Source organism: Pseudomonas sp. 18175, from assembly GCF_050432925.1.
Classification (GTDB): Bacteria; Pseudomonadota; Gammaproteobacteria; order Pseudomonadales; family Pseudomonadaceae; genus Aquipseudomonas.
In genome coordinates this window covers 56986-283580 of record NZ_JBKFTO010000005.1, presented here as the reverse complement: position 1 = coordinate 283580, position 226595 = coordinate 56986, and the positions used below count along the sequence as shown (strand labels likewise).

The window sequence follows — 226595 nt, the reverse complement described above, 5'->3', positions numbered from 1 at the left end:
GAGCTGGAAGGCCTGCACATCCGCCCAGGAATTGACCGCCATGTTGCTGGGCCGCCTGGCCATCGAGGCCACGCAGTGGCTGGTATCCGGTGAGCTGAATGGCTTGCGCAGTTGCAGTTCCACCGATTGCGACTGGGTGTTCCTGGATATCTCCAAGAACAAACAACGCAAATGGTGCCAAATGAGCGTGTGCGGCAGCCGCGAGAAGTTGAGCCGCCTCAAGCAAGCGGCGCAATGACGGGGCCGACCGGTAGCAATTGCTCCACTTAATAGGAAGCATTACTATTCACGCCCCGCCTCCCCAGTGCACCCGCGATGATCCCTCAGCCGCCCCGCAGAACAGGCTTTTTCGAGCACTACGAAGAGTTGATCCGGACCTGGACGCGCCGCCTGAGGAATCGTCAGCAGGCCGAAGACCTGGCCCACGACACCTTTGTGCGCGTGCTGGAGGCCAACTCTGCTTCTGTTGAGCAACCGCGTGCCTACCTGCACCAGACGGCACGCAACATTGCCGTGGATGGCTACCGACGCGAAGACCGGCGCGAGGCCATGGAGCTGGAAGCCTTTGATCAGACGCCCGCCAGCGGCGACCCGGAGCATTTCATGCACGCGATCCAATTGGCGGACTCCATCGAACACGCCTTGGCCGAACTGCCGCTCAACTGCCGTAGGATTTTCATCTGGCAGAAGATCGAGGGCCTGACCCAGCAGGAAATCGCCGAACGCCTGGGTTTGTCCAAGAATATGGTGGAAAAGTATATGATCCGCACCCTGCGGCATCTGCGCGACCGCCTGGACGCGATGGCCCCATGAACGATGCCCGCTTTGAAACAGGACCTTCCATGATGGATAGCCGTGCACGCGACGAAGCCGCGCAATGGTTTGCACGCCTGCAAGACGCCGAGTTGAGCGCCACCGAGCGCCAGCAGTTCGAGGCGTGGCGCATGGAACAACCCCAGCACCAATACGAATTCGATGTGCTGCAAGGCGTGTGGAGCGCCACGGACTTGCTGCCCAAGGCGCGTTTGCAAGCGTTGTGCGCCGCCCCGGCCGAGCGTCCCAAGCGACGTGCAGTATTGCGTTATGCGGTGGCGGCCAGCGTGGTGGCGGTTGCCCTGGGGCTGGGGTTATTCAGCGGCCTCAATCATCCAAAGCCCTACAGCGCCGAGTTCAGCACGCGCCTGGGTGAGCATCGCCAGGTGGCCTTGCCGGACGGCTCGATGATGGACCTCAACAGCCGCAGTGTGGTGGCGGTGCACTATGAAAACGGCCGGCGGGGCGTGGAGCTCAAGCAGGGCGAGGCGATGTTCAGTGTCGAGCACGATACGAGTCGGCCCTTTGTGGTTGCCGCTGGGGCAGGGCAGGTGACGGTTACCGGTACACGCTTTGATGTACGCCGTGACGATGACCAGACCCGCGTGGTGGTCGAGGCCGGAACCGTGAAGGTGCAAGGTCGTTCCCCGGATGAGGTGGTGACACTCACGGCGGGCTTGGGCAGCCACGTGGATAGCCAGGGGCAGGTGGCTGCCCCCTACGCGGTGAATGCCGAAGCGCTGACAGCCTGGCGTACGGGCAAGCTGGTGTTCAACAACGCGTTGCTGGGGGAAGTGGCGCGGGAAGTCTCGCGTTATCGCGAGCATCCGCTGCGGGTCAGCACGCCCGCCGTCAGCAACCTGCGCTTGACCAGCGTGTTCAAGGCCAACGACACCGACGCCTTGCTCAAGGCCCTGCCGCACATCCTGCCGGTGGCCTTGCGCACCTTGCCGGACGGCAGCCAGGAAATTATTTCGCGCTGATATTCAGGTTTTTTTCGAGTTCTTCGTCTTCTCCTGCAACTGCTACTGGTTTGCATTAACAGCCGCATACACTTGCGATCACAGGACAAGGCTCGACGTGAAAAAACTCGCCATCAACAACAATAAAATCTCCCGCTGGGCGCCGCTGGCCCTGGCGCTTGCAGTCAGTGCCGCCGTGCCTGCGGCCTACGCTGCCGACGCTATCCATATCAAGGCCCAACCCCTGGGTGCCGCGCTGAGCCAACTGGGCCAGCAGACGTCCTTGCAAGTGTTCTTCAGCCCCGACCTGGTGGCCGGCAAGCAAGCCCCGGCGGTGGACGGCAACCTCTCGCCGGAGCAAGCCCTGCGCCAATTGCTGCAAGGCAGTGGCTTGGATTACCTGATCGATGCCGGCTCGGTGACCCTGCGCCCGGTGAACAGCGGCACCGGTGAGGCCGGCTCGCCGCTGGAGCTGGGTGCCACCGACATCAAGGTGGTCGGCGACTGGCTCGGCGACGCCAACGCCGAAGTGGTGCAGAACCACCCCGGCGCGCGTACCGTGATCCGCCGCGAAGCCATGGTGGAGCAGGGCGCGATGAACGTTGGCGACGTACTGCGCCGCGTCCCTGGTGTGCAGGTGCAAGAGTCCAACGGCACCGGCGGCAGCGACATTTCCCTCAACGTTGGCGTACGTGGCCTTACGTCGCGCCTGTCGCCACGCTCCACCGTCCTTATCGACGGCGTGCCCGCTGCGTTCGCGCCCTATGGCCAGCCGCAACTGTCGATGGCGCCCATCTCCGCCGGCAACCTGGACAGCATCGACGTGGTGCGCGGCGCCGGCTCCGTGCGCTACGGGCCACAAAACGTCGGTGGTGTGATCAACTTCGTCACCCGTGCCATTCCCGAGCAATTCTCCGGCGAAGTCGGCACCACCCTGCAAACCTCCGCCCACGGCGGCTGGAAGCACATCGACAACGCGTTTATCGGCGGCACGGCCGACAACGGCATCGGCGTCGCGCTGCTGTACTCCGGGGTCAATGGCAACGGCTATCGCAACAGCAACAACTCCAACGACATCGACGACGTGATCCTCAAGACCCACTGGGCACCGACCGATCAAGACGACTTCTCGCTGAACTTCCACTACTACGACGCCAGCGCCGACATGCCCGGCGGCCTGACCCAGAAGCAATTCGACGCCAACCCGTACCAGTCGGTGCGCGACTGGGACAACTTCAGCGGCCGCCGCAAGGATGTGTCCTTCAAGTACATCCGCCAGATCGACGACCGCACCCAGGCCGAAGTGCTCACCTACTATTCCGACAGCTTCCGTGGCAGCAATATCGCCAACCGTGATTTGCTCACCATCGGTTCGTACCCGCGCACCTACTACACTTTCGGCATCGAGCCACGGGTGTCCCATGTGTTCGATATAGGCCCCAGCACCCAGGAAGTCAGCGTCGGCTATCGCTACCTCAAGGAAGGCATGCACGAGCAGGCCACTATGCTGGGGTTGATCAATAACGTACCTACCCCGGACGGTCTCAGCGACGGTCACGTCTATCAGGACCGCACCGGTGGCACCGAGGCCAACGCGTTCTATATCGACAACAAGATTGATATCGGCAAGTGGACGATCACCCCAGGCATCCGCTTCGAAGATATCCGCACCGAATGGCACGACCGCCCGGTTATTTCTCAGACGGGCACCCGCGTCACCGAAAAACGCCGCGAAGTGCACAACAACGAACCACTGCCGGCCTTGAGCGTGATGTACCACCTCTCCGACGCCTGGAAGCTGTTCGCCAACTACGAGACCTCGTTTGGCAGCCTGCAATATTTCCAGCTGGGCCAGGGCGGCACCGGCGACCAGACCGCCAACGGCCTGAACCCGGAAAAAGCCAAAACCTACGAAGTAGGCACGCGCTACAACGACACGGTGTGGGGCGGCGAGCTGACGTTCTTCTACATCGACTTCGCCGATGAGTTGCAATACGTCAGCAACGCCGTGGGCTGGACCAACCTCGGCGCGACCAAACACGAGGGCATCGAAGCCTCGGCCCACTACGACCTGTCGAACCTGGACCCGCGCCTCGACGGCTTGACCGCCAACGCCGGTTTCACCTACACCAAGGCCACCTCCGAGGGTGATGTGCCGTTCAAAGGCCGTGACCTGCCGCTGTACTCCCGTGAAGTGGCCACCTTGGGCCTGCGCTACGACGTCAACCACTGGACCCACAACCTGGACGTGTACGCTCAATCCGGCCAGCGCGCACCGGGGACCGGCACCACCTACATCACCCAAGGCACCGCCGACGGCCAGTACGGCGACATCCCCGGTTATGTTTCGGTCAATGTGCGCAGCGGCTATGACTTCGGCGCGCAACTGTCCAACCTGAAACTCGGCGTGGGCGTGAAAAACGTCTTCGACCAGCAGCACTATACCCGCTCCAGCGACAACAACGCGGGGCTGTACCTGGGGGAACCCCGTACGTTCTTCGTGCAGGCCAGCGTCGGGTTCTGACCTGCAACCAAAACGGAAAAATCGCAGCGTAAGGCTGCGATTTTTTTTGCGTGATGATCCAGCCTCCTACCCTGCGCCCGGCTCTTTGGTGCAGTGTTCAGGAACTGAATCGGACGAGGTCACCACACAAGGATTGCCTGCATTCATACGCTTGGAAAGGTGCTGGATAGGCAGGTTAACCCTGTGATAACGCCGGTCTGGAGACTCAAATGACGCTATCTGTCCTCGATAACCCTGTTTACAACCCAAAGCCACACATGCCACCGCCGAAGGCCCACCACAAAGGCAAGGACGCTGGTGCCTCGGCAGGCGGTGGGCAAAATGCTGAGCGAGTCAGTTTCGGTTCGGGCGAGAACAAGTCTTGCAAGGTCACGGCTTTCCATCAGTCTCCTGACCGCGGTCAGGCATCGCAGTGCCATAATCGCCAGCCGAGCAACGAGCCGTCGAGCCCGTTCACTCAATTAAGGCAGGCGTTTAAAAGCTGGTGGGGGGGGCAGCGACCGCCAAGGCCTGATCCGTGCCCGACACCGCCGTGCAGCGCCAAACCGCCCAGGCCTGATCCGTGCCTGCCGCCGCCGTGCAACACTAAACCGCCGGAGCCGGATCCTTGCCCACCGCCGCCTTGCTACAACAAACCCTCTCCACCGCCCAAGCCGTGCCGTCCGGAGCCTCCTGAGCCCTGCCGCTACGAACGCAACGACAAACTGCTGGAGGAGTTGGTCAAAAACTTCGGCGAGTTCCAGAAGTTGAGCTGCAAGTCGTACATCACCACGAACGATATAAAAGAAATGGCCCGTGAGCCATTTGGAGAGAGTGACAAGAAAGACCAGAGCATTCATTTGGCCCAAGCACTGTTAAAACACCCTGAGCTGATCAATGCGATCGATCGGCACAGCACGACCGGCGCTCTGGATGAGATTATAGACCTGCAGAAAATAGAGATGACTCTCAACAGCAAAAGTCCATACAAGTACTTCGATGACAAGTATCTAGCGGATGAGATATTCAAACATTTCAGTGAATTCACTAGTATGAAATCTTCTGATTACATCAGCGTTCGTAAGTTGAAACGAATTGCCAGCCAGTCCACCGAACTTCCAGGTAGTGCTCATCTCACCTGGATGGCACAGGAACTTCTCAAGCGGTCCGAAACGTTAGAGAAGTTGGACGACGATGTTTTTTGGGGTAAGGGCAAGTGGATCCACAAGGACGCTCTGCTTCGGATGTCTTACTGATACACCTTCACCGCAACGTCATTCATTGAACAGGTCAGTCGCCAGGAGCAATCTATGGCGATTTGCCTTGGGGAGGCCCTATGACGACTTCGCTCAATTCTAGCCTGCCAACTTACCGGCAGCCCACTGCTACACCTGTTCATGGGGAGACTCCGGATTGCTCCCGCGAAATCCAGCGCATGAAAGCGTTTGTCGGCAGGCACGAATTCCGGCCACCAGATGCCGATGACTTCACCCGCGGTATGCTGGAGCCGGGCCAGGCTCCTTTAGCCGAGGTTAATTCCCGTGGTGTACTGGCGGCACTGATTCTCGGGTTTAGAAGCTTATGTGTCGGGCCCAAATCTGACGATGGCCCGGTACGTGATGCTTCCAAGCGTGACTGAACCGGCGCAGCGCTACACACGTTTACATGCTGTCATTGCTCTGCGCCGACTGCTCGGAACTATTGCGTTTGCCCCGCCACATATCGATGGCGCGCTTTACTGGGATCACTTAGATGATTTTGGCCACGTTTGAGTGGGCGCCAGTACAGCGTGTAAACGGAAATGGCTGGAGATGAAATATGAAAATCAATGGTGCAACACCTCTAGGGCACCCCTTGGTAGGAGGGGCGGTAGAGGAACGGTCGTTACCCATCGCCCAGACGTCTTGCGATGAACAACGCATAACATGGGGTGGGCCGCCACGCCCTTCCACGCAGCGGTGCGGCGCCTTGTCGTCGTTACGCAACCAAGCGTTGCAGAGTGCGCCGCAGCCCCGTAAAAACACAACGCCCCCCGGCCAGCATTCCACCGACAGCCAGTTGGCGAGTGAACTGGTTAAAGACTTCGGTGAATTGCATTCTTTTTTCAAAGGGGGGCGTTTGACCCAGTCGTCTCTGCGCAGCATTGCGGCGCAAACGTTGGCGGGAGATTAACGTGCGGGACCGCATTATCCTGGTGGTCCGGGAGATTCTCAAACGCCCGCTGTTGAACGATGCAATCATCGATTTCGAGGGGTTCATTACGCGTGACAGCCTAAGGACAGCTGCGGCGCTGTTGCAAGGCAACAGCTCCCCCAGCGTCTTCAGCCAGGATCCTTTCCACGGGCAGAGCAATGCCAAGGTCGTTCAGGCACTTCAGGGCCATTTCAAACAGCTGAGGGATATCCGCCGGGATCGGGCCGGGTTTTTCGACGCGTTAGCGTATGTGGAAATCGCACTGCTCAAGGTCGTTATGAACGACCCAGACGATACGGATACCCGGGGCATACCCATACTTGAACCGGCGACGGGGTTGCCCCGCAAAAAGTACAGCGAACACTGTGTGTACACGGCCAAGAACATCATTGAGCGGCCGGGGCTATTACGTTCATTGGAGCGCGCCAATAACCCGCGCCTGTTTGGACGACCCAGGCATGAGGGGTGTTTGAGCAATAAAAGTCTCGAGCGCTGGCTTGAACAGTACAAAATGCACAAGGCCAGGTAGCTCCCCGGCCTTAGATGGGGCACTTTACACCCTGAGGATCTTGCCGCTGATGGCCACGCCTGCCAGCAACAGTGCGATCAGCACAAACGCCATGTTCAGGCTGCTGCCGTGGGCGATAAAGCCGATCATGGCCGGGCCGGCGAGGATACCGGCATAACCCAGGGTAGTGATGGCAGGTACGGCGATATGTTCGGGCATGACCTTTTGCTTGCCAACGGCGCTATACAACACGGGCACGATATTCGAGCAGCCCGCGCCCACCAGCGCATACCCCAGCAATGCAGTTTCCCAGGCCGGTAGCAGTGTGGTGAGCAGCATCCCGGCGGTTGCCAGCGCACCGCCGATCACAATCACCCGGGTGGCGCCCAGGCGCCGCACGATGGCATCACCGGTCAGGCGCCCGGCGGTCATGGTCAAGGCAAAGGCCGCATACCCCAAGCCTGCGTAGGCTTCATCCAGGCCGCGCTCGGCGCTGAGGAATACGGCGCTCCAATCCAGCACCGCGCCTTCGGCCAGAAACACGATAAAACACAGGCAACCGATAAACAGCACCACGCCGTGGGGCACTGCAAAGGCCGGGCCCGAGCTTTCACTGCCGTAAGGCAGCAGGTGCGGCCCGGCCTTGAGCAGCGCCGCGGCCATGATCACGATCACCACCAGGGTTGCCTGCAGCGGCGATAAGCCCAAGCCGAGCAAACCGGCAACCCCCGCCGCGCCAACAATCCCCCCCAGGCTGAACAAACCATGGAAGCCCGACATCATGGTTTTGCCGCTGGCACGCTCGACGATCACCGCTTGCAGGTTGACCGTGGAATCCACCGTGCCAAGACCTGCACCAAACAGGAACAACCCGACCATCAGCAATGGAATTGAACTCACCGTGGCCAGCATCGGCAGGGCCAGGCAGATCATGATCGTCCCGGCCGTCAGCACACGTCGGCAACCCCAGCGCGAGGCCAGGGCACCTGCCACTGGCATCGCAATGATCGAGCCCACCCCCAGGCACAACAGCAGCAGGCCCAGGGTGCCTTCATTGAGTTGCGCGCGAGCCTTGGCATAAGGCACCAAAGGCGCCCAGGCGGCGATGCCGAAGCCTGCGATGAAAAACGCGATGCGGGTCGACATTTGCTCCAGCCGCCCGGGAACCACGGGCACTGAGGTGGGGATGGCAGTCATGAAAAATCCTTGGTTTTGCGTTCAAAGAACGATGTCCGGCGCGACATCCTTGCACATCAGGCCGTAGCGTGCGAGCCGCCTCCCACAGCGGGTTGATCTGTAATACGCTGCCGGTCGACTCTGTAGGTAACTGAATGGATCAGGTGGATGAAGATTCTTTGGCAGGTGACGGCATGACCCACTTTTACGACGCTCGCGGCAATATTTATGGGGTCATCAGCCCTGACACGCTGCGCCGACAGGGGATCGAGGTTGCGCAGAGCGCAGCCCAGGCAGCGGCTGATCGAGCATCATGGGCATCGTCAGCTGTCGCCTCCGAATGTCGTTGGGGCGCGTTGCCGCGTCCGCCCAATGCCAAGGCCCACCGCTGCGATGGCCTGCTGGTGGGGCCATTTCAGGCCGAGCCGCCGTTTGACCTGCTGATCGTCAACACCGACGGCTCCCTGGCCGAACGCAGCGGCAACGGCTTGACCATCTTTGCCCAGGCCCTCACTGACCAGGGCTTGATGAATGAAGCCTGTGAGCTTCGGGTACATCACGACAAGTTGGATGCGCCGTCACCCGTGACGACCCTGGTTGAGCCCGCCGTATACGAGCAGGTCGAAGGTTTCTGGCTGGCATTGGGCACGCCCGAGTTCGGGCCGGCTGTGGTAGGCGCGCAGGGGGTTGAGGCCGGGCTTTGCCGCGTCAGCGAACTGGCCGCGATCAACCCGCTGTGGGTGCGCAGCCAGTTTGTGCGGGTGGGCAACCCCCATTGCGTGACGTTGGTCGAACAGGCGTCGGCGTTGCCGGACAACCAACAGATGCAGCAGCCCACGCTGTTCGAACCCTTGAAGGCGATTGCCTTTGCACCGCCGGTGGGCGGCGGTCGACCCTGCGTGGCCGGGGTTAATTTGCAATGGGCTGTCCGGGATTCTGCCAACCGCGTGATCGCGCGAGTGTTCGAGCGAGGCGAGGGCCCAACGGCGTCTTCGGGAACCAGCGCCAGTGCCGTGGCGTGCGCAGCATGGCGTGCCGGTTGGGTGGAGGCGGGCGAGGTCGCGGTGGTCATGCCGGGTGGCACCGCGCCAGTGCGCTTGCGTGCTCAGGCTGAAACATTGGTGGGCGTCAGCCTGTTCGGGACCGCGCGGCCGCAAGCCTGAAACCGTTACACAGCTGATGCCCTAAACAAGTGTCAGCTGTTTCTCTGTTTGTTAGTTATAGAGTCATCATTTATATGTAGGGCGTTTCTTTTAATTAAGAAGTGGCGGTTTTTCTCTCGTTATTATTTTGTAAAAGATACTTCCAGTTTTTCCGTACGAAACTTCTTTTTTTTGTTTTCTGAAGGCCGTTTTTGCCTGAGATCGCTAAGCTTTGTGGCGTTAAGGCGCTTTTTCTCGGCAATTTATTGGGTGTTTAACGGGAGAAGGTTTTTGTCGGGGTTATTGGGTTTGGGTAATAGCGGATGGATAACGCGTTTGTTTCGTCACGTTTCAAATTAATACTTCCTGGGTTAAATAACGATGTTCAGGTATTGGCATTCAAAGGCAGCGAAGCCCTTGATCAGCCGTTTTTCATTCAGGTGCAGTGTGTCAGCGAAAACCCTCTACTTGATCTGGAAGGGTTGCTCCACCAACCGGCTTATCTGGACTTCGGTGCCGAAAACCAAGGTCTGCATGGCCAAATCTATGCTGTCGGCCGTGATGACCCGGGTCGCCGGCTGACCCGCTATCACCTCACCCTGGCGCCACGCCTGGCCTACCTTGCCTACCGGCGCGACCAGCGGATTTTCCAGCAGCGCAGCGTGCCGCAGATCATCGCCCAGGTCCTTGAACACCACGGCATCCTGGCCGATGCCTATGTGTTCGAACTGGGGCCTGTGGTGTATCCGCCGCGACCCTTCTGTGTGCAGTACGCGGAGAGCGACCTGCATTTCATTCAGCGATTGTGCGAAGAGGAGGGCATTCACTTCCATTTCCGCCACAGCAGGGACGCGCATCTGTTGGTGTTTGGTGATGACCAGACCGTGTTTCGTCGTTTGCCCGCGCAGCGTTATTGCCCTGCTGGCGGGGCGAAGGCCCAGGCGCAGGTTATCCAGCGTTTCCGCGTGCGCCTGGCCACCCGCAGCCAGAAGACGCTGCGCCGTGACCACAACTTCAAACAGCCTTCGTTGCGTCTGCAAGATACGGCTGGTTCGATCCCGGCGCATCCCCTTGAGGATTATCACTACCCCGCAGGGTTCACTGACCATGCCAGGGGGCAGCAACTGGCACGCCGGGGCCTGGAGCGCCATCAAAGCGACCACCATCGAGCGTTGGGCAAGAGCGACCAGCCAGCACTGCGCAGCGGGCATTTCCTGGCGCTGCGTGATCACCCCGATCCATCCTGCAACGATTTGTGGCTCATTACTTCCGTGCGCCACGAAGGTTACCAACCACAGGTGCTGGAGGAGGCGACACCCATGGCGGACACCTTTCAGGGGTATCGCAATCGTTTTACCGCAACACCCTGGCAGGTGGTGCATCGGCCCCCTCTTAAGCATCCCAAGCCGACTCTCCTTGGTTGCCAGACCGCAACGGTGACCGGGCCAGCCGGAGAGGAAGTGCACTGTGACGAATATGGCCGGGTGAAAGTGCGCTTTCACTGGGACCGCCTCGACAAGTCGGATGAGAACAGCAGTTGCTGGGTGCGGGTAGCCTCCGGGTGGGCTGGTGATGGCTATGGCGCAACCATGATTCCCCGGGTGGGCATGGAAGTGCTGGTGACCTTCCTGGAGGGGGACCCGGACCAGCCGTTGATCAACGGTTGCCTGCCCAACGCCCTGCACAGTCCGGCCTACCCCTTGCCGCAGTACAAGACCCGCAGCGTTTTGCGCAGCCGCAGCTCCCCGGGAGGTGCGGGCTGCAACGAGCTGCACCTCGAAGACCGTCGTGGCGAGGAACTCATTTACCTGCGTGCCCAACGGGACCTGGAACAGCAAGTCGGCCATGACAGCCGGTTGGAGGTGGCGGGGCAGCGGCACGAAGTCATTCATGGCTTGAGTGCGGTGCGCCTGGAAAACGAGGAGCATCGCCAGGTCAGCGGTGATCGCAAGGTCGTGCTCAAGGCCAATGATCACCTCAATGTGCACGGCGAAAGCCGGACCCATGTCGGCCAGACCCTGTTCATCGAGGCCGGGCAGCAGTTGCACCTCAAGTCCGGTGCCAGCCTGGTGATCGACGCCGGGGCACAACTGAGCCTCAAGGCGGGCGGGGAGCATCTGGTGATCCAGGCGGGCGGCATCTTCAGCAGTCGACCCATTACCCTGGGCGGGTCGCCGCCCGTGGTGCGATTGGCGGCGGTCGATGTGCCGGCACTGTCTGCTGTGCAAGGCACCATCATGCAAATGGCCAGGCAACTCGGCGCAGACTTTTGCCCGGTCTGTGAACGCTGTCGCGAAGGCTTCTGTGATGTTCCTGGGAGGGCGGCGTGATGCAGGATATACCAGGCCAATGGATGGCCCGACAGCATCAGGCCGGCCATCGGCTGTGCCTGATGCTTGAAGGTCACCACGAGGCGTGTGAGTCGATGTTGGCGGTGCGTGCTCCAGCTCACTCTCGCAGTCTCTACGTCGAGACCCCCGTCGCGGAATTGGCGATGGAAGGTCCGCTCATCCTGCTGTTGGAGCAACTGAATGAACCCGTGCTGCTCAATCTCCTGCAAGCGCCCGAGACGAACTGGGGTTGGCTGGGCAGTTTGCCAAGCGACGACCTTGAGCCGGTAACTCGACACTGGCGCGACCGGCTGCTGGTGGAGCCCAAAGGCGAACAGGCGCTGTATCGCTTTCACGACAACCGCACCTTGGGCCGTGCGCTGGCTTATTTGTGCCCTGAGTATTGGCCACCATTTCTCGGCCCCTTGATCAGTGTGTGTTACTGGCACAACGACCATTGGCACTACGACGACAACCCAGCTCCCGGCGTCTATCCCGTGCCCGTCCCCACACCCTGGCTCAACGCGCCCAACCCAAACGCGGGCGCCATCCTGCACGCCAATATCCTGCGCTACCTGCTGGCCGAACACAGCGAAGACCTGGCGGCATTGGCGCAATTTCAGGAACCGAGGACCTGGCTGAACCACGTACTGGAACAGGCCCGTGCCTGGCAATGGCGCAGGCCGGAACAGTTGGAGTTCCTGGTGGTTCGACGGTTGGAGGAGGCCACACGTAGCAGTGTTATCCGCTGGCAACCGATGGCAGGAGAGACACCGCAGGACCACTTTGAACGGGTGATAGCACAGTGGGAATTGATGAGGAGCAAGGATGAGTAGGCGACGGTTGAGCGTTCTGATTGCGCTGGTGATGGGGCTAACGGGATGTGCGGGGAAGCCGGCTGATAGCGTTACGTTGGAGGTGGACTTGCCGGCGCAATTTCGTTTTATTGCGGGCGCCAACTACAGCCCGGCAACCGGGGAAACCTGCACGTTGCCGACACGTCGCGGCAGGCGGCCGGAGCGCAAGATATTAATCACACAGTACAAACCAGAAGCTGAGATCGTGAGTTTTGACTTGCCACTGGCGCAAGTGATCGAAGGTTGCCCTACGGTGTTGCGCAGTGTGGATTTTGATGTGCGTGCGAAGTGGGGCGCGCGGGATTCGGATGTGGGTGGGGACCGTGCAGTTGTCGGTATTCGAGATCGTTGGGAATACGGTACCGGTATGCCGGAGTCGGGTGTTCAAGCATTACCGGGGCGGTGTCATTGGTTATTCCGGACCGTAGGGCCTCAGCATGCGATCGCCAAGATTCTGCAGTGTCGCTCATTGGACGCTACTGGACGGCAGAGGCTTGCGGGAGGTGTGGCGCAGCGAGACCAATTGGCGGGGAAAAAGCTCAGGATGGTGCTGGCGTTGACTGATGAGGAGGAACCCTATTTTGACGATAACTGGGTGGCCGTTCCGGGGGGGTGGAAGCGTTGTAAAGGTAAAAGCTTTGAGGATACGTTCGCGTATTGCGGGAGCAATACTACGGATTTCAAACCTATAAAAATGCCGGATGGACGTATATGTGACGTCTATCCAACCTGTAGAAACAAGGAGTGAATTATGGGGCTGGATGCATGGAAGCAACCCTTTTTTGATGACCAGATGCCTGCGTGTTCGTTGCGAGGCGCCTGGGTGAATTTTTGTCTAGTGGATGAAACCGGGGACGGAAAACCCTATGGCGGTCTTCCATTTACGCTCTTCGACAGCGCTGGCGTTCAGCACAGCGGGAGGCTCAATGGTGAAGGTCTTGCCAGTTTAAAAGATCTTTACTGTGGGCCTACAGTTCTGCTTTTTGATGAGCAATACACCGGAGAGGAAGAGCCCTATCGACTGCTTAGAGGGCGTAAGACTTACAAATTACCAATCACTGAACTTCAATTTCGCGCTGAGCAAACGCACTTTTACAATGCCAATGGCCAACGAACGGAAAATAATCCTAAGCGAAAGACGGCGGACAAGTTCTATCAGGTGGAAGTAAGCGACCTCGTTCGCCATATCGCTCATTTGCCGCGGGTGGCACCCACAAATCTTCGCCCCCAACGACACGCCCTGAAAATGATGGCCGACCTCGGATTCGCCCCACCCCAGCCGACCTTGACCGGGATCGTCCTGTTTCCCAATCAACATACCGTTCTCGAGGTTCGCCCCCTACGAGCCCTACGTCCAATGCTTTCCACCGAGGACAGCTTCTGCGCCTTGAACCTCTACCAATTGGCATTGATGGCTACACTGAGTTACTGCGATTTCGGACAGGTGCCACCTAAAAGACCTACCGATGACGTTCGCTTCCCCTTCGATCCCAGCGTCGGCCATCTATTTGCTGAAAAGCTATCGGGCTATCAAGAAGCCTGGCGATTTGACCCTGAGCAAGCGCAGCGTTTCTATCCTCTCTACGAGGAAGTCCCATACTCCCAACGCTTCGAAATTTTACCCTTTGACCCTGAGTTGTATCCGCAAAACCGGCCAGAGTTGGAGCAAAAGCAGGAGCACCCAGCGAGTTTGCACTTTTTCGATGATGAGGAATTCGGTACCGACACCCAGGCATTTATTACTCATCATGAGGAAATCATTCTAATTGCCGTGCGCGGCACCGTGAGTCCCGCCGATGGGTTACGTGATGCTAACGCCCACCAGGTGGCTTTCGCCGAAGGTGTCGGCAAGGCGCATGAAGGTTTTTATCAGGCCTACAGGGCGATGCTGGATTTCGTAAGGCAATACCTTGACCAATTTTACGCGGGGCAACGGGTAATCATCTGTGGTCACAGCCTGGGCGGTGCAATTGCTTTGCTTCTGGCAGAAGGGCTACGTCGTACGCCAGACCGTAAATACAACATCCTCCTCTACACCTACGGCGCCCCCCGCGCCGCCGACGCCGAGTTCACCGCCGGGGCCGCAACCCTGGTCCACCACCGCATCGTCAACCACAACGACCCCGTCCCCAGCGTCCCTGCACCGTGGATGAACACCACCGCCAAACTCTGGGTTCCCGGCGCCGTCACATTGTTCAGCGCCCCTGCGCCAGGTGGCCTGCTGTTCGCCGCTGGGCTGGTGCGCTTTGGGGGCAACCCCTACCAGCACCACGGTGAACAACAACACTTCATGCCGCTCAGGCTGCCGGATGGCACGCAGTCTTCGGTGTTGTGGAAACCCGGTTGTGAGTCCATCCAGGAAGCTGGCTGCAATCGTGCATTGCAACTGCACGGCGACATGCCGGACAGGGACAATCTGTTGAGGCAGATCTTCCAGGTCAACCAGCACTTCATGACCGCCAGCTACATCCCGGCGGCCTGGGCCACCCTGCGCCGTTGGCAGCAAACCTTGGACAGCAGCGGCCCGCTGGTAACACCAAGGGAATTTGAGTTGCTGGACCATGCGCTGGCGAACATGCGCCAGCAACTGCGAGAAAAACGCCTGGAACTCGCCCGTCGCTCCCCGAGTAATGACCGTGGCTATGAACACCACGAACCGTTGAACGCCGAAATCGACCGTTTACAGACCAGTCGCGAGCGTCTCGAATCCTTGCGTTGGCGCCGTCTCGAAGCGCGTGATGTCTACGGCAGCCACGCCCAATCCTCCCATCTGCAGCCAAGCCTCAAACGTTGGTTCAGCCACCGTGAAAACCGCGAGTTGTCCCAGGTCGCCAGCGTCCCCCCATTCACCTATCGCGAACGGGGGCAGGTGCAAACTTTGGATATCGATTCGATCGTCTAGGCGAACTCCACCTGTGCCGGTTGGCGCTTCATCAACACCTTGCCGTTGCGGATCGAGTAAAGCGGCAGGCCTTGGCTGCGGATCACCTCGTAGTCGCTGTCTGCCGAGAGGATCAGCAGGTTGGCCGGGCGCCCGGCTTCCAGGCCGTAACGGTCACCCAGGGCCATAGCCTGGGCGCTGTTGTCCGTCACCAGATCAAGGGCGCTTTGCAGGTTGCGGTAGCCGAGCATGTGGCAGATGTGCAAGCCGGCTTCCAACACCCGCAGGATGTTGCCATTGCCCAGCGGATACCAGGGATCGACGATGGAGTCCTGGCCGAAACACACGTTCATGCCCGCTTCCAGCAGCTCGTTGACGCGAGTGACACCACGGCGTTTCGGGAAACTGTCGAAGCGGCCCTGCAGGTGGATGCTCTCGGTGGGGCAGGAGACGAAACTGATGCCGGAGTGCCCCAGCAGGCGAAACAGTTTGGCGCAGTAGGCATTGTCGTAGGAACCCATGGCCGTGGTGTGGCTGGCGGTGACGCGGGCGCCCATGTCGCGGCTGCGGGCCTCTTCGGCAAGCACTTCGAGGAAGCGCGAATGCGGGTCGTCGGTTTCGTCGCAGTGCACGTCCACCAGGCAACCGGTGCGCTCGGCCAGGTCCATTAGGAACTTCACCGAACTCACGCCTTGGTCGCGGGTGTATTCAAAGTGGGGGATGCCGCCGATCACATCGGCGCCCAGGCGGATGGCTTCCTCCATCAGCTCACGGCCATTGCGGTAGGACTCGATACCCTCCTGGGGGAACGCGACGATTTGCAGGTCGATCAGATGTGCGCTTTCCTGGCGTACCTCCAGCATGGCCTTGAGCGCGGTGAGGTCCGGATCAGTGACATCGACATGGGTGCGCACATGCTGGATGCCATGGGCGGCGAGGGCCTGGATGGTTTTCTTGGCGCGGGTCTTGGTGTCGGCCTGGGTGATGGTGGCCTTGCGTTCGCCCCAGCACTCGATGCCTTCGAATAGGGTGCCGCTCATGTTCCAGCGTGGTTCGCCGGCGGTGAGGGTGGCGTCCAGGTGGATATGGGGCTCGACGAAGGGCGGGGTCACCAGGTTGCCGGCGGCGTCCAGGTCGCCGGCTGCCAGTACCGGCACCGCTGTTTGTGCTGTGATGCTGGCGATCCGGCCGTGTTCCAGGTGCAGATCATGCAGGCCTTCACGGTTGCGCAGGCGGGCGTTGATGATGTGCATGGGCAAGCTCCTCTTGGCTAAAAACAATCAGGCAGACAGCCGCCAGATCATCAGGGCGATTCCGATGTCCAGGCGGTCATAAGAATTGTCCAGCGTCAGCCCGCACAGGGCTTCGATGCGCTGGACGCGGTGCGTCAGGGTGTTGCGGTGTACCGCCAGCCGCTGGGCGGCGGCCACAAGGTTACCATTCTCATGAAACCAGGCTTCCAGGGTTGGCATCAGGCTGGGGCCGTGGTGCAGGTCGTGGCGCAGCAACGGGCCCAGGCGTTCATTAAGGAATTGGTCGAGCAGGGCGCGATCACGTACGCCGCTGAGCAACTTGAGCACCCCCAGTTCGTCATACACGCACAGCCCGGCACGTTCACTGAACCGTCGCGCGGCGGCCAGCGCCTGGCGGGCTTCATCTTGGGCTTGGGCCAAGCGAACGGGGGGATGGGCAGCAGCACTCAGGCCGATAAACAACTTGAGCGGCGCCAGGCGCAGGTTCAGCGGGTTGAGCCAATCGGCCAGTTGCTGGCGGTTGGCCAAGGCTGCCACGGCATCCGAGGCTGGCAGCAGCAGGGTCCATTGCCCGGCTCGGCCCACCACCGGCAGCCCCGCAGAGAGTTGGCGCAACCGCCGAGTGATGCCGTCATGTTGCCGGGCCAGTTGCGCTTCGACGAACGCCACATCGCCCTGGGCAAACAGCAACTCAGTGCCTTCCAGTTGCAGTTGCACCACCTGCCAATGCCCGGCCAGCGACATCCCCAATTGCACAGCACGGTGCAGTAGCAAATCCAGGGACTGATAGTCGCCGGTTAGCAAACGTTCCAGCACATCGTGCCGCGAACGGCCCAACTGTTCCGACTGAATCAGCGCAGACCCAATCGCTTGGGTCACCAGCACCATTTTCAACGAGTAAGGCTGCTCGATCAGCGGCATTCCGGCAGCTGCGGCAGCATCGAGCAATCGCTGAGGGATTGCCTGGATATACGCCGGCCCCGTGAGGATCACCAACCCGGCCACCTGGCGCTGGCACGCCTCCTCTAGCAGTTGCAGCAAGTTGGCCTCATCCCGTGGGTGATTGATGCCGGTGACGAACACCAGTTCGCCTCCCAGAACCCATTCGGCAATGCCGCTGTTTTCCGCCACATAGGGCCAGCGCACAAGGTTATCCAGGCCTGTTTCGCCCGCGCGCAGGCGCATGGACTCCAGGCCCGGCAAGGCGAGCACATCGGCGATGGTCAGGCTCATGCCCGGGCGTCAGCCAGCGGCACGCGCAATACCGCCGTGAGTGCAATATAAGTCAGCGATGCTGCCGCAATTCCTACCAACGGCGCGACCCACGGCGAGTGAAACGCCAGCACCGTGCCCACTGCATACGCCACCAGCCCTGGCCAGTTGAACGCCGGCAGGCGCGCATCCGCCAGGCGCGGGTAGTGGCCGCGATAGCGGTAGAAGAAGTCCGCCATGATCACCCCGCCAATCGGTGGAATCACGGTGCCCAACAGGATCAGATAGGGCACCAGCATGTCGTACATGCCCAGCAACGCCAGCAGCGTACCGATCACCGCGCCCGCCAGGGTCACGGTCTTGCGGCGCTTGGTGCGCAGCAGGTTGCAGCCGGCCACGGCGAAGTTGTAGATGGTGTTGTCCTGGGTGCTCCAGATATTGAGCAGTAACATGGCCATCGCCGCCATGGCAAAGCCTTGCAGCAGCAACACTTCCACCACGTCCGGTTGCTGATAGACGATGGCGCCATACGCGCCGATCAATACCATCAAACCATTGCCGATAAAGAAGCCGATCAGGCTGGCCAATACCGCAACCTTGGCCGAGCGCGAAAACCGCGTCCAGTTGGTGGCTTGGGTGGCGCCGCTGACAAAGGTGCCGAACACCAGAGTGATCGCTGTGGACAAATCCAACTCACCGGTCGGCACCACGGCCAATAGCCCATCCAGCCCGCCGACTTTTACCGTGGCCACCCACATCGACAGAAACAACAAGATGCCCATGGCCGGCACCGCGATATAGGACAGGATCTCCAACCCGCGATAGCCAATGTAGGCCGTGGCGCAGAACACCAGGCCAAACAGCACCATCAACGCCAGTACACTGCCCTGGCCCAGCTCGAAATATTTGCCGAGCACCACGGCGGCCGTGGCGGTGCCCCAGGCGTACCAGCCGATCTGGGTGAAACCCAGGATCAAGTCACTGAGCTTGCTGCCCACTTCGCCAAAGCAGAAGCGCCCCATCAGCACCGAGTTCAAGCCGCTCTTGAAGGCGATGTAACCCAGGCCTGCGGCGTAGATACCCAACAGCAGGTTACCCAAGGCCACCACGCCGAGCATGTCGGTGAAACTGAAGGCCACCCCCAGCTTGCCGCCGGCAAACATGGTCGCGGTAAAAAAGGTAAAGCCCAGCAACACCATGGCGGTGGACGCCAGGCCTTTGCGCGCATGCATGGGGACTTCGCTGAGGGGGTAATCGTTGCCCGGTTCTTGCTGCGTCATGTGCCTTGCTCCCTGAATGAGTGACGCAGGCCTATTGCACCGCGCGTGCCAAATCAGAGGCAGTGACGAGCGCACGGTGGGCGTTGTGCACCGTGCACAGTATTTATAGCCAAACTGGAGGGGAATGCAGGGAGAAGTGTTCGCCGTGCCCAATCAGGCACGAAAGCGGTGCAGCAGTGATACAAATTGGATCAATCGAACAGCGTGTGGGTGGTTTCGCCGCGATGGAAGGCAAAGGCCGCTTCCAGATCACTTTCGATGGTGCGTCCACGGGACAGTGGCGGCAGCTCATCCAGGCGGAAAAACCCCACGTCGGTGGTCTCGAACCCGGCCATCGGCGCCGACTGATCCACTGGCTCACACAGGAAATACAGCTTGTAGAAGTCCCGCACATCCGGCCGGTACAAGCCCTTGGCCTTGTGCGTCACGCTGTACAGTGCCCGTGCGGTCACCGTCAGCCCGGCTTCTTCGCGGATCTCCTTGATGATGTTTTCCGCCGCCGACAACCCGATATCGGCATAACCGCCTGGCAACGCCCAGCAGCCGTCAGTCAACTCGCGCACCAGCAAGATCCGGTCGCCTTCGATCACCGCTCCGCGCACATCGATCATCGGCGTCGAATAGCGCTGGGCAAAATCCGAGACCAGCCCGGTGATGCGCTCCAACGGCACGCTGCCCAGTTGGGCCAGCATGCTGTGGGCGATCTCGGCGATTTCTTCCAGGCGCTCGCGCTCGAAAGCATCGGTGCAAAAGTGCAGCCCTGTGGAGGCCAAGGCTTGTAGACGTTTGGCTTGGGCCAGCCAGGTATTTTCCATTAGGGCTTACCCTCGCAGAAAGGGTTATTCACCGCGATAGATGCAACCGCTGGTGCAGGTCTCATGGATACGAATCGCGCTGAGTTCCGGCAATAGGGGTTTCAACTCGGTCCAGATCCACTTGGCCAGCACTTCGCTGGTCGGGTTTTCCAGGCCGGGAATGTCGTTGAGGTAGTTGTGGTCGAGACGCTCATAGAGCGGCTTGAAAATCGCCTTGATCTCCGAGAAGTCGCGAATCCAGCCGGTATGGGGATCCAGGTCGCCGCTCAGGTGGATGGCCACCTTGAATGAATGCCCATGCAGGCGCCCGCACTTGTGGCCTTCCGGTACGTGGGGCAGGCGATGGGCGGATTCGAAGGTAAACTCTTTGAAGATTTCCACAGTGTTTTCAGCTCGTTGGTATCTGGCAGGCGGCGAGTTTAACAGCTTGGCCCGCCGCCGCGCATACCGCTGGGTCAAAGGGCCTGCAAGCGCTCGCCCAGGCCACCGTTGTCGGCCAGTTCCAGGAACTCATCCCCCAGTCGCCGGCTCTCGCTCATCGCGGTTTGCCAATACGTGTTGCGGCTGGTGTCATCGCCCATAAAGCGCTTGAAGTCGCTGCGGTCCGGCAGTTTGCCGTGGGGCAGGCGGGCCAGGTAGTCCTTGGACGGGGCCAGCAGCAACACATCCTGCAAACCTTGTTGATTGCTACGCCGCCACGGCAGGCCCTTGTCGAACCAGCCGGGGATGACGCGGTCGGTGAAGTGCGGATACAGCACGATATCGTCGCCGTGGTACGGCAGGTCGAGGTGGTAGTCCAGCAGGCCGCCGTCGCGGTAGGTACCGGCGCCGGCACCTGGCAGGTCGCGCACGCCTTGCATCACCATGGGAATCGAGCCCGACGCCAGCAGTGCCTGGCGCAGGTTGCCCAGTTGCAGGTCAAGGAAGCGCGAAGGGAAATCCTTTAATGGATGCACCGGCGGCGCCTGGCGCGGGTCGTGGATGATCAGTCGCTCAAAATGTCGCGCCAGCCGCGCGCGGCCGCGCAAATTGTCGGCGATTACCGACGACAGGCCCAGCCCAAGCCGGCCGCGATGGTCGTCGGCGAGTAGGCCGTGGCTTTTGACCACCATGATGTTGAGGCGATAGTTGGGGTTGTCCAACACCCGCGCATCGCGGCCCGCCAACAAGTCATCGAGCATGCGCTGGCAGCTCTGGCTGACGTCGGCCATGGTCACACCTTTGGCAAAGCGTTGTTCGTTGTACAGCCGGCCAAGGTCCAGCAGGCCTTGCACCGGGTCGGGCAGGCAAGCGCTGGCAAACCGCCAGGAGCCGATGGACGCGCCGATCAGTGCGCGCTCCCGTGGCGCGCGCGGCAGCCAGTCACCGAACAGCGCCAGGTCGAGCCCCTGGATGCCCAGCGCCTTGGGGCCACCGGCCGCACCGGGGAGGATACCGACGTCACTCGGCGCCAGCCCCTGTTCACGGATGCGGGCAAAGGCGCGTGTGCCGGCCTTGAGGGTCAGGGCGGGGAATTTGATGTGGATGGCTGTCATACCGGTCTCTGTTGAAGCGAGCGGGGCAGTATAGGAAATCTCGTACCGTTTTAGGTGAAGAGGGTTGTAGGGAATTGCCATGGTGGCAATTCAGTTTCAGTTAAGTTGCAGCAGGTACGGTGGCCGGCGTAGGAAAAACATCCGGAAATGGAGACTCATCATGAAGCGCCTTACAGCGCTCGCCACTGCCGCTATCATCGCCTTCTCGGCCAACCAGGCAAGGGCAGTGGACCCCGACAAGCCACTGACACTGCCGGCCACTGTTACAATCGTCGACTTTGATCAGATGAAAGCCACGGCACTGGCCCTGCACCCCGGTTCGACCCTGCTGGACACAGACCTGGACGAGGAGTACGGCAAGTACATCTACCAAGTCGAGCTGGAAGATACTCGCGGCGTTGAGTGGGAAATTGAATTGGATGCGCTCACCGGGCAGGTTCTCAAGAATCATCAGGAAACGTAATGAAGGTAAATGTACGCATCGGCGGTCGAGTCGCGTTGGTACTTTTGGTTTTTTGCTCAAGCCTTGCGGCCCGTGACCTTGATCAGGACGAAGCCTTGGCTTTGCGTCAACAGGGCGTGATCCTGCCGTTGGAAGCACTGTTGCAACAAGCCATGGAGCGCCACCCCGGTTCCCGCTTGCTGGAGGCCGAACTTGAGAAAAAGCACGGCAAGTACGCCTACGAAGTGGAGTTGGTCACTGCCGAGGGCGTGGTGCGTGAGATCAAGCTGGACGCATCGACGGGTGCGTTGATCAAAGACGAGGAAGACTGATGCGCCTGCTTCTGGTGGAAGACAACGTGCCGCTGGCCGATGAATTGCTGGCGGGTTTGCAGCGACAGGGCTATGCCATCGACTGGCTGGCTGACGGCCGCGACGCCGCGTACCAGGGCCGCAGCGAGCCCTATGACCTGATCATCCTCGACCTTGGCTTGCCCGGCATACCTGGCCTTGAGGTTTTGGCGCAATGGCGCGCCGCGGCGTTGGCCATTCCCGTGCTGATCCTCACTGCCCGCGATTCCTGGGCCGAGCGCATCGAGGGGCTCAAGGCGGGCGCCGATGACTACCTGAGCAAACCCTTTCACCCCGACGAGCTTTACCTGCGCATCCAGGCGCTGCTGCGCCGCTCCCATGGCCGCGCCAACCAGCCCACCTTGCAAGCCGCGGGCCTGCACCTGGATGAAGGCCGCCAATGCGTGCTGCGCGAAGGTGCAGAGATCCAACTGACCGCCGCCGAATTTCGCCTGCTGCGCTACTTCATGCTGCACCCGGAACAAATCCTGTCGAAAAGCCACCTGGCCGAGCACCTTTATGACGGCGAGACTGAGCGCGACTCCAATGTGCTGGAAGTGCACGTCAACCACTTGCGCCGCAAGTTGGGCCGCAGCGTGATCGAAACCCGTCGCGGCCAAGGCTATCGGTTTGGCGCCAGCCCCGCATGAGGTCGATTCAACGGCGCCTGAGCCTGGGTTTGATCAGCGTGATGGTGATCGTTGGCGTCGCGCTGGCGCAAACCAGCCTTTGGTTGTTCGAAGCGGGCTTGCAGCGCTATCTGGAAGCGGGGCTGCGTAACGACAGCGAGAGCCTGCTGGTGGCGCTGGTGCGCGGGCCGGACGGCTTGCAACTGCATGAGAAACGTCTGTCGCCAGCCTATCAGCGGCCTTTTTCCGGGCACTATTTCCGCATTGATTTCGCCGACAAGCATTGGCGCTCACGCTCGTTGTGGGACCAGGACCTGCCGCACCTGCCCGAAGCGGGGCTCAAGGGTAATTTGCAGTTGGGGCCGGAAGGCCAGCAGTTGTTAGTGCTGCGTGAGGACTACAAACGCTTCGGTCAATCGATCTCCATCAGTGTGGCCCAAGACTACACGCCAGTACGCGAAAGCTTTCGCCTGATGCGCCAGATCGGTCTGGTACTGGGGTTGGCGGCGTTGCTGCTGGTGCTGATCCTGCAACGGGTCACCGTGCGCCGAGCGTTGCGCCCGTTGGAAACCGCCCGCGAACAGATTGCTCAACTGCAACAGGGCCAACGCTCCCAACTCGACACCCAGGTACCGCTGGAGCTGGAGCCGTTGGTGGCGCAGATCAACCACCTGCTGGCGCACACCGAAGACAGCCTCAAACGTTCGCGCAATGCCTTGGGCAACCTTGGCCACGCCCTCAAGACCCCGTTGGCGGTGCTGCTGAGTGCGGCGTCCAGCGAGGCGCTCAAGGACCACCCCGAACTGAGCAAACTGCTGCACGACCAATTGCAGCAGGTGCAGCAACGCCTCAATCGTGAACTCAACCGGGCGCGATTGGCGGGGGAAACCCTACCGGGCGCGTTGTTCGATTGCGAGAAAGAACTGCCAGGGTTGTTGGCCACCTTGAACATGATCCACGGCGAACACCTGGACTTGAGCTACGAGGCCACGCCGGGCCTGCAATTGCCCTGGGACCGGGAAGACCTGCTGGAACTGCTGGGCAACCTGCTGGACAACGCCTGTAAATGGGCGGATGCCGACGTGCGGCTCTGCGTCAGTGAGACCGCGCACAGCTACCTGCTGGCCGTGGAAGACGACGGCCCGGGCATTCCCGAGACCCAGCGTGACCAGGTGTTCAGCCGTGGCACGCGCCTGGATGAACAGATTCAAGGGCATGGCCTGGGGTTGGGGATTGTGCGGGACATTGTCGAAGTGTGGGGCGGGGTGTTGCAGTTGCAGGAGAGCGAACTGGGCGGGCTGAAGGTACTGATCCAACTGCCCAAGCACTGACGCCGCTCCCACATGAGATCTACTCAAGGATCGGGAAGGGTGGGGGCTCACACCCGAAACTGATCCATCAACCCCTGTTGCTGATTCGCCAGGCTATTCAACGCCTGGCTCACCCGCGCCGACTCATTGGCCTGTTCCGACAGCGATTCGGTCACATCTCGAATCGTCGCCACGTTGCTGTTGATCTCCTCGGCCACCGCGCTTTGCTCTTCGGCGGCGCTGGCGATTTGCAGGTTCATGTCGCTGATCACCGTAACGGCATCGCCGATCTGGCGCAGGGCAGTCACCGCTTCACCAACCTGTTCGACGCTGCCCTGGGCCTGGCGATAGCTGTTGCCCATGGAACCGACCACCTCTTCGGTGCCGTTCTGCAATTGCTCGATCACCAGGCGGGTTTCTTCTACGGACTCCTGGGTACGGCGCGCCAGGTTGCGCACTTCGTCAGCCACTACCGCAAAGCCACGGCCGGCCTCACCGGCGCGGGCGGCTTCAATCGCCGCGTTGAGCGCCAGCAAGTTGGTCTGCTCGGCAATGCCGCGGATCACTTCCAGCACCGAACCGATCTTCTCGCTGTTGACGGCCAGGCCTTCAACCTGGGCCATGGCGGTGCTCATGTCCGCTGCCAGGTGGCCGATGTTGGTGGTGGTGCGGTCGATTACGGTCAGGCCGTCACGGGTGGCCTGGTCGGCATCGCGGGCGGCTTGGGCCGCTTGGGCGGCGCTGCGGGCCACGTCCTGGGCAGTGGCGCTCATCTCGTGGGAGGCGGTGGCCACTTGGTCGACCTGGCGGTATTGCTGCTCCATGCCGGCGCTGGTTTGCGTGGCAATTTCGGCAGACTGATCGGCGGTGCCACGGGCGTCCTGCACCGAGCGTTTCACCTCGGCGATGATCGGTTGCAACTTGTCGAGGAAGCGGTTGAACCAGCCAGCCAATTGGCCCAGCTCATCCTGTTTGTTGTAGGCCAGGCGGCGGGTCAGGTCGCCTTCGCCGCTGGCAATGTCTTCGAGCATGTGCGCCACGCCGAGGATCGGCCGCGTCACGCTGCGCGCCATCAGCCACACCAGGATCAAGCCGACCACGGCCGCCAGCAAGCCCAGGCCCAGCTCCAGCAAGGTGCCGCGCGCGTTGTCGGCGTCCAACTGAGCCTTGAGTGCTTCGGCGGGGGCCACCAGGACTTTTTCCGGCACGTCCAGCAGTACGCCCCATGGCTTGCCGTCCGGGATCGGCGCGAAGGGCGCCAGCACCTTGAGTTGATGCTCGGTGCGCAGGCTGCGGATTTGCGCGCTGCTGGCCAATGCGGCGATCAATTGCGCGCCGCTGGCGGTGTCGACCTGGTCCAGGCGCTGGCTCAGTTTGCTCGCGTCCGGGCTGTAGCCGGCGAGCAATCCGGTGGGGCTCAGGATACTGACCTGAGTCTGGCCGTCGTAAAGCTTCTGGCTGGCCTGTTGGCTCACGGCCTGCAGGCTGTTGAGGTTGATGTCCACCGACAGCGAGGCGATGACTTTGCCGTTGACCGTCAGCGGGAACACGATGCTGGTCATCAGCACGTTTTGCCCGTTGATGGTGTAGAAGTAGGGTTCGATCACGCAGGGTTTGAGGGTGCTGCGTGGGCAGGTGAACCAGGCGTTGGCTTTTTCACCGCTGGGTCCGATGCTGGTGTCGGACATGTCGCTTTCCGGCAGTGCCATCGACTCCAGTTTGCCCGGCGTCGGCTGCGACCAGTACAGGGCGAAGCGGCCTTTGTCGTTGCTGCCCAACTCCGCTTGGCCGGCGAACAACTCGTCTTTGCCGTCCAGGGCATTGGCTTCGAACACCAGGGACAGGCCCAGCAGGTCTGGATTGGCCTGCAACGCAGCCCTGACCTGGCGGGTCAGGTCTTCGCGGGTGTCGAAGGCATCAAGAAAGCGCTTTTCGGCCTGTTCGCGCAAAAACAACACTTGGCGCGAAAAACCGTGGCCGTACTGATAGGCGTCCATGAACTGGCGGCGGATGCCCAGCGCCTGCACTTCGCCCTGGGCTTCGATGCGCGACTGCGCGGCTTCATCGAGCATCTGCATGCTGGAGGCCTTGACCTGCTGCGAACTCTGCTCCATGCGATAGAGCGACAGACCCACCAACAAGGTCACGATTCCCAGCAGGCAGAGGCCGGCGAGCAGGGTGATTTTCCATTGAATGGACAGCTGTCTGAGGGACATCGAGGAGCATCCTTAACCTGAAAACACAATGAATCAGGTTATCGGCCGATTTTTTCGGTTCTTTATTATTTAAACGTTCAATTGAAACCTGCTTTTGTGGTGAGCGAGCTTGCTCACCACACAGGCCCTTCACCCTGGTTTTGACATGTGCACGTGTGTCCGGCAAAGTGCGCGCCCTCTAATAAGACCTCCTTCAAGCCTGCGCGCCGGTTGCCACCCAATGGCCGTCCGGGTGCGGGCATGCCTGTTTTTTATGTTTCTGCTTGAGGTAACCATGATTAACGCAGTCATTGCCGCGGTCGGCACCATGCTGGTGCTCAGCCTGTCCCGCGTGCATGTGGTCATCGCCATCATCGTCGGCGCCCTGGTGGGCGGCCTCACGGGCGGCTTGGGCATCGATGCCACGCTTACTGCCTTCAATGGCGGCTTGGGCGGTGGCGCCACCGTGGCCTTGTCCTACGCTTTGCTCGGCGCTTTCGCCGTGGCCATCGCCAAGTCCGGCCTGGCCCACGCCCTGGCCGACAAGGCGCTGATGCTGGTGGACCGCCAGGAAGCCAGCGGCGGCAGTCACGTCAAATGGCTGCTGATCGGCCTGCTGTGGGTGGTGGCGATTGCCTCGCAGAACATCCTGCCGATCCATATCGCCTTTATCCCGTTGCTGGTGCCGCCGCTGCTGTACGTGCTGACCAAGCTGCAACTGGACCGCCGCCTCATCGCCTGCGTGATGACCTTCGGCTTGATCACCCCGTACATGTTCCTGCCGGTGGGCTTTGGCAATATCTTCCTCAACCAGATCCTGTTGGCCAACGTGGCCAAGAGCGGGGTGGATATCAGCCAGGTCAACGTTACCCATGCCATGAGCCTGCCGGCCCTGGGCATGGTGGTGGGCTTGCTGGTGGCGGTGTTTGTCAGCTACCGCAAGAAACGCGTGTACGACCTGGAGAAAATCGAGCGGGTCGAGCAAGTCGCGGTGCAGTACAACCCGCTGACCCTGCTGGTGGCGGGCCTGGCGATTGCCTCGGCGTTCATCATCCAACTGTGGCTGGACTCGATGATCATTGGCGCCCTGGCGGGGTTCCTGATCTTCTCGGTGTCGGGCATCGTGCGCTGGAGCGACACCGACGACCTGTTCACCGAAGGCATGAAGATGATGGCCATGATCGGCTTCATCATGATCGCCTCGTCGGGTTTTGCCGAAGTGCTCAAGGCCACGGGCGACGTGCGCTCGCTGGTGGAAACCTCGGCCGCGTTCATCGGCCATAGCCGTGGCGTGGGTGCCTTGCTGATGTTGCTGGTGGGCTTGCTGGTGACCATGGGCATCGGTTCGTCATTTTCCACGGTGCCGATCCTCGCCGCGATCTTTGTGCCGCTGTGTGTGCAACTGGGTTTCAGCCCGGTGGCCATCGTGTGCATCGTCGGTACCGCCGGTGCCTTGGGTGATGCTGGCTCGCCCGCGTCGGATTCCACCCTGGGCCCCACCTCCGGCCTGAACATCGATGGCCAGCACCACCATATCTGGGACACCGTGGTGCCGACGTTCCTGCACTACAACATCCCATTGCTGGCTTTCGGTTGGTTGGCGGCGATGACCCTCTGACACTTGCCTGTCGCGGTCTTGTGGTGGTGAATGGGGCTGTAGTGGTGAATGAGGCTTGTTGTGGTGAGCGGGCTTGCCCCGCGCTGGGTGGCGAAGCCGCCCCAAAACCGGACACCGCGCGCTCACTGGAGAAACTGGGTGCCTGGGTTGGGGCCGCTTCGCAGCCCAGCGCGGGGCAAGCCCGCTCACCACAACAAGCCCGCTCACCACAACAGCCCCGCTCACCACAGCAATCCCACTAACTACAGAAACCTCCTACGCCGCCGATAATCTCTCTAGTCGCCACTAATAAGAGAGAGAAGCCATGCGTCTGAGTTTGAAGGCCAAAGTCCTGTCCCTGGCCATCGTGCCGGTGTTGCTGTTTGCCGTGGTCATCAGCCTGACCACCGTGTGGATTCTGCAGGGCCAGGCGCGCAATGAGGTGGATGAAACCCGCCAACGCCTGCTCAACGACGCCAAGGCCACCCTGCACAGTTATGTGGAGGTGGCCATGAGCACCATCAAGCCGCTCTATGACGCGGCCGCCCCTGGCGATACCGCCGCGCGGGCCGAGGTGGTCAAGCTCCTGTCCAATACCAGCTACGGCAAGGACGGCTACTTCTTCGGCTACGACTCCGAGACCATCCGCCTGTTCAAGGGCAACAGCCCCGATGGCGTGGGCAAGAGCTTCAAGGACAACCGCGACCCCAATGGCGTCTATGTCAACCGCGACCTGGTCAAGGTCGGCAAGGACGGCACCCACTACCTGCAATACAGCTCCACCCAGCCGGGGCAGACCGAACTGGTGCCCAAGCTCGGCTACACCGAATACCTGCCCAAGTGGGACATGGTGATCGGTACGTCGGTGAACCTGGACGGCATCGAAGCCCAGGTGGCGGTGGTCGAAGCCAAGGTCAAAACCCGCATGGAAGGTGTATTGCTGAGCATCCTCGGCGTGGCCGTGGTGGTGTTGCTGGTGATCGCCGCCGTGGGCCTGTTGGTGGCCAATACCATCCTGCGCCCGCTGAACCTGATGAAAGCCAACCTCGACGACATCGCCGCTGGCGAAGGCGACCTGACCCGCCGTCTGGCCATCACCAGCCAGGATGAGCTGGGTGACTTGGCCGGTGCGTTCAACCGCTTTGTCGACAAGATCCACGGCCTGGTGCGCCAGATCACCGAAATGACCGGCCAGCTTACCGGCCTGGTCAGCCAGGTGTCGGACCAGGCCCAGCGTTCCGAGCAGGCCATGGAACGTCAGCGCCACGAAACCGACCAGGTGGCCACCGCGATCAACCAGATGTCCTCCGCCGCCCACGAAGTGGCGCGCAGTGCCCAAGGGGCCGCCGTCGCCGCGCAACAGACCGACGCCGAAGGCCAGGCGGCCAAGCGCGTGGTGGACGGCAGCATCGCGCAGATCCACGCGCTGGTGAACGATATCCGCAGCAGTGGCGTGTCCCTCGACAGCCTGCAGCAGGACGTGTCCTCGATTGTCAGCGTGCTCGGCGTGATCCGCTCCATCGCCGAACAGACCAACCTGCTGGCTCTCAACGCCGCGATTGAAGCGGCGCGGGCCGGTGAGGCCGGGCGTGGTTTCGCGGTGGTGGCCGATGAAGTACGCGCCCTGGCCAGCCGCACCCAGACCAGCACCCAGGAAATCCAGGGCATGATCGACCGCCTGCAAAAAGGCACCGAGGCCGCCGTGGACGCCATGCGCCGTTCCAGCGATGCGGGCGACGGCACCTCGGCCCAGGCCAACCAAGCCGGGGCGTCCCTGGACACCATGGCCCAGTTGATCGCGACCATCAACTCGATGAACGCCCAGATCGCCAGCGCCGCCGAAGAGCAAACCGCCGTGGCCGAAGAGATCAACCGCAGCGTGCATCAGATTGCCGTGGCGGTGGACAGCGTCGCCGATGAAACCCAACTGGGCGCCCAGACCTCCCGCAGCCTGGCGGATCTTGGCCAGCGGCTGGGGCAGTTGGTGGGCCAGTTCCGGATCTAACCTTTGTGGCGAGGGCGCTTGCTCCCACAGGGGAGAGGGGCACGGCTCATCAAACGTCGCGCATCAACAGGCCAAAACGCAGATCCATCGCGGCCGGGAGTGGCAGGTACACGGTGTGCCCATCCCCCGGCGCCACCTCGATGGCTTCGCCCTTGGCGTTGTGCATCATTTCAAGGTCAAAGTGAAAATTGCCGGCCGGGGTCATCAATTCCAGGTGATTGCCCACGGCAAAACGGTTCTTCACCTTGACCTCGGCCAGCTCGCCGCGCCGTGCGCCGGTCAACTCCCCCACAAATTGCTGGCGCTCGGAAACTGAGCTGCCGTTCTGGTAGTTCTGGTATTCGTCGTGCACATGGCGGCGCAGGAAACCCTCGGTGTAGCCGCGTTGGGCCAGGGATTCCAGGTTAGTCATCAGGCTGCGGTCGAAGGCGCGACCGGCCACCGCGTCATCAATCGCCTGGCGGTACACCTGGGTGGTGCGCGCGCAGTAGAAGTGGGACTTGGTGCGGCCTTCGATCTTCAACGAATGCACGCCCATCCGGGTCAGGCGCTCCACATGCTGCACGGCGCGCAGGTCCTTGGCGTTCATGATGTAGGTGCCGTGTTCGTCTTCAAAGGCGGGCATCTGTTCATCGGGGCGGTTGGCTTCTTGCAGCAGGAACACCTGGTCGGTCGGCGCGCCTATGCCCAGGGTTGGCTGGCATTGCTGGACGATATCGCCGCTGGTGTTTTCCACCGCTGGCGTGGCCTGGTATTTCCACCGGCACGCATTGGTGCAACTGCCCTGGTTGGCATCGCGCTTGTTCATGTAGCCCGAGAGCAGGCAGCGCCCGGAATAGGCCATGCACAGGGCACCGTGCACAAATACTTCCAGCTCCATGGCCGGCACCTGCTGGCGGATCTCGTCGATCTCTTCCAGCGACAGCTCCCGCGACAGGATCACCCGGCAGATCCCTTGCTGCTGCCAGAACTCCACGCTGGCCCAGTTCACCGTATTGGCTTGCACCGACAGATGCACCGGCATCATGGGGAAGTGCCGGCGCACCAGCATGATCAGCCCAGGGTCGGACATGATCAGCGCATCCGGGCCCATGGCGATCACCGGGGCCAGGTCCTTGAGGAAGGTCTTGAGCTTGGCGTTATGGGGCGCGATGTTCACCACCACGTAGAAGCGCTTGCCCTGGGCGTGGGCTTCGTCAATGCCCACGGCCAGGTTGGCGTGGTCGAACGCGTTGTTGCGCACCCGCAGGCTGTAGCGCGGTTGGCCGGCGTATACCGCATCGGCGCCGTAGGCGAAGGCATAGCGCATGTTTTTCAGGGTGCCGGCGGGGGCGAGCAGTTCGGGGGCGATAACTGGGAGCATGGGCGTGGGGTCGCAAAAAAGGCGCGAGGGTAGACGAGGCTCGCGGGCGGTTTATTGATCCAGGTCGTTCTTTGCGGTTTTTGTATCGCTGTGTATCGGCAAGCGCTTGGGATACGTACCGATTAATCCGCGGGTTTTTTCGACACAGGCGCGATACGTCAGGGGCATTTAATGGCTTCCAACGAGGCATACCGCCTCCACCCTGGAGACTGACGTTATGAACACCAAAGCCATCTTCGCCGCCTGCCTGTTTGCCGCCCTCAACATCTGCACCTTGTCGGCCCGCGCCGAAGCTGCCGTGACCGCGCACACCTACCACTACGGCACTGACCTGGACATCAAGCAAGTGGTGTCGATGAGCCAGGACGCCAAGCCCACCTGCGGCGTGGTGAATGCCCGCATGACCTACCTGGACTCCCACGACCAGACCCAGGTGCTGGACTACCTCAAGTTCGGCGACGGCTGCATCGGCGATAACTGAGTGCCCAACTTTCCTCCCAAGACTTGATACAGGAACACCGCCATGAACCCTCTGACTCGCTTTCTGACTGCCTCTGCCTTCGCCCTTGCCGGTACGGCCGTACACGCCAATGCCGCGGTGGAAAAAACCAACTGCGCCAGCAACACCTGTTTTCAACTGACCCCGGTGCAAACAACCTTCGGCGATGACCTGCTGGTGGAAGGCGGCGGCGACCGCACCCCACTGGGCCAGGCGCTGGATAACCAGACGGCCTGACCTGCCGTCCTCTGAACCCTAAAGGTGATAACCATGCTACTCATCGCATTCCTGGGCGGCATCCTGACCGTCCTCAGCCCTTGTATCTTGCCGGTGGTGCCGTTCCTGTTCGCCGGTGTCGAGCGCAACCGCCGCTCGATCCTGCTGACCCTTGGCGGCATGGTCCTGACCTTTGCGCTGATCTCAAGCCTGGCGGTGGCCAGCAGCGAGTGGGTGGTGCAGGCCAATAACACCGGCCGGCAGGTGGCGCTGATCGTGATGGGGCTGTTTGCCCTGTCGCTGATCTCTGCCCGTATCGGCGGCTGGCTGGCGCGGCCGTTGGTGTTGCTGGGCAACCGGATTGACCCGCACAGCCGTGCTTTGTCTGGCCCGCTCAAGTCGCTGTTGATCGGCGTCGCCACCGGCCTGTTGTGGGCGCCGTGTGCCGGGCCGATCCTGGGCGTGATCCTCACCGGCGCCATGCTGCAAGGCGCCAATGCGCACACCAGCCTGTTGCTGCTGGCGTATGGGCTGGGCAGCGCGTTGTCCCTGGGTACGTTGATTTTTGCCGGGCGTGGCTTGGTCAATCGGCTCAAGGTGTCGATCCCGGTGACCGGCTGGTTGCGCCGTGGGGCAGGGGTGGCGGTGCTGGCGGCGGCGGTGCTGATCTCCACCGGTGCCGACAAAACCTTGCTGGCCGGCACCTCGTCCGAAGGCGTCAGCAGCCTGGAAAAACGTGTGCTGCAAACCGTGCCCAAGGTGGTGGATTACGTGGTGAGCAAGGTCAAGGCCGAGCCGGTGGCGGATAACGCCCAGGGCGCGATGCCCTCGCTGGCCGGTGCGGTGCAGTGGCTCAACTCGCCTGAGCTGAGCGGCGAATCGCTGAAGGGCAAAGTGGTGTTGGTGGACTTCTGGACCTACGACTGCATCAACTGCCAGCACACCCTGCCGTATGTGAAGGCGTGGGCCAACAAGTACGCAAAGGACGGTTTGGTGGTGATCGGCGTGCATACCCCGGAATACGGCTATGAGCGCATCATCGGCAACGTCAAGGACCAGGTGCGCAAGCTGGGCATCACCTACCCGGTGGCCATCGACAACAACTATGCGATCTGGCGCAACTTCGATAACCAGTACTGGCCGGCCCATTACCTGGTCGATGCCAAGGGGCAAGTGCGCTACACCCACTTCGGTGAAGGCCGTTATGACGAGCAGGAGAAGATGATCCAAACGCTGTTGCAGGAAGCCAAAACGGCCCGCTGATTCAATTGAGCGGCTTTGCCAGCAGAGCCGCCATCTTCACCAGGTCCGCCAATGAGCGGGCCTTCATTTTGCGCATGGCTTTGCCGCGATGGGCCTTGACCGTGATTTCGCTGATCGCCAAGTCCGAGGCAATCACCTTGTTCATATGGCCGGCGACGACCATGGCCATGACTTCCTGCTCCCGGGGCGTCAGGCTGGCATACGCGCTTTGCAGTGCGCGCAAGTGATCCTGCTGGGCGAGGGCGGCGCGGCTGCGTTGCAGCGCATCGGCGATGGCCTCGAGCAATACCTCGTCATTGAACGGCTTGGTCAGAAACTCCACGGCCCCGGCTTTCATGGCGCGCACGGTGAGGGGAATGTCGCCGTAGCCGGTGATGAAAATAATCGGCGTGTCCGGGCGTTCATTGGCGATGGCGGCCTGCAGGTCCAGGCCATTGAGGCCGGGCAGGTTGATGTCCAGCACTAGGCAACTGGGCACCTGGGTGCGGGGCTGGGCGAGGAAGTCCTGGGCCGACTCGAACAGCCGTGGTTGCCATTGGGCGTAGCGAATCAACAGTTCCAGCGATTCGCGCACAGAAATGTCGTCGTCTACCACGAACACAATGGGCGAGGTGTCGGTCATCGGCGCAGCTCTGCGTTCATAGGCCATCAGGTGGGTTGCGTGCATCAGGATAGCTCCTCAAAGGGCGGGCTCAATCAAGTGGGATCGCCGCGCTCAGTGCCCTGAGCAATTGTGCTTCGCTGAAGGGCTTAAGCAGGCAGTCCACGGCGCCGTCGCTCAATAGTTCAGGCCGGTCACTGGCATCGCCATGGGCGGTGATAAAAATCACCGGGATGGCGTGGCCGCGCAGCTTGAGTGCGGCATGCAGGTCAGGCCCTGACATGCCGGGCATTGCCACATCTAGAATCAGGCAGCGGGTTTGCGCCACACACGGCGAGTCGAGAAACGCCTGGCCGCACGAAAACGCTTCGACAGCAAAGCCGAATTCCTTGAGCAGGTCGGGCAGGGATTCACGCACCGACTCGTCATCATCGACGACCGCCACGAGTAAAGGCTTTTGCATCAACTACCCTCCCTGGTCTCGTCGGCAGCCGCAGCCGCCAACGGTGGAATGGAAAACTGGAACGTGGCACCCGCCCCGTCATTGGCCGTGGCCCACAGCACGCCTGCATGGCGCTCGATGATCGAACGGCTGATGGACAGGCCGATGCCCATCCCGGCGCTCTTGGTGGTGTAGAACGCATTGAACATGCGCTCGGCATCCAGGGGCTCGAAACCACTGCCGTTGTCCTTCACGGCAAGGTAAACGCTCCGGTGTTCGTCCAGGCCGGTGCTGACGTGCAGGTGCCGCGCGCGGCCAGTCATGGTGGTCATTGCCTCGGTGGCGTTAAGGATCAGGTTGAGGATCACTTGTTGCAGCTGCACGCGATCGCCCCTGACGGTGGGCAGGCCATCGGTGAACCCGGGATACAGCGCAACGCCGTTGCGTTGCAACTCGCCCAGCAACATGGCGATGACTTCCCGGGCGGCTTCGTTGAGGTCGACGTCCTCGATGGTGATGCTTTTTTTCGAGAACAAGGCGCGCAAGCGTTTGATCACATCGGCGGCGCGGTTGCCGTCGCGGATGGTGCGGCGTGCGGTTTCCAGGGCGCCGGCCACATTCGGCGGGTTGGCGCCCAGCATGCGCAAGCAGGTGCTGGCATTGGTGATGATGCCCGCCAGCGGCTGGTTGACCTCATGGGCAATCGATGCGGTGACCGCACTGAGGCTGGCCACGCGGGCCAGGTGCGCTAGCTCCGAACGCACCTTGCCCAGGGTTTCCTCCGACTGCTGGCGCTCGATGGCGATGCTGGCAGCAAGCATTTCGGCTTGCTTGCGGTCCTCGATGTCGGTGTTTTCGCCATACCAGCGCGTCACTGCGCCCCATTCATCGCGCTGGGGCACGGCGCGCACCAGGAACCAGCGGTAGTGGCCGTCGAAGCGGCGTAGCCGGGCCTCGTATTCACCGGCCTCGCCGGACTGCAATAACGCGCCCCAGTACTGGGCCAGTTGTTCGGCGTCGTCGGGGTGCACCGAACGCGCCCAGCCGATGCCGCGAGCTTCGTCCAGGCTCATGCCGGTGTAGTCGCACCAGCGTTGGTTGACGAAACCGACGCTGCCATCGGGCGCGGCACTCCAGACAAAACCGGGAATGGCATTGATGATGGTGCTCAGGCGATCTTCCGAGGCACTGACCTCGGCCAGTGCGTGGGCGATCAGCGCCTTGTCGCGTTTTTGCTCGTCGATATCGATGCAGATCACCCACCAACGGGTGATTGCGCCCTGGTCATCGCGCATCGGTCGGCCATCACTGACAAACCAGCGGTGGGTACCGTCCGCCTGCCTCAGGCGCAGTTCTTTGCGATACGGCTCACCGCTACGCACCGCTTGCGCCCAGGCGTTGATCGTGCCGGGCAGGTCATCCGGGTGCACGGCCGACTGCCAGCCGGCACCTGCCGCTTCGCTGGCGGCGCGCCCGGTGTAGGCACACCAGCCTTGATTGACGTAATCGACGCACCCATCACCCTGTGCGGTAAAGGCCACGCCTGGCAGCGCCTCGACGACGCGATCGAATTCGTTCGACATACCGGTTCTCTATCTACAGGCGCCGTGTGACGAGGATGCCCTGTCCCATGGCGCTCGCCCATCATACTTAGGTGTCGCATGCCGGCCGATACCATTGTGTAATCGATGGCAGGCCTTGCCCCGTGCTGTGATGGGGGCACGCATTCCCTATGCGTTTTCCCTCATCCTCAGGAGCTGTTACATGACTGCCAAGAAAATACTCTATACCGCCAAAGTCCACACCACCGGCGCACGCGATGGCGGCACCTCGCGCAGCGACGACGGGCGCCTGGACATCCTGCATTCGCTGCCGGGTTCCAAGGGCAGCGGCACCAACCCCGAGCAACTGTTCGCCGCAGGCTGGTCGGCCTGCTTTGATGGGGCGCTGGGGTTGGCGGCGCGCACGTTGAAGGTGGCGCTGCCGGCTGATGTGGCGATCGATGCCGAGGTCGACCTGTGCACCGAGGGCGATGCCTACTTCCTGCGCGCGCGCTTGAACATCAGCCTGCCGGGGGTGGAACGGGCCGTGGCGCTGGCGCTGATCGAAACCGCCCACCAGACCTGTCCGTACTCCAAGGCCGTGCGTGGCAACATCGATGTAGTGCTCAACCTGGTCTGACTGTAAGCCACTGTATCCAACGCTGCCCCGGTTACACAGCCATTCAAACCGCTCGCCTGCCGACATGCCGCAGATACATGCCTTGCCCAGCATGACGGCAGGTTTCGGCGCCAGGTGGTGCCGAACGATCTTGCAGGTTGTGAACCCCCATGAAAGCGATTGTGGTGAATGCATTTGGAGGCCCCGAGGTGTTGGCGCTGGACGAGGTTACGCCGGGCAGGCCGGGGGCTGGGCAGGCGCTGGTGCAGGTGATGGCCGCCGGCGTCAACTTTATGGACACCGGTATTCGACGCGGCCTGGGCCAGGCCAATCCATTGCCCCTGACACCCGGCGTGGAAGGCGCGGGTGTCGTCGTGACCGTCGGCCCCGGTGTCACCGACCTGTCCCCTGGCGACCGCGTGGCCTGGCAGTACGTGCCAGGCAGCTATGCCGAAATGCTCATCGCCCCGGTCAGCCAACTGGTGCCGCTGCCCGATGACATCAGCTTCGAAACCGCCGCCGGCTTGATGATGCAAGGCCTGACCGCCAGCAACCTGGTGTTCCAGGTGCACGCTATCCAGAAGGGCGACGTGGCTTTTGTCCATGCCGCCGCCGGAGGGGTAGGGCTGATGCTGACGCAGATGGTCAAGTTGCTCGGCGCCAAGGTGATTGGCCGGGTGTCCCATGCCGACAAGGTTGACGCGGTACTGACCGCCGGTGCCGATTACGCGGTGATCGGCCGCGCCAGCGATATTGCCCGCCAGGTCGAACGCCTGATCGGTGGCCAAGCGGTCAACGTGGTGTACGACGGCACCGGTGCCGAAGGCTTCGACGAGTCGATCCGCCTGCTGGATTACTTTGGCACCTTGGCGTTGTACGGCCCGTTCATGGACCCGATTGCGCCCATCGATATCTTTGCCATGCCGCGCAGTATCAAGCTCACCTATCCCTCGGTGATGCACCATGTGGGCACCCGCGAAGCCTTGTTGGTGCATGCCCGGCAACTGTTTACCTGGGTACGCACCGGGCGGCTCAACGTGAGCATCGGCCAGCGTTACACCTTGGCAGAAGCGCAGCAGGCCCATCGGGATATTGAGTCGCGGCGCAGTATCGGGAAGCTGATTATCCTGCCTCAACACTAATGTTTGATCTCCCAATATTGCTACGCCCACGCCAGATCAGCAGCGCTGCCAACAATTGGCTGCCGGCATAAAAGGTAAACAAATCCTGAGGCCGCCACTGGGCGTCAAGCAGCACACCGGCGACGGTGGGCGACACAATCGCCCCCAGCCGCCCGGTGGCCAGCACCAGGCCGACGCCACGGGTGCGCACCGGTGTGGCAAACGCCTGGGGCGCCATCACAAACAGCGCCGCAATAGCCCCATAGAGCAACAACCCGGCCATAAAACCTGCCCCGGCGGCCAGCGCCGGAACACGGGTGGCTGCCACCATCAACAGCAACAGCAGCGCGTCCAGTAGCAGGCAGGCCAGCAATAGCTGATGGCAGCCGAACCGATTGGCCGCCAGCCCCACCAACAAGGCCCCGAGCATGCCGCCCACGGTGAGCAGCAACCCGCCGGTGACGCCATGGTGCTCGGAGAAACCGCCCTGGGTCAGCAGGATCGGGGTCCAGCTCATCACAAAATAAAAGCCGAACATCAGCAAAAAACACACCGCCGCCAACGCCAGAGTCCAGCGCCAATGCCCGGCGTTGAACAGTTGACCAAAGCCCGCACGCAGGCGATCTGGCTTGAGCACCGGCGACTCGCGCAACCACAGCACGCCCGCCGACCCCGCCACCAGCGTCAGACCGCCCCCGGCCAGGAACACATAGCGCCAACCCACATCGTCGTTGAGTGCATGCGCCAACACACCGCCCAGGGTTGCGCCCAGGGCAAAGGCCACCGACTGCAAGGCAATTGCGAGGCCGCGTCGGTGGGGCGGGGCGTATTCGTGGGTCAACACGTTGGCCCCCACCAGCACTGCGCCAACGCCGACCCCGGTGAGTGCCCGCAGGCACACCAGGCTGTACAGGCCCTGGCTCCAGAACGACAGCACCATGGCCACGCCGCTGAGCAACAGACTGGCCAACAGCATCGGCCGGCGCCCATGGCGGTCGGCCAGGGGCGCGGCAAACAACGAGCCGCAGGCCATGCCCACCAGGCTGGCACTGAGCAGCAGGCCGATCTGCGCGCCGTTCAGCGCCCACTGCGCCGCGACCCGGCTGACAGTGAACGCCATGGCCATCGCATCCAGCCCATCGATCACGTTGAACAGCATGCACAACCCGACCACGGCCCACGCCGCGCTCGGCGTCGAAATACGGCCTGTGCCTTCGCTGCTTGCCTGCCCACTCATCACTGTCTGTTCCCGCCTTTATCGAGTGCCGATGGCAGCATCCGGCAGCCGCGCTGGCAAGTCATACATAGGTATCGACCGACACCTACGTGCAATCGTCCCAGGGTGGCGCCGATGGTCTGATCGCTCCCGTATGGGCCGTTCTGGCCTGTTGATCCCAAGGAGAGTCATCATGCTTGCCGCTTCGTCCGCGTTACTCCGGCAGCGCTGCCGGGTTTCATTGTTTGGCCTTGCCTTGCTCGCTGGCAGCACAGGCGTCTGGGCCGACTCCGATGCCATTCGCCCCTATCGCATTCACGTGGATGAGGCGCAATTGGCCGACCTGCACAAACGTATCGCCGCCACCCGCTGGCCGGACAAAGAGACGGTCAACGACACCTCTCAGGGCGTGCAACTGGCCCAGGTGCAGGCACTGGTCAAGTACTGGGGCAACGGCTACGACTGGCGCAAGGCCGAGGCCAAGCTCAATGCGTTACCGGAGTTCATCACTACCATCGACGGCGTGGACATCCAGTTTATCCACGTGCGCTCGCCCAACCCCAACGCCTTGCCGCTGATCCTGACCCACGGCTGGCCGGGTTCACAGTTTGAATTCCTCAAGACCATCGGCCCGCTCACCAACCCAGTGGCCTATGGCGGTCGCATCGAAGACTCGTTCGACGTGGTGATCCCGTCGATTCCCGGCCATGGTTTTTCCGGTAAACCCACCGAACTGGGCTGGGGCCCGGACCGGGTGGCCAAGGCCTGGGACGTGCTGATGAAACGCCTGGGCTATAGCCATTACGTGTCCCAGGGCGGTGACCATGGCTCGGTGATCTCCGACGCCCTGGGCCGCCTGTCGCCCCCCGGCCTGCTGGGCATTCACCTGAATATGCCGGCCACTGTGCCACCGGAACTGGTCAAGCCGATCAACAGCGGCGAACCGGCCCCGGCAACGCTGACCGATGCCGAGCGCACGGCCTACAACGCCCTGAGTACGTTCTTTGGGCGTAACGCCGCCTATGGCGCAATGATGGTGACCCGTCCGCAAACCATTGGCTACCTGCTGGCCGATTCGCCGGCGGGCACGGCGGCCTGGATGTACGAGAAATTCGCCGCCTGGACCGACAGCGACGGCCACCCTGACCGTGTGCTCAGCCGCGATGAAATGCTCGATGACATCAGCCTGTACTGGCTGACCAACACCGGCGCGTCCTCCTCGCGGTTCTACTGGGAGAACAACAACAATAACTTCAGCGCCGTGGCGCAGAAGACCGACACCATCAAGGTGCCGGTGGGCATCACCGTGTTCCCTCACGAGATCTACCAGGCGCCGAAAACCTGGGCGCAACGCGCGTACCCGTCGCTGTCCTATTACAGCCAGGTTGGTAAGGGCGGGCATTTCGCCGCGTGGGAACAGCCGCAACTGTTCAGCGAAGAACTGCGCGAGGCGTTCCGCCCATTGCGTGCGGCGACTAAGCCATAAACTCATCCAGGCGCGCCTGTAGCTGGCGCAGGTCCTGGGTGTCGAAGCCTTCCGAAAACTGCTCGCGGCACTGGCTCAGCAACTGTTGGGCCTCAGTGCCGCGACCTTGTGTGTGCCACAGCGCGGCCAAGTCCAGAGCGCTGCGCAATGCCCAACTGCGCGAGCCTTGTTGTTGGCTCAGCGCCAGAGATTCTTCCAGCAGGGCCTCGGGGCTGGGGTGGATACTGGCCTTGATACGCAACAGTTCAGGCAGGGCAAAGGCATCGCCGCTGTGGCGACAGTGGGCGATGGTGGCCTCGACCTGCGCCCGGGCTTTATCGAGCTGACTGTCCAGGATCAGGCCTTCGACCAGGGCCATTTCGAAGGGGGTGGTCAGCAGTTCGTAACGCATGCCGTGCAGCCGCGCCAAGGCTTCTTCCAGCACCGCCACCGCATCCCCCGGTTGCCCGGCGCGAATATCAATCGCGGCACCGATGCCCATGGCGGCCGCGACATACGGGCCAAATGCATTGGCTTGGGCAATCGAGCGGAAGGTTTCCAAGCCGTCGGCAGCCTTGTCCAGGTCGCCGGTCCAGATGTAGATCTGCAACGTCCACACCAGCGCGATGCAATAGGTGGCCGCATGGTCCAGGGCCGCTGCTTGGGCTTCGACGTGTTGCGCGCCGTGCCGCGCCTGGTCGGGAAACCCCATCAGCCACAACGTACGCGCCAGGGCCAGGCCGGTGCGGTTGCGATGGTCGAAGCCGTAATGGATGGTGAGGCTGCGTTCCGACGGCAAGCTGTTGCGCAACGAGTGTTCCAACGCCTGGCGTGCGCGTGGTTGATCGCCCAGCAGGTGATAGGCAATCCCGGCCAGGGAGGCGGCCACGGCAATCGCTTCGGGCTTGCCGATCAGGGCTGCGACCTGCACCGCGCGTTCGGCCCAGGCCAGGGAGCTGGCAAAGTCGCCGACGCGTTCGTAGAAGATTTGCAAGCGCCCCAGCAGGCGCAATTGAGAGGCGTGGTCGCCCAGGTTGACGGCGATGTCCAGGGCGCGCAGCAAGGCTGTTTCCGCCGCCGTGCTGTTGCCCATGGTGAACATCAGCACCAGGCCCAGGGCGGCTTGCAGTTCCATTTCGGTCGGGGTGCCGAAGTAACCGAGTTCCAGCAGTTCGGTGGCACGGGTGCACCAGGTGCGGCACTCCACCAGTAGCGAAAAATGCAGGAACAACTGCGCGCTGGCCGCCGCCAGTGGCAGGGCCAGGCCGGGGTCGCCCTGGGGGCCGAAGCTCCATTCCAGCGCGCTGCGGATATTGCCCAGCTGGCAGCCCAGCCGTGCGGAACTGGCGAAGATTTCGTGGGGGCTGTCGCCCAAGTGCTTGAGTTGCTCCATATGGTAGGCCGCGTGCCGGAACGCCAGCGCATGCACCTCCAGGGCGCCGCGCAGTTGCAGTTTTTCCCGCGCATAGGCGCGGGTCATCTCCAGCAAACGGTAAGAGGCCGCGAAGTTGTTGCGATTGACGGTGACCAGGCCCTTGGCGGCCAGTTCATCCAGGGTGGCGGCCACGGTGATTGGGTCGATCCAGTCATCGGCAGCGATGTGCGAGCCGCCGTCGAGCCCAAAGGGCCCGACAAACACCGCCAGGCGATCAAACACCAGGCGCTCGTCGGCCGACAGCAGGTCGTAGCTCCAATCGAGCATAGAGCGCAGGGTGTGGTGGCGTGGCGAGGCTGTGCGTCGGCCTGCCCAGCCAAGGGAAAAACGCTCGCCGAGCATCGCGTGGGTGGCATGTACGCCATGCACGGCTACACGCACGGCCGCCAGTTCGATGGGCAGTGCCATGCCTTCCAGGCGTTGGCACATGTCGGCAATCAACTGTGCATCGCCCGGTGCCAGGGCCAGGGCGGCATTGTTCGACGAAACACGCTCGACAAACAGTTGCACGGCGGGAAAGGCAAGCAGCTGATCGCCGCTCAAGTCTTGCCACTCGGCCGGGAACGCCAACGGGTCGAGCCGGTGCACATGTTCGCCACGCGCCCGCAGCGGCTCGCGACTGGTGGCGAGGATGGCCACCGCCGGGGCCACGTCGCGGATGTGCTCGACGATGGCGCAAACCGCATCCACCAGGTGTTCGCAGTTGTCGATGATCAGCAACAGCTGCTGCGAGCGCAGATGGGCAAGCAGTACAAACATCGGCTCTTCGGCCTGCACCGCAATGCCCAGGGCACTGGCGAGGGCGAAGGGCACCAGGGCTGCATCTTCAAGCTGGGCCAGGTCGACGAAGTGCACGCTGTCATCACCTGTGCGGCGGTGGCCGACTTCCACCGCCAGGCTGGTCTTGCCCACGCCACCGGGGCCGACGATGGTAAACAGCTTGGGTTGCAGCAGGCGTTCCAGTACCAAGGCCACATCGGTTTCGCGCCCGATCAGGCTCGGGCGTGGCGGCAGGCCGCCGACGGCATTGGTGATGCGTTTGGTTTTCGGTGGGGCAGGCGGGGCGAGGGGCGAACGCTCGATAGGCGCCACGAAGGCGTAGCCCACGCCCACTTGGGTATGGATATAGCGCGCACCGTCTTCACCATCTCCCAGGATGCGACGCAGCCCGGTCATATGAAAACGCAGGCTGCCTTCCTCGACGACGATATCGGGCCACACCAGGTTGATCAGTTCGCGCTTGGACACCACCCGGCCCGGGCGATCAAGCAGGGCGATCAACAGGTCGAGGGCGCGCCCGCCGATATCGACCGCCAGATCATTGCGGGTGAGCAGGCGCTCGCCTGGCATCACGCGGAAAGGGCCGAAGGCAAAGTACGGGGGCACGGGATCGTGCAGGTCGTCAGGGGCGGACGCCACGGTCATCAGGCTCTCGAACCAAAGGGGCTGTAGGACGTTTCTCGCATGATAGGTGTTTTAACGTTGCGTTCAAGTCCGTACAACCCCGTGGCCGGGCTCTGCGCTGCGGGTAGTCGGCTTGAGCACGGGGGTCAGGCACAGCATGAACACCAGCACAGCGAACAGCATCGCGTAGGCCAAGTGGTAGTTGCCGGTGTGGTCACGCAGGGCGCCGAAGCTCAGCGGGCCAAGGGCGGCGACCAGGTAGCCGATAAACAGCATGAACACGGTCCAGGCGCCGGCTTCTGCCGGGGAGCTGGCATTGTCCAGGGGCAGCGTCATGCCCACGGTGAACGACATGCCCAGGCCGATGGACACCAGCAGCACATACAGCGTCGGCCAGGCGGCCGGGGCGAACGCCATGCCCGCGGTGCCCAGCAGTGCCAGCAACGTGCACAGCGCCAGCAGGCCGCGGCGGTCATGGGCTTTGCCGGGGAGCACGCCAGCGCCTACGCTGGCCACGGCAAATACGGCGGTAAACAACCCCAGCAAGGCCCCGGCGGGTAGGCGGGTGACGGCTGTTTCGGTGGAGGCCGGCGCGAGCCAGGCGAAGAGGGCGTACACCACAAATTGACTGGCGCCGAAGTACAACGCCACCAGCCAGGCCTGGGGGTTGCCCCACGGCAAGCGCACGGAACGGGCGGGTTGCGGGCTGGCCTTGGGCGCGCTGCTGGCAAAGCGCCGGGCCATCCACAGCCAACTGATCACCGCCGTGACACACAGCAGGCTCCACACCCCGGCCCCCACACGCCAGCTGTGGGCAAGCTCAGCAAGGGGGGCGGTGAACAGCGCAGAAAGGGTTGCTCCCACGCTCAAGCCTGCGGCATAAATGCCCATGAAAAACGCGGGCCGGTGGGGGAAATGCGCTTTGATCCAACCACCGATCAGGGCGCCGGCGATGGCGATACCGACACTGACCAAAAACGTGCTGAACAGCAGGAACATCGCACTTGGCGACACCGCCCGCAGCAAACAGGCGCCGCCCAACAGCACCAGCGCGGCAATCACGCAGCGGTCGGTGCCAAATCGCTGGCTCAGGTTGGGCGCCAGCAACGCCAGGACACCCATGCACACATCCGGGATGGAGGTCAGCAGCGCCGCCTGGGTAAAACTCAGGCCATAGTGATCTTGGATCAGCAACAGGATCGGCCCGATGGACACGATGGCCGGGCGCAGGGCGATGGACAGCACCAACAGGCCGATAATGGCTGCCAGGCTATGTTTGTCGGTGGAGGTCATGTGGCGGTGCCCTTGGGTCGTGGAGTCAGGGCGATCGTAGCAATGTAAAATAAACGACAAATGCCAGCTTCTATCGACAAAGTGACAACCTGAGAACCCGCCATGAAACACGACGCACGCTCCGTCAGCCCCCCCGCCGACCTGAACGGCCGCAGCGAGGATTACCTCGACTACCAGGACGTGCCGCGCGTGATGACAGCCCTGGTGCGCAACCAAGCCAGCGGCGCCTACAACGCGCCGCATACCCATCGCCATGGCCAGTTGTTGTATGCCATCAGTGGTGTGATGCGCGCCGAGGCCGATGGCAGCCTGTGGTTTTTGCCGCCCAAGCGGGCGTTGTGGATTCCCGCTGGGGTGGTGCACGACCAGTTGATGCTGACGCCGGTGCAGATGCGCTCGATTTATATCCAGGCCCATGCGGCGCAGGGGTTTGGTGACCGCTGTCGCGTGGTGGATGTGTCGCTGCTGTTGCGCGAGCTGATCCTGGTGCTGGCCAGCGAGCCTATCGAGTATTCGCTCGAAGGCCGCAATAGCCATGTCGTGGCATTGATTCTCAGCGAGCTGGCTGCCGCACCTACCTTGCCGCTGCAGATCCCCTGGCCGCTGGACCGCCGTTTGCGGGTGGTGTGCAACGCGATTCTGGACGCGCCGGGGCAAAGCCACTTGGTGGAGTACTGGGCCGACAAGGTGGGGGCCAGTTCGCGCACGTTGATCCGCCTGTTCCTCAAGGAGACCGGCCTGACTTACCGCCAATGGGTGCAGCAAGTGCGCCTGGCCTGCGCGCTGGAGCGCCTGGAAAAGGGCGAGTCCGTTGGCCGGATCGCCCGGGAGTTGGGCTATGTGAGTGCGAGTGCGTTCAGTGCGATGTTTCGCCGAGCCATTGGCACGTCACCGCGGGAGTTTCTGGTGCGCGACTGACTGTGGCAATGCCAACTGTGCGCACAAGCCGCCGCCGGCACGGTTGGACAGGGTCAGGGCGCCCTGCAGGCTCTGCGCCAGTTGTTGCGAAATCGCCAACCCCAAACCGGTCCCTTTGGTGTGGCGGTTGCAGCCGCTTTCTACCCGGTAGAACGGCTTGATCACCTCGGGCAATTGCGCCTCGGGAATGCCGGGGCCACGGTCGAGGATCTGGATCAGCAGGCGCTCGCCTGCCATGGGTTCGACATTGACGGTGACCTCGCTGCCGAACTTGAGCGCGTTGTCCACCAGGTTCACCAGCACCCGGCGCAGCGCATGGGGGCGGGTGTCGATGACCGTACCCAGCTGTGCCCTGAGCACCACGCTTTGGCCGACGTCCTGATAGTCGAACACCAGGCTGTCGAGGAACGAATGCAGATCAACGCGGCGGCTGGCTTCGACCGTGCCGTCCAGGCTGCGGGCATAGGCCACGCCTTCCTGGACCAAGTGCTGCATCTCGCTGAGGTCATTGCACAGCTTGTCCCGTTCCACCGATTCTTCCATGAACTCAGCACGCAGCTTCATGCGGGTGATGGGGGTTTGCAGGTCATGGGAAATCGCGGCGAGCAGTTGCAGGCGCTCCTGCAAGCCGTTGCCGCCCGCTTCCACCGGCGTCTCCATGCGACTCAACGGCCGCAGCCCCAGCCAGATACAGGCCAGTAGTAGCGCCAGTTGCACCATCAACAGCGGCGTTAGCCACAGTGACCCGGCCAGCGCACGGATTTCAATCGCGAACGCCAGCCCTTGGGCGATCACCAGGCAGGCCAGGTAGATCCACGTCAGGCGCGCAGCCAGGGAGTGCAGCGGCTTGAGTTCCATGTGGCTCACCCCAGTCGTTCGATGGCTTGGGCAACACCCGCGCCGTACGCCGGGTCGGCGAGGGTGCAGTGCTGGATATGGCGTTGTTTGGCCTCGGCGCTGGCGCCCTGGATCGAGCGTGCCGTATTGGCAAACAGCGCCTGTTGCTGCGCCGGGCTCATCAGGCGAAACAGCGCGCCGGGTTGGGAGAAGTAATCGTCGTCTTCCCGGTGGTTCCAGTGCGCGGCGCTGCCGTGCAGGGCCAGGGGCGGTTCGCGAAAGTCCGGCTGTTCGGCCCAGAGGGCGTGGCTGTTGGGCTCGTAGCCCGGAGTGCTGCCGGCGTTGCGGTCGGTGCGCATCTGCCCGTCGCGGTGGTAGCTGTTGACCGGGCAGCGTGGTGCATTCACCGGGATTTGATGGTGGTTCACCCCCACGCGATAGCGCTGTGCATCACCATAGGCAAACAGGCGCGCCTGGAGCATTTTGTCCGGCGAGAAGCTGATGCCCGGCACCACGTTGGCAGGGTTGAAGGCTGCTTGTTCCACCTCGGCAAAGTAGTTGTCGGGGTTGCGATTGAGCTCCAGCACACCCACGTCGATCAGCGGGTAATCCCCGTGGGGCCAGACTTTGGTCAGGTCAAACGGGTTGAACGGACAATGCGCCGCATCTGCCTCGGGCATGACCTGCACGTAGAGCTTCCAGCGCGGAAAACGGCCCTCCTCGATGCTGGTGTAGAGGTCGCGCTGTGCGCTTTCACGGTCATTGCCGACCACGGCGCCGGCTTGCTCATCGGTCAGGTTATGGATGCCCTGTTGGGTCTTCCAGGTGAACTTCACCCAGAAGCGCTGGTTGGCCGGGCTGATAAAACTGAATGTATGGCTGCCGAAACCGTGCATGTGTCGGTAGGAATGCGGCAAGCCCCGGTCGCTCATCACGATCGTGACCTGGTGCAGGGCTTCGGGCAGCAGGGTCCAGAAGTCCCAATTGTTGCGGCTGCTGCGCAGGTTGGTGCGCGGGTCGCGTTTGACCGCGTGGTTGAGGTCGGGGAATTTCAATGGGTCGCGCAGGAAAAACACCGGGGTGTTATTGCCCACCAGGTCCCAGTTGCCTTGGCCTGTGTAGAACTTGATGGCAAAACCACGAATATCGCGCTCGGCATCGGCCGCGCCGCGTTCGCCTGCCACTGTGGAGAAACGCACGAACACCTCGGTGGTCTTGCCGATGTGCGAGAACAGCTTGGCCTTGGTGAAGTGGCTGATGTCATGGGTGACGGTAAACGTGCCAAACGCACCGGAGCCCTTGGCGTGCATGCGGCGCTCGGGGATCACTTCGCGGTCGAAGTGGGCGAGTTTCTCCAGTAGCCACACGTCTTGCAGTAATACGGGGCCGCGGGGGCCGGCGGTTTGCGAGTGGTTGTTGTCGACCACCGGTGCGCCGGCGGCTGTGGTCAGTTTGTTCATGCTCAAGTCCCTGGATGTCTGGTGGTTGTGTCACATCAAAACAGAGCATCTGGGGCTGGGCGATTGCACGTAGGTATCGGCTCGTGCCGTTTTAGGCCAGGGTAAAACTGACCTCGATGTTGCGCCGGGTGGCCTTGGAGTAGGGGCAGTTCTGGTGAGCGGCTTCGACCAGCTGTTGCGCGGTGTCCGCGTCGATGTGCGGCAACGACACGCTGATACGTGCTTGCAGGAAAAAACCTTGCTCACCGTGCAGCAGATCGACCTGGGCGTCGACCGCTGCCGCCGCCGGAAAACCGATTTTGCGTGCGTTGCAGGCGTGGCGCAGGGCGCCCAGGAACGAGGCCGACCAGCACACCGCAAACAGTTGCTCGGGGTTGGTGCCGTTGCCGGGGGCACCGGGTGGCGAGAGCCTGATATCCAATCGTCCGTCATCGCTGCGGCCGGCGCCTTCGCGACCGCCGGTGGTGTAGGTGTGGCCGGAGTAGAGAACTTTTTCGATGCTCAGCATGGGCGTGTCCTGGGGAAAACTGAAAGTGTTGGATGCGCAGTTAGATGGCCCACAGGATGTCGGGCGGGTTCAACAGCGGGACGACGGCATTGGCGTGCAGATGGTGGAGCAGGGTGGCGCGGGCGATGTCCAGCAACCAGGCACGAAAGGGCTGGCCGGGGTTGTCGTCCGCGGGGTTGTCCAGCAGGGCCTTGAAGGCGCCGTGGACCAGGTATTCGACCTGTTCCGGTCGAATTCGCCCAGCCTGCACCTGGCCTTCATAAAATGCGCTGAGCAGCGGCATGACCTTGGCAAACAGTCGCCGCGAAGCACCGCGGTCACCGTTGACGACGTGCGCCATCAATGCGCGCAGTGCTTCATTTGCAAGTCGCTCATCCGTGCTCAGGCAACTGGCGCGATCCCCTTCGGTCATGATGGCATCCCTCTTGAATGCTGACGGTGGTGAGCTTCAAGGGTGATGCCTGGCCGATTGGGCCGCCAGTTATGCGCTGTTAGCAGTTGTTAGTCGAACCGCTGATTGTGCCGAACGGTGCGGTTTCGCGGCTGAACGCTTGCAGCTCCTTGATCAATCCGAGGGCGGCAAGCAGCACCAGTTCACGGCCTTTCTCTGGCGTCGCCTGGCCTGGGTCGGAGCCCATGCGGCCATCGGGGAAGCGCGAGCGAAAGTCATGGGCCTCGCGGATCGGTCCGGAGTTGGCGATTTGCGGCGAATACTCGGCCGACTTGATCGCCTCCGGATAGGCCCACTGCGTCACCGCAATTTCCGACGGCGTGGCGTGGATACCGTGGCCGGTGGGGAATTGCTGGTTAGCCAGCGCGCCCACGCCTTCGAGGTCCCACCAGTTGGTCAGCTTCAAGGCAAACCCGGCGGGCCGCCGAGCGAAGCTGGCTTCGGCGTACAGCTGGGAAAACGCCGCCTCGATCGAGGCAATGTTGCCGCCGTGGCCGTTGAGGAAGTAGATCTTCTCGAAACCATGGGCCACCAGCGAGCGTGTCCAGTCTTCGATGGCGGCGATAAAGGTCGATGGCCGCAGCGTGATGGTGCCGGGAAAGCCTAGATGGTGCTGCGCCATGCCGATGTTGAAGGTGGGCGCGATGAGGATATCGGCGCTCGCTTGCGCATGGTGGGCAATGATCTGCGGGCACATCCAGTCGGTGCCCAGCAGGCCGATGGGCCCGTGCTGCTCGTTGGAGCCGATGGGGATGACGATGGTGCGGCTGCGCTGCAGGAATGTTTCGATTTCAGACCAGGTCGACAGATGTAAAAGCATGGTGTGGCCTCACGGTTCAGTGATGGAACATGGGGTATGCCCGGGCCATCTCATCACGGGGTATCGGTGGGCGACATTGCACGTAGGTGTCGATCAAGGGCACTCGCCGGTGCTGGTGAGGACTAAGCAACAGGGCGCACGTAAGCGTCCGGCGTTTATCTGGAATGGACCGCACATGAACACGACCAACTTGCAATTCAAAACCCTGCTCTTACTGTTGGTCCTGGTGACCGTCGCCTTTATCTGGATACTGCTGCCGTTCTACGGCGCAGTGTTCTGGGCGGTGATCCTCGGCATCATCTTTGCGCCAATGCAGCGCCGCTTGCAGTTGAAGTTCGGGCGCAACCGCAATCTCACGTCCCTGGCCACGCTTGGGGTGTGCCTGGTGATCGCCATTTTGCCGGTGATCATCACCAGTGCCTTGCTGGTGCAGGAGGGGGCGACGCTCTATAAAAACGTCGAGAGTGGCAAGCTGGACGTGGCGGGGTATATCGAGCAGTTCAAGAACTTCTTGCCGCCGTACTTCCAACATCTGCTGGACCGCTTTGGCATGGGCAACCTGGAAGGCCTGCGGGAGAAGATCGTCAAGAGCGCCATGCAGGGCAGCGAGTTCTTCGCGACCCAGGCGTTCAGCTTTGGCCAGGGCACGTTTGATTTCCTGGTGAGCTTTTTCATCATGCTGTACTTGCTGTTCTTCCTGCTGCGCGACGGCCCGGATCTGGTGCGCAAAGTGCGCACGGCGGTGCCGTTGGCCGAGCCGCAGAAGCGCCGCTTGCAGCTCAAGTTCAACCGGGTGGTGCGTGCCACGGTCAAGGGCAACGTGCTGGTGGCCGTGACCCAAGGCGCGCTGGGTGGGTTGATCTTCTGGTTCCTGGATATTCCCAGTGCATTGCTCTGGGCAGTGTTGATGGCGTTTCTGTCGCTGCTGCCAGCGGTGGGTGCAGGCATTGTGTGGGGGCCGGTGGCCGCTTACTTCCTGTTGAGCGGGGCGATCTGGCAGGGTGTGGTGCTGGGCTTGTTCGGGGTGTTCGTGATCGGCCTGGTGGACAACGTGCTGCGCCCGATCCTGGTGGGCAAGGACACCAAGATGCCGGACTACCTGATTTTGATCTCGACCCTGGGCGGGCTGTCGGTGTTTGGCCTCAATGGGTTTGTGATCGGGCCATTGGTGGCGGCGTTGTTCATGTCCAGCTGGGCGTTGTTTGTGGAAAGCAAGCCACGGGTCAAACTGCCGTTGCCTTAAGCGTGCAGCTTGAAGGTCGAGGCCTGTTGCAGTTCTTGTTCGGCGGCGGACAACGAGGTGAGCGGGCCGCTGATGGTTTCGCCATCGCGTACCAGGTACCAACAGGCCAGTAGGCCCAGTTTCCGAAGAGAGGCTGGGACGGCGCTGCCGATGACGGACATGATTTGAACAGTGGGCATAAGGACCTCCAATCGCTATGGGGGTCACCTTACGGGGCGGGGCGCGATAGGAAAAATCACCTGTCTCGATAGTCGACATCGACGCAAGCGTCAGTCCACCACCTGATCGAGCATATTGACCACCTCCTGCTCACTCAGCAGGCCTTTGCGCACCAGGTTTTCCGCCAGCAATGCCAGGAACTTGGCGCTGCGGTGGCCTTCCAGGGCCTTGAGTTCGGTGAGGGCGCTGTAGACCTTGCTGGACGTACAGAGGCCAGCGGTGCGGTGCGGGTTTTGGGTGGGCATGGTCAGTCGTCCTTAATTGTTATTGGGTGGACAGAGTCGATAGTGAAAGTGTGTCGTGACACAAACATGACAGCGCAAGCCCCAGTCAAGCAAGTAGACAATGGTGTTGATGATGTGCGATTGCGCCACGTCTATTGTCCCGATAGCGACCTTGGCGCGATAAATCCAGACTTTTGCATGCAAAAAAAAGGCCCCGCTGGGTGGGCGGGGCCTGTTTCAGACGATTGGCGCTTACCAGCCGCGGCCGTAATAGCCGTGGGGAGGGCCGTAATAACCACGGGGTGGCCCGTAATACACCGGCGCCGGGCGGTAGTAGACCTGTTGTTGCACATACACCGGTGGCGGCGGTGCGTAGTAGACCGGCGGTGGAGCGGCATACACCGGTTGCGGCTGGACATACACCGGTTGCTGCTGCACGTAGACCTCACGGGGTTGGCTGGCAACCACGGAGCCCACCACGGCTGCGCCGACTAAAGCACCCAACACGGCCGGGCCACCCCATCCACCACCACCGTGGGCGGAAGCTTGGCCTGCCATAGCGAGTGCGCCAACCAGCAGGGCGATCTTGGGGATTGTACGAATCATGGTCATTCCTCGGTTAGCCCCTGCGCTTGTGGTCTGCAATCAATAGACTCAAGGATTGTCGCGGGGATACTTTTAAGACAACGTATTTCTGAAAAACAGCACGGCCGCTAGGTAAAGGTTGTGTAAGGTCTGTACCGATTTGCTTACTCAAAGGAGTTTTCCATGCAGATGCACCCCAACAAGGACACCCAACTGTGTATGTCATTGTCGGCCCGCCCCGGGAATTTTGGCCTGCGTTTTCATAACCACCTGTACGAACAGCTGGGTCTGAACTTCTACTATAAAGCCTTCAGCAGCCAGGATTTGCCCGGCGCGATCGGTGGTATCCGTGCGCTGGGCGTGCGCGGCTGCGGGGTGTCCATGCCGTTCAAGGAAGCCGCTATTGCCTTGGTGGACGAATTGGACGATTCGGTTCAAGCGATCGACTCGCTGAACACCATCGTCAATACCAACGGTCACCTCAAGGCCTACAACACTGACTACATCGCCATCGAACAACTGCTCAAAACCCACGCCGTCCCCAAAGACTCCACCTTCGCCCTGCGCGGCAGCGGCGGCATGGCCAAGGCCGTGGCCAGCGCCTTGCGTGATGGCGGCTACGCCAACGGCGTGATTGTGGCGCGCAATGAAGCTGCGGGCCGGGCGTTGGCGCAGAACCTGGGGTATGAATGGCAGGCTGAACTGGGTGAGTTGCGCCCGCAGATGCTGATCAACGTCACGCCGATCGGCATGACCGGCGGCGCTGAGGCGGATGCGCTGGCGTTTGACGCAGACGCCGTGGATGCGGCAGAGACTGTGTTCGATGTGGTAGCGATCCCCGCCGAAACACCGTTGATTGTGCGGGGAAGGGCGCAGGGCAAGCGGGTGATTACCGGGTTGGAAGTGATTGCGATCCAGGCGTTGGAGCAGTTTGTGCTTTATACCGGGGTGCGGCCGACTTCGGAACAGTTCGAAAAAGCCGTGGCGTTTGCCCGCAGCTAAAGCCTTGCGCAAAACCCATGTGGGAGCGGGCTTGCTCGCGAAAGCGGTGGATCAGTCACACATGTACTGACTGACACTCCGTCTTCGCGAGCAAGCCCGCTCCCACATTTTGAGCTGTGTTACGCCTGTTCCAACTGAGCCAACCGTTCTTCCAATGCAGTGATCCTCGCTTCAAGCTCTTCAATGCGGTCCACGGAAACACTTCCAACCCCACGCTCCACCGGGCTACCGCGTGCGCTGATAATCGCCTCGATATCCGCCGGGTCCCCCAGCGCATGGGTATACCGATCTTCCCGCTGCCCCGACTGGCGTGGCACCAGCAGCGCCAACCCCCGTGCAATCAGGCGCTCAAGTTGGTGCACCACCTGCTCGGCATCTTCAAAATCATGCATGCGCCCGCTGCGGGTCAGCAGTTCGTTGACTGTCTGCGGCCCCCGCAGGAACAGCAGGCCAATCAGGATCACCTGGGCCGGCACCAGCTCCAACGCCTTGTCCACGCGGTGTTCCCAGCGGTCGGCGCGGCTGCCCATTACCAGGCGGGTGAAACCCTGGCCTTCGAGCACCCGCAGGCTCTGGCCGACCTGGCCTTGGCTGAGGTTGGTCACCGGCTCCCGGCTGGTCTTCTGGTTGCAGGCCAGTACCAGGGCGTTGAGGGTCAGGGGGTAGGTTTCCGGGTTGGTCGCCTGTTTTTCGATCAGGCAGCCCAGGATGCGGATTTCCGTGCTGTTCAGGCGCGGCTCAGGGGTCTCGTTCTCGTGCTCGGCGGTCATCGCGCTTTCCCTATGCAGTGAAGCGCCTAGCGTAAGCCGGAAAAAATAAAAGACAAGCGACAGGCAGGTCTATAATCGTCGCCTGTTCAAACCGTGCCATTACCCGTGAGACTGCCATGACTATTTCCCTGTACGCCGCTTCCGTCCCAGTCTTCAAGCAAATGCTGACTGCCCTCGGTGGTGTGTTGGCCAAAGCCGAAGCCCACGCCACCGCCAAGAACATCGAGCCGAACGCCTTGCTGCAAGCACGCCTGTTCCCGGATATGTTCCAACTGGTGCGCCAGGTACAGATCGCCGTCGACTTCGCCAAAGGCGTTTCCGCGCGCTTGGCCGAGATCGAAGTGCCTAAATACGAAGATGGCGAAGTGACCTTTGCCGACCTGCAAGCCCTGATCGCCAAAGTGCTGGCCTTCCTCGACACCATCACCCCTGAGCAAGTCGACGGCAAGGAAGGCATCGAGATCGTCACCCGCCCAGGCACCCCGAAAGAGAAGCGCTTCAGTGGCCAGTCCTACCTGCTGACCTACGGCCTGCCGCAGTTCTTCTTCCACGTCACCACCGCCTACGCCTTGCTGCGTCACAACGGTGTGGAAGTGGGCAAGCGCGACTACATGGGCGCGTTCTAAGCGGCCAAAAAAAACCGGGGCGGTTCATTCAAGAACCGCCCCGGTTTTTTTGTGCGCGACAGTTAAGCCGGCTGTTCTTCCTTGCCCAGGCAAGCGGCAGCGGTGAACAGCACATCGGTGGATGAGTTCAGCGCGGTTTCTGCCGAGTCCTGCAGCACCCCGATGATAAAACCGACGGCCACCACCTGCATGGCGATCTCGCTGGGGATGCCAAACAGGCTGCACGCCAGCGGAATCAACAGCAGCGACCCGCCCGCCACGCCCGATGCGCCGCAGGCACAAATGGCCGCGACTACGCTAAGCAGCACGGCGGTCGGCAGGTCGACGGCGATGCCCAAGGTGTGCACGGCCGCCAGGGTCAGCACGGTGATGGTGATCGCAGCGCCTGCCATGTTGATGGTGGCACCTAGCGGGATGGACACCGAATAGGTGTCTTCATGCAGCCCAAGGCGCTTGCTCAATGCCAGGTTCACCGGGATGTTCGCCGCCGAACTACGGGTGAAGAATGCGGTAATGCCGCTCTCGCGCAGGCACATCAGCACCAGCGGGTAGGGATTGCGGCGCAGTTTCCAGAACACGATGGCCGGGTTGATCACCAAGGCCACGAACAGCATGCAGCCGATCAACACCACCAGTAGGTGGGCGTAGCCGAGCAGGGCGCCGAAGCCGGAAGTGGCCAGGGTGGAGGCCACCAGGCCGAAGATGCCCAGGGGAGCGAAACGGATCACCACACGCACGATCAGCGTCACGCCGTTGGACAGGTCATCGAGCACGGTACGGGTGGTCTCGCCGGCATGGCGAATGGCAATGCCCATGCCGATGGCCCAGGCCAGGATGCCGATGAAGTTAGCGTTCATCAGGGCGCTGACCGGGTTGTCCACTACGCTGAGCAGCAGGCTTTGCAACACTTCACCAATGCCGCCGGGTGCGCTGACGGCAGCGTCATGGGTAGCCAGCACCAGGGAAGAGGGAAACCACATGCTGGCAATCACCGCGACCACAGCGGCGGCGAAGGTGCCCAGCAGGTACAGGAACAGAATCGGTTTGATGTGGGTTTCCTGGCCGTGCTTGTGGTTGGCGATCGACGCCATTACCAGCACAAACACCAGGATCGGTGCCACGGCCTTGAGCGCGGCGACAAACACCTTACCAATAAACCCGGTGGCCTTGGCCGCCTCGGGCAAGAGCAAGGCCAATAGAATGCCGGCAATCAGGCCGATGACGATTTGGGTCACCAGGCTGACGCGTGTAAGTCGTTGGAATAGGGAAGGGGCAGCAGTCATAAACACTTGTCTCTAGTTTTTTTAGTAGGGCGCAGCATTGCAAGCGGAAGGGGCTGTAGGAAGCAGTCGCGAAGTCTAGCATGCCGTAGGAAATGTCCTTGGTCGTGCGGCATTCCGTCGCCCGGCCCCGTCAGCTTTCGCCCGACCAGGACACACTCTGTTAAGATTCTCGCCTCTCACTTTTCCTCTCTGTCAGCGAGCCCTTCGGGCAGTCGTTGATGTCGTTGTTTCTGGAGTTTTCATGCTATTTCCCATCCTGCTGCTGTCAGCCGCCGGTTTTACTGTGCTGACCACGGAATTCATCATCGTCGGCCTGCTGCCGGCCATCGCCAGGGATCTGAATGTCAGCGTGTCCCAGGCGGGCTTGCTGGTGACGTTGTTCGCGTTCACGGTGGCGGCGTTCGGGCCATTTCTTACCGCCTTCTTTGCGCGGTTCCAGCGCAAGCGCCTGTTCATCAGCATTCTGGTCATGTTTGCCGTGGCCAATACCGTGGCCGCACTGGCGCCGAATATCTGGGTGATGGCTTTCGCACGGTTGATCCCAGCGCTGGGGTTACCCGTGTTTTGGGCCCTGGCCAGCGAGACGGCGGTGGACATTGTCGGTCCGGAATTTGCCGGGCGGGCTATCGAGAAGATCGGCTTCGGTATTGTGTGCGCCACGGTGTTCGGCATTCCGGTGGGCACGTTGATCAGCGATATGTTCGGTTGGCGCGCCGCGTTTGCCATCCTTGCGGTGGTGGCGATGGCCAAGGCGTTGTTGCTGTTTATTTACCTGCCGGTGACCAAACCCAAACGTGATGAAGTGACGTTGCGCTCGCAATTCAAGATCCTGCGCAACCCGCTGATGCAGGGGCATGTCCTGTTGTCGGTGCTGGTATTTAGCGGCATGTTCACGGCTTACACCTACCTGGCAGACATCCTTGAACGCCTGGCGGGGTTCGATGGCACGCTGGTGGGCTGGTGCCTGATGGGCTTTGGCGCGGTCGGGTTGATTGGCAACTCCCTGGGCGGGCGCGCGGTGGACCGTCACCCGTTGATCGCGTCCATGCTGTTCTGCGGTTTCATGATCGCGGGCATGGTGGCGTTGGTGCCAGCGATCCATTCCACCATCGGCCTGGCAGCGGCGATGGCGGTGTGGGGCGTGACCCAGGCGGCGATGTTCCTGGTCAGCCATGTGCGCTTGATCAAGGCCGCGCCCCATGCGCCGGCGTTTGCCGCGTCGTTGAATATTGCCGGCGCCAACCTGGGAATTGGTTTGGGCGCGATGGTGGGCGGGCATGTGATCGACACGCTGGGCCTGGGTAGCCTGGGGTTTGCAGCGTCTGGGCTGATCCTGGTGTCGATCCTGCTGGCGCTGTGGCTGATGACCATCAAACAGCCGGTCCTCAGGGCAGGGCAGTAAACAGCTCGCGCCGTGCACCTTCGGTAATCGCCACGATGCCGGGGTGCTTGACCTTGCGCTCCACCGAGATCGCGTAGAACGACTCGGTGACCGCATCGGTTTGGCCGATCAGCGCCACGCCGTATTGGTGCACCACTTCATCGGCGATCACGCTGGGGGCGATAAAAATCCCGCTGCCGGACTGGCCGAAGGCCTGCATCAGGGCGCTGTCGTCGAACTCGCCGATGATTTTCGGTTGGATCTGCTGTTCGGCGAACCAGCGTTGCAAACGGCTGCGCACCACCGTTTCTGCCCCTGGAATCAACAGCGGCGCGCCCTGCAAACATTGTGGGAAAGTGCCGCCGTAGGTGTCCGCCAACGCCTGGGTGGCAAAAAAACTGATGCCGCATTCCCCCAACTTCTGGCTGTAGCCCTTGATGTCCAAATGCGTGGGCATGGGGCTGTCGGAGATCACCAGGTCCAGGCGCTGGATCGCCAGGTCGGCCAGCAGACGTTCGAGTTTGTCTTCGCGGCAGGTGATGCGGATCGGCTCGTTCAGCTCCATGGTCGGCGCGATCAGCCGGTAGACGATGGACTTGGGCACCACATCCGCCACGCCGACGCGGAACAGGATCTGCTGCTCATTGGGTTGGGCGCGCAGCATCGCTTCCAATTCATTACCGGTCTGGAACATCTGCTCGGCATAGGGCAAGGCCTGGCGCCCGGCTTCGGTCAGTTCCAACTGGCGGCCGACTCGCTGAAACAACGCGATACCGAAGGTTTGCTCAAGCAGGCTGATCTGCCCGCTGATGGTCTGGGGCGTGAGGTTCAATTGCTCACAGGCGCGCACGATGCTGCCGGTCTTGGCCACGACCCAAAAGTAGTGCAGTTGGCGGTAATTGAGCATGGCGACCTTAACTTCGTAAAAACCGAAGTATACGCGAGAAAAATACGAATTTTACTGAACTGTTCCGCTGCATAGAATGCCTCGCTATCGCGGGGCCACTATTTGGACCCAATGGTTCTAACGAGGAATACATCATGAAACTCAATTCCCTGGGCGCAGCATCGCTGCTTGCGCTTTCATTGGTGGTTATCAGCGGTTGTGATCAGGTCGAGAAAAGTGCTCAGCAGGTGCTGGGCAAGGCCACCGAGTCGGCCAAGCAAGCGATCGATGACACCCACAAGGCTGCCGAACAGGCGTTGAGTGAAGCGACCCAAGGGTTGATCAAGCCTGAGAAACCGGAAGAAGAAGTCGAAGACACTTCCAACACCAAAGAAACCTAATTCCCCAGCACTTTCACCTCAGGACTGACCTATGGATTACCTCTTACAACTGGCCGCCAGCCCCACTGCCTGGGTGGCACTGGCCACCTTGATCGTCATGGAAATCGTGCTGGGCATCGATAACCTGATCTTTATCTCGATCCTCACCAACAAACTGCCAGAGCAGCACCGGGCCAAGGCGCGGCGCATCGGTATCAGCATGGCGTTGGTACTGCGCCTGGGCCTGCTGAGCACCATCGCGTTTATCGTGCAGTTGACCACGCCGGTGTTCGAGGTGCTGGGCCAGGCGTTTTCGTGGAAGGACATGATCCTGATCGCCGGTGGCTTGTTCCTGGTGTGGAAGGCGACGACCGAGATCCATCACAGCATGGACCCGGAGCCGGAAGAGAAGGCCAGCGTCAGCAACACGGTTGCCATCGGTTTTGCGGCGGCGATCGGTCAGATCCTGCTGCTGGACCTGGTGTTCTCCATCGACAGCATCATTACGGCCGTGGGCATGACCGAGCACTTGCCGATCATGATCATTGCCGTGGTGACTTCGGTGATCGTGATGCTGGTGGCGGCCGAACCGTTGGCCAAGTTCATCAACGACAACCCGACCGTGGTGATGCTGGCCCTGGGCTTCTTGATCATGATCGGCATGACGCTGATCGCCGAAGGCTTCGGCGCCCATGTGCCTAAAGGCTACGTGTACGCGGCCATGGCGTTCTCGGCGGCGATTGAGTGCTTGAACATTGCACGGCGCAACCGGCACAAAAGGTTGCTCGCCGCTCGGCAGTAAGCGCGTGGTGAATGGGCCTGCTGCTGTGGGCAGGCTTGGTTGTGGAGAACGGGCTTGGTTGTGGTGACCGGGCTTGTTGTGTGGTGACCGGGCCTGTTGTGGTGAGCGGGCTTGCCCCGCGCTGGGCTGCGCAGCAGCCCTAAAACCAAACGCCGCATTCTGTCAGACAGAATGCGGCGTTTTTATTGGGGCGGCTTCGCCACCCAGCGCGGGGCAAGCCCGCTCACCACAACAGGCCTGTTCACCACAACAGTTCTGCTCACCACCACAAGCCTGCTCACAGCATCATCAGGAATCAGCGCTGACCTGCGTCGGCTCCGGGCAAGTCTCGTCACCGTTGTTCAAGCCCTGCTTGTAGTTGCGGCTCAGCAGCGACGCCTTGCCGTTATGCCAGGTCAGGGTCAGCACATACAGCGTGTCGTAATCACTGCCGGACCAATCGTCGGTGATGGTGTGTTTTTCACCCGAGGCTTCACTGGCCACCTTGTTGATCAACTCCGGTAGATAACCGTGGGACCAGGCGGTGTAGATGATGGAGTTGTGATACTTGTCCTCCACCAACTCGTCGGCGAGGGCGCTGGTGTCATTCGCCGAGAACTTGATGTTCACCGGCAGGCCCAGCTTGATGGCGCTGGGGCTGATAGTCATCAGTGGGCGAATGTAGCTGTAGGAATTATCGAACTCACCTTCCTCGACATTCCGCGTCGGGTTGGCCGCGAACACAAAGTTGGCCTTGCCGAATTTTTCCGGGAGTACCGTGGCCAGGTTCATGGCACGGTTCAGGCCCTGGCAATTGAGCTGGCCCAGGCCGCCGGCGGGTTTTTCGCCGTGACGCAGGAACACCAGGGTCTGCACGCCGTCCGCCTGTTCCGCGCGGCTGGTGCGCGATTCAAGGGTCAGGCCGATGGCGCCGCCGACCAGCAATATCGGCAACATAATGTATGAATAGCGTTTAAGACGCAGCGCAAGGCACAGAGGCTTGATTGTCATTGGTGTCGAGTCTTCAGTGCATCGGGTGAGGGCGGACACGCCCGGCCCCAGTGACGCTTAGAGCGTCCTGCGGTGTTCCCTGTCGTAATAGCCAGGCGCCTCCATTCACCCTATGAGCGCACGTAAGAGTGCAGATGGGCGTATTGGTTCGCCCACGCGGGATAATAACCCGGCGATGTTGCGCATTGATGACCCAGGCAGGACACCGGGGAGATGACTATCATGGGGGCTTTCCGTTAAAGGGATTTCCGATGAACCCGCTCGCAGCCTTCCCGATCAATAGCAAATGGCCCGCCCAGCACCCGGAGCGCCTGCAGTTGTATTCGTTGCCCACGCCCAACGGCGTCAAGGTCTCGATCATGCTCGAAGAGCTGGGCCTACCCTATGAAGCCCACAAGGTCAGTTTCGAGACCCAGGACCAGTTGTCTCCCGAGTTCCTGTCCTTGAACCCCAACAACAAGATCCCCGCGATCATCGACCCCGACGGCCCAGGCGGTGTGCCGTTGGCGCTGTTCGAATCCGGCGCGATCCTGATCTACCTGGCGGAAAAAACCAGCCAGTTTTTGTCTGAAGACCCGGCCACCCGTTACGAAACCATTCAGTGGCTGATGTTCCAGATGGGCGGTATCGGCCCGATGTTTGGGCAGTTGGGCTTTTTCAACAAATTCGCCGGCAAGGCCTATGAAGACAAACGCCCCCGCGACCGCTACGCCGCTGAATCCCGGCGCTTGCTGGACGTACTGGAAAAACGCCTGCTGGGCCGCACCTGGATCATGGGCGACGACTACAGCATTGCCGACATCGCGACCTTCCCGTGGATCCGCAACCTGATCGGCTTCTACGAATCCGGCGACTTGGTGGGCATCGCCGACTTCCCTAACGTACTGCGCGCGCTGGACGGTTTTGTCGCCCGGCCGGCGGTGATCCGTGGCCTGAATATTCCGAGCTGAGCCGATGCCGATTTTCGATTTCAAACAACTGGATGTATTCAGCAGCGTGGCGCTCAAGGGCAACCCGCTGGCGGTGGTGTTGGGCGCCGATAGCCTGACCGACCAGCAGATGGCTGATTTCGCCAACTGGACCAACCTCAGCGAAACCACGTTTTTGCTGACACCCCGCGATCCGAGGGCTGACTATCGGGTGCGAATTTTCACCACCTTGAAGGAGTTGCCCTTCGCCGGGCACCCGACCTTGGGCAGTTGCCACGCTTGGTTGCAAGCCGGTGGCATCCCGAAGGGCGAAGAGATCATCCAGGAGTGCGAGATCGGCCTGGTGCGTATCCGTCGCCAAGGCGATGAACTGGCGTTTATCGCACCGCCCTTGCTGCGGTCCGGTCCGGTGGAGGCGCCTTTGCTGGAGCGCGTGCGGCTGGCGTTGGGCTTGGGCGTCGATGCCATCGTGCGTAGCCAATGGGTCGACAATGGCGCGGGATGGCTAGCGTTGATGTTGGCCAGTCGCGACCAAGTCCTAGCCTTGCAGCCGGACTATTCCCAACTGCTCGGCTTGGCGGTGGGCGTGATCGCCCCTTGTGATCTCGCCCGTGACGACGTGGACGCACACTTTGAGGTGCGTGCCTTTGTCGCAGGCGACGGCGCCCAGGAAGACCCGGCCACCGGCAGCCTGAATGCCGGTGTGGCCCAATGGTTGCTCGGCGAAGGCCTGGCGCCAGAGCGCTACGTGGTCAGCCAGGGCACGGCTCTGGGGCGTGCGGGGCGTATTCGGGTCGAGCGCCAGGGCGATCAAGTCTGGGTCGGCGGCGCCGTCGCGCTGTGCATCGAAGGGCGTCTACAGCTCTAGATCAATACATTATTACCGCCCGGGCAATACACTATTGGCCCCCCGGCGTTTGTGCTGCGAGGGCCTGGGGGCATAAGCTTTCGCCCCAAAGTTTCTTGTCATTATTTCAGGACAGCCATGACCAGCCAGTTCCCCCAAGCCCGTCCACGCCGCCTGCGCCGCTCCCCGGAGCTGCGTGGCTTGTTCCAGGAAACCGAGTTCACCCTCAACGACCTGGTGCTGCCGATCTTCGTCGAAGAAGAAATCGACGACTTCGTGCCCATCACCAGCATGCCCGGTGTACTGCGCATTCCCGAAAAGAAACTAGCCAGTGAAGTCGAGCGCTATGCCCGCGCCGGTATCAAGTCGGTGATGACCTTTGGCGTGTCCCACCACCTGGACGCCAGCGGCAGCGACACCTGGAAAGAGCGCGGCCTGGTCTCACGCATGTCCTCGATCATCAAGGACGCTGTGCCGGAAATGATCGTGATGTCCGACACCTGCTTCTGCGAATACACCGACCACGGCCACTGCGGCGTGATGCACGGCGCCCACGTCGATAACGACGCCACCCTGGTCAACCTCGGCAAACAAGCCGTGGCTGCCGCCCGTGCCGGTGCCGACGTGATCGCACCGTCCGCCGCGATGGACGGCCAGGTCCAGGCCATCCGCCGCGCCCTCGACGACGCCGGTTTCACCCATATCCCGATCATGGCCTACTCCACCAAATTCGCCTCAGCCCTCTACGGCCCATTCCGCGAAGCCGGCGGCAGCGCCCTCAAGGGCGACCGTAAAAGCTACCAGATGAACCCGATGAACCGCCGCGAAGCCGTACGCGAATCGCTGCTGGACGAACAGGAAGGCGCAGACGCGCTGATGGTCAAACCGGCCGGCGCCTACCTCGACATCATCCGCGACATCCGCGAAGCCTCGCGCCTGCCGGTGGCGGCGTATCAGGTGAGCGGTGAATACGCGATGATCAAGTTCGGCGCGCAGGCGGGCGCGATTGATGAGGATCGCGTGGTGCGCGAGACGTTGGGGTCGATCAAACGGGCGGGGGCGGATTTGATTTTTACGTACTTTGCGATGGATTTGGCGCTGGCTGGGATCTAAGGCCCGCTGCAATTGCAAATGTGGGAGGGGGCTTGCCCCTTCCATATCTGCTTACTTTTGTTCAGCACGGTAATTTCCGGCGATTACTTCAAAAATAACGTCTCCACCGTTACTCGAAGTAAAACAGTAGCTTATTCCTACCCCATCTACTTCCTGCCGTTTTAATTCTTTAGAAAGTGGCGAGTTTTCCTCTTCATACATATCGCATACTTCGGCGCCAACAGCGTTAATACCTTGAAATGCGATGAGATCTTCAAAAGTTATTAGCCATGAATTTTCTTGCCAGTCCGTGAACTCCATCAGAAGTGCATTTCGGTGGCAGGTTACTTTTTCAATTGTTCCGTCAGAAACGGGGAATTTTGTCATTTCATGTCCCTGGGTGCCGTTCGCCCGGCAAGAAGCCGGTTCCGTGTCCGGGCTCATAATTTTCGGGTTTTACCTTCATTAGGAGCTTTTGCTTTTCTGCCTGATTCCAACTCAAGTTATTTGGTTTGAGCTCTATGTGGTAATGCTCTCCGTGATGCCTTGGGGCGTAGGGGCCCTTGTCTCCCGGATGGCTTTCAAACCTTATTCGAGTATCGCTGTTTGGTCTCCATTCCATTCTTTGAGTGTCGTGCTTCGTCGTTGATACTTTGGGAGCGACACCTAAGACATTTGTTAAGTCATTCGGGTCATTGGGGAAACGGTTATAGGCATCCGGTAGCGGCGGTTTACCCTCATCAAGCCTGTACTGTCGTGCTGGATCATCAACTTCTAGTGACTGCTTGCATCCATCAGCACCTGGACATGTGCTTAAACCCAGTGGGTCCACCCACCCCGTAGGATTATGCGCGTATTGGTACGTGTTGATCCCACCCGCCAACTTCACCGGATCCGGCGTCAGGTAACGACCAATATCCGGATTGTAGTAGCGATGGCGGTTGTAGTGCAGTCCGCTTTCCTGGTCGAAGTACTGGCCTTGGAAGCGCAGCGGGTTGTCGATTTTGGCTACGTCTAGGCGGGAGATTTCGCCGTAGGCGCGGTAGTGGGCGGACCAGACGATTTCGCCGTCAGGGCTGGTGAGTTCTTGGGGCGTGCCGAGGTGGTCGAGTTGGTAGTGGTAGGGCTCTACTGTTTTTGGGCCGAAGCCTTCCAGCATTGCCAGTGGGCGGAAGCTATCCGGTTCGTAGAGATAGCTGCGGTGTCGGTCTTTGTGATGCTCGGCAATGAGCTTGTCGCCTTGCCAGAAAAACTCCGTGGTTTCCCCACCCACGGTTTTGCTGATACGCCGCCCAAACGGGTCATAGCAATAGCTGGCAGTTTGGCCGTTGGGCTTGGTGACGCTTATTAACCGATGTTGGCAGTCGTAGCGGTATTCGGTGACGAGTTGATGGCCTTTGCCGCGCCGCTCACGGATGAGGTTGCCGAGGGCGTCGTAGTCGTAGTGGTTGTCGCCCTGCATCAGCAGGCGATTACCCGCCACGATGTCGGGGCCGGGGCGGTCTTGCATCAGCAGGTTGCCCGCCGGGTCGTGGGCGAAGCGTTCTTGCAGGTCTTGGGAGTGATCGGCGCGGGTTAGGCGGTTGAGGGGGTCGTACTGGTAAAGGTGTTCGCCTTTGCGAGTGTCGAATAGGCGGGTGAGGTTTTCGGTTTTGTCGTAGTCGTATTGGCGTTGGTAGAGGTAATGATCCTGGTGGGTGAGGGCGTGGGCGTGCAGGCGTTGTTGGTCGTCGTAGTGGTAGTGGCTTAAGAGTTGGCCTTGTTGGCGTTGGTGTTCCTGGCCGGATTTGAATAAGTGGGATGTAAGTAACGAGCCGTTGAGTTCAACGGTGGCGAGATGGCCGCCTTTTGCATGATTAAAAACAACACGGTTGTTATCTGGCAGGCGAAGTTTTTGGAGCTGGCCGCAGGCGTCGTAGCCGTAACGCAAGGTGCCCCAGCCTTGATGTTCGGCGGTGAGGCGGTTTTGGTGGTCGTATTCGTAGGAAAGTGCCCAATGGCCGTCTTCGACGCTAAGGAGATTGCCCTGGCGGTCGTAGGCATAGTCGATAGCCTTTCCATCAGGCAGGGTTTTTCGTACAAGGCGCCCGGCGTAATCGCGTTCGTAACGAGTGACGAGCTGACTGCCGTCATCGCCGTGTTCGGTCTTTTCTTGCAGGTTGCCGTTGAGGTCGTAGACGTAGGCAGTACGTTGGCCGTCAAACCCGGTTTCCTGTTGGATTAGCCCGTTGGGGTGGTAATCAAGTTGGTAGGTTTCGCCAACCTCATTTTCGATCTCGGTCAGCAACAACCGCACATTGTCGTAACGGTATTTAACCTGGGTGCCATCCGCATTGATGCGGCGGCTGATCAGGTGCAAACCATCCGCATATTCGTACCGCGTCACGCGCCCGAGTTCATCGCGCTCGGCGGTGATTTTTCCGTAGGGGTTGTAGCTGTATTCCCGCGTTAAACCGCCCGGTAGCACTACACGAACCAAACGCCCAACGCTGTCCCACTGATACTCGGTCAGCGCACCATGTTCGTCTTCGCGCGCAATCTGCCGCCCAATATCGTCATAGCGATACCGCTTGATACCGCCATTGGGCAGTTGTTCTTCAACAAGCTGCCCACGCTCATTCCAGACCAGTCGTTGAGAGCTGTTATCCGGGTACCAAACCCCAATCAACTGCCCATATTTGTTGTAGCTGTAGTCGGTGATATGCCCATCAGGATCAATCTTGCGCGTGACATCGCCCTGATCATTACGCTCGTACTTCCAAACCGCTTCACCGCGCCGTACCACCCGTACGAAGCCGTTGTGATGCTCGTAGGATGTCGGCTCATCCTCCCCCGGAAACACCGCCACCAAACGCCCGACATCGTCGTACTGATACGCCGTCACCGCCCCCAGCGGGTCTTGCTCAACCGTCAGCCGGCCGTTGTCGTCGTAGGATTTGAAGTGCTGGGCGCCATCCGGATCAACCCGTTGCACCAGCCGCGCGCGCTGGTCATGCACGTAGACTTCCTGGCTGCCATCGGCGTTAAACACGGTGACGCGGCCGTTGTCATCCCAGGCATAGCGCGTATCCATCTGCGAAAAACTGGCCCAATGCCGGACACATCGCGCCGCCTTGCCAGAGCGTTCCCACGCCCAGAAGAAACTCGCCCCACCGGCCAAACCGCGTTCAAGAATGACGTGCTGGTCGTCGTAGCGATAAGTCTCGGTTTCGCCTACGGCATTGGTCGCGGAAACCAGCCTGCCGAGTTCGTCGTAGGCGTAGGAAACCACGCCGTGTTCGGTGACCCAGACGTAGGGCTCATAGTCCTTGGCCCGCTGAATCTGGTACTCCACCGCGACGATTCGACCGAGCGAGTAGCGCAAGAACAACGAGCGCCCGACACCGTTATCCACCCGTTCAATACGCCCCGAATAATCCCGGGAAATACGCAGCCGGTTGCCATACGCATCACTGATCGCCGTTAGCGAACCGTTAACGAAGTGGTAAAAACGTGACGCCTGCGCCAGCACCAACTCATCCGGTAAATCCCCCAGATAAATCGCCACTTCGGCCAGGCTATTGGTAATCGCCGGCCGCGAAGAGGACGGCAAGGGCAGGGCAGTCGAGCGATTCTCATGATCGGTCCACACCACCGAATCACCCAAAACCTCCAGCCGATGCGCCAGCGAGTGACTCCAACCAAACCCCAACCCGCCATCCACTTCCACCGCACTGGTGCGATACAACCGGGTCCACTCAAACGGCAAAATCCCATCCAGTGACCCATCCACCAAAGTCAGAAGCTCTTCGCCGGTGACCATCGACACCGGGCAGCCGTTGGTAGCAGTTTTATCCGCACTTGAAGCCGCATCACCGTTCGGGTTTTTCCCCGAAACCGGCACATCATCCACATGCTCTTTTTGCTTCAATACAGCGTTCTGCCGCGCCTTCCAGCGCATCTGCATCGTGCCTTGCTTCAACCCACCAACGACCCCACGAACCGCCACCGCCTTGTAGCGATCCACCGCCTGCATAAACTTCGTCAGAATCTCCAGCAGCCCCTTAACAAAACCCACCGCAGCCTCAAGGATCTGCTTGCCGTACTTGACCAACCGCAACGTCAGATACGCCACACCCGCCGCCGGCAACGCGATGGTCAACACCAGCGCAATCACCAGGTCGATCAACAACGACACCACAAACCCAGCCGCCACTTCGGCGAGCGCACTGGGCGGCAACGCGTCGAGCCACACCATCGCCGTGCGCAGCATCAGAAACAGCGCCGCTTCATCACTGGCCAGCAACATGGCCTGTTCCATGACCTTGGGCGCATTAGTGGCAATTTTTGCCAACGAAGCCGCTTGCTCGCCCAGTTCTTCGACGTACTTCAACGGGTCAGCAAGAATTGCCTGCACCCGCTTGATGCTGTCCCACACCTCACGAATCGCCGCCCAACTGCCTGCCAACAAGCCACTGCCAATCGCGCTGGCGGTGGACTGTTCCCAATGGGGCCGAAAGCCTTTCCACTGCTCGCGAAGCCAATGCTCCAAGTCCGCCGTCAGCCCGGTGTAGGAGGCAAACAACGCGTCTACCTGCTCGCCAGAAACGCCACCCTGCACCCGCACCTGATAACGCCCGCCAGCCGCGCAGTGGTGTGAACCCTTGCCGTGTTCATCGAGCATGATCACGGTGGAACTGCCGTCATCGAGCCCGATGACCTCGACCGGAATGTCACCGATCGGCACGTCATACACCGACTCGAACTGGCTCTGGATCTTCAACTCGCCGCCGAGTGAACACACGGCAACAGCGCCCATAAAGTCGGGGTCAGTCATGCTCACCGAGTGCTGCGAATCCCCCACCCGCAACACCCGGTCCATGCCCAGCAGCGACGGCAAATCAGCCGCATGGCTCACCGAATCCAGGGCACGCGAATACCAGGCGTTCATCTGCTGGCGGTAGATCGCCAGGCTCTGATGGAAGCCATCGAGTTCGTGTTCGATAAGGGCGATGTGCGAAGCGTGGGTCATCGACAACCCCTCCCTGCGGGAGGGGCACGATCAACCCAGGCACTAAAAAACATGATCATCTGCAATCCCTCGCACGGTGTTTTCAGGCGAGGGACTTTGCAGCGGTTACCAGGGCATGGGAGTAGAGCTTATCCGGCCGTTACGTGTGAATTTTCAACAGGTTTGTCTTGCCCCGTACCCACCTCCTACGGTTCGGCGAACGCCGGTTAGACTTATCGGTCCATATCAGCAATGCCCGGCCCGTTGCCGTCCAAGGAAACCATATGCCCCTGCGCCGCCTGATCCTGTGCCTCACCCCCATGTTGGTGCTGGCCGGTTGTTCCACCCCACGCGGTCCGCAACAACCGGAACGTAGCGAGGCCGAGGTGAAGGCGCAGATCGTGCGCCTGTTGCCAGCAACAGTGGCCGACCGCAACGGCTGGGCACAGGACATCTACACCGCCTTCGACACCCAGAAAATCTACCCCAGCAGCGAAAATATCTGCGCCGTACTGGCCGTGACCGAGCAAGAATCCACCTACCAGGTCGACCCGCCCGTGCCGAACATGGGCAAGATCGCCCAGGACGAAATGCTGCGCCGCGCCGCCAAGGTGTATGTGCCTGCGGTGGTGGTGCGCACCACCCTGCAATTGCGCTCGCCCACCGGCAAAACCTACGCAGAACGCCTGAACGCCGCACGCACAGAGAAGGACCTGAGCGGCATCTTCGACGACTTCATCAGCATGGTGCCCTTGGGCAATACCTTGTTTGGCGGTTTTAACCCGGTGCACACTGCGGGGCCCATGCAAGTCAGCATCGATTTTGCGCAGAAACAGGCACGGGGATATCCCTACACGGTGGACGGCAGCATCCGACGTGAAGTCTTCACCCGGCGCGGCGGTATGTATTTCGGCATCGCCCATTTGCTCGGCTACCCGGTCAACTACGACCAGCCGCTGTACCGCTTTGCCGACTTCAATGCCGGTTGGTACGCCAGCCGCAACGCAGCGTTCCAGGCAGCGGTCAGTCGCGCCTCAGGCAAAGAGCTGGCATTGGACGGAGATTTGATTCGCTACGGCTCGTTGTTGCCGGGCACCACCGAGTTGGCGGTGCGTTCACTGGGGGCGAAGCTGGATATGCGCAACCCCAGCATCCGCAGCCAGTTGGAGCAGGGCCAGCAGTTGGACTTTGACGAGACCACCCTCTACAAGCGTGTGTTCGCCCTGGCCGATACGGCCGCCGGCAAGCCGATGCCACGGGCGATCCTGCCGGGCATCGTGCTCAAGAGTCCAAAGATCACCCGCAACCTCACCACGGCGTGGTTTGCCAAGCGGGTGGATGAGCGCTACCAGCGCTGCATGAAGCGCTGACGGTGGTTGTGGTGAGCGGGCTTGCCCCGCGCTGGGCAGCGCAGCAGCCCCAAAAAGTTTAAAGGGTGATATCAGGTGTCACTCTTGGACTGCTTCGCAGCCCGGCGCGGGGCAAGCCCGCTCACCACAATAAATCGGCGCCACAGCCACACCCACAACCACACCACGGGAAATGCCAGGATCACAAACGGCAGCACATAGCTGGACCGCTCCAGGGCGTCGGCGGTGCCGTTCACCAGGTTGTCACCCAGGTTGCTGAACATGCGGCTGAACCGCGACGGTTGGTTTGCACCGTCGGAGGAGCGGAAGTTCAGGGTCACGCGGTTGGTGTCGAGACGGCGTTGTTGGTTGGCGGCGATCTGCGCCAGTTCCTGCAACTCGTTTTCGATGCTGGCTTGCTCCTTGCTCAAGGCGATCAGGTCGCTAACGGTGATGTCCTTGCGTTTGGACAATTCATCCAAGCGGTGTTGCTGGGCTTGCAGACGGTCCTGGCGGCGGCGCACGTCAGCGACGGCGTCGGCGAGGTCTTCGGCGGTGGTGATGCGCTGGCCGAGCTTGCCTCCTTCGGCGGCCATCGCCACCATCGGCTCTACCCCGGTAGGCGCGATGCGCAGGATGATCTCGCCACCGTTGCCGTCTTCGGTGATGCCCAGAATGTTGCAGGCGCCAAAGCGCGCAGTCTCGCAGGCTTCGCGGGTGGCCTGCATACGCGGTGCCAGCAGGGCGCCGGGCAGGGCCAGGGTCAGTTCATGTTCATAGGCCAGTTGTGCGCCGACACGGCTTTGTTCGCCGTTGATCACCCGTGCTCGAGAGTGGTCCTTGGGCGAACAACCGGCGAGGGTCAGGCCTGCGAGCAAGATCAAAATGAGGGGTGTGGCTTTGCCGTCCAGATGGCGCATTGCGGTTCCTTGGGAGGTGCGGGGAATTTTGGACGGCGATTAAAGCGGGTCTGGCGGATTAACGCAAAGCATCGTGCAGGATTTGCGTGGTTGATGGTGATGGTTGGCGCAGACGGGCTGGAGTACACCTCAGGCCTGACTCCAAGGAAGAACTCGCCATGATCGCTGTCCCCGAAGGTTTTGTTTCACTGCCCCGCAGCAGCCCGTTGCTAGATCTGCTGGGTCCGGCGTATTGCCGAGGTGAGGGGCTGCAACTGGAGATCGGCCTGCGTGCCGATAACCGTCATGCTAATGGGCGTGGCACGGTACATGGCGGGGTGTTGGCGACCCTGGCGGATATCGGCATGGGCTATGCAATGGCGTTTTCCAGTGAGCCACCGTTGCCGTTGATCACTGCGAGCATGACCTTGGACTATCTGGGCGCTGTGCAGGTGGGGGAGTGGATCGTGGTGCGGTTGGAACATCACAAGCGCGGGCGGCAGATGGCGTTTGCCACGGTGAGTTTGCAGGTGGGGGAGAAGGTGGTGGCGCGGGCGAATGCGGTGTTTGCGGTGCCGCAATTTGACAGGCAATGAAGATCAAAATGTGGGAGCGGGCTTGCTCGCGAATGCGGTGTGTCAGTCACCAGATTCATATCTGACACACCGCATTCGCGAGCAAGCCCGCCCCCACATTTGAACTGTGTTTTTTCAGAAAGCCTGCATAAGGAAAAGGCCCGGTTCCACGAAAACCGGGCCTTTTCTTTCTGCAGGCTTTCTGAAAAAACACAGTTCAAATGTGGGAGCGGGCTTGCTCGCGAATGCGGTGTGTCAGTCACCAGATTCATATCTGACACACCGCATTCGCGAGCAAGCCCGCTCCCACATTTGAACTGTGTTTTTTCAGAAAGCCTGCATAAAGAAAAGGCCCGGTTTTCGTGGAACCGGGCCTTTTCAATGTTGCTCGTTTGATCAGCTGCGTTCGAGGGCCAGCGCCACCCCTTGGCCGCCACCGATACACAACGTGGCCAGGCCTTTCTTGGCATCACGCTTGATCATCTCGTGCAGCAAGGTCACCAGCACACGGCAGCCTGAGGCGCCGATCGGGTGGCCGATGGCAATGGCGCCGCCGTTGACGTTGACTTTCTCCGCGTCCCACTCCAGCTCCTTGCCCACCGCCAAGGCTTGCGCGGCGAAGGCTTCGTTGGCTTCGATCAGGTCCAGGTCGCCCAGGCTCCAACCGGCTTTGTCCAGGCAGCGGCGGGTGGCCGAGACCGGGCCGATACCCATGATCGCAGGGTCCACGCCAGCATTCGCATAGCTGGCGATGCGCGCCAGCACCGGCAGGCCGAGGGATTTGGCTTTGTCGGCGCTCATCAGCAGCACCGCAGCGGCGCCGTCATTGAGGCTGGAGGCGTTGCCGGCAGTGACGCTGCCGTCTTTCTTGAACGCGGGCTTGAGCTTGCCCAGGGACTCGGCGGTGGTGCCGGCGCGGGGCTGCTCGTCCACGGCGAAGGCCACCGGGTCGCCTTTGCGCTGGGGGATCAGGATTGGGGTGATCTCGTCGGCAAAGCGCCCGGCTTCAATGGCCGCAGCGGCTTTTTGCTGGGAGGCGGCGGCGAACGCGTCCTGGGCTTCACGGCTGATGCCGTATTTGTCCACCAGGTTCTCGGCGGTGATACCCATGTGGTAGTCGTTGAACGCATCCCACAGTCCATCGGTGATCATGCTGTCGACCATCTTGGCGTGGCCCATGCGCAAACCGGTGCGCGCGGCGGGCAGTACGTAGGGGGCCAGGCTCATGTTTTCCATGCCGCCGGCGATGATTACCTCGGCGTCGCCACAACGGATGGCTTGGGCGCCCAGATGCAGGGCCTTGAGGCCGGAGCCGCAGACCTTGTTGAGGGTCAGGCTTGGCACCGCGTGGGGCAGGCCTGCGAGGATCGAGGCCTGGCGCGCCGGGTTCTGGCCGCTGCCTGCGGTGAGCACTTGGCCGAGGATCACTTCATCGACTTGGGCCGGGTCCAGGCCGGTCTGCTCCAGCAGGCGGCGGATCACGGCGGCGCCCAGTTCCGGTGCCGGGATATTCGCCAGCGAACCCTGGAAGCTGCCCACGGCGGTGCGGGTGGCAGCAACAATCACGACGTCTTGCATGGAATCTGTCCTCACTGGAAGTGCATTTCTGGAACGTGGTCCGGGACGATCAGTTTACCGGCGGTCTTGCTCACAATCTCTTCAACGCTGACGCCAGGTGCGCGTTCCTTGAGGACAAAAGCGCCATTTTCGATTTCCAGGTACGCAAGGTCGGTCAAGACACGCTTGATGCAGTTGGCGCCGGTCAGCGGCAGGCTGCATTGGCTGAGCAACTTGGACTCACCGTCCTTGGAGGCGTGGGTCATGATCACGATGATGTTTTCCGCACCCGCCACCAGGTCCATGGCGCCGCCCATGCCCTTGACCAACTTGCCGGGGATCATCCACGACGCGATGTTGCCTTGCACATCCACTTCAAACGCGCCCAGCACGGTGAGGTCGACGTGGCCGCCGCGAATCATCGCGAAGGACTCGGCGGAGGAGAAGATCGACGCGCCGACGCGTGCGGTGACCGTCTGCTTGCCGGCGTTGATCATGTCGGCATCAATGGTTTCTTCGGTAGGAAACGGTCCCATGCCCAGCAGGCCGTTTTCCGATTGCAGCATCACTTCAATGCCTTCGGGGATGTAGTTGGCCACCAGGGTCGGGATGCCGATGCCGAGGTTGACGTAGAAACCGTCCTGCATTTCGCGGGCGACGCGTTGAGCCATTTGTTCGCGGGTAAGCGCCATGTGTGTTTCCTCTTATTGTTCGGGCTGGAGGCGGATTATTTGCGCACGGTGCGCTGTTCGATGCGCTTCTCGAACGTGCCGCAGATGATCCGGTCGACGTAGATGCCAGGGGTGTGGATCTGCGCCGGGTCCAGCTCGCCCGGTTCGACGATTTCCTCGACTTCGACCACGGTGATCTTGCCAGCGGTGGCGGCCAGTGGGTTGAAGTTCTGGGCGGTGTGGCGGTAGATCACGTTGCCGAAGTGGTCGGCTTTCCAGCCTTTGACGATGGCGAAGTCGCCGGTGATGGATTCTTCCATCAGGTACGGGCGACCATTGAATTCGCGGGTTTCCTTGCCTTCGGCCACGGGCGTGCCGACGCCGGTGGCGGTGAAGAAGGCCGGGATGCCAGCGCCGCCTGCGCGCATTTTTTCTGCCAGGGTGCCTTGGGGGGTCAGTACCACTTCGATTTCGCCGCTGAGCAGCTGCTTCTCGAACAGGGCGTTTTCACCGACGTAGGAGGCGATCACCTTGCTGATCTGCTTTTCTTCCAGCAGCACGCCCAGGCCAAAACCGTCGACGCCGCAGTTGTTGGAAACCACCGTCAGGTCGCGGGTGCCTTTGCGCTTGATCTCGGCGATGAGGTTTTCTGGAATGCCGCACAGGCCAAAACCACCGGAGAGCACGGTCATGCCGTCTTCCAGACCTGCCAGCGCTTCTTCATAGGACGCCACGCGTTTGTCGAAACCTGCCATATGCACCTCTTTTATTGTTTGTGGTCCAGCCAGTGAGCCGAGTGTTGCGCCGACAGATTGATTTGTTAAGTTGTTTTTTTAGGTTGATTGATTTAGAAAACAGCATAGTCGCCCAGCCGCTCGGAGTAGCCTCATGACCGTTAAACAGATGCGCGCCTTTCTCGCCGTGGCCCAGTCCTTGAGTTTTGCCGCCGCCTGCGAGCGCTTGCACCTTTCCCAGTCGGCGTTGAGCCTGACCATCAAAGGCCTGGAAGAAGGCTTGGGCGGGCGCCTGTTCAGCCGTAATACCCGTAACGTTGCCCTGACCCCTGAAGGTGAATCCCTGTTGCCGCTGGCCCGGCGCTTGATCGCGGACTGGGACAATGCCGAAGACGAACTGCGCCAACGCTTTACCCTGCAACGTGGGCGGGTGACGGTAGCGGCGATGCCCTCGTTTGCTGGAAACCTGTTGCCACCGATCCTGAAGATATTCCGCGCACGTTACCCCCAGGTGAATGTGACCGTGCATGACCTGATCAACGAGCAGGTGCTGGAGATGGTGCGAGACCGCCAGGTGGAATTGGGCGTGGCGTTCGAGCCATCGGAAGGTTCGTCGTTGGCGTTCACACCGCTGTACCTGGATCGTTTTATCGCCGTAGTGCCCGGTGATTCGCCGTTGGCAGCCTGTGCCGAGATCGACTGGAAAACCCTGTTGGAGCAACCGTTCATAACGTTGCAAAGGCCGTCTACGGTGCGGGTGATGCTGGAAGAACACTTGGGCGCGTTGCAGATGAAGCTGCCGGTAGCGCTGGAAAGCCATCAGTTGGCGACGGTGGGCAAGATGGTTGCCAATGGCCTGGGGGTTAGCGCTGTGCCTGCGTTATGCGCGCGGCAGATGGAAGAGGCGGGGGCGCATTGCATTACGTTGCGCGACCCGGTGATCGAGCGTCCGATTGGGGTGTTGACCAAACCAGGGCATGAGCTGTCGGCGGCGGCGCAAGTGCTGTTTGATATTTTTCGCGATGAAGCGGGGAAGGGCAGGTTTCCAACGTTTTGACGGTGTTGAAAATAAAAATGGGCGCTGGTAAACCAGCGCCCATTTAAGTTGAGCGTTACTTAGTAGTAACGGTCGACGACTTTAACTTGCGAGCTGTCTTTGAAAGACGCCCAGGCATTGTTAAGGGTGTCGAAAACTTGTTCGATAAAGTTGCGATCAGCCGCAGCTTTCTTGCCGACATAACCCTGGCCACGGCGGTACATCTTCAGGCGCGCCGCCAGTTCACGGTTATTGCGGTCAAACTCGGCTTCTTCGGTATGGGGCGCCAGGCAGTCAATTTGGACTTCGCCCGATTTGCCCACCCAAAGGATATGGTCGTCGAGTGTGTCTTTCTGCGCTGCGAACATCTCAGCCAATTCATCGATAGTGGGTTGGTTGTTCAGATTCATGTGTAAGCCCCTTGACCAGTTGGCGATCTATCAATTGATTCGTTAACTATTAAGTTGTCTCCGGTTCCGAAAACCGGGCGTCAGCGACTGTCTGCCGAATACGGGCAGGGTCTTGAACCTGATGCATGTAGTCTTGCTGATGAACTGCTACGCAATGGTTTCATAACGAAGACAAGCAGCGTTTGAGCTCCTTGTACCGATCCTTGCGGGCCGGTCAGCTTCATCAATCTGCCTTGTGGGCAGTGCACATCCGGAAAAAACAGCTCGGCGGTCAGACGAGCTTGTTCAAAACACTTGTTGCTGACGCTCCCGATCCGGGAGACGTCTCGATAATGCAAGGACAAAAAGGTTACGTCAACGGTTATGTAGTGATTATTTTTAGTCACTACATAATTTGCCGTGGACACGGGGGGATGCGGGAAAAGGTGACTTGAGCGTCATTTTTTGGAGGGGTGGGTCGTTGTGCGTAGAGAGGGGATCTACCGCTAAACCCTGTGGGAGCTGGCTTGCCTGCGATAGCGGAGTGTCAGCTACACGCTTGCTGACTGACACACTGCTATCGCAGGCAAGCCAGCTCCCACATTTTGGTTTGTGGTGTTTGTTCTATTTCAGGCGTTCAGCGAGTAAGGGCAACAACGTCTCGCAAGACGCCTCGATCTTCACCTGCAACAACTCATCCCCCCGCGTCTTGCCCAGGTTGATGGCAATCACCGGCTTGCCTTGCTCCACCATTGCCTTGCACAGCCTAAACGCTGAATAAGCCATCAGCGACGACCCCACCACCAGCAATCCTTCGGCCTGTTCCACTGCGGTCATCGCCTTGGCCGCCGTGGCTTGGGCGACGTTCTCGCCAAAGAACACCACATCCGGTTTCAACCGTTGGCCATTGCAGTGGGGGCAGTGGGGCGCCTGGAAGCGTTCTTCAAATGCGGGGTCGAGCAGGGTGTCGCCATCGGGAGCCTGAATGGCATCGACGCCGGCCAGGTAAGGATTCTGGGCTTCCATCAGCCGTTGGATCACGTCGCGCTCGCTGCGCTGTTGGCAATCCAGGCACAGCACCCGGTGCAGGCTGCCGTGCAGTTCGATCACGTCGTGGCTTCCGGCTTGGTCATGCAGGGTGTCTACGTTCTGCGTGATCAGCCCACTGATGCGCTGGCGTTGCTGCAAAGTGGCCAGCGCCAGGTGAGCCGGGTTCGGCTGGGCCACGCGAACCCTCGGCCACCCCAGCATCGCCCTGGCCCAATAACGCCGGCGGGCCTGCGGGGTGGCGAGGAACTCCTGGTACATCATCGGCGCCTTGCCCCGGCGTACGCCGTCGCTGTCGCGGTAGTCGGGTATGCCCGATGACGTGCTGATCCCCGCACCGGTCAACACCAGCAAGCGTCGTTCAGCCATCGCCCGGTACAGGGTACCGAGGTGGTCTTCCTGATGTTCCAGGCTGTCGAGCATTGGTTCCCCTATTCGCCGCGGATGTATTGCTCCAACTGTTTGATCAGGTCCGCCTGGTCGGCAATGGCTTCCTTCACCAAGTCGCCGATGGACAGCAGGCCTAGCAGTTTGCCGTCTTCGACCACGGGTAGGTGGCGCAGGTGACTGTCGGTCATGATGTTCATGCACTCATCGACTTTCTTGTGGCTATCGACGGTGATCACCGGCGAGCTCATCACCTCGTGGACCTTTGTCGTGACCGACGACAGCCCCTTGAGCATGATCTTACGTGCGTAGTCGCGTTCGCTGATGATGCCTACCACTACGCCATCTCGGACGACCGGCAACGCCCCGACGTTTTTCTCCGACATGCGGACCAGCGCTTCAAACACGGTGTGGTCGTGTTTGATGACATGGACTTCCTGATTCTTTTGGTCCTTGGCTTTGAGCACTTGTGCGACGGTTTTCATGGCGGCCACTCCGGTGTTGTTATTAGGTAGTCAAGGTCCCCTTAAGAATCCTAGACGGCCTGCGCCGGGGCAAGGTCCAAAGCGGCGTTAAACTCGTCGAAAAACGTCATTCGCCGGATTTTTTCGACCGTTACCCCACTTTTGTCGGCTTTTTGGCGCGTTTGGGGCTGGCGGTTGTCTTGCGGGGTGCGCTCTTGCGTTTCTTTTTCCATGGGGTGGCACCGGGGCCTGCCGGGCCTGTGATGGTCATGCGCATGCCATTGCAACGTGCCACTTGCTTGCTCATCCAGGCCGCCTGTTTGGCGACGAATTCTTCCAGGCTCATTTCGCCGCTTTGCACCATGTCCAGCGCTTGCTCCCAGATGGCGGTGGTGCCGGGGTCGGCGATGGCACGGGGCACGGCGTCGATCAGGCTGAACGCCGCCGGTGTGGCCGACAGGACCTTGCCGTTTTTTACCAGGTAACCCCGGTCGAGCAAGCCCTGGATAATCCCGGCGCGGGTGGCTTCAGTGCCGATGCCGGTGGTGTCCTTGAGCTTTTGCTTGAGCAGTGGGTCTTCTACCAGCTTGGCGACGTTTTTCATTGCCTTGATCAAGTCGCCTTCGGTAAAGGGTTTGGGCGGTTGGGTCCATAGGTCTTTGAGGTTGACCTTGGCCACCGCGTAATCCTGGCCCTGGGCCAATGTAGGCAAGGCTTGCGGTGCAGGCGCCTCACGCCCTTTGGCCGGCGCCAGGGCTTCGGGCAGGGCGCGCTTCCAACCGGGTTCGATCACCACTTTGCCCACCGCACGTAGCGCTTGCCCCGCACAGTCGAAATCCGCCTGGGTGCGATCATATTCATGGTTGGGCAGGAACTGCGCCAGGTAACGGGCGCGAATCAGGGTATAGACCGCACGGTGCTTGCCAGTGAGTTGCCCTACATCCTTGCCGGCGCCGGTGGGGATGATGCCGTGGTGGGCACTGACCTTGGCGTCGTTCCATGCCCGCGAGCGGCGCTGGGGGTCGATATGCGGCATCAGCTCGTTTACCGCCGTATCGGCACGGCCCAACGCGGCGAGGATCTTCGGCGCGTCGCTGTGCTGGCTCACTGGCAAGTAGCCGCAATCGCTGCGTGGGTAGGTGATGGCTTTGTGGGTTTCGTAGAGGGATTGCGCAATATCCAGGGTTTCCTGGGCGCCGAGGCCGAGTTTCTTGGAGCAGATCTCTTGCAGAGTGCCCAGGTCGAAGGGCAGGGGCGCCACTTCGCGCATGCGTTCGGTGCGTAGCTTTACCAGCCGTGCGCTGGCGGCATTGCGCATGGCATCGGCGGCGTCTTGGGCCAGTTGCGGGTTGAGGCAACGGCCCTGGTCGTCGCAGGCATCTTCGGCGGCGCGCCATTGGGCGGTGAAGGTCATGCGTTCGTGGCGCAGGTCCACGTCGATGGCCCAGTACGCCACCGGCACGAAGTCGGCAATACTGCGGTCGCGGTCCACCACCAGGCGCAACGTGGGTGTTTGCACCCGGCCCACCGGCAGCACACCTTGGTAACCGGATTGGCGCCCGAGCAAGGTAAACAGGCGGCTCATGTTCATGCCGATCAGCCAGTCGGCGCGGGAGCGGCCCAGGGCCGAGTGGTACAGGCTAAAGGTTTCGGCACCGGGCTTGAGGGCGGCCAGGGCTTTGCGAATGGAGGCGTCGTCCAACGCCGAAAGCCACAAACGCTGGATCGGCCCGCGATAACGGCAATGTTCCACTAACTCCCGAGCGATCATCTCGCCTTCGCGGTCGGCGTCGGTGGCGATCACCAGTTCCTGGGCTTCCCCCAGTAGACGCTTGACTGCCTTGAACTGGCTGGCGGTCTTGGGCTTGACGCGCATCTTCCATTTTTCCGGGACGATGGGCAGGTCGGCCAGCACCCAGCGTTTGTACTTTTCGTCGTAGGCGTCGGGCGGGGCGGTTTCCAGCAGGTGGCCGATGCACCAGGTGACTGTGACCCCATTGCCCAACCAACAGCCGTCGCCCCGGCGACTGGCGCCGAGTACGGCCGCGATATCCTTGGCCTGGGAGGGTTTTTCACAGAGGTACAGCCGCATGGTCAGCCCATTCGTTACACAGTTGAATGGGGGGCAGCATGGGCAAAAGCAGGGATTTGATCAACCTTTATCTGGATGGATATACAGCAATTTGTGTGGGCACCACAAAGCAAGTGTGGGAGGGGGCTTGCTGTGGTGAGGGGGCTTGTCCCCCGACGGGTCCACTGGAGATCCAATGGGGCTGCTTCGCAGCCCAGCGCGGGCAAGCCCGCTCACCACAGCAAGCCCCCTCCCACAGGGGATCTCCTGTGTTCAGGAGATTGGGTTAGTTGTTATCGATATCGACGTGACGGGTCTCTTTGAGGCAAATCATCCCCACAACCAAGCTCACCCCCGTCACCACCACCGGGTACCACAAGCCATAGAAGATATCCCCGGTGTACACCACCAACGCAAACGACACGGTCGGCAGGAACCCGCCAAACCAGCCGTTACCGATGTGGTAGGGCAGGGACATGGAGGTATAGCGGATGCGCGTCGGGAACAACTCCACCATCAGCGCCGCCAACGGCCCGTAGCACATGGCCGCAATCAGGATCAGCGCCACGATCAGCACTACCACCATGGTTTTATTCACTTGCGCCACATCGGCTGAGCTTGGGTAGCCGGCCAGGGTCACGGCGCCGCGCAGGGCCTTTTCGTCAAAGCCGTCGATACGCACTTCGCCGACGCTGACCTGCACCGGGCTGCCCGCTGGAGCGGCGGCGCTGCTGTAGGGCAGGCCCTGCTTGACCAGGAAGGTCTTGACCTTGTCGCACGGGCTGTCAAATTTCGCCTTGCCCACCGGGTCGAACTGGAAGGTGCAGGTGGCCGGGTCGGCCAACACGGTGATCGGCGCCTGGGTGCTGGCCTGATCCATTGCCGGGTTGGTGTAGTGCGCCAGGCTCTTGAAGATCGGGAAGTACAGCACCGTGGCCAGCAGCAGGCCGAGCATCAGCACCGGCTTGCGCCCGACCTTGTCCGACAGCCAGCCAAAGAAGATAAAGAACGGCGCGCCAATCACCACGCTGATGATCAGCAACATGTTGGCCAGGGCCGGGTCCATTTTCAGGAACTGGGTGAGGAAGAACAGCACATAAAACTGCGCGGCATAGAAGGTCACCGCTTGCCCGCCGTTGATGCTGAACAGTGCGATCAACACCACCTTGAGGTTTTCCCACTTGCCGAACGAATCACGGATCGGCGACTTGCTAGCCTTGCCTTCCTCTTTCATTTTCAAGAAGGCCGGCGACTCGTGCAGGCTCATGCGGATCCAGGTCGAGATGCCCAGCAGCACGATGGAAAACAGGAAGGGAATGCGCCAGCCCCACACTTCGAACTGGTCACCGGTGAAGTAGCGGCAAGCCAGCACCACCAACAGCGACAGCAGCAAGCCGAGGGTCGCGGTGGATTGAATCCAACTGGTGTGGAAGCCGCGCTTGCCGGCAGGCGCGTGTTCGGCCACGTAGGTCGCCGCGCCGCCATACTCACCGCCCAAGGCCAAGCCTTGCAGCATGCGCAGTACGATCAGAGTGATCGGCGCCGCGATGCCGATGCTGGCGTAGGTGGGCAACAGCCCCACGCAAAACGTCGCCACGCCCATCAGGATGATCGTGACCAGAAAGGTGTACTTGCGCCCGATCATGTCCCCCAGGCGGCCGAACACCAGCGCGCCGAACGGTCGCACCACAAAGCCTGCGGCAAAGGCCATCAACGCGAAGATAAACGCCGTGGTGTCGTTGACCCCGGCAAAGAATTGCTTGCTGATGACCGCCGCCAGGGCGCCGTAGAGGAAAAAGTCATACCACTCGAACACCGTCCCCAGGGAGGAGGCGAAGATGACTTTCTTCGAGTCGTTGCTGGCGCTCGCGTCTATGACCGAGCCCAAGGGTTGAGCATGTTCTGACATCGGGTAGCCCTCACAGTGATTATTTATTGTTGTTCCACTGTCGGCGCCAGGTGCGGCGCCGCTATTTCTACAACGTGCTTGTAGGAGCGAGCTTGCTCGCGAAAATCGTCAACGATTACGCGGGATGCCTGGATGAATGCGGCGCCTTTGCGTTTTTCGCGAGCAAGCTCGCTCCTACAGTATTCGGCGAAAGAATCAGCTGCGCGGCTTTCTCCGCGATCATCAGCGTAGGCGAACAGGTGTTGCCGGACGTAATGCGCGGCATCACCGACGCATCGGCAATACGCAGGCCGGGCACGCCGTGTACCCGCAGTTGGGCGTCGACCACAGCGTCTTTATCGCTGCCCATGCGGCAGGTACCCACCGGGTGGAAGATGGTCGTGCCGATGCGGGCAGCGGCTTCGTGCAGTTCGTCTTCGGTTTGCAAGGACGCGCCTGGCAGGTATTCCACCGGGTTGAACTGGCTCAGGGCGGGCGCGGCAACAATGCGTCGCGTCAGGCGGATGGCATCAGCGGCCACGCGCAGATCTTCCGGATGGCTGAGGTAATTGGGCTGGATAAGGGGGGCATCTGCCGGGTTGGCCGAGCGGATATCCACCCGGCCACGGCTTTGCGGGCGCAGGTCGCAGACCGACGCGGTAAACGCTGGGAACGCGTGCAGCGGCTCGCCGAAACGCTCAAGCGACAGAGGTTGTACGTGGTATTCAAGGTTGGCCGAAGTTTGTTCCGGACTGGAGCGGGCAAACGCGCCAAGCTGGCTGGGCGCCATCGACAGCGGGCCGCTGCGGTCGTACAGGTAGCGCAGGCCCATGCCCATCTTGCCCCACACGGAGCCGGCGATCTGGTTGAGGGTACGGGCGTTTTCCAGCTTGTAGATCAGCCGCAATTGCAGGTGGTCCTGCAGGTTGCCGCCCACGCCCGGCAGTTCATGCAGCACATTGATGCCCAGCGGCTTGAGCACGTTGGACGGGCCAATGCCCGACCGTTGCAGGATCCCCGGCGAGCCCACGGAGCCGGCACACAGGACGATTTCCTGGCGCGCCTTCCAGCTCACTTGCTGGCCGTGCTGGCGCCCGACTACCTGGGAGGCACGACCGTTTTCCAGCAGTACGCGGTCCACGTCCACTTCGGTCAGTACCGTGAGGTTGGGGCGCTGGCGGATCGGCTTGAGAAACGCCTTGGCCGCGTTCCAGCGTACACCGGCCTTCTGGTTGACCTGGAAGTAGCCGCAGCCTTCGTTATCGCCGCCGTTGAAATCATTGATGTTGGCAATGCCGCTCTGGGCTGCCGCATCACGGAATGCATCGAGAATCGGCCAGTGCAGGCGTTGTTGCTCGACGCGCCATTCGCCGCCATCGCCGTGGGACTCGGAGCTGCCAGCAAAGTGGTTTTCGCTCTTTTTGAACAGGGGCAACACATCGCTCCACGCCCAGCCTTCATTGCCCTCTGCCGCCCAACCGTCGTAATCCCGGGCTTGGCCGCGCATGTAGATCATGCCGTTGATCGACGAGCAACCGCCCAGCACCTTGCCTCGTGGATAACTCAGCGCACGGCCTTGCAGGCCTTGCTGGGCTTCGGTTTTGAAGCACCAGTCGGTGCGCGGGTTGCCGATGCAGAACAGGTAGCCGACAGGGATGTGGATCCAGGGGTAATTGTCGCGGCCACCGGCTTCGAGCAGCAGTACGCGGTGGGCGGGGTTGGCGGACAGTCGATTGGCCAGCAGGCAGCCCGCGGGGCCGGCGCCTACGACGATGTAATCGTATTCAGCAGTTGCAATGGGCATCTGAAGGTCTCGCTTGTTTTTCTTATTGCCTCCATCCTAGTTGTTAGTTTTCGTCTTAAAAATGTTAGTTTTTACCCAGCTGCTGTGCGTTTTTAAACAGCAAGGCTGCAGCACACACATAGGGAGGTGTCATGTTCGACTGGAATGACCTGCGCTACTTTCTGGAGTTGCAACGCAGCGGCCGCCTGCTGACCGCCGCGCAACGCCTGAAAACCACCCATGCCACCGTCGCCCGGCATATCGAGGCCATCGAGAAAAGCCTGGGCACCGCGTTGTTCGTGCAGCACGCCCAGGGCTACGAACTGACCCCTGCTGGCGAAGCCTTGCTCAAGCACGCCGAAGCCATGGAAAACGTCGCACTGTTGGCCGAAGACGAACTGACCCACTCCGCCGCGCCCCTGGGCAAGATCCGCCTCGGCGTGGCCGAAGGCCTGGGCGTTATGTTTCTCGCCAGCCGCATGGGCGGGCTGTTCGAGCGCTATCCAGGCTTGGAAGTGGAACTGGTCGCCGTACCGCGCTTTGTCAGCATCCTTAACCGCGAAGCGGAAATCAGCATCCACCTGGAACGCCCCAGCGTCGATCAACTGGTCACGCGCAAACTCACCGACTACCGCCTGGCACTCTACGCCAGTCGCGCCTACCTGGAGCGCACCCCACCGATCGAAAAACGCGAAGACCTCGCCGCCCATGCGTGGATCGATTACGTCGACGACTTGCTGTTCAGCCAGGAGCTGAAATTCCTCAGCAGCTTCTGCCGCAACCCCAAGGTGGTGTTCCACAGCACCAGCGTGATCGCCCAGCACCAGGCGGCACGCTCGGGGCTGGGGATCGCGGTGTTGCCGTGCTTTATGGCAGCTGGCGATCCGGATTTGGTGGCGCTGTTGCCGGGGGAGGGGATTATGCGCAGCTATTGGATCAGCTCGCGCAGGGAGTTGCACAAGTCGGTGCGGCTCAGAGTGCTATGGGATTACGTGGTGGAACTGTGTGCGCGGGAGCAAGGCCTATTGCTGGGCGAAACCTCTCTGACGAAACCGGCTTAGAACTGTGGGAGCGGGCTTGCTCGCGAATGCGGTGGTTCAGTCAATGCATGTGGCGACTGACACGCCGCATTCGCGAGCAAGCCCGCTCCCACATGGGGTCTGTGCAGGGGCAGTGGATCGTGTCAGGCCCGTAGTTCGAATTCCGCACTGCCCAGCTTTTCCCCATTCACCAACACATGCACCNCCCCCCCCCCCCCCCCCCCCCCCCCCCCCCCCCCGCTCCCACATGGGGTCTGTGCAGGGGCAGTGGATCGTGTCAGGCCCGTAGTTCGAATTCCGCACTGCCCAGCTTTTCCCCATTCACCAACACATGCACCACATGCCGCCCCGGGTAGTGCTTGCGCGTGGTCAACTCGCGAATATGCTGCTCGCGTTTGAGGCTGTGGTGTTCCCCGGCCTTCAGGGTAAACGCCTTGAGCTTGAACACCTTTTTCGCACTGTGCCCTGCACTTTTCACATAGTCGATGGCGTAATCCACCACCAGTTTTTGCGCGGTGTTGGCGGTGGATTCCAGGCTGAATGACAGCTCGATCCGTTCCCCCAGGTTGATCACTGCTGGCGTCACGTTTAACCCGTGAAGCTTAACCTCGGCCTTGGCCCCGGCGCCCATGAGCGTGAGGGCACGGGGGTTGCCTTGTTTGATCAGGCTGCGCAAGGCATGGCGGGCGATCCAGGCGGTGTGGGGGTTGTCCAGGGACCAGCCTTCGATAAGCGTGAGCACCCAGTCCGGGTGGTCTTTGGTGATGTCGTTGAGGTGGTTGGCCACCGACTTGCGCACATACAGGCTGGGGTCGGCCTTGAGGTTGTCGAGAATCGTAGCGCACAGCTCGGGGTTGGCCTGTACCTCGGCCAGGCGAAACGACCACGGCAAGCGCGGTCGCGAGCCTTCGCTGGCGAGGCGGCGTACGTGGTCATTGCTGTCCAGTGACCAGGTTTGCATTACCGCCAGGGTGCGTTGGAAGTCGTGCAGCATAAAGTGGCGGATGCCGAATTCGGCAGAGCCGAAGGTGGTGAAATACTTGAGCGCGTCCATGGAACGCTTGAAATCCCCCAGGCCATAGCTGGCAACGAAGTGCGGCAGAAACAGGCTCACAAACGCGCTGTTCAAGCGCGGCGCCAGGGCGTACAGCAATTTGAGGGTGTGCGGGTAATCCAGCGGGATCACGGCGTGCAGGCTCTCGCTGACCCGTGCCATGCGCTGCATCACCGACAACTCGGCAAGCCCCGCCGTGGCATGCTTGAGGAACGCTTTGGCGTCGAATGCCGGGTACACCGCCGTCATCTCGGTGGCGATGTGCCGCAGGCGTTCGACGTTGAAGATTTCCTTGAGGGCCGGGGCGCTTTGGTCGGTCATCGGTGAATCCTTGGAAGTTAGAGAAACCAGCGATATTCCCGCGCGTGGATCTCTTGCTGGAATGCCAAGTGATCCTGGCGTTTGTTCTCGCAGTACACATCGATAAATTCGGCGCCCAGCTTATCGCGCAATACCGGTTGATGCTGCATGGCGCGCACCGCGTCGAGCATTTCCACGGGGAAATCGGTGCCGCTGGTGCGGTCCTCGTTCAGCGGGGCGATGGGTTCGCGCTTGGCTTCAAGGCCGTGCTCCAAGCCGACGAGGATCGCCGCCAGCACCAGGTACGGGTTGGCATCGGCACTGGCCAGGCGGTGCTCGATGCGCAGGTTGCGCGGGTCGGACTCAGGGATGCGCACGCACGCGTCGCGATCTTCAAAGCCCCAGCTGGCGCGGGTGGCGGCGTTGACCGTGCTGCCCAGGCGGCGGAAGGCGTTATGGTTCGGCGAAAAAATCGGCATGCAGTGGGGCAGCAATTCCAGGCAACCGGCCACGGCGTGGCGCAGCGGTTGTTGCTGGTGTGCCGCCAGCAGGTTATTGCCGGCACCGTCATACAGACTGACATGCACATGCATGCCGCTGCCGGGGTATTGCAGGTAGGGCTTGGCCATGAAGCTAGCGCGGTAACCGTGCTTGAGCGCCACGCCACGGGTGCTGCGGCAGAACAGGGCGGCCCAGTCGGCGGCGCGCAGGCCGTCGTCGAGGTGACCGAAGTTGATTTCGAACTGACCGGGGCCGATCTCGGCGGTGATCACTGTGATGTCGATGCCTTGGTCTTTGGCGGTCTGGGCCATGTCGTCCAGTACCTCGCTGAACCGCGACAGGCGTTCGATATGCAGGTTGGGCTGGTCATCGGCGTCATCGCTCAGCGGGTCGCGGGCGAATTGCGGCAAGCCGCCTTCGAGTTTCTTGTCGAACAGGTAGAACTCCAGCTCAAACGCCACCACCGGGTGGATGCCCTTGTGGTGCAGGCGCTCCAGCACCTTGACCAGCACTTCGCGGGGTTCGAATTCGATGGGCGCTTCGGTGCCATCCGAGGTGATCAGCATCTGCCCCAGCGGCTGGGACTCCCAGCTCACCGGCTTGAGCGTGCCCGGCACCAGGCGCCGGTTGGCGTCCGGGTCGCCGTCGTTGAAGCAATAGTCGCCGATTTTGAACAACCCACCCTGGACGCCCAGCAGCACCGCGTTCTGCGGCAGCTTCAATGGGCTGCCGGCGGCGACCTTTTCCAGCATCTCCACCGGGTAGCGCTTGCCGTAGAAATGCCCGGGAATGTCCAGGGCAATCAGGTCGACGTAACGCACGTCGGGGTGGTTCTGACGAAAGCTCCGGACTTCGGCCAATAGAGAGGCGGGATGGCTTTTCACGGGTGCAGCTCCTAGTTGTAAACCCACAGCATGCGGGTGGGCAGGTCAGTCAGGTTGGCGTAGCGGCAATGGGCAAAGCTGGCCAGGTGGAAGCTGTCGCCTGGGAGGAGGGTGACTGACTCGGGTTCACCTTCCACCCATAGCGTCAGCTCGCCTTCCAGCACAAAACCGGCCTGTTCGGCGCGGTCGCTCATGGTGTGTTCACCGCTGTTGGCACCGGGGGCCAACAGGCTGTCGAGCATCGAGAAGGCGCCGCTCATGCTCGGCGAGACGAGGATGTCGGTGATGCCATTGGCGTAGTACACCGTGCGCCGCTCATTGGGACGGGTAATCCAATCCACCGCCTTGGGTTTGGGCTGGCTGTAGAAGTAGGTGGTGGGTACGTTGAGGGCGTGGCTGATGGCGGTAAGGTCTGCCACGGTCGGCCGCGACAGGCCGCGCTCGACTTGGGACAGGAAACCCACCGAACGTTCAACCTTTTGCGCGAGCTGGGCGAGGGTGAGCCTCTTGTGCTTGCGCAGGTCGTGGATCAGCGCGGCGAGGGTGGCGAGCTCTTCTTGGGGTGTCATGAAATTTATGTCGAATAATTTCATGAAAAATTACAGGAATTATTTCATGTGGGCAATGGGTAGATTGGGTGAAGGTGAAGACTGTGTGGCGAGGGAGCTTGCTCCCGCTGGGCTGCGAAGCGGCCCCAACTCATACGCTGAGGTTTTCAGGTATTTCTCGGTGAGGGCTTTTTGGGGCTGCTGCGCACCCCAGCGGGAGCAAGCTCCCTCGCCACAGAGGTTTGATTGAATGATCGTGTGTGGTAGCGGTCGGAACTTGGGTAAGCACCACTCATTGAAGGAGCACCCATGAAATCCAACGCCGTGATCGCCAGCCTGTTGCTCGCCACCAGCCTATCCACCGCCAGCTTTGTCGTGCAGGCCGGGGATACGCCCCAGGAAACTGTGCAACCTTCGAACATCAACACCCGTGACTTGAAAGAAGGCGACCGCGCCCCGGATATCCTGATGCGCAAGGAGTCGGCTGTCAGCGATTGGAAAAAACGCGGCCTCAAGCAACCTGAGGCCGACAGCCAATGGTCGCGGGTCGGCGATAAGTTCGTGCTGCTCAAGACCACCAACGGCACCATCCTTGAGATCACCCCCGTCAAGAAATGACCCGTGTTCTACCCCTGTTCCTGGGTTAAGGTAACCGGCTATAAAGGCCGCGTTACCTTAGAAGAAAGAGAGCAGGATGCTTGCCACAATAAGAAACTACCCCCGCACCGTGAACCTGTTGCTGTCTGCCACGCTGTTGCTGACGCTGGCCAAGGCGATCACGTTTCCCTACCTCGTTATCTACCTCACCCGTCACTTTGCCCTGGACATCACCCAGGTCGGCCTGGTGATCGGCAGTTCGCTGATCGTGGGTTCCTTGCTCAGCGTGTACGGCGGCTTTCTGGTGGACCGCATCAACAGCTACCGCTTGCTGCTTGGCCTGACGATATTGTTTGCATTGGGTTTTCTCGGCACGGTGCTCGCGCAGAATATCTGGGCATTCTATAGCTGCCTGATCCTGATCAACCTGGCGTATGCCGTGATCGATATCGCGGTAAAGGCCGGTTTTGCCAGCCTGCTGCCCGAAGATGCGCGCAGTGAAGTGTTTTCCATCAAGTACACCCTGACCAATATCGGTTACGCCGTGGGCCCGTTCTTTGGGGCGATGGTGGCCAAGCTGGATATCAGCCTGCCGTTCATGTTGTCGGCGCTGTTGGGGGTAGGGTTTTTCCTGCTGTACTGGCGTTGGGGCGATCGGACCTTGACCACCGTGGACACCACGCAAAAGCCGGTGCCGTTTCTTGCGGTCGGGCGTGTGTTGCTCAAGGATCATCGCCTGGTGTGCTTCACCCTTGGCGGCGTGCTCAGTGCGGTGGTGTTCGGCCAGTTCACGGCGTGGCTGTCGCAATACCTGGTGACCACCACCACCGCCGACTACACCTACACCGTGGTCAGCGCCGTGCTGACCACCAACGCCGTGCTGGTCATCGCCTTGCAGTACGTAATCGGCCGACGCATTTCCCACCGCTACCTGGGCCAATGGCTGATCGCCGGCCTGGGCATGTTCATGCTCGGGTTGGTGGGGTTTGCACTGTCCACCAGCGTGCTGTGGTGGGTGTTGGCGATGGCGGTGTTCACGGTGGGGGAGATCATTGTGTTTCCGGCCGAGTACATGTTTATCGACCGCATCGCCCCGGACCACCTGCGCGGTATGTATTACGGGGCGCAAAACCTGTCCAACCTCGGCGCCGCCCTGGGGCCGGTGTTATGCGGGCTGGTGCTGGCGAGCCTGCCAGCCCACTACATGTTTTACATGTTGGGTGCGTTTATCGTCGGAGGCGGGGTGTTCTATTTCATAGGGGCGTCGTTGAAGGCCAGTCATCCAGCGTGAGTTTGCCGACGTTGTTGCTTTGCAGTTCGTAGCGCAATTCTTCCACCATCTTTTCCACTTCTTGCGGAGTCTGCAGCCGGTTGGTGCTGATCCCGGTGACCACCAGATCAACCCGGCCGGTCTGCGCGTCGAAGACTTTGAGGGTCAGGGACGCGTCCCGGCACAGGGTGAACTCACATGTCAGCGGCGTCAGGCCTTCTTCGATGCAATTTCGCAGTTGGGCGAGGGTAAACATGCGGGTTCCTTCAGGGCATAGGTGTGATGTCTTGAAGGTTATGGCTTGCCTTGCGCTGTCATAAGGCGAATTCGCACTAGCCGCCCTAGTGCATTTGCACTTTCAGCGGCTATTTCTTGAGGCGCAGTTCCCCGGCAAACAGCCCGCGTTCACGGGCCCAGACGATGGCCGCACTGCGGCTGTGCACCCCCAGCTTGGAATACACCGTGGCCACATGGTTGCGCACGGTGTTGGGTGCCAGTTTCAGGCGCGAGGCGATCTCTTTGTCGGCCAGCCCTTCGCAGATCAGGCCCAGCACATCGCGTTCGCGAGCAGTGAGATCGGTGAAGGCCACGTTGGGCAGGTTGGGGCTGTTGACGCTCTTGGCGTTGGCCAGTTTCTCGATCAGGGTCTGGCTGAACCAAGAGGCGTCCTGCATCACCTCCTCGATGGCGGCCACCAGCTCCAGCTCCGAGCGTTTGCGTTCGGTGATGTTCATCAGTACCAGCAAGTAGCAGGGCACGTCCTGGATGATCACGGTGTCGGCGGACACCACGCAGTCGATTACCTCGTTACCTTTCTTGCGCACCTTGAGATCCTGGCCGTCGAGGTTGCCAGCTTTTTCCAGGGTGGCGAACAACAGCGCGCCCGCCTTGGGGCTGTCGATAAAGTCGATGTCCTCGATGGATTTGCCGATCAGCTCTTCACTGATATAGCCGGTGATGCTCATAAAGGCTTCGTTGATGTCCACCACCTGGCGGTTGTCGGCGCTGCATACCAGGGTGGGCACGGGCGTCAGACGGAACGACTTGGCGAAGCGCTCCTCACTCTGGCGCAGGGCAATTTCGGCCTTGCGGCGCGGTTCCAGGTCCATGAAGGAAAACAGCATGCAATCCTCCTCGTTCATGTCCAGCGGCTGGCCGGCGACGATCACCAGTTTGCTGCCGCCTGCAGGCAGCCGCAGTTCAGCTTGCATCTGCGGGATGGTCGCGCCTTCGCCCAGGCGCTGGATGGCCAGGTCCTTGCGCTCGGCTTGTTCCAGCACATCCAACTCGTAGACGGATTTACCGATGACCTGATCGCGGTTGTAGCCGGTCATCTCCAAAAAGCCTTGGTTGACCTTGATGTAACGCAGGTCGCTCAGGCGGCAGATGACGGCGGGTGCGGGGTTGGCGTTGAAGGTTTTCTCGAAGCGCTGCTCGGCGCTGGCCCATTCGGTGGCGTCACTGAGGATCAGCACCAACAGCTCCGGTTCGCCCTTGGAGTCGGTGATCACCAGGCTGCGCAGGCGGTGTACCCAGGTTCTGTCCTGGCCGGCGGTGGGGGTGACTTCCACCACCACATCGCTGAATTCATCACCCAATGCGGCTCGGGCCAGGGGGTAGTTTTCTGGCAATACAGGGTGGTTGTTGCGATAGCGCAGGGCGAAGCGCTCGGCGTATTGCTGCCCATTGGCCCCCAGCCCCATCACATCGCCAACGCCATGCATGGCCAGGGCGGCCTCATTGGCCCACAGCAGGGTTTGATCGACCTCGGCCAGGATCACGCCGTCGGACAACCCGGAGATGATCTGCTGCAGTTGGCGGCGGTTGGTTTCCTTGGCAAGTACGTCCTGGGTCATAGGGTCTCCGGGGCAGGGGCGCATGGGAGTACGACACCTGGGGCTCAGGATAGTGCAGATGCACCAGGCTGCGACTTGCCACGCCTCTGGCCAAGGTTGATAGCGCCAAGGCTTGCCAAATACCCACGCTTTTGAGAAAACCCCAGCCTTTGCGCATCCAATGGGAATCCTCATGAGCAACGACGAACTGCAGGTCACCGACATTCGCTTGGGCGACGGTAAAACCGTGGTCAAGGGCGCCCTGATCACCACCCAATACACCGGCACCCTGGAGGACGGCACCGTGTTCGACTCCTCTTGGGAACGAGGTAAGCCTTTCCAATGCGTGATCGGCACGGGCCGGGTGATCAAAGGCTGGGACCAGGGCCTGATGGGCATGCAGGTGGGGGGTGTGCGCACGCTGTTCGTGCCCGCGCACCTGGCGTATGGCGAGCGCTCGATGGGCGCGCATATCAAGCCCAACAGCAATCTGCGCTTTGAGATTGAATTGTTGGAAGTGCTGACGCGGGAGGATTGAGTATGGGCGTTGATTCATGGGGGCTACCCGGTAGTTCCGTGGACGGCGTTCGAGTGAGTGAGCTGGGCGCTGGCGACGAGGCAGAGCTGCAGCGGTTTTTTGAGCGGGCGCCGGAATATTTCATCGCAGTCAACGGCGAGCCGGCTACGCCGACCGAGGCGCGTGAAGAGTTGCGAGGGCAGTTGCCGCCAGGCTGGCACTGCAGCCGGATGTACTGGCTCGGTTACCGCGATGCTCGCGGCCAACTGGTCGCCGTGGTGAACATTGCGGCGGACCTGCTGGCGTTAGGTGTGTGGCATATCGGGCTGCTGTTGGTGGATGTGGGCTTGCGGGGCACTGGCCTTGCGCAACGGCTGCATTCAGACCTTGAGGTTTGGGCTGTTAAGAACGGTGCCCACTGGCTGCGGTTGACGGTGGTCATTGGCAATACCAAGGCGGAACGTTTTTGGCTCAGGCTCGGTTATGTGCAGGTGCGCACGCGTGAGGGGATCACCATGGGGCGGCAGGTGAACAGGGTGTCGATTCAGGTCAAGGCGTTGATGGGGGGGCAGGTTGAGGATTACCTGGCGAGGGTGGAGCGGGACCGGCCAGACACGGACCCTCTAATACCCGTCAGTTAAGGAAACGAAAGGCGGCCACATTTTTGTGGTGAGCGAGCTTGCCCCGCGCTGGGTGGCGAAGCCGCCCCAACCCAGTCACCGCGGTCTTTCAGACATGATTCAGGCGCCTGGTTTGGGGCTGCTGCGCAGCCCAGCGCGGGGCAAGCCCGCTCACTACAAAGGCGAGGAATATTCTTATTCATAATGCGGAAACTTCCTACCGTTTACTCTCTCGTCATCGGGGCGTAAGCTGCGCGCGTTTTCATCCATAGCGGAGGCCCTCAGTGGGTACTTGTTCAAGTGACAGTTGTCAGCCGGTTTCAGTAACCGGTAATGGCTTGGCAAGGTAACGCGCATTTTTCCGATGCCGTTGTCTCGCCATATAAACGCGAGAAGCGGCATCCCGGCGGTGGCCAGTCCTGGCCCTGTTTCGATCCTCTCTCATCAACGCTAACCAGTTTCCGACTGACTCGGGAGCTGTGTGCGCAATTTGCTGCTGCATTGATGGAGCTATTTCATGCAAGCAATCAACAACATCAACCTCAATTCCTTGATCGATACCCTGGTCAGCCTCACTGCTGCGTTTATCCTCGGCGGCCTGATCGGCTTCGAGCGCCAGTACCGCCAGCGCACGGCGGGCTTGCGTACCAACGTGCTGGTGGCGGTCGGCGCGGCCATTTTTGTCGACATGGCTAATCGCCTGGGTGGCGCCGAAGGCGCGGTGCGCGTGGTTGCGTATGTGGTGTCAGGCATTGGTTTCCTGGGGGCCGGCGTGATCATGCGCGAAGAGGGCAACGTGCGCGGGCTCAACACCGCCGCCACGCTCTGGGCATCGGCGGCGGTGGGGGCCTGTGCGGGTGCCGACCTGGTCCTCGAGGCGCTGCTGGGCACGCTGTTCGTGCTGGCGGCCAACACGCTGTTACGACCGATCGTCAACAACATCAACCGCCAGCCGCTGGACGTGGTGTCGGCGGAGGTCACCAATATCCTGTATGTCATCGCCCGCCGTACCCAGCAAAAGGCGGTGTTGGCCTTGTTGGAGGCCGAACTTGCGCGTTGCAATTACCCGGCCAGTGATGTGGATGTACGGCCATTCGGTACTGAAGAGGTGGAGATCGAAGCCACCCTGGCAGTGACCTCGGTGGACGGTGACGAGCTGGATGCGCTAGTGGCGCGGATCTCGATGTCGACCCTGGTGGTACAGGCATTCTGGAGCCCTAGCACGACCGAATAGGCCTCCGGTTGGCCTGCTTTGCCTTGCGCAAAACTGGCTATGCTTTAGCGAGGAAAAGTCCTACAAGCATTCGAGACTATCCCTTCATTTGAAAAAACACGCCGTTGTTAAGGTTGCGCGCTTGCGCCTGCCCAGGAACCCGGGTGCGGCTTTACGTGTTTACCGTGTTTTTCAAGAGGAGGGACCTGAACTGCCTGAAGTGTTGCGCAGAGTAATCAGCACCGTTTGTCGGAACTGTTACTTCTCACAGGTAGATAGGTCCCGCGTGAAATGTAAGCGTACTGATCCTCCCAGGGGAGTCTTATGAGCAACAAAGCTTTAATTGTGGACGATCACCCTTTTATACGCGCCACCGTGAAGTACCTGTTGAAGCAGGAAGGCTTCGATAAGGTTTTTGAAGCGGGTAACGGTGCTGATGCCATGCAGATTGCCCGAGAGGAGCGCCCCGACCTGGTCATTCTGGACCTTGCGATGCCCAAGCTTGGCGGGTTGGAGGTTATCAGCCGGATCAAGGCGCTGGAGCTGCCCTGCAGGATCCTGGTACTCACCTCTTACCTGGCGGTGTTCTTTTCCACCCGCTGCATGCGCGCCGGGGCCATGGGCTTTGTGGCCAAGACCGGGGAGCTGGACGAGCTGCAAAAGGCGATCAAGGCGGTGATGTCCAACTACAGCTGCTTCCCCAGCCTGCCCACCAGTTCGGTGCGACGTGATGACCTGCAGACCACTGAACAGGCACTGGTGGATTCCCTGTCGGACCGAGAACTGACGGTGCTGCAAAAGCTAGCCCTGGGTTTGGGCAACAAGGAAATTGCCGAAGATATGTTGCTCAGCCACAAGACCATCAGTACCTACAAGACCCGGCTCAAGGAAAAGCTGCATATGTCTTCAGTGGTGCACTTGTCCAAGTTCGCCCAGCGCAATCATCTGATCTGAAATGAACACCCACGGGTTGGTTAAACGCCTGGCCATCCTGCTGATGGGGCTATTGCCCGTGGCAGTGATGGCCCTGGATGAACCGCACCCCCTGAAGCTGCTGGGCCACTCCATGCTGGAAAACCCTGCGGTGACGCTGGATGAGGCCGACTGGCGCTGGCTGCGTGAGCGCCGCAGGCTGGTGATGGGGGTGTCGGCACCCGATTATGCCCCTTTCGACTTGACCAACAATAACGACGAACTCGAAGGCATCACCGGGGACTATGCGGCGTTGCTGGCCCAAGGCTTGAATATCGCCGTCGATGTGCAACGTTACGACACCCGCGATGAAGTGATCGAGGCACTCAAAGCGGGCAAGGTGGATTTTGTAGGCTCGGCCAACGGCTATGAGGCGGCCGACTCGCAGTTGGTATTGTCCCGTTCCTACGCCAACGACCAGCCGGTGTTGGTGACTCGCACGGAAGACCGTCAAGCGCTCAGCGCCGACCTTGCCGGCAAGCGTGTGGCGATGCTGTACCACTACATGCAACCCGATGCCGTCCAGGCGTTCTATCCCAACGCCCATCTGCAGCTCTTTGCGTCGACGTTCGAAGCCATCGGCGCAGTGGCGTTCGGCCAGGCGGATGTGTACCTGGGCGATGCCATCAGCACCCAATACCTGATCAACAAGAATCACCTCAACAATGTACGCATGGCTGATTTTTCCAGCCTGGAGGTCAACCCGTTTGGGTTTGCCTTTACCCACGACAACACGCGCTTGTTGAACATTGTCAATGCCGCCCTGGCGAGCGTGCCGGCCAGCCAGCAACTGGAGATCCTGCGGCGTTGGAGCGCTGGTGGCAGTGGGTTGCTGGAAGCAGAGCGGTTGCGCTTGAGCGCTAACGAACAGCGCTGGCTGGACAAGCACCCGCGGGTGAAAGTGGCCGTACTGGGTAAGTTTGCGCCGTTATCGTTTTTTGACGAACAGGGGCAGTTCGAAGGTTTGAGCGCCGAGGTGCTGTCGCGCATCAGCTTGCGCACTGGCTTAAAGTTCGATGTAGAGCGGGGCAGTTCGCTGCCCAAGCAAATAGACGAGGCCGGCAGGGGCCAAGTGGACATGCTGGCAGTGGTCACGCCCAGTAGCGAACGCGCCGAGAAAATCCGCTTTACCCGGCCTTACCTGTCCAATCCCTATGTGTTGGTGGTGCGCGATGACGAGCGGCGGCGGGTCACGTTGGAGGACTTGCCTGGCCAGCGCCTGGCGTTTATTGCCGGCAACAGCCTGGCGGCTCAGATTACCCGGGATTACCCCAATATCGAACTGTTGAACGTCGAAAATCCCGAGCAGGCCTTGGCCATGGTCGCCAACGGCAGCGCCGACGCGACCGTGCTAACGCTGATCAGCGCACGCTACATGATCGCGCGCAACTACCGTGACCGTTTGCGCATCACCAGTACAGTCGGCAGGGAGCCTGCGCGCATCACCTTTGGCGTCAACCGCAGCCAGTTGGAGTTGTATTCGATCCTCGACAAAGCGCTGTTGAGCATGCCCCCTGAAGAAATGGACGAGCTGACAAACCATTGGCGCAGCGAAATCATCATCGAGGACAGTTACTGGCTACGCCACCGCAATGTGATTATCCAAGGCTTCGGCCTGGCCGCACTGTTGCTGCTGGTGACCCTGGGATGGGGGCTCTACCTGCGTAACCTGATTCACAAACGTGCCCAGGCCGAGCGCGCGTTAAGCGACCAGATGCGCTTTATGAGCGTATTGATCGACGGCACGCCCCACCCGATTTACGTGCGTGATCGCCAGGGACGGTTGATGGCTTGTAATAACGCTTACCTCGATGTGTTTGGCTTCAAACTGGTAGATGTGATCGGTAAGACCGTGGTGGAAACCGACACCGGTAACCCGCCCCAGGCCCGGTCGTTCCATGCCGACTACATGCACTTGATGGAACGCGGCGAGCCACAGATCCATGATCGCGTGCTCAAGGTGCCCACTGGTGAAGTGTTGACCATCTACCAATGGATGCTGCCGTACCGCGACGGTGATGAAAAAGTCGTGGGTATGATCGCCGGTTGGGTCGATGTCAGCGAGCGCCAGCGCCTGCTCGGCCAACTGCAGGAAGCCAAGGAAGACGCAGACGCCGCCAACCGGGCCAAGACTACCTTCCTGGCGACCATGAGCCATGAGATCCGCACGCCCATGAATGCAGTGATTGGCATGATCGAACTGGCCCTGAAGAACGCAGAGCAGGGCCATGCCGATCGCGATGCGCTGGAAGTGGCATCGGTGGCGTCGCGCAGTATGTTGGAGCTGATCGGTGACATTCTGGATATTGCGCGCATCGAATCCGGCCATTTGTCCCTGGCCCTGGAGCCTGCCAACCTGCATGAGTTGCTGGCATCGGTGGCGCGGGTGTTCGAAGGGCTGGCGCGCGACAAGGGACTGGCGCTGCAGGTAGCGCTCGACCCCTTGATCGACCATCCGGTGATGATCGACCCGCTGCGTTTCAAGCAGGTGGTGTCAAACTTGTTGGGTAATGCGATCAAATTCACCACCACAGGCCAAATACGCCTGGGCGCCCAAGGCGCGCGTTTGGTGGACGGCCAACTGAACCTGCGGCTATGGGTGGAAGACAGTGGTATTGGAATCAGCGCAGAGGACCAGCAGCGCTTGTTCAACCCATTTATCCAAGGCAGTAACAACGAGCAGTCGGCACGCAGCGGGTCGGGCCTTGGCTTGGTGATCAGTCGCAACCTATGCGAAATGATGGGGGGAGAGTTGCATTTGAGCAGTGTGCTGGGCAGGGGCACGCGGGTGGATGTGACATTGACGTTGGCACTGGCTGCCGCCGCGCCGGTCACGGCACCGGTTTCTCAGTTTCCTGCGGTGCGTGCGCTGAGCATCCTGGTGGTGGATGACTACCCGGCCAACCGCCTGCTGCTGAAGCGACAACTGAGCTTCCTGGGGCATCGCATCACGACAGCCGAAAACGGTGTGCAAGGGCTTGACCTGTGGCAGGCCGGGCACTTTGACGGGGTGATCACCGACTGCAACATGCCTCTCAAAGATGGTTACGCGCTGGCGCGAGATATCCGCGCACAGGAGCGTGAGCGCGGCCTGCAACCTTGCCTGTTGCTGGGCTTTACCGCCAACGCCCAGCCGGAAGAAGCCGAGCGCTGCCGCCAGGCGGGCATGGATGGTTGCCTGTTCAAACCCACGGGGCTTGAAGACTTGCGCTCGGCTTTGGCCGCATGCACGGTCGCCAGTGCAGAGCATGAGGCTGAGCCGTTGTTTGACTTGCATGCTTTGATCACGCTGGTCGGGGATGACCAGGCCGGCCTCAATGAATTGCTGGAGCCATTGATTGGCAGCCTAGAGGGCGATGGTGCGCTCTTGCCTGCCCTGCTGAATCGCGCGGACTTCGCCAAGCTGCACGACCTGGCCCATCGCGTAAAAGGTGGCGCACGGATGGTTAAGGCCCGAGCGTTGATCACAGCCTGCGAAACATTGGAGGGCGTGTGTGAGCGACGTGATTGCGAAGCACTGGGAGCAGCAGCCGATGCCGTCGGCGTGGCCATCGAAGCCTTGCATCACGGCTTGAGCCTTTACAGCAAGGTGGCATGACTGGGGTAGATAGCCATTCGGTGTATTTGGGAGAACTCCTACATAGAAGGGGAACAAGCCTGATTTTGTCTTCGGGATATGTCTGGAGAATGGGCCACGCTCACTGACGAGCGCTGCCTGCCAGGGGTTTGCCATGCCAAACAAAGCACTGACCATCCTGATTGCCGATGAACAGCACCTGCAGCGGCTGTACATCGAAAAAATGCTCAATCAACTGGGGTACCACCGGATTGTCCCGGTGCAGACCTTCGAAGAAGTCCAGATTCTTACGGCCATTCCGGCTGAACCCTTTGATGTGCTGATCATCAATGCCGGGCTCACGGTGCAGACCTGCGGGCCGCAACCCCAGGCGCGGCATGTACTGGTCTACGACCACCTGGACCTGGGTGCCCCGTCCGGTACAACACCGGCCGTGCTGGTACGGTTGCCCGGCGTGCCGGACAACGTCAATCTCGAACACTTCATGGACATCATCGACCCGCCGCAGGCCGCTACCGGCCTGCGGGTGTTGCCATGGCTGCGAGAGTTATCCCGCACGCCGGTGGCCGGGGCCTAGTCCCACTTCGGTGCAATGCCCTTGGGGCTGGTCAAGCGGTGCCCGCGTTCCAGGCCAGCGATCTGCGCCATGTCGGCGGCGCTCAAGGTCAGTTGCAGGGCCTTGAGGTTGCTGTCGAGGTTGGCGCGTTTGGTCGAGGAGGGGATCACCGCATAACCCAGTTGCATGGCCCAAGCCAGGGTCACTTGCGCCGGGGTAGCTTGATGGCGCTCGGCGATCTGCTTGATCACCGGGTCCTTGAGCACTTCGCCGTAGGCCAGGGTCATGTACGAAGTGATCTGTATACCGTGGGCAGTGGCGAAATCCACCACCTGCTGGTTTTGTAGGTAGGGGTGCAGTTCGATCTGGTTGGTGGCGATGTGCTCGGCACCGACTGCGGCAATTGCCTGCTTCATCAGGTCGATGGTGAAGTTGGAAATACCGATCTGGCGCGTCAGGCCCAGGCGTTTGGCTTCCAGCAATTGGCCCATGAACTCTGCAACGGGCACCTTGCCTTCCGGCGATGGCCAGTGGATCAGGGTCAGGTCCAGGTAGTCGGTTTTGAGTTTGCGCAGGCTTTCCTTGAGGCTGGGGATCAACTGGCCTTCAGCGAAATTGGCGATCCAGATCTTGCTGGTGATGAACAGCTCGTCGCGGGGGATGCCGCTGTCGGCAATGGCCTGGCCAACGTCTGCCTCGTTCTCGTAGATCTGTGCGGTATCAATGACGCGATAGCCCAGTTCCAGGCCGGTGCTGACGGAGTCGATCACTACCTGGCCTTGCAGGCGGAAGGTGCCGAGGCCAAAGGCTGGGACGTTTTGCGCGGGGATAGACATCAGTAACTCCAGAAGGGCGTGTGAACAATGGAGTCGAGTATCCGCCCGTCGTTCCTTCGGAAACACCGCCGAAACCGAAAAGGAGTCTTTACCGCAGGTCACGAATGCCCAAGCCCGCAAGAGCATTTTTGTGTCGAGTTGGCCTGAGCGTGTATGTGCGCCTCAAGCACAGGCCCGCGTGGCTTTCATCGGGCGTGCCGGGCGGTGTTGATAGAACTGGCTTTGTCGGGGCTTGCGGTTTTTACGGGATTGGAAGGTGTTCCAGGTGGTGAAGTCGAAGCGGGTGGCAGATACGACGTTTTCCTGGATCAGCATGATGGGCTGGGGCAGTTGCGCATGTGTGTAGTGAGTGTCGAGGGTGACTTCCAATGTGTCCTTATCCCGGTAGCCACTAAGAATGGGAAGCAGGGTGAAGGCATGGTCAATGCCTTCGGATTCAGTGGGCGCGCCTACAAATATCACGATCCCGACATACACCTTGCGATCACTCAAGCTGAACATGCAAGGTGCGCGTTGTTCAATGGACTCTCTCAGCAAGACCCTGAACGGGTTGCCCTCAAGCACTTCCAATGACAGCAGATAGTTGAGCTGTGTGTCCGTTTCAAGTTTCAGTACTTTCTTTTTTGCACTTACGTAGAAGGCTCCCCAGCCAAAAGGAAGCAGCATGGCACTGAGCCCGATCTGGATTAGAAACACCCACAATGCGCTGTTTCGCTCATTGGCGATGTCGAGCCGAACCAGCATGTCGCCCAGGTAGCGGCTGTAGTCTGTTGTGATTTCGTGGCCTGCGACGTGGAGCTTTTGCTTTGATAGCGCGAGTATTGCAGCACTCAGGATTGTAGCGACAATGAGGCACACCATGCCTAATCTCGCCACTTGTAGGTAGAGCAGTTGCCCTTGGAATCGGTGCAGGCGATTGAAGAAAAATGGGTGCCGAATGCTTACCATATAACCACTGACGAGTAATGGCACGATGATCAACAGGCCCATGAATCATCGGCCTCCATCTGACGAACCTGGCGTATGGCTTCCTTGTAGTTCTCCGACTCTGCGACCTCGGCCGCGTCCACGCCAATGCCGCAATCGTAGAGCTTCCAGGTTCTGTAAGACTTGACCGCGTTTACTCGCTCCCATTCATCCTGAGTCGGCTTCCCAAACAGCAAATGCAGTAACGACATGGCGAAAACCTCAAAAAGAAGTGCCCGTTTTATAGCAAGCACTCAACGGCCATCGCCACTGATGGCCGCCACGCCACCGTCGTCAGTTCCCGTAGGAAAGGTCTCCATTTATGCCGGCGGCCTAAATAGTCGGCGGACTAATCACCCTGATCACCCGCGTATCGACCTTGCCGGGGTTGCCATGGCGATGGGCGCGCGCGGCTGGTAAAGCTGAAACTGTCGCCTTCCTCCAGCACAAAATGCCGCGCTCCAACCCATAACCACTGTCGCGAGCAAGCCCGCACATTCTGAGCGCTGCATGTCAGATGATTGTGTGTTGTTCGCGCAAGCGCTCTGCAGCACTGCGCAACAGCTGTTCGGTACTGTCCCAACCGAGGCACCCATCCGTCACCGACACGCCATATTTCATCGACCCGCTCAGCGGTTGGCAACCTTCGAACAGGTGACTCTCAATCATCATGCCGATCAGCGACGTATCGCCCTGCAGGCGTTGCTCCAGCACTTCGTTGAACACCGCTGGCTGACGCAACGGGTCTTTGCCGCTGTTGGCGTGGCTGCAATCGACCATGATCCGCGTCGCGATCTTGGACTTGGCCAGTTCGAGCTTCACCTGAGCCACACTTTGCGCATCGTAGTTCGGCCCACGGTGACCACCGCGCAACACCAGGTGGGTGTCCGGGTTGCCCGGGGTCTGGATGATCGCCGGGTGACCCTGGCTGTCGATACCAAAGTGGCGGTGGGGGTGGGATGCCGAGCGCATCGCATCACAGGCAATCGCCACGCCGCCGTCGGTGCCGTTCTTGAAGCCCACGGGCATGCCCAGGCCACTGGCCATTTCACGGTGGATCTGGGATTCGGTGGTGCGCGCACCAATCGCAACCCAACTGAGCAGGTCATCGAAGTAGCCGGCGGCCATCGGTTGCAGCAGCTCGGTGGCGACCGGCAGGCCCAGGCGCAGCATTTCACGCATCAACTGGCGTGACAGGGTGAGGCCGGCGGCCATGTCATCGCTGCCGTCCAGGTGCGGGTCGTAGGCCAGGCCTTTCCAGCCGATGGTGGTACGCGGTTTTTCGACGTAGGCGCGGATCACCAGTAGCATCTGGTCGCTGACCTCCAGGGCCAGTTTCTTCAGGTTGCGCGCGTATTCCATCGCCGATTCAGGGTCGTGGATCGAGCACGGGCCGACAATCACCAGCAAGCGTGAGTCTTCGCCATTGAGGATGGCGCGCACGGCTTGGCGATGGGCATGGATCTGTTCGTTGAGGAACGGGCTCAGGGGCAGCTTGTGCTTTAAATCAAGAGAACTTGGCAGGCGTTGGGACAGCGCTTCATTGGCACAGGTCAGTGTGGTGACAGGCAGAGCGGTGGTGGCAGAGTTCATATTCAAGGCTTCCTGGGCAAGCGGCGGGCTATTCCCGCGCGCTTGGCCCTACTGGGGTGTTCGACAATTGGCCGTATCGGCTACGTGTGTTGGCTTGCCACCAAGAGGTGACCGATCGGAGGCGGCAGGCTGTCCCGAGCGGAGCTTGCTAAATCGCCATGCGGTGGAGGTGTCGTAGCGGTAATAGGTGGCGTAGTTCATGTCGTAATTCCTTAAGTGTTCTTACTAAATATTTTGAAGGTCTGAAAAAACAAAACCCCCGGTCGGGGAGCCGACCGGGGGTTAGATTTCTCTGGTAGGCGACCCCTTGAACAGTGGGCGCCGATTTCAGGTATCAGGCGCGCCAGTGGCTAAACCAATACCCAAAATAAAAGCTTACAGCTGCGCTCGAACCGTTCACGCGGGTAGCCGATACCGAGCGCGGGGCGCTGGCAGCAGGGCAAACCTGAGTGTGGGTGAGTTGCAACATGTTGTGCTCCAAATGATGGAGGGAGCTTACTAGAGGCGAGTAGGCGGCTTCAATCATTAATTTCTATTACGTTGGGGTACTTACTCCTATCGGTTGAGATAGGCTGATGACCCTTTGATATGGACGGTTTGGACGCGACCATGACTGCCTTGACCCTTGCTGCTGCTCAATCCATCTCCATCGCGGGCGATGTGCCGGCCAATATCCAGCGGCACTTGGTGTTGATGCGTGCGGCGGCCGAACGCGGCGTGCAACTGCTGGTGTTTCCGGAGTTGTCATTGACCGGGTATGAGCCGGCGCTGGCAGCTGGCTTGGCCATTGCGCCCGAGGACGCTGTGCTGGCGCCACTGCGCGAGATGTCGCAGGAACTGCGGTTGACTGTGGTGGTGGGGATGCCGATTCGCCGCGCACCCGAAGCCGGTGTGTTGATTGGCGCGCTGGTACTGGGGGCTGACGGCTCCCTGGCGGTCTACACCAAGCAACATCTGCACCCCGGCGAAGAAGCGGCGTTTATCCCTGGAGGCGGTGGTGCCACTCTCGAATGGGGGGATGATCGAATTGCGCTGGCGGTTTGCGCAGACTTTGCCCACGCCAGCCATCCCGGTGCGGCAGCCGAGGCGGGCGCCAATGTATACGCTGCTGGTGTGTTGATCAGCGAGGGTGGTTATGCAACCGACAGTGCCTTGCTCCAGGGCTATGCCGTCGAGCATGACCTGCTGGTGTTGATGGCCAACCATGGTGGCCCCTCGGGTGGTTGGGCATGCGCGGGGTGTAGTGCTGCCTGGGGGCCTGATGGCCGTTTGCTTGCCGCCGTGCCGGGTGCGGGTGATGCGTTGGTGATTGCTCGTCGCAACGACGAACAGTGGATCGGCCAAGTGGTAGCGCTCTAATGGTGTTTCGCCTACAAGCTGCGACGGATCAGGACCTGCCCTTCGCGCGAACCCTGACTCAGGAGACCATGAGCCGCTACTACTCGCAGTACGGTTTGTTGTGGTCCGACAGTGGCTTCGATACCGCCTGGGCAGGGCGTGAGAGTTGGCTGATCTGCAAGGGTGATGAGGTGATGGGCTATGTCAGCCTAAGTCGCGACAGCAAGGCGCTGTACATCCGTGAATTGCACATGCTCGAAGCTTGTCGTGGGCTTGGCGCGGGCAGATGGGTATTGGAGCAGATGGCGCTGAAGGCTCAGCCCGTGGGCTTGTTGCGCTTGACGGTGTTCAAGACTAACCCGGCCAAGCGGCTCTACGAGCGCATGGGCTTGAGCGTCGTCATTGAAGAAGAGACCTACTGGTGCATGGAGCGCATCTGTCACTCAAGCTAAACCATGCACTCAAGTGGAATAAGCGCATACTGGCTTCAGGACACAACTTCCTGATCGCTGTTTTGGCCATCAGTTTCAGTAAGGATGATCCCTTCTTTCATGCCCAACAGGACCGCTACCTTGTGGGCTTCTCCACGCCGTCCCTTTTTGCGCCCAGCGAGCACTTGATAGGTGGTTGCCGGATCTACGCCATGTTCACGGGCGAACGCTTGAACTGACTTTCCTTGATGTTCCAGCCAGGCCTTGGCTTGTGCGGCAGTACGGATTCCGGGCATAGTTCAAAACCGTTCAAGTTCGTTTAACAAAGAGATGAATGTGTCACCTCTTGGGGTGTGCAAAATAGGATCATACATCCAAATGAGTGGAATCGGTTCGCGTTTGAGGCAAGAAAGAGAGCGACTTGGCCTGTCGCAAAAAATTTTTGGTGAGATAGGAGGCGTTGAAGCCAACGCACAAGGCAAGTATGAAAGTGGAGGGCGCGCGCCCAAGGCTGACTACTTGTCTCGCGTCGCCGAAAGAGGTGTGGATGTCCTGTATGTGTTGACCGGGAATGCCACCCCCATTCAATTGGAAAACCTGAGCCAGATTGAAGAAAAAGTTCTGGGCGATTACCGCGCGATGTTCAAGGAAGACCAGGATGCGATTCGCCGCCTGACGTCGACCCTGGCAGAGCATTCTGCTGCGCTGAATGGCAAAGCTAAGCCGCAGCCCCAGGATTCCTGAGCGTTTCCTGATAAAAGCAGCCGCCTGCCGCTCGGTGGGCACATGCGCTGCACCCAATCGCTATATATATGACGCTTGCAGCTAGGTCTGCGCCTTGGTTTTTTGCTAAGGTGTCCAGCAACCTATAAGACCATATCGCGAGGTGTCTGCTTGATTAGGGTGCTAGTAGTCGATGACCATGATCTCGTTCGTACAGGCATTACACGAATGCTGGCTGACATCGATGGCCTGCAAGTAGTTGGTCAGGCCGAGTCCGGGGAAGAGTCCCTGATCAAGGCCCGGGAGCTGAAACCCGATGTGGTGCTGATGGACGTCAAGATGCCGGGTATCGGTGGTCTTGGCGCCACGACCAAATTGTTGCGCAGCCATCCCGACATCAAAGTCGTGGTGGTGACTGTGTGTGAGGAAGATCCGTTTCCAACGCGCCTGTTGCAGGCCGGTGCGGCCGGGTACCTGACCAAGGGCGCGGGCCTGGCCGAGATGGTCCAAGCCATTCGCCTTGTGTTTGCCGGCCAGCGTTACATCAGCCCGCAGATTGCCCAGCAGTTGGCGATCAAATCCTTCCAGCCAGTCAGCGACTCGCCTTTTGATGCGTTATCGGAACGGGAGATCCAGATCGCACTGATGATCGTCGGTTGCCAGAAGGTGCAGGCGATCTCCGACAAACTGTGTCTGTCGCCCAAGACCGTCAACACCTACCGCTATCGTATATTCGAGAAGCTCGCCATCAGCAGTGATGTTGAATTGACCCTGCTCGCGGTGCGCCACGGCATGGTGGACGCCAGCGCCTGACATGACCACATCGTTTGATCCGAGTGCCTTTCTCTCAACCTGCAGTGGCCGCCCCGGCGTGTACCGCATGTTCGACAGCGAGGCACGCCTGCTTTATGTCGGCAAAGCCAAGAACCTGAAAAACCGTCTGGCGAGTTACTTTCGCAAGAGCGGCCTCGCGCCCAAGACGGCTGCGTTGGTAGCGCGCATCGCCCAGGTCGAAACCACCATCACCGCCAATGAAACCGAGGCGCTGTTGCTGGAGCAGACGCTGATCAAAGAATGGCGGCCGCCCTATAACATCTTGCTGCGTGATGATAAATCCTACCCTTATGTGTTTTTATCCGACGGCAACTTCCCACGCCTGAGCATTCACCGTGGCGCGAAGAAGCAGAAGGGCAAGTACTTCGGCCCCTATCCCAGTGCCGGCGCTATCCGCGAAAGCCTGAGCCTGCTGCAGAAGACTTTTTTTGTGCGTCAGTGCGAAGACAGCTTCTTCAAGAACCGCACGCGGCCGTGCCTGCAATACCAGATCAAACGCTGCAAGGCGCCCTGCGTAGGGTTGGTTGAGCCGGCGGAGTACGCCGAGGATGTACGCCATTCGGTGATGTTCCTCGAAGGGCGCAGCAATGCGCTGACCGATGAACTCTCCAGCGCGATGGAGCAGGCCGCCAGCACCCTGGATTTCGAGCGCGCCGCCGAGCTGCGCGACCAGATCTCCCTGCTGCGCCGCGTACAGGACCAGCAAAGCATGGAAGGCGGCACCGGCGACGTCGATGTGATCGCCGCGTTCGTCAACCCGGGCGGCGCCTGCGTGCACCTGATCAGCGTGCGTGGTGGCCGCGTGCTGGGCAGCAAGAACTTCTTTCCGCAAACCGGTATCGACGAAGAAGTGGCCGAAGTCATGGCCGCGTTCCTAGGCCAGTACTACGTCAGCAGCCCCGAGCGCGACCTGCCGTCGGAACTGATCGTCAACGTGGTGCACGAAGACTTCCCGACGCTGATCGAGGCGATCCACGAACTGCGCGGCCGCGAGCTGGACATCAGCCACCGCGTGCGCGGCACACGTGCCCGCTGGCAGCAACTCGCGGTGACCAACGCCGAGCAGGCCCTGGGCGCACGCCTGGCCAATCGACAGCACGTTGCCGCACGCTTCGACGCGCTGGCCGAGGTGCTCAACCTGGACGAGCCGCCGCAGCGCCTGGAGTGCTACGACATCAGCCACTCCAGCGGTGAAGCTACGGTGGCGTCCTGCGTGGTGTTCGGGCCGGAGGGGCCGATCAAATCCGATTACCGGCGCTACAACATCGAAGGCGTTACCGCCGGCGATGACTACGCAGCCATGCACCAGGCGCTCACGCGGCGATTCAGCAAGTTGAAGGACGGCGAAGGCAAGTTGCCGGATATCCTGCTGGTGGACGGCGGCAAGGGCCAGCTGTCCATGGCCCGTGACGTGCTCAACGAGCTGGCGGTGCCCGACCTGATCCTGCTCGGCGTCGCCAAAGGCGCCACGCGCAAGGCCGGTTTCGAGACGTTGTACTTGAATGATGCCGCCCATGAGTTCACCTTGAAGGGCGACTCACCCGCATTACATTTGATCCAGCAGATCCGCGACGAAGCCCACCGTTTCGCCATTACCGGGCACCGTGCCCGCCGTGGCAAAACCCGGCGAACCTCAACCCTGGAAGGGGTGGCAGGGGTTGGGCCGACGCGCCGCCGCGACTTGCTTAAACATTTTGGTGGCTTGCAGGAGCTATCCCGTGCCAGCATTGACGAAATAGCCAAAGCTCCCGGTATCAGTAAAAAGCTCGCTGAGTTGATTTATGCGAATCTGCATAGCGAATAGAATGCCTTTCCACCTCGTAGCCAGTTGTGCCGATGAATATCCCTAATCTGATCACCGTTCTACGCGTCCTGCTTATTCCGATTTTCATTCTGTTGTTCTATTTGCCGTACGAATGGAGCTATGCAGCCTCAAGCTCCGTGTTCGCCTTTGCGGCCGCCACCGACTGGCTCGACGGCTACCTGGCCCGCCGCCTGGAACAGAGCACGCCCTTCGGTGCGTTCCTCGACCCCGTGGCCGACAAATTGATGGTGGCCGTCGCCCTGGTCCTGCTGGTGCAGGAACACGGTAACCTGTGGCTCACACTGCCGGCGGCAGTGATCATCGGTCGCGAGATCGTCGTCTCGGCCCTGCGCGAATGGATGGCCGAAATCGGCGCCCGTGCCCACGTCGCCGTGTCCAACATGGGCAAATGGAAAACCGCTGCGCAGATGCTTGCATTGGTTATCCTGCTCGCCAACCCTTCGGACTTCTCCTTCTGGGTCCTGACGGGCTACGCCTTGCTGCTGATCGCGGCCGGTCTGACGCTGTGGTCCATGCTTCAGTATTTGCGCGCTGCCTGGCCTCATCTGCGCACCACCGTTGAAAAGAAATAAAACTTTTTTGAATCAAAGGGTTGACCGGTTACGAGATTTGTATAGAATGCGCATCACCAAGCGGGAATAGCTCAGTTGGTAGAGCACGACCTTGCCAAGGTCGGGGTCGCGAGTTCGAGTCTCGTTTCCCGCTCCAAATATCGATCTACAGAGTTCCATCGAAGTCTGTAAGTCATTGAAAATAGACGCTTAGGCGTCTTTTTTCGTTCCAGTGCAATCCGTCAAAATCCACCCCCAGCCACGCATTTTAAGTACATAATTAAGTACATCGAAATCGGGTAGCGGGCACAGCGGATTTTGGGCGGAACGCCCCGGTCCGGCATCGATATACATCTCCTCGATCCTACGAGACGGGAGATGTAATCATGGCCTTGACCGATACCGCCGTTCGCCAGGCGAAACCTTCCGGTATAAATTACACCATCAAAGATACGGATGGGCTTGCGCTGTTCGTGGGGCCCAAGGGTGCCAAGCAATGGCATTTCCGCTTTTATTGGCTGGGCAGACAGGCACGTATTTCCTTGGGTGTTTACCCAGCAGTCAGCCTTAAAGATGCGCGCCGGGGTCGGGACGAGGCCAGGGCCTTGATTGCCCAGGGCGTTGATCCGCGCACTCACCGTCGCGAAGCACGACTGGCCGCCAGCGCCTCTACAGATGGTTACTTTCGAAGTGTTTTCGCCGACTGGCGTGCGTTCAAAGCCTTGAGCGTGAAGGCTGGACGCCAGGGGACTTTGGAGCAGATTGACCGCCACTTCGCCAAAGATATCTTGCCCTGGCTGGGTGATTTGCCGATCGCTGAGATTTCCCGTCAGCATGTGCTGGAAGTGCTGCGCCGGATCGAGCGGCGCAAAGCCATGACCACGGCGCAGAAGTGTCGCACCTGGCTCAACCAGTTGTTCCGTTATGCGATGGTCGAAAAGGGGCTCGCGACAAACCCGTCTGCCGACCTCGATATCGTGGCGCTGCCCAAGCCCAAGGTCCGTCACAATCCTTACCTGCAGATGGACGAACTCCCGGAGCTGCTGCGCAAGTTGAGCAGCTACGGCGGTCACCCCAATACCGTGCGAGGTATTCGTCTGCTGTTGCTGACCGGAGTGCGTACCGGTGAGCTGCGTGCCGCTAAGCCCGAGCAGTTCGATCTGCAGCGTAAGGTGTGGATCATTTCGCCAGAATTGGTCAAGCAGCTTCGGGTGCGCGAACTCCGGGGAGATGAGGAGATTCCACCCTACATCGTGCCGCTGTCTCAGCCCGCCATTGAAATCATCAAAGAGTTGTTGCAGGCCAAGGTGCCGGCGCAGTCCTTTTTGCTGCCCCATCGCTTCAAGATTCGCGAAAGTATCAGCGAGAACACCCTCAACATGGCGCTCAAGCGCATGGGCTATAACCGCAGACTCACGGGGCATGGCATCCGTGGCACCTTGTCCACCGCCTTGAACGAGTTGGGCTACAAAGACAAATGGATCGACGCTCAGCTGTCGCATGCGGATCCCAACAAGGTGCGACGTTCGTACAACCACGCCAAGTATGTGGTCCAGCGCCAAGCCATGATGCAAGACTGGGCGGATCGTCTTGAGTGTTGGGAGCGTGGGCTGCCGCAGCCGGCATTGCCGAAGTCAGCGGTGCCGCAAGGCTTGGATGTGATTGCGGCAGTCTTGAAGACTTTGGCTGAGCAAAGTCCGTTGCCGCAGGAGCTGATCGCTTCAGTGATAGCGGCTGTAGCGGCGGAGCAATATTCCTCTCTTCACAAATAGGTTATCTGACATGCTGGCGGGACAATGCCGACCTGGTGCGTGGTTCAGTAGGCCGCAGAAGACGAATGGTGCTTGACAGTAGGGGAGCGGCGATTCGAAGTAAGCGTTACCCTCGCTCATCCGCGTGCGACTGGTGCTTTTTGATTCCTGGCAATGCAGCGTCCTAAGTAGGGTAGTGGATTTGATACATGCGCTCGCTAATGGCGGCAGTGTAAGTACTATGCTCCTCGACAAAAACCTCTCAAAACGCTTTGATTGTGATTTTGAGAGGTTGCCACAGCCAAGCTTAGTCATAGCGGAATTAGTTTGTTACCACTGGCCTGAGAGTAAACACGTTAGAGCCTCAATCCCGCTGAATGTGTACCACGGATCAGGATCGCTACAGCCCATGGCGGCATAGGCATTTGAGGTTAGCAGAAGGGTAAATATCACCGTTGCGCAAGCAGTTTTCTTTATGTTCATGTAGTTAGACTCTAGTAGGTCGTAGGGGTGTGCCACTTCATATTGATACTGAACCCTTACGAATGCTATTAGCCCGAATGTGCTAATGGCATTTAGCCGCAGTCTAAAGCAGCGCAATGTTTGCCATTGCTGCAGGCACCCTGCGGTGGCCAGAACATAAGACACACAGTGTGTTTATATTTGCTACCAACGACCCATTCAAGCAAAGGATGTAGGACCCTTCTTTATTTAACCTTGCTGCGGCACTGACATTTGGCTGTTTGATAGAATTTGTTCCCCTTGCTATTAAACGGAGTTAGCTCTGTGTCCAACGGAGAAAGCAACACCAGGTCTCCTAGAGGTTACGGTGCATCCGCCTCTTCACCCTCAGGCGTATGTACTCCAGCCAGCCCAAATGATCAGAGTCAGGACGCTTGTCCTAGACCTGGAAATTCTACTTATAGTGGCCCGTACCTCTCAGAGCCTGTACCCGCGCTGGGGCCAGGTTTTTATATTGTTCCTTACAGCATGACCGCCAAAGATATGTTCGACACCCTGTTTGAGAACATTCCGAATAGCGCACTTCGAAAATTCAGTGACCTCAATCCTGAACTGGACAGCTACATCAAGGCTGGCACGATGATTGTGCTTAGCGATCTGCCAAGTACGGTCTGTACCCCAGACGAACAAAAGTTGATGTCGGCTGCACGTGAAGTGAGGGCAGCACTGGAGCCATTGACGCATGAGGAAGCGGACTTCATGTATCGCAACCGCGCGGAAATTGAACAATTCGTCAGTGGTAGTTCTACTTGGATGGGGGTTAGTAGTGCAGTTATGGGGCAACACCTAACCGAGTTGCGCAAAACTTTGCTGGAGATAGAACGCCTGCATCAAGATAGCTATCGTCAGCATGGGCATCTTCGATCTCCCGATTTTTTCAGTGAACGTAAGCGTTTACTCAGTCGCCTAGATGCTCAATTGCTTAAGTCTGCCCGTCTTCGTAATCTCACGTCGTTCGGTGACTATAACAAACTGAAAAATGCGCTTGGAATATCAAGTCGAAGCCTGGTTCATCATTGGAATAGGGCTGGCGGCCCCGGGCAGATTCCTGGGTATGCAACCCATGTAAATTCAATTAGTCGTGCCGCCAAGTATATGAAAGCAGGTGGGTATGCAGGAGTTTTTTTAGGTGGAGTCGCATCGGGATTGAGAATTCAGGAGGTGTGCAGTGCCGCTCCCGATAGTCCGGAATGTAAGAGAGTAAAGTTCACAGAGGGCGGGAAATTTATGGGGTCTGTTGTAGGTGGAGTGGCTGGGGGGGCAAGTGGAGGCTTCATTGCCGGAAAGATATGCATCGGTATTGGCGCAGCCACGGCCGGCAGTGGTGGCGTGGTTTGTGGAGTTATCGTTGTCGTGGGGACAGGACTCGGAGCTTGGTTGGGGGGTGAGGGCGGTAGCAATGCGGGTGAGCTGGCTGGAGAAACCATCTACGAAGGGAGTCTTCCATGACAGGAGATACATTTTGGAAATCATGGTGGGCAATCCTCTTTTCTGCAGGCCCTATATTTGTTGGTATGGTATTTATTGTTAATAGTCTCTATATAAGTAGATATCTTCCTGTGATGATTAAGGCTCTGGAGAATAGTCGACAAATAATTCTTTACTCGAGAATATTAAAAGGCATGGGGGTGTTTGGAGAGATTTGTTTAGTGACTCAAATAGCTGGCATGCTCATCTGGCCTAAGGTTGAGATACGTATGGGGTTGTTAGATTCGCGCGATGTCACAAATTTTCCATTGCATCTTTTGCGGCTTTTGAAGATGAATATGGCGCTGTTGGTAATATCTATTGTGTGGTTGGTTGTCGTGTGCGTGGTGCTCAAATTTAGATAGGTGGGTTGATCTAGTTGAACTGCGTAAGACCTTGCGGGAGATATGGCATCTACATCAATAGATTCATCGTCGATATGGTCATGTCCGCTCTCCTAAATTTCAATGATCGTAAGTAGTGACTCACTCAGTCCAGTGCTCAATTGCTTAAATCTGCTCGTGTTCGTAATCTTACGTCGTTCCGTGACTATGAAAAACTGAAAAATGCGCACTTGGCATATAAAGTTGAGGGCTGGTTCGCCATTGGGATAAAGTTGGTGACCCTGGGCAAATCTCCGGATGTGCCACCCACCTGCGTTCGATTGGTCGTGCTACTAAGTATATGAAGGCCGGGCGCTACATTGGTATTGGTGCAGTGGTACCGGGATTGGTCATTCGTGCAACTCCTGATAGCGAGGAATGCAAAAGGATAAAATTTATGGGGGACGGTCAATTATGGGGGCAGTTGGAAGTGGGGCGACGGGCGCCTGGGGCGGAGATGCCGTTGCCGCAGAAACATGTATAGGCATTGCTGCACTCACCGCACCAGTAGGCGGAAGTGGGCGCCTGGTGTGTGGCGTTGTCGTAGAGGTGGGTACAGGAATTGGAGCTTGGATAGGGGGTGAAGCCGGAGGAGCAGCGGGTGAATCCATTGGGGAAACAATTTATGAGGCAAGCCGGCCATGATTGGAGATACTTTCTGGAATTCATGGTGGGCAATTCTTTTTACAGGAGGACCTATATTTACGAGTTTTGTGTGTATATTAAACACCCTTTATTTATGCCGGCATCTTTCCGCAATGCTCAAGGCATTGGAAAATAGCCGTCAGGTCTCTGTTTATTTGGCAATATTCGAATCTTTGGGCATCGTGGGGAAGACTATTTTGATACATCAAATAGGCGGCATGCTTATTTGGCCTAAGCTTGAGATACGTAGAGGCTTCTTGGATGCCCATGATGCCGCAAACTTTCCGCCGCATCTCTTACGGCTTTTGAAAGTAAATATGGCTCTATTGGTGGTTTCTATAGTCTGGTTGATTATTGTTTATGTGGTTCTGAAATTAAGATAGTTGTTTGTTGATAAATAGCTACCTATTCACTTGGGTAGAACGATGGCAAAGCTGTCATCGTTAGAGTTGATGTGGCATCTTCGGGCGAATATTTGTTCAAGCTCGAACTTAGGTGGTCGATGACGGAGCGTGAGCAATTTTTTGATCACGGTAGCTACCACTGCGGATTCTCATCCCGCTGTTAAGTGACCGACCCGATGCATACTTTCACAGGGCGGATGTGGCCTCAATCAAGCAGAGCGAATGTTTGCATGAGGCCTCCAGCATTCGCAGGCCATTCCAGAACTGCTTCAATGACCTATCGCCACTAAGGCGGGGACGGCGTTTCAAGTGAAGTGCGGCTGCTCGTTGGGGGCATCCAGGCACATGCGCCAAATACGCCCCCGGAATACCTGTACGTAGAGGTGATAACCGCGACGGCAATGCATGTGATGCACATCACGGCGTGGACCAGAGACAGATTCCAGTCTGCGCAGTGATGGCTGCCGCGCCTGCGCGGACTCCAACGGTAAATTGATGTGCAGTCCTTCCACATGGCAGCGCATGGAGAAGTTGCCGTAGAAGCATACCGACGCCAGTCGTGTATCCGCCCCAATGCGTGCCATGAACCCGTCCAATCGTCGGGCGGGCCGCCACCAACCGTCATCTTCCAGCCGTGGCGCATACCAGGCGTCCCCCAATGCTGCCTGCAGTTGCTCCAAAGAATCGCCTGGACGCAGAAGAGCGAGGCGTGCGCAGTCGAGGCGGTGAGCGGGCTGTGGCATGGTGCAGTGGGGGTGTGAACGAGATGTCAAAGGGTGTTTTTGACCGAGACAGCCGCACAATAGGAATTTTATGAAAGTTGCCCAGTACCTGGTTGAAGGCGACACCTATGCCTGTCGCCGGGCGGGGTGAGGGCTGTCTTCCCCGCCCGCAACGACGCCTTGATCCGATGTCACTTTTGGCAGAGGTAATCCTGCGTGACGGTGGTCTCCAAGCACTGGAATTGCCCCATGGTGCGGCATACGGATTTTTCCGGCCCTGAACGTTCGGCGCTCTTGTAGCCCCAGAACTGACAGCGCCCCGTGGCAATCTTCAAGCCTTGGGCGGCGTCGCTTTGGCCGTTTTCAAACTGCCCTTGTTCATAGGACAGTTGAACGACGCCGTCGGCTTTGCTCCCTCCTGTGGCTTCCCAAAATTTCGGCGTTGCGCAGCCTGCGAGCAGCAGCAAGGTGAGGGGTAGAGCTGCAATGATTGGCTTTATGATGGTTGGTCTTCCTTATGATTGAGAGTGTCTGTTGTAAGCCGATTTTTGTTTAGCGAGCGCACTGTGTCGTCGGGTTAGGGCGGCCCGAACTTGACCGATTTGCAGCCACCGGACAGCAACATCTTGCCTTTATCCGCCTCGAATTCGACGACCTTCCTGTCCTGGTCGACGGTGACCGAAATGATGCAACGCTTGGGTTTATGTACCGTCGCCCAATAGCTGGTATGCACCATCACGTTGCCATGTCGCTCCGCGCCTTGTGCGACTACTTCGTTGGTGTTGTAGGAGGTGTCGAGATACCACTGCATCACCACGCGTTTGCCGTCAGTGGTGCGGTCCATTTTCTGTGGCGGACCAAAGAAATTGATGGCGTCCTGCGCCGGCCGGCCCTTCCACTGACTGCGCGCGTACATCTCAGGGACGGTGTCGAAACTCACGCAGCCGGTTTGTAGCAGCACGATTGCCAGGGCCAATGCGCCTTTGTATTTCATGTCGATCACTCGTCGCGTTAACGTGCCGAAGGCGCTGAAGGTAATTTTTTTGCGGGGGCGCCCAAGAGGAAGTTGAGGTCGCGCATCACGTCCTCAGTGCTGCTCTTGGTGGACTCAATCCGAATCGGCTGGTTGCCTGGTAACTGCTTGAACAAGCCCTGTTGCGTGATCGCCACCAGTTGTGCATTTTCGAGGGAGCCGAGACCCATCGACGACATGGCGTTGGACTTGCGTTTGTCCGGGGCGCAGGCGAAATCATAGCCACGCTCCAACCAGCTCTTGGGCACAGGAATCCAGCCTTTAGGAGCCGGTAGTACCGTGGTAGCGCCAGCACGCAGGTAGGCGGTGGCTGAGTTCACTCGGAGTTGTCGCTCAGGACAACGCAGCTCAAGGGTGTAGCTGACATAGTTGGGGCTGTTGGGGTTTTCAAACACTTGCATGATATTCAGCAGCTTGTTTTGTGGATGTTCTTTTGCAGGCTTCACGGACTGTGCATCAGCAAAAAAAATATCCCGATTGGGCGTGTCGCCAGTGCCGAAAATCATCCACCAATCGGTGGCCAATGCGGGTGCCGCATTGAGCGATAGAAGGGCGAAGGATGAGCAAGCGAGCAGCCGCTGTCGCAAGCGGAGAGTGTTGTTACGCATGGTCGATTTGAGTCCTTAGGTCGCAGGGATGTGAGTGCAGGTTGCTCAACACGGAGTTGGCGTGCCGCGACATCCTAGGCAGCGCCGTCTGGCCACTTCAATTGCGTGGGCGTAATCAGGACGCCTCCTGCGAATCCATGAGCGAGGTCTGTAGGAGAGGTCTTGCAAAGCCAAAGGATGGGGTTGCTGTATGAGTGAACGCGAGGTAAGTAGAGATGCGGTTGGCTAGATGCTGGTCGTCGCAGTTCTGAAGCCGGAATCATTTTGCGCAGCGGAAGCCCGCCGTCTACGCCACTGCATATACAGGAGAGTTCATATGGAACCCATCAGTGCCAAAGCCATATTGCACAGCCCTCGCGGCGTGCTTTTCGTCAAGAATCCCCGAGGGGAGTGGGAGTTGCCCGGCGGTAGGCCGGAAGCCGGCGAGAACCTGGAAGATGCGCTGGTACGTGAGGTGCAGGAAGAGTGTGGTCTGGATGTAACTGCCACGGTTTATGTCGGAAGTCGCTCCTGCGAAATCCTTCCAGGCAAGCGTGTGCTGCTGGTCTTTTTTCGCTGTGAGTTCGCGGCGGGCAATGCAGAGCTGTCGCTGAGCGAAGAGCACACGGCGTATCGCTGGGTAGATATGGCAGGGCAACGGCCAGACCATCTTCCCGAGTTCTACTGGCAGGCATGTCAAGCTGGGTAGGACTCTCGATCGGCTATGGTCTCCAGCGCATACGCTTCGCCGCTTCGCTGTGGCTTGAGCTTTGAGCTGAGCACACTTGCTATGTGAGATTTTATCGCTTGCGAGTGCTACCGGTGCTTGGGCGATCATGGCCGTCCACAGACCATGCGGGATTTCTGCTTTGATCCTGCCTTAGCGCCTCAAATACTCAACCCCGATGGTCACTTCGTTCACTGACGCCAGCCGTACAGAGCAAGGGGGACCATATGCTCGCTGTCAGACCGGAAGACCTCGTGCTGGATGATGTCTTCCTGAAAACCCAACTCGCCGATCATCCGCACGACATCTACCTGAAGATCGAAGGGCTTTCGATCACCCACTCGATCAAGCTCAAACCGGCCAGGGCCATGGTCGATCAGTTCGAACGCGAAGGGCGCCTGAGTCCCGGCAGTGCGCTGATCGAAAGCTCATCCGGCAACCTGGGGCTGGCGTTGAGCATGATCTGTGCCTCGCGCGGCTACCGCTTCATCTGTGTGTCCGACCCGAACATCTCGCCGCAGACCGCCAGGCTGATCGAGGCCTACGGTGCGCGATTGATTATCGTCCAGGAGCGCGACGAAAACGGCGGTTTTGTCGGTACCCGTATGGCGCTCATTCGCATGATGCTGGAGGAGGATCCCGCGCTGGTCTGGGTCAACCAGTATGAGAACCCCTGCAACCCGGAGGCTCACTACGAACACACGGCCATGCATATCGAACAGTCGTTCCCGCGTATCGACTATCTATTCGTCGGCACGGGTACCACGGGCACATTGGGAGGCCTGTCAAAGTTCTTCAAGGAGCGTCATCCAAAGACGCAGCTCGTCGGCGTGGACTCGGTGGGTTCTGTGACGTTCGGCACGTCGCCGGGCCCGAGATTCATTCCAGGGCTTGGGGCCAGCTCGCCGCCGCCGATCAGTCGGGATGTGATTTACGACCAATTTTTGATGATTGAAGAGCGCGAGACTGTGCGCATGTGCCGCCAGCTACTCAGACGCGGGCTGCTGCTCGGCGGTTCGTCGGGCACCGTGCTGTGTGGGGTGCAAAAGCTGTTGCCGCAAATCGATCCCCGTGCTGTGTGGGGTGCAAAAGCTGTTGCCGCAAATCGATCCCCGTGCGGTGATTGTCGCGATTTCGCCGGACATGGGTGATCGTTACCTGGACACTCTTTACAACGATGCATGGGTGTCCGAGACCTTCGGAGAGGGTGTTGTTGATGACCACCACACCAACCCTTGATGTGTACGGCGCTGACCAGGTGCAGGCTTGGTTGCGAGGCAATGCACAGTCGCTGTTCTACATCGTGCGCGACACCTACCTGGCGTATCACGCGGGCAAGGCCGAGAACCCCAACAGTTACTTCCTGCGCTTTCGTGACGACCCGTACAACAGGATCATCGCGTTGCCGGCGACGCTGGAAAATGAGGTGCCGGTGGCGGGGCTCAAATGGGTAGCCAGCTTCCCCGGCAACCTGGAGCGCGGCCTGGATCGTGCGTCGGCGCTGATCATCGTCAATGACCGCGCCACCGGCTACCCGCTGGCATGTCTGGAAGGCAGTCTGATCAGTGCTGCCAGAACGGCCGCCTCAGCTGTGGTGGGTATCCAGTACTTGCAGGTGACGCAACGCCGACGGCATATCGGCCGCCTGGGCGTGGTGGGCTGCGGGCCGATCAGTCTGGCTTGCGTGAATTTGCTGTGTGACCTGGGATGGACCTTCGGCCCTCTGCAGTTGTTTGATCAGCGGCCCGAGCGTGTTCAACAATTCAGCGCCAAACTGGAGCGGCGCGCCATCAAGGCAACGGGCGTCTCCTTGGAGGTCGCGGTGGCGTCATCCGATGTGGTGCTGTTTGCCACGTCGGCCATCGCACCGCATATCGATGCGCCGGAGTGGCTGTTGCACCGGCCGACCCTCATTCACCTGTCGCTGCGCGACCTGTCACCCAGGGTGATCCGCACTGCGCAGAACGTGGCCGATGACATCGACCACTGCATGAAAGCAGACACCTCATTGCATCTGACCGAGCAGCAGGATGGCAACCGCGCTTTCATCCAGTTGAACATCGCCGACCTGATCAGCGGGCGCGTTCAGCCCGATCCCGATAAGCCCCGCATCTACTCGCCGTTCGGTATGGGCATTTTGGATCTGGCCGTGGCCAGGGCGATCATCGCTGACCCGCGCATTCAGCCGGTCACCTCGGTGCCTCGGTTCTTTCCAGCTCCCTATGTGCAATCAGCCTAGCGACAGGAGGAATGCTATGCGCAAGCATCTGAACTCGCTGCCCGGACCGCTTCAAAGTCATGACTGGCCGGTGGTTGAACCTTTCTCTGGCTATGACCCGGCATTCGAGACGTTTCTGCACGCCGAGCAGGAGGAGCAGAAGGCGGCGCTGTCCGGCGTGGTACGTCGTTCCTGGGACAAGGCCGGTGCCTTTCTCAGCCAGGCGTTGGCGGGGATCTATGCCTATGTGTATGGCTACCCCGACAGCCCTTGCTATCTGAGTACCGATCCAGAGCTGGAAATCAAACTTCAGCGCGCCAAGGTCCAGATTGAAGAGGTCTACCTGAATCTCTGGCTGGATGCGGCGGCAGTACCCGTATTCGAAAGCCCTGAGGCAGCCTTCGACTATCTGCGCGGCTATGTCGAGACCAATGCCGGCGTCGGACATGAGCTGTTCGACTACCTGCGCGACGACGCTTCGGCGCAGGCGTTGAAAATTTTCCTGCGGCTGGAGGTATGCCGTAACGAAGTGGTGGATGACGAAGTGGCACTGCTGGTCTGCGGGTTACAGGGAAATTTAAAGCGTATGGCCGGTGCCAATCTGTGGGATGAATTTGGCAATGGGCGGCTGGCCAACTTTCATACCTACTGGCTGCGGCGGCTGCTTGAGCACACTGACGACTGGGAGGGGCTCAGGGCCTTCCGAAAAACACAGATGCCCTGGTGCGCGTCTATCTCCTCCAATGCGTTCAACGCCTTGCTGACCCGTCCAGGCCATAAGTACCGGGCCTATGGATTTTTCACTACCACCGAAGCGTGGGTAAGGCCGCACTTCCAAAGGCTTTTGATCGGCCTGGAGCGTGTGGGGTTGTCGCATCCCGATACAGACGTGTACTTCGCTGCACATTGTTCGATCGATCCGCTCCACGCAGGTGAACTGCTGGACGGTATTCAGGATCAGGTGCCGCCCTTGAGCCTTGCGCACCTTGTGGACATCATTCGTGGTGCGCATTTGGCGGTGGCGGCTGGCGAGAACCAGTATCGTCTGCTTCTGGAGCATCTCAAGGTAATTGATGCCGGAGGCCGGCCATGAGTGCCTTGGCAGTACTGCCACTGCTTGCCTGCGCGCTGGTCATCCTGGTGGCCCGGCGTTCGGCAGCCGTGGGCGCGGGCGCCGGGCTGATGGTCGCTTTGGCCCTGATCGGCTGGCAGGATGGTTTCACGCTGTCTTCGGAAGGTGTGGTCGCGGCCTTGTTGGACACCATCATCCTCACCCTGAGCGCAGCCATGGTGATTCTGCCGGGGTTGTACTTCAATGCCTTGCTCAGGGGGCGGGGCATCGTCGATACCATTCAGCAGTGGGTGGAACGGCTGCCGTACAGCCGCGAGCACAAGACGCTGTTGCTGTTGTTCGGTTTGGTGCCAGCGGTGGAGTCCCTGACCGGCTTTGGGGTTTCACTGTTCCTGTCGATCCCGATCCTGTTTCATCTGTTCAGCGCGCCGGCCGCCTATCGTCTGTCGATGCTGGGCATGAACATCATGCCGTGGGGCACGTTGGCGTTGGCCACGGTGGTGGGCGCGACCTTGTCGGGGCTGCCGGTGGCCACCCTGGGCTGGTACAGCGCCCTGACCAGTGCGCTGGTGTTTCCACTGTTGTCCCTGGTGGCGTTGCAGGTGATCGGCGGCGCAGCGGCAGTCCGCAGTAGCTTGCCGGCGGCATTGAGCCTGAGCTTTGGGCTGTCCGGCGTTTTGCTGTTGTTCAATTGGCTGCAGTTGACCGAAATTGCTGGTGTTCTTTCCGGCATGGTGGTCTGTCTGGTCGGTGCGTTATTGCTGCCTAAATACATCGAAGTGACCGAGCCGCAGGAGCACCGGCGTGCGCTGCGTGCCTTCCTGCCTTATGGCGCTGTGCTGCTGTTGATCGTTCTGGAGCGTTTCGTACCTGGTGCGTATGCGCTTCTCAGCGAGGCGTGGGTACTGTCCGGTAGCGAAGTGTCGCTCAAGGTACTGACCAGCCCGGGCATGGCGCTGCTGGTGGTGGCGGTGCTGTTGTTCCTGAGTCGGCCCATTGCGCTGCCGCACAAGACCCTGCTGACCAGAGCCTGGACCGCGTGCCTGAGCCTGTTCGCATTTATAGCCCTGGCCCAGGTGATGCGTCAGAGCGGTATGGTCGACGCCTTCGCCAGTGCCCTTGGGCAGTGGAATGGCGAGTTGCTGATGCTGTTCTCGCCCTTAATTGGCATGGCCAGCGGCTTTATCACCGGTTCGAACTTGAGCGGCAACGCGCTGATGATGGCAGTACAAAGCGGCATCGGCGCGCATCTTGGGTCCGCTGCGTCGTTTGCCGCCGCGCAGAACAGCGGTGCCGGGCATGCGGTGTTCACCTCGATTCCGATCATTGTGCTGGTCCTGACCATTGCCAAGGATGTGACCTCACAGGAAGAGGGGGAAGAGCCAATCAAGGAACATCATCTGCTGAAGTATGGGTTGCGTGTGGCGCTTGTGTTGCTGCCGGCGATGACGTTGGCGACTTGGGTGGTGTATCGGTTTGCAGGGTGACTGCGAGAGACTCGGCGTCAGAGATTGCGCGGGCCGAATCGCCAAGCAGGCGCAGGTAAGGGTTGTTGAATGGCACCGATGGCAGTACCGACTGCGGATGTAATAGGAGGTATCCATGCAAGCGTTTTCCCGGTCGCGGGCCGAACACTTCGCAGGTCCAGAGGTTGAGGTCGTCGGGGCGTTTGCGGTGCTGGTCCAATCGTTCGAACTGCTTTTGCAGCCATTGCCAATCGCTGCTGTCTTCATGCTGGGCGTTGTGGGTGGCTTCGGGGTGCTCCTGCAGGTAGCGTCGGAAGATGCCTGGGCTGACCAGGAACAGGGTGCCGTCCACAGTGTGCAGCAGGGCTTTTGCGTCATTCAGGGCCAGGCGTTGCAACAGTAAACCTTCGCGTAGCCATTGCAGGAACAGCTCGCCGGGGGACGCCTCGGTCTTCTGAGGCATTGGGGCAGGGGGCTCGGGGCTTGCGTCACCTTGGGCTGGTGCGTCGGACGTCTCGGTAGGTTCTGCGATTGCCTCCATCTGCACGTTGCCGGCAAATGGCGGTGGGCGTTGCTCGGGTTCCCAGATCAACGATGGGGCCAACTTGAGCAGGGTGAAGGTCTGGGTCCAGCCGCTATCGCTGCGTACCGTGGCGCGCCAGATCGCCTTGCCTTCGGGGTTGGCCAACACCAGGCCGTGTTCCTGCAGGATGTTGAACAGGGTGGTGTTTCGCTCGGGAATGCCGCTGATGCCTTGTGACAGCAGATGAGCGCGCAGCTTGTCCGAGACGGTCTTGCTCACCAGCCACAGGGCGTTGTCGGTGAGCCAGCCGTCTGAGGCTTCGGGCTGGTTGAGTTTGAGCACGTCGTGCAGCAGGTAGCGCAGTCCGTCGAGCAGCTTGCGTTGCAGTGCGTGGCGCGGGGCAGCCAGGGCCTGGACCGGGTCGCCACCGAGGGCGCGGGCGACGGAGGCTTGGTCGGCGCGGATCACCAACTCGCCGAGGATCCCGGCCTGTTCGTGCTGGCCGGCCAACGTCAGGAGCAGGGCGGCCCAAAGATCAGGAAAACCACTGAGCCAGTCCAGCGGCTCGCGCCCGAGCACGGCGCCAGCCAGCAGCCCGGCGGCGGCACTGTGCAGACGGTGTTGCCGGTCCGAGAGGTGACGAAAGCGATAGGGCTGGTGCAGAGGGCCGTGCCAGGGCTGCCAGCGATTGCCGTGTTGATCTTCCACCCGCAAGTCGGTGGCCAGCTTGCCAATGTCATGCAGCAGCGCGGCGTAGGCGATGCCGGCGGTCCAGGCTTCGGCCTGCTGGGTCTGGATCTCTGGCGGACTGCCCGGCGGCAACAGATGGGATTGGCGCAGCTTCAGGGCGCAGACCACGATCTCCAGGCCATGGTCCAGAAGTCCACCGGGATGGGCGTGGTGGTGGCTTTCCGAAGCGGGGAGCAACTGCACCAGCTCGGCGTAGCGTTCTAGTGGCGCGCGGTAGAGCAGGGCGAATTGCGCCGGCGAGACGGCGGTGCGCTGCCAGATCTGCTCTATCAGTGCCTGGCGATGGGGGATAGCCAACAGCTCCGCTGCCGACTGCGGACGAAGCCAGCGGGCAGAGGCTTGATTGCTGGCGGGAGTGAGAGCTTCAGCTGTGCCTTTGCGAGGGCGCAACCACTGGAACATGGCGTCCTCCGAAGTGTGCACGGCGGGAGTGCCCTTTGCCTTTTCTGGGTAAGGCCTTTGCCATTGATGAACCCTTCCGTTGTGTCCTTTGCGTCAGCCGTTTCTTGCCATTTTTGCTGACGGGCGGCACGCAAATCCGGGAAAAGGTGTGATAACTATTGCCACATACCCATCCTCGAACTGGAGTGCTGAAAAGCCCATCGTCGTAGAGGTGAATACCATGAGCGGTCATCCTAAAAACACTAAGGCCGAGCGGTTTGGACGCTGGCTTGGACGAGCCTATCGGAACCTGATGCAGCAGGAGCAGCGGTTGCGTCTGTGGCTTGTTGGGCTCGGGGTTCCTGCAAAAGGCGCCCGAATCGTGGCCTGGTGTCTGCGCCTGAGCGCGTTGGCTCTGTTGCTGAGTTTTTCCATCCTGCTCGCGATGATTTGCATTGGCTTGTGGCTAATCGGTCGGGGTATTGCGCGAAGCGACTTGTCGTACCGGACCCCCGATGTTGAGTGGCGAAATGGTCAATCAGGATTTGGCTTGTACACGCGAGATGAGTTCCGAATAGATCCGCACGTATTCGAGGACGATTGAATGATGTCTACTTCCCAATCTTCATGGCTGTTCCTGCCCCAGATCCTCCGGCTGACTTAGCGTCTCCGGTTGCGTTTGCCAAGCCTTGCAGCACATTTCCGGCGCGAACGCCCGCTAGCCCTAGAGCAAGTATCCAGAATGACGGCATGACGATGAACATCATCGCCATTACGAAATTCAGCAACATATCCCCAAACGAATTGTTCAACCCAAACAGCACATTGAAGTTGCTGTGTGGTGCGCCGCTGCCGTAGAGCGCATCCAGGATTGTGCTGTCGATCCAACGCGCCAGCTGAAACCAGAAATCCACGAAGAACAATGCGAACTGCACACAGCTGGCGGTAACCAGGGTCTTCAGATCATAGGTGCCGATCACCAGCACCAGCGGCAGGCAGATCACCAAGGCCATTTTCAGAAACGACAACACCATCGGCAGTGCCTGGCGCACCACATCCATCGCCGGGAAGAACCCCAGCGAGCCGACAGTCAGGCCCAGATCCGCGGTGGCGCGGGTAACGATATTGGGGATGCTCTTTTCCACCTGGCCACCGTAGTCGTTGTAGACCTGCCCCTGGTTCATCACCTGCTGCTTTGGCGCGGCCACGGCGCGGATCACGGCGTCATCCACCTGCACACGCGACATGAAACCCGCCCAGCGCGCCAGCCGGGTCAACACGTCGGGATCCACCTGCTGCAGCAAACGTGCACGCAGCCCTTGGTCGCTATCCCCCCACCATTGCTGGCAACCGGGATACCCGCCGCCACCGGGCACCTGGGCCAGTCCAGCATCACGCGTTGCATCGTAGGGCCAGGCACTGCGCGGGGTGCTTGAGCGATAGCGGTCATAGAAGCCGGGACTGTTGAGGAAGAAGCGTGAGCCAATCCAGCCCACATCGTTCATCTGTTCTTCGTTCAATCCTGGGCGATCCATGAACAGCCGCGCTCGGGCGCGGGCATAGCAATCACGGGTGAAGTCGGCAACTTCCTGGGCCAGTAGCGGGTCGTCGATGCGGGCACTGTCGATGGCCATGCGCATCTGCCGCAGGTCCACGCCACAAGGGATCGACGCGACGGCGGCACCGGTCACGGCTTTGGACAGCGCGTGCATAAAGAACCACCACACGGGTACTTCGGCACTCTGGTTGTTGAGGGTGGTAAAGGCGCTGTTCCAGCCGGTTTCCGTCGGCGCGACGACACGCACCTGGCACTGTCGCGAGCGGCTTTCGTCGAACTGCAGCGTGCTCAGGTCCACCGGCACAAAGGGAATGCCCGCGAACATGATCACCACAATCGCTACCCACACCCGGTTCTCGATCCGCATTGCCGACAGCACACCTTTGTTGCCTTCGTCGGCACCCTCGGCACGTGCGCGCAACCACTCCTGCAGGATGATCGCCAGAAACGGCAGGGCGAACACGCCGCTGGCGACCAGCACCTGCCACAGGCCGTTGTTGACGATCCAGCCCACCAAAGTCAGGTAGTACTCCAGATAGTCGGTGGTGGTCAGGGTCATGATGCCCTCGGCCCGGTGAGGGCATTGCTGGCTTCCAACAGCACCAGCGCCGCGATGCAGGCGCATTCGGCACGGCGCAGGCGCGCGGCCGCGTCGGGTTCGCGCTGCAGCAGGCGTGTACGCATCCAGCGCCAGCCGTAGAGGATTGCGGCATACAGACACAGGCGCCAGACCAGCAGACCGGTGCTGTGACCCTGCAACCAGGTACTCCAGGCCGAGGCATCACCGAGCAGGCCGATGGCGATCAGGTTGATCAGCAGCCCGGCGAGGATCAAGCCCAGCGCCCATATGGCATAGCGGGCGCTGGTGGATAGGTGCTTGATCCAGACTCGGCGCATCTCAGCGACCTCCCTCGACCGGCCGTTCGATCTGCTCGATGCGGTTGCGCTCCGGATCGCCCTGATACACCCCGCGCGAACCCTCAACCCGCAACTGATTGCGCCGCAGGATCTCGCTCGCGGCATTAGCGGCCAGCGTGCGGCGCAGTTCCAGTTCGGTCTTCAGGTTCTGGATTTCCAGGGTCAGCATGTCGCTCTCCTGGGCCACCGCTTGTTGTGCCAATTCATTGGCCGCCACATTCGGCTCCTGGCGCCCGGTCAGCAGCGTGCGCTGCAACAGCAGGGCCTTCTCCAGCACGCCCGACAGCGCCACCTCGGAAGCCAGGCGTCTGCCCAGCAGATCCTGATCGGGCTCTTCGCGCAGCGCCTCGACCAGACCACGGGTGACCGGCAGCGCATTGCTGCCGGCGGCCTCCAGATTGGCCGAGGTAGTCGGCAGGCGCTTGTTGACCAAGTCCAGCAGAGCCTTGAGTTTGGCGTCGTATTCCTCCTGGATCAGTGGCGTCAGCCCGATGCCGGGCGTGCTGTCGGTCTTGCTGCAGCCGTCGCAAGTGCGTTGAACTTGTTCGCCCAGTACGCGGTTGGCCCAATCGGCCGCAGCTTGGGGCGACGGCCAGCTCTGGCAGCTCAGACGGTCACCACAGCTGGCGCGTGGAATCGGTGAAGTATCGGTAACGTTGCGGCCGTTAAGCAGGTTGTAGCCAGCGCGGGTCACGTCGCCGACCACCTTGATTGGCGTCTGCCCGCTGCCGCCGGCCTGGCCACCGCCGACCCAGGGCACGCCGCGGTTACCGCGCTTGGCCTCGGTCTCCTCAATCGCGGCGACCGCATCGGTCTTGCTGGAGCTTTCTTTCAACGCCATGCCTTCGGCCAACTGCTCCCAGCCTGACTGGTTGCCGGCGATATCGGCCATGCGGTTAGCCATGGCGCGACAGGTCGTCTTGGAGCGGTCGAAGTCCAGCCGCGCTTGCAGGATGCCGTTGGTGAGGAGGTTGTACAGGCCGGGATTGGCGCGCTGGATGATCAAGGCCGGCAAGGAAGCGACGGCACTGGTAGCGTTCTGGATCACGCTGCTCATGATCGACTGGAAGCCGTTGGTGATGCCGTTCAACTGGTTCTGCAAGGTAGTTTGCAGACTCATGTCACCGCAGATCATGTTGCTGCTCCAGCCCACGCCGACGCCGAGGCTGCGCATATTTGCCCCCGGTCCCATCGGCACCGCGCGGCCGCCGCCGATGCTGTAGAGCACGTCGTCGCCGATCACGCTGCCGCTGGCGCCGAAATTGGGATCGTCGGCGTAGGCCGGGAAGCACAGCAGCCCGAATACCAGCAGGGCGGTGGGGAAGTGGGTCTTCATCGCTCAACTCCCTGTGTCGGTGCTGCCGAGAAAGGTCTGGCCCTGGCGTTTGCAGCAGCTGTATGGGCGCCATAGCCCCCAGGCGTAGGCGCCGTCCTCGGCCTGCGGCAATGCGCCGGCGGTTGGAAACACCGCGCAACTCCTCGACAGGTCAGGCTGCAGCCGTTGCCATTTGCCGCTCTCGGCATCGTTCTCGCGTAGCGCACCAGCTGGCCAATAGCCCGGTTGGGCCTTGGCCAGCAGCGACTGATAGAGGTGCGGCTGGCCGCTGCGGGTGACGACATCGCCGGCGCGCTGGGCGACCACGGCAGCGGCCTTGTAGTCATCCGCCTGCTGCAGAAAGCCGCCGCGCGGATACACGCTACCCCACAGATCCCCGCTGACACCGACCTCACGCTCACCGGGTGTCAGGGCTTCTGAATAGAACATCTCGGGCACGTTGTAGCGCCAGGCGAGGAAGTCGAAGCTGCTCAGCAGGTACGGCATGTACGCGGTACCCGCGCCGGTGCAGCTGTAGCCGAACTGGCTGGCAAAACGATTGAACACCAGGGTGCCGGGATGGCCGATCACGTCTGCGTTCTTGAACTTGAGCAGCGCGTTCTCGTTGGCCTGGTTGGTCGTGCTGTCACCGCCACCTTGAGCCGAGGCATTGGTAGGGCTCATCAGCGCAACCTCGCGCCATGGGTTGGCGCCGGTGTCGGCGTAGCTCGATACCACAGCATCCGGCACGTAGTGGCGCACCTTTACCGAAGTCTTGACCTTGCAGCCGTAGGGCGTACAGCGCAGCCAGTAGCACACGCCAACCACGCGGTAGGCCAGGCAGTCGGGGGACAGGCTGGAACTGACCAGCGTTGCGCTGTCGATAGCGGTGGCGCTACTGGTCACGAGGAGGAGCGCCAGGCTTGCAGCGGTGGGTAAGCGGTGTCGGCGGTACATGGGGCAACTACCCGCAGGGGAATTCAATGGATAGTTGAGCGCGGGATGCGGGCGATGGCGCGTGGGTAAGAGGTGCCGTCTATGCCCCTATTTCGATCTGCAATTGATTCAGTCGATTCCTACATCACAAGTAGACCTATCGCGAAGTTTGCGCACAGGTGCAGGTGTAGCGTACTGGGCGTTTCAGACCTTTTCAGGGAAGCAGCATGGTCATTCGTTGCGCAAAAATTGTCCTGGTTGGGATGTTGGCGGCCTTCGCGGCACTGGCGGCGTTCAACAACTTCACCGACTACAACTCCAACTTCTACTTCGTCCAGCATGTGCTGAGGATGGACACCACCTTTCCCGGCAATGCGGCCATGAATCGTGCGATCAACGCTCCGTGGCTATGGCACGGTGCCTATTGGGTGATCATTGCGGGTGAGGCGCTGACGGCCGTTTTGCTGGCCGGTGGTGCGCTGCTGCTGTGGCGCGCTCGACAGGGCAGGGCTCAGCAGTTCAACCGGGCCAAGGCCTGTTCCGTCGCGGGCCTCACCATGGGGCTGGTGGTGTGGTTCTTTGGCTTCATGGTGATCGGTGGCGAGTGGTTTCTGATGTGGCAATCGCAGGAGTGGAACGGCCAGAACGCGGCGTTCAAGTTCTATGCGGCCATTCTTGGTGTCTTGGTGTTTCTCAACCAGCCGGATGCTGACAAAGACTGATCGCTTCGCGGTCGTGCCCATCTGGGTAGCCGGTGCGTGCAGTGCCCGCACCGGATTAGCGGACTTACTTCGTGCAGGTCAGTCGCGTGTACGTTGGTGGATCAAGCAGGATGCCTGGGGTCATGAATGTCGAGCAGTTGAACACGCGCCCCTTGGCAGTGGTTGCTTGGAACGTCAGTTCGGCTCCGCCCAGGAAGTCTTCCTTTCCCTTGGTCACCGGACCCATGGTCAGCTCATCGGTGGATGCCAAGCCGATCGCTTCGGCAGTGACCTTGTGCATCTGCAGAACGTTGGGGTTGGTTGAGCAGCCTGCCAACAGACTGGTCAGTGCAAGCAATAGGACGGTTGAGGTCTTGGTCATGGGTGTGGCTCCTTGCAGGTCTTGGCGGCAGGGAGTTGTGCTACGTGCCGCCTGTTGTAATCGTCGAGGGGACAGGGATTTGCCCTACGGCGGCGGAGTCTATGGGCGCAAAAATCCCGCCACAATTGGCTGATAGAAATCGAGACGGAAGCCACGACCCGCTCTCCAAGCGCCGAAAGAAATCGGCTACAAATTGGCTGCTCGCGCTGATTGGTGGGCACCCATCGGCAGCAACGTGCTAAGCCTCAGTTATTCCATGGAGCTGGGCGACTCAGCAGGTCTTCCACCCCGGGGTTGCCCTGCAGATCACGTTCTAATGGGGGAGCTGGGTCCATCAAGGCCTGCTTGGCGATCCGACAGGCACTGTCGAGAATGAAGTTGGCCAGGGATGTATGGGCCAGCTCGGCGGCTCGACGTAGGGTCGCGAGTTGTTGGGGAGGTATGTGCAAAATCACCTGAGAACTACTCGGTGTGGTGTTGGCCATCAGCAGGGTCTCCTTTGCTATGCCGAGCTCATTTGCCGGATACAGGTGCTGTCTCAGTCATAGGTTGAGCACATCTCGTCGCTGAAGTCGTTGCGTTTTGAGGGACGCCCAGCAGGGCTATGCGTACATGCTCACGCAAGCGGGCGTCCGTATCCACTGTAGGGCTGTACGAGCGCGGCGCCCCCTCGTAGGCAAGGCGCACTAGGATCAGCTTCAGCGCGGAGTCGATGGTCAAGTTCAGTTCTTCCAGGGTCAACTGAGCTTGGTTGAGGACATCACAGCTAACGTAGAAGCTGATGCAGCGAGAGCCGGCGTGCATGGCATCTTGTCCATAGGGAGGGGCAAGGGACGATGGTACTTTTCCATCGTGCGACCAGGCTGTGCGTCGGAGAAAACCCAACCCGAGAGTCAGTGAAATCTGAAGGCGGCTGATCGACATAGCGGGTAGATGCTAGCTTGCTGCGCCGTTGGTTCAGAGGCGCCCATTCAATATTTCGATGAGTTCTGAAAGTCGTGTAGGAAGTTGCCTTGGTCGCCTGGAAGTCAACAATGAAGGCCGCTGCGAGTGAGTCGCAGCGGCTATTGCCAGATGCGTCATGCCGTTGGGTATTGCTGCTCAAGCATCTGATCGACCAGCATCTGAGCCATCTCCACGAGCTGCAGTATGCCCAGTGCCTTGTCGCGCTGCGCACCGACCAGTTCGAAGGCGCCCTGATAGCCCATGCTGACCGCCGAGGCCAGAAGCTCGCTGGCATTGGTCAAGGTTTCCTCTGGGTTAAGCCCGGGCCGCACATTGAAAATGCGGGACGGTGGACCGTTCGTAGGGAGGTCGTTGTTCATGACAGAACCTCCATAGGTACAGCTTCTCGGAGCGGTTGTGCAAGCTGGCTACGGGATGCTTTAGGGCTTCGTACGATGCTTGCCGGGCGGTGCCCTGGCGTAAAAGGGGGATAGGCCATTCTCCTTATCTCCAACGTGTCGTTAAGGAACTGCCACCGACCGTTGCGACACGGGGAAAAGGTGGCAGACCGTACGAGGGTCGCAAACCGGCACACGAAGGAAAACCGGCCAGGCCGAAGCCTGCCCCGCACGGCCTGCCATAGAAGGACAGCTGCCGATCTAGATGAAGCGTCGACCACTGTCATATGGCGCTGGACCGCGCCTTCGTGCGATTGCAGGTTGCGACACCCGGCCGCAACAAAGTTGCGACGTGTAAAAGCCTATGCTGGAGTCTTTGGAAGTCAATATTAGATGTTGGATGACAGCGTCATCTTCCATCAAGAATTTTGATCGTGGGCCGATTATTGTTGATGGGTTCTCTTCTTAAAAAGGCGCCAAACTAAGGGTAAGGCGCTTTGATGGTGAGTGCGGTAGCAGATGTTGAACTTTACTGCTCAACTCGGCTCACGCGACGCTCAGAGGATTTCGTGCCGTCTGTCGATCTACGTGAATGGACACCAATATTCAGGGGGCCGGCAACCTGCTCCAATGTGTTTCGGCCCTCTCGCGTTACTAAGAGAGCGACGCCCTCGCCCCAGAACTGATCTTGATGGACGTCCTGAGGGGCGCCATCTCTCCACCAGATAAGTCGTGCGACGCAAGCACCGTTCCTGTCGAGGTAGTGCATCCAGTTGTTCGGATCATGCTGCCACTCCAAGTGATGCAACCATTCAGGGCAAAACACCAGAAAATCATCAGGGTAAGTTTGAACATCGCTGATGGAAAGGCGGCGGACAATGTTCTCTGATGCTTCATCTAGAGCGCACACGCCATCCATCCATAGTGCTGGAGGAAGACTGCGCCCTTTGCTTGCCCAATAGGTTTCGTCGACATAGAACGGAGCGCGGGTACGTGTCATCTCAAGATCTTGTTTGATAAGACGCCAATAAAAATGAGTGATCTCTGCAATGACAGAGTCCCCGTCATCGATCAGTGGCGAGAGATCCAACTCAATATCGTCAAGCCATTTGGCCTCTCCTGAATGCCAGCCAGCATCACGATGTGTTATTGGTCGGGGAATGAAGGCTGGCCGCACCATCGGGCCCTCGAGAGGAGGAAGATCTATTTGATAGTTCATTCCATACAAGAACTGCGAATTTGCCCGCGGCTCCAGCAACCCTGAAAGACGAAATTCCCCTGTGACATGACGGAGGGACCTGAGTGCCGCAGTAATATGGGGCTTAGAGTACGGAATTCGTAGTTTCAGCTTCTCAAGCTCAGATAACTTTCGATCAGTCTCACTTTGTCCAAATCTCTCCAGTCCACCCCAAGACTCAATAAGGGAGGCGCAGCGATATCGAATGGTTGTCTCAGGAGTGCCTGTGCGTGCTAGAAATCTGAGCAGGGTTGGGAAAAGCTCGGTCCAGCCCAATGGATCGTTCACGAGCATCGCGCCAGATGATGGGTTGGTTAGAGGAGGTGCGGATCTCACTTTTCCGTGTATAGCCATATGCAAGCGGTAGTGGAACGGCAACTCCTGTGCCGAGATCGCCCAGTCGCGCCCCCAGCGATCAAGCAGAGAGCCAGCAAAAGAAGCTACGACATAGTCTTCAGCGTTTGCTAGTGGTAGAACTAGTTCCACCCAGTCGGCGGTACTGATTTCTTCGTCTCGAAAAAGTAGCTGAAGAGCTTCTGCAGGTTCATCCGACTCACCATTGAGAAGACTGCGCACCAAGCGGGTGAACGATTCCCGACCTAGATGTACTGTCGTCAGCTGCAGGGCGCCTGCACGTGCGAGTTGTGTCAACTCAATAGCTGAAAGCTCAAATGCCCAGAGAAAAACCTTGGCAATGAGATCCGAATCATCCTCAGGCGCGTCCTCTGTCAATTCGAATTCGGCGACCGTATGTTCTCTGGTGGTCGCAAGTTGATCAGCCAAGATATCCCATATAGCAGTCCAGTCAGGTTCTGCGCAAATCGTTGTGAAGACATCGAGGGTGTCAAACAAAATCGGAGAGGAGTTGCCTGGAGATGTAACAAGCTCATCGACCAAATCCATGTACGCAGCGTGATGCACCTCGGGGCCGTCGAGAGCTATGAGAGCTTTGAAGTACTTTAGCTTGGCTGCACCTTGCCAATAGCTCCAGCCAGATCGCTCGTCCTCATCTGCGTGCCTGCTATTGATGAGATCTCTTGCCAGCTTCCTGTCGTCTTCTGCAATCGCTCGATCAATCAAGGTGTAGCGAGCGCGGTAGTCGCGTTGGACGATTGGCCAGCGATCGAAGAAAGCTGTCGCTTCCTCCAACGTAGCGGTGCCCAGCAGGCGCGAAAACGCAGATGCCGCGTCATAGCTCGGTTGCGCAGTGCTGTTGAGTGCGTCTTCGAGCAGGCTTAGTGAAGCAACTTCATCGTACGTGCCAGGTGTGCCTCTGTCTTCAGGGGTGGGCGTCTCCGATCGCCATCTGCACAATGCTTCGTTGACACGCTCACTACTGAGTCCCCTTTGCGATAGACCTGTAGCAAGGCATTCAAGCAGTCTTGTGCGGGAACTGGTTGTGCTATGGATCTCGATGCCATCACGCAGCACATCAATGACTGTGTTGACCTCTTCAATCGAGGCGGCGGCCAGCGATTTGAGGACGAACTGGCCTGTTTGTCCTTCGCTGTAAAAAGGCTCAGCGTAGAATGGAAGCGCCAGGAAGCGCCATGTGACGGAGCAGGCCGAAGCCAGTTCCGGGCGTCGACGTACAACGCCAATCATTAGCGCATTGATGGCGCAATCCCAACTCAGTAGCCCCTTGGACGTGAGTAGTCTTACTGCTCGGTATCCGAGGGCTGGGCTGTGGAGTGCGGCTTCGACTACCGCCCGCGGCGCCAAGCGGTGAGCAGCACCGTCACCCTCCGTAAGGGCCATGCCTGAAAGTTGCTTCAGCATTAGCAGAATACGTTCGCCACTGCCGGCAGGATCTTGGCTGTTTGAGCTCTCAAGTAGATCTCCCCACAGTGAGTACTGCGGATCCTTCTTCGCTGGCAGCGCGTACCCAAGCGTATTGGAGTGCAGCTGTACTAGCAGCTCGCGCGCCCGCTTGGGATTGCCCATCTCAGCGAATGCCTTCGCTATGCCTGCAATCAAATCGATGTGTTCCTGTGGTGTATTGCCATGAACCTTCCCGAGCAGTTCCTCAAGCCTGCCAAAGGCAGCTGTTGCGTTCCCGTCACTGCGATATACCTCTTCAATGACGGCTCTGCGGGAGGGAATGCTCAGTTTGTTTTTAGCAATTCGGTCAATGAACGACGCATCAAAGAGTTCAACTACGGCAGTGAATTCTTGCTCGCCACTCATTGACGCAATTCGGACGACCATCCTGCTAAGTACAGGATCAAGGTCCCGAAGTTGGTGGGCTGAATAGAATTCACTTCCTTCCTTCGCGCTAGCGTTATCAAGAAAGCTGAGCATTCCTCTGGCCGCCTGACTAACCTCTCCAGGGGCAGTTTCTTGGCCAGATTGTGCCCTCCCCAGCAAGGTGCCAATTGTATTGGCATGATACTGAAGGGGGCGTAGCAAGCGGCTCTTTGACGCTTCGGTTACAGGAACAGGTAGTCTTAGCGCGGCTGCCAAGGTGGCGTGCTGAATCGCTGCGTGGATGATGTGATGGGCGTTCTCGAGACCTATGGCATCGTCCATCATGGCAACGGATGGTGGCTTCAAGTCTTGAAAAATATTGCTGGCGAGATCTCTATTGCCAGCCTGAAGGCATAGTGACGCAAGTTGCCTGCGCGTACCGTTGGCGATGGTGCCGAAAGCAGGGTGCTCATGAGCACTCTGGATTAGCGCGCGGGCATTATCGAGTTGTTCCTGAGCGTATGCGCATTCAGCGGCTTCGATTAGCAAATATGGCAGGTACTCTTCCTCAACGCCCAGTTCCTTCGCAACCTGCAGAGGGTTACTGTCGGGCCTAGCCAATATGGCTGCACGAGCAATGCTGCAGCGAAGTGACGCTATCTCCTCAGCATCCAACCTGTCGCCGTTGTCACCAACAGCCAGACGCGCCAAGCAAGCGTCTATCTGTTCAGGATCCCGAAAGTGGAAGGCGCGCTGCGACCAATTAGGTAATTCTGAGTGGTGAGGGGTCGGTTGTGAATCCTGGGAGAATGGATCGATATCGTCAAAGATTGCTTTCGCGCCATCGAAATCATCATTGGCCAAAAGCGCATCAATTGCCTTGTAGTGATCGCCAATACTACCCTCGGCCATTGTTCGAACCCCGTCTAGGTCGCCCAATGCGAGCAGTGCGTCCATGATCGCTGGAGCCTCTTCTATCGCCGACGCGCGTCGCCCAACTTCGTCTCGGGCAAGAAGCAGGCGAAATACTGCGGATATATCGGGTTCATGCTTGGCACAGATCAATGCCAAACGAATGTCCGCGTGGATGTCAGTTGCCGGGCGTGCGTCGGCTAGTTGATCTCTAAAGCGAGAGGGCTGTGCCAGCGCGAGTACTTGTCGATGTTGCTCCGCGCGCGCCAAGTATCTTAGTTCAAGCCAGCGTTGGGGATTGTTGGGTTCGGCTGCGTGAGTGAGCTCAGCCAATCGGCGATAGATAGCAGGCCTATAGTCTAGGTTGGGCTTCCCAAAGCGCAGTGATGGTTGCTCCAGAACGAAGAGGCGAAAGCTGTTATGGAACACGCTCCAACCATGCGTTGTCTGGTTTAACAGGTGGCTTGTGGCCCTCAGTGCGGTCTCTACCGCTTGTTCCGATGTGGCCATGGCCAATAGTTCTGGCGGAATAGGGCCCTCTGCGTGTGCTATGAAGTCGATGACCTTTCGAGCATCGGGATCGTCTGCAATCTCCCTCCATGCGGACTGGTAGACCCGCTCGATATTGCCTTCAAACGTGAACGCCCCACTCAACAACGCTTCCTGTATAGCCGGTTCCGCTTTGCGCAGTGATTCTATCAAGTACCGCGCAACCAGCGGATGTCCCTGGCAGAGCGCATAGACACTTGAGCGGGGAATTGATTCGTCCAGGCCAAGTTCTAGCGCGAGCTGGGTGATCGAATCTTCTGATAGAGGGGCGATCGCAGTGGTGCGATCAACATGTCCAGCTTGTAGTCTAACTTGAGGTTTAAGCCCCTCAAGTTCAAGTCGCTGAGTGCCGAGGAGGATAAGTACTCCTTGTGGTAAGGCCTCGGGCAGCGGAAGCTCAGCCAGCAGTGAGCGGGATGGCTGCTCTTCTCTGGGGACATGATCAAGCCCATCAACAATGATCAATGTACGAATGCCATGATCACTGAATCGATTGCCAGCCTGATGAAGCAAGTACTCGAATTCTTGCTGCTTCTCCTGAAGGTTGCTGTTGCGCACCCGGCGACCTTGTAAGCCAATCTGTCTCAGCTGTGTGCTGATATCGTCGAGGAAGTCTTCCGCTTCAGCTCGACCGATGCCTTGGCCTTCCCCTGGCATGTAAGCGAGGTAGCGCACTAGTTGTAAGGTAGGGCCGGCGCTCAAGGTGGATTGGAGAAGTGTTGATTTCCCTGTGCCCGGCTGACCGACTAGCGCCAAGTAGCCATGGGTGTGCTGATCAATGCTATTGAGGATGTGTTGTTCGGTCACACGATTTCGTTGCACATGTTCCCCGATTGGGAATTGGTGCGCACGGTGTACTTTGAATCGGTCTGACCAGCCGAGCTCCGCGAGCAGTTCAGCACGGCTCCATCGATCTTTGTTGCGTTTATCAGCCACTAGGGAAGGGAGCTTTTCGGCAATCTGCTCGACTAGATTATGTATTTCAGGGCGAAGGCGATGGCTCAAGATGAAATCAGAAGCTGATCCGGTGAGAAAACGCACGGATTGCAGGAAGACTTCGAAGTGTTCATCGGAGAGGCCTGATGCTGCATGTAGCTTGTCGATAAAAGGCTGCCAGCGGGTTGCCTTCCATTCTGCGAGTGTGCGGTGATGGTGTAGTTCAAACTCCTGCAGAAAGGCGGCGCTGTGGTCGTCCCTGTCGCCGAGCAGGTGGTCTCCTTTGGCCTGTGATGGAATATCATTGGTGACGAAACGAACTTCCGTGAGAGGCTCTTCATGTGATTCGCGCAAGCTAGTCCAAGCTTTCACCAGCTTGAGCAGCATGGCCTCCGCACCAAGCAGTAACGCTTCTATCCTGAAAACGTCGGCATACGCGGACGTCTTGAATTGGTGGCCAACGACCCTCCCAGGGAGGCCCAGTACGATGTCGTCAGCGATACCCGCACTACGGTCGGCTACACCGATCCAATTCAACTGGTCTTTGTCTAGCGCATCGTAGATCGCAGCTGCGCCTGATCGGTACTGTTGAACGTAGCCACGCTGTGCATTACGTTCGCCCTCACCTGGGGCCATCGTTGATGTTGAATCCGTCATGTTGCCTCGCGACTGTCCGTATCGAATTGGGTTTGGCGCACGTTTTCTGACCCGCTGCGGAGCTCAATGATCTCGCGGGATACGATGCTCTTTTGCTAGTTTCCCGTTCAGGATCACCGAAAAAGTTAGGTCCTCTCCGCGATCTTACCAAGCTCTGTTACTCAGAATGGCTGGATGTTTTTGGCTGCAAGATCACTCAAGATTCTGGATTGGTAGATCCTCCGGCCAGCTCTGCGCCTCATGCAGCACGCGCAAGATCCGCACACGATCATCCCGTATGAGGTAAGCGGCGATGTAGGGAGTTCGATCAATCACCAGCTCGCGCGTGCCCTGGCAACGCCCAATGCGCCCGCTCTCAGGGAACAGTACCAAGCGTTGGGTCTGTTCCGCGATCCGGTTGTCCATCTGAATGGCCGCGTGCGGGTTGTCCTGTTCGATGAAATCGAAGATCGCATCGCGATCCTTCAGGGCCCATGGCGACCACTCCAGCTTCACCCCTCACCACCTTCCGACAGCTTGCGCTGGGCCTTGGCGCGGCGTTTGGCAAAGTGGGCTTCGACATCTTCGGCGGGAATCGCCGGGCGCGGGTCGTCCAGGGCTTCCTGCACCTTGGCGCGGAACCAGGCGTCATAGGTGGCGGGGTCGCTGGCAAATCCAAAGGGCAGGGCGCCTTCATTGGCGACGCGGGTGAGCAGGATGCGCACGGCATCGGACACCGTTAGCCCCAGGTTGTGCAGGACGGCCGTGGCGCGGTCTTTCACATCCGGGTCGATGCGGGTCTGGATCAGGGCATTACTGGCCATGGTGGGGGCACCTGAGAGGGTCTTAAGGTGAATGTAATGCAAGTGAATGACAAATTCCATGCCCATTACCCCATTTCCGGCAGGTCAATGACCAGCGGTTCAATGCCCCGACGCCGATCCAGCTCCGCGGCCATCTCGAACGCCGCCTCCAATTCCGTGATGCCCTGGGCCTGCATCAGTTGGTGGCGCTGGTGCTTCTCCTCCGGCTCAGTCATCGCCATGGCCAGGTAAAGACTCGGCGGCACCGCACGGAACAGCACCTCCATCGACTTGGACAGAACCACCCCCTCGCTGAACTTGCCGGACTCCTTGCGCGCCGAGCGCATCAGGGCTTTCTGCGCCGGGGTGAGGGCGCGGAAGCGGGCGATCTTCTCTACCTCGTCAGGCGGCATCGACAGGCAGATCCACCACTCGATCATGTTCAGCATCGGCTCGGCAGCCTTGGGCAGGTCGTCCAGGTTCTGCGTGGCCAGCCAGAACCAGGCGCCGAGCTTGCGCCACATCTTGGTGATCTTGACCACATAGGGCGCCAGCAGCGGGTTCTTGGTGATGATGTGCCCCTCGTCGGTGACGTTGATGATGGGGCGGCCGAGCATCTGGTCGCGTTCGGCGAGGTTGTTCACCGCGTTGATTAGCGAGATATAGGCGATCGATAGTTGCGCGTTGTAGCCCTCACGGGCGTAGGTGGCCAAGTCGACCAGGGTGATGTCGGCCTCGGGCCAGGGCGTGCCGTCGCGGTTGAACAGCTCGCCGTCGCTGCCCTGGCAGAACAGGTCCATGGCGTCGGCCATTTCCAGCAGGCGGATGCGCCGTGATTCGGGCAGGGCCAGGTCCTGGCCGGCAGTACGCAGGGCGTTGCGCACGTCTTCGGTCAGTACCGTGCGCTGCTGCTGGGCGCAGAGGCGGGCGGCGTCGAGGATGCTCTGGCGGATCAGGCTACGGTCGGCGCGGGTCAGGCGCTGTTCTTCCTTGTCCTCGCCGCCGGTGATCATCAGCCGGGCGGTGATCTCCAGTTCGCCCAGCACATCTCGTTGGTCTTCCTGCAGGTCTTCGTCGTCGAGGTCTTCGGCGTCCAGGGTTGTGACCCGGCCAGGGCTGTCCACCAATCGGCGGGCGTCGGCGAACGGTGCCAGGCTGACGCCCGCGCCAGGGGCGAGCTTGAGCCGGTGCACACTCAGCCCCAGGCGCTGGGCGAATTCGGCGAACAGGCCAAAGCTGTTGCCGGCTTCGACGATAAACAGCCGTGGCCGGTAGACCGCGACGACCTGGTTAAGCAGGTTGTTCAGCGTGGCGGACTTGCCCGAGCCGGTGGGGCCGAACAGGAACAGGTGGGCGTTCATCTGCCGGTCGAGGCGGTTCAACGGGTCGAAGGTGATCAGCCCGCCACCGCGATTGAACAGGGTGATGCCGGGGTGTCCGGTGCCCTCACTGCGACCCCAGACTGGGGCGAGATTGGCCGCGTGCTGGGCGAACATGAGTTGGCTATACCAATGGCGCTTGTCCAGCTCCGGGTCGAACACGCAGGGTAGCCAGCGCAGGTAGCTGTTGAGTGGTGCCACTTCGTCCTCTTCACGCACCGGCTGCAAGCCGGCGTTGAGCAGAGCATTGGCCAATTGCAGGCCGCGCGCGTCTAGCTCTTGTAGGTCACGCCCGCGCAGGTAGAACGCCAATGCACCGCGATAAAGTTTGTGCGAGCGGCCAATCAACTGGCGCGCTTGCTCGACATCTTCGCGGGTTTGCTGCGAGTCCAGGGTGTCGCCGACGGATTTGTGGCTGAGGTGATTGAGCTGCGCTTCCAGCCGATCCTGTGGGGTGATGATCAGGGTCAGGCAGAGGGTGGTGCTTTCCGGCAACTGGTCGAACACCGCATTGAGCGCATCGCCGCCCTTGCTGCTTTCGCCGGTGAGATGACCGATACCCGGCGGGCTGCGCAGACGATCGAGGACAATCACCCGGTGCGGCTGATCATCCAGCCACCACACGCCGTGCTCAGTGTCGGAGCGTGGTTGACGGAAGAACAGGCGTTGGGCGAAGTCGGTGCCGCTGGCGAGTTCCAATTCTTCGGCATCCGGGGCAGGGGGCAGGTCGGTGAGTTGATAGAAATGCTGCTGTGCGGCCGGATCATGGCCTAGCCAGTCTGGCGCCGGGTTGAACCAGCGCAACAGCCAGCGGTGAATAGCGGCGGCGTCCATCCGCTGTGCATGGATCCCGGCGTTGGCTAGACCACCGACCAGTCGTTCGCACACGGCCGTGAGCGCCGCTTCCGGGGAGCGTTCGTAGCGCAACCGTGCATGCTGGGTACGCCGATACACCACCAGCCGGGTACGGCGGCGCTGGCCGCGCCAGGGGAGATGGCTGACCGTACTGTCCTCGAAAAGGCCGCCGGGCTTGCTCACCGCTTGCAGGTGGTGCGCCATCGAACGCAGGTAGAACGCGGTAAAGGCACTGCCTTGGGCGCGGGGCTGAATGTAGTCGTGCAGCCCGCGCAGATAGCCTCCCCAATCACAATCATCTTGGGCGTAGAGCTGCACCACCCAGGGCTGCTGGTCCAATTCATCGAAGCTGTCCTGCAGCGCATTCTCCAGGGCGTCGCGCACCTCACGCAGCCACTCAGCTTCACGGCCCTCGGTGCCGACTGCGCTCAACTCGAAAAAGGCCGCGACCGATTGGCCGTCCTCCAGCAACAGGCTCTGCGAGCCGGGCAGGTATTCGACCCAGGGCAGCAGATCGATAAAGGAGGGCGGGGCGGCATACAGGCGCTGCTCATCGGCGCGGGTGGCTGATGATTGCTGCGAGCGGTGCCTCGGTGCGGGGATGCCCTGGCCCCGCAGTCGCGCGATGTACCGTTGCCAGGCATCACCCGGCTGGCGGCGGATCCGCTTCATCAGTAGTCCTCGACCCGTTCGCCCGGCAGGGCATATTGCACGCGCTGGTACAGCGGAAATACGGTGCTGTAGCCGGGCACCGGTACCGGGTCGCTGCCGGCCAGATGCGGGAAGATGTACATCACCAGGTCGGGGTTGGGTAGCCGCTGGAATTGCCGATAGATTTCGCTCTGCGCGGTGCGGGTGTAGGGCGCCTGATCCAGCACAGGAGGCGGTGGTTGCAGGGGCCGTCGCAATGTCTGCCGGGCATCCAGCAGCACGCGGGTTGACGGGCCGCCGCTGCCCGCCGTCTGCTGGTTCCAGATATCCAGCATGGTCGCATCGCCATGGGGCAGCAGCTTCTCCGGATTCGTCGCGCAGCCCGCCAACAGCAGCAGCGCAGCCAGGCCACCCAGGCTAGTCCAGTTCAACGACATGGCCGTTGTCTCCTCGGTTGTGGTCGACCCGGCGCCCTCTCGGGTTGTAGTCGACATTGATCGCCCGTTCGATATGCACCGCGACTTTGGCGCCCGGTTGCACATACACCGCGGCAAAGGCCTGGCCATAGAGTTTGTTGACCCACTGCGCCATCTCCTGCACGCCGCCGGCCAAAATCCGTCCCAGCGCCTCGTTGGTGGTGATGCCCACGGTCCCCAGCGGATTGCCGGGGCTCATGTAGGTCGTGCTGTTGTTTCCCTGGATCAGCGATGCTGCGCCGGCGCCGGCGGCGGTGATCAACGCCTGTGAGCCGAGGTACTGCTGGGCATTGCTGCGTCGCTCGCCGGTGACACAGGGCACGCCGTAGGGATCGCTGATCCAGCCCAGGCCCTGGCGGTTATCGCCGCTGTTCTGCTCATCATCGGCCTCCTTGCTGCCTTTCGAGGGAACCGTACGCACCGTGCCGTCGCGGAACACGAAGGTCAGCGAGCGGATCTGCCCGCGCACGCATGACAGCGTCCAATCACCTGAAGCCGTACCGCTGACCACCGCTCCGGCCACGTCCGGAAGATCGATGCCATTGGCGGTCAGGTTGTCCGGGCCGATCAGTACCTTGAACGGATAGGGATCGTTGACCGTGCCGTCTACTGGCACGCGGCCGATCAGAGCGGTCATCGCCACCGAGCCCATCAGGGTGGCGTTGGCAGGCACGGTGTAGACCGGCTGCAACACCGGTTTGCCCTGCAAGGCTTTGCCAGCAGCATTGAGCTGGGCGGCGGTGTCTTCCAGCGGTTTTTGCGCCGCGCCGAACGACGATGGAAAGCTCAGCGGTTTGCGCGGTTTGGCGCTGGGGTCGCGGCCGTCCTGCGGCTCGATCCAGATCAACCGGTCGCGCAGCAGGTCCTGGCCGTCGCCGTCCTCCAATCCCAAACCCAGCGGCAGGTCCGTGCTGCCCAATGAATCCAGACGCTGTTGCAGGTCTTGCAGCAACTGGCTGGTCTGGCGCTGGGATTCGCTGACCTGTTCACGCCCGTCCTCCAGCGCGCTTTGCACACGTTGCTCTATCGCGCCTTCGCGCTGGCGCAACCGCTCGTTCTCGGCCTTCTCCTGTTGATTGGCTTTCAGCGCCCCCTGCAGTTCGCCGCGCAGTTGCTTGACCTGAGCGACCAACGTGGCGACGGTGTCGCGCGGGGTGTCGCCCTCAATACCCAGCGCCTGCATTTCATCCGGGCTGAGCGGATCGACCGTATTGCCCTCGCCGCCAACGTTGCGGGAGGGCGCGGCCAGCTTGACCCCCACATACAGCAGCAACACCAGCAGCGGCAGCATCAGCCACTTGAGCAGGCCATTACTCTTCATCACTGCTGCTCCGCGGCAGGTTCAGTGCCGCATCGACTGGGCTGATGGCCGGTAGCAGCGCACCGGCCAGGCCACGGCCGCGGGTGACCAGGTACAGCACCGTGGTGTCGGTGGCGTCACCCTTGGGGCCGAGGTCGGGATGCTGGAACGTCGCGCTGACGAAATCCCCTTGCAACCGACGTGGGTCCAGCTCGATCCAGCGTAACGAGCGGTTGCGCAGACGTATCGCGGTGACCCACAGATCCTCCAGGCGCCAGGCCGCCAGTGCCCGGTATGACAGCGTGAGTTCCGGCAGCAGGCTGTCCAGATTCAGATCACCAGGCAGCGGCACGGCCCCCAAGCCGGGCACGGCTTCGACGGTGCGCAGCGGGGCATACAGGTTTTGCGCGGCGTAACGGGTCAGGGCCACCGGCAAGGGCGTAGGCGGAGCGGGGCGGGGTGCTGACGCTTCTACCGTATCGCGTGGCGCCGGGCGCTCGGCCTCGACGATCTTCACCGCCTCCAGCGCGGGCTGCCCGGCCTTGGCCGGCTCGGCGGCGATGTCCAGCAGGATCAGCGTGCCGTCGTCGGCATCCTGCAATTGCAGGCGACTGGGGGCGATGGATTCGCTGGCCAACAGGTACAGCGCGCCGCCGGCACTTTGTACCCGCAGCTTGCCTTGCAGCGAGGCAGGCAGGCCGATCCTGACATTGCGGTCGATAAACACCACACGCTCCTGACCGACCTGCAGCGGCACGGCCAAGGGCAGGCGCTCCCAGCGCAGGATCTCCACCGCGCTCGCCAATGGGATGGGCAACAGCAGCACGGTGCTCAATAGGTATCGCTTCATGAGGACGGTTCCTCGTTGGTGTCATCCGGACTACGACCAATTCGTTGCGGCGCCTGGCTGTAACAGTCCAGCGCCAGGCCGAAGGGGTTGCGCTCCGGGTCGATGTCGCGCCGCACCACCTTCAGCGAGTAGCGCACGAGGGCGCGCTTGACCTGCTCGGCGCCGTAATACTCGTCAGCGGTCAGGTCCAGGGTGACGACCCAGTCGTCATCGGACACCACCTTGACCCGCACCATCGGGTTGTCGCCGTAACCGCGGCCGGGAATTTCGTAGACCCCGCGCACCCGCTGGCGCAACTCGCCGCTGTCCCGTCGCCGCGTGGACTCATCAAGCAAAAACGCCCGGCAGGCTGGGGTCAGGTAGTTCGACAGGGCGCGGATATTGCGCGGGTAGTCGTCTTCACCATTGTTCGGCCAACGGTTGAGCTGCTGGAAGATGTAAAACGCAAAGGCATACACCGTCGACGGCGGCACCTCCCACCACTTGCGCACGCTGCCCGAGCGCAGATCCGGCGGGATATGCACGGTCATGTCCCGTGGCGCGCTCCACCAGCCGATGGCCAGTAGCAGCGATATCAACAACAGCGCCGCGCCACCCAGGCGCAGCGTCCGGACATGCGCCTGCAGGTGGCTGACCTCATTCTTGAACCGGCTCACGTCCGGCTCCGGCGGATGCCCCAGGCACCCGAACGCAGGATCAAGCCCGCGCCGCCCAGGTAGCGAGCAAGACCGGGAAAGCGTTGGCACAGCGTCCACTGCAACTGCCGGTACAGCCACGCATCCGGCCGCCCGCGTTTCTGACGGCGTAGCAACCCGCCGCCGAAAAACACCCCGCCAGCCACAGCAATCAATACCAGCGTAGGTGCGACCGCCAGGCTGCGGCTCAACCAGGCCAACGGCAGGCCCATCAACAAACCCAGCACCGCACTGAGTCCGGTACAGGCCCACAACTCATCGGCGGTCAGACCACGCACCACCACCGGCTGCCGGTTCAGCCGATGGGGCAGAAAGGTTAAGGTCTGATCCTGGCGCGCCGTACTGTCCATACCGTCCTCCTACAGGATCCCGGTGGCCTTGGTCAGCAACCAGATCCCGACCACCAACAGCAACGCGCCCACCGCCACGGTCAGCCCGAACTGGCCCCAGGTCTTGCGCCCGGCGTGGATCTCCGAATAGGTCGTGTAGGCGTGGTAGCAGACCCCGATGAACATCGAGGCGATCACCAACAGCGCCACCAGCATCACAATGTCGTAGCCGTAGTTCTGCAGCGTCTTCAAGATCCCATCACCGGTACCGCGCGACGGATCTTCCAAGGACGGCAACGCGCCCTGCGCCCGTGCCGGCGACAACACCACCGCCAGCGCAGACAACCAGGCACTGCACATCACGGCGAGCACAGCAGGAAAGGCTTGATCGGAACGTTTCATCACGGACTCGCTCAAGACAGCAGGAAATAGGTCAGCACCACGTACATCGCCGCAAACCGCACTGCTACGCCCAGCAACTGCCGCTGGGTCAGCTTGTGCTCGGCCCAGCCGACATAGGCCGTGCGCAATGCCCACACGCCCCAGACCAGCAACACGGCGAACACCACCCCCACCAACAGCGTGGCACTGGCTCCCGGCGCGAAGCCGCCATGGGCCAGGAAGGCGGCGCTTTGATCAGAACTCAGGCTCATCGGCCACCTCCGTCTCCCGGCGGTAGTCGCCCTGCAAGGGCAAGGGATCGCGGGGTTGTGCGCGTTGTGGGCTCAGGTGGTCGCGGATGCCTTGGCGCATGCGCTGTAGATCGTCGCGGAATCGGGCGTAGTCGAAGTGGTATCGCGAGGTGTCGTCGCGGGGGAGGCGGGCGCTGTCTTCGGCTAGGCGTTCGATCACATCGAGTTGGCGCAGGAGGGCGGCCAGTCGAGCAGGTTCCGAACCAGTCTCGGAGGAGAACGAAAGTGCTGGGAGCAGCAGCAAGCAAAGCGCGATTCGCTGTTCCGGCCAATGACGACGGTGGTTCGGCATCTATGTCGACTCCTGAAGCGAGGAGTAGATGCTGCTTTCCTGATGGGAGTAGTGCCGCGAGAAATGGGAGATGCCAGCGGACCGCTATGTCATGGGATCAACGATGGCAGGGACGATTGGATTGGCAAAAATGGCGAATGCGACAGATGCCTTGTCGCGCCTAACCCATCCGTCTAGCGAATGCTGACGGGAAAATCCTTTGCAGGCGTAGGTGGATTCTGAACTTGATGAAAAGGTGCGGTTCATCCCGTTTTGCGCTTGATGAACATGGAAGCATGGTCAATAGATAGATGTCATACGCGCTTCGACGTGACGGCATGAACCGCACTTGCAGGGAGCTCAGCGTTCTGACACCACATGAGCTCATCTGATGCCAGAAATTACTCTTCGAAGTGTTTTTCCTGAACGCATTAGGAAGGAGTACAAGGATGTTCCCGATCTCGAACTCTCTGCGTAACCCCATCTTCTTCTGTCTCTCTGTGCTGTTGTTCTTGGCTCCGACTGCTTACGCGGAGGAGGTCAAGAAACAGTGGGAGAACTCCTTTACGGGCGGCCAGCCGCGTACGACGGAGAAACTGGCGCAACGTGACATCGAAGAGCTCTACTCTCGGTATGAGACCGATAAGCCATTCGCCTGGGAGGTGAAGAAGCAGACGGTGATGGGCAACAAAGTCCTCTATCACTATCGAATTCAGCCGGATGAAATTGTTACTACTGACTGGATCTACAAGTACAACGGGCAGGAGTTCACCAGCGAGGACGAAGTCTTCGAAGCAATGCGAGTTAAGCTTGCTGGTCCTCCTCAATGCCCTGCGACCTCTGTTGTTCCGGGCGAATGGACTGGAATTGGCGGTGTCGGGGTGGGCGATGACGGAAGCAGTATCGCTGATGAAAACTGGGCCAATTACGTCTTTTACTCTTACTTCGAGCCGACTGGGAACTGTAGCGAAATAGCGGGTAGGGAGAGGGCTGAGAGGACCCGTACGGCCAAGTGCCCCAACCGCCCCTACGCTGCCTGGGATCCTTCATTGGAGGCGTGTGTGCCGCCTCGACAGGATGATGGAGGAGCATCGCGAATTTTGACCTACTGGAGCACTCCGCTAACCTGCCCTACCGATAAGCTTGGTAACCCCTGCGATCCAACAACGGGAAACAAGATCCAGACGGAACCGACAGATGTAGATCTAGGCTGGGTCAGCTTTTCACGTCGCTACCAGTCCCTGAGTTCTTCAGCGGGTGGTGCGTTTGGGCCAGGCTGGACCCATTCGCAGAATGTACGCCTGACTGCCGGCGCTGACGAGTGGAGTTTTCCGCCCAATCCCGAGCTACAGGTTGGCGTGGTGGAAGGCAATGGTTCGCAGAGTGCCTTCAAGAAGGTTGGCACCCAATATGAGGCTATGGGCGGAGGCGGCGACCGTATCGAGAAGCAAGGTGACAGCTGGAAACTTTACCGTTCTGACCAAGTTTTGAACTTTAACGCAGACGGTCTGCTTCAGTCGCGGACCATGGAAGACAGCACCACGCTCAGCTACAGCTACGACGTCCGTAGCCGCCTGCTGTCGATTACCCATTCCAGTGGCCGCAGCTTGTTGTTCCACTACGAAGCGCCTGCCGGCGACGACTTGATCAGTGGCATTTCTGTAGCCGGTCAATTGGTTGCGAGCTACAGCTACTCCGCCAGCGGTCAGGTTGCTTCGGTCACCTATGCTGATGGCACTACGCGCAGCTACCACTACGAAGACACCCGTTTCCCGCAGTACCTGACCGGCATTACTGCTGAGGATGCGCGCCGCTACAGTTGGTACAGCTACGACGCCAAGGGCCGCGTCACATGCAGCCGCCATTCCGGTGATTGCAGCCAGACTGATGTCGGTGTCGATGGCGTGCGTCTAGAGTACACACCCGTCGGTACCACCATCGTCACCGATGCGCTGGGTAAGGTATCGACCTACGCGCTGACCGCTTCTGGCGCCAGTGGCCTACCGCGTAAGGTCACCAGCATCACTGACCCCCAAGGTTCAGAGAGCCGCACCTTCTACAGTGAGGCACAAGACTTCCGTCGGCGTCTGGAGAGCCTGACCGACCGCCGCGGGATCCAGACAAAGTATGCCTACGCGGAGGCAATCGACCCGGTCAGCGGCAAGCCGGTCAGCGTGCAGACCACCACTGAGGCGTTCGGGCTACCCGAGCAGCGTGTGACCGAAACCTATACAGATGTGGCCACAAATCGGGAGTTGGTCAGTCGCATCGGTGATCGCGAAACCCGTACTACCCGCAATGCTCGTCTGCAGCCAATCAGCATCGCGGTACGTGACGTGAGCGGCAGCGAGGTGCGCACCACCACAATCAGTTATTGCGAAGAGGCCGATGTGGTGGCCGGTGGCAACTGCCCACAGCTAGGCCTGCTGAAAAGCATCGATGGCCCGCGAAGTGATGTTTCCGACACCACAAGCTACAGCTACTACCCCAATGACGATGTAGGTTGCGCCGACCCCGCTGCCGGCAGCTGCCACTTCCGCAAGGGCGACCTGCATACGCTGACCAATGCTCTTGGCCATACGGTCGAGACCTTGGCGTATGACAGCCTGGGACGGCCGCTGTCGGTCAAGGATTCCAACGGCGTGGTCAGCGATTACACCTACCATCCGCGCGGCTGGCCGACTTCGGTCACTGTGCGTGGTGCGGACGGTGCGGGTGATCGAAGTACGTCAATCACTTATTGGCCTACCGGCCAGGTACAGCAGGTTGCAGAAGCGGACGGCGCCAGCGTCACCTACGTCTATGACGCCGCTCAGCGCCTGACCGACATAACCGATGATGCGGGGAACACCCTTCACTATACGTTGGACGATGCTGGCAACCGGCTCAAGGAAGACACTGTTGACTCCGGTGGTACCCTGCGACGCACCTTGGCGAGGATCTATAACACGCTCGGTCAACTGACTACGATCAAGGATGCCGGTAACAATGCTACTGGCTTCGCCTACGACGTTAACAGCAACCTTCAGTCCGTCACTGATGCGCTGCAGCGCGTCACCCAACAGAGCTACGACCCGCTTAACCGGCTGGCCCGTACCCTGCAGGATGTAGATGGCGTGGCGGCCGAGATCCGCACCACGTATAACGCTCTAGATCAGGTCACCCAGACCACCGACCCCAAGGGCTTGCATACCACCTACGTTTACAACGGATTTGGTGATCTGACTGCGCAGGCCAGCCCGGACAGCGGCGGCACTAACTTCACCGCTGATGCTGCCGGCAACCGCATCACCCGTACTGACGCGCGCGGCATAACTGCCACATACCACTACGACGCTTTGAACCGCCTTGTCGGCGCCGGCTATCCGGATCCCAACCTGGATGTCGGCTACAGCTACGACGTCGCCCCGGCAGTCTGCGCGGCCGGCGAGCAGTTCGCCAGGGGCCGGATGGGCCAAGCCCTGCATTCCGGCGGCAGCACTTCGTATTGCTACGACCGGTTTGGGCAGCTCACTCGGAAAGTACAGACCATCAATAGTGTGTCTAGCACCCTACGTTATTCATATACCAAGGCCGGCCGACTAGCCGCGCTGACCTACCCGGACGGCAGCGTCGCCGACTATGTCCGGGATGCCCAGGGCCGCATCAGCCAGATCGGTCTTACCCGTCCTGGGCAGGGCCGGCAGGTTGTCATTAGAGATGTTACCCATGCTGCCTTCGGGCCTGCCACCGGCTGGACCTATGGCAATGGCCGCCAGTTGCAGCGCCCGTTGGACCTGGACTATCGTCCTCAAGCGATATATGACCCGGCTTCAAGTGGCCTGTCTCTGGGCTATGGCTATGATTCGGTTGGTGCCGTTACCGAATTAAAGAACGGCACTGGCTCTACCACTCTGGCCAAGTACGGCTATGACAGCCTGGGGCGCCTGACTCAGACCAAGGATGGTGCCAGCGGTACGGCCATCGAAACCTACACCTACGATGCAACCGGCAACCGCACCTCATTGATTACCGCCGCTGGCACCGCCAACTACACCTATCCGGCCGAAAGCCACCGCTTGATCGCGGTTGATGGCGAAGTCCGCAACCACGATGCCGTCGGAAATACCGTCAGCATTGGTGGGCAGGAGTTCGTCTACAACGACGTCAACCGGCTGAGTACGATCAAGCGGGGCGGTGCACCAGTGGAAAGCTACGGCTACAACCATCGGGGCGAGCGCGTACTGCGTGCACCGGTTGCGGGAGACGCGCAGCTTACTGTGTATGACGAGGAGGGGCAGTGGATCGGCAACTACGGCGTCACTGGCGAGCTGCAGCAGCAGGTCATTTGGCTGGACAACAATCCGGTGGTCTTGATCAATGCTGCAAGCAATAGCGGGCCTGAATTAGCCTACGTGCAGCCCGATCACTTGGGAACCCCGCGCGTGGTGATCGACCCGGTACGCGATGTGGCGATCTGGGCGTGGAGCAACAAGAGCGAGGTTTTCGGCAACCAGGCTCCCAACACTGATCCGGATGGGGACGGCCAAACCTACGAGTTGTCACTGCGCTTCCCAGGGCAGCAGGCGACGGAAGCCTCTGAAATGTTCTACAACTATCAGCGTGAATATGGTCCGGCGGTGGGCCGATACTCACAGAGTGATCCAATTGGTTTAGCTGGTGGGATCAGTACCTACGCTTATGCAGGTGGGAGCCCAAACTCGGTTGTTGATCCATACGGGCTGTTCGGTTGGGCCGATATGCCTTCACTTCCGAACTGGTTGGTTGACGGTGCTGCAGGCTTTGGTGACGGTCTGAGCGGCGGGCTCACCAGGGTGGTACGCGACTGGGCCGATATTGGGAGCGTCGACTACTGCTCTACAACCTATCAGGGCTCTGAATGGGCGGGGATCGGTGCAGGTTTGGCTGTTCCGGCTGCACGCCTTGGCTATGTGTATAAAGTAGGTCAGTTGCCCAAGGCTGGGCTGACGGTTGAGCAGACCGTGGCGGCACGTAATGCACTGAAAGGCTACTATCGAGGCAGACCACTGGACACTCTGCTTCCTAAAGTCAGCGGGAGGTTCGCGAACCCCACTGCAGAGCAGCTACTGGTGCGCCACAATGGAAACGCTGCGCGAGTCATTGAGGGCGCCGGTCGGACGAGCAATCAGTGGACGACTGGTATCGTTAGTGGCAGCGGGGCTAAGGCGGCCAATAGTGCTGCGAATGCTGGAGAACGGTGTGGATGCAACTGACTCAATGACGACAGGTGTAGATCAGACCTTTCTTTTGATGGGGTATTCGAATCGGGAAATTTTCTGGCGCCTGGATCACCTTCGAGATGGAACTATTCGGGTCTCTGGCATAGAGGAAAGGCCTGTTGATGCTCCGGCTCGCGGCATCCTTGAGTGGTGGAAGCTAGGAGGTGGAGAGGCTGTTCCCATGGCGTTTTTCTCTTCGCAGCTTGATGGCGAACTAGGTACGCCCAACTTCGCAGAAGACCTTCTCCTGCTGATCAATGGAAAGTTGTTGGGGGACGGAGTGGCGGTTCCTGAAATTAGCTTTCGGCGTGGGATCTTTTCTAACGATTTCTCCATTCGGCTGAAAGATGGTTGGGTATTTCAGGTCCACTACTCCAGGCCTTTGTTGAGGGAGGCATGGTGGAAGTTCAACAGTGGAGGGACGCTGGACTATTATCCCGTCGATTTCATTGAACAGTTGGTGGACATCGTTGCGATGAATCGTCCGCACTGGCTTGCCGACGGTCAATCGTAAGGACGTGAGATCGGGTGTAGCGGAAGGGGGCTTGAGCCATGTGTAGGAGGCTCTTGACCCCTGTGTATTACCGCCCTGTTCTGTAGGCATGCAGGTCTACAGGTATTTCTTGAAGCTTCCGGCCGTCAAATCCACCATGAACAGCAGCACCACTGCTGCGGGCAACAGGATCACAGTCGGATACACGCTGATAGGCAGTGCCAGATACGCTACCCACGGCAGTACCGCCATTGGCAGAATCGTAGTCCGCGCCCGGTGGTACAGAAAACCTGACTCCCTGCCAGCCCGGAATCGCCGCAGATCCCGCCGCACCAGGCCATCAACTAGCCCGGTCAACGCCGCCAATGCGAACAGAGGCAAGCTCAGCACCAACACCAGCAGCCGCAGTAGGAACGTCGCCGTGGTGTAGAACGCCGCCAGCACGTAGCTCTCCACATACACCACCGCCTGAGCCAGAGTGGCATTGAACCCTGTGGCGGTATCAGCTGCTTTCGCCTGTTCGTTCATCCTCGTCAACCAGTCGAGCAGCCCGCTGTCCAGCAGCAGGTTGTGGTGCAGCCAAGCCACCAGCCGATAGGCGCTACGCCCCGGCTCCTGCACCACCATGCTACGAGTGAACTGGGTCGAGAGCTGTTGCAGTTCAAAATTCATCATTCCCTGCGCATGCCGCCAGCCTTGCTCTGGCCAGAACAGATGCATGCCCACCAGTTCGATCACCAGGCACAGCAGAAGCGACCCCAGCAGCACGCCGAGAAAGCGCAATGGCAGGGTGATCAATGCCGCGATGAATCCTTGCTGCCGCGCCTGCTGTTGTTGGGCGACGCTGGCCGGATCACGCATGGCGGCGTTCTTTACCCTGCCAGGCAGCCTCATCATCGGTGTTCTGCCGACGCATATGGTCGGCTAGCGCCCGCAGGTTGTCGGGTAGACGGTCTTCAGCTTGGTGGACAGGCAGCGGTATACGCAACTTCCACAAGGTGCCGCCCTCCAGCAGGGCAAACGCCTGACCCTTGGGCAGTGCGACGATATGCGCCGGCTCCAGCAGCGGCACGCTAGTCGTGGTGATGCGGTCCATGCTGCTGGATGTGAAGGCGGTACGGCCGTGCGGGTCGGAACTGTCGGTCGCGCTGCTCATGGGCGAGATGCTGGCGATGTCGACATTGGGCAGTTGCTTGGTCAGCAGTTCGGCGGTGGCGGTTTCGCGCACGCGCAGCATGATCAGGTTGTTGAAGTTGCCCACCACTTGCCCGGCCTTGGCGCGGTTGCCGAGGCGGGCTTCGATGTCGCTGAGGGTCTGGGTGTACGCGGTGACCTGCACGCCTGCGCCGCCGCCTTTGTTGACCATGGGGATGAACTCGTCGCCCATCAGCTCGCTGAACTCGTCGGCGTGGACGTTGATTGGGGCCATCGGGCGGTTTGCGGTGCCGGGCAGGCCGTCGTCCAATCCGAATTTGTAGAGGTGGCCGGCGACCGACACCAGGTCGGCGAACATCGAGTTGCCCACAGCGGCAGCCACTTCGGCATCGGACAGGGCATCCAGGCCGATGTAGACCACTGCGCGTTGGCGGACCACCTGCATCCAATCGAAGATCGGCCGGGGATCGTTGAGGTCGGCGTAGTCCGGGGCCAGCAGTTGGGCGATGCGGCCGCTGGTCAATTTCTCCAGCAGCGGCAGCAGCGAGGCCACAATCTTGTCGAAGAACGTACGCTCGTAACGTACGGCGCTGCGCAGGCCTTCGAGCACTGGATCGAACAGCGGCACTTGGGTCAGGTATTGCTCAATCGCCACCACCCGGCGGTCGCGGCCGAGCATGTGGCGCGGGGTGTTGCGTTCGTTGATACCGCCTTCGATCTGCACGATGGCCTCCCAGGCCTTGGGCGCTTTGCGGGCGAACAGGTGTTGGGAGTATTCGATGAACAGGGTGTCGATGTTCACCACATGGCGTTGAATCAGCAGGTAGTCCGGGCGGTGCCCGAGTTCGACCAGGGCGCGGGCGATGATGTTGACGAAGCGCCAGGCGAACTCGCGAAATGCGGCGCTGTTGCCTTCATTGGAAAGCTGGCCGGCGATGCGGCTGGCCACTTCGGTGATGCGGCCGAAGCGGCCCACGGCGTTGTAGCGGGCCGAGCTGTCGGGCCAGCCGAGGTGGAAGACATACAGGGTGTCCAGCCGGCCGCAGCGCCGGCACTCCTGGTATACGCGCTTGAACAGGTCGGCATCGCCCTTGGGATCGAACACGATGCAGGTTTCGCCACGGCGAATGTCCTGGGCGATCAATAGTTCGGCCAGGCGGGTCTTGCCAACGCGGGTGGTGCCGAGCACCAGGGTGTGGCCTACGCGTTCGCGCAGGGGCAAGGTGACATCCACCTCATGCGGTTCCACACCATGCAGGCGTGGCAGGCCGCCCACGGCAGGCAAGGGATGCACCGGGTTCATCGGGTGATCCCAGGCAGTGAGCCGCGCCAGATGCGGTAAGGGGCGGGGCGCAAACTCCAGGCGTTGTTCCAGGTGTCGCGCGTAACGCAACCGCCAGGGCGCCTCAACATAGTGGCGGAACTCCGGACGGTAGGTTTGCAGGAGGCGGTGGGTGTGATGCGGCTCCCAGCGGAAACCGCGGCCGAGGAACAGGCGTTCCTGGCTGACCGGGATGCGGTCGTCGCGTAGGGCGTAGCGGGGCAGGCGGCGGATGTTGCGGCGGTAGCGCAGGATCACCCAAGCCTGCCGCAGGCGGATCGTGCCGAAAGCGGTAAACACCATTGCGGCCCCTAGGCCCAGGCTTGGGTTCAGTGCCAGCGCCCAGGGAGCGGCCAGGCACAGCACGGCGCTGCCGGCACAGACCGCGACGGTGTACAGCTCCACCGCCGGGCGTAGCAGCACTTCGACGGTCTGGGCCATGTCATTGCTCGATCGCCGTGGCGGTGATCAGCACCGGGTAGCGGTTCAGGCCCAGCCGTTGAGCCAGGTCATCGCCGGGGACTGGGGTCAGGCTCAGGCCTGGGGCACGGTCACGTAGGGCTTGCAGCGCCGCCGCTGATTCGATATTGACCACCAGCCCGGCGGCGCCAAGGCGTTGCAGCTCCGGCAGACGTTGTTGCAGCCAGGCGTGTGAGCGTGGGTCATCGCCGATCAGGAATAGCGCGGTAATGCCTGGGAGATTGTTTACTCGCGGCTCCACCGGGCCGGGGCGCAGCGAGGGCGAACGGATCGGTAGCAGGGTTGCTTCGTCATAGGCCATCGATGGTTCGTCATCGGACGCTTGGAGTGCGGTGACCGCGCATGGAAGGCTGAGTAGGCTGACCAATAGCAAACGCTTCATGGCTGATTCCTCTGTACAGGCTCGGCAACACGAGCCAGGTGCCGGCCGACACTTTGTCGGTAGCGCACGGCTGGCGCGCCACCGGCCGGGCGGTGGTAGCGTCCGGCAGCCATCAACCAGCTTTGCGCGGGATCGTACTGTTCCCGCAGGATGGTCGCGGCCAGGCGCAGGTTGCGATAGGGCTCCAGCAGTTCGCAGGGCTGGCGCACGCGGTGGCGTTGATGGCCGACGTTGAGCTGTCCCAGGCCCACGTCGACGCGTGTCGCTGGAGTCACGAGTAGGGTGCGACGCAGGTCGGCGCAGGCTTCGTGGCGAGTGGCGTAGCGGCGCGATTGCCCGGCGACGTTCAGCGTCCATGGCCAGGGCACGATGCGTCCACGCAGGCTGCGACCGCTTTCCTGCAGGGCCACGGCATACAGCAGGCTTGGCGGCACCTGGGCCTGCGCGGCGGCCAGTTGATAGGCCGGCGGCGGCAGCTCCCGCGCTGCAAGTACGTTGGGGGTGAGCAGCGCGGGAACCAACACCAGCGCCGCGCAGTGGCCGGTCACTGACGTTGCCATTGCCCATTCACCTCGCGCACCAGCGCCGGCAGGTTTCCCGCCACACCCAAGCTGCTCCAGCGGCCCGCATCGTGATTCAGGGTGACCCGGCGCTCACGCACGGCGCGTGGATCCAGCGCGACACGCTGGGCCCAGCGTCGCAGCCGGGTATCGTCGCTGTCGCTGCCGACCATATACAGGTCGAACTCGCTGCCCGTTGCTTGCAACTTCTTGACCTGCAGGTTGCAGGCCACGCAGTCGTCCTCAATGAACAATGCCAGGCGCCCGTTGCCAGGTTGAGGGATGGGGCTGCTGTTGTGGGCGTCGAGCAGGGTGACGGGCAGCAGGTTCGGATACAGGCGCTTCCAGGCCTGGTCGTAGGCGCGTTGATAAGCCAACTCCTTGTTCACTCGGGTTGATTCGGCGCGCACCTGCAATTCGGCGAAACGGCGGCGCTCGTCGTCACTGCGCGCCTCGATGCCGAGAGCGGTCAGCGGGTCCAGATTGGGCGAATACACACCCAACGGCCCTTGCTGCAGCTGACGGTAGCGTGCCCAGTCTTCGGCTTGCAGGCCCCAGTCCTGGGCTAATTGCTCGTCGCTGCGGAATTCTCGGCTGTCACGTTGCTGGCTGAGTCGTGTATCGCTGGTGGCTTCGCCACCGGCCAGTGCCGAGGCCAGTCCGATCAGCAAGGCTGCCAGGACAGCCACGGCCAGTGCAGGTTTGGCACGGGAGAGCATATGCGTGGCCATGGCCTACTCCTGCGGCAGCGGGAGGCGCTGCGTCTGTTGATCGACCCGGAACACCGCGCTGTGGGGCTCCAGGGCGTTCAGTTGCCAACGTCCTTCGGCATCGCCGAGCCGTAGCAGTCGGACGGCGGCCAACCCAGTGGAGCCGTTGGGTTGGATGGCCAGGAAACGCTCGCCGCCGCGCGACTCTACGCCGAGCAGTTGGAAGGCTGGCGTTGTGGGCGTCGGGCGCGGCTTGGCAGTACGAGGGCGAGCTTTGTTTGCCACGGGTTTGGTGGCGCTCACCTGTTGCGCTAGGGCATCAAGGCGGTTTTGCACGGCAGCCAGGTCGGTGCTGCTGGCGAAGTCCCGTTGACGCTGATTGAGACTTTCCCACTGTTGCTGCCACTGATCGCGCTGCTGCTGGAAATCGCTGTCTGTGACTACCGCCGGCGAAACCTCCACCGAGGCGCGGAACGCTTCCAGCTCAAGCATGCGGGTTTGCAGTTCGGCGATCTGGGCATCCGGCGCGTCTTGTCGGTACTGCGCATCTTGGCCGGTCAGGGACAGTGCCAGCGCGACCAGGGCGAGGCTGAGCAGCGTCAGCCATCCTACAACCAGCAGGCGAGTCAGGCTTGGATTGGTGAGGGGTGTTTGCATCATGACTGAGCCTCCCCAGCGAGTGGGACAGCGATAAAGCAGACCTGCCGTGTGGGCTCATCCACTGACAGACGCCAGACGGTGCCGGCCAGCAATTGCAGGGTTTGGTTCAGTGGTAGTGGGCCGAGCTGCAGGTGTGCAGCGGGCAAGGGAAGAGCCCACAAGGACGCCAGCGTCGGGTCGCCTTCGCACAATTGGTAGCCCGAGTGACGCAGTACATAGCGCATGGCATCGCCGACGGTTGTGGCGGTGGTGGTCGGGATACGCAGGTCGATGATCTGATGTTGTAAATCTTCTTGACCTCGGTCGGGGCGCAGTTCAACCAAGGTGTAGCGGCTTTGCCTGAGTATAGAGATCGGCGCCGCAGAGGGCGCCGTTATCGAAACGGCGGTACAAGCAGGTTTGAAAGACGGCGCTGTAACGCAGCCGCCCAGTAGGGGCATGCTTAGAAAAAGTGCATTGCAGCACTGGCGAATACTCGACGAAAACATCAAATAGCCCTCTCACGGAGAGAGCTATCTAGCCTCACTTAGGGCAAGAGGGCAGGCGGTAAAACGTTGCCGCGGGTAGCCGTATACATTGCCAGTTCGGTGATGCTGATGGTCCTGCGTCACCAGTTTGGATCTGGCCATTCAGCTTGTTCCCACATGCGCAATTCCTCTGGTGACAGCACTGGACTCTCCCGGCGCGCGACCTCAGCTAGATGGTTATCCTCAAACCGGCGATCAAAGCTCGCGAGCAATGCCGCGATGCGGTACTTACGCTCGCTTTTGGTCCAAGAACAGAAGATCCCTCCACGACTGTCCAGCTTGTCGAGAACATCAGGTGAGGCTGGGTCAATTTGCTGCCAATGGTCGATGACAACCCGGCTATGGGGGCCAAAGTCCTCGATTAGGGCTTCTTCAATCACGGCTTCAAGTGCGTAGGTGATGGCTTGATGTTTGGCACTGTGATCGAGATAGGCCAGGGAGGCGCGCATCATGCGTTGCTGCAACAGCAGTACCGGCCATAGGAGTTTGGTGCCGTACCGTGTGCCTACTTCTTCGAAGTGCTCGGGGGCGGGAATGATCTCGCGCTGCTGCTCATAGGCTTTGCGCACCTCATAGGCCAAGCCAAGAAACGGGCCATCATCAACACGTATGAGCGGCGATCGGTCGTTTATTTCGTGGATGACTTCATGCAGCCACCGCAGCGATGTGTAGTCACCAATAAGAAGTAAGCCGGCATGGTTATTGAGCAGCCTGTAAGAAAGCATGGCGTCAGTTCTCTCCAGTTTTCCCCAAGGTTAAAGACAAACGGCCTTCCAAGGAAGGCCGTTGTCTGATGCTCAATACTCCTCAGGAAGCAGCATCGTCGTCACCGACCGATCCCACTCGGTGATGATCCACAACGTCAGCTCTGGCGTGACGTGGTAGACCGAGAGCAGACGATTGTCATGCTCAAGTGCGGACTGATTCTCCTCCCAGTCTTCGGGGTCGATATCACCCCAGTCACCGCTGAGGTGGCGTTTCAGATAAGGGGCAGGATGGAAGGTGCCGTTCTCGACCAGAGCGTGAACCCCAGCCGTAACGTAGATATTGCCCGGTGCAAAGCAAGGGGCAACAGAGCGTGCGGACTCCATGATGGATTCCTCCATGGCGTGCGCCGAAGCCACGGCATGCCGTGACCCGGTCGCAAGGATGACAAGAACAAGGTTTTAGACGGGCTGGGCAATCGCCGATGTATCCGAGGCCTGTTCAGCCGCGGCATCGCCGGATTCAGCCTTGGGGTGGGCCTGATAGACCAGCTTCCCATCGACCTTGACCCAACTGACGAACAGCAACCGCGCCTTCAGGCTGACGCCGGTTTCCCCGGCCTTTTCACCCCGGCTGTAGCGGAACAGATCGGTCCACAAATCGCCGAGCCGAAAGCCCATCAGCACCTTGCGACCTTGATCGACGGCGCTGGCGTAGCGGTTGACCAGTTGCTGGGCCTCGGCGCCGCAGACGGTGACATCGAAGTAGCGGTACTCCGGCGCCTCGGTCGGGCCGTTGAGCGCGGCGATGGTGCAGGCCAGAAACGGCTTGCCGCGTTTGGGGCAGATCTCACGGATGCGGTTGAGGTAACCCAGGCCCTGGGTGTGCAGATCGAAGTAGGTCGCCTCGCCGGCGACGGCAGATGAGTGGGACATGACAGTCTCCTGGTTCGGAACAGACGTGAACGTGGAGACGCCCCGTCGGGACGTGGCCCCACGGGTCGGATGCCAGTGCAGGACTGGCGGGTGGATCAGCGCGTTGGCGCCGTGGCCTTGAAGATCGGGGCCACCTGGGCATGTTGCCGAGCGGGTCGGCGGAACATGGGATCAGCCTGACGCGATGGTGCGCCAAGCGCGTATCTCAATACGCAACCGGCCACCTCCGGATTGCATGGTCGGTCGGAAAAAGCGAAGCCCCGATATCGGGGCTTCTGGTTGAGGGCTTATGGCTGATGATCATAGGTCGGCAAACCGTCCAAGTCGGCGGCATCAGGGTCGAAAACGAGTATGCGCACATCGGCCTGCGCGGCCAGGTGCAGCACCTCGACCAGCTCCAGCGGCAGTCCAGCGTCCAACTGCTGTTGGCGTAACTGATCGGCGGTGCATACGTCGATTTGATCCAGATTGCTATCGGTCCAGGGCGTGGCAATCAGCTTGAAGCCGAGCGCGTTGCTGTCCGGCAGCTCGAACGCCTCCAGCAGCAGCCCCGTCGGGATTGACGATGACGCCAGTCGCTCCCAGGCCACCTGAGGCAAATGCGCGCTGCTGATCTCCCAGCACCGGCTGTAATGGCCGGTTTCGAACGCGATCTGCCGGACCCGCTCCTGGGCCAGCGCCTCGGAGTACAGATCACCCACCAGGATCGGCGGCGACTGATCATGGGAAAAGACCCCATAGATCACCTGTACGACAATGCCCGGATGAGGGTAGCTGTCCTCATGAGCGGTCAGCGAAGCACTGGAGGTGACGATCAACGCATGCTGGTCATTGAACAGGCACGGCTGGCGCTCAAGCTCCGCGTCGCTCAGGTGCTGCTGGGAAGGGTGTGGGGGCAGATAGCACAGCGGCGCTTTCGCGTCATAGAGCACGGCCAGCAGACGCTGGATGCGCAGGTCATTGAACCCGCGGGCAAACGGATTGGACGGATGATTATGAATAGGCATGGGTGATCTCCTATGTTTATGAAGGAGGGACACCGCCCGACGGGAGGTGTCCCGTCGGGTGCCATCGTGCGGTGGGTTACCAGCCGCTGTAGTGGATGATCAATGTGGCAAGGAGCATGCGTCGCTGCGTGTCCAGCAGACCGAAGTCGGCCAGGCCGCGGACGCCGACCCGCTGCAACAGGCGTCCCCCGGTCTCATCGTTGTAGAAGCTGACGAGCGCGGCAAGGAACACTTGCTCGCCGTGGCTCATTACGCCGATGGCGGACTCGATCAGCGGGACATCGGGACACAGGTCCCACTTGCTGTGGGCCATGTTGATGTCGCTTCGGCACTCGATACCGAAGTAACGCGGCCCGACGAGCAGGACGGCTTTCCTCCAGGCCTGGAAGAACTGCTCTGGTGCCAGGTCTTGCTGTTGATGGGCGTTGATCAGGTCCGAGAGTACGGACTCTGGGAGCTGTGGGTGCATGGTGAGGAACCTCCAATCAGTGACGGCCGTGGTGGGCCGCTCGAAGAGATGGGTGCCTGTGGGGTGTGCGGACAGGCTTGGGATCAACGCGGCGGGTGCCGTGTCGTAGCCTTGAAGATCGGGGCTACCTGGGCGAGTGCCGACTGAGTCGGCAGTGCTATTGGTAGCTTAGTGATGTGCCGGAGATATTTGCAGCGACAATCCGGCGCTGCGGATGATCGGCTTTTTGTGGTCGATGAGCGTTAATGAATCCGCTGGCTGTATTGGACGAGATCGCGGAAACGAGGGAGCTCTACTGTTGCGGGTTTGATGCGAGTAGACATCACTGCGGAAGACGTTACAGGGTGCAATCGGCTTAAGGCGCGCATTCTTTTGCTTTAGTTGAGGCGTTTCATGAACGCGTCGAGCGTATCCAGAAACACTTTCACCCGTGCCGGAACATGCCGGCGGGTCGGAGTTACTGCCCAAACAGAAAGCGCCTCCATTTCAGCGTCTTCCAGTTTGATTTCCCGTAGTAATCCGTCTCGTAGGTGTTGAACAACATCCCAGTAAGTCAACATGGCAATGCCCAAGCCCTGCGTGGCTGCCGTTCTCACGGCGTCGACACTGCTCGTAATCAGGCGACCTTGCATGCGGCGACGCTGCACTTCCCCGTGGATCACAAATGGCCATTGGGAGACGGCCTGAAGCAGGATGCATTTATGTCGGTCCAGGTCGGCAAGATTGCGAGGAAAGCCATGCTGCTCCAGATAAGCCGGGGCAGCGCAGAGTACTCTCGGGTTCGGAGCGATACGGCGGGCAATCAATTCCGAGTCTGCCAGCGGCGCAACTCGCAATGCCAAGTCGAGGCCGCTGGCGACGATATCAACTACCTTGTCAGAGACCTCCAGCTCTACATAGAGCTCCGGGTGCTGTTCCATTAGCTGTGGAAGAACCGACAATACGATGGATTGCCCAAAGACACTCGGTGCTGTCATGCGCAGAACACCTTTGACTGCATCAGGCATGGGGCGCAGTTCGCCAAGAACACTCTCTTCAGCGTCGATCATCGTATGGGCGTAGGGAGCCAACGCTTCGCCCTCGCTTGTGAGCGAGACCGATCGGGTGGTGCGATGAAATAGGCGGACTCCCAGCTCATCCTCCAGTGCGGCGATGCGCCGGGAAACTTGCATGGGAACCACATCAAGCTGACGCGCTGCTGCCGACAGGCTCCCGGTAGATACCACTGAGAGGAAGATGCGTAGATCAGCTATCAACATGATTGTATCCGTTTGTGTTATGGCGGTTTCACTCCGCAACGACTTGGTCAGGTCCATCCGCACACCTAATATCTGGTAAATCAATCAACCAAAGCAAGTTGAGGCTAACCAGAAGATGCATATGACTGACTCAGAAGTAAAAATATTAACCTCTTATGATATGAATGGTCTGCTCCTGCGCAATCGGCTTGCGGTCGCGCCGATGACCCGCGTCAGTGCCAGCGTCACGGGGCTAGCCACACCGAGGATGACCTCCTACTACGAGCGTTTCGCAAAAGGCGGCTTCGGACTTGTCATCACCGAGGGTATCTATACCGACCAAAAGTTTTCCCAGGGATATCCTTTTCAGCCAGGCATTGTCGACCAGGAGCAAGCCTTGGCGTGGCGTGACTTAACGCAGCGCATCCATGCTCATCAGGGGGCTGTGTTCGCCCAGATCATGCACGCAGGTGCCTTGTCTCAGGGAAATCGCTTTACTGATCATTCGGCCGCGCCTTCTGCGGTGCGCCCGAAAGGTGAGCAGATGCGCTTTTATTACGGTGAGGGTCAGTATCCTGTACCCAGGGCGATGAGCGATGAAGATATTGCTGATGCCGTTTCAGGGTTTGCGCAGGCTGCGAAGCGTGCGGTTGAAGAAGCGGGCTTTGACGGCGTTGAAATACATGGAGCGAATGGCTATCTGCTCGACCAGTTCCTGACCGATCACACCAACCAGCGCGCCGACCGCTGGGGAGGTAATACACAACGTCGCCTCGGACTGACCTTGGAGGTCATCAAGGCCGTACGCGATGCAGTGGGCGCGGTGCCGGTAGGTGTCCGAATTTCCCAGGGCAAGGTCAACGACTTCACGCATAAGTGGGCTAACGGCGAGCGAGATGCAGAGATCATCTTCGGCTCGTTGAGTGACGCCGGTGTTGACTTTCTGCATGTGACCGAATTCGAGGCTTGGAGGCCAGCTTTCGCCAACAACAGCACAAGTCTGGTTGGCCTGGCGCACCGATACGCACCGGATGCTACCCTGATTGCCAATGGCGGCCTTCAAATTAGCGAACACGCCGACTTTGCTCTAGAAGAAGGAGCCGACCTAATTGCTTTAGGCAAGGCAGCACTCGCCAATCCGGACTTCCCGAAACGTTTGGCGGCCAGCGAGTCCTTTACTGATTTCGATGCCTCCATTCTCGGGCCAATTGCCGATATCAAAGGTTGTGAATTGAACTGCTGATTGTTTGCTGCATGCTTAAGTTTTCTGGGTGCTCAGAAGTTGGGCCGCAGCCTGTGCTTTTGAGTCTGGGGTGGCAGGCATTAACTATGGAAGTGCGTGAAGTGCCCCCTGCCTCAGCAGGGGGCATCAACTATCAGACCAACTGCAACCGCGCAATCAATGGATGCTCTCGATGCTGTGCCTGCCAAAGATCGTAGGCAGCCTGTTCGGCAAGGTACTGCTTGGCACTGCCAAGCCCCGCCAGTTCCAGCCGGTACGCCAGATCGGCAGAGATCGCCGCGTGACCGTGCAGCACGGTGGACAGTTGACCGCGCGAATAGCCCAGGTGCCGTGCGAGTGCGGTCAGACTCAATCCGATGGCGGGCAGGACGTCCTCGCGGATCGCTTCGCCCGGGTGAGGTGGGTTGTGCATGGGCATCATCAACCTCCTTAGTGATAGTCAAGGTAATCGACCAGGTCGACATCGGTACCCTCGAAGCAGAACACCAGGCGCCAGTTGCCCGAGACGCTGACCGACCAATAACCGCTGTAGCGCCCTTTGAGTGGGTGTAGGCGGTTGCCGGGGCGGTCCATGTGGCGTGGAGCCTGAGCAACGTCGAGTGAAGCCAGTAGACGCAGTAGGCGGGGAACATGGTCGGCGCGCACGCCGGAAGTCTCGCCGCGTTGGTGTAAGGCTTTCAGGCCCTTGTGCCTGAAGCGCCTGATCATACGGGGATGAGTGTAAGGTATGGCCTTACACTGTTCAAGCAAGGATTGACTATCGGCAGGGACCGAATCCTCCAAGCATGAGTGTCATTGCCGGCGCGTGGCGCAGGGGGATCGAGCCTTCCCATTCTGTTGTCGATTGCGTCGAGCGAGGTGGCCTTCTTCTGTGCGTGAAATAGGAACGCGAGTGCCAAGGCTTGCGTTTGCTGATTCCCGATCAGGACCGATAGCGCGGACTCTGGGAGTGGTGTTTTCACTGTGAAGAACCTCCAGCCAATGATGGCCTGGGTGGGCCACTGGAATGGATACCTGCGGGACTAGCGGGCAGGCGCTGGGATCAACGCGGCGGTTGCCACGTCGTAGCCGTGAAGATCGGGGCTACCTGGGCGGGTGCCGAGCGGGTCGGCAGTGCTGGCGTAGCTTGGGAGTGGCCGCATCGGCGCAGTAGCGGAAAGCTGATTCGACAACCTTCCCGTTTGCTACTGCGATGGATGCCGCTGTCTCAGATTGCGAGATTTTGATATGGACGCTGACTACCCGATGGCGGTGTTCGGAGGGAGCACGCTGGAGTGTCAGGCGTGAAAGGCAGTCAAGGTCAAATCACTGCAACGCCAACTACCGCTTTGGTTGGTGGCAATGGGACGCCAGCACCACTGCATTGATTCCGCCACTTCCAATGTTGGTCGCGCCTACTTAGACAGGTTCCCCACCTGTGCGCGTCCTACCCAGGCACCCGATCGATTCGATGGCATTGGAAAAATAGCCTCAAGCCGACAGTTGGGGAGGGAGTCGTCCTTGAGGCTCAATCTTGCGCAAGGAGTGGAGTGGCGGGCGCAGTAGGCGGTCATGAGGTGGTCCGTCACCTACCCGCCACTCCGTGACGGTGCCGGTACACCGTCGCTTGGAATCGTAAAAATCCCTGCACATCGTTTCAATACCGACGCGACGAATGACGTGGGAAGCGGACTACAACAGCATGTTGGCAGTTGAGTCACACCGGGTCGTCAGGCACATCGGCGGCCGGCTCAGCAGGCGCCAACAACATCACCCGCGCCAACCGATACGGCAGGATCGCCACCCGTCGTGCCTCGATCTTGAAGGTGACGCGTGGGTTCTCCTCGCGGTCTTCCCACTCTTCGCGCACGGTGCGGCCATCGACCAGCACACGCATGCCTTTCTGGTACAGCGCCTGCCACTGCTCGGCGTCCTGGTGCCACAGCTCCACCGGGGCCCAGTAGCCGCCGCGGTCCTCATAGCCGTCTTTGGTCGGCACTGGGTTGTCGAAGTAGACGTTGAGCCTTAGCAGGCGCCGGGGTTCGACGTTGTCGCGGGGGAATTCGCGAAATTCCGGGGCGGAGCCGATGTTGCCTTCGCCGATGAAATAGGTGCTCATGGAACCTCCGGGGCAAGGATGGGTAGGCGCTGCTGGACGATGTGCTCGGCATGGGCCAGTTTGTCGACGGCGCTGCGGGCCTGCTGTGCCAGGTTGTGGGCCAGGCTGATCTGGGCGTTGAGCAGCACGCGTTGGTGTTCCAGCTGATACAGCTGGGGCACGAGTAGCTCAGGCGTGTTCGGGGCCAGCAAGAGTGCCTGCCACTGCGCCACACCCATGGCCGCGCGGTCGACCCGGCGCCAGCGCAGGAAGCAGGTACCGGCGGCCGTGGCCTGGCGATTGAGTTGCACCGGCATCAGGTGCAGCGGCGGGGTACGGGCATCGGCCAGCACGGCATGCAGATCCTGCTGGATCAGTTCATCGCGCAATGCGCAGCAGGCCTCGGCCAGCACCATCAACTCCCCCTTACCCTTGAAAAGGCCTTTTAGGGAGGCGAGCTGTTCCAGCGCCTCGACGTGGGTCAGTGAGGGCATGGTTGAGCCTCCTCGTCATCGCTGGCGGCATCGTCTGCAAACGTGGTCTCTGGCCCAGTACCGTTGGTCTTGGTTGGCCCAGGGCGCCGGATCGTCGGGGCGTGACGGGCACGCTGCAGGCCCTCCAGCACTGGCTGTGGCAGCTCACCAAACTGTTCGCGCGCGTGCGCCGCCCTGGCGTTGTTGGCTTGGAAATCGCTGCGGCAGACGCCGCTGGAGCGGTAGGGCTGGACCAGGCCGAACAGGCTGCGCAGTTGGTGCGCACCTTCCTCCAGCCAGCGATCCAGGGTGGGAGGGTCGATCAGGGCGGTGTGCTGGGCCAGCAGGGCGCGCCGGGCCAGTTCGTCGTAGTCGGCCAGCAGGTAGAGCCCAAGGAACCCCAGCGGAGCGTTGACCGTGACGGGCAGTTGCACGGGCTCCAGGTTGAGGTTGTCGCCCAGGCGGAGGGCGGCCGGGGCTTGGGTCAGGGCGTCGCTCAGTTGGGCGCGCAGGTCGAGCAGGGCGGCGCGGGTGCTGTCGAGTTTGGCTTCCACTTGCAGCAACCAGGCATCGGCATATGGGTCATCCAGCGCGGCGTCGCGGTGGATGCGGTTAAGCATGGCGACAAAGGCGCTCAAGCCGAAGATGCCGTGCAGGTCGGCGGCAGGCAGGCGGCCTTGCCACAGGCGGATGGCATGGTGGGTGTGCAGGGTCAGCTGCATATCGCTGCGCAGGCGACCGAGCGGGGCGTGGTCGGTGAGGGCCATGGGCAAAGGGCTCGAAGGCAAGTCGAGGGCGTAGCGTGGCCGGTTCGCTGCTGGGTGTCTGTGGGCAATGCACACGCGCGGTGTTCCGGATTGCCGCGTTGATTATGTCAGTGACATAAGTCGTTGGCAGACATCGCTGGAACAGAGCACGGGCGTTAGCGGATGCCGAGCAGCTCGCGCAGGTTGGCCAGGTGGTGGCGCGCATTGTCCAACCGCGCTTGTTGCTGTTCGGGCGATAGCGGTGCCGGTGCGGGTGGTGGTGAGACTGGTTTGGCCTTGGTCGCCCAGGGGTGGAAGTCACCCCGCAGAGCCTTTTGCAGGATGCCGAACAGGTAGGCCGCAGGGCGTTGCACGCCTCCGGCCGCGCAGCGCACCTGCCATTCATCCAGCACCGCCTGGCGCAATTCCGGCTCCACGCGTTGCAAGGTGGCCAATGCGGCGCTCTGTTCTTCCGGGCGCAGTTGGGCAAAGCCGGGTGGCAGCGTGGCCGGATTCGTTTCCCGCGCGCGCGGTATACAAAAGCTTTTACTGATACTAAATACAGTACTAGGCGCCTGCTTCGGATTCCGAAGGCAGGCGGAATTCGGGGCTTTCAGACCTGCTTCGGAATCCGAAGCAGGTGAGGTGATTTCGGATTCCGAAGTAGGGCTGGCTTCGGAATCCGAAGTACGTGCCGCGGTGAGCTGTGAGATCAGGGAGAGTGGTGGCGGCTGGATGTCGGTGGCGCTTTCCAGCCAATCGGCCAACCGTTGCAGGCGCTCCGGCAACGGGCGGGTGGTCAACAGCGGATCCTCGGCCAGCGCCTGCAGCGCGTCGTAGGCCACCCATTGCACCGCCTTGCTGGCATGGGTCAGCGACTGGCTGAGCAACTCCAAGTACTCGGCGTCCAGGCGCAGCGCCTCGAAGGGCGATAGCGGCGCTTCGTGCAGCACATAGAGATTGCCCTGCCATTGGCCGTGACTTCCCGGCCGACGCCGGCGCGCCAGGCTGAGCCAGCGGCACAGGCGCAGCACGGTCAGCGCCCGTGCGACGGTTTCGCAGGAGGCTTGGCTGGCGCAGGGGGAGGTGGTGAGGAAGGGGCGCAGGCGTTCATAGGTGGGCAGGGCGGTGACGCCATCGCCATTGAGCAGCAGGCGGATCACCTGCCAGGCATTGCGCTCCAGCGGGGACAAGCGGCGGTCCAGCAGCAGGGCGCGCGGCACGCAGTCATGCAACTGGCCGCTGTATACAAAGTCATCGCGGGGCAGTGGCCGGACCGGTGTGGTGGCGGGCGGCTCGGGACGGCGCGCCATGGTTCAGACCAGTTTCTGTTCGACCCAACCCTGGATCGTGGCCCACACCACCGACAGCGGCAGGGCCATGTCTTCGGCCACTTCCAGCGCCAGTTGCAGCATCGCCGCGTCATCGGCCAAGTCGAGCTGGCGTTGATCGCGCAAGGGTTTCCAGCGCCGCCACAGTTCGGTGTCCTGGGCCTCGTCCAGGGTGGGGTGGCGGCCGCGGCGCTTGGGCAGGCCGAGTACCTCGCGGCGGGTCGCCACTTCCTGGTGGGGCAGGCCGTGGTAGCGGCTCATCATCTCGGTGCTGGCGCCGGCACGCAGCAGGCGGTCGATGGTGGCGACTTCCTCGTTGACGGCGACGGCCTGGGTCAGGATGCGCTGCACCACCGCTGGGTTGACCGTGACTTTGCACCAGCAGACCTGTGCGTTGATCAAGACGCTGAGCAGCTCCGGGCGCTTTAGTGCGGCCAGTTGCTGCTCGGTAAAGCCCATTGCCAGGCAGCGGCGTAGTTGGCCGTTGCGAAGGTCTTGCAAGGCCTGGGCGATCACCGCTTGGTTCAGTGGTTGCCGTGTCTTCATCGCGGGTCACCGGCATGGGGCAGTTGGCGTGCGAGCTTGATCAGGCGAAACAGTTGAGCCAGCGCCGCATCGTCCAGCCAAGGGGCGTGGGATGGGGTGCCGCATAGCAGGGCGCCGATGTGGGCTGACGTGGCATTGGTCGGATCCGTCAACGTCTGCCAGAACCCGAGCAGGGCCTGGCCTTGCGCGGCCAGGGTGCCGGGATCCTCACAGTGGCAGGCGAAACCCAGCCCCTCGGTCTGCGCCAGTACCTCAATCGTTGGCGCGCAGCTTTCGGTGATCGCCTGTGCCAGCTCAGCAATGCGCTTACGCAGCGGTTCGCCATTCGGTGCTGCGGCATTCGTCGGCGGTGGGGTAAAGGTCGCGGCCGTCGGCAGCTTGCCAGGTTCAGGGTGCGGCAGCGGTACTTCGGGCTCCAGCAACTGGTTGAGCAGGTCGCGATGCAGTTCTGTTTCGCCCAGGTCCAGCGCCAGTTCTTCGTAGCCCAGCTCCAGACGCTGGGCCAGATCGCCAATCAGCTCATCGCGTGCCCGCTCCACCGAGAACTGCCCCTGACCGCTGTCGCAGCGCGCCAGGCTGTGTTCAAAGGCTGGCGCGAACTCGGCCTCGGCGTCGGGCGCATGTTGCTGCCAGGTGTGCTGCGCGGCCTTGCGCAACGCCAACAGCTTGCGGATCTGTGGCCGCCCCAGCCCGGCATACAGCGCCTCCGGAATGGCTGGCAGCAGGTACTCCAGGGTGTCGCCCATGCGGCTGATCGCCGGCTGGTCCACCGGGTAGCCGTCCTCGGTCAGGCGTTCGGCGAGCTCGCGCTGGTTCAGCGCATGCCCGCATTCCTCCTCATACAGTTGCCGCGCCTGATCCACCGCCTGGCTGCGCTCGATAAAGCTGAGGCTACCGCGCAACTCGTTTTCGGCCAGGTGCCCGGTCAGGGCCAGGATCTCGCCGCGCGCGGTCCAGGGGCGGAACAGGCACAGGAAACTGTGGAAACGTTCCTCGCCGGTTTCTTGCCACAGCTCATTGAGGATCGCCAGACGGGTGTTGCCGCCGTTGCGGATGATGAAGTGCTCTTCGTCCGGGCGGCGAGTGATGTTCGGCGGCTGGTCCAGCCCGCGCTGGCGGATCGAGGCCTTGATCGCCTGGTACTGGGGGTTTGGCGCTCGACGCGGGTCGAAATGGTACGGGCGCAGTTGCTCCAGGCTCACCTGCATCGGGGTGTCCACCACGGGATCGCTGGCCGCCTGCGCAGACGGCACGCTGCGCGTAAATGGCGTGGCCAGCAGTTGGGCGGCCAGGTCCGGGGCGGTCGGCTTAGCCATGGTCATTACTGTCGGTTGGTTTGGCCCGCTGCTCCGCCGGGCGCCTGTCGTTGGCGCGGGCGCCGGTGTGGATCGGGGTGAAGCCAGGCTTGCGTAGGGTCAGGTGCAGGTCGGGGCTGATCTCCACCCGCCAGCCCTCACGCAGGGCCATCAGGATCAACCGACGCAGGCGGCGCGGTAGGCGATTACTGTCCATGCTGACGACCTCCGCGCCCAGTGACCGTGGCGAAGCGCGCCACCCAGGCCGGGAACAACTCGCCGGCCAGGGCGCGCATGGTTTCCAGTGCAGCAGGGGCAACGCGCCCGGATGGCTTGCGGTACTCGACCCGATGCACCGGCCATTGCTGGGTGGCAGCGCGCGGGTAGGCATCGATCGCCGGCACTGCGGTATGCAGCACCTGGACACCGCCGGTGTGGCTGAACACTTGGCGCAGGGCCTGTTGGATCTGCCGCGCATCGGCCGACACCGGGTGCACGCGGTTGATCAGCAGGTATAGCGGCGGCGGCTGGATGCCCAGGTGACGGTAGGGCGCAATGTCGTCCAGTAATCGCAGGGTGCCGCGGCGCAGTTCGCGGGCGGCGAGGATTTCCGGGGTGACGGGTGACAGCGCCAGGTCTGCGGCCAGCACCGCCATCTCCAGCAGCACAGTGCGCGCGCCCTGAGTGTCGATCAGCAGCAGGTCGTAGTGGGCCTGAAAAATCGGCAGCAGGTTGCGTAGCCGCAAGCGGCCATCGGGTGCGTGCAGCAGCAAGGTACCGAGCTGGCCCAACTCGTCATTGGATACGATCAGGTCCAGGCCGGGGATGCTGGTGCGCGACACCAATCGGTCCAGGTCGCACTCGTTGCAGGCCAGCAACTCGTAAGTACCGGCCGAGGCTTGGTAGGTCAGTGCAAAGTAGCTGGACAGGGTCGGTTGCACATCCAGATCCAGCAGCAATACACGCAGGCCGGCGTCGGCGGCAAAGCCACCGAGGTTGGCCGCGGTGGTGGTTTTGCCGACGCCGCCTTTGGAGGAAGCTATGGCCACAATACGCATGGTCGTCTCCCGTCAGTCGCGCTCGGCGCGGCGTTCGGCGATCCATTGCTCAACCTCAAGCGAATCCCAACCCACCGCACGGATGCCCAGTGGAAAACTCTTGGGGAAACGCCCGGCGCGCATCAGCGCGTACAGGTGGGCGCGCTTGAGGCCGGTCTTGTGTTCGACATCGACCCGGCGTAGCACACGGTGCTCGGCGTGCAGGGGTTCTGTGGAGATGTTGTCAATCATGATGATCACTCCCGAAGGCTTGTTAGGGGTGATCGGTATTCAATAGCCCGCGTCAGCCTGCGGCTACCGCAACTGCGGGGGACTCGGCCGCAGTTGCGGTTCCGGGGACTAGCTCAAGCGCCCAGGCTGCGGCGAGCCGCGGCGAAATGCTTTTGCATCGTGCGCTCGGTGATGCCGACACGCCCGCCGTGGTAGGAAATGATCGTCTGCATGATCGCCGAGTCACTGTCGAACTGGCTGTAGCGTTGCCCGCCGGGGGAGCTGCCGCGCAGGACCGTCAGCAAGCCGCCGATGATGTTCAACAAGGCAGAGCGGCCACGGTCACTGAGTTCTTCGCCGGGAGGGGCCAGGTGTCGCAACTTAGCCAGGTCGCGCTCCAGCAGGGCTTTCTGCTCTTTCAACTGTGCCCCGTTCTTGGCGCACATTTCGAGCTGCACTTTCAGCTCCGTGTGGTTGGCCGACATCTCCTGCATCGCCGTCCACGTCAGGCCGCGACGTTCGGCAGGCCCATACAAAAACCTCGGCTTGTCTGCCGGATAGTGGAGTTGCATCCAGGCCTTCAGGTGCGGCTCGCAGATGCTCAGTTCGGGAGACTCCAGCAGGCTTTTGTCCTGACAGATGATGCCTTGCTTGCCGAAGGGGAGGTCGCCGTTGTACAGCGCACAGTAGATGCGCTCGCTGTTCAAATGCAGGTTTGGCCAGCGTGGAAAGTCGTCCTTGGTCGGGCGTAGGCGGTCGCCGAGTTGTGCCAGGATTGAGGTTTCGAAGTGATGCAGGTCACTCCAGCGGATCGCTGCTTCAATCGGGTGGTAATAGGCTTTCATCAATGAGGTAGTAAGTTCGCGCATGATCGATACCTTGCATGAATAGTGAAGTCATCAATGGGTTCCTTGGTTGGGCGGCTGTTTTGTGAGGGGAATGCAGGAGCATGTCCCGATAGCCGTCGTGGCTATCATCCAACGAAATGACGGATTTGGGTGGGCAGAATGACCACCAATGTGTGAGGGGGTTTAGGGATTAGTGCTGCTGCTCGACCGACAATTGTGGGACGGGCGTAGGTGATCGCTGCGAGCGACATCAGACGTTACATTTTCGTGCGTGTCACCGTCGTGTGGCTTGAGACGCCGATGCCCCATGACGAGCGTAGAATTTTCGTTCTCGGGATGTCGGTTTCATCCCGCATGTTGATTTGGCGAGAGCATTGTCATGTCGATAGTGACGGTTCTTCTGGTCGTCCTGGCCGCAGTGATCCATGCCACCTGGAACCTGTTGGCCAAGCGCGCGGCGGACGTTGGCGCAGCGTTTGTCTTTGCCTACACCTTGCTGGGGTGTGTGGTGTATGCCCCCTGGGTCGTCTGGATTCTGTGGCGGGATGGCATGCCGTGGAGCCTTGCGGTGCTGCTGTGCATCGTACTGAGTGGGGTTCTGCACCTGGGCTACAACCTGAGCCTGCAGCGCGGCTATCAGGTTGCCGATCTGTCGGTGGTCTATCCAGTGGCACGAGGTACCGGGCCTGCGGTGGCGACGGTCGGTGCAATCGTATTGCTCGGCGAGCCCGCGGGCGCCAACGCGTTGGTCGGTGTGGGCGCGGTGGTGATCGGTATCGTACTGATCGCCGCACGCGGTCGCTGGTCGCGCTTCAAGCAGTCGCAGGCATTGGCCGGAATTCGCTGGGGCGCTGCCAGCGGGGTGTTGATCGCCAGCTACAGCGTGGTGGATGCCTATGGCGTCAAGGTCCTGCTGATTGCCCCCGTGGTGCTGGACTGGTGTGCACACATGGTGCGGCTCGGGCTGTTGCTACCGTGGGCGATTGCCCAGCGGCAGCATACTCAGCGGGCAATGAAGGGGTATTGGGTGCTGGCTTTACTGGTCGGCACGCTCTCGCCCATGTCCTACATCCTGGTGCTCGTGGCGCTGAGCGAGGGAGCCCCCCTCAGTGTCGTAGCGCCTGTGCGGGAAATGTCGATGATGATCGGTGCGGTGCTCGCGGTAGTGATCCTGCATGAACCGATGGATCGCGGGCGTCTGGTGGGCTGCGTGCTGTTGACGCTGGGGGTCGTGCTACTGGTGTTGTCCTGAGTGCACAGGAAGGCAGGGCTCTTCGGGCAGGGGTGTCGCCTTTGCCTCGTTCACCAGCCAGGCGCAGAGGCGCTCGACGCGGGCCGAGCGGATTTGCCTGCGTGCCACCACATAGGCGTGACCACTTCGGATAAAGCCAAACGGAGCAAGCAACTCACCTTGCTCCAGGTCCTCCATCACCAGTTGCCAAGGGACTACGCCGATACCCAGTCCGGCTTTTACGGCTTTGATGACGTAGTAGAAATGATCAAGCTCGCTGAGTGTTCTGTCTTCGGCCATTCCCTGCTGTTTTGCCCAAAGCGCCCAGAGTTGTGGGCGAGTGCGGCTGCACAGCACAGGTAATTGGGACAGCGCCGATAGGCTGGGTTCCGCATCCTGTTTAAACAGGTTCGGGGACACCACAAGACCGACGAACTCGGGGAACAGCTGTGAGATGCGTGTGGTATCCGGTAGTGGGTGTTCGGCCAATCGGATCGCCACATCGTAGGGTTCCCGCTGGAAGTCAACGGGACGATTCGAGGTGGTGAGCTGCACTGGAATATCGGGCGCATGGCGTTGGAAACGAGGCAGCCTGGGGATCAGCCAGTGTGCGGCGAGGGTGCCTGGGCAGGACAGCTGCAACGCCCCTGCTACCTCATGGAAGTAGGGGCTGATGGTCGACTCGACACGGCCGAATGCGTCAGTCAGTACAGTCGCCAGTTCCCGCCCTCGGTCGGTTAGGCATAGCGCCCTCTTGGGGCCGCAGAACAACGTGACCCCCAGCTCCTGCTCCAGGTGCCGAATGCTACGGCTGACCGCGCCAGGTGTGACGCAGAGCTCACGTGCGGCCAGCGACATACGCCCCAGCCGGGCAGCCGATTCAAATGCCCTAAGTCCACCAAGTGAAGGCAGCCGATGACCACTCATGTCCTGTTGCTCTTTATTTTTATTGTGTGTTTTCGAAGCGCCCTCGGCAAAAGTGTGCCGAGTGATCACGTACTCATGTGTCGATCATAAGCACAGCCAAGGCCTAGGAACACCACCTCTGACAGCACAGATTTCGCGTCGACTCCAATGCACTTGCCATGTGAGTTTTAATCGCTTGCAGACGCCTGGTGTGGCGTTAGTCTTTGGCTTTCGTGGCATCTGTGTGCATCGCCCGTGGGTATCAAGGCGCTGATGTAACGTCGGGATGTACTGGTGCTGTAGGACAATTCCGATGGTCGCGTGAGGTCAGGTTTGTCATGAGTGACGCTGCCCGTAAATTCACCCCCTACACGTCTCGATCCATAGGCGGGGCGCCACAGTGGAGCAAGCTCTCCCTGGAGCAGCGGGAGGCGGTTGCGGTCGTCTCCCGGGTGCTGCCGTTTCGCGTCAATTCCTATGTGTTGGATGAGTTGATCGACTGGGACAATGTGCCTGACGATCCGATTTACCGGCTCACGTTTCCACATCGCGACATGCTGCGACCGCCGGAGTATGAAGCTCTGCGTGCGTTGGTATTGCTCGACAAGGACGAGCAGAGGATTGAGGGCCTGGTGCATCAGATCAGGGCGCGGATGAATCCCCATCCTGCGGGACAAATGACCGATAACGTGCCCCGGTTCGATGGGAAGCTATTGAGCGGCATGCAGCACAAGTACCGCGAAACGGTGCTGTTCTTTCCCGCAGCCGGGCAAACCTGCCACGCCTATTGCACGTTCTGCTTCCGCTGGCCGCAATTTGTCGGCATGGATGAGCTGAAGTTCGATGCCAGGAACACCGTTGAGCTGGTCGAATACCTGAAGCGGCACAGCGAAGTCAGCGACGTTCTGATCACGGGGGGAGACCCGATGGTGATGAGCGCACGGGCATTGGCCAACTATATCGAGCCGCTGCTGGTACCGGAGCTGTCGCATATCCGCAACATCCGGATAGGGACCAAGTCTGTGGCTTACTGGCCGCAGCGTTTCCTGGCCGATAAGGACGCCGATGCAGTGTTGCTGCTTTTCGAGAACGTGGTGGCCTCCGGCAGAAGCCTTGATGTCATGGCCCATTACACACATCCCGCAGAGCTGCGTACTTCCGTCGCGCAGCTGGCGGCAAGGCGCATCGTCTCCACGGGGGCGGTGCTGCGCATGCAGGCGCCCTTGCTGCGCCACGTCAACGATGATCCCGCCGACTGGGTCGAACTCTGGGCAACGGGCGTCAGACTGGGCGCTGTCCCGTACTACATGTTTGTCGAACGAGACACTGGGCCCAGTGACTACTTCGGCTTGCCGTTGGCGGATGCATACGAAATCTTCCGGACCGCCTACGCGCAGGTCTCCGGGTTGGCCCGGACCGTGCGCGGGCCGTCGATGAGCGCAGGGCCTGGCAAGGTGCTGATTGATGGAACACCCACGCTACGCGGCGAGAAGGTCTTTGCCTTGCAGTTCCTCCAAGGCAGGGATCCGGACTGGGTACGCCGGCCGTTCTACGCCAAGTTTGACCCTGAGGCGGTGTGGCTCGACCAGTTGGTTCCGGCATTCGGGGAGAAGCGGTTCTTCTTTGAGGAAGGTGCAGTGGAACGAGCAGGTGCATCCAGCTCTCACCCCAGGGCGGCGCAGTTGGAGGACGAGCCATCATGAGCAAGCGCGTCTATGAGGTGTACGCCCTGCGTTACGCAACACACCCGTCGCGGCGTGCCTTCGAGAACTTCATGTTCCCGGACCCGCACGACAAGGGGCCAATGCCGTTGGACTTCTTCGTATGGGCGATCAAGGGGCCAGACTGTGTGTTCGTCATAGATACCGGCTTTGACGAAGAAACCGCAGTGAGGCGTCAGCGCACCTACCTGCAAAGCCCGATAGAGATGCTTCAGCATATCGATATCGATGCACAGGACGTGACCGACGTCGTGATCACGCACATGCATTACGACCATGCCGGCAACATGCGTGCGTTCCCGAATGCGCGCTTTCATATTCAACAGGACGAGATGGCCTACTGCACGGGGCGGTGCATGGGGTATGAGGTGTTGCGCCGGCCCTTTGCCGCCCGAGACGTGCAGGTTGCAATCAATTGCCTGTTCGAGGGGCGAATGGTGATGCACAAAGGCCGTAGCGAACTTGCAGACGGCATCGTGCTTCAACAGGTGGGCGGGCATACCAAAGGGCTGCAGGTGGTAGCGGTGAGGACTGCGCGTGGCCAGGTGGTCTTGGCCAGCGATGCTGCGCACTACTGGAGCAATCTTCGTCGGCGAAGCCCGTACCCGATGATGGTTGACGTGGATGACATGCTGGATGCTTATGCCACGGTCGAGGCGCTTGCCGATGGTCCCAGCCACATTATTCCGGGCCATGATCCCAAGGTGCTGGAGGTTTTTCCCTCGCTAATCGGCAACCACAATATTGCGCTGCTGCACTTCTCGCCGATCGCGTCCGACGGCGTGAATGCAAAGCTCTTTCCTGTTGTCGGAACGGGGTAGGGCACTGTGGAGACCGTACGTGTCGCCATCGTTGGAATGGGGCCGCGTGGCCTCAGCGTTCTTGAACGCATGGCACAGCTGCTGGCTGACGACCCGATCAACGTTGAACTGCACGTTGAGGTGGTCGAGCCCGGTGAGTGCGGCCAGGGCTCCCACTCCCCGCTCCAGCCTGGCTACCTTCTTACCAACACCGTCGCCTCGCAGGTTGGCATCTTTGCCCAGCAGGCGGCGGTGGCCAGAGAAGACCGCATGTCGTTGACCGAATGGGCGCGTAGTGCGGGGTATCGCAAGCTCGGTAGTCGTTACCTGCCCATAGGTGTCGAGGCTGGCGCGGGTGATCAGATCAGTGATCATGACCACTTGCCACGCTGCCTTCTGGGCGAGTACCTGATATGGGCGTATGCCAGGGTCGCCCTTGCGTTCGCTAGGAATGTGCGCATCAAGCACCACCGGCGTCGCGTTGTGGACCTGATCAGGCAGAAGGAAGGCGGCTTCGTTGTGTGCCTTGACAACGGCTTCCGATATTTTGCCGACTACGTGGTCCTGGCCACGGGGCACGGTACGCGTGTGCCCACTGCAACTGATCTGGTGTTTGCCAAGTTCGCACGCACGCGGGGCATAAAGAACTCCATGCTGGAGTACTTCGCCAGTGCCTACCCGACAGAGCGTCTGGCTGCGATCTCAGAGCATGCCACAGTAGCTGTACGGGGAATGGGGCTGACGGCCTACGACGTCGTCGCGACCTTGACCGTCGGGCGCGGCGGTCGCTTCGTTACGCAGGGTGATGGGTTGTGCTATCTGCCGAGCGGGCGGGAGCCGAAGCTTCTGCTGTTTTCGCGAAGCTGCCTTCCCTTTGCTGCACGTGGTATCAACCAGAAGGGCATTGCCGGGCAGCATCAGGCACGCTTCTTTACTGCGGCTGCGATCAATGCTTTGCGGGGTACCGGTGGGATCGAGGGCGTAGGTAGGCCCCAGCTCGATTTCGTAGCGCAGGTGCTGCCATTGGTCATGAAGGAGATGGCCTACGCCTACCGTTCGAGCCTGCTGGGCGGCGACCTGGATCCGGTAACCTTTGAGCCGACCAAAGCAGAGCTCGATGCTATCGCCAGCTTGCTGAATCCGCTGCAGGGAAGCAGTTTTCACTCCTTCGAGGCTTTCAAGGGGTTCTTCCGACGGTTGGTGGAGGTCGATCTTGCCGAAGCCCGCAAGGGCAACCTGGCGAGCCCGCTCAAGGCGGCGGCGGACGTACTGCGCGATGCGCGGGAGGCGTTGCGGGCAGCGGTTGAGTTCTCCGGCCTGACACCTGCGTCCCACCGGGTGTACGTGGAAGAGTTTGTCTCCACGACCAACCGGATTACCTTCGGGCCGCCGTGGCAGCGCAACGCGGAGCTTCTCGCGCTGATGGATGCGGGCGTGGTCGATGTGGCGGGCGGTCCGGGCAACCATATCGTCATGGATGTCGAGAGCGGCAGGTTCTGCATCATCAATCAGTTCTGCAAGGAGGCGGTCAGGCACGCCGCAGATGTGCTGGTGATCGCCAGCCTGGACATCTATTCACCAGAGACCGACTCATCGCGGCTCACCCGAAACCTGATGCGCAGGCGAACCGTGCGTCCTTACCGCAACGGTGGGTACCACCCTGGCGGGCTTGATATCGATCCTGAGATGCGGGTTATCGACAGCGGTGGCAAGACAAGCGAGTGCCTATGGGCCATCGGCATCCCGGCCGAGGGCGCGCACTTCTATACGCATGCTCTGCCTCGGCCGATGCTGGACTCCAGATTCACACGCGATGCGCAGAGCTGTGCCTCGCAGCTGTTGGCTTTGATGCGGCAGCGGTACGACCGCGTGTCAGTGGGTGAGCCGGCTGTCGATATGGGTGACGCCGTTCAATGACAGGCGACGTGCTGTTGATCGAAAATTTCAGTGGTTGTCGCGGAAGTGTGGTTCGCCGCTGCCGTGAGGTCCGTACAACGGGTGTTTGGGTTGAAATGCTATGAACAGGTATCGCTACTCTTTCGGTGTCCCTCAGCTTTCGGAAGACTTCGCGCGAAGCCATCCGCTCACCACGGCACTGGCCCTATCGCTGGCGGCGGCCATTGCTCTGGGCTTCACCCGGTTCTCCTATGGCGTGCTGCTTCCACCAATGCGCGCTGATCTGGGCTGGTCGTATTTGGTCGCTGGTGCGATGAATACGGGCAATGCGATTGGCTACTTGGCCGGCGCATTGACCGCACCAGCCCTGATGCGCGCGTTTGGTGTCTGGCGCGTGCTGGTGGTCAGTTGTGTACTTGCGGTGATCTTCATGCTGCTCTCGGGCATTGTCTTCGATACCGCTGCACTGTTGCTGCAGCGCAGCAGCTCAGGCGTGGTCAGTGCCTACATCTTCATTGCCGGTGGCGTGCTTGCGGCGCGTTTGGGCACGTTGCGCAGTGAGCGGGCGGGGTTTCTGATCGGCCTGTACTACGGTGGCACAGGGCTCGGCATCGCACTCTCGGCGTTGGCGGTGCCGGTGGCACAGCGGTACGCCGAGGGCTTCGGCGCAGCCCATGCCTGGCAATGGTCCTGGCTGGCGCTGGGGGTTGCCTGTCTGGTGGCGACGGCCATCCTGGCACTTCCGGCACGAGCGATCGGCGAGGCACCCGCTGCGTCCGGCCAGGCACAGCACTTTGCGCTCAAGTCCTTCGCATTCGGACTTTCTGGCTACTTCATGTTTGGTGTTGGCTGTATCGGCTACATGACCTTTGTCGTCGCGCTGCTCAATGAGCAAGGCTTGCGGCCGGGCTTGATCACCGGCTTCTACACGCTGCTCGGTCTGGCAGTGGTGGCGTCTTCGCGTATCTGGGCGCGCATGCTGGAGCGATTCAAGGGCGGCGAATCGCTGGCGATCCTCAACGGCGTACTGGGCGTGGCGGCAATCCTGCCGGCCCTGACCAGCAATGTAGTCGTCGTGTTTGTCTCCAGCCTGGTGTTCGGTGGTGTGTTCCTGTCGGTGGTCGCATCAACCACGGCCCTGGTGCGGCACAACTTGCCCCAGGCTGGGTGGTCGGCGGGCATCAGCGCATTCACGGTGGTGTTTGCGGTGGGGCAGATCGTAGGCCCGGCCATGGTGGGCTGGATCGCGGACGGCCCAGGGGGCTTGGAACGGGGGCTGATCGTATCGGCAGTTGCCCTGTTCATCGGGGCGGCGTTGGCGTCGCGGCAAAAGGCCTTGGCGCTGGCCCCGAGCGGGCTTGGTTGTTCATCCAGGTAGCAGAGGAGAATTCGTCATGAGTGATATCAAGCACAACGAAGAAGCCACGGCCTCCATGACGGCCGCGGTTGGCACCTCATATGTCCAAGGTGGAATCACCCGCACCGTACTACAGCGGGCCAATTTCCCCGAGGGCTTCACCGTCAACCTGAATCTGATTGAGGTGCCACAGGGCACCAGTGCCTCACCGCACAGGCACTCTGGCCTGGAGGTGACCTACGTATTGGACGGGGAGTTCGATCTGGTCACAGAGGGTAAGCCTGATCAGCGTTTTGTAGCGGGCATGTCCTACATGATTACTGACGGTGATGTGCATTTCGCCAGGGTGCTGGGCGACAGGGCGATCAAGCTGCTGTGTGTCTTCATCAATGATGAAAACAAGCCGGTGGCTACGGTGATGGGCAGTCCGGAGGTGCGGTAGGCGTTTTCCCCGATCATCATTGCTAGGGCGGGGATCAGCCATCTGTGGGGCAGGGCGCGCATGCGCGGCCACATACGTTTAGCGAACCCTTTCAGAATGCACTGTAGATCACTCTTGGGGAACAGCTGCGAGCTGCGTGTGGTCTGCGACAGTGCATGTTCGGCCAATCGGATCGCCACATCGTAGGGTTCCCGCTGGAAGTCAACGGGACGATTCGAGGTGGTGAGCTGCACTGGAATATCGGGCGCATGGCGTTGGAAGCGAGGCAGCCTGGGGATCAGCCAGTGTGCGGCGAGGGTGCCTGGGCAGGACAGCTGCAACGCCCCTGCTACCTCATGGAAGTAGGGGCCGATGGTCGACTCAATTCGGCCAAATGCGTCAGTCAGTACAGCCGCCAATTCCCGCCCTCGGTCGGTCAGGCACAGTGCGCTCTTGGGACCGCTGAACAACGTAACTCTCAGCTCCTGCTCCAGGTGCCGAATGCTACGACTGACCGCGCCAGGCGTGACGCAGAGCTCACGGGCGGCCAGCGATATACGCCCCAGCCGGGCGGCCGATTCAAATGCCCTGAGCCCACCCAGTGACGGAAGCCGATGACCGCTCATGCGCTGTTGCTCTTCTTGTTCTCTAGCGTGCGTGAGGGTCGATCATAAGCAGCAACGGCGTCTTGGAAAACCGCCAGTGCCAGCACAGATGTGGTGTCGATTTCGATGCACTTGCTATGTGAGTTTTAATCGCTTGTGCGCACTCGGCGCAACGCTAGCATTGCCCCTTCAGTTATCGTTGGAAGGAGGTGCATTGAGATGCGACACGACCTTGTTCTTGAAGACACCACCCTGCGCGATGGCGAGCAGGCGCCGGGCATTGCTTTTTCCAAGGAGCAGAAACTCGCGATTCTGGACTGCTTGATCGACGCAGGCGTGCAGTGGGTGGAACCTGGGATCCCGGCCATGGGCGGAGAGGAATTGGACACCCTGCGCGAGATGCTCGAACGCCGAAGTGAAGTTCGTTTAGTGGCGTGGAACCGTGGCGTTCGCGATGACGTGGAGTTCTCGATCGATCTGGGCTTTGAGGCTGTGCATATCGGCCTGCCGACCTCCAATGTTCATCTGGATGCTAGTGTCGGTAAAAGTCGTGATTGGCTGCTGCAAACTGCCTCCGACCTGGTCAGGTACGCCAAGGACCGAGGGGTCTTTGTATCGATCAGCGCAGAGGATATCGGCAGAGCGGATCTCGCCTTCTTGCAAGCCTATGCGGTCGCCGTGACAGAGGCCGGTGCTGACCGGCTGAGGCTGTCCGACACCATTGGCATGCTGGGGCCAGAGGAGTACGCCCGTCGGGTTGAGGCGGTGGGTCATGTTACCCGGATCGATCTACAGTGCCACTGCCACAATGACTTTGGCTTGGGCGTGGCCAATACACTTGCCGGGCTGCGCGCCGGAGCGCGGTACTTCCATGTCTGCGTCAACGGTATGGGCGAGCGCGCCGGGATGCCGGATTTGATGCAAACCAGCCTGGCCCTGAAGCATCTGTATGGACGGGACCTGGGGTTGAACACGGAACGCTTCAAGGCGTTGGCAGAGAGGGTGGCCTCGGCGACCGGCCAGCCTATTCCCAAGTGGCAACCTGTGGTCGGCGACAATGTCTTTGCCCATGAGTCCGGTATTCACGTCAATGGCATGTTGAAGGACGCGACCGCGTTCGAACCGATTGCTCCCGAGTCCGTTGGGCAGATGCGTCGTTACGTCATTGGCAAACACTCAGGTCGTGCCCTGCTCAAACAGATCCTGGACGCGCGCGGGATCGCGGTGGATGAAGCCGCCCTGGCAGACAGCCTGATCAAGGTACGGGCGTTGGCCATTCAGCAACACGGCGAGGTGAGTCCGGACCAGTTTGTGGCGCTGTATCAGTCCGCCGGCTCGGCCGTTGCGTAGGAGGCGACCATGTCGTTGGCGTATCGGGTCTTGCCGGAGCAACGCCGGGCAATGCTCAAGCAGTTGTTGGAGACGGGCCGAGGTGTGCGCGCCATTGAAGCCCATAGCGGGCTGTGTGCGCTGATCGCCAACGAAGCCCGATCACCGCATGCGCCGACGGTGCAGTTCGATGCCCTATGGATCTCCAGCCTCACCAGCTCAGCGATACAGGGGCTGCCTGATATTGAGTTGTACCTGCTGGAGCGGCGCATCGGGCTGATTGAAGAGGTGTGCCAGGTATCGGGCCTGCCACTGATTGTCGACGGCGACACCGGTGGCGATGCGGCCAATCTGTGCTACCTGGTTGCGCGCCTTGAGGGCATGGGGGTCAGTGCACTGGTGATCGAGGACAAACAACATCCCAAGCGCAACAGCCTGTGCCGAAATGCCGAACACGTGCTGGAGGATCCCGAGCGGTTTGCGAAAAAAATCGCTCACGGCATCGCCGCCCGGTTGACCGATGACTTCCTGCTGTTCGCCAGGGTGGAGAGCCTGATCGCCGGTCGGACGGTGGACGACGCACTGACCAGGGCATCCATGTACCTGGACGCTGGCGCGAGCGGGGTGATGATCCACGCCAAGGACTTCGAGCCCGACAGGGTCATTGAGTTCCTGCAGCGCCTGCGAGCACGCGGATACCCGCAGCCGGTGATCTGCGTCCCAACGACCTACAACCGGATTTTGGCGAGCGTGCTGTATGAGCAGGGCGCGAGCATTGTGATCTATGCCAACCAACTGCTTAGGGCCGCGCACCAGGCGATGCGTGAGGTTTGCCAGGATCTGTTGGTGAATGACCGGGCCGTCGCGGTGGAGGAACGATGCACCTCAATGGGGGAGCTGTTTGCGTTGGTTGGGGTGGGTGACAATCCAGCGCGCTGACCGTGACGGAGCGTGGCTAGTTTGCAGTGGTAAGGCCTGACTGGGTGCTGTGTCCTGTGATGAGGATGCCCGCACGAAGGCGATGGGCGAAGCTCCCGGCGAAGGCAGTTTTCAGGCTGGGACGCACGGTTGAGGGCCCCCGGCGGGCGGGGGCTCACGTGGACCGTCAATTGTGTGCAGGGTTAGGGCGTGACAACGCGCAACCTCAGGTGTGTCTTTGTGGCGCTAAGCTCTAGGTCGTCGGCAGTTTCGAGGATGCGCGTAAACGCCTCCGACTGTGGATCGAAATATTCCCCGAAGTCATCACCGCCCAACTCGTTACGGGACAACTCCCACCAATCATCGAAAGCGTCGATATCGGGGTTGCAGCCAACTGCGTAGGCAATCAACTTTTGGCGACCGTTGGGTTGGCGCTCGCCCCGCTCGGCGAGCCAGTAGACGCCCTGGTCCTTGACCAGAATGATGGAGCATTGATTGGCGATGGCCTCGGCCAGCACCGGCTTAAGATCGCTGCCTTTGAAGAACAATGACATGGTGATCTCCTTGCAACAGCGGGACATCCCAACCACAAGGGTGGGTGTCCCTTGGGATGACGGAAAAATGAAGGTATGACTTGGCCAATGCGCCATTGACGCACCGCGGCCTTGAAGGCTTTGACCGCCTGGGTGTTGCCGGCGACGCCAGCGAACATGCGAGCAGAGTGGCCGGGTGAGTGGCAGCTGGCGTCAGTTAAACCGCATCAGGGATGTGCCGGTTTTGTGGCCGTCAGTACTCATCCAGCAAGAACATCGCAGTAAGACGCCGGTCTGCTTCGGTGAGGATGCAGAGAGCCAAGCCGTCACCGAGGACATAGGACGACAGCAAGTAGCCGCCGAGTTCGACGGCCGCGTCGTTGTAGCGTCTGTGTTCTTCGCGCACATCACCCCAGTCGCCGCAGATGTGTCGGCGCACATAGGGCAGCGGATCGAGCAGATCCTGGCGGATTAGGGCGTCCACACAGCGAGAGATAGTCAGGCCACCGAAGGGAAATCGTGGCTTGAGGGGCATGAAGACGGACATCGGTATAACAAGATGCTCCACGGTGTGGGAGCTTCGCACTCTAGCAGGGCCGTATGTTCCGGCGACGAGGTCGCGGTCACAATCGTGCTCGGAAGGGTGTTGCTTGTGGAGGCAGCTGGCTCCCGGTGACAGATCAAGGGGGCGCTAACTTCGACGCAACATACTGCATGTTCGGCTTGCTAGGTGCATCACCATGAAACCGGGCGCTTGACCACGTCCGCAGGTAGTACAACGAACTGGGCTACTGCCCACACCATCAAGGGCACGATCAACGACCCAGCGTGTTGCCTAGCTGCTGGAAAGCACCGCCGACGGATGGAACATTGCCCGGCGGAGACTTGGCCGGGTCACGGCATTCCTGCGGCCTGACCCCTGCCACGCTGAATACCGAGCGATGGCGCAGATATCCGTTAGTCTTAAGTATATCGATGTTCAATTCGGTCGAGGTACCCAGGTAGAAGCCGGCAAGCGAATCATGTACGTACTTGTCGAACAGCACGGTACTGGCTTCCGACACCGAAGTTTGGTTCAGCACTAGCTCCAACAGGTTTCGAGTTTCGGTGGGTAGACGGTCGTAGTTGGTTGGCGGCAGTGATGGGGGGGAGGAGGGCTCAAATATCAACTGTCCGGTCTTGCGTGCCGTCTCTATGCGTTTCATCTTCGCCAGGTGCGCGAGCCATTCTTTACGAACCTTCGCTAGGTCGGCTACCAACTTGCCGAAGTCACGTTGCGCGTTTGCAAGATCATAGCGGTCCTCGGCGTCGCACTGCTTATAGAATGGCTGCTCGCTCAGGTTCCCAGGTCCTTCCCAGAGACGTTTTCCCTTCCAGGCTACGTATTGTCGAGAATGCTGGCGGATCTGCTTCGCATGTGCACCGGCTCCGACAGCATGACCTTCCAGCCAGGTATTGTAGTCACGGATCAACTGCGGGTGACAGCCGAAGTGCATGCCCAGCAGGGGCTTCTGCTTGATTTCTTCCATGGTCTTCAGTAACACACCAGCCTTGATCGCCTCGTGGTGCATGTCGATCAACGGAATCTGCGACAGCTTGGCCGTACCATCCGCCTTGCCATCCACAAAGTCCTTTCCTTGTGTTCCTGGCGAGTAGCCTCCGCCCACATCCGAATGCATGCCGGGATACAGTCTCTCCTGGCCACTTGTGGCGAGGTCCAACGGGAAATTGATGCGCTGCTCGTGCAGGGCAGCAAAATGCATGGCTTGCTTGGCCTCCGGGTGAATGCTCATCAATTCACCCGATGCCCAGCTCCACTTGCCATCCGAGGCCCTGCTCATCGCTGCCAAGCCAACCGAAGCGACGGTGTCGAAAATGCCAAGGAAGTTAATGTAGAGAGGAACTCCCGCGATACTGTGACCGCAACCGCTGCCCCACGCATCGGTGAATTCATACAGGCGGTGTAAGAAGGCGCGTGCCTGCGCCGCGCCACGCGAAAATCCAAATGCCGATATGTGGACCGATTTCACGCGGCGCTGTCCACCCTTCACCACCTCCTTCAGTTGGGCGGCCCGTCTTCCAAGCTTGGCCTTGCGGATCACGCTTTCAACTGGCGCATGAATAAACATTGCTTTACCAGCCATCTCCATTTGATCGTGGGGAATCAGCTGAACACCAGTGACGTATTGGTGGACTGAGTTGAACACTTGGAGAATAGCCCAGTTGATTCGTTCTGCGCCGTACTTGGCGGCTGCGCCTCCAAGCATGTCGCCTTCTTGACTAGAGTCGCCAATGTCGGGAAATGGGGTTCCAACGCCTGGGATATAGTGGTTGAAGATGCCACTTGATTCTTCTTCTAACCTTGCATCGTACAATCGTGCGACGTTGCTGTGCCCATTCCGCTCAAGCTGCGTCTGTTCACTGGGAAGTTTCCCTTGCACATAGGTCCCGGCCCAGTCCCTGTTGTTGCCGGTACCGTCAAAAAAAATATTGACATGTACTTGTCCTTGGCATTCCGAACCTTTCTCACGCAGGCAGGCCAGCGCCTTGGCCCTCCTCTGGGCCTGTTGGCCTGTGAGCGATCGAAAACCACTTGCCGGCATTGATTGCGCACCGGTAGCTGTAAGGGCGTTCATGGTTTCCTCCCCTGATTTCGCCACTCATCTCTGATCGGATCCTCACCTTCGTTCAAACCTGCTTCCGGGCCTGTTAAAGGGTAATCCGGATGCCCAAGAGACAGTGATGTCACAAAAATTTTCACGTCGCCGTTGCGCAAAAAGTGGACTGCCATCCGTGAAGCCTTCGCGTCATATTCTGGAACAGCCACTACCTTTTGCTTAAAATTTTCCAAATCGGTGGTCCACTTAATCGCGACCTCATAGCCAGGGTGCCACCTGGCGGGGATTGACGTACAGCAACTGGTACTGCCACCGCCCCGGTGGGCGTCAATGAAACTTTCTCCTCCACCTCCATCCAGAACAAACTGGACGATCGTGGTATCCGTATGGTTATAGCCGACCACACCCACAGAGCTCATTTTGGAACCTGGCCTGCAAGCCACTACCGTCAGGCTCAGTAAAAACAATAAGCCAAGAAGCCATAGCCAGATTGGTTTCAGACGCATTTCCACTTCTCCATTTTTATTGTTATAGCTCTGCGCGAGTGCGCCAGTGTTTCATGATGTGCAATCCTGGCCCCGTCACGCGGATGCCATGAGCGTCTGCACTTCGGCATGTCTTCTCGATTAGGTTCTAGCTGTGGTACTCCGTGCAATTCGTGCAAGCCATCTTTCGGCAGGCACCCGGAATGGCGCATCAAGATCATTTCCATTGCATGTCCTTTACATAATCACCGCTGGCGGGCACCTTTCCCGTAGCGGTCTCCCACAAAGGTATGCCACTCAGCCAGACATCCTCGGGCAGGCCCAACGCCCAATCTGAGAACGGCAGTTCATAGGCGTCACTTTTGCCGGCAAGACGTTCCTGCACTGCCGGGTGCTTCCGGCATTCGCCCGAGGTGTAAAGTGCCAGCAACAGGTACTGCACATGGTCATCCACCTGGTCCACGCCATGCGCGACGGTGTCCTGCATGTGAAGGGCTACGAACGGGTGCAGCACGCGATACGGAAGCCTGCGCATTTCATCAGGAATCACTCGTCGTAGTTGCGCGATTGCCACGTCGGGCTCGCAGGCATCGAGCAGCCGGGCGTACTGCGCATCATCCAGTTGAAGCGGTGGTAGAGCAGGGAGACCTTCTAGGGGGGCGTCCGTGAACAGCCATTCCTGTCGCTCACCGAAGCGGTCGTAATAGTGAAGCTGTTGCACTTGATCCAAAAATACGGCCCGTTGCGCTGGCGTCATCAATGAAAGCAGCTCGGGAAGAATACGGGTGTCGTACCAGCGCAGCAGCATCTCGCGGCCACCTTTCTCCGGTACCTTGACGAGATGGAATGGGTGGAAATGCTGTGCAAGCGCCTCTAGGTCCAGGGCACTCCACCAAAAGCTAACGGCTGGCTTGGAACTCGCTAAGGCTTCGATTTCCGCCACCAGTTTTGGCGGCGGTGCGGCCTCGGGATACTCGACCAACAGCGGCGCGATATCCTTCAGGCTGGCCTCGGCATGCTCCTCGAACAGCGAGCGGTAACGCACGCCGAGCCGGGTCAGTCGCTCATGGAAATGGGGCCGTTGTGCACTGTCGATGATGGCATAGCGTCGGATCACACCAGCACCCCCGGTGTACCTTGGCGCATGGCATCCAGAATACAGCTCTTGCAACTGCTACGCGGAAACTGCGGCAGTGCGAAACCCTCTTGTACCGGGCCGGTGAATGACTTTTTGCCAGCATGCACCTTGATCGTCCCCGGGCAGGCGAAGGTGATATTACCGCCCTCCATCGTCAGGCTTGCACCACCATCCACGGCCAAGTGCAGAGTCGTCCCCGCAGCCATTTCCGCTTCGGCATTGATCGAGATGATCTTCAGTTCGCCTTGGGCGCTAAGGTTGATATCACTTCGCTGCGCCTGCACATCCACCGTCCCGGCGCTGGCGATCATCGCCAGCCCAATACCCTCAGCCTTTTGCGCTCCAGCGAGGTAGCCGATGGCTTGGCCGCTGTGCAAGCGCAGGGTATTGCCGGTGGCCATATGTGTGTCGTAACCGCTACCGAGCGTGAGGGTTTCTCCGGCTGTCCATTGCAGGGATTGACCCGCAATTTTGGCGATGCTGTCGCGGGCACTCAGGGTCAGTAGAGCATCACCGCTGTGGGGAATAGCGTGATGGGGTTCACGTTGCGGGGCTTCACCGGCGGCCTTGGCCAGTTGTTCATTGGTCACTGTGGTATTCAGGCTGGTGTGCAGGGCATGGAGCGGCGACTGGTCGTCGATCAGCAGGCTTTGATTGGTTTTTTGTACCCCACGATGTGCGGCCAGCGGTACTGTTTGATGGACCTGCGCGGCCAGGTCAAAGCGTTCGGCCAGGTCGCGTTGCTGTTGCAGCAGTGCCTGTGCGGCGACGGCATCGCCGGCGGGTGTTTGCGGGTCGATGGCGTACGTGCTGAGCAGCAGGCCTTTGGCCGCACGAATCGAGCCGTAGGCATCGGTGCGCAGTTCAAAACCAAGGCCACGGAAGCTCCCCCGGTAGTTGCCAGCCTGGTGAATCAGGTGACCTAGGTTGAGCTGGGTATGCGCTTGGGTGGTCGCCATCTGCACACGGCCTTGCTGGTCACTGTCGTCGAACACCAATTGGTTATGGCCATTGCCGTCAAAGCCCTGGGTTTTGAACCCGGACAACGCCGCCGCATTGCGATGCAAACTGTCGCCCGCACCGCCACCGTGCCAGGCCGGGCTGTTGCCACCGGCGAGATTGGCTTCGGCGCTGGGGCGCTGATCGCCGGCTTTTTCATACACCGACAGTTTGCTCTCGCCAGGGGTACCACCCGGCGTCGGGGGAACACCGCCTTCGCCGCGGCCATTGTATAGCGCCTTGGAAATGATCGGCCGGTCGATGTCGCCGTTGACGAAATGCACCAGGACTTCCTGGCCAATGCGCGGCAGAAATTGGGCGCCGAAGCCTTTGCCAGCGAACGCTTGACCGACACGGAGCCAGCAGGCACCGCTGTCGTTTTCGGCCTGCCAATGAAAACGGACCCTGACGCGACCCAATGCATCGCAATGCACTGGCCCGCTACTGCCCGGCGTGGTTTCACCTTCAGGGCCAGCGACTATGGCGGTTTGCGGCCCATGAGCGGTCGGGCGTGGATTCAGGCGTTGGCCGGTGCCGTCGGCGAGGGTAGGGCGCCAACGCTGAGCGTGCAGTACCGCGCGAAATTGCTGTGCGAAACCACTGCGGTCAGCCTCACTGAGCACTTCTGCATCGAGCGTTTCCAGGCGCAGCAACGCCGCGGTATCAGCATCCAGCTCAGGAACTCCAAACTCCAGATTATTGATACCGTAGCTGCGTACCTCGGTGAAGAGAAAATCCTGCATATCACGCATATGCTCGGCAGCGGCCCAGGGCGTCTCGCCGAGATGAAACCGTGTGCCGGTCCGGGCGCTGCGCACGGTGCCGCGACCTTGCCAGGACGCTTGCTCAGTGTGCATCGCTTCGATGTGCAATCGGGTGTAATGCTCGGCTTCGTTGAGATTGGCGAAGGCGTAGTCGCCCACCGGGTCGTAGCTTTCCAGGCCTTCGCGTTCCGGGCCGATGGGGCGCGAGGCGCTGATGGCCTGGCGACTTTTATAGTCAGAGCTCAATAGCGTCACGCGGCGGCTGCCCAACTGATGGACGCGGCCCATGAACTGAATGGTGTCCTGTTCTTCCGTCGCATCAGCGCGGTGAAAGCGCAAGCCAGTGGCACCAGTGGAAGTAGGATCTTCAGGGAGCATGGGGCTGTCACCGAAGATGACCAGGCGGTGTCCGGATGGGCTCAATTCATCTTCGACGAAGCAGTAGCCCAAGCCTTCCTCGGCCAGCAGTCGCTGCACGAAGTCAAAGTCACTCTCGCGGTACTGCACGCAGTAGCTACGGGGGCGCACCGCACTGAGCAGTTGCACGGCGTCGCTGGTGAAGCGCCAGCTGGCGTAGTCCGCATACCCTGTGAATACCTGGTCGATGATCTCCTGCACGGACTTGTCTTGGAACACCCTTGAGCGAAAGCTCTGGGTCAGTATCCACAGCCACGGCACTAGCTGCACATGGTAGCGGGTCAGCGCGCCGTCGCTGCCGGTACGCCGCGCCACATTGACCAGCCCAGTGCGCCGGCACCGACGGCCATCCGCCAAGGTGGTCAGCAGGGTGAACTTTTGGCCGAGGAGGGTGTTGAGCGGCAACGTGTGGTCGCTGGTCAAGGCCAGTACATCCCAGCGGTAAAGATCGGACAGCACTTCATAACCGGACCAACGCTCTACATGAAGTTGGTCTAGTGTTGATTCAAGCGAGTGCAGGCGTGTGTGACTGATAATGATCGGTGCAGTTGTGCTCATCGGCGTTGATATCCATGTCGTACGCTTTTCCCTGCTGCTAAGCGAAAGTTTGTGGCGCAGGCTTGTCTGGCGGAAAAAACACAGTGATGATTATCTAGCGTAGTTTCTGACTGGGCGTAGTGTAATCACTTACAACAGAATATTGCATCACTAGTAGGGGGTTTTAGTGTCTGATCTTGAAATTTTGTTGCGTTCTATAAAAGGCTTACACGGAAGAGGGAAAGATCTTACATATTCGTCTGAGTTTGATGAGATACAAAAACTTCGGGAGTTTGATGATCCAACCTTAGAGCAAGGTGAATGGGTTGCCGATCTTAAAGTCGCCAATTGGCCGGAAGTAGTTAAACGGTGTTCGAAACTGTTGCGAGAGGACAGTAAAGACCTGCGTGTTGCAGGCTGGTTGACGGAGGGTTGGGTCTATACCCAGGGTTTTTCAGGGCTGGCCCAAGGCTACAGCTTGATTGCAGGGTTGGTTGAGCAGTACTGGGACGATTTGTTTCCCGTCATCGAGGACGGAGACGATGTTGAGCAGCGGGTTGGTTGTTTGGCGTGGGTACTCAAGCAGAGCTTGCGCTGGGTGTCGTCGATCCCTGTGGTGGATGATGGCGCGCGGCTATTCACGCTCTCTGACTATGCCGTGGCGCACCAACGAGCCGGGGCTGCCCGCCTTGGGGATTCCGAACATGTAACGCTGGAGCAATTGGAGCGCGCCAGGGCTGCAACGCCAGTAGAGTTCTATCGGCGCCAGTGGCTTGCTATTCAGGATGCAGTCGCCGCGCTAAGCAGTCTGGAGCACCAGGCAGAGGCGCGTCTAGGCGATCAGACGCCAAGATTTGCTGCAATCCGAGAGGCGTTGGACTCCGCTTGCGGCAGTATTCAGCGGTTTGCCAAAGAGGCGGGTGTGGATGTGCGTGGAGGGGAGGAATCGAAAGCTCCAGTGCTTGAACAGCACCCCATTCACTCGCCGTCTCCTCCCGCTGTGCCTTCAGTAACTGATGCTCCGGTCGCGGTGTCAGGCATTGCTTCGCGCGAGGAGGCGCTAAATCGGCTGCGCGAAGTGGCAGATTACTTTCGTCAGGCTGAGCCACACAGTCCGGTGGCCTACATGGCAAACCAAGCGGCTGAATGGGGGGAGATGCCCTTGCATGAGTGGCTCAAGGTGGTGCTGAAGGATGACGCCGCACTGGTTCGTCTGGAGCAGGTGTTGGGTGTGGCCAAGGCTGTCGAAAGTGGCGGCTGACCTCTGGGTTCACTGGTGGTCAAGGCGAGGGGCACAAGCTCACCGAGCCCGGAAGCTCGGCGCAAATACGCTGACGACAGTGAATGCCCGCTTCGGTGTTGGCTGCCGGGCAGGCTTTGATACGGTCCTGCAGGGCTTTGCGCGTAGGCGGGGAGAGGTCGTTTTCCGGGCTTTCGATATAGCTCATCAGAGCAATCAGCACGTCGACATCGCTGGCTCGAAGTGGGGAAGTTGTGCTGTTCGCTGAGCGTACGGCAGGGGCTTTGTGATGAGGTTTTGCGGCTTGGGTAGGTAGTGTTTTTTTGGGGGGTGGGCTGGCGCCGTTGGTACTGATGAGGTTCGTGGGCTGCTCCATAGGAACCTCGTTAAAAATCTGGGCGGACTCACTGGTCATTGGTAGTGGCGTTTGCTCACTCATGAAGGGCGAATGGTCGGGGGCGTCTGTGCTACTGGCGGTGTAAGCCTCTGTGGGATTTTCAGCCACTTCAGGCACCGAATCGAATACCCAGGCCACGCCGGTTGCGAGGGTCAGCGCGACGATGCTCAGCCAAATGTACAGAGTCTTCCTTGAGCGGGTGCGGGACTGACCTGCATTTTTAATCGGGCGGATATCGGGAGTGCTGCCGTCTTGAGTGTCCGCTAGCAAGCTGGGCGCTTTTGAATGTGCGTTACTTGATGTCACGGCATCGATTCCGGTATTTGGCAGCTGTTTCGCCAGTGAGGTGGTGTGCGCTTATTTGCGGGCTTGCAAGTTTGAGTGGCGCAAAATGTTGCCATGGATTTAGGCGCAGCTCTATTTAATTTTCAATGCTGTCATTTTGATAGTGCATCATGTTGGGGTCGCCGTTTAACGCTGGCTCTATATTTTTTTTCGAGGCGGATTGTATACTTCATGCTATTGCTCGTGGTTTTTTGTTCGGCTGCAAGTGCGATTGGTTACTTGTGGTGGTTGTTGTTTCCTGAAAGTGTGTCGGCATATTTAAATCCCATAGGCCTATTCCTGAAGCGTTGTAGGAAATTTCTCTTTGTTGGCGCGGGGAGTTCTCTTTCTGTTTCTGGTAGTAGTGTTGTTCGCCTTGGGTTTAATTGTAGGCGCTGGTTATTGCCACTCGTTCATTACCAACGCCTCCTTTGGCTAATGCTTCTCTTGCTGCTGTTGCCGCCCGCATTGGTTTTCATTTTTCGTGGGGCGGTGGAGCTGGAAGGGTATGGCAGAGATGTTCATCGTGGAGAGGCGCCAAGCTTGATTGCAGAGCTGTTGCGTGGTGAGCGGTTGGTGCCGCCCCGCGCGTTGCCGCCGCAGGTGTTCACCTCCCGAGAGGTAGAGCGAATTCGACCGCGCACCGGCGCGGCAGACAGGTCCTGGGACAAGATGGATGCCGACTTCGTCCAGCGCCTGTTGGTGGTTTACAAGGTGATGTTGGAGCGGCATGGGTACGAGATGGTGTTGCTAGAGGGCTACCGCAGCCCGGAACGTCAAGACGTTCTTGGCCTCTTGCCAGGAACGACCAATGCCAAGGCCTGGCAGAGCTACCACCAATACGGTCTGGCGGCGGACAGCGCGTTTTTGCGAGAGGGGAAGTTGGTGATTACCGAGAAAGACCCTTGGGCGATGCGCGGATACGAGTTGTACGGGCAGGTCGCTGAAGAGCTGGGTTTAACCTGGGGCGGCCGCTGGAAACTGATGGATTTCGGGCATGTGGAACTGCGCACTGTCGGCCGTGGGCCGTCGGCCAGATCCACGCCTTAACCCTGAGCATATGCAGTGCTTGGGCCTACATGGAGAGCGAAAATGACACGACCTTTAATTGTAAAAGGGGATACGACCAGCCACGGCGGAATGGTGATGGAGGCCAGTGACGATTCGACGATCAACGACAAGGGCATTGCCCGCATAGGTGATCTGGTGGCTTGTCCTGTCCATGGCCCCACGGTGATTGCGACTGGCGATGCTGACTATGAGGTGGATGACAAAGCGTCGGCCCGCGACGGTGATGTCACCTCATGTGGCGCCGTGTTGATTTCAGGCCAATCCACGACGTACAGGCCGTAAATGTAGGGCGAGCAGGAATGGAATCTGATGTTTAAACGAGTCCTTGGCTCCAAAACGCTGTGGGTAGTGTTGGTCTTTGCCGGTAGTTGGGGCTTTACCCTGTGGTCCTGGCGTGACCATTACCGTCTGCCGACGGCGGAAGACATTGTCGCCCACTTCTTGGTGATACCCACGGCGCTGTGCCTGGGGTATTGGGGGGTGTACCAGGGCGTTGAGTGGCTGAAGCGCCGCCGACAGCCGGGGCCCGCAGAGGATCAGGCTGATGGTGAACCGATGCTGGCCGCTGAACACGTCATGCCAGTTCAGATACGGGATTGGAGCCTGTATTTGCCGCTTGGCGATGAGCCTGCTGGGGTTATCGAAGCGTTGAAAGCACGTGACCGCCCGGCTCTTCACCCCACACTGAAAGACACAAACGGGTTCCCACGTCGTATTGCCTGGATCGATGCCTTGAGCACTGAGGATTTCATTGAATCAGGGCAAGACGATCCGTTACCCATCGATGTTCGACGCGCACTACTATTGGCTTCAGAGGTTCTCGAACCTTTGCTGATACGCCACCTGGAGCGCGATTGTCTCGATGGGTGCGAGCTTCGAAGTCCCTTGCCTGTGCATGTCCTTGTCCCCACTCGCTGGTCGATCGATACCCAAACAACGGCACGCCAATGGTTGGTGTCAGCCTTTACGCCGTTCTCCGAGCATGGACTGGAATGCCCCGTGTTTATTCACGGTGCGAGCGACACTCGCCAGGTACTGAATTTTATCGAGCAGTTGCGCCATGCCGAGGGGCTGGACTCGGTTTCCCATCTACAGGTCGTGGTCGCCATTGATTCGTTTATCCAAGACGATGCGCTACTTGAGGCACTGCCGGAGGTCTCCGGAGAAGGGGCATGCGCTCTGCTGATCGTATGTGGGCTCCCCGCAGCCGCAGGGCGCGTAGCTGCGATTGTTCATCCATTTCGCAGCGAACAGCGAGCGCAATCGGCCGACTTGCCCGGAAAGGTGCGAGCCGCGACGCTCCAGCGCCTGCTCGAGCAATACAGCATGGGCCTTCCACCGGTCAGTGTGGTGATCGCCGATGCGGACCAGCGTACTTCTCGGCAGACCGAACTTTTGGCCGCTTTGCACGCAACGCTTCCCGAGTTGGACCCTATCGATGAATGCCTGAGTTTGCCGGTGTGTTGTGGGGATATGGGCGCAGTGACAACCCTTGCCTCATTGGCATTAGCCGCGTCAAACAGCCTCGAGACACAGCAGGAAACCTTGCTGGTGTCGGTTCAGGATCCTTTTTGGCGAGCGGTCTGCCGCATTCAGCCCTCGCCGCCACCGGCTCAAATGCCTCTTCAGGACTTCGCATGAATTTGCGCACCACGTTCGCCTCGGGAATTGTTCACCATGATTAACCGCCTCTCCGCTTTTTTCTCCAACTCTCGTGTGCTCGCTGTTGTTGGGCTATTGATCGTCGCAGGTTTGCTCTTTCTTAATGCGGCGACGTTGAAAAAAGTGCTCCTTGCACTGCTGGTGTTGACGCTTGTCGCATTGGCGGCCGCTTGGCTGTGGCGGCGAATGGTGGCCAAGAAATCGGCTGTGGCGTTGCATCAGATGGTGGCCGGTGGAGAGGGAGACACTCCAGAGTTGCGCCAACGGCTTGAAGATGCACTCCACGCGATCAAATCCTCGCGACTTGGACGGCGCAGCGGGTCAGAGGCACTGTACGAATTACCGTGGCTGATGGTGATCGGCAACCCCGCTGCGGGCAAAAGCAGCGCAGTCTTGAACTCCGGGTTGACCTTTCCCTTCAACGATCAAAAAGGCTCTGCGCTGCAGGGTATCGGTGGTACGCGCAATTGCGACTGGTACTTCACCACTGAAGGTATCCTGCTGGATACCGCCGGGCGCTATTCGGTGCAGGACTCGGACCGGGGGGAGTGGTTGTCTTTCCTGAGCCTGTTGCGCAAACACCGGCCGCGCGCGCCGATCAACGGGATTATTATCGCGGCCAGCGTTGCCGAGCTGACCAGAAATTCGCCGGAATTTGCGATCGATTTGGCCAAAAAGCTGCGCCAACGTATTCAAGAGTTGACCGAGCGCCTTGAAGTGGTCGCTCCGGTGTATGTGGTGTTCACCAAGGTCGACTTGATCAATGGCTTTAATGACTTTTTCCAGACGCTGGAACCCCAGGAACGCGAAAAAGTCTGGGGAGCCACCTTTGCTTTCAATACCCAAACAGGTCCAGAGGCCGTCAGTCAGTTTGACCAGCACTTTGATGAGTTGTGTGACGGCCTCAAAGAGATGAGTCTGGCGCAGATGGCGCTTAACCGTGGGGGTGTCCAAGCACCAGGGCTGTTGACCTTGCCGCTAGAGTTCAAGGGCATCAAGTCCAACTTGAGCACTTTCTTGATGGCGCTGTTCGAGGAAAATCCTTATCAGTACAGGCCAGTATTTCGAGGCTTCTACTTCACCAGTGCGGTTCAGGAAGCTGCCAGCGTTTGCGGCATGTCCAATGAAATTGCTCGGCGCTTTGGTCTGAGCGCGGCGCAGCAATCAGCTGTGCCAGGTGAAGAACAGCAGTTGTCCCGCCACAGCTACTTCCTCCTGGATTTTTTCCGTAAGGTGGTGTTCGCCGATCGGCAGTTGGTGCGTCAGTATTCCAGTCGTTCACGGACTCGAAAACGCTCTGTCGCGTTCCTCGGTACCGCGTTGCTGCTCGGCGGTAGCTTGGCGGGTTGGACGTGGTCCTACACCAACAATCAACAGTTGGTGAGCAACGTTCAGGCCGATTTGCGTAAGGCCCAGGACATCCAAAAAGATCGTATAGACCTGCAGTCGCGCCTTGAAGCATTGCAGGTGATTCAAGACCGATTGGGCCAGCTACAAAAATACCGTGATGATCATCCGTTGATGTTGGGGCTGGGCCTCTATCAGGGCGCCGCGTTGGAGGCCAAATTGCGTCATGAGTATTTTCAAGGGATGCGGCAGGTGATGCTGACTCCAGTGGCGGAGCAGCTGGAATCTTACCTGCGCGAGGTCAGTGCGAAATCTGGTGCACTGAAGCCAGCGCAATCGACTGCTCCGGTCAGCACAACTTCTGTCGGTGTCTACCAGCCGCCCTCACCGAGCAATGTGCAGGATGCTTACAACGCGCTGAAAGCGTATTTGATGCTGGGCACTGCTGAACGTGTAGAGCCCGCACACCTGAGTGACCAGCTCACCCGTTTCTGGCGCCTCTGGCTGGAAGACAATCGCGGGGGTATGGACCGCGAAGACATGGCACGCCGTGCCGAGCGATTGATGAGCTTCTATATCCGCCAATCGAATGCGACCGATTGGCCCATACTGGACACCAAGGTCACGTTGACCGATGACTCCCGTCGTACTCTCAGTGGCGTGATGCAAGGGCTGGCAGCACGAGACAGAGTCTACGCAGAACTCAAAGCCAGGGCTGCCACACGCTATCCAAGTGTGACGGTTGCGGGTTTGTTGGGGGAGGGTGACAAGATCTTTGCTGGGAGTTATGCCATTTCTGGTGCCTTCTCTCGAGAGGCGTGGGAAGGCTATGTGAAACAAGCCATTCGCGACGCCTCCCATAAGGAGCTAACCACCACTGACTGGGTGCTGCAGAACGCGCGTGCCGATGACCTGACGCTGTCAGGTAGTCCCGAGCATATCCAAAAAGAGCTGGAGCAGTTGTATACCCAGGAGTACATCGCAGAGTGGAGAAAATTTCTGCAAGGCATCACCGTGGCCAGCTTTTCCAACTTCAATGATGCCAGTGCGGCGATGAACCAACTGGGCGACCCGCAAAACTCGCCTATGCGCAAGCTGATGGAGGCGATCTACCGGCAGACATCGTGGGACAACCCCTCGCTGATCAATGAAGGTCTCAAAACGGCCAAGGGTGGATTTTTGAGCTGGTTCTCCAAGGCCCCTGCCGAAGCGCAGGCGTTGGCGGGCGCCAATGCCGGAGAAATTCCGGTCGGGCCCGTAGGTCTCGAATTTTCCGGGATTGCCCGACTGATGGTGGCTCGCGACAGCGCGCCTTCACTGCTGCAAAGCTACCTGCAAAATCTGTCCGGCATTCGTACGCGTTTGAATGCCATTCAGACCCAGGGCGACCCAGGGCCGGGGGCTCGTGAGCTGATGGTGCAGACCCTGGATGCGAGCGCCACCTCCGAGTTGTCAGCGGGGCTCAGACTGGTCGATGAGCAATTACTGTCCAGCATGGAAGATGGCCAGCGGCGCGCGTTACGGCCGTTGTTGTTATGGCCGATGATCCAAACATTCGGCGCACTGATTCCGCCGACTCACAACGAGATCAACAAGGTTTGGAAAGCCCAGGTTCATGAGCCTTTCCAACAAACATTAGCGGGCAAATACCCCTTTGCCCCTGCAGGGCAAATTGAAGCAGGCACTGCCGAAATTGCCCAGGTGTTTGGTCCACAAGGAGCTATCGCACAGTTTGTTAACGACAGCCTCGGCCCCTTGGTGATCCGTCGCGGAAACAGCCTGGTCAGCAAGCAATGGGCAGATGTCGGCCTGAGCCTGTCGCCGTCCTTGATGACCAATTTCGCGCAATGGGTTGCCCCGTTGGGCCAAACGGCTGAAGGCGGTGCGTTGGTGACGTTCCAGATATTGCCGGGTTCTGCTGCGGGGTTCAGTGAGTACAGCGTGCTGGTAGGTGATCAACAGCTGCGTTACCGCAACACCCCCGCTCAGTGGAACAACTTTGTCTGGGACAGCAGCAAGCCGAATCAAACCGCCAAAGTCAGTGTGGTGACCTACGACGGAAGGACGATCGACCTTCAGAGTTTCGTCGGTCAAAACGCGCTAGGCCAATTGATTCAAAGTGCTCAGAGTCGACAAAACGCTGATGGTTCTTACGAGCTTCAGTGGCGTCAAGACGATTGGGTTGTGCCTGTCACAATGAAGGTCATCAGCAACCCACGCGCCAATGCCGATGGCAGCCAGCGCAAGGGGTTGGATGGTACTCAATTGCCGCTGACCGTAGTTGGCCTGGATGCGTCCTTGGAGAAGCGGCCATGACCTCGGACGATTTGACGTTGCCCATCAGTTATTTTGGTAAGTTGCCAACGCAGGGTGATTTTGTAAGGGCTGCGAACAATCACCGACCGTTGATTGCAATTCTCGATCGCTGGGCAACTGAGGGGTTGGATTTGCTCGCCCAGGACGTTGCCTGGAAAACGCTATATGACAGCGCACCTGGGTTTCACTTTGCCTTTATGGGCTCTCGCCATCGTTCAGTAATCGGTGGGCACCTGTTACCCAGTGTCGACGCGAGCGGTCGGCGATTTCCGTTTATGGCCGGCGTTACCTTTGAAGTGGCAAAGCCGTTGGAGTTTATTGCACGCAGCCCATTGGCGTTCATCCCAATGTGGTCGCGCCTGGGCCGTGAACTGCCGTTGGCGAAGCAGGCCGGGGAGCCAGCACCCATCTTGAACGAACTGAGTGAACATAAAGCCAACCTTACGGTCAGCTCCGACACGCTACACCATACCTTTGCCGGCTTTCTGCAAGCGCAGACGATGGGCTCGCTACAGCAGATGCTCAACACGGCCGGGCATCAGGTTGATGTGCGACGTATCTTGCTGGCCCTTGGTTTGCTGCTACGTCCGGTCATGAGTACTGGCGCGCCAAAAATGGGTAAGGGTTTGCGCTTGCCACTCCCATCCGATCCGCTCCACCGGCATCTGGTTTCGGCATTCTGGCTCGATTTGATCGCTGCGTTTTTGGGGCGAGCAGATTTTGAACTGATGCTGCTGCAACGTGGCGAACATCAACCGACGATGACACTGGGGTTTGGTGGAGCCTCCGCCCGTGGGCTGTACGGTGTCATAGATCCGCGAATTGAAGAACAAGACACCATCTGGCTTGCAGACCCTCAGTGGGTCGAGCAAGAGGTCAGCGCGAGCTACGCATTGAAAAAAATGTCTACCTACACCAGTCAGCCGGAGCTTTCCTTGAGCACCGCCAGAGACACCTTTCGCGAAACTTTTTTGGGGTTATGACATGCGTATTGCCTTAGGCTTTTTGCTCTCATTGGTGTGCCTGGCTGACGCTGCCCAGGCTGCCCAGGACAAGATTGTGGTCAGCGGCACCGTACCTACCGAGGCGATGAGGGCGCAGGTGCTCTCACGGTTGAGTGACCTGTACGGCGCCGAGAAAATTACCGATAAAATGGAAGTGGGAAATGTCGTAGCCCCGGCGAACTGGGATCAGTACGTATTGAAAATGCTTAGCCCAAATCTTCGGAATATTTCCGCCGGGCAGGTGCAAGTGGAAGGCAATCAGATCCGCGTCAGCGGTAACGTGAAGAACGAAGCGTTGCGTCAGGAGGTCACCAGTACGCTGGCCAGTTCCTTCAACCAAACCTATCAGGTGCATAACACCTTGCAGGTCAGCTCAGGACAGCAAGCACTGGATGAAACACTGGGCCAACGCACCATTGAGTTTGAAAGCGGCAGTGCGATTCTTACCGCCAAGGGCCGTATCGTGTTGGATGAGATGGCGCAAGTGATACGCGAGCTGAACAACGCCCGGATTGCGATCATTGGCCACACCGACAATGTTGGGTTGCGTGAGAGCAACATCGAACTCAGCTTGGCGCGTGCGGCGGCGGTACGACAGTACTTGATCGGCAAGCGGATCGAGTCCAGCAGTATGTCAGTGACGGGGAGCGGGCCGGATGCGCCGATTGCTGACAACGGTACAGTGGAAGGGCGGAGCAAAAACCGTCGAATTGACTTCAAGATCTTAAATTGATGGTCAGTACTTACCTGTGAGAGCAATCCGCTTGACGAGTTAAATACCGGCCCAGCTCCAGGAAGCGTTTACGCGTTTCATACTCAAACATCCGGATAGCCAGTCCGTTTACTAAGCTGGCAAGCACGGCGGGTCTCAGCTGTAACGTGAAGGTGTAAACCAGCTCCGAAGTGCCGCCGCTCAGGTCGCGGTGGCGCATTGTTGCAGCCCACCACTTAAATGGACCGCTGGGTTCAACCAAGACCGCCGACGCAAGCTCGGAGGTACGATAGTTGACAAAACGCGTACGCATTGACAGGTATCTTTTCCAGCCACGCCCTTGGTTGTAACTGATAGCGTCGATGTAGGGATGACATCCGCCACCTTCGATCTCCGCGCGAGACAACAAAGAATCCCATTTCAGCCGTGTTTGATGGTTATGAAATGCCTCAAACGTAGCTGCCGCAGAGGCGGGCATGGTGAGTACGATTCGTCCTCGCATGTTCATATATACCGAAGCAGGTTGATTTATCTGTGTGCTTGAATCGTAGATGGACCCTGTTTAGTCCGGCTGAATGCCTTTATCCCTAGCCGTCTTCGGCGTTTGAGCACTGCACCGCTGGTCACCCCGGCCAACTTGGCTATCTCGCTGTCTGGTTGCGTGCCAAGCAGCCCATCAAGACCTTCCCAAAGTGATGGGTGTTGACTGCGTTGAGATTTGATTCCCATCTTTGTGCGCCGAAACGTAACGGCTGCTTTTGTAACTCCCGCGAGCTGGGCAATAATCTGGTCGGTCAATACGCCCAACAAAAAATCATATCTGGCAATACGGCTCGGGGTTTTGCTGTTGTACGAGGCAATGCCCAGCCTACGGCGGCGCTTGTTGACTGCGCCCTGGGTGACCTTGACCAGTTTGGCGATCTGCGCGTCAGGTTGGGTGCCCAGGAGGGCGTCGAATTTGTATAGATCGCTCTTGTTTTTCATCGGTATCCCACCATCACATCAGTCGCTGACGGCGGCTTGTAGCCAAGGCCATTTGCAGAATAACGGGGGAGAGGCGGGGGGCAGGCAATCCTCCAGGACCTTTGCCAGAATCACCAATAACAGTAGCGCGAGCGCCGAAACCATCAGGTAGTGGCACGGGAGCAGGCGATCGTTGGAGGGCTTTTTCGAGTTGAAGTGAATAGGGCTGTTCATTGGCGAATCTCGCATCGTCCTTTTAGTAATGGCTTCATGCTTTGGGCGACTACAGCGACGGCGCGGATTGATCCGGGCTCCATTGCCAGAAGGTTGTGCCGTAGTCGCTGCCCTCTATTGCTGGAAAGGCGATGCCTTGTTGGATGTAACGCCGAGAGTTAGCCTTGGCGGGCGTGAACCACCAACCGGATTTCGGACAGAGTTCGCCGGCGGCTTTGCGTAAGGTGGGCTCGGTAGGGGCGGGTTGTGCTTTTTCTACCGCGGCGGCTTTTGCCACGCTGTCCATGCTCGGCACAGGGACGCCGCTGACCATGGTGGGGTCTTGATAGCTTTCAAGAATGGGCAAACCAATGGCCCGGGCCTGCTCTTCAACTTCAAAGCGGTACAGCAAGGCGCCCATCAGCGAATCCGCATACTCGGCTCGGGTAGCTTCGTTGGGATGGCTAGCGCCGCTAAGGCTGGCGGACGTTCGAATTTTTACATCTAAGTCATCAGATATGGCAGAACCTCCTACGCGAGAATAAGGTAGATAACTCACTTCTAATAGCATACCGTCAGCGTGCCACTGCCAAGTAAAACCTTCATTGAGATTCTGCCAATCTTCCCAAGTCAGTTGGTATTCAGGGTCGGCCAAAAAGGGGGATACTAGTTCCAGATCTGCAATGCTGGAGTGCTGTAGGTAGTTATCTTTGAAGCGATATGTGGCGCGTCCAATCAAGCGAGGGTCGCCAAGTGTAATGAATCGTTGCCAGCCTGCTGCTTGAATGTTGGTTTGAATGTTCGATATCAATTCATATAGCTGCCGGTTGTAGGCTATAACCTCTGAATCTTGCAGTCCTTTGAATATTGGGGCCTTGGGTAATGCAATGCCCATGTTAACTTCATCCACGCCGTAATTGTCACGGGCATTGTCATAGAAGAGCACGGAATAGGCCGGAGGGAAAATTAAGCCGAGTGTGGATGATTTGAGCTGAAATCGAACGTTTCTGGCACTATAGAAAAGCACGCTACTCACGCCCGAGCTTTCAATAGGGAGTTTGCTTCGTTTGACGATGTCGTCACCTTTTTCTCTCAGGGCAAATTCCAATATCGGCGCATTCATCAGAGATTTCCTGTTTGTCGTAGACTGATAGTCAGTCGGTATATTGCCTGTAAAAAAATGAGCGAGCCCCGCCATTAACAACAGCAGGCTAATTCCGAGTAGCCAGTACCTGGTGCGCCGTCGCATGACTTAGGCTCCCTTCCAGGCTGCAATTACTTTCATTTGCTGGATCATGTAGGGACGGAATTGACCTTTATAATCTCGGCCCTGCGTCATTAACTTATGGTATTGCTTAAGTATGTCTTTAACGTATTCCATGCGTTCATCTTTGCTGTAGAGCTTCCCCTGCTCTAGCTTCATAGTGACGGTCACGTCTTTTTCGGTGAGGCCAAAGGGCGCCAACTGCCGAACTTCAATTTCCCGAGAGATCATCGGAGCGGCGTTAAATACCAGTGAAGGATCCTTTGCGCCGAGCAAATTAAATAGCCGACGCCCAAAGTCGTTATTGTCGATAGCAAATTTGAATTCGGCATGGTCATAAACGACCGCTTGTAAGTGGTAATTTTGTTCGTGTATCAGAAAAAATTTTGCGCTGTTTAAGGCCAGATCTTCCTTCACACCTTTTGGAAGTGATTTATTACCGATTTCATACGCTTTGATTTGGCGGAACCCATTTTTCAAGTCCTCCGTCGCTTTGCACTGCTTCATCTCCACTAACGCACCTTTACCGTCAGTCAGATTCATCTCCCAGTTAAGCTTTCTAATATCCAATACGTACATCTTCTTTTCGAGATCTTTACGCAAGATTGTGTTTTCCCCCAGGGCCCAGGGCATCGATCGCATCTTCTTGACGATCACCGGGTCATAGGTGGTGACATTCCTACAATCTACATCGCGGAAAAATACGTCGCGCCCAAATTTTCGCCAATAAAGCATCCATGGCGTGATTTCTAGAAATAACCAGAAGTTGCCCTTGAGTAAATAGTAATAAGTAACACGAGACATGAGTCGGGCTTGTCCGACCACGGAATTGAATTTGCTTTCGGAAAACTCAATGCCGTCCACCACTTGTTTGGCGGCAAATGCTGCTAGCCCGGCCCAGTAGAAGCGTCCTTGGTATTTGGTGCCTTCATCGTTTAGAAATAGTTGTGCATAATTACCGGCGGTTCGTTTAGCACGCCTTAAGACTTTGGGAATAAGGACATTGTTTTCCGAGAGAAATTTGATGCTTTCCGCCTGCATGCTGGACCATAAATCGCAGCAGGTCGCCACAGCATCCTCGGTTGCGCCGGGTTCAGCGCGGGTGTGAGCCTGTTTCAGGGCTCGACCTTTGACGTAGCTAATGCCTTCTTGCGTGTCGACAATCCGGGATGCGGTCATCGCCTATCTCCGTGGTTATTGCTCAAAAGGAGTCACCTTCGACCTTGATTTGCGGGTAGGTCATATGCACCTGGGCCGGCTCTGGTTGAGCGGCAAAGTGTCGACGGGTTTGCGCCGTCGCATCGCTGATCGCTCTACTGCGAAGGTCGCCTGCGCGGATATCAAGAATTTGATCGATTTCAGGTAAGGGAACACCGGCAGCGTCTTTCAGAATAAAAGCGAGTTCGGTGGCGCCTTGGCTCTGTGACATGACGTCGAGGTTGAGTGTGTGTTTGGCACCCCCCAGCAAGGGATGCTCACTGCCCTTGACACTGAACACCCCCGGACAGGCAAAGGTGATGTCGCTACCTTGTAAAGTAATGCTCGCCGAACCGGCTTGCAGGACGATTCGGGTCTTGGCGATCAGGTCGATCCTCCCTGCCGTCGCGGTGAAGGTTGCCGCTTGATCAGCCAACACCTCCATACGGTCGGTGTGTGCCTGCAGGCTGACAGCACCTGTCTCAGCCACGACCTTGGCGCCACCTTTGGCGGTATACCAATACAGGTTGCCGCCGCTGGCCCCGGCGATGGTGTGAGCGGCGCTTAAATGCAGGTCCTGTTGACTGGTCACCTGTAGCTGCTGCCCGGCAAACACATTGCTGCTGGCGGGGGTGGCGACCGTTACGTGATCTGGCGTTTCCAGCACCATATGCGGCGCGCTGAAGCGTTCCACAGCTTGTTCCGTGTCGGGTTGAGTGGTGCTTTGCCCATTGACCTGAGTGGGATAGTGCGCGCCCTTGCGGGGGTTCAACTCATCGCCTAACGCTTGTTGCGCAGCGTGAGCGGCCATGACCCCTGCCTGAGCTTGCTGTACGGCCTGGCTCAAACGTTCGGCGGTGTTCATCGCACCGTAGAGTTGGTCGAGGGCGTCGTTCATCTGCATCTGGGTGGCGTTTGCGCCAGTCTGGAGGCTGGCGGACAGGAGCAATCCTTCAGCGGCCCGAACCTGCCCCCAGCCTTGTGTGGACTGGCTGAACCCTAAGCCCTGATAAGCACTGCGTTTGCTCCCTTCGCTGGCAATCGCATACCCCAGGGTGAGGGTGCTGCACGCGGTCTGGTTACCTAGCTGCTGGCGTAGTTGGCCTTGGGCGTCATCCAACTGCCAATGACTGGCCGGTTGACCATCCAGCCCAACTGTTTGCACCCCACTGATCGTACCGGGATGGTTGGCAGGTGCGTCGATACCGGCACTGAAGGGGGCAGTGGCTTCGCCGTTGAACACCTGCGCAATGACCACCGGTTGATCAATGTCGGCATGGGTGTAGCTGATCACCACTTCACTGCCAATGCGCGGTGTGAAGTTCTGACCAAAGTGCGCACCGGCCAGGGCTTCGGCGACACGGATCCACGTGCCCGACGTTTCGTTGCCGGGGGCATGTGCGTTGTCCTGTAGGGCGCCTGCCAGGGGGCGCTCCCCCCGCTGCCAAAAAAACTGTACTCGCACTTGGTGGTCACGGTTGCTGGTGATGACTTGCTGCTGCGCTCCGACCACGGTGGCTGTTTGTACACCGGGTGCCTGCGGACGAGGCAGTCGGGTTGGCACGATCGGCACGTTCGGCGCAACGGCGTGGAAATGGTTGGCGTAGGTGCCGTGCTCCAGAGCAGGCTCCCCCAGCCGGTTGGCGAGAAGAAGGCCGAGATTATTGCTTGCCACATGCCTGATCTGCCGGCAAACCAGGGGGAGGGCGCCCAGGGCTGGATGCTGGTCCACGGTATAGCGGATGCCCAGTTGCAGTGGCCGCGTCGCGCTGTCTCCCTGATAGCCGTGGCACGCCAGGCGGCGCGCGTTCAACAGATGGTTGGCGGCCTGGCGTGCCTCGTTCGACGTCTCGAAAATGGCCGAGGGGTTTGCATCGAATACTTCCAGCTCAGGCAACGCGGGCCCTTCGGCGATAGGGTTCTCAGCGGTGCCGCTCAACCCCAGCAAATGCTCAGCGTTCCAGGCGCAGGTTGTGGCTGCATCATTGGTGATTTGGCGCTGCTCTTCCAGGCGGCGAATACCGTCATCCGCCTGCGGTGTATCTTCACGGGAAAAGACCAGCACGCCACCGTCAGGCCACTGGTAGTCACGGTCAATAATCACCAGCCTGGCGCTGTCCTTTGCGTTGCCCCCGTGTTCAAAATAGAAACTCAAACCCTCTTCGGATAACAGCCGGCAGACGAACTCAAAGTCGGTCTCGCGGTACTGCGTGCATAACGCACGTCTTGGCAGCAGCTGGGTAACCCGTGCGTCCCACTGGGCTTGAGGGTAGACGGCAAAAATTCGCGTGACGATCTCCAGCGCATCCAGATCCTGGAAGATCATTGTATTGCGGCGTCGCTTGAGTAAGCTCAACCAGGTCCCGACGTGCAGTCGATAGCGTGCGATACCGCCGTCGCTGCCGTGCTGTTCCGCGTTGACCACGATGCCTTGCCAACTGCGCTGCTGACCATCCAATTGCGCCAGTTGTAGCTGCATGGTAGTTCCCGGTAATGCCGCCAGATTCAACAAGGCTGAAGGGCTGATGCAGTCGAGCGTGAAGACGGTTTCTTCATTGATGGCTTCGAGGCCTTCCCAGTGCCGCACCACCAAAGCGTCGGGCAGAACCGTTTGCACGTGCAGCAGGCGATTGTGCTGCGAGAGCAGTGAGGACCAGTCTGTGGCATCCATGTCGGCCGGTGCGGGCATGTGTAGCTCCTTCAGGGGATGGTGATGGTCAAGCTGGCCGTGCGTGTCGGGAGCTGAATCACGTTGTCGAGCAAGGCCATTTGCGTTTGAGTGTCGGTTGAAAGCGTCAGGTTGAAGGCGGTAAAACTGATCGCCCCGACAACCCCTAAGACTAATGCGGGCGTCCATAACGGCACCTGGCGACGCAGGAGGTGGGCGACACGGTCCGGTGGGGCCCAATGGGGGGCGAAGGCGGTTCGTTTGCCTTTGAGAAACACCAACTCCTCGCCCAGACGCGCCGTCAGATAGCCCAGCTGTTCCGAGCCTTCCAGACGATATTTTCCCTGAAAGCCGAGCAACAGGCACACGTGATAGACCTCCAGTGCCTGCAAGCGAACCGCACCTTTACTGCGCAGATCTTCCAGATAGGTGAAGAACTTGTCCCCCGCCAATTGGTCACCGAACATGACCAACTGCATCGGATTGAGCTCCCACTGGTCGCGGAAGGGGCAATCGGAGGCGGAGAGAATCAGCTCGTCAATGGTTGCGCAAAACGCATACTTGGCCGCGTAGATGTCTTCGCTCGCGATACCTGCGGTAGCGGCTGCGTTCTCTATGCGTGTAAAAAACTGCTTGATCGCTGCGCTGAACGCTTGGTGGTGTTCAGGAACTTGGTGGCGTTGAATCATCAGCAGCAGATAAAAGCCGTCCGACATCAAGTCGATCAGTCGTTGTGGAGCATTGCCTGTAGGGCAGAGAAGTTCTGCCGGTGCGGGCATGTGAGGGGCGCTGGTATAGGTCATGGCATCAGGGCTAACAGTTCGAGTTTCAATTCGGAGAGGCCGTTGGGGATGTACACCGTGACGGTCTGGCTTTTAAGCATGTGTTCGTACAGTGACCCGCGCGGTTCAAGGGCGAAATACAACATGCCTGGCCGCACAGGGATTGCGGACGGTGGTACGGGTGTGTAGGTCAATGTCACGCCGGGCATAGAGGAGGTGACCAGTTTTTCAACCGCGTCTGGCGAGCCAATTTTTACTGTGCGCGGTACGATTTCTGCGAGCTCGGCGCCAGCCTTTTCCGCACTGACGCCCAGGTAGAGGGTGCAATTGCTATCAATGCGCTCATTGTCCAGGCGGCCTTGGTGATAAGCCGGTTTCACTTGGGCGAGCGCAATGCTGAAGTAACGAGCGGAGATCACGGTGTCTACCAGCGTGTGAATAATAGTGAACAGGGTGTTGAAGCCAGGTGCCGGGTGGCGATGGTCGTAAGGCGGTAGATCCGCAAGGCGATGGGTCTTGGAAAACGTCAGCAGGGCGCCTGCCAAACGAAGCAGTTCTTGATGCACGCGTTCGGGATGCAGTCCCGGGTGCAGGAAGAGGTGAGAAAGACTGGCGCATGCGGTATTGCTGGTGTGCAATAACCAAAATGACGCGATATCTCCGGCGCGGAACTCAACGACATTCTGAGAGGGTTCGCGGTGAGTCTCCTGCATGACCAGGACCTTGGCGTCGAGGGCTTCAAGCAGCTGTCGCAACTTGATCAACAGGCTTGGCATAGCGGCGAGATTGACAGAGGGCGCCATGTACTGGTCATCCACCTCAAAGCCTCCGGTACTGCTGCGTTTCAAGCGAGCTATTGGGATGACTTCAAATGCGTCGTGCGCCTGGTCGTCCGTCAGCAAGCGAACGGCGGGGGCAAGGAACGCCACTTCGCTTTCTTCCGCTTCGGTGAACATATCCGGCGTTTGTGCATTGTTTTGTGCATAGCGGCCAGCGTCTGCACCTAAGTCGCTAGCGGCCAGGTTGCGACCGTAGGGGTTCAACTGCGGTAATGCCAGATAGGCCGTGATCTCGGATACGTTGAGGGGGAGATCCTGAAGCGCGATGGCCGGTGGCAGTGTGGCGCCTTCAGGCGCAGAGTACAGCTCACCGCCCGGAAACACGGCTGACACTTCCAGCACGCGCAATGTGCCTTGCGCCAGGCTCGCTTTGTCGAGTTTTAGGTGTTGAATACCCCAGGCATAAGGCTGCAACAACTGACTCATCTGGCTCAGCCTTGCCTCGTGATAGCGGTCCTGCTGCTGAAAGAGCTGCGGGCGTAGGAACAGCCCTTCCCCCCACAGTATTTTGGCGTTATGACTCAATGGAGAACTCCTTGCAGGGCGCTGCGGATGGGAATATCACGCTCATTGGTTTTTCGGGCATTTGACATTAGCCAGGGTGTCGGTGGCGCCGGTTGCGGTGTTGATCAATGCCCCTTGAGTGGAGGTCAGAGCACAGGCATGAACTCCCAAGGTGATTCCGGTTGGTGCGGAAGCGTTGGCGTCGTACGCAAAGCGCCAACGCCGCTCGGCGGGCTCGCGGAAGAACGCAACGATGCCGATGTAGGCGGCACCGTTTTCCAGCTTCTCGTTGAGTTCGTAATGTTGTTCGGGCTGCAGCAGCATTTCCCTTGAGTTGACCAGATCGGACCCAAGAGCCCTGAGCTCTTGAGTGTCATCCAGAAAGCTGTCGAAGGGCGTCTGTTCAAAGCGTTCTGTCGCCCGCAAATGGTAAATCTTGATGACTTGGGCCAACGGTTTCTTATGGGTGCCTTGATTGAGGTTGGCGGCCGCATGAATACGCAGCGGAACTAAAGGCGCGCTTTCTACTTGACGTTCATTACTCGAGCATCCAGTTAATAGAAATGCCCCTGCCAGCCATAGAGTTCCGGCGCCACTCCTGACCTGTGCGAGAAAGATGCTGAAAAAGATTTTGCATTTTTTTAGGGTTTGCATCAGAAGGTGGCTCTAGGCGCTAGTAAAGGGAGTGTCGGTAATAAATTGTAAGCACTAAGGAGGGTGGCGCTAACTCAAGCGTGTCTCGCGCCTAAACATAAGATGGAACAATCTCACGACACAGGCAGAATCTTACTTGAGGTCTTGGTTACAATAATTTGAGAGTTTTGCCAGTTTTGGTCAAGCATTGCTGGTGGTTTAGGCTGTTTTAATTTATTGCAAGTGGATGTTGGTGTTGCTCTATGTAAGATGTTTTTGTTTGTTTTGTGGGAAGTTTCTCTATATCAAAAGTTCCGTTTGTGAACGGTCGAATTTGTTTGCAAGCATTTTTCTGTTGAGATACGGTTCGGCCTCTTACATTCGCCGGTATCGAATCGCCTGGCGGCAGAAAGCGATAAGCATAGGACTAAGATGTTCATCCTGGAGGGGTAGCTGTGCGTACAATTTTTATTGTGGTTGGTTTTTTATTATTGACGGGTTGTGCGATGCAGTCCGCACAAACGCCTGTGCCTACATTTGAACACTTGATGTTTAAAGCGGATGAGCGCATTCAAGCGCGCAACTTTGAGGCGGGTAGGAAGTTGCTTTCGGAGGCGGCCGCCATGGAACCTACGCGAAAGGAACCTTGGTTGCGTCAGGCTGAACTGGAGTTTGAGGCTGAGAACTATGGTGCTGCGATTCTGGCTGCGCAGGAAGTGTTGCAGCGCGATGCGGCCAACACTCGGGCTGATGCCATTTTGACGGTGTCGGGCTTGCGAGTCGCAGTGCAGTCGTTGGGAAGGCTGCGTGATGAAAAAGATGTAAACGGCCCTGTGCACCAAGAGGCGCAAAAGCTTGCGGCGAGGCTGCGCGAAACCCTGGGTGCCAAGGCATTGCTGCCCAAGGCCAAAGCAGCTCCACGTAAGGAGGTGCCTGCACCAGCCAAAGCTACGCCAGCGGCGTCGAGCTCCAATCCGTTCTCCAGCCTGCCCGGCATGAATTGAGCGTGAACCCTTAAGTAAGTATTTGATTGAGGCGGTACCTGCTATGGCTAAGAAGGAAAGTGTGCAAAAACGCCTGCAAAAGGTGCGGGCGCCGAGGATTCAACTGACCTATGACGTTGAGATCGGCGACGCTATCGAGCAAAAAGAGTTGCCCTTCGTGGTCGGGGTGTTGGGTGATTTTTCCGGGAATCCGGAAACGCCCTTGGCACGTCCGAAGGATCGCAAATTTGTGTCGCTTGATCGGGATAATTTTGACGAGGTCATGGCGGCGATGGCTCCGCGCGCTACGTATCGGGTGGCCAATGCACTGACCGGGGAGGGGGAGTTCGGCGTGACCTTGAACTTTCAGTCGCTGGAGGATTTTGGGCCGGAGGCGCTCATTCGCCAGGTGCCGGCACTGCACAAGCTCCATGAGGCCCGTAGCAAGCTGGCAGACATGCGTAACAAGATCTCGACCAACGAGATCCTTGAGGATGTGCTCAACGACGTGCTGACGAACACCGAGCAGATGGCCACGATTCGCCGCGAATCCCAGGGGGATGTATGAATACTGCAAATGCTCTTGGGGATGTGAATGCGCCGACGTTGAATGAAGGTGCGAGCCTGCTGGACCAGGTGGTCGAGCAAAGCAAGATTGCCAAATCCGAGTCGGAGCACCTTCGAGCACGTGACCTGATCGCCGAGTTGGTGGCTGAGGTCATGCAGGGGACGGTCGTGGTTTCGGAGAACCTCGCTCGTAGCCTGGATGCGCGTATTGCTGAGTTGGATCGGATGCTCTCGGAACAGCTGTCGCTGGTCATGCACGCCGCAGAATTCCAGAAACTCGAATCCAGTTGGCGCGGCTTGCACCATTTGGTGACTGAGTCGACTACCGGGGCCATGATCAAAATCAAGGTCTTCAACGCCTCGAAAAAAGAGCTGATGCGCGACTTCAAGGCCGCGTTGGAGTTCGACCAAAGCTCGCTGTTCAAGAAGATCTACGAGGAAGAGTTTGGCACCTTTGGTGGTGCGCCGTTTGGTGCATTGATTGGTGACTATGCGATCACCCGTCAGCCTGAAGACCTGTACTTCCTTGAGCAAATGTCCCATGTTGCGGCTGCCGCCCATGCGCCATTCATAACGGCGCCTGCGCCGGAGCTGCTTGGCCTAGAGAGCTTTGCCGACTTGGGCCGCCCGCGCGATATGGCCAAGGTGTTTGACACGGTTGAATACGCCAAGTGGAAATCCTTGCGCGATTCGGAAGACGCGCGCTATGTGGGCTTGGCGTTGCCGCGCTTCCTTGGGCGCCTACCGTACAACCCTATTGATGGCATCACCATCGACAGCTTTCCGTTCGTGGAGGATGTAGATGGTCGTGACCACTCCCGATACCTGTGGTGTAACGCTGCTTACGCCCATGGCGTGCGTCTTACGCAAGCGTTTGAGAACTTCGGATGGTGTGCCGCCATTAGAGGCGTTGAGGGTGGTGGTCTGGTGGAAGGGCTGCCGACTCATACCTTCAACACCGATGATGGTGAAGTGGCGCTCAAATGCCCGACTGAAGTAACCATCACTGACCGCCGTGAAAAAGAACTCAGCGATCTTGGCTTTATTTCCCTGGTGCATTGCAAGAACACCGATTACGCGGCTTTTTTTGGCGCGCAATCGTTGCAAAAGCCGCGTAAGTACAACACCGACGCGGCAAACGCCAACGCGCTGCTGTCCTCGCAACTGCAGTACATCTTCGCGGTGTCGCGGATTGCTCACTACCTCAAGTCGATGATGCGCGACAAGATTGGCAGCTTCGCTTCGGTGTCCAGCGTTTCAACCTTTCTGAACACCTGGATCAGCCAATACGTCCTGCTCAATGACAACGCGAGTCAGGAGGCTAAAGCCCAATATCCCTTGCGTGAAGCGTCTATTCAGGTCTCCGAAGTGCCCGGTCGTCCTGGCGTATTTCGCGCCGTGGCGTTCCTACGCCCCCATTACCAACTTGACGAATTGTCGGTGTCTTTGCGCCTGGTCGCGGAGTTGCCCGCGGGCGTGAAGGCATAAAGTCACTGTTGTACCAACCCTCCCTAAAAAAGGACGAAGTAATGAAAGACATCTACCTCAAAATTGGACAGCCGGATGTTAAGGGTGAGTCGCTGGATAAGGACCACGCGGACTGGTTGGAAATCGATTCCTGGGTGCATGAAATCCGCCAGCCGAAATCGTCAACGGCGTCTGCCACCGGCGGCAACACGGCCGAACGTTGCGAACACGATGCGATGGAGTTCACCAAGGCGATGGACGTGACCAGCCCTCAGTTGTATGAGGCAGCATCCAGCGGTACCACCTTCAAAGAAATCACCATCGAGTTCTTTAAACGAGACGGCGAAGGCAATCGCGTGAAGTACTTGGCGATTGATTTGAAAAATGCCGTGGTGGCCAGCATTTCGCCCAAAGTCGTGGCGGGGCAGGAGCCTATGGAAACCTTCAAGTTGAAGTACGCCGCCGTGCAATGGCGTTACACCCAGAAAGCCAGTGGTGGCGGTCAGCAGGGCAACACCCAAGGCGCTTGGAGCTTGACCAAGAACGACAAGTCGTTCGCGGTCTGATTGATGCGTTAAGTCGGGCCATGACGTGGTCATGGCCTCGAACTATTTTTCCGAACATTTTCTGCACTGCTCTGGGTGAAAACCGCTCGGACCAAAGGACTACTTCTGCGTGAAAGGATACGAACCTAGCCTGCTGGAAAAGCTCTTTGATGAAGCGCCGCACAGTGTTGCTCAGGGTAAATTTACCCGGCACACCCTGGAACAGTTCAAGGAGTCCGTTGCGCTGGATGTTGAGGCTTTGCTCAACAGTCGGTTGGTCATGGAGGAGCACGTTATAAAAGAATTCCCGCATTGCCAGGCGTCATTAATGACCTACGGCTTGCGCGATGTTTCAAGCCGCAGCTTGGCCAGCTCGGTGGACCGTGCGTTTATCTGCACGGCATTGGAAAAGGCCATCACCCTGCACGAGACCCGCTTGAAGGATATCCGGGTATCTCTGGATGAGCACCGACGCGCGTCGGGGGGCTTACGCTTCTCGATCAGCGCCATGCTGATTGTTCATCCGGCACGTGAACCCGTCAGTTTCGATGCGTTGTTGCAGCCCAGCACGTTGCAGTACCGCGTCAGTAAAACACGACGCTTGGCGGTGAGTGAATAAATGTCGATGGATGATCTCCTGCCGTTTTACGAGCGCGAACTGGCATTTCTGCGCAGCTACTCTCGTCAGTTTTCTGAACGCTACCCGAAAATTGCCGGGCGGCTGTTGCTGGCTGGCGACGTCAGTGAAGACCCTCATGTCGAGCGGATGATTCAGTCGTTTGCCCTGATGGGCGCACGCATCTCGAAAAAGATCGAAGACGATTACCCCGAATTTACTGAAGCACTGCTGCAAGTGCTGTACCCGCACTACTTGCGACCCTTTCCTGCTTGTTCGATTACCGAATTCGATCTCGGTGATGGTGCCGGGAAACTCTCCGAATGTGTGACATTGCCGCGTGGAACTGAGTTGTTGTCCCGCCCTGTACGGGGTGTGGAATGCCGGTTTCGTTCGGTCTACGACGTGGCCTTGGCGCCATTGCGTATTGCTTCGGCGCGCTTTAGCCCATTGGTGCAGGCGCCCCGTGCCGTACAACTGCCGCTCAAGGCCAGCGCCCAGCTTTCAATTACCTTTGAGCTTTTGTCCACTCATGGCTCCATGCGGGAGCTGGGTCTGGATCATGTTCGATTGTTTATCGACGGTGAGCCGTCGTTTTGTGCAGTGCTGCGCGATGTGCTCGCACTGAACGTCGCCAAGGCCTATCTCGAGTCGAGCGACAGTGGGCAATGGCAGGCACTCTCTGCATCCCCAATGAAGAGTGTCGGTTTTGCTGAAAATGAGGCGCTGATTGACTGGCCGGCGCGGGCTCATCCGGCGTATCGGTTGTTGACAGAATTTTTCGCGTTCCCAGAGAAATTTGGTTTTTATGACTGCGATTTGAGGGGCGCTCAAGGCCGGCGTTTTACGCTGCATCTATTGCTCAGCGATGTGCTGCCAGGTTCGACCGCTTCGCGCCTGTTGGAAGGGTTATCCGCCGCCAACGTGCGCTTGCACTGTACGCCAGTGGTGAACCTGTTTCGACAGCATGCACGCCCTATTTTGGTGTCGCACCAGGCCGTGTCTTACAACGTTGTTGGAGACCAGCAAGCGGCGTCTGCGTTTGAAGTGCATGCCATTGAATCGGTCACTCGCACCACCGAAACAGCGAGTGGAGAATCCCAGAGTGAGATCCGGCCATTTTATTCGTTGCACCACGGCGAATGCCAGGAACGTAACGGCCTTTACTGGGTAGCGCACCGGGATGAAAACCTGGCGCGTAGAAGTCCTGGTCATGAACTGCAATTGACTATCGTCGATCCTGATATGGACCCCATTTCTCCAGGTAATTCGTCGTTAAGCCTGGAGCTGACTTGTAGCAATCGCAATCTCCCTGAGCAACTTGCCTACGGCGTGCCGAGTGGCGATTTGCGCATGCCCGGTGGCTCCCTGGCACAGCGTATTTCGCTGTTGCGCAAACCTACGGCCGCCGTGCGTTTTGCCTGTGATCGCGGTGCGCAATGGCGCTTGATTTCGCATTTGTCTCTCAACCACTTGTCGCTGGTCGAGGGCGGGGCTGCGGCATTTCGCGAAATGCTCAAGCTGTACGACTTGCAACGCTCAGCCACGACGGCCCGGCAAATTGAAGGCATACATGCGCTGAGTCACCGCCCGGTCACCGCCTGGTTGCCCGGCAAATACTTTGCCAGCGTAGCGCGTGGGACCGAAATACGGTTGGTGATCGATGAGGAAAGCTTTGTCGGTATCGGCCTGCACATCTTTGCCCAGGTGGTGGATCACTTCTTTGGGCTTTACGTTCATGCCAACAGCTTCACGCAGTTGGTGCTGATATCCAAACACAGCGGTGAGGAGGTCCTTCGATGCCAACCCCGAAGCGGCGACTCGATACTGGTGTGATCGCTCGGATGGTCGAGCAGCCTTATCGCTATGAGTTTTTCCAGGCAGTTCGGGTGCTGGAGCATCTGTTTGTTGGACAAGGCGACCGCCCCGGCGACGTGGTGGGTAAGCGCCTGCAATTTCACAACACCCTAACCCTAGGTTTTCCCGCCAGTGAGCTTGAGCGGATGGAGGTGTTGGCAAAAACTCCCGAACAGGGGTTGGAACGTGTTGAGCAATGGCAGGCACATTTTCAGGGCCATCTTGATTCGGTGGCACTGACCCCGGCGTTTTTTGGCCTGCTGGGAGGGCAGGGGGCTTTACCGCTGTCCTACACCGAACGCCTGGGAGAACGGGAAGTGGTCCACCGTGATCGGGCCGCGCGAGCGTTTTTAGACATCTTCAGCAACCGTGCCACGGCATTGTTCTACGGCGCCTGGAAGAAGTACCGACTCGCCTTGCAGTACGAGCTGGATCGCCAGGGGCGTTTTCTGCCGTTGACCCAAGCCTTGACCGGGTTGACGCAACGCTCTCTTTCCAACGACCCCGAGTCGGGCGGTGTATCCGACCAAGCTCTTGCGTTCTACAGCGGGGCCATCGGTCATCGGCCGTTGTCGGCGGCGTATTTACAACGCGTGCTCAGCGAATATTTCCAGGTGCCCGTACGAATTGAGCAATTTGTTGGCGGTTGGCATTCGGTACCGACGGATCAACGCTCCCACCTTGGCGCCCCCGGCTTGACGTTGGGACGTAATGCCTTGGTCGGTGGCCGTGTCTGGCAGCGCGATTTGCGCATGCGCCTATGGGTAGGACCGCTGTTGCGCGAAACGTTTGATGACTTCTTGCCCGGTGCGAACGCTGCCAAGGCGCTGGCAACATGGCTGACCTTGATGGTCGGCAGCTGCCTGGAGTATGAGGTGTGCCTGGTCTTGCAAGCCGATCAGGTGGAAGGGGTAACCCTGTCACCAACGGGCAGCAGACGGCTGGGCAGGGATGCGTTTCTGGTCACGCAGGTGCAACACATGGATCGGACCGATGCCCGTTACCAGATCGCCACATTGCATTGAACACGTGGGTCAACGCTGACGGCTTGACCACGCCATTTATCAAGGACGCACGATGAGCTCTTCACTGAAAACCCTGATCGCCAAACTCAACACCACCTGCCGTCAAGCCGCCGAACAAGCTGTCAGCCGTTGCCGGGCGCGTGGGCATTTTGAGGTGGAGGTTGAACATCTTTTGTTGGCCTTGTTGGAGCAGCGCCACAGTGATGTGTCCGTCATCGTCAAACGCAGCGGCTTGAGCCTGGAAAAACTGGAAGCGGAACTCAGCCAGGAACTGGGTACTTTACGCGACGGTAGCACCCGCACCCCGGTGTTCTCCACGCAACTGCCGGTGTGGCTCGAGAGTGCCTGGTTGATTGCCTCCCTTGAAGCGCAGGACGGCGCTATCCGTAGCGGTCATTTGCTGCTGGCGCTGTTGACCCAGCCGGCCCTGGCGCAAAGGGCGACCCGTAGTTCAACGATGCTGGCGCAACTGTCGCCTGAAGACCTTAGGGCTCATTTTGACCGGTTCACCGAAGGCTCCCAGGAGCAAGATCATGTCAGCGATGTTGGGCCTGAGGCAGAGGCCGGTGAGAGGGCGGCTATACGGGTGAAAACACCGGTGCTGGATCAGTTCACCACCAGCCTGACCCAGCGCGCCCGCGACGGGCACCTGGACCCGGTTATCGGCCGCGAGGTGGAAATTCGCCAAGTGATCGACATCCTCATGCGCCGTCGGCAAAACAACCCGATCCTTACCGGTGAAGCTGGTGTAGGCAAAACCGCGGTAGCCGAGGGCTTGGCGCACGCCATCGTCGTTGGCGATGTGCCCAGTGCGTTGCTGGGCGTTGAATTGCTGGCGTTGGACATGGGGTTGCTGCAGGCTGGGGCCAGTGTCAAAGGTGAGTTTGAGCTGCGCCTTAAGAACGTGATTGAGGAAGTCAAAAAACATCCGGTCCCCATCATTCTGTTTATCGACGAAGCCCACACGTTGATCGGCGCAGGGGGCACGGCCGGGCAAAATGATGCCGCCAACTTACTCAAACCGGCCTTGGCGCGTGGGGAACTGCGTACCTTGGCGGCGACCACGTGGTCCGAGTACAAAAAATTCTTCGAAAAAGATGCGGCGCTGACCCGTCGCTTTCAGATGGTCAAGGTGGATGAACCGTCCGAAGCGGTAGCCGCCGCTATGTTGCGGGCGTTGGTGCCGTTGATGGAGCAGCACTTCAACGTACGTGTGCTGGATGAGGCTGTCACTGAAGCGGTGCGGTTGTCGCATCGCTATATCAGTGCCCGGCAACTGCCGGACAAAGCCGTCAGCGTGTTGGACACGGCCTGTTCAAGGGTCGCCCTGAGCCAAGGTGTTCGGCCTGCGGTGATCGCGGATCTTCAGAAACAGCTGGAGCAACTGGAGGTCCAGCGCCAGGCGTTGAATCGTGAACTCGCCAGCGGCGGTCAGCACGAAAAGCGCCTCGGTGAACTGCAAGCTCAATCCGCGACGCTGAAGCAACAGTTGGACGATGCCAATGCACTTTGGCAGCAAGAAGCGCAGCTGGTCCAACGTATCGCTAAACTGCGTGGTGAGTTGGAGGAGGGAATGCCCTCGGTCAATTCGTTTACGACGGGACGTAAAAAAGCGCCCGTGTCACCTCAACGCTTGGAACTGGCCAGGGCGATGGAGGCCTTAGCCAACGTGCAAGGGGAAAACCCCTTACTGCCGTTGCAAGTTGACGCCAATGTCATTGCCCAGGTGGTGTGCGCGTGGACCGGCATTCCTTTGGGCAAGATGGTCAAGGACGAAATTCGCACGGTGCGCACCTTGGGCGATGTGCTGGAGACCCGGGTGATAGGCCAGTCCCACGCCTTGGCCGCTATCGCACAGCGGGTGCGCACTGCTCGCGCTTATCTTGAAGACCCCAATAAACCCAAGGGGGTGTTTCTGTTCGTCGGACCTTCCGGCGTAGGCAAGACTGAAACCGCCCTGGCCTTGGCCGATGCGCTGTATGGCGGCGAGCGCAAGTTGATCACCTTCAACATGAGCGAATACCAGGAGGCGCACAGCGTCTCAGGACTCAAAGGCTCACCGCCCGGTTACGTCGGTTACGGCGAAGGCGGGCAACTGACCGAAGCCGTTCGGCGCAACCCGTACAGCGTGGTGCTGCTCGACGAAGTGGAAAAGGCCCACCCGGACGTGCTCGAACTGTTTTACCAGGTGTTTGACAAAGGCGTGTTGGACGACGCTGAAGGTCGTGAGATCGACTTTCGTAACACACTGATCATTCTCACCAGCAATACCGCCTCGTCGCTGATCATGCAGGCATGCCTCAACAAAACACCCGATGAACTGCCGGATGTCAAACAGCTGTCGGAGTTGATCCGCCCCACGCTGTACAAGACCTTCAAGCCAGCCTTTCTGGGCCGGATGGATGTCGTGCCTTACTACCCGATCAACGATGATTCGTTGGCCGCGATTATCCGCTTGAAACTGGATCGCGTCGGTCGCCGTGTCGAGGCCAATCACCAGGCCGAGTTCCACTACGACGATGCGCTGGTCGAGTCACTGCTGGTGCGTTGCACTGAAGTCGACATCGGCGCCCGTGCCGTTGACCAGATCATCAATGGCAGCCTGCTTCCGGAAATCGCCGATGCCGTGTTGGCACGCATGGCCGATGGGCAGGCCCTGTCTCGAATCAAAGTCGGCGCCAATAAGCGCGGCTTTACCTACCAGATCAAGTGAACTCCATCAGGAAGGATGACCTGTGACGGCCTCTACCGCATTGACGCAACAGCAGCGCCTTTTGCAACTGCACACCCCCTTGGGCGCAGACACGCTGGTCGCCGAGTACCTCGACGGCTGGGAGGCACTGGACCAGGACGGGTATTGCTTGCAACTGAGTGCCTTGTCGGCAGATGCACGTGTGCCCATTGAGCAACTGGTCGGCGCACCGGTGTTGATGCAAATGCAGTGTGCTGACTCGCGCACGGAGTTGCGCCCCTTTCATGGGCATGTCAGCCAATGCACGCGCGTCGGCAGCAACGGCGGGTTGGCCCGCTATCAGTTGCGGATCGAGCCTTGGCTGAGCGTGTTGCGGCATCGGCAAGACAGCTACGCCTTTCACGACCTGACCGTGATGGAAATTTGTGAGCAGATCTTCGGGTTCTATCGCCAAGGCGTGCTGCAACCGCAATGGCGCTGGGCGTTGGATGACCCAAGCGTGTACCGCAAGCGCAGCCTGACCACCCAATATCAAGAAACCGACCTGGCGTTTGTGCAGCGGCTGCTGGCGGAGGAGGGCATTGCCTATCACTTTGAGCACCAGGGTGATGTGCAAGCGCCGAGCCTGGGTTGCCATACCCTGGTACTCACCGACAGCAACACAAAACTGGCACCGAATGCGCCGGTCACTCTGCGTTTTCATCGCAGTGACGTCACCGAGGCTGAGGACAGCGTTCAGCAATGGGCGGAAGAGCACCGCTGGATGGTCGGACAGGTACAGCGCCAAAGCTGGGACTACCGCAGCCATTCATTGTTGTCAGGACACGCTCAGGGCAACACCGGCATCAATGGATGTGTGGACCAGGACACGGTCGGCCCGTATGCCTGGACGGACACTGCCCAGGGTGAACAGCGCGCCCGTCAGCACCTGAATGCCCAGCAGGTGGCGCGCCGCCAAGTCCACAGCCTGGGGACGTGGCGGCGCTTGGCCGCGGGCTCCTCTCTATGTTTGAGTGAACATGACAGCGTTCAGGCAGATGAACCGATGCTGTGCGTCCGCGTTCGTCACCAGGCCCGCAACAACCTGGATGCTCAATTGCAAGCGGCAGTACTGGCAGGGCTGGGGCCAATACCCGACCAGCCGGAGGCGCTGTATTGCAACCACTTCACTCTCATCCCCGCCAGTCACCCTTATCGCCCGCAAACCCAAGACGGTCACGGACGCCGCTTGCATCCCATCCCAACCGTCCACGGTGCACAGAGCGCCATTGTGATCGGCGACGGCGGCCCAGTGCTGACCGATCGCGACCAACGCATCAAGGTGCAATTCCACTGGCAGCGCGGCGAACGCTCATCTAGTCATTGCGCCCATCCTCGTGCTACCGACAATGCGCCGGCAGACGCCAGTGTTGGCACGTGGGTGCGCGTGGCCGCGACTCAGGCCGGCGGTAATTGGGGGAGTGCCTGGGTGCCTCGGGTCGGCCAGGAGGTGCTGGTGGAGTTCCTCGAAGGGCATATCGATCGCCCGGTGGTCATCGGCTCGCTTTACAACGGCCGGGGCCAGGCCGAAGCGGCGCATAACCAGATCGCGGGTGGTCCCTCCGGCAGTACCGGCAATGCACCCGCGTGGTTCCCCGGTAACCAACACGCCGGGGTACTCAGTGGCTGGAAAACCCAGGACCTGACCACCAGTGCCACTGGCAGCGGTGGCTATCGACACCTGCAGTTCGACGACACCCCAGGGCAAAGCCGCGTCCAGCTCTACACCACGGACCAAGACAGTGGTTTGACCTTGGGACACCTCAAACAGAACAAAGACAACAAACGCCTGGCGGATCGAGGCTATGGCGTCGAGCTGCACACCCAGGCCCAAGGTGCATTGCGAGCCGGTACCGGACTACTACTGACGACGGAGCCGGCTGACCAGCAAATGCAGGCCAAAGGGCTGTTGGCCGAGCTGGAAAAAGCTCAAGACCAAGTGAAACAACTGGCTGACAATGCGAAGCAGCAGAACGCCGGGCTAGCCAGCGACAGCCAGCAATTGCCCGTCAGCGAAGCCCTGCAGAACAGCCAGGAAAGTCTTCAGGCTACACAACAGGGCACCGCGTCAGGCTCCGGCATTGGTGGTGGCGAAGGGCAAGTAGCTGCGTGGAGCAAGCCGCTGCTCGCGCTCTATGGCCAAGCCGGCGTGCTCAGCCTAACGCCCAAGCACCAGGTCTGGGCGACGGGCACCCAATGTCTACTCAACGCCGGCGCGGACATTAATCTCACCGCCCAAGGTCACACCGCCTTTCTCGCGGCGCAAGGCTTGGTGCTGTTTACCTGTGGCGTAGAGAGCGACAGTCGTCCTATCGCGAACACCGGCATTGCCCTGCACGCCGCCAGCGGCGCGGTAAGCGTGCAAGCGCAAAGCGACAAGCTCAGTGTTGCCGCACAGCAAAATATTCGCATGGTCAGCACTCAGGGCAATGCTCATGTGCAGGGCAAAGAGCACCTGTTGTTGAACGTGCAAGGCGCGACCGTTCGGCTGGTAGGGGGCAACATTGAGATTCACGCGCCGGGGGCGGTGACGTTTAAGGCGCAGCGGCACGCCTTAACGGGCCCGAAGAATAGTGCTCCTAATCCCGCAGTGTTGAACAAAGGACGGTTCACAGGTTGCGAGTTCAAAAATAGCGAAGCAGACATGTCGGGTGCATCTGTTGTTTAGAAAAAGGGAGGTTTCTATGGACGAAACTGGCATCAGCACGATCACTGAACTGCTGTTTAACAAGGTGGCGTCACACCTCAATACCTACGTATTGCTGGATATGGCACGCCCTCATGCATTGGACGAAGTTGTGCGGGATAGGGCGCTAGACAATATGGCGTATTTGAAACATCCCGATTTTTCTGAGCAACCTCAAAAAGCACCAGTGCTGGTGAGGTTGGTGGGGCGTCACGATGATTTGCTGGACGCCAGCGTTGGCCTAGCAGTACAGCAAACGATGAACTCTGACTGTCGTCTTCGGCAGGTGGGAGGATGGCTATCTTCCTCGCTGTGCCCACAGCAGTTGGCCAGCCTGTTGAGCTCGAAGCTCAAGCTGCTACATGGCAATGGTAAGGCCCGACTGCGGTTTTATGACCCACGAGTGATGGCGCAACTACCTGGTGTTTTCGATACGCCGCAATTGATGCAGCTCGAAAGCGGTGTCGAGCAGTGGATCTATTTGGATGAGGGCGCACAACTGCAGCAAACCGCTTATCCCTCGCCCGTACCGATAAGTCGAGCACCGTTTCTCGCGAATGCCGAACAGTGGTCAGCACTAATGCAGGTTGAAGTCGTGAACTCGGCAATCCATATGCTCAAGACGTTAGGTTGTTCCTATGAGCCTGAATGGAACACGCAAATAACACGTTTAACCCGACGTGCGATTGGACAAGGTTTTACCCAGAAAATAGAACAAGCAACCTTTGCTGTCTTTGGAGTTTGGCTGCATCACGGTTTCGACTTACACCCGCGAATTGACGAAGTGCTGGAAGAGGCCCGTAAAAGTGGAGTTGGTTTTTGTGAGGCAATGGGCGTGGTTTCAGGTGATGAGCTGCTACGTATCAAGCATGAGCTGGAGCACGCACATGCCGGCTAGTTTCTTCAGTCCCTCAATGTGCCAGTTGCGAGTGTCTTTGAGTGAGTTAAAGGGGGGAATAGTGAACAAATTTCAGATGGTAATTTTCCTAGCGAAAAACTCCACGAGCTTACAGAGACAGGCGCTTTACCCACGTTTTGGTCGGGTCACTCATTGGATGATCTTGCTATGAGCAATCCAATAATCAACGCGAGTCGAAATTCAATGGTGCCGTGTAGGCCTGGCAAGTGCAATTTTTGCAATAAACAGGGGTTGCTGATTTTCCCGCTGAGGCATTCGGCTTTTTGTAGCGACAGCCCGATGCTGCTGGACAAGGTCGCGGTGGTGGCGCTGGGCGAGTCGTTTGACTTTCCCCAGGTGCGCTTCAGTGCGCGGATGCTGCGCAAGAGTTACCTGTATGTGCTGGTCGAGCGTAACGGCCTGAAGACCTGGCAGTCGTATTTTGTCACCGACGATGCGCGCCTCTATCAATTCGCCCCGCTCTACCCACCCGCTCCAAGCCTGACCTTCAGTTGCTCCCGAGATGCTAATGCGCCCTCGACCTCGGCGGTCAGTATTGAAAAGCCGGAAGAGGTGAAAGACACCTACTGGTTGTACACGCCTGATTCCTTGTCCGAAGCCAAGTTAGAGGAGTACGAACAGTCTGCGGCGGCGTTTTCCAATGAGGGGAAAATGCAGCACTTCAGCCCGGCGGACTGGGTCAACGGCAACCGTCACCAGCAGTTCAGTCTTGAGTCGCAGGCCTTGGCCCAATGGGTATTGGAATACAAAGCATTGGGCATAACCGCTACGGCGGAGACTCAGGACGCCTCGCCGACGCAGTTGGCTGCACGTTCTCCGGCCCTGCTCAATGCCCTGAATCAACAGGCCTATCCACCGCTGTGCCCATCGGGTGCATTGGACAGTGGGCGCCTCACGTCATCATATCTTCGTCTTGTAGCATTGCGGGATGCGCTGGAGCGAGATCAGGGCGCTGCCCTGGTGCTACGTGATGCGATCGGTGTGACCCAGGAGCTGAACGCCTGGCGTAATGCGGCGCTGGAAGGGGCGGAGCACTGGCTGAATGAAGAACAGGATGGCGCCACCAATCACTGGCGTGTTCAGGTTGCGTTGCGGCTCAAGGATGTGCGCGAGGGCATCCGTGAGCACCGGATTAAAAAAGCCGACGAAAGCATCGATGATTGGGCCCACGACAGTTATACCGAAGAAAACCTTCAAGGCGCGGTTCCGGACAAAAACAAAGCCGAACGAGAAGCTTACGTTCAACGTGTCCTCAGGCAGCGCAGCTTGAGAATGACTGAGCTTGAATTGATTCCTGAAGAGGTAAAGATTCGCGAAGAAGCGGAAAGGCTTTACCCCGATACCGGTGCAGAGGCGCGCGAGAGCATGCGTGGGGCGGCAAAGGCCGCAAAGCGCCGGCAAATGGGCGAAGAGGAGATCGAGCGGCGCAAAAAACGCGCCGGTGAGCAGGCGCTTAAGCTGTTCGATCAACTGGATATGAACGAGGTCGATGCGGTGCTGGCACAGTTCGATGCCAAAACCGCCGAGTGCGAAGCCATCGCAGAAGCACGGGCCGCAGACCATTTAACCGTATTGCAGAGCGCCTATTTGCTCAACGCTTGGTACGCCTATGACCCAAAGGATCTGCGACGTGGATGGGCGTTCGCGATTCAGGCCGCGCTGTGCACCTTGGGCATGGAAGCGTGCCCGCCGGGCCAAGCCCTGCTGACGCGGTGGTGGGAAGACACGCAAATCGCCGAAGGCAACCTGTTTTGGCGAGGTTATGCCTTGAATCAGCAGGACCTCATCGAAGACACGCGGGGCGGTTTGACCGAAAGCAAATCACTGTTTGCCAGCCTGCCGCTCAAGGACATTGCCGCCAAGGCCATCAAGGAAATCAAGCGCGGTAAAAGCATCATCAACACCTTCGAAAAAGCCAACAAAGTGCTAGCCGATGGCGAAAAACTCGCGCCCATGGACTGGTTGGCCCGTTCGCAGATGGGCGTTCTGATGGGTTGGTACGCGCAGTTGGCCAAAGGCGTATTCACCTACGGTTCACCCAATAGTGTTGATAAGGCCATGGCCCATGTACTGACCACCGCCGTGAGCTGGCGCCTGGGGAATTACGCCCCGCAGTTACGCCTGGAAGAGTTGGCCGAAGCCAAGACGCCAAAGAGCATCGACCGGGTGCGTTCGGAATTGCAGGTGCGGGTGCGCGCCTCGGTTCAGGCGGAGCTGGATGCCGGCAAGATGGGCAACTTTTATGCGGTGCGGATTGGGGTGATTGTGGGGCTGTACGAAGCGTTTCAGCTCTATAACAAAGCCCAGGCGATGCCGGATGGCAACAAGCAGAAAGCGGAGTTTGCGGCGGCGGCGTTGGCGACCACCGCAGTGGCGTTGGACCTGATGCACACCGGGGCGGAGTGGACCAGTAAGAAATATGGGGCTGCAACGGCGACAGGCAGGATTGCGGCGAGTTGGGGCGGTGGTTTGAAATTGTATGGCGGATTTTTGGGTGCTATAGGCGGCGTGATTGGTGGTTCGCTAGATGTGAACACTGCTGTCGATCATATCCACAAAAAACGGTTTTCGTTGGCGTTCGCATATGCTGTTAAAGGCGCTGCCACATTCGGAGTTGCATTTCTTTCGCTAGGAATTGCGATATCTGGAAGTGGTCCATATTTAAGGATGTTGATAGCTAAAACCGGTAATGCAATTACTTTGGAACTCCTTAAAATTCTTGAGGCAGTTGCGGTACGTTTAGCTGCAGAGCGAGCACTTCTTTTAATGCGGGCGGGACTGGCACGACTTGCTTGGGTCGTGTTGGTAATTGGTGGGGTGATATGGTTGTTTGAGCCGACAGCTATTGAAGCATGGTGTGAAAAGTCAGTATTTCGTAAAAGTAAAAATACTAAAGGGTTCAAAGGGCAAGCTGAAGAAATCGTAGGTTTGGAATCTTCCTTCATAAGTATGGTTGGTAAATGATGTTTTTATTTGAGCGTGTGATGTGGTCTATAAAAACAGAAAGTCCAGAAATGCGAGAGCATTGGAAGAGGGAAGTCGCCAAAAGTGACGTGGTACCTACCTCGATTGCCACGCGTTTGGATGAAAGTGAAAAGTTGTGGGAGTTTTATGAGTCAGCTAGTGATGATCCTACTGATGCAGGTTCACTATATGGATTTGGAGAAAACCACATTGATGTGCGCGGAGCTTTTCAAGAGGAGAAGCGGGGACTAATTGCATTTGCCTTCCTAGTATTATCTGTTGGGCTAAATTTGTACATGTTCTATGGCTTTGTATGGACAGTTGTTTCTGTTGTTATTTCGGATTTAAACACTGAAAAGGCTGTAGGTTTTGATGGGTGGTTTTTTGGTAGTTTGATTGTCAGCCTCTGGTTCGTAATGAATTACTTTCTTTGGAAACATACTTGGAGGTGGGTTCGTGTCGAGTTATTTACTCAGCGCCATATAGTCGTTCGTTTCAATCGCATAACGCGGCATGTCTATGTGAATCGTCCTGATTACGCTGGAGGGGTCGTCACCTTACCGTGGGACGCCGTGGTTCCAGTTATCAATCCAGAAGCCCCGGATTTTATGGGGGCGGGTGGTTTTTTGGTATTGGGTTTCCTTTCTGATCATTCTGGGGCCGGTTACGATGAACTACTCATGTTAGGGCGGCCTATGCACGGCAATGAGGAACTGGTGGGCTTCTGGGAGTTTATCCGTCGTTTCATGGAAGAAGGACCCGAAGCTGTTCCCAAGCCTAAGAGGTTGCTCACACTAAGGCCATTACCTGTCGAGCCTGTCAGAGCAACGCTTCGCTTCATGTCGGGCTTTTGGCGCAACGGCGGAAAGTTCGCCGCGTTGATCACGGGCACCTTGCTGTCACCTTTGATCATCCTGCATGCACTGAGTCATTGGATTTCATTGCTTCTGTGCTGGGCACCTCGTTGGCCAAAAGAAATTCGAGAAGCAGGGCAACCGGGCAAGCCCATTCCCAAGCTTACGACTGCGGAAGACTTCGGCCCTATTATCGGTGCCAATCTGCGGGCCAACACCCTCAAAGAGCGAAGCGAAACACCTATGCCCGAGCGACCCGGTTGGCGGCCGGCTGCGCGGCAGCAGGATCACAGCCATGTGTAATCAGCCATACCAGCATGTTGGGGATGTGGTTGATGAGCGCGGTCCCTTTGGCGGAATAATATTGCAGTGATAAACCCCATCATCAGTGCTGTTCAAAGCTTGGTAGTGCCGAAGACGCTTGGTAGATGCCTGTTTTGCAACAAACAGGGGTTGCTGATTTTCCCGCTGAGGCATTCGGTTTTTTGTAGCGACAGCCCGATGTTGTTGGACAAGGTCGCGGTGGTGGCGCTGGGCGAGTCGTTTGACTTCCCCCAAGTGCGCTTCAGTGCGCGGATGCTGCGCAAGAGTTACCTGTATGTGCTGGTCGAGCGTAACGGCCTGAAGACCTGGCAGTCGTATTTTGTCACTGACGATGCGCGGCTCTATCAATTCGCCCCGCTCTACCCACCCGCTCCAAGCCTGACCTTCAGTTGCTCCCGAGATGCTAACGCGCCCTCGACCTCGGCGGTCAGTATTGAAAAACCGGAAGAGGTGAAAGACTCCTACTGGTTGTACACGCCTGATTCCTTGCTGGAGCCAGCAGCTATTGAGTCATGGTGTGAGAAATCTGTTCTTCGTAGTCGCAAATCGGCTAAAGGTTTTAAGAGTGAAGTCGACGAACTTGTCGTTTTAGAACAAGCTTTTACGAAAATGGTGGCTAGTTAATGTTTTTCTTCGAACGAATGATGTGGTCCACGAGAACTGAGAGTCCGGAGCAGCGTGAGTTTTGGGATGAAGAGGTTGTCAAGAGCGAATCTAAAGAATCCCTCTCGGTCTCCAACGCACGTGTAAACATGAATGAGAAAGTTTGGAGGTATTGTGAGTCTGCCAGCGACCATCCGACTGATGCGAGTTCTCTATATGAGTTCAATGACGATTACATTGAGACTCGGGCAGCGTTTCAAGAGGAAAAGCGCGGGCTCATCACCTTCTGCTTTCTTTCCACGGCAATTATCGCTAATTTGTACTTGTTTTACGGTATGGTTATCATACCGCTAAGCAAGGTTATATTTGGTTCTAAGAATTCAGCGCCTTGGGACATTGAATGGATACTCACTTTATGTGTCACTCTCGTTCTCTGGGGCGGAGGGAACTATGTTCTATGGAAGTTTGCTTGGCGCTGGTTTCGCGTTGAGATTTTTACCCAGCGACATCTCCTTGCTCGTTTTAATCGCGCAACCCGGCAGGTATATGTGAATCGGCCAGATTATGCAGGTGGTATTGTCACTTTGCCTTGGGAGGCTGTTATCCCACTAATTAATCCGGATGATTCAGACCTAGTGGGAATTGGTGGTGTTTTAATTCTTGGTTTTCTCTCAGAGAATACCGGCGCTGGCTATGATGAAACTCTAATGCTGGGACGGCCCATGCACGGCAATGAGGAACTTGTCGGTTTCTGGGAGTTCATCAGACTGTTCATGGAGGAGGGGCCTCAAGCCGTCCCCAAACCCAGGAGGCTGCTCCCTCTAAGACCAACCCCTGTTGAGCCAGTCCGAGCAACGCTGCGATTCATGTCGGGCTTCTGGCGCAACGGTGGAAAGATTGCCGCGTTGATCACTGGCACCTTACTGTCTCCCCTGATCGCGCTGCATGCTCTGTGTCATTGGATTTCGCTACTCCTGTGCTGGGCACCTCGTTGGCCAAAAGAAATTCAAGAAGCAGGGCAACCGGGCAAGCCCATTCCCAAACTTACGACTGCGGAAGACTTCGGCCCTATTATCGGTGCCAATCTGCGGGCCAACACCCTCAAGGAGCGAGGCGAAACGCCTATGCCCGACCGACCTGGTTGGCGGCCGGCTGCGCGGAGGCAGGACCATAGCGATGTGTAATCGGCCACCTACGGCTCACCCAATAGCGTCGATAAGGCGATGGCAAAT

207 protein-coding genes, 1 tRNA gene and 4 pseudogenes (1 of these 212 running past the window's edge) are annotated in these 226595 nt (G+C 59.7%); 96 read left to right on the top strand and 116 right to left on the bottom strand.

Features of this window, described 5'->3' with window-relative positions:
• The 6 genes from ACLD1Y_RS09460 to ACLD1Y_RS09435 all read left to right on the top strand — a co-directional run.
• On the top strand, positions 1 to 238 hold the final stretch of the coding sequence (locus tag ACLD1Y_RS09460) for a CGNR zinc finger domain-containing protein (protein ID WP_429477524.1). The gene continues 401 nt to the left of window position 1, outside the view; the window shows 238 of its 639 coding nt (coding positions 402-639); its start codon lies off the left edge, out of view; it ends in the stop codon at positions 236 to 238.
• A 77-nt stretch (positions 239 to 315) separates the two neighbouring features.
• Positions 316 to 813 carry a sigma-70 family RNA polymerase sigma factor gene (locus ACLD1Y_RS09455; protein ID WP_429477522.1) on the top strand — a complete coding sequence of 166 codons (498 nt, stop codon included), beginning with the start codon at positions 316 to 318 and terminating at the stop codon, positions 811 to 813.
• 29 nt (positions 814 to 842) lie between these two features.
• Positions 843 to 1796, top strand: a complete 954-nt coding sequence (locus tag ACLD1Y_RS09450) for a FecR family protein (RefSeq protein ID WP_429477520.1) — start codon at positions 843 to 845, stop codon at positions 1794 to 1796.
• A 97-nt stretch (positions 1797 to 1893) separates the two neighbouring features.
• Positions 1894 to 4299: a TonB-dependent siderophore receptor gene (locus tag ACLD1Y_RS09445; RefSeq protein ID WP_429477518.1), complete on the top strand. Its 2406-nt coding sequence runs from the start codon at positions 1894 to 1896 to the stop codon at positions 4297 to 4299.
• Positions 4300 to 4508: 209 nt separating this feature from the next.
• Positions 4509 to 5534, top strand: coding sequence for a hypothetical protein (locus ACLD1Y_RS09440; RefSeq protein WP_429477517.1), 1026 nt, complete (start codon positions 4509 to 4511; stop codon positions 5532 to 5534).
• A 917-nt stretch (positions 5535 to 6451) separates the two neighbouring features.
• A complete protein-coding gene (locus tag ACLD1Y_RS09435) occupies positions 6452 to 7000 on the top strand; it encodes a type III secretion effector protein (RefSeq protein WP_429477515.1) in 549 nt (182 codons plus the stop codon).
• 24 nt (positions 7001 to 7024) lie between these two features.
• Here ACLD1Y_RS09435 and ACLD1Y_RS09430 read toward each other — a convergent pair whose 3' ends face one another.
• Positions 7025 to 8176, bottom strand: a complete 1152-nt coding sequence (locus ACLD1Y_RS09430) for an MFS transporter (protein WP_429477513.1) — start codon at positions 8174 to 8176, stop codon at positions 7025 to 7027.
• Positions 8177 to 8349: 173 nt separating this feature from the next.
• Here ACLD1Y_RS09430 and ACLD1Y_RS09425 point away from each other — a divergent pair, with 173 nt between their 5' ends.
• From ACLD1Y_RS09425 to ACLD1Y_RS09405, 5 genes are all read left to right on the top strand, one after another.
• The gene (locus tag ACLD1Y_RS09425) at positions 8350 to 9318 is read left to right on the top strand and encodes a diaminopimelate epimerase (protein WP_429477511.1); all 969 of its coding nucleotides are present in this window, start codon (positions 8350 to 8352) and stop codon (positions 9316 to 9318) included.
• A gap of 302 nt (positions 9319 to 9620) precedes the next feature.
• Positions 9621 to 11627, top strand: a complete 2007-nt coding sequence (locus ACLD1Y_RS09420; RefSeq protein ID WP_429477509.1) for a type VI secretion system tip protein VgrG — start codon at positions 9621 to 9623, stop codon at positions 11625 to 11627.
• Positions 11627 to 12463, top strand: coding sequence for a DUF4123 domain-containing protein (locus ACLD1Y_RS09415; RefSeq protein ID WP_429477507.1), 837 nt, complete (start codon positions 11627 to 11629; stop codon positions 12461 to 12463). The genes ACLD1Y_RS09420 and ACLD1Y_RS09415 overlap by 1 nt, the downstream gene beginning before the upstream one ends.
• Entirely contained in the window at positions 12456 to 13232 is a 777-nt protein-coding gene (locus tag ACLD1Y_RS09410; protein ID WP_429477505.1) for a hypothetical protein, read from the top strand. Before ACLD1Y_RS09415 ends, ACLD1Y_RS09410 begins: the two co-directional genes overlap by 8 nt.
• 3 nt (positions 13233 to 13235) lie before the next feature.
• Positions 13236 to 15386 (top strand): lipase family protein, encoded by a 2151-nt coding sequence (locus ACLD1Y_RS09405; protein ID WP_429477503.1) that lies wholly within the window; start codon positions 13236 to 13238, stop codon positions 15384 to 15386.
• Here ACLD1Y_RS09405 and codA read toward each other — a convergent pair.
• The 6 genes from codA to ACLD1Y_RS09375 all read right to left on the bottom strand — a co-directional run bounded on the left by codA (position 15383) and on the right by ACLD1Y_RS09375 (position 21460).
• Positions 15383 to 16618 carry a cytosine deaminase gene (gene codA / locus ACLD1Y_RS09400; RefSeq protein WP_429477501.1) on the bottom strand — a complete coding sequence of 412 codons (1236 nt, stop codon included), beginning with the start codon at positions 16616 to 16618 and terminating at the stop codon, positions 15383 to 15385. The genes ACLD1Y_RS09405 and codA overlap by 4 nt on opposite strands.
• Before the next feature lie 27 nt (positions 16619 to 16645).
• The gene (locus ACLD1Y_RS09395) at positions 16646 to 17851 is read right to left on the bottom strand and encodes a PucR family transcriptional regulator (protein WP_429477500.1); all 1206 of its coding nucleotides are present in this window, start codon (positions 17849 to 17851) and stop codon (positions 16646 to 16648) included.
• Positions 17848 to 19110, bottom strand: coding sequence for a cytosine permease (gene codB / locus ACLD1Y_RS09390; RefSeq protein WP_429477498.1), 1263 nt, complete (start codon positions 19108 to 19110; stop codon positions 17848 to 17850). The genes ACLD1Y_RS09395 and codB overlap by 4 nt, the downstream gene beginning before the upstream one ends.
• A 191-nt stretch (positions 19111 to 19301) precedes the next feature.
• Positions 19302 to 19925 (bottom strand): NUDIX hydrolase, encoded by a 624-nt coding sequence (locus ACLD1Y_RS09385; RefSeq protein ID WP_429477496.1) that lies wholly within the window; start codon positions 19923 to 19925, stop codon positions 19302 to 19304.
• A gap of 24 nt (positions 19926 to 19949) precedes the next feature.
• The gene (gene queD, locus ACLD1Y_RS09380) at positions 19950 to 20306 is read right to left on the bottom strand and encodes a 6-carboxytetrahydropterin synthase QueD (protein WP_003237990.1); all 357 of its coding nucleotides are present in this window, start codon (positions 20304 to 20306) and stop codon (positions 19950 to 19952) included.
• 74 nt (positions 20307 to 20380) lie between these two features.
• Entirely contained in the window at positions 20381 to 21460 is a 1080-nt protein-coding gene (locus tag ACLD1Y_RS09375) for a patatin-like phospholipase family protein (RefSeq protein WP_429477493.1), read from the bottom strand.
• Between the two features lie 160 nt (positions 21461 to 21620).
• Here ACLD1Y_RS09375 and ACLD1Y_RS09370 point away from each other — a divergent pair, with 160 nt between their 5' ends.
• Genes ACLD1Y_RS09370 through ACLD1Y_RS09355 form a run of 4 tightly spaced genes read left to right on the top strand, consistent with a single transcriptional unit; the run spans position 21621 to position 24212 of the window.
• Positions 21621 to 21923, top strand: a complete 303-nt coding sequence (locus tag ACLD1Y_RS09370) for a PepSY domain-containing protein (RefSeq protein ID WP_429477491.1) — start codon at positions 21621 to 21623, stop codon at positions 21921 to 21923.
• Positions 21923 to 22234 (top strand): PepSY domain-containing protein, encoded by a 312-nt coding sequence (locus ACLD1Y_RS09365; RefSeq protein WP_429477489.1) that lies wholly within the window; start codon positions 21923 to 21925, stop codon positions 22232 to 22234. Before ACLD1Y_RS09370 ends, ACLD1Y_RS09365 begins: the two co-directional genes overlap by 1 nt.
• Entirely contained in the window at positions 22234 to 22902 is a 669-nt protein-coding gene (locus ACLD1Y_RS09360; RefSeq protein WP_429477487.1) for a response regulator transcription factor, read from the top strand. Before ACLD1Y_RS09365 ends, ACLD1Y_RS09360 begins: the two co-directional genes overlap by 1 nt.
• Positions 22899 to 24212 carry a sensor histidine kinase gene (locus tag ACLD1Y_RS09355; RefSeq protein WP_429477485.1) on the top strand — a complete coding sequence of 438 codons (1314 nt, stop codon included), beginning with the start codon at positions 22899 to 22901 and terminating at the stop codon, positions 24210 to 24212. The genes ACLD1Y_RS09360 and ACLD1Y_RS09355 overlap by 4 nt, the downstream gene beginning before the upstream one ends.
• A gap of 47 nt (positions 24213 to 24259) precedes the next feature.
• Here the strand turns inward: ACLD1Y_RS09355 and ACLD1Y_RS09350 are convergent, their stop codons facing one another.
• Entirely contained in the window at positions 24260 to 26407 is a 2148-nt protein-coding gene (locus ACLD1Y_RS09350) for a methyl-accepting chemotaxis protein (protein WP_429477483.1), read from the bottom strand.
• A gap of 277 nt (positions 26408 to 26684) precedes the next feature.
• Between ACLD1Y_RS09350 and ACLD1Y_RS09345 the strand changes: the two genes are divergently transcribed.
• From ACLD1Y_RS09345 to ACLD1Y_RS09335, 3 genes and pseudogenes are all read left to right on the top strand, one after another.
• A complete protein-coding gene (locus ACLD1Y_RS09345; RefSeq protein ID WP_200846516.1) occupies positions 26685 to 28004 on the top strand; it encodes a Na+/H+ antiporter NhaC family protein in 1320 nt (439 codons plus the stop codon).
• 304 nt (positions 28005 to 28308) lie between these two features.
• Positions 28309 to 29130 (top strand): annotated as a pseudogene (locus ACLD1Y_RS09340) (cache domain-containing protein); the annotation flags it as partial.
• Positions 29131 to 29166: 36 nt separating this feature from the next.
• On the top strand, positions 29167 to 29988 hold the full coding sequence (locus tag ACLD1Y_RS09335) for a methyl-accepting chemotaxis protein (RefSeq protein WP_429477628.1): 822 nt from the start codon (positions 29167 to 29169) through the stop codon (positions 29986 to 29988).
• A gap of 49 nt (positions 29989 to 30037) precedes the next feature.
• Here the strand turns inward: ACLD1Y_RS09335 and yegQ are convergent, their stop codons facing one another.
• The gene (gene yegQ, locus ACLD1Y_RS09330) at positions 30038 to 31351 is read right to left on the bottom strand and encodes a tRNA 5-hydroxyuridine modification protein YegQ (protein ID WP_429477481.1); all 1314 of its coding nucleotides are present in this window, start codon (positions 31349 to 31351) and stop codon (positions 30038 to 30040) included.
• 217 nt (positions 31352 to 31568) lie between these two features.
• On the opposite strand from yegQ, the gene ACLD1Y_RS09325 reads away from it, so the two are divergent.
• Genes ACLD1Y_RS09325 through ACLD1Y_RS09315 form a run of 3 tightly spaced genes read left to right on the top strand, consistent with a single transcriptional unit; the run spans position 31569 to position 33329 of the window.
• Positions 31569 to 31832, top strand: coding sequence for a DUF2790 domain-containing protein (locus ACLD1Y_RS09325; RefSeq protein WP_429477480.1), 264 nt, complete (start codon positions 31569 to 31571; stop codon positions 31830 to 31832).
• Positions 31833 to 31874: 42 nt separating this feature from the next.
• The gene (locus ACLD1Y_RS09320; RefSeq protein WP_429477478.1) at positions 31875 to 32087 is read left to right on the top strand and encodes a hypothetical protein; all 213 of its coding nucleotides are present in this window, start codon (positions 31875 to 31877) and stop codon (positions 32085 to 32087) included.
• A gap of 33 nt (positions 32088 to 32120) precedes the next feature.
• Complete coding sequence (locus tag ACLD1Y_RS09315) at positions 32121 to 33329, top strand: cytochrome c biogenesis protein DipZ (RefSeq protein ID WP_429477476.1); 1209 nt, start codon at positions 32121 to 32123, stop codon at positions 33327 to 33329.
• A 1-nt stretch (position 33330) separates the two neighbouring features.
• On the opposite strand, the gene ACLD1Y_RS09310 is transcribed toward ACLD1Y_RS09315, so the two are convergent.
• The 3 genes from ACLD1Y_RS09310 to ACLD1Y_RS09300 are packed head-to-tail and all read right to left on the bottom strand — an operon-like array spanning position 33331 to position 35955.
• A complete protein-coding gene (locus ACLD1Y_RS09310; protein ID WP_429477474.1) occupies positions 33331 to 33996 on the bottom strand; it encodes a response regulator transcription factor in 666 nt (221 codons plus the stop codon).
• Between the two features lie 25 nt (positions 33997 to 34021).
• A complete protein-coding gene (locus ACLD1Y_RS09305) occupies positions 34022 to 34393 on the bottom strand; it encodes a response regulator transcription factor (RefSeq protein ID WP_429477472.1) in 372 nt (123 codons plus the stop codon).
• Complete coding sequence (locus tag ACLD1Y_RS09300; RefSeq protein ID WP_429477470.1) at positions 34393 to 35955, bottom strand: PAS domain-containing sensor histidine kinase; 1563 nt, start codon at positions 35953 to 35955, stop codon at positions 34393 to 34395. The genes ACLD1Y_RS09305 and ACLD1Y_RS09300 overlap by 1 nt, the downstream gene beginning before the upstream one ends.
• Before the next feature lie 181 nt (positions 35956 to 36136).
• Between ACLD1Y_RS09300 and ACLD1Y_RS09295 the strand changes: the two genes are divergently transcribed.
• Both ACLD1Y_RS09295 and ACLD1Y_RS09290 read left to right on the top strand, forming a co-directional pair.
• The gene (locus ACLD1Y_RS09295) at positions 36137 to 36553 is read left to right on the top strand and encodes an organic hydroperoxide resistance protein (protein WP_429477468.1); all 417 of its coding nucleotides are present in this window, start codon (positions 36137 to 36139) and stop codon (positions 36551 to 36553) included.
• Positions 36554 to 36702: 149 nt separating this feature from the next.
• Positions 36703 to 37674 (top strand): quinone oxidoreductase family protein, encoded by a 972-nt coding sequence (locus ACLD1Y_RS09290; protein ID WP_429477466.1) that lies wholly within the window; start codon positions 36703 to 36705, stop codon positions 37672 to 37674.
• On the opposite strand, the gene ACLD1Y_RS09285 is transcribed toward ACLD1Y_RS09290, so the two are convergent.
• On the bottom strand, positions 37655 to 38890 hold the full coding sequence (locus tag ACLD1Y_RS09285) for an MFS transporter (RefSeq protein WP_429477464.1): 1236 nt from the start codon (positions 38888 to 38890) through the stop codon (positions 37655 to 37657). The two genes, ACLD1Y_RS09290 and ACLD1Y_RS09285, sit on opposite strands and share 20 nt — an antisense overlap.
• Before the next feature lie 172 nt (positions 38891 to 39062).
• On the opposite strand from ACLD1Y_RS09285, the gene ACLD1Y_RS09280 reads away from it, so the two are divergent.
• The gene (locus ACLD1Y_RS09280) at positions 39063 to 40355 is read left to right on the top strand and encodes an epoxide hydrolase family protein (RefSeq protein WP_429477462.1); all 1293 of its coding nucleotides are present in this window, start codon (positions 39063 to 39065) and stop codon (positions 40353 to 40355) included.
• Here the strand turns inward: ACLD1Y_RS09280 and ACLD1Y_RS09275 are convergent.
• Both ACLD1Y_RS09275 and ACLD1Y_RS09270 read right to left on the bottom strand, forming a co-directional pair.
• Positions 40345 to 43194, bottom strand: a complete 2850-nt coding sequence (locus ACLD1Y_RS09275; protein WP_429477460.1) for an ATP-binding protein — start codon at positions 43192 to 43194, stop codon at positions 40345 to 40347. The genes ACLD1Y_RS09280 and ACLD1Y_RS09275 overlap by 11 nt on opposite strands.
• Positions 43195 to 43257: 63 nt before the next feature.
• Positions 43258 to 44466 (bottom strand): CynX/NimT family MFS transporter, encoded by a 1209-nt coding sequence (locus tag ACLD1Y_RS09270; protein WP_429477459.1) that lies wholly within the window; start codon positions 44464 to 44466, stop codon positions 43258 to 43260.
• A gap of 102 nt (positions 44467 to 44568) precedes the next feature.
• On the opposite strand from ACLD1Y_RS09270, the gene ACLD1Y_RS09265 reads away from it, so the two are divergent.
• Positions 44569 to 45384 (top strand): AraC family transcriptional regulator, encoded by an 816-nt coding sequence (locus ACLD1Y_RS09265; protein ID WP_429477457.1) that lies wholly within the window; start codon positions 44569 to 44571, stop codon positions 45382 to 45384.
• Here ACLD1Y_RS09265 and ACLD1Y_RS09260 read toward each other — a convergent pair.
• From ACLD1Y_RS09260 to ACLD1Y_RS09240, 5 genes and pseudogenes are all read right to left on the bottom strand, one after another.
• Positions 45355 to 46194 (bottom strand): annotated as a pseudogene (locus tag ACLD1Y_RS09260) (sensor histidine kinase); the annotation flags it as partial. The gene ACLD1Y_RS09265 and the pseudogene ACLD1Y_RS09260 sit on opposite strands and share 30 nt — an antisense overlap.
• Positions 46195 to 46247: 53 nt before the next feature.
• On the bottom strand, positions 46248 to 47681 hold the full coding sequence (locus tag ACLD1Y_RS09255; RefSeq protein ID WP_429477455.1) for a catalase: 1434 nt from the start codon (positions 47679 to 47681) through the stop codon (positions 46248 to 46250).
• A 91-nt stretch (positions 47682 to 47772) separates the two neighbouring features.
• A complete protein-coding gene (locus ACLD1Y_RS09250) occupies positions 47773 to 48189 on the bottom strand; it encodes an Ohr family peroxiredoxin (RefSeq protein WP_429477453.1) in 417 nt (138 codons plus the stop codon).
• Positions 48190 to 48229: 40 nt separating this feature from the next.
• The gene (locus ACLD1Y_RS09245) at positions 48230 to 48601 is read right to left on the bottom strand and encodes a hypothetical protein (RefSeq protein WP_429477451.1); all 372 of its coding nucleotides are present in this window, start codon (positions 48599 to 48601) and stop codon (positions 48230 to 48232) included.
• Between the two features lie 79 nt (positions 48602 to 48680).
• On the bottom strand, positions 48681 to 49460 hold the full coding sequence (locus tag ACLD1Y_RS09240) for a creatininase family protein (protein WP_429477449.1): 780 nt from the start codon (positions 49458 to 49460) through the stop codon (positions 48681 to 48683).
• 175 nt (positions 49461 to 49635) lie between these two features.
• Between ACLD1Y_RS09240 and ACLD1Y_RS09235 the strand changes: the two genes are divergently transcribed.
• A complete protein-coding gene (locus tag ACLD1Y_RS09235; RefSeq protein WP_429477448.1) occupies positions 49636 to 50703 on the top strand; it encodes an AI-2E family transporter in 1068 nt (355 codons plus the stop codon).
• On the opposite strand, the gene ACLD1Y_RS09230 is transcribed toward ACLD1Y_RS09235, so the two are convergent.
• The 3 genes from ACLD1Y_RS09230 to ACLD1Y_RS09220 form a co-directional block, all read right to left on the bottom strand.
• Positions 50700 to 50882, bottom strand: a complete 183-nt coding sequence (locus ACLD1Y_RS09230; RefSeq protein WP_429477446.1) for a hypothetical protein — start codon at positions 50880 to 50882, stop codon at positions 50700 to 50702. The genes ACLD1Y_RS09235 and ACLD1Y_RS09230 overlap by 4 nt on opposite strands.
• Before the next feature lie 90 nt (positions 50883 to 50972).
• A complete protein-coding gene (locus tag ACLD1Y_RS09225; RefSeq protein WP_105700004.1) occupies positions 50973 to 51167 on the bottom strand; it encodes a hypothetical protein in 195 nt (64 codons plus the stop codon).
• A 231-nt stretch (positions 51168 to 51398) separates the two neighbouring features.
• Positions 51399 to 51758: a hypothetical protein gene (locus ACLD1Y_RS09220; RefSeq protein ID WP_122490077.1), complete on the bottom strand. Its 360-nt coding sequence runs from the start codon at positions 51756 to 51758 to the stop codon at positions 51399 to 51401.
• Between the two features lie 156 nt (positions 51759 to 51914).
• On the opposite strand from ACLD1Y_RS09220, the gene ACLD1Y_RS09215 reads away from it, so the two are divergent.
• On the top strand, positions 51915 to 52733 hold the full coding sequence (locus tag ACLD1Y_RS09215) for a shikimate 5-dehydrogenase (protein ID WP_429477443.1): 819 nt from the start codon (positions 51915 to 51917) through the stop codon (positions 52731 to 52733).
• 119 nt (positions 52734 to 52852) lie between these two features.
• Here ACLD1Y_RS09215 and ACLD1Y_RS09210 read toward each other — a convergent pair whose 3' ends face one another.
• A complete protein-coding gene (locus ACLD1Y_RS09210) occupies positions 52853 to 53503 on the bottom strand; it encodes a YceH family protein (protein WP_429477441.1) in 651 nt (216 codons plus the stop codon).
• Between the two features lie 116 nt (positions 53504 to 53619).
• On the opposite strand from ACLD1Y_RS09210, the gene ACLD1Y_RS09205 reads away from it, so the two are divergent.
• The gene (locus ACLD1Y_RS09205; RefSeq protein ID WP_429477439.1) at positions 53620 to 54129 is read left to right on the top strand and encodes a DUF1993 domain-containing protein; all 510 of its coding nucleotides are present in this window, start codon (positions 53620 to 53622) and stop codon (positions 54127 to 54129) included.
• A 62-nt stretch (positions 54130 to 54191) separates the two neighbouring features.
• Here ACLD1Y_RS09205 and sstT read toward each other — a convergent pair whose 3' ends face one another.
• Complete coding sequence (gene sstT / locus ACLD1Y_RS09200) at positions 54192 to 55412, bottom strand: serine/threonine transporter SstT (protein WP_429477437.1); 1221 nt, start codon at positions 55410 to 55412, stop codon at positions 54192 to 54194.
• Between the two features lie 241 nt (positions 55413 to 55653).
• Between sstT and ACLD1Y_RS09195 the strand changes: the two genes are divergently transcribed.
• The gene (locus ACLD1Y_RS09195) at positions 55654 to 56814 is read left to right on the top strand and encodes an MFS transporter (RefSeq protein WP_429477435.1); all 1161 of its coding nucleotides are present in this window, start codon (positions 55654 to 55656) and stop codon (positions 56812 to 56814) included.
• On the opposite strand, the gene nhaR is transcribed toward ACLD1Y_RS09195, so the two are convergent.
• Positions 56798 to 57700 carry a transcriptional activator NhaR gene (gene nhaR / locus ACLD1Y_RS09190; RefSeq protein WP_429477433.1) on the bottom strand — a complete coding sequence of 301 codons (903 nt, stop codon included), beginning with the start codon at positions 57698 to 57700 and terminating at the stop codon, positions 56798 to 56800. The two genes, ACLD1Y_RS09195 and nhaR, sit on opposite strands and share 17 nt — an antisense overlap.
• A gap of 134 nt (positions 57701 to 57834) precedes the next feature.
• Here nhaR and ACLD1Y_RS09185 point away from each other — a divergent pair, with 134 nt between their 5' ends.
• Together ACLD1Y_RS09185 and ACLD1Y_RS09180 are read left to right on the top strand one after the other, a co-directional pair.
• Positions 57835 to 58080, top strand: a complete 246-nt coding sequence (locus tag ACLD1Y_RS09185; RefSeq protein WP_429477431.1) for a hypothetical protein — start codon at positions 57835 to 57837, stop codon at positions 58078 to 58080.
• A 31-nt stretch (positions 58081 to 58111) separates the two neighbouring features.
• Positions 58112 to 58861 carry a TerC family protein gene (locus ACLD1Y_RS09180; protein WP_122490069.1) on the top strand — a complete coding sequence of 250 codons (750 nt, stop codon included), beginning with the start codon at positions 58112 to 58114 and terminating at the stop codon, positions 58859 to 58861.
• Positions 58862 to 59149: 288 nt separating this feature from the next.
• Here the strand turns inward: ACLD1Y_RS09180 and ACLD1Y_RS09175 are convergent, their stop codons facing one another.
• Positions 59150 to 59851, bottom strand: coding sequence for a histidine phosphatase family protein (locus ACLD1Y_RS09175; protein WP_429477429.1), 702 nt, complete (start codon positions 59849 to 59851; stop codon positions 59150 to 59152).
• Between the two features lie 251 nt (positions 59852 to 60102).
• On the opposite strand from ACLD1Y_RS09175, the gene ACLD1Y_RS09170 reads away from it, so the two are divergent.
• The 3 genes from ACLD1Y_RS09170 to hemB all read left to right on the top strand — a co-directional run bounded on the left by ACLD1Y_RS09170 (position 60103) and on the right by hemB (position 62740).
• Positions 60103 to 60801 carry a glutathione S-transferase N-terminal domain-containing protein gene (locus tag ACLD1Y_RS09170; RefSeq protein WP_429477427.1) on the top strand — a complete coding sequence of 233 codons (699 nt, stop codon included), beginning with the start codon at positions 60103 to 60105 and terminating at the stop codon, positions 60799 to 60801.
• Positions 60802 to 60805: 4 nt separating this feature from the next.
• Positions 60806 to 61648 (top strand): PhzF family phenazine biosynthesis protein, encoded by an 843-nt coding sequence (locus tag ACLD1Y_RS09165; RefSeq protein WP_429477425.1) that lies wholly within the window; start codon positions 60806 to 60808, stop codon positions 61646 to 61648.
• 117 nt (positions 61649 to 61765) lie between these two features.
• Positions 61766 to 62740 (top strand): porphobilinogen synthase, encoded by a 975-nt coding sequence (gene hemB / locus ACLD1Y_RS09160; RefSeq protein WP_429477423.1) that lies wholly within the window; start codon positions 61766 to 61768, stop codon positions 62738 to 62740.
• A gap of 51 nt (positions 62741 to 62791) precedes the next feature.
• Here hemB and ACLD1Y_RS09155 read toward each other — a convergent pair whose 3' ends face one another.
• Positions 62792 to 63106 carry a hypothetical protein gene (locus ACLD1Y_RS09155; protein WP_429477421.1) on the bottom strand — a complete coding sequence of 105 codons (315 nt, stop codon included), beginning with the start codon at positions 63104 to 63106 and terminating at the stop codon, positions 62792 to 62794.
• Position 63107: 1 nt separating this feature from the next.
• Positions 63108 to 67730: an RHS repeat-associated core domain-containing protein gene (locus tag ACLD1Y_RS09150; protein WP_429477419.1), complete on the bottom strand. Its 4623-nt coding sequence runs from the start codon at positions 67728 to 67730 to the stop codon at positions 63108 to 63110.
• A gap of 263 nt (positions 67731 to 67993) precedes the next feature.
• On the opposite strand from ACLD1Y_RS09150, the gene ACLD1Y_RS09145 reads away from it, so the two are divergent.
• A complete protein-coding gene (locus ACLD1Y_RS09145) occupies positions 67994 to 69079 on the top strand; it encodes a DUF1615 domain-containing protein (RefSeq protein ID WP_429477418.1) in 1086 nt (361 codons plus the stop codon).
• A gap of 71 nt (positions 69080 to 69150) precedes the next feature.
• Here the strand turns inward: ACLD1Y_RS09145 and ACLD1Y_RS09140 are convergent, their stop codons facing one another.
• Positions 69151 to 69978: a DUF4349 domain-containing protein gene (locus ACLD1Y_RS09140; RefSeq protein WP_429477416.1), complete on the bottom strand. Its 828-nt coding sequence runs from the start codon at positions 69976 to 69978 to the stop codon at positions 69151 to 69153.
• A gap of 158 nt (positions 69979 to 70136) precedes the next feature.
• Here ACLD1Y_RS09140 and ACLD1Y_RS09135 point away from each other — a divergent pair, with 158 nt between their 5' ends.
• Entirely contained in the window at positions 70137 to 70553 is a 417-nt protein-coding gene (locus tag ACLD1Y_RS09135) for a PaaI family thioesterase (protein WP_429477414.1), read from the top strand.
• Positions 70554 to 70928: 375 nt separating this feature from the next.
• Here the strand turns inward: ACLD1Y_RS09135 and ACLD1Y_RS09130 are convergent, their stop codons facing one another.
• The 3 genes from ACLD1Y_RS09130 to ACLD1Y_RS09120 are packed head-to-tail and all read right to left on the bottom strand — an operon-like array spanning position 70929 to position 73515.
• The gene (locus ACLD1Y_RS09130; protein ID WP_429477412.1) at positions 70929 to 72110 is read right to left on the bottom strand and encodes an acetyl-CoA C-acetyltransferase; all 1182 of its coding nucleotides are present in this window, start codon (positions 72108 to 72110) and stop codon (positions 70929 to 70931) included.
• Positions 72111 to 72121: 11 nt separating this feature from the next.
• A complete protein-coding gene (locus ACLD1Y_RS09125) occupies positions 72122 to 72781 on the bottom strand; it encodes a CoA transferase subunit B (RefSeq protein ID WP_429477410.1) in 660 nt (219 codons plus the stop codon).
• Between the two features lie 35 nt (positions 72782 to 72816).
• A complete protein-coding gene (locus tag ACLD1Y_RS09120; RefSeq protein WP_010211319.1) occupies positions 72817 to 73515 on the bottom strand; it encodes a CoA transferase subunit A in 699 nt (232 codons plus the stop codon).
• Between the two features lie 133 nt (positions 73516 to 73648).
• On the opposite strand from ACLD1Y_RS09120, the gene ACLD1Y_RS09115 reads away from it, so the two are divergent.
• Positions 73649 to 74551: a LysR family transcriptional regulator gene (locus ACLD1Y_RS09115; RefSeq protein WP_429477407.1), complete on the top strand. Its 903-nt coding sequence runs from the start codon at positions 73649 to 73651 to the stop codon at positions 74549 to 74551.
• Positions 74552 to 74610: 59 nt separating this feature from the next.
• Here ACLD1Y_RS09115 and ACLD1Y_RS09110 read toward each other — a convergent pair whose 3' ends face one another.
• The 6 genes from ACLD1Y_RS09110 to ACLD1Y_RS09085 form a co-directional block, all read right to left on the bottom strand.
• Positions 74611 to 74940 carry a hypothetical protein gene (locus tag ACLD1Y_RS09110; protein WP_122488242.1) on the bottom strand — a complete coding sequence of 110 codons (330 nt, stop codon included), beginning with the start codon at positions 74938 to 74940 and terminating at the stop codon, positions 74611 to 74613.
• A 603-nt stretch (positions 74941 to 75543) separates the two neighbouring features.
• Positions 75544 to 76389 (bottom strand): NAD-dependent protein deacetylase, encoded by an 846-nt coding sequence (locus ACLD1Y_RS09105; RefSeq protein ID WP_429477405.1) that lies wholly within the window; start codon positions 76387 to 76389, stop codon positions 75544 to 75546.
• Positions 76390 to 76397: 8 nt separating this feature from the next.
• Positions 76398 to 76838 (bottom strand): CBS domain-containing protein, encoded by a 441-nt coding sequence (locus ACLD1Y_RS09100; RefSeq protein WP_429477403.1) that lies wholly within the window; start codon positions 76836 to 76838, stop codon positions 76398 to 76400.
• A 130-nt stretch (positions 76839 to 76968) separates the two neighbouring features.
• The gene (locus ACLD1Y_RS09095) at positions 76969 to 78909 is read right to left on the bottom strand and encodes a DNA topoisomerase III (protein WP_429477401.1); all 1941 of its coding nucleotides are present in this window, start codon (positions 78907 to 78909) and stop codon (positions 76969 to 76971) included.
• Positions 78910 to 79174: 265 nt separating this feature from the next.
• On the bottom strand, positions 79175 to 80797 hold the full coding sequence (locus ACLD1Y_RS09090) for an MFS transporter (RefSeq protein ID WP_429477399.1): 1623 nt from the start codon (positions 80795 to 80797) through the stop codon (positions 79175 to 79177).
• A gap of 115 nt (positions 80798 to 80912) precedes the next feature.
• Positions 80913 to 82580 carry a GMC family oxidoreductase gene (locus ACLD1Y_RS09085; protein WP_429477397.1) on the bottom strand — a complete coding sequence of 556 codons (1668 nt, stop codon included), beginning with the start codon at positions 82578 to 82580 and terminating at the stop codon, positions 80913 to 80915.
• A gap of 131 nt (positions 82581 to 82711) precedes the next feature.
• On the opposite strand from ACLD1Y_RS09085, the gene ACLD1Y_RS09080 reads away from it, so the two are divergent.
• Positions 82712 to 83620 (top strand): LysR family transcriptional regulator, encoded by a 909-nt coding sequence (locus ACLD1Y_RS09080; protein ID WP_429477395.1) that lies wholly within the window; start codon positions 82712 to 82714, stop codon positions 83618 to 83620.
• Positions 83621 to 83876: 256 nt separating this feature from the next.
• Here ACLD1Y_RS09080 and ACLD1Y_RS09075 read toward each other — a convergent pair whose 3' ends face one another.
• The 3 genes from ACLD1Y_RS09075 to ACLD1Y_RS09065 are packed head-to-tail and all read right to left on the bottom strand — an operon-like array spanning position 83877 to position 86907.
• The gene (locus ACLD1Y_RS09075; protein ID WP_429477393.1) at positions 83877 to 84974 is read right to left on the bottom strand and encodes a DNA alkylation repair protein; all 1098 of its coding nucleotides are present in this window, start codon (positions 84972 to 84974) and stop codon (positions 83877 to 83879) included.
• Positions 84975 to 84991: 17 nt separating this feature from the next.
• Positions 84992 to 86338 (bottom strand): glutamine synthetase family protein, encoded by a 1347-nt coding sequence (locus ACLD1Y_RS09070; protein WP_429477391.1) that lies wholly within the window; start codon positions 86336 to 86338, stop codon positions 84992 to 84994.
• A gap of 11 nt (positions 86339 to 86349) precedes the next feature.
• Positions 86350 to 86907, bottom strand: coding sequence for a helix-turn-helix domain-containing protein (locus tag ACLD1Y_RS09065; protein ID WP_429477389.1), 558 nt, complete (start codon positions 86905 to 86907; stop codon positions 86350 to 86352).
• A 288-nt stretch (positions 86908 to 87195) separates the two neighbouring features.
• On the opposite strand from ACLD1Y_RS09065, the gene ACLD1Y_RS09060 reads away from it, so the two are divergent.
• Both ACLD1Y_RS09060 and ACLD1Y_RS09055 read left to right on the top strand, forming a co-directional pair.
• Positions 87196 to 87504 (top strand): RcnB family protein, encoded by a 309-nt coding sequence (locus ACLD1Y_RS09060; RefSeq protein ID WP_429477387.1) that lies wholly within the window; start codon positions 87196 to 87198, stop codon positions 87502 to 87504.
• Positions 87505 to 87580: 76 nt separating this feature from the next.
• Positions 87581 to 88774, top strand: coding sequence for an MFS transporter (locus ACLD1Y_RS09055; RefSeq protein WP_429477386.1), 1194 nt, complete (start codon positions 87581 to 87583; stop codon positions 88772 to 88774).
• On the opposite strand, the gene ACLD1Y_RS09050 is transcribed toward ACLD1Y_RS09055, so the two are convergent.
• Positions 88737 to 89009, bottom strand: a complete 273-nt coding sequence (locus tag ACLD1Y_RS09050; RefSeq protein WP_429477384.1) for a DUF1652 domain-containing protein — start codon at positions 89007 to 89009, stop codon at positions 88737 to 88739. The genes ACLD1Y_RS09055 and ACLD1Y_RS09050 overlap by 38 nt on opposite strands.
• Positions 89010 to 89118: 109 nt before the next feature.
• Positions 89119 to 90609: a PAS domain S-box protein gene (locus tag ACLD1Y_RS09045; RefSeq protein ID WP_429477382.1), complete on the bottom strand. Its 1491-nt coding sequence runs from the start codon at positions 90607 to 90609 to the stop codon at positions 89119 to 89121.
• A gap of 172 nt (positions 90610 to 90781) precedes the next feature.
• Here ACLD1Y_RS09045 and ACLD1Y_RS09040 point away from each other — a divergent pair, with 172 nt between their 5' ends.
• The 6 genes from ACLD1Y_RS09040 to ACLD1Y_RS09015 all read left to right on the top strand — a co-directional run bounded on the left by ACLD1Y_RS09040 (position 90782) and on the right by ACLD1Y_RS09015 (position 98064).
• Positions 90782 to 91126, top strand: a complete 345-nt coding sequence (locus tag ACLD1Y_RS09040) for an FKBP-type peptidyl-prolyl cis-trans isomerase (protein WP_429477381.1) — start codon at positions 90782 to 90784, stop codon at positions 91124 to 91126.
• Positions 91127 to 91128: 2 nt separating this feature from the next.
• Complete coding sequence (locus tag ACLD1Y_RS09035) at positions 91129 to 91746, top strand: GNAT family N-acetyltransferase (RefSeq protein WP_429477379.1); 618 nt, start codon at positions 91129 to 91131, stop codon at positions 91744 to 91746.
• Between the two features lie 496 nt (positions 91747 to 92242).
• Complete coding sequence (locus ACLD1Y_RS09030) at positions 92243 to 92959, top strand: MgtC/SapB family protein (protein ID WP_429477377.1); 717 nt, start codon at positions 92243 to 92245, stop codon at positions 92957 to 92959.
• A 303-nt stretch (positions 92960 to 93262) separates the two neighbouring features.
• Positions 93263 to 93892: a response regulator gene (locus ACLD1Y_RS09025; protein WP_429477375.1), complete on the top strand. Its 630-nt coding sequence runs from the start codon at positions 93263 to 93265 to the stop codon at positions 93890 to 93892.
• Position 93893: 1 nt separating this feature from the next.
• A complete protein-coding gene (locus ACLD1Y_RS09020; protein WP_429477373.1) occupies positions 93894 to 97508 on the top strand; it encodes a transporter substrate-binding domain-containing protein in 3615 nt (1204 codons plus the stop codon).
• Positions 97509 to 97641: 133 nt separating this feature from the next.
• Positions 97642 to 98064: a chemotaxis protein CheY gene (locus tag ACLD1Y_RS09015; protein ID WP_429477371.1), complete on the top strand. Its 423-nt coding sequence runs from the start codon at positions 97642 to 97644 to the stop codon at positions 98062 to 98064.
• On the opposite strand, the gene dkgB is transcribed toward ACLD1Y_RS09015, so the two are convergent.
• The 5 genes and pseudogenes from dkgB to ACLD1Y_RS08990 form a co-directional block, all read right to left on the bottom strand.
• The gene (gene dkgB, locus ACLD1Y_RS09010; protein WP_429477370.1) at positions 98061 to 98879 is read right to left on the bottom strand and encodes a 2,5-didehydrogluconate reductase DkgB; all 819 of its coding nucleotides are present in this window, start codon (positions 98877 to 98879) and stop codon (positions 98061 to 98063) included. The two genes, ACLD1Y_RS09015 and dkgB, sit on opposite strands and share 4 nt — an antisense overlap.
• A 162-nt stretch (positions 98880 to 99041) precedes the next feature.
• Complete coding sequence (locus ACLD1Y_RS09005; protein ID WP_429477368.1) at positions 99042 to 99869, bottom strand: hypothetical protein; 828 nt, start codon at positions 99867 to 99869, stop codon at positions 99042 to 99044.
• Entirely contained in the window at positions 99857 to 100057 is a 201-nt protein-coding gene (locus ACLD1Y_RS09000) for a hypothetical protein (RefSeq protein ID WP_429477366.1), read from the bottom strand. The genes ACLD1Y_RS09005 and ACLD1Y_RS09000 overlap by 13 nt, the downstream gene beginning before the upstream one ends.
• 121 nt (positions 100058 to 100178) lie before the next feature.
• Positions 100179 to 100317 (bottom strand): annotated as a pseudogene (locus ACLD1Y_RS08995) (cupin domain-containing protein); the annotation flags it as partial.
• A gap of 41 nt (positions 100318 to 100358) precedes the next feature.
• Entirely contained in the window at positions 100359 to 101438 is a 1080-nt protein-coding gene (locus ACLD1Y_RS08990) for a 3-deoxy-7-phosphoheptulonate synthase (RefSeq protein ID WP_429477364.1), read from the bottom strand.
• A 609-nt stretch (positions 101439 to 102047) separates the two neighbouring features.
• On the opposite strand from ACLD1Y_RS08990, the gene ACLD1Y_RS08985 reads away from it, so the two are divergent.
• Together ACLD1Y_RS08985 and ACLD1Y_RS08980 are read left to right on the top strand one after the other, a co-directional pair.
• Complete coding sequence (locus ACLD1Y_RS08985) at positions 102048 to 102797, top strand: carbon-nitrogen hydrolase family protein (RefSeq protein ID WP_429477362.1); 750 nt, start codon at positions 102048 to 102050, stop codon at positions 102795 to 102797.
• Positions 102797 to 103228: a GNAT family N-acetyltransferase gene (locus ACLD1Y_RS08980; RefSeq protein WP_429477361.1), complete on the top strand. Its 432-nt coding sequence runs from the start codon at positions 102797 to 102799 to the stop codon at positions 103226 to 103228. The genes ACLD1Y_RS08985 and ACLD1Y_RS08980 overlap by 1 nt, the downstream gene beginning before the upstream one ends.
• A 35-nt stretch (positions 103229 to 103263) precedes the next feature.
• On the opposite strand, the gene ACLD1Y_RS08975 is transcribed toward ACLD1Y_RS08980, so the two are convergent.
• Positions 103264 to 103503: a DNA-binding protein gene (locus ACLD1Y_RS08975; protein WP_429477359.1), complete on the bottom strand. Its 240-nt coding sequence runs from the start codon at positions 103501 to 103503 to the stop codon at positions 103264 to 103266.
• A gap of 82 nt (positions 103504 to 103585) precedes the next feature.
• Between ACLD1Y_RS08975 and ACLD1Y_RS08970 the strand changes: the two genes are divergently transcribed.
• The 9 genes from ACLD1Y_RS08970 (at position 103586) to ACLD1Y_RS08930 (ending at position 112291) form a co-directional block, all read left to right on the top strand.
• Complete coding sequence (locus tag ACLD1Y_RS08970; RefSeq protein WP_429477357.1) at positions 103586 to 103951, top strand: helix-turn-helix domain-containing protein; 366 nt, start codon at positions 103586 to 103588, stop codon at positions 103949 to 103951.
• Between the two features lie 150 nt (positions 103952 to 104101).
• Positions 104102 to 104743, top strand: a complete 642-nt coding sequence (gacA, locus tag ACLD1Y_RS08965) for a response regulator transcription factor GacA (RefSeq protein WP_429477355.1) — start codon at positions 104102 to 104104, stop codon at positions 104741 to 104743.
• Position 104744: 1 nt separating this feature from the next.
• Positions 104745 to 106568: an excinuclease ABC subunit UvrC gene (gene uvrC / locus ACLD1Y_RS08960; protein WP_429477353.1), complete on the top strand. Its 1824-nt coding sequence runs from the start codon at positions 104745 to 104747 to the stop codon at positions 106566 to 106568.
• Positions 106569 to 106600: 32 nt separating this feature from the next.
• Positions 106601 to 107161: a CDP-diacylglycerol--glycerol-3-phosphate 3-phosphatidyltransferase gene (gene pgsA, locus ACLD1Y_RS08955; protein ID WP_003232771.1), complete on the top strand. Its 561-nt coding sequence runs from the start codon at positions 106601 to 106603 to the stop codon at positions 107159 to 107161.
• A 60-nt stretch (positions 107162 to 107221) separates the two neighbouring features.
• Positions 107222 to 107297: transfer RNA gene (locus tag ACLD1Y_RS08950), tRNA-Gly, on the top strand.
• 229 nt (positions 107298 to 107526) lie between these two features.
• On the top strand, positions 107527 to 108912 hold the full coding sequence (locus ACLD1Y_RS08945; RefSeq protein WP_429477351.1) for a tyrosine-type recombinase/integrase: 1386 nt from the start codon (positions 107527 to 107529) through the stop codon (positions 108910 to 108912).
• 969 nt (positions 108913 to 109881) lie between these two features.
• Positions 109882 to 110862, top strand: a complete 981-nt coding sequence (locus ACLD1Y_RS08940) for a hypothetical protein (RefSeq protein WP_429477349.1) — start codon at positions 109882 to 109884, stop codon at positions 110860 to 110862.
• On the top strand, positions 110859 to 111245 hold the full coding sequence (locus ACLD1Y_RS08935; protein WP_429477347.1) for a hypothetical protein: 387 nt from the start codon (positions 110859 to 110861) through the stop codon (positions 111243 to 111245). The genes ACLD1Y_RS08940 and ACLD1Y_RS08935 overlap by 4 nt, the downstream gene beginning before the upstream one ends.
• A gap of 659 nt (positions 111246 to 111904) precedes the next feature.
• The gene (locus tag ACLD1Y_RS08930) at positions 111905 to 112291 is read left to right on the top strand and encodes a hypothetical protein (RefSeq protein ID WP_429477345.1); all 387 of its coding nucleotides are present in this window, start codon (positions 111905 to 111907) and stop codon (positions 112289 to 112291) included.
• Between the two features lie 326 nt (positions 112292 to 112617).
• Here the strand turns inward: ACLD1Y_RS08930 and ACLD1Y_RS08925 are convergent, their stop codons facing one another.
• From ACLD1Y_RS08925 to ACLD1Y_RS08910, 4 genes are all read right to left on the bottom strand, one after another.
• Positions 112618 to 113055, bottom strand: a complete 438-nt coding sequence (locus ACLD1Y_RS08925) for a DUF7256 domain-containing protein (RefSeq protein WP_429477343.1) — start codon at positions 113053 to 113055, stop codon at positions 112618 to 112620.
• A 170-nt stretch (positions 113056 to 113225) separates the two neighbouring features.
• Positions 113226 to 113534 (bottom strand): YecR family lipoprotein, encoded by a 309-nt coding sequence (gene yecR / locus ACLD1Y_RS08920; RefSeq protein ID WP_429477626.1) that lies wholly within the window; start codon positions 113532 to 113534, stop codon positions 113226 to 113228.
• A 77-nt stretch (positions 113535 to 113611) separates the two neighbouring features.
• Positions 113612 to 114028, bottom strand: a complete 417-nt coding sequence (locus ACLD1Y_RS08915) for a hypothetical protein (protein WP_429477342.1) — start codon at positions 114026 to 114028, stop codon at positions 113612 to 113614.
• 17 nt (positions 114029 to 114045) lie between these two features.
• Positions 114046 to 114675, bottom strand: coding sequence for a hypothetical protein (locus ACLD1Y_RS08910; protein WP_429477340.1), 630 nt, complete (start codon positions 114673 to 114675; stop codon positions 114046 to 114048).
• Positions 114676 to 114991: 316 nt separating this feature from the next.
• On the opposite strand from ACLD1Y_RS08910, the gene ACLD1Y_RS08905 reads away from it, so the two are divergent.
• The 5 genes from ACLD1Y_RS08905 to ACLD1Y_RS08885 all read left to right on the top strand — a co-directional run bounded on the left by ACLD1Y_RS08905 (position 114992) and on the right by ACLD1Y_RS08885 (position 120158).
• The gene (locus tag ACLD1Y_RS08905) at positions 114992 to 115363 is read left to right on the top strand and encodes an NUDIX hydrolase (RefSeq protein WP_429477338.1); all 372 of its coding nucleotides are present in this window, start codon (positions 114992 to 114994) and stop codon (positions 115361 to 115363) included.
• Between the two features lie 245 nt (positions 115364 to 115608).
• Positions 115609 to 116532, top strand: coding sequence for a pyridoxal-phosphate dependent enzyme (locus tag ACLD1Y_RS08900; protein WP_429477336.1), 924 nt, complete (start codon positions 115609 to 115611; stop codon positions 116530 to 116532).
• A gap of 65 nt (positions 116533 to 116597) precedes the next feature.
• Positions 116598 to 117620 carry a 2,3-diaminopropionate biosynthesis protein SbnB gene (gene sbnB, locus ACLD1Y_RS08895; RefSeq protein ID WP_429477334.1) on the top strand — a complete coding sequence of 341 codons (1023 nt, stop codon included), beginning with the start codon at positions 116598 to 116600 and terminating at the stop codon, positions 117618 to 117620.
• 16 nt (positions 117621 to 117636) lie between these two features.
• Complete coding sequence (locus ACLD1Y_RS08890; protein WP_429477332.1) at positions 117637 to 118692, top strand: iron-containing redox enzyme family protein; 1056 nt, start codon at positions 117637 to 117639, stop codon at positions 118690 to 118692.
• Positions 118689 to 120158 carry an L-lactate permease gene (locus ACLD1Y_RS08885; RefSeq protein ID WP_429477330.1) on the top strand — a complete coding sequence of 490 codons (1470 nt, stop codon included), beginning with the start codon at positions 118689 to 118691 and terminating at the stop codon, positions 120156 to 120158. Before ACLD1Y_RS08890 ends, ACLD1Y_RS08885 begins: the two co-directional genes overlap by 4 nt.
• Here ACLD1Y_RS08885 and mobH read toward each other — a convergent pair.
• On the bottom strand, positions 120058 to 121812 hold the full coding sequence (mobH, locus tag ACLD1Y_RS08880; RefSeq protein WP_429477328.1) for a MobH family relaxase: 1755 nt from the start codon (positions 121810 to 121812) through the stop codon (positions 120058 to 120060). The genes ACLD1Y_RS08885 and mobH overlap by 101 nt on opposite strands.
• 220 nt (positions 121813 to 122032) lie before the next feature.
• Between mobH and ACLD1Y_RS08875 the strand changes: the two genes are divergently transcribed.
• Complete coding sequence (locus ACLD1Y_RS08875; RefSeq protein WP_429477326.1) at positions 122033 to 122395, top strand: DUF3742 family protein; 363 nt, start codon at positions 122033 to 122035, stop codon at positions 122393 to 122395.
• A gap of 7 nt (positions 122396 to 122402) precedes the next feature.
• Here ACLD1Y_RS08875 and ACLD1Y_RS08870 read toward each other — a convergent pair whose 3' ends face one another.
• From ACLD1Y_RS08870 to ACLD1Y_RS08855, 4 genes are read right to left on the bottom strand one after another with little or no spacing between them, the layout of a single operon-like run.
• Positions 122403 to 123908 carry a conjugal transfer protein TraG N-terminal domain-containing protein gene (locus tag ACLD1Y_RS08870; RefSeq protein WP_429477324.1) on the bottom strand — a complete coding sequence of 502 codons (1506 nt, stop codon included), beginning with the start codon at positions 123906 to 123908 and terminating at the stop codon, positions 122403 to 122405.
• On the bottom strand, positions 123905 to 124246 hold the full coding sequence (locus ACLD1Y_RS08865; RefSeq protein ID WP_429477323.1) for a hypothetical protein: 342 nt from the start codon (positions 124244 to 124246) through the stop codon (positions 123905 to 123907). The genes ACLD1Y_RS08870 and ACLD1Y_RS08865 overlap by 4 nt, the downstream gene beginning before the upstream one ends.
• A gap of 1 nt (position 124247) precedes the next feature.
• Positions 124248 to 125603 carry an integrating conjugative element protein gene (locus ACLD1Y_RS08860; protein ID WP_429477321.1) on the bottom strand — a complete coding sequence of 452 codons (1356 nt, stop codon included), beginning with the start codon at positions 125601 to 125603 and terminating at the stop codon, positions 124248 to 124250.
• Between the two features lie 3 nt (positions 125604 to 125606).
• Positions 125607 to 126539, bottom strand: a complete 933-nt coding sequence (locus ACLD1Y_RS08855) for a TIGR03756 family integrating conjugative element protein (protein ID WP_429477319.1) — start codon at positions 126537 to 126539, stop codon at positions 125607 to 125609.
• Between the two features lie 206 nt (positions 126540 to 126745).
• Here ACLD1Y_RS08855 and ACLD1Y_RS08850 point away from each other — a divergent pair, with 206 nt between their 5' ends.
• Positions 126746 to 127240, top strand: a complete 495-nt coding sequence (locus tag ACLD1Y_RS08850) for a DUF2165 family protein (protein WP_429477317.1) — start codon at positions 126746 to 126748, stop codon at positions 127238 to 127240.
• A 64-nt stretch (positions 127241 to 127304) separates the two neighbouring features.
• Here the strand turns inward: ACLD1Y_RS08850 and ACLD1Y_RS08845 are convergent, their stop codons facing one another.
• The 15 genes from ACLD1Y_RS08845 to ACLD1Y_RS08775 all read right to left on the bottom strand — a co-directional run bounded on the left by ACLD1Y_RS08845 (position 127305) and on the right by ACLD1Y_RS08775 (position 143675).
• Positions 127305 to 127601: a hypothetical protein gene (locus ACLD1Y_RS08845; RefSeq protein ID WP_429477316.1), complete on the bottom strand. Its 297-nt coding sequence runs from the start codon at positions 127599 to 127601 to the stop codon at positions 127305 to 127307.
• A 245-nt stretch (positions 127602 to 127846) separates the two neighbouring features.
• Entirely contained in the window at positions 127847 to 128086 is a 240-nt protein-coding gene (locus tag ACLD1Y_RS08840; protein ID WP_429477314.1) for a DUF1778 domain-containing protein, read from the bottom strand.
• 594 nt (positions 128087 to 128680) lie between these two features.
• Positions 128681 to 128926: a DUF6124 family protein gene (locus ACLD1Y_RS08835; RefSeq protein ID WP_429477312.1), complete on the bottom strand. Its 246-nt coding sequence runs from the start codon at positions 128924 to 128926 to the stop codon at positions 128681 to 128683.
• A gap of 547 nt (positions 128927 to 129473) precedes the next feature.
• Complete coding sequence (locus tag ACLD1Y_RS08830; RefSeq protein ID WP_429477310.1) at positions 129474 to 135422, bottom strand: ATP-binding protein; 5949 nt, start codon at positions 135420 to 135422, stop codon at positions 129474 to 129476.
• A 192-nt stretch (positions 135423 to 135614) separates the two neighbouring features.
• Positions 135615 to 135917 (bottom strand): type II toxin-antitoxin system RelE/ParE family toxin, encoded by a 303-nt coding sequence (locus ACLD1Y_RS08825; RefSeq protein WP_429477308.1) that lies wholly within the window; start codon positions 135915 to 135917, stop codon positions 135615 to 135617.
• On the bottom strand, positions 135914 to 136225 hold the full coding sequence (locus ACLD1Y_RS08820) for a type II toxin-antitoxin system RelB/DinJ family antitoxin (RefSeq protein WP_169892602.1): 312 nt from the start codon (positions 136223 to 136225) through the stop codon (positions 135914 to 135916). Before ACLD1Y_RS08820 ends, ACLD1Y_RS08825 begins: the two co-directional genes overlap by 4 nt.
• 65 nt (positions 136226 to 136290) lie before the next feature.
• Positions 136291 to 139110, bottom strand: a complete 2820-nt coding sequence (locus ACLD1Y_RS08815) for a conjugative transfer ATPase (RefSeq protein WP_429477305.1) — start codon at positions 139108 to 139110, stop codon at positions 136291 to 136293.
• On the bottom strand, positions 139110 to 139526 hold the full coding sequence (locus tag ACLD1Y_RS08810; protein WP_429477303.1) for a TIGR03751 family conjugal transfer lipoprotein: 417 nt from the start codon (positions 139524 to 139526) through the stop codon (positions 139110 to 139112). Before ACLD1Y_RS08810 ends, ACLD1Y_RS08815 begins: the two co-directional genes overlap by 1 nt.
• Positions 139507 to 140886 carry a TIGR03752 family integrating conjugative element protein gene (locus ACLD1Y_RS08805; RefSeq protein WP_429477302.1) on the bottom strand — a complete coding sequence of 460 codons (1380 nt, stop codon included), beginning with the start codon at positions 140884 to 140886 and terminating at the stop codon, positions 139507 to 139509. Before ACLD1Y_RS08805 ends, ACLD1Y_RS08810 begins: the two co-directional genes overlap by 20 nt.
• Positions 140876 to 141715, bottom strand: coding sequence for a TIGR03749 family integrating conjugative element protein (locus tag ACLD1Y_RS08800; RefSeq protein ID WP_429477300.1), 840 nt, complete (start codon positions 141713 to 141715; stop codon positions 140876 to 140878). Before ACLD1Y_RS08800 ends, ACLD1Y_RS08805 begins: the two co-directional genes overlap by 11 nt.
• Positions 141712 to 142371: a PFL_4703 family integrating conjugative element protein gene (locus ACLD1Y_RS08795; RefSeq protein WP_429477298.1), complete on the bottom strand. Its 660-nt coding sequence runs from the start codon at positions 142369 to 142371 to the stop codon at positions 141712 to 141714. Before ACLD1Y_RS08795 ends, ACLD1Y_RS08800 begins: the two co-directional genes overlap by 4 nt.
• On the bottom strand, positions 142368 to 142760 hold the full coding sequence (locus ACLD1Y_RS08790; protein WP_429477296.1) for a TIGR03750 family conjugal transfer protein: 393 nt from the start codon (positions 142758 to 142760) through the stop codon (positions 142368 to 142370). The genes ACLD1Y_RS08795 and ACLD1Y_RS08790 overlap by 4 nt, the downstream gene beginning before the upstream one ends.
• A gap of 9 nt (positions 142761 to 142769) precedes the next feature.
• Entirely contained in the window at positions 142770 to 143099 is a 330-nt protein-coding gene (locus tag ACLD1Y_RS08785) for a TIGR03745 family integrating conjugative element membrane protein (RefSeq protein ID WP_429477624.1), read from the bottom strand.
• Between the two features lie 53 nt (positions 143100 to 143152).
• The gene (locus ACLD1Y_RS08780) at positions 143153 to 143392 is read right to left on the bottom strand and encodes a TIGR03758 family integrating conjugative element protein (protein ID WP_429477294.1); all 240 of its coding nucleotides are present in this window, start codon (positions 143390 to 143392) and stop codon (positions 143153 to 143155) included.
• Positions 143376 to 143675 (bottom strand): RAQPRD family integrative conjugative element protein, encoded by a 300-nt coding sequence (locus ACLD1Y_RS08775; protein WP_429477292.1) that lies wholly within the window; start codon positions 143673 to 143675, stop codon positions 143376 to 143378. The genes ACLD1Y_RS08780 and ACLD1Y_RS08775 overlap by 17 nt, the downstream gene beginning before the upstream one ends.
• 476 nt (positions 143676 to 144151) lie before the next feature.
• On the opposite strand from ACLD1Y_RS08775, the gene ACLD1Y_RS08770 reads away from it, so the two are divergent.
• A complete protein-coding gene (locus ACLD1Y_RS08770; RefSeq protein WP_429477290.1) occupies positions 144152 to 148936 on the top strand; it encodes an RHS repeat-associated core domain-containing protein in 4785 nt (1594 codons plus the stop codon).
• Entirely contained in the window at positions 148923 to 149456 is a 534-nt protein-coding gene (locus ACLD1Y_RS08765) for a hypothetical protein (protein ID WP_169892522.1), read from the top strand. Before ACLD1Y_RS08770 ends, ACLD1Y_RS08765 begins: the two co-directional genes overlap by 14 nt.
• A 96-nt stretch (positions 149457 to 149552) precedes the next feature.
• Here the strand turns inward: ACLD1Y_RS08765 and ACLD1Y_RS08760 are convergent, their stop codons facing one another.
• The 13 genes from ACLD1Y_RS08760 to ACLD1Y_RS08700 all read right to left on the bottom strand — a co-directional run bounded on the left by ACLD1Y_RS08760 (position 149553) and on the right by ACLD1Y_RS08700 (position 159605).
• Entirely contained in the window at positions 149553 to 150296 is a 744-nt protein-coding gene (locus ACLD1Y_RS08760; protein ID WP_429477288.1) for a TIGR03747 family integrating conjugative element membrane protein, read from the bottom strand.
• Positions 150289 to 152352, bottom strand: coding sequence for a type IV conjugative transfer system coupling protein TraD (traD, locus tag ACLD1Y_RS08755; RefSeq protein ID WP_429477286.1), 2064 nt, complete (start codon positions 152350 to 152352; stop codon positions 150289 to 150291). The genes ACLD1Y_RS08760 and traD overlap by 8 nt, the downstream gene beginning before the upstream one ends.
• Position 152353: 1 nt before the next feature.
• Positions 152354 to 152773 carry an integrating conjugative element protein gene (locus tag ACLD1Y_RS08750; RefSeq protein ID WP_429477284.1) on the bottom strand — a complete coding sequence of 140 codons (420 nt, stop codon included), beginning with the start codon at positions 152771 to 152773 and terminating at the stop codon, positions 152354 to 152356.
• Positions 152770 to 153333 carry a transglycosylase SLT domain-containing protein gene (locus ACLD1Y_RS08745; protein ID WP_248486863.1) on the bottom strand — a complete coding sequence of 188 codons (564 nt, stop codon included), beginning with the start codon at positions 153331 to 153333 and terminating at the stop codon, positions 152770 to 152772. The genes ACLD1Y_RS08750 and ACLD1Y_RS08745 overlap by 4 nt, the downstream gene beginning before the upstream one ends.
• Positions 153318 to 154064 carry a TIGR03759 family integrating conjugative element protein gene (locus ACLD1Y_RS08740; RefSeq protein ID WP_429477282.1) on the bottom strand — a complete coding sequence of 249 codons (747 nt, stop codon included), beginning with the start codon at positions 154062 to 154064 and terminating at the stop codon, positions 153318 to 153320. Before ACLD1Y_RS08740 ends, ACLD1Y_RS08745 begins: the two co-directional genes overlap by 16 nt.
• A gap of 3 nt (positions 154065 to 154067) precedes the next feature.
• Positions 154068 to 154703: a hypothetical protein gene (locus ACLD1Y_RS08735; protein ID WP_429477280.1), complete on the bottom strand. Its 636-nt coding sequence runs from the start codon at positions 154701 to 154703 to the stop codon at positions 154068 to 154070.
• On the bottom strand, positions 154700 to 155143 hold the full coding sequence (locus ACLD1Y_RS08730) for a hypothetical protein (RefSeq protein WP_429477622.1): 444 nt from the start codon (positions 155141 to 155143) through the stop codon (positions 154700 to 154702). Before ACLD1Y_RS08730 ends, ACLD1Y_RS08735 begins: the two co-directional genes overlap by 4 nt.
• A 167-nt stretch (positions 155144 to 155310) precedes the next feature.
• Positions 155311 to 155955 (bottom strand): DUF6904 family protein, encoded by a 645-nt coding sequence (locus ACLD1Y_RS08725; protein ID WP_429477279.1) that lies wholly within the window; start codon positions 155953 to 155955, stop codon positions 155311 to 155313.
• A gap of 72 nt (positions 155956 to 156027) precedes the next feature.
• Entirely contained in the window at positions 156028 to 156321 is a 294-nt protein-coding gene (locus ACLD1Y_RS08720; protein WP_172963363.1) for a hypothetical protein, read from the bottom strand.
• 75 nt (positions 156322 to 156396) lie between these two features.
• Positions 156397 to 156870, bottom strand: a complete 474-nt coding sequence (locus ACLD1Y_RS08715) for an STY4534 family ICE replication protein (RefSeq protein WP_429477277.1) — start codon at positions 156868 to 156870, stop codon at positions 156397 to 156399.
• A gap of 287 nt (positions 156871 to 157157) precedes the next feature.
• Entirely contained in the window at positions 157158 to 157877 is a 720-nt protein-coding gene (locus ACLD1Y_RS08710; RefSeq protein WP_429477275.1) for an ABC transporter substrate-binding protein, read from the bottom strand.
• A 76-nt stretch (positions 157878 to 157953) separates the two neighbouring features.
• Complete coding sequence (locus ACLD1Y_RS08705) at positions 157954 to 158346, bottom strand: hypothetical protein (protein WP_429477273.1); 393 nt, start codon at positions 158344 to 158346, stop codon at positions 157954 to 157956.
• Positions 158347 to 158723: 377 nt separating this feature from the next.
• The gene (locus ACLD1Y_RS08700; protein WP_429477620.1) at positions 158724 to 159605 is read right to left on the bottom strand and encodes a LysR family transcriptional regulator; all 882 of its coding nucleotides are present in this window, start codon (positions 159603 to 159605) and stop codon (positions 158724 to 158726) included.
• Between the two features lie 121 nt (positions 159606 to 159726).
• On the opposite strand from ACLD1Y_RS08700, the gene ACLD1Y_RS08695 reads away from it, so the two are divergent.
• On the top strand, positions 159727 to 160827 hold the full coding sequence (locus ACLD1Y_RS08695; RefSeq protein ID WP_429477271.1) for an NADH:flavin oxidoreductase: 1101 nt from the start codon (positions 159727 to 159729) through the stop codon (positions 160825 to 160827).
• A gap of 133 nt (positions 160828 to 160960) precedes the next feature.
• Here ACLD1Y_RS08695 and ACLD1Y_RS08690 read toward each other — a convergent pair whose 3' ends face one another.
• From ACLD1Y_RS08690 to ACLD1Y_RS08635, 12 genes are all read right to left on the bottom strand, one after another.
• On the bottom strand, positions 160961 to 161245 hold the full coding sequence (locus tag ACLD1Y_RS08690) for a HigA family addiction module antitoxin (protein WP_429477269.1): 285 nt from the start codon (positions 161243 to 161245) through the stop codon (positions 160961 to 160963).
• An 11-nt stretch (positions 161246 to 161256) separates the two neighbouring features.
• Entirely contained in the window at positions 161257 to 161535 is a 279-nt protein-coding gene (locus ACLD1Y_RS08685) for a type II toxin-antitoxin system RelE/ParE family toxin (protein ID WP_429477267.1), read from the bottom strand.
• 988 nt (positions 161536 to 162523) lie between these two features.
• Complete coding sequence (locus tag ACLD1Y_RS08680; RefSeq protein ID WP_123750295.1) at positions 162524 to 162925, bottom strand: single-stranded DNA-binding protein; 402 nt, start codon at positions 162923 to 162925, stop codon at positions 162524 to 162526.
• The gene (locus ACLD1Y_RS08675) at positions 162922 to 163398 is read right to left on the bottom strand and encodes a DUF3158 family protein (protein WP_429477265.1); all 477 of its coding nucleotides are present in this window, start codon (positions 163396 to 163398) and stop codon (positions 162922 to 162924) included. The genes ACLD1Y_RS08680 and ACLD1Y_RS08675 overlap by 4 nt, the downstream gene beginning before the upstream one ends.
• Positions 163386 to 164144: a PFL_4669 family integrating conjugative element protein gene (locus ACLD1Y_RS08670; RefSeq protein ID WP_429477263.1), complete on the bottom strand. Its 759-nt coding sequence runs from the start codon at positions 164142 to 164144 to the stop codon at positions 163386 to 163388. Before ACLD1Y_RS08670 ends, ACLD1Y_RS08675 begins: the two co-directional genes overlap by 13 nt.
• A gap of 155 nt (positions 164145 to 164299) precedes the next feature.
• The gene (locus tag ACLD1Y_RS08665) at positions 164300 to 165436 is read right to left on the bottom strand and encodes an STY4528 family pathogenicity island replication protein (protein WP_429477261.1); all 1137 of its coding nucleotides are present in this window, start codon (positions 165434 to 165436) and stop codon (positions 164300 to 164302) included.
• 3 nt (positions 165437 to 165439) lie between these two features.
• Positions 165440 to 166000, bottom strand: a complete 561-nt coding sequence (locus tag ACLD1Y_RS08660; protein ID WP_429477259.1) for a DUF2857 domain-containing protein — start codon at positions 165998 to 166000, stop codon at positions 165440 to 165442.
• A complete protein-coding gene (locus ACLD1Y_RS08655; RefSeq protein WP_429477257.1) occupies positions 165997 to 167316 on the bottom strand; it encodes a ParB family protein in 1320 nt (439 codons plus the stop codon). Before ACLD1Y_RS08655 ends, ACLD1Y_RS08660 begins: the two co-directional genes overlap by 4 nt.
• Complete coding sequence (locus ACLD1Y_RS08650; RefSeq protein ID WP_429477255.1) at positions 167309 to 167512, bottom strand: hypothetical protein; 204 nt, start codon at positions 167510 to 167512, stop codon at positions 167309 to 167311. Before ACLD1Y_RS08650 ends, ACLD1Y_RS08655 begins: the two co-directional genes overlap by 8 nt.
• Entirely contained in the window at positions 167502 to 168353 is an 852-nt protein-coding gene (locus tag ACLD1Y_RS08645; protein WP_429477253.1) for a ParA family protein, read from the bottom strand. Before ACLD1Y_RS08645 ends, ACLD1Y_RS08650 begins: the two co-directional genes overlap by 11 nt.
• 12 nt (positions 168354 to 168365) lie before the next feature.
• Positions 168366 to 168584, bottom strand: coding sequence for an AlpA family transcriptional regulator (locus ACLD1Y_RS08640; RefSeq protein WP_123750546.1), 219 nt, complete (start codon positions 168582 to 168584; stop codon positions 168366 to 168368).
• A gap of 113 nt (positions 168585 to 168697) precedes the next feature.
• Entirely contained in the window at positions 168698 to 169432 is a 735-nt protein-coding gene (locus tag ACLD1Y_RS08635) for an ATP-binding protein (protein WP_429477250.1), read from the bottom strand.
• A 358-nt stretch (positions 169433 to 169790) separates the two neighbouring features.
• On the opposite strand from ACLD1Y_RS08635, the gene ACLD1Y_RS08630 reads away from it, so the two are divergent.
• Complete coding sequence (locus ACLD1Y_RS08630; protein WP_429477249.1) at positions 169791 to 170663, top strand: EamA family transporter; 873 nt, start codon at positions 169791 to 169793, stop codon at positions 170661 to 170663.
• Here the strand turns inward: ACLD1Y_RS08630 and ACLD1Y_RS08625 are convergent.
• The gene (locus ACLD1Y_RS08625; RefSeq protein WP_429477619.1) at positions 170646 to 171569 is read right to left on the bottom strand and encodes a LysR family transcriptional regulator; all 924 of its coding nucleotides are present in this window, start codon (positions 171567 to 171569) and stop codon (positions 170646 to 170648) included. The genes ACLD1Y_RS08630 and ACLD1Y_RS08625 overlap by 18 nt on opposite strands.
• Before the next feature lie 317 nt (positions 171570 to 171886).
• Here ACLD1Y_RS08625 and ACLD1Y_RS08620 point away from each other — a divergent pair, with 317 nt between their 5' ends.
• From ACLD1Y_RS08620 to ACLD1Y_RS08600, 5 genes are all read left to right on the top strand, one after another.
• The gene (locus ACLD1Y_RS08620) at positions 171887 to 173251 is read left to right on the top strand and encodes a KamA family radical SAM protein (RefSeq protein ID WP_429477247.1); all 1365 of its coding nucleotides are present in this window, start codon (positions 171887 to 171889) and stop codon (positions 173249 to 173251) included.
• Positions 173248 to 174090, top strand: coding sequence for an N-acyl homoserine lactonase family protein (locus tag ACLD1Y_RS08615; protein ID WP_429477245.1), 843 nt, complete (start codon positions 173248 to 173250; stop codon positions 174088 to 174090). The genes ACLD1Y_RS08620 and ACLD1Y_RS08615 overlap by 4 nt, the downstream gene beginning before the upstream one ends.
• Before the next feature lie 6 nt (positions 174091 to 174096).
• Positions 174097 to 175986, top strand: coding sequence for an FAD/NAD(P)-binding protein (locus tag ACLD1Y_RS08610; RefSeq protein ID WP_429477243.1), 1890 nt, complete (start codon positions 174097 to 174099; stop codon positions 175984 to 175986).
• 100 nt (positions 175987 to 176086) lie between these two features.
• Positions 176087 to 177343, top strand: coding sequence for a YbfB/YjiJ family MFS transporter (locus ACLD1Y_RS08605; protein WP_429477241.1), 1257 nt, complete (start codon positions 176087 to 176089; stop codon positions 177341 to 177343).
• Positions 177344 to 177359: 16 nt separating this feature from the next.
• Positions 177360 to 177764, top strand: a complete 405-nt coding sequence (locus ACLD1Y_RS08600; protein WP_429477240.1) for a cupin domain-containing protein — start codon at positions 177360 to 177362, stop codon at positions 177762 to 177764.
• Between the two features lie 161 nt (positions 177765 to 177925).
• On the opposite strand, the pseudogene ACLD1Y_RS08595 reads toward ACLD1Y_RS08600, so the two are convergent.
• Positions 177926 to 178369: pseudogene (locus ACLD1Y_RS08595) on the bottom strand (LysR family transcriptional regulator); the annotation flags it as partial.
• Positions 178370 to 178567: 198 nt separating this feature from the next.
• On the opposite strand from ACLD1Y_RS08595, the gene ACLD1Y_RS08590 reads away from it, so the two are divergent.
• On the top strand, positions 178568 to 179698 hold the full coding sequence (locus ACLD1Y_RS08590) for a homocitrate synthase/isopropylmalate synthase family protein (RefSeq protein ID WP_429477238.1): 1131 nt from the start codon (positions 178568 to 178570) through the stop codon (positions 179696 to 179698).
• 9 nt (positions 179699 to 179707) lie between these two features.
• Positions 179708 to 180616 (top strand): isocitrate lyase/phosphoenolpyruvate mutase family protein, encoded by a 909-nt coding sequence (locus ACLD1Y_RS08585; RefSeq protein ID WP_429477236.1) that lies wholly within the window; start codon positions 179708 to 179710, stop codon positions 180614 to 180616.
• 182 nt (positions 180617 to 180798) lie between these two features.
• Here the strand turns inward: ACLD1Y_RS08585 and ACLD1Y_RS08580 are convergent, their stop codons facing one another.
• The 6 genes from ACLD1Y_RS08580 to ACLD1Y_RS08555 form a co-directional block, all read right to left on the bottom strand.
• Entirely contained in the window at positions 180799 to 181149 is a 351-nt protein-coding gene (locus tag ACLD1Y_RS08580) for a DUF3085 domain-containing protein (protein WP_429477234.1), read from the bottom strand.
• Between the two features lie 232 nt (positions 181150 to 181381).
• Positions 181382 to 181612, bottom strand: coding sequence for a hypothetical protein (locus tag ACLD1Y_RS08575; RefSeq protein WP_429477232.1), 231 nt, complete (start codon positions 181610 to 181612; stop codon positions 181382 to 181384).
• A gap of 331 nt (positions 181613 to 181943) precedes the next feature.
• Positions 181944 to 183764 (bottom strand): T6SS phospholipase effector Tle1-like catalytic domain-containing protein, encoded by a 1821-nt coding sequence (locus tag ACLD1Y_RS08570; RefSeq protein ID WP_429477230.1) that lies wholly within the window; start codon positions 183762 to 183764, stop codon positions 181944 to 181946.
• On the bottom strand, positions 183761 to 184252 hold the full coding sequence (locus tag ACLD1Y_RS08565) for a DUF3304 domain-containing protein (protein ID WP_429477228.1): 492 nt from the start codon (positions 184250 to 184252) through the stop codon (positions 183761 to 183763). Before ACLD1Y_RS08565 ends, ACLD1Y_RS08570 begins: the two co-directional genes overlap by 4 nt.
• A 196-nt stretch (positions 184253 to 184448) precedes the next feature.
• Positions 184449 to 185348 (bottom strand): DUF4123 domain-containing protein, encoded by a 900-nt coding sequence (locus ACLD1Y_RS08560; RefSeq protein WP_429477226.1) that lies wholly within the window; start codon positions 185346 to 185348, stop codon positions 184449 to 184451.
• Positions 185345 to 188107 carry a type VI secretion system Vgr family protein gene (locus ACLD1Y_RS08555; RefSeq protein WP_429477224.1) on the bottom strand — a complete coding sequence of 921 codons (2763 nt, stop codon included), beginning with the start codon at positions 188105 to 188107 and terminating at the stop codon, positions 185345 to 185347. Before ACLD1Y_RS08555 ends, ACLD1Y_RS08560 begins: the two co-directional genes overlap by 4 nt.
• Positions 188108 to 188273: 166 nt before the next feature.
• Here ACLD1Y_RS08555 and tssA point away from each other — a divergent pair, with 166 nt between their 5' ends.
• Positions 188274 to 189347: a type VI secretion system protein TssA gene (gene tssA, locus ACLD1Y_RS08550; RefSeq protein ID WP_429477222.1), complete on the top strand. Its 1074-nt coding sequence runs from the start codon at positions 188274 to 188276 to the stop codon at positions 189345 to 189347.
• 19 nt (positions 189348 to 189366) lie between these two features.
• Here tssA and ACLD1Y_RS08545 read toward each other — a convergent pair whose 3' ends face one another.
• On the bottom strand, positions 189367 to 190029 hold the full coding sequence (locus tag ACLD1Y_RS08545; protein ID WP_429477221.1) for a hypothetical protein: 663 nt from the start codon (positions 190027 to 190029) through the stop codon (positions 189367 to 189369).
• A 561-nt stretch (positions 190030 to 190590) separates the two neighbouring features.
• Between ACLD1Y_RS08545 and ACLD1Y_RS08540 the strand changes: the two genes are divergently transcribed.
• From ACLD1Y_RS08540 to ACLD1Y_RS08515, 6 genes are read left to right on the top strand one after another with little or no spacing between them, the layout of a single operon-like run.
• Entirely contained in the window at positions 190591 to 191097 is a 507-nt protein-coding gene (locus ACLD1Y_RS08540) for a M15 family metallopeptidase (RefSeq protein ID WP_429477219.1), read from the top strand.
• 42 nt (positions 191098 to 191139) lie between these two features.
• Positions 191140 to 191400 (top strand): PAAR domain-containing protein, encoded by a 261-nt coding sequence (locus ACLD1Y_RS08535; protein WP_429477217.1) that lies wholly within the window; start codon positions 191140 to 191142, stop codon positions 191398 to 191400.
• A gap of 27 nt (positions 191401 to 191427) precedes the next feature.
• Positions 191428 to 192759, top strand: a complete 1332-nt coding sequence (locus tag ACLD1Y_RS08530; RefSeq protein ID WP_429477215.1) for a hypothetical protein — start codon at positions 191428 to 191430, stop codon at positions 192757 to 192759.
• 36 nt (positions 192760 to 192795) lie between these two features.
• Entirely contained in the window at positions 192796 to 196443 is a 3648-nt protein-coding gene (tssM, locus tag ACLD1Y_RS08525; RefSeq protein ID WP_429477213.1) for a type VI secretion system membrane subunit TssM, read from the top strand.
• Positions 196440 to 197426 (top strand): type VI secretion system-associated protein TagF, encoded by a 987-nt coding sequence (tagF, locus tag ACLD1Y_RS08520; protein ID WP_429477212.1) that lies wholly within the window; start codon positions 196440 to 196442, stop codon positions 197424 to 197426. The genes tssM and tagF overlap by 4 nt, the downstream gene beginning before the upstream one ends.
• A gap of 1 nt (position 197427) precedes the next feature.
• A complete protein-coding gene (locus ACLD1Y_RS08515; protein ID WP_429477210.1) occupies positions 197428 to 198180 on the top strand; it encodes an OmpA family protein in 753 nt (250 codons plus the stop codon).
• A gap of 10 nt (positions 198181 to 198190) precedes the next feature.
• Here the strand turns inward: ACLD1Y_RS08515 and ACLD1Y_RS08510 are convergent, their stop codons facing one another.
• From ACLD1Y_RS08510 to tssJ, 8 genes are all read right to left on the bottom strand, one after another.
• The gene (locus tag ACLD1Y_RS08510; protein WP_429477208.1) at positions 198191 to 198637 is read right to left on the bottom strand and encodes a hypothetical protein; all 447 of its coding nucleotides are present in this window, start codon (positions 198635 to 198637) and stop codon (positions 198191 to 198193) included.
• A 50-nt stretch (positions 198638 to 198687) separates the two neighbouring features.
• A complete protein-coding gene (locus ACLD1Y_RS08505) occupies positions 198688 to 199143 on the bottom strand; it encodes a hypothetical protein (protein WP_429477206.1) in 456 nt (151 codons plus the stop codon).
• 262 nt (positions 199144 to 199405) lie between these two features.
• A complete protein-coding gene (locus tag ACLD1Y_RS08500) occupies positions 199406 to 200584 on the bottom strand; it encodes a hypothetical protein (protein ID WP_429477204.1) in 1179 nt (392 codons plus the stop codon).
• A gap of 3 nt (positions 200585 to 200587) precedes the next feature.
• Positions 200588 to 201778, bottom strand: a complete 1191-nt coding sequence (locus ACLD1Y_RS08495; RefSeq protein ID WP_429477202.1) for a DUF2515 family protein — start codon at positions 201776 to 201778, stop codon at positions 200588 to 200590.
• 22 nt (positions 201779 to 201800) lie between these two features.
• Complete coding sequence (locus tag ACLD1Y_RS08490) at positions 201801 to 204485, bottom strand: type VI secretion system Vgr family protein (RefSeq protein ID WP_429477200.1); 2685 nt, start codon at positions 204483 to 204485, stop codon at positions 201801 to 201803.
• Between the two features lie 11 nt (positions 204486 to 204496).
• Positions 204497 to 205267 (bottom strand): type IVB secretion system protein IcmH/DotU, encoded by a 771-nt coding sequence (icmH, locus tag ACLD1Y_RS08485; protein ID WP_429477198.1) that lies wholly within the window; start codon positions 205265 to 205267, stop codon positions 204497 to 204499.
• Complete coding sequence (gene tssK / locus ACLD1Y_RS08480; RefSeq protein ID WP_429477196.1) at positions 205264 to 206610, bottom strand: type VI secretion system baseplate subunit TssK; 1347 nt, start codon at positions 206608 to 206610, stop codon at positions 205264 to 205266. The genes icmH and tssK overlap by 4 nt, the downstream gene beginning before the upstream one ends.
• Positions 206611 to 206652: 42 nt before the next feature.
• Positions 206653 to 207243: a type VI secretion system lipoprotein TssJ gene (tssJ, locus tag ACLD1Y_RS08475; protein WP_429477194.1), complete on the bottom strand. Its 591-nt coding sequence runs from the start codon at positions 207241 to 207243 to the stop codon at positions 206653 to 206655.
• A gap of 434 nt (positions 207244 to 207677) precedes the next feature.
• Between tssJ and ACLD1Y_RS08470 the strand changes: the two genes are divergently transcribed.
• From ACLD1Y_RS08470 to ACLD1Y_RS08405, 14 genes are all read left to right on the top strand, one after another.
• On the top strand, positions 207678 to 208226 hold the full coding sequence (locus tag ACLD1Y_RS08470) for a hypothetical protein (protein ID WP_429477192.1): 549 nt from the start codon (positions 207678 to 207680) through the stop codon (positions 208224 to 208226).
• A 43-nt stretch (positions 208227 to 208269) separates the two neighbouring features.
• Complete coding sequence (tssB, locus tag ACLD1Y_RS08465; protein WP_429477190.1) at positions 208270 to 208773, top strand: type VI secretion system contractile sheath small subunit; 504 nt, start codon at positions 208270 to 208272, stop codon at positions 208771 to 208773.
• Positions 208770 to 210260: a type VI secretion system contractile sheath large subunit gene (gene tssC, locus ACLD1Y_RS08460; RefSeq protein ID WP_429477188.1), complete on the top strand. Its 1491-nt coding sequence runs from the start codon at positions 208770 to 208772 to the stop codon at positions 210258 to 210260. Before tssB ends, tssC begins: the two co-directional genes overlap by 4 nt.
• 41 nt (positions 210261 to 210301) lie before the next feature.
• A complete protein-coding gene (locus ACLD1Y_RS08455) occupies positions 210302 to 210805 on the top strand; it encodes an Hcp family type VI secretion system effector (RefSeq protein ID WP_048365504.1) in 504 nt (167 codons plus the stop codon).
• 109 nt (positions 210806 to 210914) lie between these two features.
• Complete coding sequence (tssE, locus tag ACLD1Y_RS08450; protein WP_429477185.1) at positions 210915 to 211403, top strand: type VI secretion system baseplate subunit TssE; 489 nt, start codon at positions 210915 to 210917, stop codon at positions 211401 to 211403.
• Positions 211404 to 211409: 6 nt separating this feature from the next.
• Positions 211410 to 213236 (top strand): type VI secretion system baseplate subunit TssF, encoded by a 1827-nt coding sequence (tssF, locus tag ACLD1Y_RS08445; protein ID WP_429477183.1) that lies wholly within the window; start codon positions 211410 to 211412, stop codon positions 213234 to 213236.
• Positions 213200 to 214282 carry a type VI secretion system baseplate subunit TssG gene (gene tssG / locus ACLD1Y_RS08440; protein ID WP_429477181.1) on the top strand — a complete coding sequence of 361 codons (1083 nt, stop codon included), beginning with the start codon at positions 213200 to 213202 and terminating at the stop codon, positions 214280 to 214282. The genes tssF and tssG overlap by 37 nt, the downstream gene beginning before the upstream one ends.
• A 52-nt stretch (positions 214283 to 214334) precedes the next feature.
• Positions 214335 to 216995, top strand: coding sequence for a type VI secretion system ATPase TssH (tssH, locus tag ACLD1Y_RS08435; protein WP_429477179.1), 2661 nt, complete (start codon positions 214335 to 214337; stop codon positions 216993 to 216995).
• Between the two features lie 22 nt (positions 216996 to 217017).
• Positions 217018 to 219681 carry a type VI secretion system Vgr family protein gene (locus tag ACLD1Y_RS08430; protein ID WP_429477177.1) on the top strand — a complete coding sequence of 888 codons (2664 nt, stop codon included), beginning with the start codon at positions 217018 to 217020 and terminating at the stop codon, positions 219679 to 219681.
• A 16-nt stretch (positions 219682 to 219697) separates the two neighbouring features.
• Positions 219698 to 220597: a DUF4123 domain-containing protein gene (locus tag ACLD1Y_RS08425; RefSeq protein WP_429477175.1), complete on the top strand. Its 900-nt coding sequence runs from the start codon at positions 219698 to 219700 to the stop codon at positions 220595 to 220597.
• A 168-nt stretch (positions 220598 to 220765) separates the two neighbouring features.
• Entirely contained in the window at positions 220766 to 223582 is a 2817-nt protein-coding gene (locus ACLD1Y_RS08420) for a T6SS effector BTH_I2691 family protein (protein ID WP_429477173.1), read from the top strand.
• The gene (locus ACLD1Y_RS08415; protein ID WP_429477171.1) at positions 223579 to 224739 is read left to right on the top strand and encodes a DUF6708 domain-containing protein; all 1161 of its coding nucleotides are present in this window, start codon (positions 223579 to 223581) and stop codon (positions 224737 to 224739) included. The genes ACLD1Y_RS08420 and ACLD1Y_RS08415 overlap by 4 nt, the downstream gene beginning before the upstream one ends.
• A 66-nt stretch (positions 224740 to 224805) precedes the next feature.
• The gene (locus ACLD1Y_RS08410) at positions 224806 to 225384 is read left to right on the top strand and encodes a toxin VasX (RefSeq protein WP_429477169.1); all 579 of its coding nucleotides are present in this window, start codon (positions 224806 to 224808) and stop codon (positions 225382 to 225384) included.
• Positions 225384 to 226547, top strand: a complete 1164-nt coding sequence (locus tag ACLD1Y_RS08405) for a DUF6708 domain-containing protein (protein WP_429477167.1) — start codon at positions 225384 to 225386, stop codon at positions 226545 to 226547. Before ACLD1Y_RS08410 ends, ACLD1Y_RS08405 begins: the two co-directional genes overlap by 1 nt.
• Positions 226548 to 226595: the final 48 nt, after the last annotated feature.

Bases quoted from the DNA above. Each gene is read 5' to 3' on its own strand.
- ACLD1Y_RS09455 (WP_429477522.1), top strand. From the start codon at position 316: ATGATCCCTCAGCCGCCCCGCAGAACAGGCTTTTTCGAGCACTACGAA.
- ACLD1Y_RS09450 (WP_429477520.1), top strand. From the start codon at position 843: ATGATGGATAGCCGTGCACGCGACGAAGCCGCGCAATGGTTTGCACGC.
- ACLD1Y_RS09440 (WP_429477517.1), top strand. From the start codon at position 4,509: ATGACGCTATCTGTCCTCGATAACCCTGTTTACAACCCAAAGCCACAC.
- ACLD1Y_RS09430 (WP_429477513.1), bottom strand. From the start codon at position 8,176: ATGACTGCCATCCCCACCTCAGTGCCCGTGGTTCCCGGGCGGCTGGAG.
- ACLD1Y_RS09425 (WP_429477511.1), top strand. From the start codon at position 8,350: ATGACCCACTTTTACGACGCTCGCGGCAATATTTATGGGGTCATCAGC.
- ACLD1Y_RS09420 (WP_429477509.1), top strand. From the start codon at position 9,621: ATGGATAACGCGTTTGTTTCGTCACGTTTCAAATTAATACTTCCTGGG.
- ACLD1Y_RS09415 (WP_429477507.1), top strand. From the start codon at position 11,627: ATGCAGGATATACCAGGCCAATGGATGGCCCGACAGCATCAGGCCGGC.
- ACLD1Y_RS09410 (WP_429477505.1), top strand. From the start codon at position 12,456: ATGAGTAGGCGACGGTTGAGCGTTCTGATTGCGCTGGTGATGGGGCTA.
- ACLD1Y_RS09405 (WP_429477503.1), top strand. From the start codon at position 13,236: ATGGGGCTGGATGCATGGAAGCAACCCTTTTTTGATGACCAGATGCCT.
- codA (WP_429477501.1), bottom strand. From the start codon at position 16,618: ATGCACATCATCAACGCCCGCCTGCGCAACCGTGAAGGCCTGCATGAT.
- ACLD1Y_RS09395 (WP_429477500.1), bottom strand. From the start codon at position 17,851: ATGAGCCTGACCATCGCCGATGTGCTCGCCTTGCCGGGCCTGGAGTCC.
- codB (WP_429477498.1), bottom strand. From the start codon at position 19,110: ATGACGCAGCAAGAACCGGGCAACGATTACCCCCTCAGCGAAGTCCCC.
- ACLD1Y_RS09385 (WP_429477496.1), bottom strand. From the start codon at position 19,925: ATGGAAAATACCTGGCTGGCCCAAGCCAAACGTCTACAAGCCTTGGCC.
- ACLD1Y_RS09375 (WP_429477493.1), bottom strand. From the start codon at position 21,460: ATGACAGCCATCCACATCAAATTCCCCGCCCTGACCCTCAAGGCCGGC.
- ACLD1Y_RS09370 (WP_429477491.1), top strand. From the start codon at position 21,621: ATGAAGCGCCTTACAGCGCTCGCCACTGCCGCTATCATCGCCTTCTCG.
- ACLD1Y_RS09365 (WP_429477489.1), top strand. From the start codon at position 21,923: ATGAAGGTAAATGTACGCATCGGCGGTCGAGTCGCGTTGGTACTTTTG.
- ACLD1Y_RS09360 (WP_429477487.1), top strand. From the start codon at position 22,234: ATGCGCCTGCTTCTGGTGGAAGACAACGTGCCGCTGGCCGATGAATTG.
- ACLD1Y_RS09355 (WP_429477485.1), top strand. From the start codon at position 22,899: ATGAGGTCGATTCAACGGCGCCTGAGCCTGGGTTTGATCAGCGTGATG.
- ACLD1Y_RS09350 (WP_429477483.1), bottom strand. From the start codon at position 26,407: ATGTCCCTCAGACAGCTGTCCATTCAATGGAAAATCACCCTGCTCGCC.
- ACLD1Y_RS09335 (WP_429477628.1), top strand. From the start codon at position 29,167: ATGACCGGCCAGCTTACCGGCCTGGTCAGCCAGGTGTCGGACCAGGCC.
- yegQ (WP_429477481.1), bottom strand. From the start codon at position 31,351: ATGCTCCCAGTTATCGCCCCCGAACTGCTCGCCCCCGCCGGCACCCTG.
- ACLD1Y_RS09325 (WP_429477480.1), top strand. From the start codon at position 31,569: ATGAACACCAAAGCCATCTTCGCCGCCTGCCTGTTTGCCGCCCTCAAC.
- ACLD1Y_RS09320 (WP_429477478.1), top strand. From the start codon at position 31,875: ATGAACCCTCTGACTCGCTTTCTGACTGCCTCTGCCTTCGCCCTTGCC.
- ACLD1Y_RS09315 (WP_429477476.1), top strand. From the start codon at position 32,121: ATGCTACTCATCGCATTCCTGGGCGGCATCCTGACCGTCCTCAGCCCT.
- ACLD1Y_RS09310 (WP_429477474.1), bottom strand. From the start codon at position 33,996: ATGCACGCAACCCACCTGATGGCCTATGAACGCAGAGCTGCGCCGATG.
- ACLD1Y_RS09305 (WP_429477472.1), bottom strand. From the start codon at position 34,393: ATGCAAAAGCCTTTACTCGTGGCGGTCGTCGATGATGACGAGTCGGTG.
- ACLD1Y_RS09300 (WP_429477470.1), bottom strand. From the start codon at position 35,955: ATGTCGAACGAATTCGATCGCGTCGTCGAGGCGCTGCCAGGCGTGGCC.
- ACLD1Y_RS09295 (WP_429477468.1), top strand. From the start codon at position 36,137: ATGACTGCCAAGAAAATACTCTATACCGCCAAAGTCCACACCACCGGC.
- ACLD1Y_RS09290 (WP_429477466.1), top strand. From the start codon at position 36,703: ATGAAAGCGATTGTGGTGAATGCATTTGGAGGCCCCGAGGTGTTGGCG.
- ACLD1Y_RS09285 (WP_429477464.1), bottom strand. From the start codon at position 38,890: ATGAGTGGGCAGGCAAGCAGCGAAGGCACAGGCCGTATTTCGACGCCG.
- ACLD1Y_RS09280 (WP_429477462.1), top strand. From the start codon at position 39,063: ATGCTTGCCGCTTCGTCCGCGTTACTCCGGCAGCGCTGCCGGGTTTCA.
- ACLD1Y_RS09275 (WP_429477460.1), bottom strand. From the start codon at position 43,194: ATGACCGTGGCGTCCGCCCCTGACGACCTGCACGATCCCGTGCCCCCG.
- ACLD1Y_RS09270 (WP_429477459.1), bottom strand. From the start codon at position 44,466: ATGACCTCCACCGACAAACATAGCCTGGCAGCCATTATCGGCCTGTTG.
- ACLD1Y_RS09265 (WP_429477457.1), top strand. From the start codon at position 44,569: ATGAAACACGACGCACGCTCCGTCAGCCCCCCCGCCGACCTGAACGGC.
- ACLD1Y_RS09255 (WP_429477455.1), bottom strand. From the start codon at position 47,681: ATGAACAAACTGACCACAGCCGCCGGCGCACCGGTGGTCGACAACAAC.
- ACLD1Y_RS09250 (WP_429477453.1), bottom strand. From the start codon at position 48,189: ATGCTGAGCATCGAAAAAGTTCTCTACTCCGGCCACACCTACACCACC.
- ACLD1Y_RS09245 (WP_429477451.1), bottom strand. From the start codon at position 48,601: ATGACCGAAGGGGATCGCGCCAGTTGCCTGAGCACGGATGAGCGACTT.
- ACLD1Y_RS09240 (WP_429477449.1), bottom strand. From the start codon at position 49,460: ATGCTTTTACATCTGTCGACCTGGTCTGAAATCGAAACATTCCTGCAG.
- ACLD1Y_RS09235 (WP_429477448.1), top strand. From the start codon at position 49,636: ATGAACACGACCAACTTGCAATTCAAAACCCTGCTCTTACTGTTGGTC.
- ACLD1Y_RS09230 (WP_429477446.1), bottom strand. From the start codon at position 50,882: ATGCCCACTGTTCAAATCATGTCCGTCATCGGCAGCGCCGTCCCAGCC.
- ACLD1Y_RS09225 (WP_105700004.1), bottom strand. From the start codon at position 51,167: ATGCCCACCCAAAACCCGCACCGCACCGCTGGCCTCTGTACGTCCAGC.
- ACLD1Y_RS09220 (WP_122490077.1), bottom strand. From the start codon at position 51,758: ATGACCATGATTCGTACAATCCCCAAGATCGCCCTGCTGGTTGGCGCA.
- ACLD1Y_RS09215 (WP_429477443.1), top strand. From the start codon at position 51,915: ATGCAGATGCACCCCAACAAGGACACCCAACTGTGTATGTCATTGTCG.
- ACLD1Y_RS09210 (WP_429477441.1), bottom strand. From the start codon at position 53,503: ATGACCGCCGAGCACGAGAACGAGACCCCTGAGCCGCGCCTGAACAGC.
- ACLD1Y_RS09205 (WP_429477439.1), top strand. From the start codon at position 53,620: ATGACTATTTCCCTGTACGCCGCTTCCGTCCCAGTCTTCAAGCAAATG.
- sstT (WP_429477437.1), bottom strand. From the start codon at position 55,412: ATGACTGCTGCCCCTTCCCTATTCCAACGACTTACACGCGTCAGCCTG.
- ACLD1Y_RS09195 (WP_429477435.1), top strand. From the start codon at position 55,654: ATGCTATTTCCCATCCTGCTGCTGTCAGCCGCCGGTTTTACTGTGCTG.
- nhaR (WP_429477433.1), bottom strand. From the start codon at position 57,700: ATGCTCAATTACCGCCAACTGCACTACTTTTGGGTCGTGGCCAAGACC.
- ACLD1Y_RS09185 (WP_429477431.1), top strand. From the start codon at position 57,835: ATGAAACTCAATTCCCTGGGCGCAGCATCGCTGCTTGCGCTTTCATTG.
- ACLD1Y_RS09180 (WP_122490069.1), top strand. From the start codon at position 58,112: ATGGATTACCTCTTACAACTGGCCGCCAGCCCCACTGCCTGGGTGGCA.
- ACLD1Y_RS09175 (WP_429477429.1), bottom strand. From the start codon at position 59,851: ATGACAATCAAGCCTCTGTGCCTTGCGCTGCGTCTTAAACGCTATTCA.
- ACLD1Y_RS09170 (WP_429477427.1), top strand. From the start codon at position 60,103: ATGAACCCGCTCGCAGCCTTCCCGATCAATAGCAAATGGCCCGCCCAG.
- ACLD1Y_RS09165 (WP_429477425.1), top strand. From the start codon at position 60,806: ATGCCGATTTTCGATTTCAAACAACTGGATGTATTCAGCAGCGTGGCG.
- hemB (WP_429477423.1), top strand. From the start codon at position 61,766: ATGACCAGCCAGTTCCCCCAAGCCCGTCCACGCCGCCTGCGCCGCTCC.
- ACLD1Y_RS09155 (WP_429477421.1), bottom strand. From the start codon at position 63,106: ATGACAAAATTCCCCGTTTCTGACGGAACAATTGAAAAAGTAACCTGC.
- ACLD1Y_RS09150 (WP_429477419.1), bottom strand. From the start codon at position 67,730: ATGACCCACGCTTCGCACATCGCCCTTATCGAACACGAACTCGATGGC.
- ACLD1Y_RS09145 (WP_429477418.1), top strand. From the start codon at position 67,994: ATGCCCCTGCGCCGCCTGATCCTGTGCCTCACCCCCATGTTGGTGCTG.
- ACLD1Y_RS09140 (WP_429477416.1), bottom strand. From the start codon at position 69,978: ATGCGCCATCTGGACGGCAAAGCCACACCCCTCATTTTGATCTTGCTC.
- ACLD1Y_RS09135 (WP_429477414.1), top strand. From the start codon at position 70,137: ATGATCGCTGTCCCCGAAGGTTTTGTTTCACTGCCCCGCAGCAGCCCG.
- ACLD1Y_RS09130 (WP_429477412.1), bottom strand. From the start codon at position 72,110: ATGCAAGACGTCGTGATTGTTGCTGCCACCCGCACCGCCGTGGGCAGC.
- ACLD1Y_RS09125 (WP_429477410.1), bottom strand. From the start codon at position 72,781: ATGGCGCTTACCCGCGAACAAATGGCTCAACGCGTCGCCCGCGAAATG.
- ACLD1Y_RS09120 (WP_010211319.1), bottom strand. From the start codon at position 73,515: ATGGCAGGTTTCGACAAACGCGTGGCGTCCTATGAAGAAGCGCTGGCA.
- ACLD1Y_RS09115 (WP_429477407.1), top strand. From the start codon at position 73,649: ATGACCGTTAAACAGATGCGCGCCTTTCTCGCCGTGGCCCAGTCCTTG.
- ACLD1Y_RS09110 (WP_122488242.1), bottom strand. From the start codon at position 74,940: ATGAATCTGAACAACCAACCCACTATCGATGAATTGGCTGAGATGTTC.
- ACLD1Y_RS09105 (WP_429477405.1), bottom strand. From the start codon at position 76,389: ATGCTCGACAGCCTGGAACATCAGGAAGACCACCTCGGTACCCTGTAC.
- ACLD1Y_RS09100 (WP_429477403.1), bottom strand. From the start codon at position 76,838: ATGAAAACCGTCGCACAAGTGCTCAAAGCCAAGGACCAAAAGAATCAG.
- ACLD1Y_RS09095 (WP_429477401.1), bottom strand. From the start codon at position 78,909: ATGCGGCTGTACCTCTGTGAAAAACCCTCCCAGGCCAAGGATATCGCG.
- ACLD1Y_RS09090 (WP_429477399.1), bottom strand. From the start codon at position 80,797: ATGTCAGAACATGCTCAACCCTTGGGCTCGGTCATAGACGCGAGCGCC.
- ACLD1Y_RS09085 (WP_429477397.1), bottom strand. From the start codon at position 82,580: ATGCCCATTGCAACTGCTGAATACGATTACATCGTCGTAGGCGCCGGC.
- ACLD1Y_RS09080 (WP_429477395.1), top strand. From the start codon at position 82,712: ATGTTCGACTGGAATGACCTGCGCTACTTTCTGGAGTTGCAACGCAGC.
- ACLD1Y_RS09075 (WP_429477393.1), bottom strand. From the start codon at position 84,974: ATGACCGACCAAAGCGCCCCGGCCCTCAAGGAAATCTTCAACGTCGAA.
- ACLD1Y_RS09065 (WP_429477389.1), bottom strand. From the start codon at position 86,907: ATGACACCCCAAGAAGAGCTCGCCACCCTCGCCGCGCTGATCCACGAC.
- ACLD1Y_RS09060 (WP_429477387.1), top strand. From the start codon at position 87,196: ATGAAATCCAACGCCGTGATCGCCAGCCTGTTGCTCGCCACCAGCCTA.
- ACLD1Y_RS09055 (WP_429477386.1), top strand. From the start codon at position 87,581: ATGCTTGCCACAATAAGAAACTACCCCCGCACCGTGAACCTGTTGCTG.
- ACLD1Y_RS09050 (WP_429477384.1), bottom strand. From the start codon at position 89,009: ATGTTTACCCTCGCCCAACTGCGAAATTGCATCGAAGAAGGCCTGACG.
- ACLD1Y_RS09045 (WP_429477382.1), bottom strand. From the start codon at position 90,609: ATGACCCAGGACGTACTTGCCAAGGAAACCAACCGCCGCCAACTGCAG.
- ACLD1Y_RS09040 (WP_429477381.1), top strand. From the start codon at position 90,782: ATGAGCAACGACGAACTGCAGGTCACCGACATTCGCTTGGGCGACGGT.
- ACLD1Y_RS09035 (WP_429477379.1), top strand. From the start codon at position 91,129: ATGGGCGTTGATTCATGGGGGCTACCCGGTAGTTCCGTGGACGGCGTT.
- ACLD1Y_RS09030 (WP_429477377.1), top strand. From the start codon at position 92,243: ATGCAAGCAATCAACAACATCAACCTCAATTCCTTGATCGATACCCTG.
- ACLD1Y_RS09025 (WP_429477375.1), top strand. From the start codon at position 93,263: ATGAGCAACAAAGCTTTAATTGTGGACGATCACCCTTTTATACGCGCC.
- ACLD1Y_RS09020 (WP_429477373.1), top strand. From the start codon at position 93,894: ATGAACACCCACGGGTTGGTTAAACGCCTGGCCATCCTGCTGATGGGG.
- ACLD1Y_RS09015 (WP_429477371.1), top strand. From the start codon at position 97,642: ATGCCAAACAAAGCACTGACCATCCTGATTGCCGATGAACAGCACCTG.
- dkgB (WP_429477370.1), bottom strand. From the start codon at position 98,879: ATGTCTATCCCCGCGCAAAACGTCCCAGCCTTTGGCCTCGGCACCTTC.
- ACLD1Y_RS09005 (WP_429477368.1), bottom strand. From the start codon at position 99,869: ATGGGCCTGTTGATCATCGTGCCATTACTCGTCAGTGGTTATATGGTA.
- ACLD1Y_RS09000 (WP_429477366.1), bottom strand. From the start codon at position 100,057: ATGTCGTTACTGCATTTGCTGTTTGGGAAGCCGACTCAGGATGAATGG.
- ACLD1Y_RS08990 (WP_429477364.1), bottom strand. From the start codon at position 101,438: ATGAACTCTGCCACCACCGCTCTGCCTGTCACCACACTGACCTGTGCC.
- ACLD1Y_RS08985 (WP_429477362.1), top strand. From the start codon at position 102,048: ATGACTGCCTTGACCCTTGCTGCTGCTCAATCCATCTCCATCGCGGGC.
- ACLD1Y_RS08980 (WP_429477361.1), top strand. From the start codon at position 102,797: ATGGTGTTTCGCCTACAAGCTGCGACGGATCAGGACCTGCCCTTCGCG.
- ACLD1Y_RS08975 (WP_429477359.1), bottom strand. From the start codon at position 103,503: ATGCCCGGAATCCGTACTGCCGCACAAGCCAAGGCCTGGCTGGAACAT.
- ACLD1Y_RS08970 (WP_429477357.1), top strand. From the start codon at position 103,586: ATGAGTGGAATCGGTTCGCGTTTGAGGCAAGAAAGAGAGCGACTTGGC.
- uvrC (WP_429477353.1), top strand. From the start codon at position 104,745: ATGACCACATCGTTTGATCCGAGTGCCTTTCTCTCAACCTGCAGTGGC.
- pgsA (WP_003232771.1), top strand. From the start codon at position 106,601: ATGAATATCCCTAATCTGATCACCGTTCTACGCGTCCTGCTTATTCCG.
- ACLD1Y_RS08945 (WP_429477351.1), top strand. From the start codon at position 107,527: ATGGCCTTGACCGATACCGCCGTTCGCCAGGCGAAACCTTCCGGTATA.
- ACLD1Y_RS08940 (WP_429477349.1), top strand. From the start codon at position 109,882: ATGACCGCCAAAGATATGTTCGACACCCTGTTTGAGAACATTCCGAAT.
- ACLD1Y_RS08935 (WP_429477347.1), top strand. From the start codon at position 110,859: ATGACAGGAGATACATTTTGGAAATCATGGTGGGCAATCCTCTTTTCT.
- ACLD1Y_RS08930 (WP_429477345.1), top strand. From the start codon at position 111,905: ATGATTGGAGATACTTTCTGGAATTCATGGTGGGCAATTCTTTTTACA.
- ACLD1Y_RS08925 (WP_429477343.1), bottom strand. From the start codon at position 113,055: ATGCCACAGCCCGCTCACCGCCTCGACTGCGCACGCCTCGCTCTTCTG.
- ACLD1Y_RS08915 (WP_429477342.1), bottom strand. From the start codon at position 114,028: ATGAAATACAAAGGCGCATTGGCCCTGGCAATCGTGCTGCTACAAACC.
- ACLD1Y_RS08910 (WP_429477340.1), bottom strand. From the start codon at position 114,675: ATGCGTAACAACACTCTCCGCTTGCGACAGCGGCTGCTCGCTTGCTCA.
- ACLD1Y_RS08905 (WP_429477338.1), top strand. From the start codon at position 114,992: ATGGAACCCATCAGTGCCAAAGCCATATTGCACAGCCCTCGCGGCGTG.
- ACLD1Y_RS08900 (WP_429477336.1), top strand. From the start codon at position 115,609: ATGCTCGCTGTCAGACCGGAAGACCTCGTGCTGGATGATGTCTTCCTG.
- sbnB (WP_429477334.1), top strand. From the start codon at position 116,598: ATGACCACCACACCAACCCTTGATGTGTACGGCGCTGACCAGGTGCAG.
- ACLD1Y_RS08890 (WP_429477332.1), top strand. From the start codon at position 117,637: ATGCGCAAGCATCTGAACTCGCTGCCCGGACCGCTTCAAAGTCATGAC.
- ACLD1Y_RS08885 (WP_429477330.1), top strand. From the start codon at position 118,689: ATGAGTGCCTTGGCAGTACTGCCACTGCTTGCCTGCGCGCTGGTCATC.
- mobH (WP_429477328.1), bottom strand. From the start codon at position 121,812: ATGTTCCAGTGGTTGCGCCCTCGCAAAGGCACAGCTGAAGCTCTCACT.
- ACLD1Y_RS08875 (WP_429477326.1), top strand. From the start codon at position 122,033: ATGAGCGGTCATCCTAAAAACACTAAGGCCGAGCGGTTTGGACGCTGG.
- ACLD1Y_RS08870 (WP_429477324.1), bottom strand. From the start codon at position 123,908: ATGACCCTGACCACCACCGACTATCTGGAGTACTACCTGACTTTGGTG.
- ACLD1Y_RS08865 (WP_429477323.1), bottom strand. From the start codon at position 124,246: ATGCGCCGAGTCTGGATCAAGCACCTATCCACCAGCGCCCGCTATGCC.
- ACLD1Y_RS08860 (WP_429477321.1), bottom strand. From the start codon at position 125,603: ATGAAGACCCACTTCCCCACCGCCCTGCTGGTATTCGGGCTGCTGTGC.
- ACLD1Y_RS08855 (WP_429477319.1), bottom strand. From the start codon at position 126,539: ATGTACCGCCGACACCGCTTACCCACCGCTGCAAGCCTGGCGCTCCTC.
- ACLD1Y_RS08850 (WP_429477317.1), top strand. From the start codon at position 126,746: ATGGTCATTCGTTGCGCAAAAATTGTCCTGGTTGGGATGTTGGCGGCC.
- ACLD1Y_RS08845 (WP_429477316.1), bottom strand. From the start codon at position 127,601: ATGACCAAGACCTCAACCGTCCTATTGCTTGCACTGACCAGTCTGTTG.
- ACLD1Y_RS08840 (WP_429477314.1), bottom strand. From the start codon at position 128,086: ATGGCCAACACCACACCGAGTAGTTCTCAGGTGATTTTGCACATACCT.
- ACLD1Y_RS08835 (WP_429477312.1), bottom strand. From the start codon at position 128,926: ATGAACAACGACCTCCCTACGAACGGTCCACCGTCCCGCATTTTCAAT.
- ACLD1Y_RS08830 (WP_429477310.1), bottom strand. From the start codon at position 135,422: ATGACGGATTCAACATCAACGATGGCCCCAGGTGAGGGCGAACGTAAT.
- ACLD1Y_RS08820 (WP_169892602.1), bottom strand. From the start codon at position 136,225: ATGGCCAGTAATGCCCTGATCCAGACCCGCATCGACCCGGATGTGAAA.
- ACLD1Y_RS08815 (WP_429477305.1), bottom strand. From the start codon at position 139,110: ATGAAGCGGATCCGCCGCCAGCCGGGTGATGCCTGGCAACGGTACATC.
- ACLD1Y_RS08810 (WP_429477303.1), bottom strand. From the start codon at position 139,526: ATGTCGTTGAACTGGACTAGCCTGGGTGGCCTGGCTGCGCTGCTGCTG.
- ACLD1Y_RS08805 (WP_429477302.1), bottom strand. From the start codon at position 140,886: ATGAAGAGTAATGGCCTGCTCAAGTGGCTGATGCTGCCGCTGCTGGTG.
- ACLD1Y_RS08800 (WP_429477300.1), bottom strand. From the start codon at position 141,715: ATGAAGCGATACCTATTGAGCACCGTGCTGCTGTTGCCCATCCCATTG.
- ACLD1Y_RS08790 (WP_429477296.1), bottom strand. From the start codon at position 142,760: ATGGACAGTACGGCGCGCCAGGATCAGACCTTAACCTTTCTGCCCCAT.
- ACLD1Y_RS08785 (WP_429477624.1), bottom strand. From the start codon at position 143,099: ATGTGCAGTGCCTGGTTGTCTGCGCTGGCGGTGGTGTTGTCGCCGGCA.
- ACLD1Y_RS08780 (WP_429477294.1), bottom strand. From the start codon at position 143,392: ATGAGCCTGAGTTCTGATCAAAGCGCCGCCTTCCTGGCCCATGGCGGC.
- ACLD1Y_RS08770 (WP_429477290.1), top strand. From the start codon at position 144,152: ATGTTCCCGATCTCGAACTCTCTGCGTAACCCCATCTTCTTCTGTCTC.
- ACLD1Y_RS08760 (WP_429477288.1), bottom strand. From the start codon at position 150,296: ATGCGTGATCCGGCCAGCGTCGCCCAACAACAGCAGGCGCGGCAGCAA.
- traD (WP_429477286.1), bottom strand. From the start codon at position 152,352: ATGGCCCAGACCGTCGAAGTGCTGCTACGCCCGGCGGTGGAGCTGTAC.
- ACLD1Y_RS08750 (WP_429477284.1), bottom strand. From the start codon at position 152,773: ATGAAGCGTTTGCTATTGGTCAGCCTACTCAGCCTTCCATGCGCGGTC.
- ACLD1Y_RS08745 (WP_248486863.1), bottom strand. From the start codon at position 153,333: ATGGCAACGTCAGTGACCGGCCACTGCGCGGCGCTGGTGTTGGTTCCC.
- ACLD1Y_RS08740 (WP_429477282.1), bottom strand. From the start codon at position 154,064: ATGGCCACGCATATGCTCTCCCGTGCCAAACCTGCACTGGCCGTGGCT.
- ACLD1Y_RS08735 (WP_429477280.1), bottom strand. From the start codon at position 154,703: ATGATGCAAACACCCCTCACCAATCCAAGCCTGACTCGCCTGCTGGTT.
- ACLD1Y_RS08730 (WP_429477622.1), bottom strand. From the start codon at position 155,143: ATGCCCCTACTGGGCGGCTGCGTTACAGCGCCGTCTTTCAAACCTGCT.
- ACLD1Y_RS08725 (WP_429477279.1), bottom strand. From the start codon at position 155,955: ATGCTTTCTTACAGGCTGCTCAATAACCATGCCGGCTTACTTCTTATT.
- ACLD1Y_RS08720 (WP_172963363.1), bottom strand. From the start codon at position 156,321: ATGGAGTCCGCACGCTCTGTTGCCCCTTGCTTTGCACCGGGCAATATC.
- ACLD1Y_RS08715 (WP_429477277.1), bottom strand. From the start codon at position 156,870: ATGTCCCACTCATCTGCCGTCGCCGGCGAGGCGACCTACTTCGATCTG.
- ACLD1Y_RS08710 (WP_429477275.1), bottom strand. From the start codon at position 157,877: ATGCCTATTCATAATCATCCGTCCAATCCGTTTGCCCGCGGGTTCAAT.
- ACLD1Y_RS08705 (WP_429477273.1), bottom strand. From the start codon at position 158,346: ATGCACCCACAGCTCCCAGAGTCCGTACTCTCGGACCTGATCAACGCC.
- ACLD1Y_RS08700 (WP_429477620.1), bottom strand. From the start codon at position 159,605: ATGTTGATAGCTGATCTACGCATCTTCCTCTCAGTGGTATCTACCGGG.
- ACLD1Y_RS08695 (WP_429477271.1), top strand. From the start codon at position 159,727: ATGACTGACTCAGAAGTAAAAATATTAACCTCTTATGATATGAATGGT.
- ACLD1Y_RS08690 (WP_429477269.1), bottom strand. From the start codon at position 161,245: ATGCCCATGCACAACCCACCTCACCCGGGCGAAGCGATCCGCGAGGAC.
- ACLD1Y_RS08685 (WP_429477267.1), bottom strand. From the start codon at position 161,535: ATGATCAGGCGCTTCAGGCACAAGGGCCTGAAAGCCTTACACCAACGC.
- ACLD1Y_RS08680 (WP_123750295.1), bottom strand. From the start codon at position 162,925: ATGAGCACCTATTTCATCGGCGAAGGCAACATCGGCTCCGCCCCGGAA.
- ACLD1Y_RS08675 (WP_429477265.1), bottom strand. From the start codon at position 163,398: ATGCCCTCACTGACCCACGTCGAGGCGCTGGAACAGCTCGCCTCCCTA.
- ACLD1Y_RS08670 (WP_429477263.1), bottom strand. From the start codon at position 164,144: ATGGCCCTCACCGACCACGCCCCGCTCGGTCGCCTGCGCAGCGATATG.
- ACLD1Y_RS08665 (WP_429477261.1), bottom strand. From the start codon at position 165,436: ATGGCGCGCCGTCCCGAGCCGCCCGCCACCACACCGGTCCGGCCACTG.
- ACLD1Y_RS08660 (WP_429477259.1), bottom strand. From the start codon at position 166,000: ATGAAGACACGGCAACCACTGAACCAAGCGGTGATCGCCCAGGCCTTG.
- ACLD1Y_RS08655 (WP_429477257.1), bottom strand. From the start codon at position 167,316: ATGGCTAAGCCGACCGCCCCGGACCTGGCCGCCCAACTGCTGGCCACG.
- ACLD1Y_RS08650 (WP_429477255.1), bottom strand. From the start codon at position 167,512: ATGGACAGTAATCGCCTACCGCGCCGCCTGCGTCGGTTGATCCTGATG.
- ACLD1Y_RS08645 (WP_429477253.1), bottom strand. From the start codon at position 168,353: ATGCGTATTGTGGCCATAGCTTCCTCCAAAGGCGGCGTCGGCAAAACC.
- ACLD1Y_RS08640 (WP_123750546.1), bottom strand. From the start codon at position 168,584: ATGATTGACAACATCTCCACAGAACCCCTGCACGCCGAGCACCGTGTG.
- ACLD1Y_RS08635 (WP_429477250.1), bottom strand. From the start codon at position 169,432: ATGCGCGAACTTACTACCTCATTGATGAAAGCCTATTACCACCCGATT.
- ACLD1Y_RS08630 (WP_429477249.1), top strand. From the start codon at position 169,791: ATGTCGATAGTGACGGTTCTTCTGGTCGTCCTGGCCGCAGTGATCCAT.
- ACLD1Y_RS08625 (WP_429477619.1), bottom strand. From the start codon at position 171,569: ATGAGTGGTCATCGGCTGCCTTCACTTGGTGGACTTAGGGCATTTGAA.
- ACLD1Y_RS08620 (WP_429477247.1), top strand. From the start codon at position 171,887: ATGAGTGACGCTGCCCGTAAATTCACCCCCTACACGTCTCGATCCATA.
- ACLD1Y_RS08615 (WP_429477245.1), top strand. From the start codon at position 173,248: ATGAGCAAGCGCGTCTATGAGGTGTACGCCCTGCGTTACGCAACACAC.
- ACLD1Y_RS08605 (WP_429477241.1), top strand. From the start codon at position 176,087: ATGAACAGGTATCGCTACTCTTTCGGTGTCCCTCAGCTTTCGGAAGAC.
- ACLD1Y_RS08600 (WP_429477240.1), top strand. From the start codon at position 177,360: ATGAGTGATATCAAGCACAACGAAGAAGCCACGGCCTCCATGACGGCC.
- ACLD1Y_RS08590 (WP_429477238.1), top strand. From the start codon at position 178,568: ATGCGACACGACCTTGTTCTTGAAGACACCACCCTGCGCGATGGCGAG.
- ACLD1Y_RS08585 (WP_429477236.1), top strand. From the start codon at position 179,708: ATGTCGTTGGCGTATCGGGTCTTGCCGGAGCAACGCCGGGCAATGCTC.
- ACLD1Y_RS08580 (WP_429477234.1), bottom strand. From the start codon at position 181,149: ATGTCATTGTTCTTCAAAGGCAGCGATCTTAAGCCGGTGCTGGCCGAG.
- ACLD1Y_RS08570 (WP_429477230.1), bottom strand. From the start codon at position 183,764: ATGAACGCCCTTACAGCTACCGGTGCGCAATCAATGCCGGCAAGTGGT.
- ACLD1Y_RS08565 (WP_429477228.1), bottom strand. From the start codon at position 184,252: ATGCGTCTGAAACCAATCTGGCTATGGCTTCTTGGCTTATTGTTTTTA.
- ACLD1Y_RS08555 (WP_429477224.1), bottom strand. From the start codon at position 188,107: ATGAGCACAACTGCACCGATCATTATCAGTCACACACGCCTGCACTCG.
- ACLD1Y_RS08535 (WP_429477217.1), top strand. From the start codon at position 191,140: ATGACACGACCTTTAATTGTAAAAGGGGATACGACCAGCCACGGCGGA.
- ACLD1Y_RS08530 (WP_429477215.1), top strand. From the start codon at position 191,428: ATGTTTAAACGAGTCCTTGGCTCCAAAACGCTGTGGGTAGTGTTGGTC.
- tssM (WP_429477213.1), top strand. From the start codon at position 192,796: ATGATTAACCGCCTCTCCGCTTTTTTCTCCAACTCTCGTGTGCTCGCT.
- tagF (WP_429477212.1), top strand. From the start codon at position 196,440: ATGACCTCGGACGATTTGACGTTGCCCATCAGTTATTTTGGTAAGTTG.
- ACLD1Y_RS08515 (WP_429477210.1), top strand. From the start codon at position 197,428: ATGCGTATTGCCTTAGGCTTTTTGCTCTCATTGGTGTGCCTGGCTGAC.
- ACLD1Y_RS08510 (WP_429477208.1), bottom strand. From the start codon at position 198,637: ATGCCCGCCTCTGCGGCAGCTACGTTTGAGGCATTTCATAACCATCAA.
- ACLD1Y_RS08505 (WP_429477206.1), bottom strand. From the start codon at position 199,143: ATGAAAAACAAGAGCGATCTATACAAATTCGACGCCCTCCTGGGCACC.
- ACLD1Y_RS08500 (WP_429477204.1), bottom strand. From the start codon at position 200,584: ATGCGACGGCGCACCAGGTACTGGCTACTCGGAATTAGCCTGCTGTTG.
- ACLD1Y_RS08495 (WP_429477202.1), bottom strand. From the start codon at position 201,778: ATGACCGCATCCCGGATTGTCGACACGCAAGAAGGCATTAGCTACGTC.
- ACLD1Y_RS08490 (WP_429477200.1), bottom strand. From the start codon at position 204,485: ATGCCCGCACCGGCCGACATGGATGCCACAGACTGGTCCTCACTGCTC.
- icmH (WP_429477198.1), bottom strand. From the start codon at position 205,267: ATGACCTATACCAGCGCCCCTCACATGCCCGCACCGGCAGAACTTCTC.
- tssJ (WP_429477194.1), bottom strand. From the start codon at position 207,243: ATGCAAACCCTAAAAAAATGCAAAATCTTTTTCAGCATCTTTCTCGCA.
- tssB (WP_429477190.1), top strand. From the start codon at position 208,270: ATGGCTAAGAAGGAAAGTGTGCAAAAACGCCTGCAAAAGGTGCGGGCG.
- tssC (WP_429477188.1), top strand. From the start codon at position 208,770: ATGAATACTGCAAATGCTCTTGGGGATGTGAATGCGCCGACGTTGAAT.
- ACLD1Y_RS08455 (WP_048365504.1), top strand. From the start codon at position 210,302: ATGAAAGACATCTACCTCAAAATTGGACAGCCGGATGTTAAGGGTGAG.
- tssF (WP_429477183.1), top strand. From the start codon at position 211,410: ATGGATGATCTCCTGCCGTTTTACGAGCGCGAACTGGCATTTCTGCGC.
- tssG (WP_429477181.1), top strand. From the start codon at position 213,200: ATGCCAACCCCGAAGCGGCGACTCGATACTGGTGTGATCGCTCGGATG.
- tssH (WP_429477179.1), top strand. From the start codon at position 214,335: ATGAGCTCTTCACTGAAAACCCTGATCGCCAAACTCAACACCACCTGC.
- ACLD1Y_RS08425 (WP_429477175.1), top strand. From the start codon at position 219,698: ATGGACGAAACTGGCATCAGCACGATCACTGAACTGCTGTTTAACAAG.
- ACLD1Y_RS08420 (WP_429477173.1), top strand. From the start codon at position 220,766: ATGAGCAATCCAATAATCAACGCGAGTCGAAATTCAATGGTGCCGTGT.
- ACLD1Y_RS08415 (WP_429477171.1), top strand. From the start codon at position 223,579: ATGATGTTTTTATTTGAGCGTGTGATGTGGTCTATAAAAACAGAAAGT.
- ACLD1Y_RS08405 (WP_429477167.1), top strand. From the start codon at position 225,384: ATGTTTTTCTTCGAACGAATGATGTGGTCCACGAGAACTGAGAGTCCG.